The sequence below is a fragment of the Streptomyces sp. NPDC012769 genome (assembly GCF_042901205.1).
Taxonomy (GTDB): domain Bacteria; phylum Actinomycetota; class Actinomycetes; order Streptomycetales; family Streptomycetaceae; genus Streptomyces.
Map to the genome: position 1 here is coordinate 514,663 of NZ_JBIBCP010000003.1, position 229,324 is coordinate 743,986.

A 229,324-nucleotide genomic window follows, 5' to 3' on the forward strand; every position below is an offset into this window, starting at 1 on the left:
GCTTCGTCGGTGAACCCCGGGTCAACGTCCTCGCACTCAACATCGCCCTCAGGGACCTGGCGGCCAAGGGCTGACGGCCGCCGAACCCAGGGCCTCACCGGGCGGGTCGCCCTGCTCCGGTGGGGTCCTCGGCGGCGGTGGCGCGCTGGGCGGGCAGGGACAGGCGGGGGAGAGGCCGTCCGGCGCGGTCGATGTGGTCGAGGAGGCGGCGGAGGGCTCGGTGGGCCTGAGGGGCGTCCAGGACGGGGTCGAGGTGGGCGAGCGCGCGGCGGGCACGGTGACGGGCCCGGCCGGTGTGGCCGGCCCGGTGGTCGGCGAGGGCGTGTGCGTAGTGGGCGAGAGCCCGCGCCCAGGTGTCGTCGCGGACGGTCGGCCGGGCCAGCGCGCGCCGTGCCGTCCGGAGGGCGGCCCCGGGGTCGGTGTGCGTCTGGACGACGGCCAGGGCCGCCAGGCTGAGGACGGCCGGCGGCCCGCCTGTGGCGTCCTCGGGAACGGTCGCGGCGGCATGGCGGTAGTGCTCGGCGGCGGCGCGCAGGTCGTGCCGCCGCCAGGCGAGGGTGCCCTGGACGTGGAGGATGCGGCCGACGAGCGCGTCGTCGCCGGCGAGGACGGCGGCCGGCCAGGCCGCGTCCAGGAGCCGGTGGGAGGTGACGGGATCCGCGGGGGCGCCGAGCCACGCGGCGAGCCACTGCGCCCGGGCCTTCGCGACACCGTCCGTCGGCAGGAGCGGCAGCAGTCCCAGGAGGTGCGCGGCGCCTTCCTCCGCGTGACCGTGCGCCGCCCACCAGAACCACAGGTGCAGCACGCTGTCCACCGCGGCACGCGCGAGCGCCGGTTCATGGGCGGCCCGGCGCACCAGGCGGACGACGTCCGCGTGTTCGTCGACCACCAGCCGGGCGGCCTGACACTGCAGGCCGCTGTTCCACAGCGCCTCCGCGACCCCGGTCACGCTCCGGCAGTGACGGGCGTGACGGTCGTGGGCCGCGGCCGCCTCCCCGGACGTGGCAAGCCGTTCGTGACCGAAGTCCCGGGCGGCTCGGGCCATCCGAAAACGCACTTCCCGTACGGTGCCGAGCTCGCCCCGCGGCTGGAGCACGCCGGTCGCGGACAGCGCGGCCAGCGCCGGAGGCACCCGGTCCGGGGCGATGCCCAGCCCCTCGCAGACGAACCCGGCCGCGGCCTCCGTGAAGGCCCCCGCGAAAGCGCTCAGACAGCGCCAGACCTTGCGTACGTCCGGCTCGCACAGGGCGTGCACGGCGCCGATCGACGAGCGGACCGACCGGTGCCGGCCGACCGGGGAGCCGGCACCGGCCAGCCAGCACACCCCGGCCTCCAGGCGATCGACCAGCTCGTTCAGGCCGGTGTCGCCGAGCTGCGCGGCGGCGAGCTCGATCGCCAGCGGCACGCCCTCCACCAGGCGGCACATCCGCTCGACCGCGCCGAGCTCCGCGGCCCCGCGCGGCCGGTGGGCGGCGGCGGCCCGGGCGAGGAACAGTTCGGCGGCGGGGGAGGGACCCGGGGACGCGGGAAGCGCCGAAGGGTCCGTGGGCCCGCCCGTGGGGCCCGGGGGGCCACCGGTCGGCAGCGGCGCCAGTCGCAGCACATGCTCCTCGCCGAGCCCCAGGGGACGGCGCGCGGTGACCAGGACCCGGAGCTCCGGCAGGCGCATCAGCAAGGACTGCACCAGCCTGATGCATTCGGCGTGCACCGGATCGACGTCGTCCAGGAACAGCAGGGGCCGGCCCGTCGACAACGGCGGAAGGCGAAACGCGTCCGCCGACGGCCGGTCCGCCGAGGGCTGGTCGAGCCGGCCGGACCCGTCGGGTGGGGCGAGGGGATCGGCGACGGTGTCCAGGGCCCGCAGGATGCGCGCCGCCAGGGCATGGGGACCCGCCGGGACGCCGTCGTGCCAGCGGACCCTCACCGTCCCCGACCACGGCGCCCGAGCCGGGCGACCGGCGGCCGCCAGCGCCAGCCGGCTCTTGCCCACACCGACCGCACCCACCACGGTCACCAGCCGGCTCGCGGCCAGCGCCTCCTCCAGCGCCGCCAGCTCCTCGTCGCGCCCCACCAGCCTGCCGTGACGCCCCGCGCTCGGGGCGTCGTCCCCCTCGGCTCCCGCCCACACGTCCGCTTCCACCCGCAATCCGGCCCATCGCCTTCCACGACGACGCCACCGGCCGCCGTACGGTGGCATGACCGCGGGTCCCGCGTGCAGAACCGTCACTGCACGAGCGTCGCGTCACACCAACGCGCGGCGGCCGCCCGGAGTGGCGACGATCCGGGACGGACCACACGTGCGAGTGAACGCGGGTGCCGGGGGAGGGAGGGGGAGGGCGGCCGGTCAGCGAGCGGAGGGCCGGGGGCGGTCAGAGCGTGGCGTGCAGGACGCAGATGTCGTCGCGCCGCAGGTCCGGTGTGACGAGGGCGTCCAGAAGGTCCTCCAGGACCCGGCCGCTGCCGGAGCACTCCGCCGCCGTGCGTGCCAGTCGTGCCAGACCGTCGCCGATGTCCTCGCCCGGCTCCTCGACCAGCCCGTCCGTGTACATCAGCAGCTGGTCGCCGGGCAGCAGCTCGACCGAGGACGGCTCGTACCGCGGAGTGGGGACGGCGCCCAGCAGAACGCCGTGGGGACCCGTGAGGCAGCGGGCCTCTCCGTCACGGATGAGCAGCGGCGGCAGATGTCCCGCCTGGACCCAGGTGAAGCGCGACGTGGCGGGCTCGTACCGGGCCATGATCATGGTGGCGGTGCTGAAGTTCCGCTCGGCACTGTGCAGCAGCAGCGTGTTCAGCCGGGCCAGGATCGTCGGGAGCGGCGTGCCGGTGATCGCCATGCCCTTGGCGGTGAAGCGCAGCTGGGCCATGGTGGCCACCGCGTCGAGTCCGTGACCGGCGACATCGCCGACGACGAGCAGCGCGCTGCCGTCTGGCAGTTCGATGGCGCTGTACCAGTCCCCACCGACGTTGAGCCCCTCCTGCAGGGGCTGATAGGCCACGTCGACCGTGAGCCCGGCCAGGTTCAGTGACTGCTGGGCCAGCGGCAGCAGGGCGTGCTGGAGGCGGGCGGCGAGGTCGCGCTCCGCTTCGAGCAGACTGCGGTGCGCCAGCGCGGTCCGCTCGTGCTCGAGCAGCCGCTCCTCCGCCCGCTTGAGGGTGGTGAGGTCCTGGAAGAATCCGTGGACCTCGACCGGAGTGCCCTGGAGGTCCATGTCGGCCTCCGCCACGATCCGTACGTGCCGGACCTGCCCCGCGGGGGCGGCGACGCGGAACGTGTGGTCGAGCGGCCGGCCGTCGCCCAGCAGGCGCCGCACGCTGTCGCCCAGCGCCGGGACGTCCTCGGGGACGACGTGGGCGGGCAGCTCCTCCAGCGTCATCGGGCCGAGGGACGGCTCCCGGCCGAAGATGGCATAGGCCTCCTCGGACCAGGAGATCGCGTTCCCCGCCAGGTCCCAGTCCGCCCATCCCATCCGCGCCAGGCGCTGCATGGCCACGAGCCTGCGCTGGTCACGCTCCTCGGCGTCCAGGCGCGCCCAGGAGACGATCAGCCCCGCCTGGCAGGCCGAGGCCCGGACCACGAAGCGCGAGCGTCGCGGCAGCCCGGCCACGACCTCCTCGTAGTCGAACGGCTCGCCCTCGAAGCGCGTGCCGCTCCGCAGGACCCGGAGATATCCCTCCCACAGCTCCGTGCCGACCACGGCGGGGTACGTCTCGCGGACGCTCAGCCCCACCAGTTCCCTGCCCCTGCGGGCGACGGCGTCGACGGCGTCGGGGGACGCCGCCATGATCCGGAAGTCCGTCACCTCCCCGTCCGCCCCGAGCACGGGTGTGAGGTAGATCGCCGATCCCGGCAGGGCGTCCAGCACCTGCTGGACGTCCGGCACCGGTACGACGGGCGCGGCCTGGGCACCTCGGGCCGCCTTGCCCCGCCTCGACACGTAGCGGCTGGACGACAACGCGGAGGCTCCAGCCTCCTCATCGAAACCGCCCCCTCGTGACGGGGGGACGGACGGCACCTCGCGGTCGGTCATAGGACGAGCATGACATGCCTCCGCTTCCGTCCTTCCAGGCCCGTGCCCCGCCCGGGCCGCACGCGAGCCCCGGACACACCGCCCCGGCCGATCGACTCGTCGACCTGTCGACCGGTCGATCCGCCCCGAGCCGAGGGACCATGGCATCCGCCTCGGTGGACGTGGTACGTATCAGGGCCGTGGTGGCACCCTCACGCGCGGCACCGCGCCCCGCACGCCACGACCCGAAAGGCAGCACGCCATGACCGAGCAGACCACCACCCCCGTCGTCCGCCGCGTGGACGACCGGCACCGTTACGAGATCCTCGTGGACGGCGAGCGCGCCGGGCTGACCGCGTACCGGGACCGCGGGGAACAGCGTGTGTTCTTCCACACGGAGGTAGACGATGCCTTCGCCGGACAGGGCCTGGCGTCGATCCTCGTCCAGGAGGCGCTCACCGACGTGCGCGCCTCCGGCATGCGTATCGTGCCCGTCTGCCCGTACGTGGCGAAGTTCCTGAAGAAGCACGAGGAGTTCGCCGACCTCACCGACCCGGTGACGCCCGAGGCACTGCGGTGGCTGGACGGCGTCCTGGGCCGCTGACGTTCAGCGGCCCCGCCGTTCGAGCCGATCGAGCGCGTCCCGTACCGGTGCCACGCCGTCCTCCCGCTCCAGCCGCTCGGCGAGGGCGCTCGCGCGCCGCCGGTAGGCCGGGTCGCGGACGGCGGCGGCGAGTGCGTCGGCCAGCGGTTCCGGGGTGGTCAGCCGCCGCAGGGGTACGGGGCCGGGCGAGACGCCCAGGGCGGTGAGCCGCGCCGCCCAGAAGCCGCCGTCGAACCACACCGGCATCGGTACGGCCGGCACGCCGGCGCGGAGCCCCGCGGCCGTCGTCCCCGCGCCCGCGTGGTGCACGACGGCGGCCGTGCGCGGGAACAGCAGGGAGTGCGGGACGTCGCCGATGGTCAGCATGTCGTCGCCGTCGGCGCGCAGCCCGCTCCAGCCGGACTGGATCACGCCGCGCAGCCCGGCCCGGCGCAGCGCCCGCACGATCAGGTCGCTCACCCGTTCCGGATCCGGCACGGTCGGGCTTCCGAGGCCCACGAAGACCGGGGGCGGACCGGCGGAGAGGAAGGCCTCGATCTCCGCCGGGAGTTCCGCCGTCGGCGAGGTGTAGGGCCACCAGTAGCCGCCGATCGTCAGGCCGGGATGCCAGTCGGCCGGGCGGGGCACCACCAGGCCGCTGAAGCCGTGGTGGACGGGCCAGTCGCGGCGCACCCGGCCGCGGCCCCCGCCCCGTGCCCGGGACCGAGGGCGCGGGTTGCCGAGTTCGGCCTCGACCGTCCGGACCGCCTCGTCGAACACCCTGCCCAGAGCGGCGTTGACGGCCCGTCCGGCCAGCCGGTTGCCGGTCCTGCCGCAGGAGCGGGTCCCGACGACCGGAGGCGGGAACGTGCCGGTGGGCGCGAGCGGCTGCAGATAGACGCCCCGGCTCGGCAGCCCCAGGCCCTCCGCGAGGGCATGCCCCAGCGGCGCGACGGATCCCGACAGCAGGAGGACGTCGCTCGCGCGCGCCGCCTCCAGCATTCCCGGCGCCATGTCCCCGACCAGTTTCCGTGCCATGGCCAGCACCAGCGCCAGTTTGCCGGGCCCGCTCCGGCTGGTGAGGAGGCGCCGGCCGTGTTCGGTGCGCAACTCGGCCCGCGGGTCCACCGGCAGGCCGTGGAAGGACAGCCCCGCCTCGCCCACCAGGCCGGCGAACGTCTCGTGGGTCACGACGGTCACGTCGTGCCCCGCGCGCGCCAGCCCGTGTCCGAGCCCGGTGAACGGCGCGACGTCACCCCGGGAGCCCGCTGTCATCAGTGCCACACGCATCGCGCCCAGTATCGCGGCCGGAGGACCTCCGGCGGGGGAGGCGCGGGACGTGTCGTCGCGACGTGTCGTCGCCCGGTGCGGACGGTCCGGCGTCGTCGGCCGCGCGTCAGCCGGCGGCCCCGGGGATCCAGTGGTTGTGGATACGCATCACCCGCGGCGTGCCCGGTGTCACCGGCCAGCCCTCGTCGGTGGCGATGGGCATCATCTTCTCGGCGAACGCCTTCATCTGCGACTCGCTCTCCCAGACGTCGAAGACCTCCAGGCCTTCGTCCGTCGGAACGCACGCGTGGGACACGCAGCCGTCGAAGATGCCGGGCACCTGCTGGAGCCTGGCGTTCAGGGCGTCGTACTGGTCCGTGGTGACTCCGGGGACGACGGCGTGGACGAAGATCGCCATGGCGGTCACTCCTGTGCTCATGGGCGGGGCAGCGCCTCCTGCGCTGTCCCTGACGGCGGCAATCCGCCCCCTGTGCCAGCACACCACGTCCGGCCCGCGACGGCATCCGAGCGGCGGGGAGCGCGCGCGGCGGGGGCGGTCGTGTCGAGGAGCAGGGCAGCCGGCGCGCACGGAAGGCGACGCCGTACGGTGGCGGCCGCCCGAGAGACCCGAATCGGACGGCCGATCGCGGGGGCGTCGTGGGAGACAGGGCGAGCGTCAGCGCCGGCACGGACGCGGTCCCAGACCCAGACCCAGACGCAGACACCGACGCCGCCGTCACCGACGTCATCACCCTCGCGGCCGACACCTTGGTCCCCACGTTGACCTATGCGCCGACCCGGCGATGGCTCGCCACCCGGGGCCTTCCCGCCCGGCACCGCCTCATGACCTTCGGTCCGCTCGGCGAGGCGCGTGTGCGGACGGTGCGTCAGTACCTGCCGGACCAGGGCGCGGACGCCGACGCGCTCGCCGAGGACATCGCGCCGCTGCTGCGCTCTCTGCTGGCGACGACGACCGCTACTGGCCCGAGGTCCTCCACGAGCAGGCCGGCGGAGTCCTGAGACCGCGGGGTGACGGCCGGGCCGCTCCCGGTGGGCTCAGTCGTGGGGCACGACGGCGACCGGGGCCCGGACGTGGTGCAGCACCGCGTGCGCCACGCTGCCGAGGTGCGCGCCCAGCGTGGAACGACGGGTGCGCCGCCCGACCACCACCAGCGCGGCGCCCTCGGCGGCCCGCGGCAGCTCCTGGCCCGCCGAACCGGCCACCACCCGCCCGGTCGACGCCACCTCGGGGAACCGCTCCCGCCACGGTTCGAGGAGCCCTTCGAGCGAGCGCAGGACCTCCGGGGAGACCGCGTGCGCCTGCCGGGCCTCCGGCGTCCCCGAGGGCACCAGACGGTCATGGAGCGGCAGCCGCCGCGCGTGGACGACCCGGACCTCGGTGCGCCGCGAGGCGGCCTCGGCGAAGGCGAACGCCAGGACGCCGTCGACGGGATCCCGCAGATCGACCCCGACGACGACCGGTGCCCCGGAGGAGGGGGCTTCCGGGCTCTCCGGATCGAGGGCTCCCGGACCGTCCGGGCCGTCAGCGTCGAGGGTTTCCCGGCCCGGTGGGTCCGGCGCCCGTACGAGGACCACGGGCCGCTCGATGCGGCCCGCGACCGTCATCCCGACGGAGCCGAGCAGATACCCGGCCACCCCGCCCAGCGCCCGTGAGCCGAGGACCAGCAGGTCACCCCGCTCCTCCGTCGCCAGGACCAGGCTCGTGACGGGATCCGAGGGCAGCAGCCGGGTGGTGACCGAAAGGCCGGGACGGCTCTCGCGCAGGCGCGCCGCCGTGTGCGCGAGCAGCTTCTCGCCCCAGGAGGCGACCGGCTCCCGCGACACCAACGGCACGAGCAGGTCCGGCGACGGTTCGAGCACGTGCACCAGGTGCACGCCGGTGCCGCGCAGCACCGCCTCGTCCGCCGCCCACTCGGCCGCGGCGTCGGCCTGCTCCGTACCGTCCAGGCCGACCACGACGCTTCCCGCCATGCCGCTCACCTCTCCACCGTCCGACGCGGCCCGGGCGTGAGCTCCGCCGCCGCGTCCACCACCCCCGGCACCGCGCGGGCGAGCCGCAGTGCCAGGTCCTCCGGCACGGACGCCGGCAGGCGGCCCGTGAGGGTCACCGCGCCGTCCGTCACCCGCACGGTGAGGGACGCGTCGCCGCCGGACGCCAGGCGGGTGGCCAGCTCGTGGCGCACGTCCTCGGCGACCTCGGCGTCGGAGCGCAGATAGGCCTTCAGCAGGTCGCCCCGGCTGACGACGCCGACCGGACGGCCCTCCTCGTCCACCACCGGCAGCCGCTTCAGCTGCCCGCGCCCCATCAGCCGGGCCGCCCCGGCGAGCGTGGCGCCGCGCGGAACCGTCACGGCGGGTGCCGCCATCAGCCGGCCGGCCGTCGGCCCGCCGCGCTCGTCGCCGCCGAGCACGGCGTTCTCCGACACCATGCCGACGACCCGCCCCTCGGGCGAGACGACCGGAACCGTGTTCACGCCCCAGCGCCGCATGGACCGGGCGATCTCCCGCGCCGTGGCGTCGAGCCGCACGGAGACCACGACGTGGCTCATGACGTCGTCGACGGTGCGTGGATGCTTCATGACGGGCCTCCGGCCGCTGCGCTGCTGGGCCTCCCGATCCCGTGGGGCGTCACTGCCCTCACCTGTCCTCACCACGAGTGTGTGCCGCCGGGCCCCTCGCACACCAGGCCGGCCGGGCCGACAGGGCCAAGAGGAGCAACGGAGTCACGCCGGTCCGGACCTCCGCCCCTCGCCGCGCCCCTGGTCCGGCCCTCGTCCCCGCCCGTGTCCGCGTCCGCGCCCCCGGCCGTGGTCGTCGGCGTAGGCCGCGAACACCCGGTCGGGAGCGCCGTCCGTCCGCAGGAAACGCTCGTCGAGCACGCCCGCCAGGTCGTCCAGGGCCGTACGCAGCACCGACGCCGCGAGACGGACGTCCGGATGACCAGCCTCCGCCGCCTGGTCCGCCAGACCCACGGCGTGCCCGAGCTGGAGAGGCAGCGAGGTGCGCTCGTCCACGTCGTAGAAGTAGTACGACTCGGGGTACTGCAGGAAGTCCACGGTGATCGTCGACAGGGCCGACGCGAGCCCGTCGAGCAGCGCGGCACCGCCGTCCGAGTCGAGCGCCCCGGCACCGGTCCGACTGCGGCGCGCGTGGGACAGCCGCAGCGCCAGGGTCCTGCGGCGGGCCAGCGCCGGATAGACGCCGAGGATCCAGGCGACGGTCGCCGACAGCAGGACGAAGCCGACCAGGGCCTCCATGGGGGCGAGCACGCGCAGCCAGCCGGCGGTCGGCGCGATGTCCCCGAGTCCGAGCGTGGCGAGGGTGACCAGCGAGACGTAGAGGGCGTCGAGCGGAGTCGCGTGCTGGGAGGGGTCGAGCTCCGAGGAGTACGAGAAGTCGTCCGGCATGTGGGGCCAGTAGATGAGCGCCCACCCCACGGACACCGTCAGCGCCCAGACGGCGAGGACCGCCACCATGCCCATGGGACCGGCGAGACCGGCCGGCCGCCACCGCGCGCCGAGGCCCGCCGAGAGCCGCCACAGGGACATCATGACCAGCCTGCTCAGGCCGCCGTGACGGGTCGGGTGCCAGAGCGTGTGGAAGAGGTCCCGGAGAACGAACAGGACCAGCAGCGCGCCCGCGAGCATCGGAAGCCAGGTCATGGGGGCCTCCTTCCCCGTGGGGCGCCGTCCGCTCGCCCGCCGTCCCGCGAACTCAGCCCCATGGCGGTCGGTGCGGCGGTGAGGGGTCCGGCGGCGGACCCCCGGCCGGCGGCACCGGCGGCACCGGCCCTGCCGTCGGTTCCGTCTGCTCCGTCGCGGACGACCGCGCCTCGATCCGGTGCCGTACGACGGTGGTCAGCGCCGACAGCCGCGTCGACAGCGCGGGGCGCGGGGCCACCGGCTCCTCGATGCGGCGGGCCTCCTCCGGCAGGGCGGCGAGGTCCGCCTCGAAGCGGGCACGGGCCGCGGCCAGGGTGTCCGGCGGATCCACCCGCAGACCCCGGCGCATCACGGTCCGCAGCAGCGGCTCCGTGCCGGCGGGCGGTTCCTCGTTCGCCAGACCGATGACGTCCCGCAGTCCGGGGCCGCGGAAGACCTGCTTGGGGCCCGGAGCCGTCGCCTTGGCCGCCGAGAACTTCATGACGGGCCGGCCGTCGTACTCGACGATCTTGTACGCGGCGTCCAGCGCCGGCGCGTCGGCCGCCACCCCGACCTTCGTGCCCACGGCGAAGACGTCGATCGGCGCCCCCTGCCGTACGAGCGCGGCGACACCATACTCGTCCAGGCCGCCGCTGGCCACGATCCGCACGTCCCGGAGCCCCGCCCCGTCGAGCACGGCACGGGCCCGGCGGGCCAGCTCGCCCAGGTCCCCGCTGTCGAGCCGGATCCCGCACCCGGGACCGCGTCCGAGCTCCGCGAGCACGCGCGCTGCCGTCGCCACCCCGCGCTCGGTGTCGTACGTGTCGACCAGGAACGTCACCGGCCCGGGATGGGCGCGGGCGAAGGCCCGGAACGCCTCCGCCTCGGAGGCGAACGCCTGGACGTAGGAGTGCGCCATCGTCCCCGTGGCGGGAATGCCGTACCGCTGAGCGGCGGCCACGTTGCTGGTGCCGGCGAAACCGACCAGCGCGCCCAGGCGCGCCGCCTGCAGCCCCGCCTCGGGCCCGTGCGTGCGGCGCAGCGAGAAGTCGACGAGCGGGCGCCCTTCGGCGGCCAGGACGCACCGGGCCGCCTTGGAGGCGACCGCCGTCTGGTGGCAGAGCAGCGACAGCAGACACGTCTCCACCAGCTGGGCCTGCGGCAGGGGAGCGGTGACCTCCAGGAGCGGTTCCCCGGCGAGGACGAGACGCCCCTCGGGCACGGCCCGGACCTCACCGTCGAAGGTCAGCCCCCGCAGCGGTTCTACCTCCGCGACGGGGCGGCCCAGCGCTCGCGCGAAGGCCTGGACGTCCGACCGGTCCACCAGGAACCGCGCGAGCCGGTCGAGCGCCGGTTCGAGCCCCGCGGCCACCAGGAACCCCCGCCCCGGCGGCAGGTCGCGCACGAAGAGGCTGAACACGGCCGGTGCCCGCATGTCCTCCCGTACGTACGAGAGCGCCATGGTGACCTCGTACAGGTCGGTGGCGGTCACCTCGGACATGCTTCGAGCATGCGCGGTCGTCCCGTGTCGCGCACGGCCGGGGAGCACCGTCGTCCCCGAGAGTGGAGGGGTGGACGTCGAGGAGATCATCGTCGAGCTGTACGGGCTGCCGCCGTCGGACTTCGTCGCCGCCCGCGACGCCCACGTGGCGCGGGCGCGCGAGGAGAAGGACGCCGACGCCGCCCACCGGATCGCCGGCCTGCGCCGGCCGACGCTGGCGGTCTGGGCCGTGAACCTCCTCGCCCGCGCCGAGCCGGAGCAGACCGGCAGGCTGCTCGCGCTCGGCGAGACCCTGCGGGAGGCGACCCGCACCCTCGACGCCGCCCGACTCCGGGAGGCCGGCGGTCAGCAGCACCGCGTGATCGCCGCCCTGGGCCGGCAGGCCGCCGCCCTGGCCGCGGAAGCGGGCCACCCGGTCAGCGCCGCCGTCCTCCAGGAGGTGGAGCAGATCCTCCGCACCGTCCTCGCCGACGCCGGGGTCGCCGAGCGGTGGGCCGGGGGCCGTCTGACGGAGGCGCCGGAGCCGGTGCTCGGCTTCGGCGCGGTCACCCCCGAGGCGGCGGCCCCGGCGCCCCGTCCCGCCGCCGCGCCGCCCCGGGCGGACAAGGCGGGGGCGGAACGAGAGCGAGGACGAGGACGGGAGCGGGACAAGGAACGGGAACGGGAGCGGGAGCGGGAACACGAACGGCGTCGGCGCCTGGAGCGCGCCCGCGCGCGTGCGGCGAAGGCCGAGGAGGAGGCGGACGCCCGCGAGGAAGTCGCGCGGACGGCCGAGGACGCGGCCGAGGCCGCCGCGAGCCGGGCCGAGGAAGCCGACGCGCAGGTCACCGACCTGGAACACCGCCTCACCGAAGCCCGCCGATCCCGCAAGGAGGCCCACGCGGCCGCCGACGGCCTACGCCGCGAGGCCGCCACCGCACGCGACGCCGCCGACGAGGCCCGACGTACGGCGGACGAGGCGGCCGACGCCGCGAGCGGGCTCGCCGAGGACGCCGCTTCGACGTAGTCCGGCAACCCTCCGGTCGCCCTGCGCTCTACGGAAACCCCACTGGACAGGGGGCGCGGACAGGAGGTCCATGGTGGCGTCGGGGCGTGCCGTCCCGGTGGAGGCCCGGGCGAAGCCGGGAGGCACGGCTCCCGTCCTCCGGCGACCACCTCCCCCGCCCCGTACCGCGCCCGTGCGCGGTCGGCCCCGCCCCGGCCCGGGGACGGCCCACGGCCCCATCGCCACGGAAGGCCTCAGCGGCTCGGGGTGATCCGGACGGTCTCGGCCCACGCGGGCGGTTGCGGGGCGCTCGGGCCGATCAGGGCGGCGATCAGGCGGCAGGAGAGGGGTTCCGGGGGCCAGGGGGTGTAGCCGTCGGTGAGGACGACGACGATGGTGGGCGGCTCGGGGGCGGCGAGGGCCGTACGGATGCCGACGGTCATGTCCGTACCGCCGCCGCCCGCGAGTTCGACCTGGTCGACGGCGGTCACCCGGGCGACGGCCTGCACATCGGCGTCGCACGCCAGGACGGCGACCCGGTTGCCGCCGACGCCCACCTCGCGCAGCACGCCCGAGACCTCGGCGAGCGCCGCCGCGAGGTCGTCCTCGCCCATGGAGCCGGAGGTGTCGACGACGATCGCCACGCGCGGCAGCGGCCGGCGCAGGCTCGGCAGCACCACCCGGCCGCCGAGGGCGGGGGTGCGGCGCGAGGGACGGCGGTAGGTGTAGTCGACCGCGCCGCCCGCCCACGCGGCGGCCTCCCGCACGGCGCCGGTGAGTGCCCTGCGCCAGTCGACGGTGGGTTCCAGCACCTCCTCCGCCCAGCGCCGCCAGCCCCCCGGGACCGTGCCCCGGGAGCGCGCGTGAGCCCGGACGGCCTGGGCCGTCTGGCGGCGCAGCGCCTCCGCCTCCACCGGACCGATCCCCGCCGCGCCCCCGCCGTCCTCGCCCAGGTCCCACGGCGCGGGGACGCCGTGTGCCCCGGACCCGCAGTCCAGCCGGTGCGCGCACGACGCCGGGACGCCCCGCACGTACTCCTCGAAGAGCCGGCCCTCGGGCAGCCCGAACAGGTGCGGTTCCATGCGCCCTTCGGGCAGGCGCAGCCCGTCGGAGACGAGGTCGTCGTTGATCTCGCAGTCCTGGGCGATGTTGACCCGCAGACGGTCGCGCTGGTCGGCCGCCGGCAGCCGGTCGGCCCGCCCGTGGTGGTCCCGCAGGAGGTGGGCCGCCTCGTGGATCCACACCCCGGCGAGCTCCTCGACGTCGGTCGCCTCGACGAACGCGGGCGCGACGTAGCAGCGCCAGTACCGGTCGACCGCCATCGTGCGCACCTGGTCGGAGGGGACGACGGTCAGGGCGTAGAGGGCGGAGGCGAGGTACGGGCGGGCCTCGGCCGCCTTGTAGCGCGCGGCCAGCAGCTTGGCGCGGTCCAGCGGCGGACTGTCGGCCGACCCGCCGGCACGACCGTTCGCGCCTCCCCCCGGCCGGTTCTTCGGCGGGCCTCCCCTGGCTGCCATGCCGTCGGCGCCCGTCAGCGTGCGCCCGGCAGGGCGCCGGCGAGCTGCAGCAGTTCCAGGAAGGCGTCGATGCCGGGCGGGACCGGCCACGCCGGCTCGCGCATCGCGGCGAGGTCACGGGCGGCCCGCGCGGCCACGTCGGGCACCCCGGCGTCCACGGCCTTGGAGAGGACCTCCCAGCCGGCCTCCCACCGCGCCCGGGTCGGCTCGCTCTGCACGGCGGCGACCACGGCGATGAGGAACGCCAGCTGGCGGTCGCCGCGTTCGGGCAGCGCGAACGCCGACGGGTCGGCGAGCACCCGGTCCGGGTCGGGCAGGTCCAGGTTCTCCAGGTACGCGAGCAGCTCGATGCCGGCCGCCTCGCCGACGGCGCCCAGCAGGGCGGCCGCCTGCGCCTCCCGCCCGGCCCCGGACGCGTAACCGGTGGCCAGCAGCCGCAGCGCCATCTCCCAGGTACGCGGGGAGGGCCAGGAACGGCCGCGGCCCTCGGCGTCCTGCGGCATGTGGTGGACCAGGCCCGGACGCGCGGTCAGGAAACCGCTGATCACGCCCCGGGCGCGGGCGACCGCGCCGGACACCCGCCCGGGGTCCACCGTCGGCAGCACCGTCTCGGGCCAGGTGCCGGCCATGCCGCGCGCCACGGTGCGCGGGTCGTGCGTCCAGTCGAGGTGGACGAAGCGGTTGGCGAGCGGCGGGCTGAGGTGCCAGCCGTCGGCGGCGCTGGACGGCGGGTTGGCGGCCGCCACGATCCGCACCGACTCCGGCAGCGCGAGGCTGCCGACCCGGCGTTCGAGGACCACACGCAGCAGGGCCGCCTGCACGGCCGGCGGCGCCGAGGACAACTCGTCGAAGAACAGCAGGCCGTGCCCGGTGCGGGCGAGCCGTACGGCCCAGTCCGGCGGCGCCATCGGCACACCGGAGGAGGCGGGGTCGTCGCCGACGATCGGCAGTCCGGCGAAGTCGGACGGCTCGTGGACGCTGGCCACGACCGTCTCCAGGCGGACGCCGAGGGCGGCGGCGAGCCGCTCCATGCCGGCGGACTTGCCGATGCCGGGCTCACCCCACAGCAGGACGGGCTGGTTCGCCGTCACGGCCAGGGCCAAGGCCTCCAGTTGGGGGTTGCCGGCCGGTTCGGTGCGCGTGGCGCGCAGCCGGGCGCCCAGGGCGTCGGCGGCCGCGAGGGCCGCGGGCACGGCAGGGGCAGCGGGGGCGGGGGCGGAAGCGGGGCCGGTCGTCATGCGCGGAGGTCCTCGTCGTCTGTCGCGGCGGCGCCCTCGTCGGGCCGCCCGGAATCCCCGGATCCGTTCTCCGGCGCGGCGGCCGCATCCGGTACGGACGCCTCCTCCGCGTCCCAGTCGAAGTCGTCGGCGGAGTCCCGCTCGTCCAGATAGTCGTCGAACCAGTCGGATCCGATGCCGGGATGCTCCCGCAGCACACGGCGGCGCAGGAACGCCAGGTCGGTGCGCTGGTAGCGGCGGATCACCTGGGCGAGGGACAGCTCCGTCTCGTCGGTCACGTCGATCCTGGCACCGGCGGCGAGGAGGTCCCTGACCAGCTCGACGGAACCCCCGTCGTGCACGGCGCACTGGAGCGGGGAGCGGTCCGTCGAGTCCTTCGCCTCCAGGTCGAGCCCGGCGGCCAGCAGCCGCGGCAGCAGCTCCCGGTGGTCGAGCAGCGACAGGACGTGCAGCAGGCCGCGCCCCATGCGGTCGCGGACGTGCGGATCCGTGCCGGCGTCGAGCAGCGCGAGCACCGCCGGCGTGTCACCGTGCTGGGCGTGCAGGAACAGCGCCCGGCGCTGGTCGCGCAGGGCGCGTGGCAGCCGGCCCTCGCCGCTGGTCCAGGCGTGCTGCGTGGCGAAGCAGCCGGTGACGGTGCCGCCGAAGGCCCGCAGGGCCAGTTCGCGCTGCCGCTCCTGCTCCGTGTGCGGGACGTCCAGGACCCCGTTCCGGGACACGACCTCGTGCCACACGCCGCCGCAGCGGACCCGGACCGGTTCGGGCGCCGTCGGGCCGGGCGGGCCGACGGCGGGCCCGGCCTGTGGGAACAGCGCGGCGGCGACGAGCGGGTGCAGTTCCTCGGGCCGGATCCGGCCGGCGCGCAGCAGCCCGATGTCGGGCAGCCGCTGCCAGACGTACGAGGGCAGGCGGGGCACGCCGTCCTCCTGGCCGCGGTCCCGGCCGGTGACGCGTGGCCCGGCCCCGTAGGGGGCGGCGGAGTCGAGCTCGACGCGCAGGTGACCGCGCCACTCCATCGGCAGGAGGAAACGCGACCCGCGCCCCGCGCGGGCGAGCAGCCGCGTCTCGGGGCCCAGGCGGGCGAGGTCGGGAGCGGTGGACCTGATCATCGCGGCGACGTCGAGCTGCCGGTGGGAACGCGGGCCCTGCGGCGGCGGAGTGAGGTCGAGCGCGAGCCCGGCGGCCGCGTACGCCTCGGCGTGCTCGCCGCGGGCCTGCAGGACCGCGACCCACTCGGCGCGCGCGGCCGGGTCGGCGCTTCCGGGATCCTCGTCCGGCAGTTCCCCGGGGCCGAGCGGCGTGCCGTCCGGGTGCAGGAACGGCAGCCGGCCCGGAACGGCCGCGGCGCCGGTCTCGCCGGAACCACTGGAGCCACCGGAGCTCCCCGAGACACCGGGGCCACGGGAGTTGACGGAACCGATCGCACCGACCGGACCGGCCGCCTCGTCGACGAGGCCCGCGCTCCGGCGCAGTTCGCCGGTGCGGCGGGCGTCCCAGAAGCGGCGGGCGGCGGTCCAGTCCTCGGTGAGGTACGTCAGGCCGTGCATCCGGTCGCGCCCGGGCGCGACCTCGGGGCCGAGGTGCAGCCGCAGCCGCTGCGGTCCGGACAGCATCGGCAGGTTGGTCAGCGACAGGACGGGCCCGGAAGCGCCGTACGCGGCGAGCAGGATCCGTCGGCAGGGGGTGAGCGTGGTGTGTCCGCCGAGGTTGCGCGGCAGGTGCCAGCGCACCAGGTCGGGGGCCAGGTGGCGCAGGTCGTCGGCGACCCGGGCCGCGACCTCGGCTCCGTAGCGCTCGGCGATCCGCTCCGGCGTCAGGTCGTCGGGCACGTCCACCGCGGCGGCGGCGCAGGCCGCCCGCCAGTCACCGGACTCGCGGGCCTCCGTGGCGCGTTCGATCATCCAGCCGGGCACGGCGTAGCGGCGGACGCGGGCCCAGGTGGCGGCGTCCTCCGAGGAGAGACCGCCGGGCGGCACGGGGTGGCTCGCGCTCATCGGTACACGCTGCCGATCGCCCGCAGGTCGAGGTGGGTCGGCGTGGCGGGGCGCAGCCGCTCGGCGAAGGACCGCTTGACGCGGCGGGGCGTGCCGGGGCCGAGGCCCACGTACTCCAGGCGGTGTCCCTCGGGCAGCGCGGCGAGCAGGCTCTTCGCGCCGCGGCCGGTGATGCCGGTGTGGCGCAGTTCGAGGCGGCGCAGGGGGCTGCCGGGCAGGGCGGCGGCCAGCGCGCGGGCGCCGTCGTCGCCGGTGGTGTTTCCGGGGGAGCCGAGGCTGCGTTCGGACATGGCCCGGCCGAGGTCGAGGGTGTCGATGCCGCCGAGGGCGTCGGCGAGGGCACGGGCGCCCTCGGGACCGATGCCGTTGCCGCCGAGGCCGAGGCGTACGGGCCGGGCCGGGTCGGTCGCGGCGGCGAGCACGGCGGTGCCCTCGTCGCCGAGGTGGTTGGCCGAGAGGTAGAGCTCGCGCACTCCGGCGTCGCGGAGGAGGGCGGCGAGCAGCGGGGCGTCGGCGGCGGTGAGGCCGTTGCCGCCGAGGAAGAGCCGTTCGAGCGGGGTCTCGCGCTCCAGGAGGGCGTCGAGGAGGACCCGTACGCCCTCGGGACCGATGCCGGAGTTGACGAGGTCGAGGGTGCGCAGGGTGGTGTTGCGGCGCAGCAGTCCGGCGAGGGTGCGGGCGCCGTCGGCATGGACGGGGTTCCGCTTCAGCCACAGGGCGCGCAGCGTGGTGTCGTCGGCGAGTGCCTCGGCGAGGGCGGTCACGCCGTCGGGGCCGATGCGGTTGCAGCCGAGGTAGAGGGTGTGGACGCCGTGCGGGACGCCGGTCTCGCGCGCGGCGGTCAGGACGGCGGCGACCGACCGGGCGCCTTCGTCGCCCAGGGCGTCGGTGCCGAGCAGCAGATGGGCGGCGTGCGGGGAGGCCGCCGCGGCGGGCAGCAGGCGGGCGGCGCCCTCGGGGCCGAGCCCCTGCTTGCAGAGGTCCACGCGGCCGTCGGCGCGCAGGGTGCCGAGCGGGAAGGTCTCGTCGTCGGCGACGGGCCGGGCGTCGGCGAGCCGGTGCAGCAGCGGCCCGAGCAGTGCGGGGTCGGCGAGCGGCAGGTCGGGGTGTTCGATCGCCGGGCAGCGTACGGGCGTTGTCGGCTGGTCCATCACCACTCCACCGGTCCTCCGCCGGGGCCCGGCGTCCGCGTCGACATCAAGAAGACGCAAGACCGGTCGGATTCGAACCGACGTCCTCCAGCTCGATGCGTGGGCGCGACGACCTCTGCGCTACGGCCTTGCTGCGGACGATCATAGCCACACCCACCCCCGTTTTCGATCACCAGTTTGACGAACGCCCGCGCTCGGCCGACGGGCGGATCACGACCGTGGGAACACCGGGGGATCACCGGCGCGGAACCCTCGCGTGTTACTTGTCGGTACGGAATGATGGCGGTCAACCAACCACGTGGCGGGGGCTGATGCAGCGGTGACGACTTCCGAGGAACTGACCAGGGTGCACGCCTTCCGGGACGACGCCCTGGGCGAGCACGACGCCGTCGGCCTCGCGGCGGCGATCCGGCGCGGCGAGGTCGGTGCCGCCGAGGTCGCCCGTGACGCGGCCGAGCGGGTACGGGCGGTCGAGGACCGGCTGCACGCCGTGCAGGTGTACGTCGACGACCCGGCCCCCGCCGTCGCGCTCGCCTCCCCCGGCGCGGGCGCCGCCGTAGGTGGTTTCGGCCCCGGTGCCTTCGCCGGCGTCCCGACCTTCGTCAAGGACAACACCGACCACCGGGGCCTGCCCACCGGTCACGGCAGCGCGGCCTTCACCCCGCGGACCGCACGCCGGGACGCGCCGTTCGTCCGGCAGTTCCTCAGCAGCGGCGTCACGGTGCTCGGCAAGACCCGGCTGCCCGAGTTCGGCTTCAGCCCGACCACGGAGTACGAGGGAGCCGAACCCGTTCGCAACCCCTGGCACACCGACCACTCGGCCGGCGGCTCGTCGGGCGGCAGCGCCGCGCTGGTCGCCGCCGGAGCCGTGCCGATCGCGCACGCCAACGACGGCGGCGGCTCGATCCGGATCCCCGCCGCCTGCTGCGGGCTCGTCGGCCTCAAACCGACCCGCGGCCGGGTGGTGCCGAACGCCCAGAGCCGCCAACTGCCGCTCGACATCGTCTCCGACGGCATCGTGAGCCGCACCGTGCGGGACTCGGCCGCCTTCCTCGCCGCCTCCGAGACCTACCGGCGCAGCCCCAAGCTGCCGCCGGTGGGCCTCGTGGAGGGACCCTCCGGACGGCGGCTGCGCATCGGCTTCCTGTCGGACTCGCCGAACGGCGTCCCCACCGACGCCGACACCCGGGCGGCCGTCACCGAGACCGCGGCCACCCTGGAACGGCTCGGCCACACCGTCCAGCCGGTCGAGCTGGCCATCGACCCCCGCTTCACCGAGGACTTCCTCGTCTACTGGGGGCTGTTGTCGTTCCTCCTCGGCGTCACCGGCCGCACCCTCGGCACCGACTTCGACCGGCAGCGTATGGACGGCCTCAGCCGCGGCCTGCGGGAGACGTACCTCGAGCACTGGCGCCGCACGCCGGGCGTGCTGCGCAGGCTCAAGCGGACCCAGGAGGCGTACGCGGCGGCGTTCCGCGGACTCGACCTGATCCTGACCCCCGTACTCGCCCACACCACCCCCCGGATCGGTCACCTCAGCCCGACCGTGCCCTACCAGGCACTGGTCGAACGGATCCTCGCCTACGTCGCGTTCACTCCGATCAACAACGTGGTCGGCACACCGTCGATCTCGGTGCCGGCCGCCCGCACGACCGAGGGCGGGCTGCCCATCGGCGTCATGCTGTCGGGCCGGCCCGGCGGCGAACGGACGCTGCTGGAGGCCGCGTTCGCCCTGGAGGCGGAGCAGCCCTTCCGGCGCATCCAGGACATGTGACCCGGGCATCCCGGGACCGGTCGCGTCCGCTCGCCGTCCGCTCGCCTCGGCGGGGTCGGGGTCAGCCCGCGGTCGTGCCCCCGATGACGCTCGTCGAGGCGTTGCCGGCGACGGTGGCGTTCGACGCGTCGCCGCCGCCGGAGCCGCGGTCGGATCCGCGGTCGTGGTCGGGGGCGAGGAGGCCGACGAGCGGCAGGGGGCCGTCGGCGGCAGCGGCGGGGGCCGCGGAGCCGGCGGAGGTGAGGGCGGCGGCGCCGGCGACGGCCGCCGCGCCGAGAACACGGTGCAGAATCCTGGTCATACCCGGCCAACGACGGCGCGCATCCGGGGACACGGTCAGCGACGCGCGGCGGCGGCGTCCCCGTCCGGCCCCGCGCTTTTGAGCACACCCGGCAACTGCACGCGCGAGCGGATCTGCAGGCGCGCGTAGATGTTCCGCAGATGGTGGTCGATGGTCCGGGGACTCAGGACCAGCCGGTCGGCGATCTCCCGGGTGGTGGCGCCCTGCGCGGCGAGGCGGGCGATCCGCTGCTGCTGCGGGGTGAGCTCCCCCCACGCCGCCGGCCGGTCGGCCGCGCCCGCCACCTCGCCGCCGGTCGCACGCAGCTCGGCACGGGTCCGCTCGGCCCAGCCCGTCGCCGCCGCCCGCTCGAACGTGACCAGCGCGTCGCGCAGCGGCCCCCGAGCCTCGCTGGGGCGGCGACGGCGCCGGAGCCAGGAGCCGTACGCCAGGAGCGTCCTGGCCCGTTCGAAGTCGTTGCCGCAGTCGGCGTCGTGCCGGCGGACCGCCTCCTGGAACCAGTACGCCGCACGCGTGCCGTCGGCGAGCAGGGCCCGGCAGCGGGCGAGCCGGGCCGGGGCCGGACGGTCGAGCCCCTGGGCGGCCCACACCGCGTACTCCTCGGTCGCCGCCCGCGCCTCCGCGTACCGGCCCGAGGCCACGGCCGCCTCCACGAAGCAGGGCACGGCCAGCATCCGCAGCGCGAAGTGCCCGCCGCGCGGGCCCGTGCGGACCAGCGGCACCAGCCGGGCGGCGGCCTGCGCGGCGAGACCACGGCCCAGATCGGCCCGCGCCAGCGCCCATTCGGCGAGCGTCGCCGCCTGGACGAGGCCGTGGGAGCGGGCCGTCGCCAGGGCCCGCTCGGCGTGCTCGGCGGCGCCCGGCCCGTCCTCGGTCACCGACGCCACGAGCGCCAGCACGGCATGCTGATGGGCCGCCACGTTCGCCTGGCCCGTGCGCTCCGCCTCGCCGAGGCCCTCCCGCGCGTGCCGGGCGGCGCGCCCGTAGCGCCCGGCCCGCAGTTCGGCGTAGGCGAGATGCTCCAGGGCGTGCGGCAGCAGGGTGGCGCGGTCCTCCGCCCGGGCCAGCGTGAGCGCCCGCGCGTGGAGCCGGGCCGCCGCCGTCGTGGCACCCAGCACGAGCGCGGCGGACCCGGCCCGCAGCAGCACCCGGGGCTCGTCCTCGGCGCCGTCCACGGCCACCACGCGGGTCAGCAGACCACGGGCCTCGCCGAGCCGGCCGTCGAGCGCCGCGCGCAGCCCCTCGGCGAAGTCCCGCTCCGTGCCCCGCGCACCGCCCGCGTCGTCGAGAGCGGCCAGACAGCCGGCGGCGTCCCCCGCCGCCCAGGCGGCCTCCATCGCGAGGAACCGCGCGTCGGCCGCCTCCACCGGCGCGCCCTCCCGCAACAGCGCCGCCGCCCGCGTCAGCGCCTCGTACGCCTCCGCCACCGGCCCGCCCGTCAACGCCGCCCTGCCGTGGAGGAGATGGAGCCGGCCCCGCCCGACGCCCTCGTGGTCCCGTGTCGCGGCGGGCGGCCCGAGCCGGTCGGCCCCGTCGGCTTCGCTCCTGCGGGCTTCGCCCCGGTGGCTTTCGGCCCGTGTCGTGTCGACGGCGCGGGCGGTGACGGACCGGGGCGGATCGATGTCGCCGGTGCGGTCGGTCCGAGGCGACGCAGGCGGTGCGGAAGTGGTCCGGGGGACAGGGGCGGTGCGGAGGAGGGCGGTGCGGGCGAGGAAGACGTCGGTGAAACGGAGCGTGTCGTCCGCGCGATGCAGCAGGCCGTCCGCGATCAGGCCGTCCAGGGCGTCGACCGGAGTGCGGGCGGCCCGCGCGGCGGCGAGGACGGTGTCGACGGGGACGGAAGACGACCCGCCGGGCAGGGCGGCCACCAGGGCGAGGAGACGGCGGCTGTCCGCGGGCAGCGCGCTCAGCAGGCCGCCGTACACCTCGTGGAGGACGGTGGCGTCGACCAGGGGCGACGGCGACAGCGGGACGGTGCCGGAGAGCCGGTCAGGGCCCAGGCGCCGTACCGCCGCGCCGATCACGCCGGGGTGCCCGGCCGCCTCCTGGAGCAGTCGGTCCAGGACCTCGGGCGCCACGGGCACCGGGCTCAGGTCCCGCACCAGCGCCCGCGCGCCGGCCGGGCCCAGCCGGCCGAGCCTGACCGCGCCGGCTCCCGGTACCTCGGGCAGCCGGTGGTGCCGGGCCGCCGACACCAGCCAGCCCGTGCCCGGCCGGCCGGCCCTCCTCCGGTCCTGCCAGGCCGCGGCGAGCGCGGCGCGGGAATGCGCGTCCCACAGGTGCAGGTCGTCCACACAGACCAGCACCCCGGGACCACGGCCGGATGCGAGGTTGGGAGCGGAGGCGGCGGGGGCGGAGACCAGGCCGGCCACGGCGGTGCCGAGACCGGCCTCGCCGCGTGCCTGGCGGAGCGCTCGCCGCGCCGCCGACGCGGTGGGGGCGAGGGCCGTCAACAGCGCCCGCGCCCCGCTCCACGGCACCCGGTGGCCGGGCGCGGCCACCCGGTGTGCCGTCCCCGGGAAGTCGTGCGCCGCCCGGGCCAGGAGCGTGCTGCGGCCCGTACCGGGGTCTCCGGTGACGAACAGGACGCCGCCGCTTCCTTCGACGGTACGGGCCGACAGGCTGGCCACCGCGGCGAGTTGGGGCGCGCGGTCGTACAGCCGCGGGCCGGGGGCGGCGGCAGGCGTCGCTCCGTTCACCCCGCCCACGTTACTGGCCCGTAGGAGCAGGGGGAAGGTCCCCGGGTCTGGGCCACCGCCCAGACCCGGGACGCGGGGGCTGTGACGCGAGCACAGACCGCGGGAGCGGCGGTCCGCGCCGGCGTCAGGAGCCGAGCGGGCAGCTCCCGCGGTACTCCTCGATCGTCAGACTCGGGCGGGGCAGCGGGCAGAGGAACTGCTCGTAGCGGGTGTCGTCGTCGATGAAGCGCTTGAGCCACGACAGGCTGTACTTCGCGATCGTCGTGTTGGACGTGTTCGGGGTGAAGTGGGTGGCCCCGTTGAGTTCCAGGTACGCCTTGTCGAGCGAGCTCGGCAGGTTCTCGTAGAAGGGCTCCGAGTGGGAGGCGACGGGAGCGACGGTGTCGCCGTCCGCACCGATGACGAGGGTGGGCGTGCTGATCTCCGGCCAGGTCTTGTCCGTGTTCCAGCCGGTGAGGGGCACGGCCGCCTTCAGGGACGGCCGGCTCTTCGCCGCCTCGAGCGTGCCGCCGCCGCCCATGGAGTGCCCCATCACCCCGAGCCGGCTCGCGTCGACCCGGCCCCGCACGACGCTGCGCTGCGTCAGGTAGTCGAGGGCGGCGAGGAGTTGCCGTCCCCGGCTGTCGGGCTGGTCGAGCGTGCTGTTGGTGTCGATGGTGAACACCACGAACCCCTGGGACGCCAGGCGCGGCCCGAGCCAGGCGATGGAGGACTGGGTCGCGGTGAACCCCGGCGAGATGGCCACCGCGCCGAAGGTGCCGTCGGCGGTGGACGTCGGGTAGTAGATGGTGCCGCCGCCGAAGCCGGTGACGGCGAGGGAGGAGACGCTGGTCTCGGCGACCGCGTACGGGCCGCGCAGCGCCTCGATGCTCGACTGGGTCGGGGCGGGACCGCGCTCGTACGGGTTGTCCGCGGCCACGAGGGCGGCCGTGGTGTCGGCGGCCGTGGCGCCGGGGGCGAGGAGCAGGGCGAGGCAGGCGGAGACCGCGGCCGAGGCAGCGTAGGCGGAAAGGTGTCGTCGCACGACGAGTCGTCCTCTCGTGTCGTGTGGCGGCCGCCGCCGAGGAGCCGGTCGGCGGTCGCACCCTGGACTGGCCCGGCCACTGTCCAGGCGGCACGGCCCGCGGGCATCGGTGAAATCACCGGCCCTCCGGGCGGGGACTCACGGCCGGACGCCCGGCCGTCCCGCACGGACCCGCCGTACGCCCACCCCAGGGCGTTCCGGCGGCGGTGTCATGAGCGGCTCGCCTCCCGCGCGATGCGGTCGAACTGGTCGCCCATCGCCGCGGCGAGGGCCTGCGCGGCGGAGAGCGGGCGGACCATCACCGTGAAGTCGTCGATGAGGCCGTCCTCGTTCAGGTGGAGGAAGTCGCAGCCCTCGATCTCCCGCTCGCCGACCTTGGCCCGGAACACGAGCGCGTGGTCGCGGCCGTCCGCGCCGGCGAGCTCACGGACGTAGTGGAAGTCGGTGAAGACCCGGGAGACCCCGCGCACGATGGCCGCCGTGATGGCCTTGCCGGTGTACGGCTTGAAGGCCACCGGACTGGTGAAGACGACCTCGTCGGCGAGGAGCGCCTCGATGGCCGCGTGGTCGTTCGCCTCGACGGCCTGACGGAAAGACTGCATGAACGCCTCCATGACTAGTCAACAAAGTGAATAGGTGGAGGTGACGCTATCGGCGTCGGCGTGTCTCCGTCCAGGCCCCGGGCACGCACCCCCGCGGTGCCCGGGTGCGGGGCTTTGGGAGACTGCCCGCATGACACGACACGACGCGGCGGCCGCGAAGATGGCGGCCCTCTTCGATCCCGAGCCGGAGGTCTGGGGCCTGCGGGGTGACCCTTACGTGTGGCGGACCCTGCGCGACCGACTGGCCGGCACGGACGTCCCGCCGACGACCGAGGCGGCGACCGCCCTGCTGCGGGCCGCGTTCGCCGAGGTCGTGGGGGTCGACCTCGACACGCCCGAGTCCTCCGTCTACCGCGAGCAGTACGCCCACGGCGGCATGTCCAGCGGCGTGGTCCACCTCGACACGTGGCGGGAGCGGCTGATGCCGATGCTCGTGGAGCGTGCCGGACTCCTGGCCCGGGCCGCCTGACCACGGACCCCGACCACCGGCGCGAAAGAGCGCATCGGTGGTCGGGGGGCGCCCTCGGGCCCCGGGGCGCGCGGGCCCCGGGCCGGTCGTCAGTCGTCCAGGGCGTCGAGGACGTCACCGAGGTCGACGAACTTGAAGCCGGTCGCGGCGCGTTCGCCGTCCTCCGGGTTCGCGTGACCGTCCTGGACGACCAGCAGGCCGTTCGGGTACCTGCTGCCGAGGGGGGCGTTCAGGGACGCCGCTCCGTCGCACTCCTCCGAGCCGTCGAGGACGGCGTCGGCGGCCGTCACGCGGAAGCCGCCCTCGTACTCGTTGGCGTCGCCGATCTCGCGGTCGTACGCGGCGAAGGTGTCGTCGCCCTGGCTGGAGGCGAGCAGGTAGCCGTCGCCGTCCGACTCGGTGACCAGGGTCAGCCCCTCGACGTCGGCGGCGAGACGGTCACCCCCGAAGCCGGGGTCGGCGCCCGGGGCGCACTCCTCGGTCTCCTCGTCGTACGTGCCGGGCACGCCGTACTCGCGGACCTTGTCCACCAGGACCGGGGTGCCCGTCAGGTCGGCGCGCATCCGCCAGATGCCGACGTCCTCCTGACCGGCGTAGAGCGTGCCGTTCGCCGGGTCGACCACCATGCCCTCGACCTGCGGGAGCTCGCCCGGCTCGGCGCACGGCGACCACGAGGCCCCGTTCGGGAGCCGGAAGGCGGACGGCAGGTCGAGCGTGCGGACGGTGCGGTAGGTGACGGTCCCGGACGCCGTCGGGAGGATCTCCAGCAGCGCGACGCGGGTCGTCTCGCGCCGGCTGACGAGCGCGTACGTACGGCCGGTGGCCCGGTCCGTCCAGGTGGCGAGGCCGTAGGCGGTCCGCTGCTCGTTCACCTCCGCCTGGTCGGCGGAGAAGACCGGGGCGACGGCCGGGTCCGTGACGTCGGAGAGGGGGCCGCCGGGCCGGTCGCGGTCGATCCGGTAGAAGCGGAGCCGGTCGTTTCCGCGGTCGCTGGTCACGGCGAGGTCGGCACGGCCGGTGGACAGCCGCAGGCCCTTGACGAGGTCGACGTTGTTGAACCGCCCCGGGGCGTCGTCGGCGCCGGGCCCGGCCGGGGCGGCGATCGCCTGGACCTCGCGGGCGTCGAGGTCGTACACCCGCAGCCCGCCCTCCTTGGCGGTGGCGACGACGAGGCTGCGATCCGGGTCGGCGGCGTTGCGCCAGATCGCCGGGTCGTCGGCGTCGGCGTTGCCGCCCTCCTCGTCGTCGTACAGGGCGGCCGTCTCGGCCCGGGCCGTGACCGAGGGAAGGTCGCTCAAGGGCGCGGCCTGCGCCTGCCAGGGCGACAGCACGGCGAGCACCGAACCGACGGCCGTGGCGAGGACACCCGACCGCCACGTACGGGACTGGGGCACGGCGGAACTCCTTCATGTCGTGAACAAGTCCCGCACATGCTTCGGCCGGAGCGTGAAGAGCTCCGACCCGCACCCGCCCCGCCGACCGAACACGACATGAACACTTCACCCAGGGCGTTCGAGATCCAGGACGTGCCGCCCAGTGATCCAGCGCGGACCATCCCGCCCGAGATCGCCCCTACCCGAGTTCACCGCGACGGAGCGCGTCCCTCATCTCGCTGAGCCTCGCGGTCGTTGCCGGGGTCCGCTCCTGTGCGTGTTCAGCGAGTCGGAGGGCATCCTCGATCTCGCTGAGCTTCCTGGAGGGCAGGACGGCCGCCCGCTCCATCAGGTCGTCCCGGGACACGGTGGTCAGCCACGTGCACGGGGTGAAGCCCGGACTCGGGAACGCGAGCCGCAGCACGCCTTCGAGCGGCAGCCCTTCAGCGGCGCCGACCGTCACTTCGACGCCCAGGCCACTGATGTCGACGCCCGCCGGAGCGACGACCTGCATCACCTGGAACCCGGACGCGTCGTCCCCTGACAGCAGTACGACCAGCCTCCGCTCGTCGAACCGGACCCACCAGACTTCGCCACGTTGCACAAGCCCTCCTCTGCACAGGACGCCGGATGGCGGGACGCCCGATCAGTACGTGGACGCGCCGCTCAGGACGTGCCTCCACGACGGCCGTTCCGCCCGCTGCCCTGTCCGGCGTGGCCTCCCTGGCCGGCGCGACCTCCCTGCCCGGCTCGCGTGCCCTGTCCGGCGCGACCGGCCCCACCGGCGCGACCCGACCCACCGGTCCGGGCGCCCTGCCCGGTCCGCTCGCTCTGCCCGGTGCGGCCGCCCTGACCGCGCTGGGCGCTCTGGCCGCCGCGCTCGCGGGGCTCCGTGCCGGCGGCCTTCGGCCGGCCCGCGCCGGTCCTGCGGCGCCGGCTCGACGGCGCGCTCTGGTCGCCGCCGCCGTCACCGGCCCCGGCGCCGCGGGCGGCGGCCGCCTTCTTCCGCGCGGGGCGGGACGAGGACGCCTTCGGCTGCGTCGGCTGCGGGACCTCGAGGACGACCGGCACGCCGGAGGGCTCGCGGGCGCCGGTGATCTCGGACAGTTCCGGGGCGCTGGACGTGACCCGGGTGGTACGCGGCCGGATGCCGGCGTCCGTCATGAGCTGACTGACGTCCCGCTTCTGGTCCGGCAGCACCAGCGTGACCACGCTGCCCGAGCTGCCCGCGCGGGCCGTGCGGCCGCCCCGGTGCAGGTAGTCCTTGGGGTCGGTCGGCGGATCGACGTTCACGACGAGGTCGAGGTCGTCGACGTGTATGCCGCGGGCCGCGACGTTCGTCGCCACCAGGGCGGTCACCCGGCCGTCCCGGAACTGCTCCAGGGTCCGGGTCCGCTGCGACTGGGAACGGTCGCCGTGCAGGGCGGCCGCGGCGACACCGGAGGCGAGCAGCCGCTTGGCGAGCCGGTCGGCGGAGCGCTTGGTGTCGAGGAAGAGGATGACCCGGCCGTCACGGGCCGCGATCCGCGTGGTCACGGCCTTCTTGTCGGTCTCGTCCAGGACGTGCAGCAGATGGTGCTCCATGTCCGCGACCGCTCCCGCGTTCGGGTCCACCGAGTGCACGACCGGATCGGTCAGGAAGCGCTGCACCAGCTTGTCGACCGTGGCGTCCAGGGTGGCCGAGAACAGCAGACGCTGTCCGTCGGCCGGCACCTGCCGCATGACCTGCGTGATCTGCGGCAGGAAGCCCATGTCGGCCATCTGGTCGGCCTCGTCGAGCACCGTGACGCGCACGTCGCCGAGCAGACAGTCGCCGCGCGCCACCAGGTCGTTGAGCCGGCCGGGGGTGGCCACGAGGATGTCGGTGCCGCGCCGCAGCGTCGCGGCCTGCTTGGTCACCGACAGGCCGCCGACCACACTGGCGAGCCGCAGGTTCAGGGCCGTCGCGTAGGGGGCCAGCGAGTCCGCGACCTGCTGGGCGAGCTCCCGGGTGGGCACCAGCACCAGGCCGAGGGGCGCCTTGGACTCGGCGCGCATCCCCGCCGTGCGGGCCAGCAGCGCCAGACCGAACGCCAGCGTCTTGCCGGAGCCGGTGCGCCCGCGGCCCAGCACGTCACGGCCGGCCAGCGCGTTCGGCAGGGTGGCGGCCTGGATGGGGAACGGGACGGTCACGCCCTGTGCCGCCAGGGTCTTGGTCAGCGCCGCGGGCATGTCGAGCGCGGCGAAGTCCGCGACCGGCGGAAGCGCGGGCGTCGACGTCTCCGGCACGTTGAACTCCCTCGGCGGCGATGCGGGCCGCGAGGACGAAGACGTGCGCCGGGTGGATTTCTGGGGCCTACGGGACAACCGTTGTCTGCCTTCCTGGAAACAGCACGAAACAGGGGCCCGCACCGTGACGGTGCGGACCCCTGGCAAGCGGACACGCGTCCGAAGATCAGGCGGGGACGATGTTCTCCGCCTGCGGGCCCTTCTGGCCCTGCGTGACGTCGAAGGAGACCCGCTGGCCCTCCTGGAGCTCACGGAAGCCCTGGGTGGCGATGTTCGAGTAGTGGGCGAAGACGTCGGGGCCGCCACCGTCCTGCTCGATGAAGCCGAAGCCCTTTTCCGCGTTGAACCACTTCACGGTTCCCTGTGCCATGACATTCTCCTTCTGTAGGCAGAGGCCCCATCCGGAGAAGCCGGAAAAACAACAATGCGCCTGCAGGAGAAACATTTCCCGTCAGGCGCACATGGGTTCATGGGTACCAAAACTGCAACTCCTGAACCCTAACACAGAGGGAAGCGCCGCACGAGGCGGGGGAGGCGGGAGAGGCCAGGGAAGCAGGGGAGACGGGGCTCGCAGGGCCGCCGGGGTCTGATGTAATCGACGCCGGACGGTCCCCGGGGGCGCACGACGGGGGCTGGGGCACCGGTTGCCGGAGGGGGCGGCGTTGGAAGAGCTGGGGGCGGCGGACCCGCGGCAGGTGGGGCGCTACCGGATCCTCGCGCGTCTCGGGGCGGGCGGAATGGGCCGGGTGTACCTGGGCCGTTCCACCAGCGGCCGGATGGTCGCCGTGAAGGTCGTGCGCGCCGAACTGGCCGACGACCCCGACTTCAGGCGCCGCTTCGCCCGGGAGGTGCGGCTGGCCCGGCGCGTGACGGGTTTCTTCACCGCGGCCGTCGTCGACGCCGACCCCGACGGCTCGCCCGCCTGGCTCGCCACCGCCTACGTGCCCGGCATGCCGCTGGACGCTGCGGTCCGTGCCCACGGGGCGTGGCCCCGCACCCCGCTGCTCGTGCTCGGCGCCGGTCTGGTCGAGGCCCTGGAGGCCATCCACGGCGCGGGCCTCATCCACCGGGACCTCAAGCCTTCGAACGTGCTGCTGGCCGCCGACGGTCCGCGCGTGATCGACTTCGGCATCTCGACCGCCTCGGAGGCGAGCGTCCTCACCCGGACGGGCATGGTGATCGGCACGCCGGGATTCATGTCGCCCGAGCAGATCACCGGGGCCGCGGTCGGCCCGGCCAGTGACGTCTTCTCCCTGGGCGCGGTCCTGGCCTTCGCGGGCACCGGATCCGCCCCCTTCGGCACCGGCTCCCCGCACTCGGTCAACTTCCGCGCCGTCTACGAGCGGCCCGACCTCAAGGGACTGCCCGAGGGCACGGACTTCGTCGACCGGTGCCTGGACAAGGACCCCGGCCGGCGGCCGACCGTCCCGGAACTCCTGGCCGAGTTCGCGCGGATGCTCGGCGAGACGGGCGGCCAGACGTACGCCGACGGGTTGCCGAACGAGCCCGCCTGGCTGCCCGAGGCGGTGGCCCTGGCCCTGACGCCCCGGGCGACAGCCGCCCCCGATCCCGTACCGGCGCCGGATCCCGCCCCTGATTCCGTACCGGCCCCCGATCCCGTACCGGCGCCGGATCCCGCCCTTGATTCCGTACCGGCCCCCGATCCCGTACCGGCGCCGGATCCCGCCCCCGAGTCCGTAACGCCCTCCCCGGATTCCGTACCGGCGTCCGACCCCGCGCACGATCCTGAACCCGCGCCCGAAGTCTTACCCGCGCCTGACGTCCCGCCTTCGCCCGCACCCGCGGCCGCGCCCGATCCCAGGATCTCGCTGAGCAAGCGGCCCGACCCGGCGCAGGCCCCGGGGCCGGCATCGGCCCCGCCGGCCGCTCCTCCCGTCCCCGAGGCTCCGCCCGCCTCGCCCGCCTCGCCCGCCTCGCCCGCCACCGCGCCGGTGCTCGTCACCCACCGGACCGCCCGCCCGGCCCCCTCGGGTCCCGCGCCGCTGCCCGGCCGGGCAAGGATCCGCCGGCTCGTGGCGATCGCGCTCGCGGCCGCCCTCGTCACCGCCGGCGGCATCACCGCCCTCCTCGTCAACCAGGGCAAGGACGCGTCCGGTCGGCAGACCCAGGGCGGCGGCCCGAGCGGCACGGGCGTCGCCACGGGCTTCGACGCCGCCGTGGGCGACGTCGCCAACGCGTCCGACCGGAAGGGCGGCACGCTCCGCCTGCGGAGCGGCGGCGACGCCGACTCCTGGGACCCGGCCCGCTCGTACCAGGGCTGGGTCTGGAACCTCCAGCGCCTCTACACCCGCACGCTCCTGACGTACGACGCCAAGCCGGGCAAGGCCGGGCACACCCTGGTCCCCGACCTGGCCGCGGGGTCGCCGGAGGTCTCGCCCGACGGCAGGACCTACACCCTCCGGCTGAGGACCGGCCTGAGGTTCGAGGACGGGACGCCGATCACGTCCAAGGACGTCAAGTACGGCATCGAGCGCGTCTTCGCCCAGGACGTCGTCACGGGCGGCCCCACCTACCTGATCGAGGTGCTCGACCAGGGGCAGCGCTACCCGGGCCCGTACAAGAGTCCGGGTGGGACCGGTCTGAAGTCGGTCCTGACACCGGACGACCGGACGATCGTCTTCCGGCTGGCCGAGCCGGACTCGCGGTTCCCCTACCTCCTGGCCATGGGAGCGACCGCCCCCGTGCCGCGGGAGCGGGACAACGGCGATCGCTACGCGATGAAGCCCGTCTCCTCCGGCCCGTACAAGTTCGACTCGTACACGCCGGGGCGGTCGCTCACCCTGGTCCGCAACGAGCAGTGGGACCGGGCCGGCGACCCGCTGCGGAAGGCCCTGCCGGACCGGGTGGAGCTGACCGTCACCACGGATGCCGAGGAGCTGGCCGCCCGGCTCCTCGACGGGAGCGGCACCGTGGACCTCGACGCCCGGCAGGTCGGGCTGCCGCCGAGCGCCGCGGCCAAGGTCATGCAGGACGCGAAGCTCAAGGCCGACGCGGACGCCCCGTACAACGGCTATGTGCGTCTGGTCGGCCTCGTGTCGAAGACCGTGCCGTTCGACAACGCGCACTGCCGCAAGGCCGTCCTGTACGCGACCGACACCAAGGCCCTCCAGTACGCGCGGGGCGGCCCGACCGCCGGCACCCCGCACGGCAATGTGCTGCCGCCGACCCTCCCCGGTGCCGACGCCTACGACCCGTTCGCCCTGGCCGCCGGAAAACCGCGCCGTGACAAGGCCGCAGAGGAACTGCGGGCCTGCGGCCGGCCCGAAGGCTTCACCACCAAGCTCGCCGTGAGCAGCAACAGGACCAAGGACGTCCAGTCCGCCGAGGCGCTGCGGCAGGCACTGAAGGCGGTCGGCATCACCGTGGAGATCGAGCAGCTCGACAGGACGGAGTTCTTCGAGACCGTCCGGTCCCCCGACCAGGTCAGGAGCAAGGGCTACGGCATGCTGGCGCTCGGTTGGGGCTCCGACTTCCCGCACGGCTCCGGTTTCCTGCAGCCCCTCGCCGACGGCCGGCTCATCGTCCCGTCCGCGAGCACCAACTACGCGCAGGTCGACGACCCCGCGATCAACGCCCTGTTCGACCGGGCGGTGGCCGAGACCGACCCCGCCGAGGTCATCCGGCTCTACCGCCGCATCAACCACAAGGTCACCGACGGCGCCCACTACCTGCCGGTCGTCGCCGAGAAGACCCTCAATTACCGCAACCCGCGGCTGACCAACGCGTACGTGCACGAGGTGTACGGCATGCTCGACTTCCAGGCGCTGGGTACCAGCGACGGGAAGTGACGTCCCGGGAGAGCGGGGGTACACCATGTCGAGCGCCGCACAGGACCACCACCCCGAGCGCGCCGCCGCCGGCGCCCGCACGCTGACCGAGCTGGACGAACGGGTGACACGGTGCCGGGCCTGCCCGCGCCTCGTGGCGTGGCGGGAGGAGACCGCACGCGTGAAACGGCCCGCGTTCCAGGACTGGGAGTACTGGGCGCGTCCCGTGCCCGGTTTCGGGCCCGCGGACGCCCCGCTGCTGGTCACGGGCCTCGCTCCGGCCGCCCACGGCGGGAACCGGACCGGCCGCATGTTCACCGGCGACCGGGCCGGCGATCTGCTGTACGCCACGCTGTACGAGCTCGGTCTGGCCTCCCAGCCGACCGCGGTGCGCCCCGGCGACGGGCTCGAACTGTACGGGGTGCGGGTCACCGCACCCGTGCACTGCGCGCCGCCCGACAACCGCCCCACACCGGCCGAACGCGACACCTGCCGGCCCTGGCTGAGCCGCGAGCTCCGTCTCCTGCGACCGACCGTGCGCGCCGTCGTCGCGCTGGGCGCCTTCGGCTGGCAGGCCACGCTGGCGGCCCTGACGGACGCCGGCTGGACCGTGCCCCGCCCGCGCCCGGCGTTCGGACACGGGGCGCGCACGACGCTGTCGGCGACGGACGGCACGGGGACCACGGGGGGCGTGCTGACACTGTTCGGCTGCTACCACGTCAGCCAGCGCAATGTGTTCACCGGCCGGCTCACCCCGGCGATGCTGCGCGAGGTCCTCGCCGAGGCGGCCCGGACGGCCGGTCTGCCCGGGGTGCGGTGAGCCGTTCCGCGCGGCGCGCCGACGTCCGGGTCAGCCGGTCATCGTGGCGTCGATCAGGCCGTACTCCTTGGCTTCCTCGGGGGTGAGCCAGCGGTCCTCGGCGAAGTCCCGGGCCACGTGCGCGGGGTCGCGGCCGGTGTGGCGGGCGATGAGGTCGGTGATCCGGCTCCGCGTGTGGTGCAGCTCGTCGATCCGGGTGCCCTCGCTGTCGGCGGCGACGGCGTCGACGAAGGACGGCAGGTGCAGCATCATCCGGGTGTTGGGCAGGGCGTACCGCTTGCCCGGGGTCCCCGCGGCGACGAGGAACTGGGCCATCGAGGCGCAGTAGCCGAGACCGATGGTGATGACGTCGCTGCCGATGTGCTGCATGGTGTCGTAGATCGCCATGCCGGCGGGCAGTGAGCCGCCGAGCGAGTTGACGTAGAGGGTGACGGGACGGTCGTCCTCGGCGTCCAGGAGCAGCAGCTGGGCGGTGATGCGAGCGGCGGTCTCGTCGGTGATCGGCGCGGCGATGTGCAGGATGCGGTGGCGCAGCAGCCGCCGCAGCACGGCGTCGGCCTCGGAGTCGCCGGGGGTGTCGTGGTGGTCGCTCGGGTCCTGGGCGGCGGAGGACATGCGGCCTTCCTCGGGGCGGGGGTGAGGGCGGGGGCGGGGCCGGAGGTCGGTGTCGTCCGGCAGGAGAAACGTTCCCTCGGTGGGCTCCGCCGTCACGCCTTGCCACCGAACGGAGCAGGACTCCGGGCTTGTCGGGCCCCGGCCCCCTCGCGCCCGGGCAGCCGAAAACATGCCTGTGCGCCCATCCGTGGCTGATGCCGTTCTCCGAGGTCGCCCTCACCCTGAGCGCGGTCGGGCGGCTGACCGCCCGGCTTCGCCACCGGCCGGCCGTCGGAGGCGGCGGCGCGTGCATCCGGGGCGCTTCCCTGGGCAGAAGCACCCCAGGACACCGCGCTCGCGCTCCGAGGAGCCGGACGGCCGGGAGGAGCCGCGGCAGCGCGCGGACGAGCCCCGAGGAGGAGGTCGGAGACCATGGGGGGTTCGCTACGACGCCACTGCGACATCCACGGTCCGCATGCGGCGGCGCAGGCACGGCAGGAGGTGCACCGCCTGACGCAGGAGGCCCTGCGCGCGGGGGACCGGGTGAGCCGGTCGGCGGAGGACGACGCCCTGATCGTGGTGAGCGAGCTGGTGACCAACGCCGTGCGGCACGCGGGCGGCACATGTTCCCTGGACCTGGCGCTGCGGTCGGACGGCATCGACATCGACGTCAGCGACGACAGCCCCGAACCGCCGCGGCCCCGGCAGCCCGCCCTTCTGGGGGAGGGGGGCTACGGCTGGGGCATCGTCGCGCGGCTGACCCGTGATCTGAGCGTACGAGGCGGCGCGCACGGCAAGACGATCCACGCCCACATCGATCCGCCCCGCTGACGCGAGGCCACGGCACGGCGCACACTGGAAGGGGCCGGAACCGGCCCCGCCCGCTCCACCCCATCCAGAATCCTCCCCCTGCCGCTCCGCCCGGAGGATGGAGGAGCCGATGCCCATGACGAACCCGCGGTCTCCCTCCGAAGACGGCACTCCCCGCACTCCTGGCATCCCCGACATCCCCGATGTCTTCCTGTCCTCCGTCCGCCGGACGTACCGGACGCCGGACGGGTGCGCGCGCGTCCGGCACGAGACCACCGGCTCGGCGACGACATGGCTGCTCTGCGCGGCCGGAGAGTTCGACAGCGACACCGTCCGCGCCCTGCACCAGGCGCTCACCGACGCCCAGGACGCCGGCGCGGAGCGGATCCTGCTCGACCTCTCCCGCGTCACCTTCGGCGACTCCAGCTTCCTCCACGAGCTGCTCAAGGCCCACTACGGGCCGGGCCGGCTCGTCCTCGTCGGCCCGCTCACCAATCAGGTCCGCCGGCTGTTCGAGCTCACCGGCACCCTCCGGCTGTTCCACCTCGCCCTCGACCGCGGCAGCGCCGGCCTCGCCTGACCCCGTGGCCACCCGGCTCGGCTGCCACCCTGCTCACCCGGTTGCCCGCCGGCTGATGCGGGCCCGTATCCCGTCGGATGGACTGGACAGCGGTGTCAGAACCAGTGTCCGAGCACGTGTGGGAGTCAGGCCGAGGAGAGAACGACATGGACAAGCGACCGCTCTACGAGCAGAACCTCGCCCAGGCCGTGTGGTGGAAGAGCCGCGCGAGCGGCGACCTGGGATGCGTGGAGGTGACCCGACTCGGCGGCGGTGCCGTCGCCCTGCGGGACGCCGAGTGGCCGGAACGCGGAGATCTCCGCTTCACGGCGGCCGAGTGGGCCGCCTTCTGCGCCGGTGTGCGCGCCGGCGAGTTCGACATGGACGCCTCTGTCCGCACCTGACGGGAGAAGGGGCTGAGGGGTGGGCGGGTGGCCGGGCGCGATCGACTGCGCCCGGCCACCTTCGTGTTCTCGCTCATCGACGAGAGGCGACCCGGCCTGTCGGTCCGGCCGTTCGCCGGTCCTCAGTCGCGCACGCGGCGGGGACGGGCGAGCAGCAGACCCATCAGCAGCATCGCGAGACCCAGGCCGAAGTGGAGCCAGTTGTCGGGACTGTTGACCGGGACGAAGTTGGCGTCGCTGTCCAGGTCGATCAGCAGGCCGTACAGCCACAGGGCGAGGTAGATCAGCCCGCCGCCCACCAGGAAGGTGCGCGCCGTGGGAGCGGTCCGGGACATGGCGATGCCGGCGACGCCGAAGAGCAGATGCACGATGTTGTGCAGCACGGACACCTGGAAGATGCCGAACAGTTCGGCACCCGAGTGGTGTTCGGCGAACGTCATGGAGTCGTAGTTCGTGGTCACGCCCGGGACGAAGCCCAGCACACCGACCACCAGGAACACGAGACCGACCAGGAGCGCGGCCGTACGCAGGGGCGACGCCGCCCCGACGGCGTGGCGTCTCGGAGTCATCATGGCGGATCCTCTCTCGCGAGCGCCGGGCGGCGCCGGGCGGCCGGGACCGGGGGGCCCGAGGGGCCGGCCACCGCCCGGCGACTGCCCGCCGGTCCCGCGTCCATGCATACGCCCGGGCCCGTACCGGGCGAGCACGCCGGGCGACCGGAGACGCCGAAGGGGTGGGGCTTCCGAGGAAGCCCCACCCCTTGACGGGCCGTGCCGGGAGATCAGGTGCCGTCGGCGGCCCCGGTCGCCTTCGTATGGCGGAGCAGTGCCGCGGCCGCCAAGGCGATCACGGCCGCCCCGCACAGGACCGCCAGGGCCTGGGCCCACGCGAACTGTGAGCCGAGACTGCTTTGCAGGAGGTCGACGGTACGCGCGCCCGCGAGCACGTGGAGGGCGATCAGCCCGACGGTGCCGGCCGCCGACGCGGCCCAGGCGCTCGCACTGTCCCGTACCGCGAGCCACACCCCGCAGAGCAGGCAGAACACGGTGACCACGACGGCCACCATGGAGGCGCTGCCACCCGAGCGCAGGTCCGCCACGTCCGTCGGCAGGTGGATCAGACCGCAGGCGAACAGCGCGGCCGCCGCCGGCCAGCGCAGCGCCGAACGCAGCGCGGGGGAGGGGGCGTGACTGCCGGGACCGGCCGCGAGGGCGTGGTCCAGCGGGGACTTCGCCGACTTCAGGGCGCCGCGCAGCCGCTTCTGGGAGGGCTCGTCCGCCGGGACCGGCTGCCCCTCCGGGGAGGGCGTGCCGCTCCGGTCGGGTTCGGCCGGCTGCCCGTCGGCGTCCGCGCCGCCCAGAGCACGCCAACTGCTGCCGTCGGCGCCGATGATGTTGACGAGCTCGACGATGTCCTCGATGGGCCGGCCGACGGCCGCGGCACGCAGGGTGGTCTCGGCCTGGTGCAGGTCGTAGCCCGACTCGTTGAGCAGGGCGACCAGCTGGCGCACCTCGTCGAGGGGACGGGACACGGCGGCCGCGCGGAGCGCGACGTCGGCCGGGCTGGACAGCTGGCCGGTCTCCTTGAGGCGGGCCACCAGCGCGGCGACCTCCGGTACCGGCCGCTCGGTCGCCGCCGTCCACAACAGGGTGCGGATGGCTTCCTCGCCGTTCTCGTCCAGGGCCGCCGCCGTCGCCGCCACCTCGGCGGCGGTCGGCTGATCGAGCGGCGTCTCCGTCTGCGGCGTCTCCGTCTGCGGCGCCTCCGTCTGCGGCGCGGCCGGCGGATCGGTCGGCTGATCGAGCGGCTGCTCCGTCTGCGGCGCGGCCGACTGATGTGCCTGCTGGTCGGCGGGCTCGTCCAGCGGCGGCACCGGAGGCGCGGGAGGCGCCGGCGGCGGCTCCGGCGGAGGCGCGGGCGGCGGCTGGGCCGCGGACGCCGGCCTGGTCAGGGATATGGGCTGCGAGTCCAGGACGGGCGGCGGGACGTGCTCCGGAGGCCTGGCCGGAAAGGGATGAGGGGCGGGCCCTGGGGTGGTGTCCCGGGTCCCCGTGCCGTCGTCCGCCGGATTCCTGTCGAAGGGGTCGGGGGTCATGATGTGGTGCTCCGTTCGTGGACACCGGTGAGGCGGTCCACCGTGGTGGGACCATGACGCGCAGTGAGCGCGTCCCTCACCACTAGGGCGCAGTTGTACGAGCTGCGCCATCCGGGACCGCTCTCGCTGGGCCGACGGAGCGAATAATCGCCCCGGTCAGGGACCTGTGGCCCGCTTCACGGGGCCCGACGAGGGGGACGGAGGCGGGGCCCTGCGCTCCACGTGGTGTCATGTGGCATCACATGGCGCCATGTGGTGCCACGTGACGAGATCACCGAGGGATGTGGCGGCGTGATGCCAGAGTGGCTCGCGACTTCCGTTGGGTGTTTGTGCAGGTCAGGAGGGTGATCTGGCGGGGACCGGGAAGGGGTGTGTCATCGGGGCTTGCGTGTGGCGCCATAGTGGTGCCATGATGACGTCATGGACCTCACCCCGTATGTCGAGACCCTCCGCCGTGAACTGGCGGTGGCCGCCGAGGCCGGCGGCGACGAAGCGCGCGAGCTGGCCGAGCGCCTGACCGCTCCCCTGGAGTCGGCGGCCCGGCTGACCATGCTCAACGTGCTCTCCGCCGCGACCGACGAGATCACCCGTGAACTCGCGCCCGGCTCGGTCGACGTACGGCTGCGCGGGCTCGACCCCGACTTCGTGGTGACCCCGCCGCCCAGCGAGGGCGGCGGCCACCTGGAGCCGACCGGGCCCGCCGAACCGCTCGCCGCCCCGACGCTCACCAAGGACGAGGAGGGCGGCACCGCCCGCGTCAACCTGCGTCTGCCGGCCCACCTCAAGGCCCGGGCCGAGGAGGCCGCGAGCCTCGAGGGCCTCTCGGTCAACGCCTGGCTCGTACGGGCCGTCTCGGCCGCGGTCGAGGGCGGCGGCCGGCCGCGCCCGGCCGAGAAGCCCCGGACCGTCGGGCAGAGCATCACGGGCTGGGCGCGCTAGTCGCGCCCCTCCCGGACCACTTCACCCACACCACGTCCCACCAGCGGGGACGCCCTGAAGACCCAAGAGGACGGGACAGCCATGCCTTCTTTCGACACTCCCGAAGCGATCTCCGTCACGGCACGCGTGGAGGCCGGTTCCATCCAGTTCGTCGCGGGCGACCGCACCGACACCGTCGTCGAGGTGCAGCCGCGCAACCCGAAGAAGGACCTGGACGTGCGGACCGCCGGTCAGACCGAGGTCTCCTACGCGAGCGGGCTGCTGACCGTCAAGACGCCCAAGTCCAATCTGTTCGGCCGCACCGGCGTGGTCGACGTGACGGTCGAACTGCCCGCGGGCTCGCGGATCGACCTGACCGGCGCGTGGACCCAGGTGCTCGGCGAGGGGCCGCTCGGCGAGGTCCGGGTGAAGACCTCCTCCGGCGACGCCCGCTTCGACACCACCGGCCCCCTCGACCTGACCGCGTCGCACGGATCGATCACCGTGGACCGGGTCGACGGCCCGGCCGAGGTCACCACCAGCTCCGGCAGCGTGCGCGTCGGTCTCGTCGACGGCTCCGCCGTCCTGAAGAACTCCCACGGCACCACGACCGTCGGCGCCGTGACCGGTGAACTCAAGGTGAGCGGCGCCCACGGCGACATCGAGATCGGCCGCGCCGAGGACTCGGTCACCGCCACCACCGCCCACGGCACCCTGCGCGTCGGTGAAGTGGCGAGCGGCACCGTCCAGTTGGAGACCAACTACGGCGCCATCGAGGTCGGCGTCCGCGAGGGCACGGCCGCCTGGCTCGACGTCAGCGCGGGTTCCGGGCAGGTGCGCAACGGACTCGACCTCACCGAGGCCCCGGACACGACCGACGGTTCCGTCAAGGTCCGGGCCCGCACCCGGCACGGCAACATCGACATCCGTCGCGCCAAGGTCTGACACCGGAAGCCCCGGAGCCTCTTCTCCCCTTCCCCTCCTTCCCCAGTCACCCCAGCCTCCGAACGGGAGGGCACATGCCTTCTTCTGTCATGCCCATGTCCAGCGGCACGGTCGGTTCGCCGACGCCCGCCGCCATCTCCGCCCTCGGTCTGCGCAAGTCGTACGGCGACAAGGTCGTGCTCGACGGCATCGACCTGCACATCCCGACGGGATCCGTCTTCGCTCTGCTCGGCCCGAACGGCGCCGGCAAGACCACCGCCGTGAAGATCCTCTCCACGCTCGTCACCGCCGACGCGGGACAGATCCGGGTCGCGGGCCACGACCTCGCCACCGCCCCGCAGGCGGTGCGGGCCGCGATCGGTGTCACCGGGCAGTTCTCCGCCGTCGACGGCCTGATCACCGGTGAGGAGAACATGTGGCTGATGGCGGACCTGCACCACCTGCCGAAGCGTGAGGGACGGCGGGTCGCCGCCGAGTTGCTCCGGCGCTTCGACCTGACCGAGGCGGCCAGGAAACCCGCCTCCACCTACTCCGGCGGCATGAAGCGTCGGCTCGACATCGCCATGACCCTGGTCGGCGACCCGCGGATCATCTTCCTCGACGAACCGACCACCGGACTCGACCCGCGCAGCCGGCACAACATGTGGCAGATCATCCGGGGCCTGGTCGCCGACGGCGTCACCGTCTTCCTCACCACGCAGTACCTGGAGGAGGCCGACGAGCTCGCCGACCGCATCGCCGTGCTGAACGACGGCAGGATCGCCGCCGAGGGCACCGCCGAGGAGCTCAAGCGGCTCATCCCCGGCGGCCACGTCCGACTCCGGTTCGCCGACCCCGCCGCGTACCAGAACGCCGCCTCCGCGCTCCGCGAGGCGTCCCGGGACGACGAGGCGCTTGCGCTGCAACTTCCCAGCGACGGCAGCCAGCGCGAACTGCGCTCCATCCTCGACTGGCTGGACTCGGCCGGCATCGAGGCGGACGAGCTGACCGTGCACACCCCCGACCTCGACGACGTGTTCTTCGCCCTGACCGGCAGCAGCACCGTGCCGAACCGCTCCCACCAGCCCAAGGAAGATGCCCGATGAGCTCCCTCTCCCTCACCGTGCGCGACTCCGCGACGATGCTGCGCCGCAACCTCCTCCACGCGCGGCGCTACCCCTCCCTCACCCTGAACCTGCTGCTCACGCCGATCATGCTCCTGCTGCTGTTCGTCTACATCTTCGGCGACGTGATGAGCGCGGGCCTCGGCGGTGGCGGCGCCGACCGCTCCGCGTACATCGCCTATCTCGTCCCGGGCCTGGTGCTGATGACCATCGGCAGCACCACCATCGGCACCGCGGTGTCCGTCTCCAACGACATGACCGAGGGCATCATCGCCCGCTTCCGCACCATGGCGATCCACCGCGGCTCCGTGCTCATCGGGCACGTCATCGGCAGCGTGCTGCAGTCCGTCATCAGCGTGGTCCTCGTCGGCGCCGTCGCCGTGGCCATCGGCTTCCGCTCCACGGACGCCACCGTCCTGGAGTGGATCGCGGCCTTCGGCCTCGTCACCGCCTTCGCCCTGGCGCTCACCTGGATCGCGGTCGGCATGGGCATGATCAGCCCCAGCGCCGAGGCCGCCAGCAACAACGCCCTGCCGCTGGTCTTCCTCCCGCTCATCTCCAGCACCTTCGTCCCGGTCGACGCGATGCCGGGCTGGTTCCAGCCGATCGCCGAGTACCAGCCCTTCACGCCGGCCATCGAGACCCTGCGGGGACTGCTGCTCGGCACCGAGATCGGGCACAACGGATGGCTCGCGGTCGCCTGGTGCGTGGCTCTGGCCGTGCTCGGCTACTTCTGGTCGAAGGCGGTCTTCGACCGCGACCCGAAGTAACCCGGACGGGCGCACGGCCCGCACACGCCGGACGCGCCCGGAGGCGGCGTACCCCGACACCCGTCGGCGTACGCCGCCCTCGGGCGCGTTCTCCGGAACCGACCGGTCAGGTCGCGCTCGGCGTCAGGTCGCGCTCGGAACCGAGCGCGCCGCCGCGAGTCCCGCCATCGCGCGCAGCCGCGCGTAATAGGAGCCGCAGTACTCCTCGTCGATCAGGGGCAGGATCTTGTCGAGGTCGGCGACGCACTTCCACAGGAGGGCGACGCCACGGTCGTCGAGCCCGCCGTGCAGCTCCCTCTGCACGAGACCGGCGACATCGGCGTCGAGGAGCACCAGCTCCACGCCCTCGATGTCCACGCCGCGGAAGCTCGCGGGAAACGACGCCCGCCGGTGTACGTCCCAGAGGTGGGCGAGCCGGTCCTCGGACGGTCCATCGGCCGGGCCGACGGCCCGCTCCGCTCCCTCCGGCGGCTCACGAAGGAGCAGGGCCACGGCGTCGAAGACCGTACGCAGCATGGCGACGGCCTTCTCGGGCCCGACGGCGGCACTGGTCGCGGCGCCCCGCGCGAGCCGCTCGCGCAGCAGTCGGCAGCGGTCCAGCTCGGCGGCGAGTCCGGCGTCGATGAGCCCGGCGTCCACGGCCCGCTCGATCAGCTCCCGGAGAGGCGCGTCGACGGCGAGCCGCTCGACGAGGACGTGCTCCAGGGCGACCAGGGAATGCGTCACGGCCACGGTGGCGAACTCGTACCGGAAGAAGGAGTGCCGGACGAGCTCGCGGCAGGTGTCCAACGCGCTCGTGACGTACATCGACCCGGCGCTCGGCAGGGCCAGCTCGGCGACCAGGACCCGCATGCCCTCGTGGTCGGGAACGACATCGCGCATGCGCGGGTCCGGCAGGGGCGGCGGGCCGGAGGACGGAGGCAGGGGGTTCACCCGAGCAGTCTCGTCGTCCGAAGGCCGCCGGTGCCATCGGATTTACCGGCCGCTCCGGCGCCATCGGATTCGCCCACCGCCCAACCCGTACGGAGGCGTGGTGCCGCCGGGGAAGGAGCCACCTCGCGGGTTACGGTCGGAGGCATGGACGATGACCGCCAAAGCCGGGCGCGCTGTCTGCTCGCGGGCGCGGTGTTCGTCGTGTGCATGGCCGGCACCACCCTGCCGACCCCCCTCTACCCGCTCTACCAGCAGAAGTTCGGCTTCTCCGAGCTGACGGTGACCGTCGTCTACGCGGTGTACGCCTTCGGGGTCATGGGCGTCCTGCTCCTCGCGGGCAACGCCTCGGACACCGTCGGCCGTCGGCCGGCGCTGCTGTGGGGCCTCGGCTTCGCGGCGGCGAGCGCCGCCTGCTTCCTCGGCGCCGACAGCATCGGCTGGCTCTACGCGGGCCGGCTCCTGTCGGGCCTTTCGGCCGGCCTGTTCACCGGCGCGGCCACCGCGTACGTCATGGAGCTCGCCCCGCCGGGCGACACGGCCCGGGCGACGTTCGTGGCGACGGCGGCCAACATGGGCGGCCTGGGCTGCGGTCCCCTGCTGGCCGGCCTGCTCGCCGAGTACGCCCCCGAACCGCTGCTGCTGCCCTTCGCGGTCCACCTCGCGCTGGTGGCGGCCTCGGTCGTCGTCCTGCTGCGCCTGCCGGAGACGGTGAAGGACCGGCGGCCGCTGACCGCCGTGCGCCCCCGGCGCCCCGCGCTTCCCGTGCGGGTGAGGTCGGTGTTCGTGCCGGCGGCGATCGCGTCCTTCGTGGGCTTCGCGCTGTTCGGCGTGTTCACCTCGGTCAGCCCCGCCTTCCTCGCGCGCTATCTGCACGTGGACAACCACGGGGTGAGCGGTCTGGTGGTGGCCCTGGCCTTCTTCGCCTCGACGGCCGGCCAACTCGCCGTCGACCGGGTCGGGGTGACGCGCTCCCTGCCCCTCGGCTGCGCCGTCCTCTTCGCGGGTTTGCTCCTCCTGGCGGCCGCTCTCCACACCGACCTCCTCGCCCTCGTCGTCCTGTCCGCCCTCGTCGGCGGCGCCGGGCAGGGACTCGCCTTCCGCGCGGCCCTCGCCGGCGTGGCCGCGGCCGCTCCGCCGGACCGGCGCGCCGCGGTGATCTCGACCCTCTTCGTCGTCGCGTACACGGGCATCTCGATCCCGGTGATCGGCGTCGGCCTCCTCGCCGATCCCCTCGGCCTCGAAGGCGCGGGCCTGGTCTTCATCGGCTGCATGCTCCTCCTCGTCGCGGCGGCCGCCGTCTATCTGATCCGACGCCCGGTGCCGGTCCGGAAGACCTGACCGACGGCCGGTTCTCACCCGCCGGGCGCCGGTGGTGGTGAGGGTTCCGGCATGACGGTGGGTGAGGGAACGCCGGGCGTCCGCGCGTACGGACCCGGCGACGCGGGCGGTCGCGGCGACGTGGGCGGTCGCGGCGACGTGGACGGCGGCGGTGACACTGAGGGCTGGGGCGGCGCCACGCGTGCCTGGGTGGAGCGGCACCTGTCCGGGGCGGAGCGCGTCGAGAGGGTCGTACGGCTGCGCGGCGGTTGGACGTCGGAAATGCGGCGCCTGGACCTCGACGGTCCGCACGGCCAGCGCTCACTCGTCCTGAGGTCCTTCGTGAAGCCGTTCTTCGTCCGGCACGCGGAGGGCCTGCTGACCCGCGAGGCCACGATCCTGGGGCTGCTCGGCGGCACCGACGTGCCCGCGGCCACGCCGCCGGCCGTCGACCCGGTGGCCCGCCACTGCGACCATCCGTCCCTGCTGATGTCCCTGCTCCCCGGCAGCGTGCGCCTCGGTGACGACGAGGCCGACGCACGCGCCGAGCTGATGGCCCGGCAGCTGGTGCGCGTCCATCGGGTGCCGGTGACCGAGCGGCAGCGCCCTCGTGCCTACCAGGCCTGGGCCTCTCCCGAGCGGGTGAGCGTGCCCGCGGCCACCCGGCGGGCGGACCTGTGGCGCCGGGCCGTCGACGTGATCCGGGCGGAGCCCCCGGCCCATCAAGGGTGCTTCCTGCACCGGGACTTCCACCCCGGCAACGTCCTCTTCGAGGGCGCGGGCGACGAGCTGCGGATCAGCGGCGTCGTCGACTGGGTCGAGACCTCCTGGGGACCCGCCGACCTGGACGTGGCGCACTGCTCGACGGCCCTCGCGCTGCTGCACGGCGTTCCGGCGGGCATGCGCTTCGCCGAGCGCTACCTCGCGGCAGGCGGAACCCTCTCCGAGGACCCCGGCGCGCACCTCCACTGGCGCCTGCTGGACGCGCTGGGCTACGCCCCGGACGCGGAGAAGGACGCGGTCCCCTGGCGCGAGCTGGGCCGCACCGACCTGACGCCCGACGTCCTGACGCGGCGGCTGGAGGACTACCTGGAAGCCCTCTTCGACCGCTACGCCTGAACCGCCGCCTGCCCGCACATCAGGCGGAGCTGAAGACGTCCCCGGGGACGTCGTCGAGGACGAAGCCGTTGTCGAACCGGACGCGGACCGTCACGAGGGGCCCGCGCCGGTGGAAGGCGGTCCACTCCGCTTCGAGGGACGCGACCTCCTCCGCCAGCCGGTCCCGGCTGCCGGGAGGCATCTGGGGGCCGTAGTCGTCGAGCAGCGCCTTCAGGCGGACGTACTCACGCACCTCCGCAGGCTGCTCGCGCTCGCTGACGCGGTCCACGGTGCCCTCGATGCCCGCGGCCAGCGCCAGCGAGCCGGCGACGGCCGCCTTCTCCGCGGGGGTCCCCTCGGCGAGGGTGACGGAGCCGGCCAGGACGAGGTCGGCCGTCAGCTTCACGCGCCGGCCCACAGTGAGCGTCATCGGTCCTTCGTCTCTTCCGGTCGGGGAGCTGCTCCGTCGGGGCCATTATCCAGCCCTCCGCACGGGGGTGATGCCCGGCCGGGAACGCGTGTGCACGACGAGGAAGATCAAATTCAGACGCTCCCTGAATTCTCCCCGGTCGGTCAGTACCGGGTCGGCATCGAGCAGCCTACGCCGAACCCCCACGGGATATGCCAGGTACAACTCAAGGATGGCCGGAAATGGCCTGCGAGTGTGTGCGAGCATGCGGGAGTGGACTTCTCGGTGTGCAATCGGAGGGTCCCTTGACACTCGTTCGAAATATGAACTAGAACCTCCTAGGCTCGATCTTCGGTGCGGAGAGTCGCCTTGCGTTCGACGACGCCTCCACCACGGAACAGAGCCGCTCGTCCCCAGAAATCGCGCATGAGGCAGGGCCGGAAGCGCTTCTCGCCGCCACCTGAAGACGCTTCCAGGGCGTCCGCGGCGCCGCTGTCCGGTCGATGGCGAGACCCGCTCCTCGCGGAGCGGTGAGTGACACGACCCGTGAGTTGCGGCGTATACAAGGGGGAAGCTTCCGATGCCGACCAGAGCGGTGCACCGAGGATCCACCCGACGGTCCTGTCCGGCGCCGGCGCCGACGCCCGGCGGCAGACCGGTGCGGCCCCTCGGCGGCCTGATCGGCCGCTGATCGTCAGCTCGACGATCGACACCTCTTCTTCACCGTCATGCGTCACCCCGTTCGCGCTGTTCGCGGTGCGGGACATCGGCATGGGCGGGCGATCAGACGGTTGCAACTCGGTGCGGCGACGATCTCGACCGCGTCGAGCGAGGCTTCCAGCTACCCCCATGGAGGCGGAACACCATGACCATTCGAGTACTCATATGCGACGAACTGCCCGTGATCGGGGACGGCTTACGCACCTTGCTCGACGCCGTTCCGGACATCGACGTGATCGGCACCACCGACAACGGAATGGAGGCCATTGTCCTGGTGCGCACCGCACGGCCCGATGTCGTGGTCACCGATTTGAATCTTCGGACCATTTCCGGCCTGGAAATGATCCGCAGGCTCGGCAAAGAGGAAGCACCGCCGAACATCGTGGTGTTCACTCGCATATCCGACGCCGACAAGACCGTCAGCGACGTCCTCCATGCCGGCGCGAGCTGCCTGCTCGGCAAGGACGCGAGCCCCCAGGACCTGGTCACCGCGATCCGCGCCGCGGCCGCCGGCCGGACCGTGCTCGCGCCCGACATCGCCCACCGCCTGGTCACCTGGTTCCGTGAGCAGCCGGACACCCCGGACTCGGCACCGTACCCCGAGGTGACCGAACTGACCCCGCGCGAGCGGGAGGTGACCCAGATGGTGGCGCGGGGCATGTCCACCGAGGAGGTGGCGCACGCGCTGACCATAGGGGTCGCCACCGTGCGCACCCACCTCTACCGGGTGCGCACCAAGCTCGGCGTCCGCGACCGCGCCCAGCTCGTGTCCCTGGCCTACCGGTCCGGACTCATCTAGGCCGTGTCCTTCGGACTTCTCCGCGCCCGGGTCGCGGCGCGGAGGTCCGGAAGGCAGGCACCGGCCCCCGGCCCTCAGACCGGCTCGGGCGCGCCGTGGCGGGTGCGCCTGGCCAGCTCGAGGCGGGCGGCGCCGGCCAGCCGCCACAGGGCGGCGGGCTCGCCGTACCGCCCGGTCTCGGCCGCCGCGAGCCGGAAGTGCCGGTGCAGGCCCAGCTCCGTCGTCATCGCCCGGACACCGCAGACCTGCGTGCTCGACCGCACCACCTCGCGCGTGGTCTCGGCGGCCATCGCCAGCGCCACGACCGGCGCGGTGCCGGCCTCGTCCTGCCCGGAGCCGGGCTCCGAGTCGATCAGCCAGGCCCCCCGGTACACCGCCGCCCTGGTCGCGCGCAACGCCACCATGGCGCGCGCCAGGGAGAAGGCCACCGCGGGCAGGTCGCGCAGGCGGGTGTCGAACTGCCGCCGGACACCGGCGTAGCGCACGGCGATGTCGTGCGCCCCGTCGGCGATGCCCAGCAGATAGGCGGCCTGCCGGAGCCGGGCCCGCGCCAGCGGGCCGGTGGGGGAGTCGTCGAGCCGGGCGACCACGTCCGACCCGGTCACCGGCGTGGCGTCGAAGCGGACGGCGGGCGGCCAGCACCCGGGCTCCACGCGGACCCCGGGCGCCCCGGCGGGCACGGCGACGAGCACCGGCGCGCCGTCGGTCCGGGTCGCCACGAGGAGCGAGCCCGCGCCGGAGTCGTCGACCGTGGCCGTGCCGGTGAGCTCCCAGCCGCCCGCACGCGGTGTCGCGGTGATCCCGCCGCCGACCGGCAGCGCCTCGAACCCGGCCGTCGCCGCGCCCGCCGGGGCGCCCACCTCGGCGGCGAGCGCGTCGCCCCGGTAGGAGTTCCCGCACGCGGCGCGGCCGAGTTCCTCGCTCACGAGCACGCCGGCCGTCAGACCGAGGCCCAGGCCGCCGGCGGACGCGGGCCGCTCGAAGTCGGACGCCTCCAGCTCGTCGAGCACGGTGCGCGTGGGGCCCGAGGCCCCGTCGGTCACCGGCGCGCCGTGCACCTCGGGGCGTACGGGCACACGGGCCAGGGACGTGCGCAAGGCCCTGCGCAGCTCGACGAGGAGGGGATCGGGGGTCAGGTCCATCTCAGCGCTTCTCCTGTCCGATGGAGTCGAACGCGGTGGCCATGATCTGGAGCATGACCTCGGAGGTGCCCGCCGACAGCGTGAGCCCCGGCGCCTCCCGGTGGGCGGAGTCCAGGGTCACGGCAGCCCGGGTGCGGCGGGCCCGCTGCTCGGGGGAGGGGACGCCGGCGGCCCACGCCCCGATCTCCTGGGCGAGTTCGCTGCTGTGGTACTTGGCGACGGCGGCGGCCACCGGATCGACCCGGTCGGCCGCGAGCCCGGTGAGCACCTCCCAGGCGAGGGCGTGGTCGGCCGTGAGCGCGCCGTGCCAGCGGCCGATCCGTTCGAGGTGGGCGTCGTGCGAGGAGTCCGGGTCGCGGTCGAGCAGCGCCTCCAGCGCGGCCTCCATCCAGTACTCCGCCTTGAGGTGGTAGTCGAGGCCGGTGCGCTCGATGGCCAGGGCCTCGTTGAGCAGCGGCCATCCCTGGTCGCGCGGCCCGAGGAGGTCGTCGCCGGACACCGGCACCGCGTCGAGGTCGACGCGGTGGAACTGCTCGTCGTTGGCGCTGGGGATCACCGACACGGTGACGCCGGGGGCGTCCATGTCGACCAGGAACAGGCTGATCCCCTGGTACTTGCCGGCTCCCGGCGTCGTACGGGCGGCGCACAGCCCGAGGTCGACGAAGCGCGTCTTGAGGCTGAACACCTTGGTGCCGGTGATCCGGTAGCCGTCGCCGTCCGGCTCGGCCACGGTCCGCAGCGCGCCGAGGTCGGAGCCCGCGTCCGGTTCGGTGTAGAGCACCGAGCCGAAACGCTCGCCGCGGGCCAGCGCCGGCAGGTGCCGGCGCTTCTGCTCGGCGCTGCCCGCCATCAGCAGGAACTGGCCGATGATCTGGATGGTGTTGACGTGCAGCGTGTCCGGGACTCCCGCGCGGACGAGTTCCTCGGCGACGATCGCGGCGTCGGTGAGCGGCCGGTCCGCCCCGCCGTACTCGGACGGCCAGTGCACGGCGAGCAGCCCGAGCTTGCCCAGCAGGCGGTACAGCGGCCGCTGGTCCGGCTCGACGCCGTCCGCGGGGGTGGCGTCGGCCGCCGCCGCCCGCACCTCGGGGGAGCGCAGCGCCTGCCGTACGTCCGCCCGGAACCGCTGTTGTTCCTCGGTGAATCCGAACCGCATGTGCGTCTCCTCAGAAGGCGAGCGTCTCTTCGATCGCGGCGACGACCCGGCTCAGCGCCGGCTGCGTGAACAGGGTGTAGTGGTCGCCGGGCAGGTCGTCGGCCCGGAACGGGCCCGTGCACACCGCCCGCCACTCCGCCTCCACGGCGTCGCGGGGCGAGGTGGCGAGCACGGTGACCGGCCCGCCGTACGCGCTCGGCGGGCGGTACGCCTGCTGGGCCAGCGCGCAGGCCCTGAAGACGGTGAAGCGACGGTCCAACTCATCGTCCCCAAGGTCGAGTTCGACATCGAGTGAGGTCAGCGTCTTCCTGAGGTCGAGCGGTTCGGCGACGGGGTCGTCCAGGACGGCGCGCACCGCGGGGCCGTCCTGTCCCGCGAGCCGGGCGACGTCGTGCACGAACCGCCGCCGTACCGTCCGCTCGTCGAGCGGCTCGACGTCCTCCTCGTAGGAGGCGTCGATCAGCACCACCGGAGGCCGTGCGCCGGTGTCCCGCTCCAGCTGCCGGGCGACCTCGAAGGCGAGGACGCCGCCGTAGGACCAGCCGGCCAGGCAGTACGACTCCGGCGGTCCGGCCGCGGTCAGGGCCCGCGCGATCCTGGTGGCCGTCGCCGTCATGCTCTCCTCGGGGGCCACGGCCGTGTCGCGGGGATCGGCGGCGAAGCCCGCCACGCCGACGCCCTCGCGCAGCGCCCTGACCAGCGGGATGTAGCAGAACAGCTCACCGCCCGAGGGGTGCAGCAGGACCACCCGCGCCGGTTCGGGCCCCCGCATCCGCACCGGTGCCCGGTCGGCGTCCGCCGGAACGTCCGCCGACGCGCCCGGTGCCGACGCGTCCGTCGCCGAGGTGTGCGGCTCGTCCGCGAGGAGCCGTTCGAGGGTGCCGAGCGCCGCACCCTCGCCGAGCCGGGCGGCGCGGACGGTGTCGACGGTGGCCGCCAGGTGGGCGACGGTGGGGGAGACGAAGAAGTCGCCGAGGGCGATCTCCACCCCGAACCTGCGCTGGATCGCCGACATCAGCTGGGCGGCCTGGAGGCTGTTCCCGCCCGCCTGGAAGAAGTCGTCGTGCACGCCGAGCCGGTCGTTGCGCAGCAACGGGGCGAGCACCTCGCGCAGCAGCACCCGTTCGGTCGCGGTCCGGGGCTCGTCGCCCGAGCCGTCGCCCGCCGTCTTCGGGTCCGGCGCGGGCAGCCGCCGCCAGTCCACCTTCCCGCTGCTGGTGAGCGGGAGTTCGGCGAGGACGACGAAGTACGACGGGATCATGTACGACGGCAGGAGCGTGCCCAGGTGCTCCCGCACCTCCCCGATCCGCTGCTCGGTGACCCCCGTGACGTAACCGACCAGATGCCTGTCGCCGCCGTCGTCGGTCCACGGCTGCACCCGGACCGGGCCGATGCCGGGGAAGGCGGCCAACGCCGACTCCACCTCGCCGAGTTCGATCCGCAGGCCGCGGATCTTCACCTGCTGGTCGAGCCGGCCGAGGAAGACCAGCCGCCCGTCGGGCAGCCGCTTCACCAGGTCACCGGTCCGGTAGAGCCGGCCGCCCGGCGCGGTGCCGAACGGGTCGGGGACGAACTTCTCCGCGGTCAGCTCGTCCCGGTCGAGATAGCCGCGCGCCAGACCGGCACCCCCGATCACCAGCTCGCCGGGCACCCCGACCGGCACCGGGCGCAGATCGCGGTCCAGGACGTGCGCGACGTGATTGGCCATGGGCAGGCCGATCGGCGGCGAGGCCTCCCAGGTGCCCGGGCACTCCTCGACGATCATCGTCACCGTGCACTCGGTCGGCCCGTAGCCGTTGAACAGCCGCCGTCCAGGGTTCCAGCGGTTCACCAGCTCACCGCTGAACGCCTCGCCGCCGACGAACGCGATCCGCAGCTCGGTGAACTTCTCCGGCGCCAGCAGCGGCATCACGGTCGGCGGCAGATCGATCACGGTGATGCCGGCCCGCTCCATCAACGACTGGAGCCGGTCGATGGACAGCCGCTCGTCCTCGGTCGCCAGACACAGCCGCGCCCCGGTCAGCAGCGCCGAGAAGGTCTCGAACACCGACACGTCGAAGGTCATCGACGCGAAGCCGAGCACCCGGTCGGCCGGTGTCAGGTCGAACAGCTCACGGGTGGAGTCGATGAAGTTGACCACGCCGCGGTGTTCGAGCAGCACACCCTTCGGCCGTCCCGTGCTGCCGGAGGTGTAGATGATGTACGCGACGTCACCGGGCTCCGCCGCGAGCGGCGGGTTGCCGTCGGGCAGCGCCGCCAGCTCCGTACGGACCTCGTCCAGGGTGACCACGGGCGCGGCGACCGCGCTCACCGCCCCGCCGACCTCGGCGTGCGCGATCACCGCGCTCACCCCCGCGTCGGCGGCGATCTCCGCGACCCGCGCCGGGGGATGCGTCGGATCGAGCGGCACATAGGCCGCGCCGGTCTTGAGCACCGCGAGCACCGCTGTCGTCAGGTCGACGTTCCTGCGCAGACACAGACCGATCCGTGCGCCCGGCCCGGCGCCGCGCCCGCGCAGCAGCGCGGCGAGCCGGTTCGCCCGGGCGTTGAGCTCGGCGTAGGTCGTCTCGGTGCCGGCGACGACGACCGCGACGCGGTCCGGCGCCTCCCGGACCCGCGCCTCGAACTCCGCGACGACGGTGGTCTCGCGGATCGGCCGCACCGGACCGCGGCCGACTTCGGCGAGGAACTCCTTGTCCGCCGGGCCGAGCAGGTCCGCGGCGGACAGCGGGGCGTCCGGGGCGGCGGTCAGGGTGCGCAGCAGCCCGTCGTAGTGCCGGGCGAACCTGCCGATGCTGTCGCCGTCGAACAGTGCGGTGTCGAAGTCGACGACCAGCTCCGCGTCGGCGCCGGGCACCGCGGGCTCCACCACGCTCCAGCTCATGTCGTACGGGGACGTGCCGGCCCGGACGGGCTCGGGCGAGGACACCAGGCCGGGCAGCCCGGGTGCGGCGACGGCGTCGCGCAGGCCGAAGACGATCTGCAAGAGCGGCGCGCGCGAGGGGTCCCGGGCCGGGGCCGCGGCGTCCACCAGCGTGTCGAACGGCAGCCGGCCGTGCGCGTGCGCGTCCCGTGCGACGCGGGCGACCCGGCGGACCAGCGTACGGAAGCTCGGGTCACCGGAGACGTCACCGCGCAGGACCGTCAGGCCGGTGAAGGGGCCGATCACCGACGACAGGGCGTCGGGCCGGCGGCCCGCGTCCGGCGTGCCGATCACCAGGTCGTCCAGACCGGAGTAGCGGTGCAGCAGGGTGAAGAACGCCGCGACCAGGACGTCGAACGGTGTCGCGCCCTCCTCCCGGGCCAGCTCCCGCGCCCGCGCCAGGCCCTCGTGGCCGAGCGGGAAGCCGCCGGTGTCGGCGGCGAAGGTGAGCGTGTCACCCCGCGGCCGGTCGGTCGGGAACTCCAGCACCTCGGCGCCCGCCAGCGCGTCCCGCCAGTACGCGGCCAGCCGGTCCCGCTCGCCCGCGTCGAGCGAGGCCCGCTGCCACACCGCGTAGTCCGGGAACTGCACGGGAAGGTCCGGCAGCCGCGGTGCCCCGCCGGCGCGCGACGACCGGTAGAGCTCGGCCAGTTCGCCGGTCAGCACCTCCAGCGAACCGGCGTCGCACACCAGAGGATGCGCGTCGAACAGGAACAGGTGGTCGTCCGGCGCCACCCTGACCAGCACCGCCCGCCACAGCGGAGCCCTGCCCACGTCGAACGGCTCGGCGATCCGCTCGGCGACCAGCGCCCGCGCGGCGGCGAGCCGCTGCCCGGGGCCGTCACCCGCCGCCTCGACCAGCGGCAGTTCGACCGGGACCTCGGGGCGGACCTCCTGCACGGGGCCGCCCTCGCGCTCCACGATCGCGGTCCGCAGCGCCTCGTGCCGGGCCACGACCGCGGCCAGCGCCTCCCGCAACGCGGCCACGTCCAGGTCGCCCCGCAGCCGGGTGCACAGCGGCAGGTGGGAGGAGAGGCCGTCCGGCGCCGACCGGTCCAGGAACCACAGCGTCCCCTGCGCGTGCGACAGCGGCGCGGGACCCGTGTTCCCGCGCGGCGTCGGGCCCTGCTCGGCCGCGCTCTTCGCCTGCGCCTTCAGCCGCGCGAGGAACCGGGCGCGCCGCTCCGCGGGCAACGCGGCCAGACGCTGCGTCATGTCCGTCATCCGAGGCTCCCTTCGGCGAGCGGTACGGCGGTCACCGGGTCGTCCGCGCGCTGGGCGGGTACCTGCGCCAGCTCCGCGATGGCGAGGGACAGCACGTCGATGCCCCGCAGGTAGTCCGACAGGACGATGTGCTCGGTGTCGGCGTGGTCGAGCCGGCTGTCGCCCGGCCCGTAGGTCGCCATCGGGATGTCCCACACCTCGGCGAGGGTGTTCATGTCCGAGGTGGCCGTCTTCACCACCAGCCGGGGCTGGGCGTGCAGCCGCCGGATGCCCGACACCAGTGCGCGGACCGCCGGGTTGGACCGGTCCGCCCGGCAGGCCGCCACCGAGTTCAGCACCTCAAGGCGGCCGGCCGGCAGCCGGTCCCGAAGCTCGCGCACCAACCCCTCCGCGTCGAAGCCCGGCGGGGTGCGGACGCTGAGGTCCGCCGTCGCCGAGGTCAGGTCGCCGTTGAGCTGGCAGAGCGTCGCGCCCGGCTGCGCGAAGGCGCCGTGGCCCGCGTCCGGCCCGAGCAGGTCGACCAGCGCGTCCCAGCAGGCGACGGCGAGTTCGGACGCCTTCGGCGTCGGGTTGCTCGGATGCGTGGCGGGCACCTTGACGGTGTAGCGCAGGTCCAGTTTGCCCTTGTAGCCGATGACCACGCTCGACCAGCCGCTCGGTTCGCCGACGATCAGCGCGTCCGGCCGGTCGTGGGTCGAGCGGATCGCCATCGCCCCGCGGGAGCACGGCGTCTCCTCCTCGACGACGCCGATCACCACGAGCCGGCCGCGGAAGTCCACCGCGCTCGCCGCGGCGCAGATCATCGCCGCGAGCGGTCCCTTCGCGTCCACCGCCCCTCGGCCGTACAGCCTGCCGTCCTCGGAGCGGACCGGCACCTGCCCGGGGACGGTGTCCAGGTGACCGAGCAGCATCAGCGTCGGGCCTTCGCCGCGCTCGATCACGCCGATGACGTTGCCCACCACGTCGATGTGCGCCTCGAAGCCCAGGTCCGCCATCGCCTCGGCCAGGAAGTCGGCCAGCGCGCGTTCCTGGTAGGACGAGGACGGGATCTCCAGCATGCCGCGCAGCAGTCCGACGGCGCTCGTCTCGGTGACCTGCCCGGACGAAGTGAAAGCCCAGTTCATCGTTGCGCTCGCTCCCGTAGGTGTTCGACGATGGCGTCCGCGACGTCGACCCGGTCGCCGAAGGCGGACTGGAAGCCGGAGAACTCGACCCGGTGGTTGACCTCGAGGACCAGCAGCCGGCCGTCGCGGTCCTCGATCAGGTCGACACCGGCGATGTCGGCCCCGACGGCGGCGGCCGCGTCGACCGACAGCTTGGTGATCTCGGGCGACTCCTCGCACGGCCGGGTCTGCGCGCCGAGCGCCACGTTGGTGCGCCAGAACTCGCCGGTCCGGTAGACGGCGCCGAGCAGCCGGCCGCCCACCACGATCGCCCTGATGTCCCGGCCGGGCTTGTCGATCAGCTCCTGCACGTACCCGAGGTGCGACTGCGGTCCGGGCAGCGCGGCGACGTATTCGAGTACGCCCTCGGCGCCGGCCCGGTCGGGCAGCCGGACCACCAGCCGGCCCCAGGAGCCGACCAGCGGCTTGATCAGCGCCGGATAGCCGAGGGAGTCCAGCGCGTCCAGCGCGGCCTGCGGGGTGAGGGCGAGCGCGGTGCGCGGCGTCGGCAGGCCGGCCGCCTGCAGCGCCAGCGTCGTACGCCACTTGTCGCCGCAGATCTCGGTCGCGTCCGCGCTGTTGACCACCTCGACTCCCGCCGAGGCGAGAGAGCGCGCCGCGTACGCCGCACGGGCCTGTCCGATCTCCCGGTTCAGCACCTGGGTCCACGGCAGGTCACGGCGCCCGGCCAGGAACCACTGTCCGCGCGTGTCGATCTGGTCGAAGGGAACACCGTGCCGGTCGAGTGCGTCGAACAGCCGTTTCTCGTCCGCGCCGACCCTGCTGGCGAGTACGGCGATCCCGCCGTCCCCGGGGTGCTCTGGAGTCGCTGACACGTGACCTCCGTCGTAGGACCACCGGTTGACCGGACGGCGCAACCGGTCTGCCGCGTCGGAGGGACGTTACGGGCGGTCCCGCGCCGTGCGCGTCCGCGACAAGCTCATCCGGGGCGACGCATCGCGTTTACTTTCCGGCCTCGCGGCTGCGTATCTCGCTTACCCGGCCCGGGCGCCGCCCGTGCCACTCTTGACGGGATTCCGAGCGCCTGACGCAATAGTTCACCGCACGCTTTCCGCCCGGTTGCACCGCGGCCGCGCCAGAGGGAAGGGAAAACCGTGGACCACAATTCAGAGCGGATACCGGTGCTCGCGCTGTGGAGCGCACCACGCAGTCGTTCCACCGCGTTCGCCCGGATGATGGCGGAGCGGGGCGACCGCGTCGTCGTGCACGAGCCGTTCTCCCAGGTGGTCGATTTCGGTGAGGTGAAGGTCGGCGACCGGGTCGCCCGCGGCGAACAGGACGTGCTCACGGCGCTGCGCGACATGGCCGCGCACCAGCCGGTGTTCTTCAAGGACACCACCGACTTCCACTACCCGGCGCTGCTCGCCGACCGGGCCTTCCTGACGGGTGCGACGCACACCTTCATCATCCGTCACCCCGCCGAGGCCATCGCCTCGCACCATGCGCTCAACCCGGACCTCGGCCGCGACGAGATCGGCTTCGCCCGGCTGCACGAGATCTTCACGGCCGTACGGGACGCCTCGGGCACCACGCCGGTCGTCATCGACTCGGACGACCTGCTCGACCGGCCGGCCGACACCGTGCGCGCGTACTGCTCGGCGGTGGGCATCCCCTTCCTCCCGGACGCGCTGAGCTGGCAGCCCGGCATGCGCTCGGAGTGGCAGGCGACCAGCCGGTGGCACGAATCGACCAGCAGGACCGCCGGCTTCACCCGCGGCTCGGGCCGCGGGGCCGAAACGGTCGAGGCGGACCCGGTGCTGCGGTCCTACCGCGATTACCACCTGCCTTTCTATGAGGAACTGCGCGCCGCCGCCATTCGCCCGTGACCGCCCTTTTTCGAGGGTTATCGCGACGCGGATGAAAATCGCGCACCAGCGTCCAGACTCGGCAATATCACACGGCATTCCAGTGAGGGGGATCACTTGACGGGCATGCCGGCGCCCTCCGCCATCAATCGACTCTGCGATACGGTCGATATTTCCGCTCATCTCGACAATACGGCCATCTCCGCCGCGACGAACACCAAAGCGGGGGCCTTCAATGTGTGGGGGAACTCGTTCGCCGCCGAATACCTGCCCGAGGGCGGAAGTCTCGTCCGGGTGGCGGAGGTTCCCTTCCGGTTCCCCCCGGTCTGCGAAGGACCGGACAACATCCGCTGCGCGGGACAGTTCCTCGCCCTGCCCGAGGGCCGTTACGACTGGATCCACGTGCTGGCGGCGTCGGAACGCCGCTGCGAGGACACCGTCGAACTGCACTTCGCCGACGGCTCGGTCGACCCGGAGGCGCTGCGCGTCTCCGACTTCTGGTCGGCGCCCGCCTGGTTCGGTGAGGTCAAGGCGTTCGAGAGTCTGGTCATGCACTACCCGCACCATGTGCAGCGCGATGTCTCCGCGGTCATGTGGGCGCAGCGGGTGCCGGTCACCCGGCGCGCCGATCTCGTCGGCGTCCGGCTGCCCCGCAACGTCGCGGTGCATGTCTTCGCGCTCACCCTGCAACGAGCGGAGGCCGGGGCGTGACCAGCGACGTGACGGCACGGACGTACATGACCGTCGGACCAGAACCCCAGTGGTGGTACCGCGATCTGATCAGCTGTCTGCAGGCCACCTTCGGCACGCTGGTGGCCCGGGCGGGCGCCGACCCGCTGGAGGTGCTCGGCGCCGGCTGGCGCTTCCTCCACCTGCCGGGCGACGTTCGGTCCGAGGAGTTCTACTACCCGTGCCCGCCCGACGCGTCCGGCGGCACCGACCTCGGCGCCGCCCTGGCGCCGCACCACGCACTGCACGCCCGCTGGTGGCAGCCCGCCGACGAGGACGACGTCTGGCGTGAGCTGCGCGGGTCGCTGGCCGCCGACCGCCCGGTCATCGCCGCGGTGGACAACTTCCACCTGCCCTTCCGGCCCGCCTACGGCGATGTGCACGCCGCGCACCTGGTGGTGGTCTACGGCCTGGACGAGGTCCGCGGCCTGGTGTACGTCTCCGACGCGATGCCGCCCGCGTTCCGTGGCGCCGTCCCGATCGAGGCGTTCCTGCGCAGCTGGGGATCGGCCAACCCGACCGACGTCCAGGACGCGTTCTTCAGCGACTCGCGGATCGGCAGGCGCTGCCTCGACGTCCGGCTCGACGCCACGCCGCCGCCCCTGACGCCCGAGCTGCTCGGCGGTTTCCTGCGCACCGACGTCGAGGGCTTCACCACGGCGGGCCCGGCCCGCACCGGTCTGGCCGGCTTCGACGCGTTCGCCGCCGAACTCCTCGACCGGTGCCGCGCCGGGGACGCCGGCGCGCTGCGCGAGCTCTACCCCTTCGGCTGGGGCATGCAGGCGCAGGCCTCCCTGCACGGCGAACTGCTGCGCGGCCGCGGCCGCGACTGGGGCGACCCGGCGCTCGCCGGGGCCGGACGGGCGGTCGAGGCCGTCGCACACGCGTGGACCGGACTGCGGATCACCGGCGCGCACGGTCTCGACGATCCGCGAGCGGTCGCCGCCGACATCGCGCACCACACCACCGTGCTGCGCGGCGCCTACGCGCGTGCGGTCGACGCCGTCGGCGCGGCGGCGGCACGACTGTGACCCCGCACGGCGCTCCGACCACCGTGACCATGTCGAGAGGACTGTGATGAGCAAGCTGGCAGCGTTCGGCGGTTCGCCGGCCGTGCCCAGGGACCGGCGCCATGTGGACTGGCCGCTGGTCGAGGACGAGGACCGCAAGGCCGTCATCGACGCGCTCGACGGCGCCCGACTGGTGTCCAACTCCGACGGCGCGAACCCGGTGTCCACCCTGGAGGAGCACTGGGCGCGGCGGTTCGGCCACGACCACTGCGTCGCGGTGTCCACCGGCACCGCCGCCCTGTCCCTCGCGCTCGCCGCGCTCGGCGTCGGGCCGGGCGACGAGGTGATCGTGCCCGCGCTCAGCTTCATCGCCACCGGTCTCGCGCCCGTGCACCAGATGGCCGTTCCCGTGTTCGCCGACGTCGACCCGGTCACCTTCAACATCGACCCGGACGACGTGGAGCGCCGGATCACCGACCGGACCCGGGCGATCATCCCCGTGCACCTGCACGGCGCGCCCGCCGACATGGACCGCCTCACCGACATCGCGCGCAGGCACGGCCTCGCCGTGGTCGAGGACGCCGCCCAGGCGCCCGGCGCCACCCACCGCGGCCGGCCCGTCGGCTCCCTCGGCGACGCCGGTGCCTTCAGCCTCCAGGCCACCAAGAACATCCCCACCTGCGGCGAGGGCGGTCTGCTCGTGACCGGCAGCGCCGAGCTCGCCGAAGCGGTGCGCAAGGGCCGCCAGTTCGGCGAGGTGATCGAGGCCGGCCGCGACCGCGACTACATCTCGTACGGCCTGGGCTGGAACCACAAGATGAACGCCCTCCAGGCCGCGTTCACCGACGCCCAGCTCACCCGGTTCGACGTCTACGAGCAGGCCCGGCAGCGCAACGTCGCCGAGTTCCTCGGACGGCTCGCCGAGCTGCCCGGCCTGCGCGTGCCGACCGCGCTCCCGGACACCACCCACGCCTGGCACATCCTGCGCTTCCGCTTCGACGCGGCCGCCCTCGGCCTGGACGGCGTACGGCCCGAGGCCCTGCGCGCCGCACTGCGGCGGCTGCTGCGCGCCGAGGGCGTGCCGATGTCGCAGTACCAGCTCATGCCACTGCCCGACCAGAAGGTGTTCGTCGACCGCGTCGGCTTCGGCGGGGGCTACCCGTGGACCGTGACCGGCGCGCCCGCGCCGGAGGCGGGCGAGGACTACCCCGTGGCCCGCGCGATCATCGCCGACTCCCTCACCCTGCAGAAGCGCCACCTCCACCCGGGCTCGGGCGACCTGCTGCGGGCCTACGCCGACGCCTTCGAGAAGGTGTGGGCGAACACCGACATGGTGGCCACCCTCGCGGGGGCCGCCTCATGACCGCGACCCAGGCCCCGGCCCTCGACACCCTCGAATCGGTCGCCGCCCGCATCCGCTCGCACGTCGTCGACATGTGCGCGGGACCGGAGGGCGGCCACCTCGGCGGCGCCTTCTCCAGCGTCGAGGTGCTCACCGCGCTGTACTTCTCGGTGCTGAACGTGGACCCGGCGCGGCCGGACGACCCGGACCGAGACCGCTTCCTGCTCAGCAAGGGCCATGCCGCCGTCGCCCTGTACGCGACGCTGGCCGAGCGCGGCTTCCTCCCGGTCGAGGAACTCGACGGATACGGACGGCCCGGCAGCCGGCTGATGGGCCACCCGGTCCGCGCGGTGCCCGGCGTGGAGCTGCCGACCGGATCCCTCGGCCACGGCCTCGCCCTGGCCTGCGGCTTCGCCCTGGCCCACCGGTCCGCCGGCCGCGACGCGCGCAGCTTCGTCCTGCTCGGCGACGGCGAACTCCAGGAGGGCTCGGTGTGGGAGGCGGCCATCGCGGCCGCGTCGCTGCGCCTCGACCGCCTGGTCGCCGTCGTGGACCGCAACGGCCTGCAACTGACCGGCGCCACCGACGGGATCGCGCCGATGGAACCCCTCGCCGACCGCTGGCGGAGCTTCGGCTGGGCGGTCCGCGACGTGGACGGCCACGACGCGGCCGAGCTCGCCGACCACCTCGCCGCCGCCCCCTGGGAACCGGGCCGGCCGAGCGTGCTGATCGCCCGTACGGTCAAGGGCCATGGGCTCCCCTTCCTGGCCGGCCGGGCGGCCAGCCACTACGTGACGCTGTCCCCGCGCAACCACGCACGGGCGCGGGCCGCGCTCCGGACCACGGACACCGCCGGATGAGCCGCGCCACCCGGGAGGCGTACCGGGACACCCTGCTGCCGATGCTCGAACGGCACCCCGAACTGATCTGCCTGGACAGCGACACCGGCCTGTTCAGCGCGGACCACGCGGCGGCGGCCGGCGAGCAGTACGTCAACCTCGGCATCGCCGAGCACAACCTGATGGGCATGGCCGCCGGTCTCGCCGCGTGCGGGCGGATCCCCTTCGTCAACACGATGGCCGCCTTCGCCGCGTCCCGCGCACTGGAGGCGATCAAGATCGACATCGCCTACAACCGGCTGCCGGTCCGCATCATGGCCACCCACGGCGGACTCGCCGCCGGCCACCTCGGCCCCACCCACCAGGCCCTCGAAGACCTCGCCGTGCTGCGGGTGCTGCCGCAGATGACCGTGGTGGTCCCCGCCGACGCCGCCGCCACCGAGGCGTTCGTCGAGCAGAGCCTGAACGTGACCGGCCCGCTCTACGTACGTCTCGGCCGCAAGCCGACACCCCCGCTGCCCCCGGCCCCGCCCCCCGTCATCGGCAAGGCGCAGACCCTGCGGCAGGGCGGCGACGTGGTGCTCGCCGCCTGCGGCCCGTACCCGGTGCTCGCCTGCCTCGCCGCGGCCGACGTCCTGGCCGGTCACGGCATCGAGGCGACCGTGCTGAACCTGCACACCCTGCGGCCGTTCGACACCGAGACGCTGGTGGCCGCGGCCCGCCCGGCCCCCCTCGTCGTGACCGTCGAGGAGCACTGGCGCAGCGGCGGCCTCGGCGGCGCCGTGGCCGAGACCCTCGCCGAGCACGCGCCCACCCGGGTGCTGCGGCTCGGCGTGCCGGACCGGTTCGTCGACACGGTCGGCAACCAGGAACACCTCGTCACCCACTACGACCTGACCGCGGAGCGGGTGGTGAGGACGGTCCGTACCGCCCTCGACACGGCCGCCCTCTCCGGCACGACCCTCTGAACGCGAAAGGACACCTTCCCATGACCACAACGCAGGCCTGCCCGGAGTGCGAGGACGCGGTGCAGATCAGCGACTCGGTGCGGCTCAACGAGATCGTCGAGTGCGCGGGCTGCCGCAGCGAACTGGAGATCGTGGCGCTGAGCCCGGCGGTGCTCGCCCTCGCGCCCGAGGTCGAAGAGGACTGGGGGGAGTAGTCGTGCCCGGACACGTGACTCTCACCGGAGCCCCGACGTGATCCGCGTCGCGGTCGTCGGCGCGGCCGGCTACATCGGCGGCGAACTGCTGCGACTGCTCATCGGCCATCCCGAGGTCGAGGTGGTGGGCGCGGTGTCGTCCCGGTTCCCCGGCAAGCGGGTCGACGGCGTGCACCCGAACCTGCGGTCCGCCACCGACCTGCTGTTCTGCTCGGCCGACGAGGTGGAGGACTGCGACGCGGTCTTCCTCGCCACACCGCACCGCGCCGCCATGACGCAGATGGACCGCTGGACCGGACGCGCCAAGCAGGTCTACGACCTCACCGGCGACTTCCGGCTCGACGACCCCGAGGTCTTCGAGCGCTATTACGGTGTCGAGCATGCCGCGCCCCACCTGCTCGGCGACTTCGTCCCCGGGATACCGGAGCTGTACCGGGACCGTCTGGGCAGCGCCGACCGGGTCAGCGTGCCCGGCTGCATGGCGGTGGCCGGCGTGCTCGCCCTGTACCCGCTGGTGGCACGGAACCTGGTCGAGCCGAGGGCGCAGTTCGACGCCCGTACCGGTTCCAGCGGTTCCGGCGCCACCGCGGGTCAGGCGAACCTGCATGCCGAACGCAGCGGCGCCATGCGGGTGTTCGCGCCCACCGGGCACCGCCACGAGGCCGAGATCGCCCGGCACCTCGGGATCGACGCCGCCATGACCGCGACCGGCGTCGAGGCGGTGCGCGGCGTGCAGACCCTCTGCCACGCCACGCTGCGCCCCGGCGTGGACACGGCGGCGGTGCGCAGGGCGTTCCGCGAGCAGTACCAGGACGAGCCCTTCGTCCGCCTGGTCGCCCAGAAGCGCGGCACCTTCCGCTACCCGGAGCCGAAGATCCTGCTGGGCTCGAACTTCTGCGACGTCGGCTACGCCGTCGACGAGGAGGCCGGCCGGCTGGTGACCATCGCCGCCCTGGACAACCTGGTGAAGGGCGGCGCGGGCAACGCGGTCCAGTGCCTGAACATCCGCATGGGCTGGCCGGAGAACCTCGGCCTGTCCTTCACCGGGCTGCATCCCGTCTGAGCCCCGGTGCACCGGGCCCGGAGCACCGGGCCCGGGAGAACCGGGCCCCGGAGAACTGGAGACTTCGTGACCACCAGACCGCTGACCGTCGTCAAGTGCGGCGGCAACCCGGCCGTCGACGCCGAAGGCATCTGTGCCGACGTCGCCGAGCTCGTCGGCGAGGGACAGTCCGTCCTCCTGGTGCACGGAGGCTCCGGGGAGATCGCCCGACTGGCCGGGAAGCTCGGGGTGCCCCAGCGCACCCTGGTCGCCCCGGACAAGGTGACCACCCGGTACACCGACCCGGCCACCCTGGAGGTGGTCGTCCTCGCCCTGGCCGGTTCGGTCAAGCCGAGGATGGTCGCCGAGCTGACCCGGCTCGGGGTGCCCGCGGTCGGCCTCACCGGTCTGGACGGCGGGATGCTGCGGGCCCGCCGCAAGTCCGCCGTCCGGGCGGTCGTCGACGGCCGGACCGTCCTGGTCCGGGACAACCTCAGCGGCCGGCTCACCGGTGTGCGCACCGGGCCGGCGCAGGCCCTGCTGGCCGCGGGCTTCGTGCCGGTGGTCTCACCGCCCGCGATCGACGAGCACGACGAGCCGGTGAACGTCGACGCCGACCGCGCCGCGGCGGCGCTCGCGGCCGCGCTCGGCGCCGACCGGCTGGTACTGCTGACCGGCGCGCCGGGCGTGCTCGCCGACCCCGACGACCCCACCAGCGTGATGCCCGCCTACGAGGTGCCGGCGACCGGCGCGCCCGGCCGGTTCGCCGGCGGTGGCATGGCCCTCAAACTCGTCGCGGCACGCGAGGCACTGGCCGGCGGAGTGGCGACGGTCCGCATCGCGGACGGGCGGGTCCCCCACCCGGTCAGCCGGGCGCTGGCCGGCAGTGGCACCACGGTAACCATGACGGACGCAGGGCGGGTCACCGCCGGCCCGCGCGAAAGGGAGCACCGAACATGACCGAACCAAACGGCGAACCGGCCGGGTGGCAGGGCGGCACGGTCTGGCTGACCGGACTGCCGAGCGCGGGAAAGACCACCCTCGCGCGCAGCCTCGCCGGACGACTGCGGGCCGAAGGACACCGGGTCCAGGTGCTCGACGGCGACGAGGTCCGCGCCGCACTCTCCGCGGAACTCGGCTTCTCCAAGGAGGACCGGGACACCAACGTACGGCGGATCGGCTACGTGGCCGGACTGCTCGCCGCCCACGGCGTCACCGTCCTGGTGCCGGTCATCGCCCCGTACGCGGTGTCCCGCGCCGCGGTGCGGGACCTGCACGCGGCACACGGCGTCCCGTACCTGGAGGTGCATGTCGCGGCCCCCCTGGAGACCTGCGCCGACCGGGACGTGAAGGGCCTCTACGCCCGTCAGGCGGCAGGCGAACTCCAGGGGCTCACCGGCGTCGACGACCCCTACGAGGCACCGGTCGATCCCGATCTGCGGATCCGCACCGAGGACCAGACGGTCGAGGAATCGATCCGGCACCTGCGTGCGCTGCTCGCCGCACGCGGGCTGTCGTGACCGCCGTCGCCCGGGCCGCGGTCAACGACCGGCCCGGAACCCTCGGCGCGCCGCTCACCCCGGCCGTGACCCCGCTCACCCACCTGGAGACGCTGGAGGCCGAGGCGGCGCACATCTTCCGCGAGGTGGCGGGCGAGTTCGACCGGGCCACGCTGCTGTTCTCGGGCGGCAAGGACTCGGTCGTCATGCTGCACGTGGCCCTCAAGGCCTTCGCCCCCGCGCCGCTGCCGTTCTCCCTGCTGCACGTGGACACCGGCCACAACTTCCCCGAGGTCCTCGCCTACCGGGACCGGATCGTCGAGAAGCACGGCCTGCGCCTGGACGTGGCGTCCGTGCAGTCCTACATCGACGACGGCAGACTCCGCGAGCGGCCCGACGGCACCCGCAACCCGCTGCAGACCCTGCCGCTGCTCGACGCGATCCGCGACGGCCGCTTCGGCGCGGTCTTCGGCGGCGGCCGGCGCGACGAGGAGAAGGCACGCGCCAAGGAGCGCGTCTTCAGCCTGCGGGACCAGTTCGGCGCCTGGGACCCGCGCAGACAGCGGCCCGAGCTGTGGCAGTTGTACAACGGCCACCACGAGCCGGGCGAGCACGTCCGGGTGTTCCCGCTGTCCAACTGGACGGAGCTGGACGTCTGGCAGTACATCGAGCACGAGGGCATCGAGCTGCCCGAGATCTACTTCGCGCACCGCAGGAAGGTGTTCCGGCGCGACGGCATGTGGCTGACGCCCGGCGACTGGGGCGGTCCCCGGGACGACGAACCCCTGTGCGAGCGGCAGGTCCGCTACCGCACGGTCGGCGACATGTCCTGCACCGGCGCCGTCGACTCCGCCGCCTCGACCGTCGAGGCGGTGATCGCCGAGATCGCGGCGAGCCGGGTGACCGAGCGCGGCGCGAGCAGGGCCGACGACCGCCTGTCCGAGGCTGCCATGGAGGACCGCAAGCGAGAAGGGTACTTCTAGACATGTCAACGGACCTCGCGGAAGCGGAAGGCCGGTCCGGCCCGTCCACCCGGCGCTCGGGCGGCCTGCTGCGCCTGGCCACCTGCGGGTCGGTCGACGACGGCAAGTCCACCCTCGTCGGCCGGCTGCTGTACGACACCAAGTCCGTGCTCGCCGACCAGCTGGCCGCCATCGAGGAGGCCTCCCGCCGCCGCGGGCAGGACGACCCCGACCTCGCGCTGCTCACCGACGGCCTGCGGGCGGAGCGGGAGCAGGGCATCACCATCGACGTGGCCTACCGCTATTTCGCCACCCACCGGCGACGGTTCATCCTCGCGGACACCCCGGGCCATGTGCAGTACACGCGCAACATGGTGACCGGTGCCTCCACCGCGGACCTGGCGGTGATCCTGGTCGACGCGCGCAAGGGCGTGGTGGAGCAGACCCTCCGGCATGCGGCCATCACGGCCCTGCTCCGGGTCCCCCATGTCGTCCTCGCGGTCAACAAGATGGACGCCGTCGGCTATCAGGAGTCCGTCTTCACCGCGATCGTCGCCGAGTTCACCGGGCGGACCGCCGGCTGGGGCCTCCCCGACGTCGTCGCCGTCCCGATGTCCGCGCTGGCCGGCGACAACGTGGTCGAACCGTCGGCCGCCATGGACTGGTACGCCGGCGACACCCTGCTCTCCCACCTGGAGCACGTCCCGCTCGGAGGGGATCCGACCGGCAAGCCGCTGCGCCTGCCGGTGCAGTACGTGATCCGGCAGCCCTCGGGAGACCGGCGCACGGTGGACCGCTGGCTGGCCGGACAGCTCGCCTCCGGCCTTCTCAGGGTCGGCGACCGGGTCGCCGTGCAGCCGGCCGGCGCGACCAGCACGGTCGTCGCGATCAGCGTGCTGGGCCGGGAGACCGACCTCGCCTGGGCCCCGCAGTCCGTCGCCGTCCGCCTCGCCGACGAGCTCGACGTCTCCCGGGGCGAGGTCCTCACCGCGGACCCCGCCCCCGAGCCCGTACGGCGCCTCACCGCCACCGTCTGCCACCTCGACGAGCGCCCGCTGCGCACCGGACAGCGCGTGCTGCTCAAGCACACCACCCGCACCGTCCCGGCCGTGGTGGAGAGCATCACGTACCGCACGGACGTCGCCCTCGCCCGTCGGCTCCCGGGCCAGGACCGACTCGCCGCCAACGACATCGGCGGCGTACGGATCCTCACCGCCGAGCCGCTCGCCGTCGACGACTACGCCGACAACCGGCGCACCGGCTCGTTCCTGCTCATCGATCCGCAGGACGGAGCGACCCTCAGCGCCGGCATGGTCGACGCGAGGGCGGACGACCAGCCGGACCGCTGACCACCGCATCGCCGATCACCGCGTCACCGCACCGCCGATCAACCGCCGAAAGGGTGAAGCAGGCCATGAACACGACCGCGGACGCCACCTCCCCCACCGACCACATCGCCGTCACCGAGCGCTGGAGCGCGCACAACTACCACCCGCTGCCCGTGGTGCTCACCCACGGGGAGGGCGCCTGGCTCACCGCTCAGGACGGCCGGCGCTACCTCGACTTCGTCGCCGGCTACTCCGCGCTGAACTTCGGCCACCGCCACCCCGACATCGTCGCCGCCGCCAAGGCCCAGCTGGACCGGCTGACGCTGACCGGGCGGTCCTTCCACAACGACCAGTTCGGACTGTTCTGCCGCGAACTGGCCGAGCTGACCGGCACCGAGACGGTGCTGCCCGCCAACACCGGCGCGGAGGCGGTCGAGTCGGCCGTCAAGGTCGCCAGGAAGTGGGCGTACCAGGTGAAGGGGGTGCCGGACGGCGCCGCCGAGATCGTCGTCGCGGGCGCCAACTTCCACGGCCGCACCACCACCATGGTCTCCCTCTCCACCGACGCCCTCGCCCGCCGGGAGTTCGGACCGTTCACCCCCGGCTTCAGGGTCGTGCCCTTCGGCGACATCGACGCGCTGCGCTCGGCGGTCGGCGAGAACACGGCGGCGGTGCTGCTCGAACCGATCCAGGGCGAGGCGGGTGTGGTCGTCCCGCCGAAGGGCTACCTCGCGGAGGTCCGTCAGCTGTGCGACGAGACCCGCACGCTGTTCGTCGCCGACGAGGTCCAGTGCGGGATGGCCCGCACCGGAGAGACCCTGGCGCTGGACCACGAGGGCGTCCGCGCGGACCTGTACGCCCTCGGCAAGTCGCTCGGCGGCGGGCTCATGCCGGTGTCGGCGGTGGTCGGCCGGGCCGACGTCCTCGGCGTCCTGGCGCCCGGCGAGCACGGCTCCACCTTCGGCGGCAACCCGCTTGCCTCCGCCGTCGGCCGCGCCGTGGTGCGGCTGCTGGCGACCGGGGAGTTCCAGGAGCGGTCCCGCGAGCTCGGCTCGTATCTCCACGCGCGGCTGCGCGAACTCGACGGCGTCGCCGAGGTCCGCGGCCGCGGCCTGTGGGCCGGCGTCCAGATCGCCGAGGGCCGCACCGCCGGCGTCCGGGTGTCCGAGGCACTGGCCGAGCGGGGCCTGCTGTGCAAGGAGAACCAGGGGCACCTCCGGGTCGCGCCGCCGCTGGTGATCACCCGTGAGGAGATCGACTTCGGGGTGGAGGCGATCGCCGGGGTCCTCGGATGACCCGGACCGCCCGCCGTTCCGCGCGATAGTCTGCCGACGTCCGACCGTCTCGACCCCACGGGGACGGACCCGAGGCCGCCTCGCCTCCGTTGCGACGACCGCACGGAGCCGCCGGACCCATCCTTCCCCTTCCCCGTCGTGACGCCTTTTCCGACTCCCGGCGAGCCCGCCGGTCGGAACGTGAGCGAAGGAGCCACTGTGTCCATCGATGTCGAACCCACCGGACGGCCCCGCGTCCTGGTCATCGGCGGCAAGCTCAAGCTTGTGCGCAAGGCCCGGGAGCTCGGTCTGGACGTGGTTCACGCCCAGTACCCGGACGCGTACGACCGCGGCCACTGGCCCTACGTCGACCAGGCGTTGCTGGTCGACTACGGCGACATCGAGCGGCTCCTGCCCCTGGCCCGGGCGCTGCACGAGACGTATCCGTTCCGGTCGGCCGTGGCGCTGTTCGAGCTCGGGCTGCTGCCCGCCGCGCGGATCAACGAGGCGCTCGGCCTCGACGGCGAGTCCGTCGACACCGTCGAACTCCTCCTGGACAAGGCGCGGATGCGCCGGCACCTGGCCGCGAAGGGCATCAGCCCGGTGGCCTCCGCGGTCGGCCGCTCGGCGCAGGACCTGAGGGACTTCGTCGCCGCGCACGGGCTGCCGGTCATCGTGAAGCCGGTGCGCGAATCGGGCAGCGTGGGCGTCTTCTGCATCCGGGACGAGGCCGAGGTGGACGTCGTCGCCGAGCGCTACCGCTCCCTCGACGACAAGGCATGGGCCCCCGGAGACCTCGCCTTCGCCGACTCCTTCCAGGAGTTCCTCATCGAGGAGTATCTGGACGGACCCGAGATCAGCGTCGAGTCGCTCAGCTTCGACGGGCGGCACGTCATCGTCGGGATCACCGACAAGGCGGCCTTCGGCGGCGGTTCCGGGTTCGTCGAGCTGGGCCTGTCCCAGCCCAGCGTGCACCCGGCCGAAACGCTCGCCGAGGTACGGGAGCTGGTGACCGACTTCCTCGACGCGGTGGGGCTGCGCAACGGGCCCGCGCACACCGAGATCAGGCTGACGGCGCGAGGCCCCCGGATCATCGAGTCCCACAACCGCATCGGCGGCTACGGCGTCAACGAGATGGTCGAGGTCGCCTACGGCGTCGACATGGAGCGCTACACGCTCGGCATCCGGTTCGACAAGGTGGAGCCGCTGACCGAGTCGCCCGAGCCCCGCGCCGGAGTGGCCCTCCAGGCCCTCACCCCGGAGCCCGGCAGGGTCGTGGAGATCACCGGCGTCGACGCCGTACGCGCGGACCCGGCCTTCGTCGACCTCCATGTGAAGCTGCGCCCGGGCGACGTGGTGGCGCCGCTGACCTGGAACGAGGACATCGGCGGCTATGTGATCGCCCGCGGCGCCGACGCCGCCGAGGCCGTCGCGAACAGCAAGCGGCTGGCCGAGGCCATCCACGTACGGACCGAGCCCGTCGCATGAGCACCGCACCCACGGACCAGCCGGACGTCCAAGAGCCCACCTTCCGCCAGACGTTACGCCGCTTACCCGTCCGGGTCTGGATCATCAGCCTGGGCATCCTGGTCAACCAGGTCGGCAACTTCCTGCCGGTGTTCATCGTGCTCTACCTGACCGAGCGCGGCTACTCCGCCGGAGCGGCGGGCCTGGTGCTCGGCATCTCCGGTCTGGGCAAGGTGCTCGGCAACGCCGTCGGCGGCTACCTCGCCGACAAGATCGGCCGGCGCTGGACCATCGTGCTCTCCGCGGTGACCACCGCGGGACTCACGGCGATCGTGCCCTTCCTCGAAGCGCTGCCGCTCATCGTCACGGTGGTCGGCCTCATCGGCGTCACCTCGCAGATCTACCGGCCGGCCGCGGCCGCCGTGCTGGTCGACGCCGTCTCCACCAACCAGCAACGACTCGCCGCCTTCGGGGTGTTCCGCTTCGCGATGAACGTCGGCGCCGCCCTCGGCGGCGTCATCGGCGGTGTGCTGGCCAGCACCTCCTACGTCGAGCTCTTCCTCGTCAACGCCGTCGCCTGCCTGCTGTTCGGCGTGGTCGTGGCCCTGCTCCTGCGGGACGCCCCCAAGGCGCTCACCGACGAGGACGCCACCGACAAGCCGGCGGAGCAGGCCGTCGGTTACCGCCAGGCGTTCGCCGACCGCACCCTGGTCCGCTTCCTGCTGATGACGGTGTTCTGCGAGTTCGTGTACATCCAGTCCACCGTCGGCCTGCCGCTGCACGTCAGCGACGTGGGCCTGACCGAGCGGGACTTCGGCCTCCTCATCGGACTCAACGGCCTGCTGGTGCTCGCCCTCGAACTGCCCATCACCGGGGCCATCTCCCGCTACCGGCCCGAATACGTCCTGGCCATCGGCAACCTGATCACCGGCGTCGGTCTCGCGCTGACCGGGTTCACCACCGGGATGGTCCTGCTGGCGGCGACGGTGCTGCTGTGGACCTTCGGCGAGATGCTGACCAGCTCCGTCGCCATGGCCTACCTGGGAAGTCTGGCGCCGCCGCACATGGTCGGGCGCTACCAGGGGCTACACGGCGTCGCGTACACGATCGGCACGGGCGCCGGACCCCTCATCGGCGGCGCCCTGTACGCCTTCGGCCCCTGGGCGCTGTGGATCCTCGTCGGCGTGGCCGGGGTGCTGGCCGCCCAGCTGTCGCTGCCGCGCCGCCGCAGCGCGCCCCTGGAGGAGAAGCCCGCTTCCTGACGCCACGACGCCACACCGCTTGGACGGCATTTCCCCGACGGTCCGGAACGGACAGGAGACAACTCGTGAGTGACTTCGAAGGACTGGTCGCGATCGTGACCGGAGGCGCCTCGGGCATCGGCCTCGCCACGGCGAAACTGCTGCGGAGCAGGGGAGCCCGGGTCGCCGCCCTCGACCTGAAGCCGGACGGGCTTCCGGACGGCATCGTGGGCGTCGAGGTCGACGTCACCGACGACGCCCGGGTCGCCTCCGCCGTGGAGGCCGTGGTCGAGCGCTTCGGCCGGCTCGACGTCGTGGTGAACAACGCCGGGATCGGCGCGATCGGCGACGTCACCGCGAACGGCGACGACGAGTGGATGCGCGTCCTGGACGTCAACGTGGTCGGGATGGTCAGGGTCGCCCGGCACGCGCTGCCCCATCTGCGGCGCTCGCCCGCGGCGGCGATCGTCAACACCTGCTCGATCGTGGCGTGGGCCGGCGTGGAGCAGCGGGTGCTGTACTCGGCGAGCAAGGGCGCGGTGTACGCGCTGACGCTGGCCATGGCGGCGGACCACGTCCGCGAGGGCATCCGGGTCAACTGCGTCGCCCCCGGCTCGGCGGACACGCCCTGGATCGCCCGGTCGCTGCGCGACACGCCGGACCCGGAGGCCGCGCGCGCCGCGCTCGACGCGTTCCAGCCGACGGGCCGCCTGGTGTCGGCCGACGAGGTGGCCGGCGCGATCGCCTACCTGGCGAGCCCGCTGTCGGGCGGGACGGTGGGCACGGTGCTCGCGGTGGACAACGGCATGCACGGCCTGCGCCTGCGCCCGCGGCCTCCGCGGTAGGCGGCTCGCGGGACACACGCACCACACGGACGGGGTCCGGCCCATCGGGGTCGGGCCCCGTCTCCTCTTTCGCCGGCCGCCGGCTCAGGCCCCCATGCCGAGCACGGCGAGGTTCAGCGCACGCATGTCCGGGACGGGAGGAAGCTCGTGCGGCTCCTCGCCGCGGCCTTCGTACGTCGCCGGGACCGGGCGCAGGCTCGCGACGCCACCGGCGGCCCAGGGGGCGTCGAGCGCCGGGAGGGACAGGATCATGCGGCGGCCGTCGGGGAGCTCGGCCTCGAAGGGGGTGGCGGCGTTCGACTGCATGGGCGGCTCTTCTCTGTGAGTGGTGCATGCGTCGGCGGTGATCGTCCTCGCCCTGTGTGACGCTCCACACCGGCGGGAGGTTCCCGCACCCCGCAGGCAATATGAGCAAGATGTCCGAATTTGCCACCACTTGGAAAGTGAAGCAGGACACTCTCCGTAAGGCATTCCGCATGGTTCTCGGGAGTCAGGGCAGGCGGCCCGACCGCCGGGCAACCGGCAGGGGGACCCGAGGAACGGAAGGCCAGACCCGAAGTGACGGCAGCACAACAGACCATCCATGTGGGCGGAGAGTGGCGCGCAGCCCTGTCCGGCGCCACGCGCGAGATCATCGACCCCGTCGACGCGACCGCCTTCGCGGTCGTCGCGGAGGGCGGCGTCCAGGACACCGACGACGCCGTGGCCGCCGCCCGCGCCGCGTTCGACGACGGCGCCTGGCCGCGGACACCGGTCGCCGAGCGGGCCGCCCTGCTGCGGCGCGTCGCCGACCTCCTCGAGCGCGACCGCGAGCGGATCGGCGCCCTGGAGAGCCAGGACGCGGGCAAGACGCTCGAAGAGGGCCGCGTCGACGTGGACTGCGTCCGCGACGCCTTCCGCTACTTCGCCGACCTCGTGGAGAGCGACAGCGACGGACGCGTCGTGGACGCCGGTTCGGACGAGATCCGCAGCGTCGTCGTGCACGAGCCGGTCGGGGTCTGCGCCCTGATCACCCCGTGGAACTACCCGCTCCTCCAGGCCAGCTGGAAGATCGCGCCCGCCCTCGCCGCCGGCAACACCTTCGTGATCAAGCCCAGCGAGATCACCCCGCTCAGCACCGTCGTCCTGGTCGAACTCCTCCTGGAGGCAGGCCTTCCGCTCGGCGCCGCCAACATCGTCACCGGTCCCGGCGCGACCGTCGGCGCCCGGCTCGCCGAGCACCCCGACGTCGACCTCGTCTCCTTCACCGGCGGTCTCGTCAGCGGCACCAAGGTCGCCAGGGCGGCAGCCGACAGCGTCAAGAAGGTCGCCCTCGAACTCGGCGGGAAGAACCCCAACGTCGTCTTCGCCGACGCCTGCGCGACGCCCCACGACTTCGACACCGCCGTCGACCAGGCCCTGAACGCCGCGTTCATCCACAGCGGTCAGGTCTGCTCCGCCGGCTCCCGTCTCATCGTCGAGGAGTCGCTGCGCGAGCGCTTCGTCGCCGAACTCGCCCGCCGGGCCGACCTGATCCGGCTCGGCCGGGGCACCGACGAGGGCGTCGAATGCGGACCGCTGGTCTCCGCCGCCCAGCTGGCGAGGACCGAGGAGTACGTGGCCTCCGCCCTCGCCGAGGGCGCGGTCCTGCGCGCCGGCGGCGAGAAGCCGGCCGGGCCCGGCTACTTCTACCGGCCCACCGTCCTGGACCGCTGCCACCGCCGCATGCGGGTCGTCCGCGAGGAGGTCTTCGGCCCCGTCCTCACCGTGGAGACCTTCCGCACCGAGGACGAGGCCGTCACCCTCGCCAACGACACCGAGTACGGCCTCGCCGGCGCGGTGTGGAGCTCCGACGAGGCCCGCGCCCGCCGGGTCGCCGCCCGGCTGCGCCACGGCACCGTCTGGATCAACGACTTCCACCCCTATCTGCCGCAGGCCGAGTGGGGCGGCTTCGGCAAGTCCGGCATCGGCCGCGAACTGGGCCCCAGCGGACTCGCCGAGTACCGCGAGGCCAAGCACGTCTACCAGAACCTCGCCCCGCGCCCCGTGCGCTGGTTCGCCGGCGAGACCCGGAAGGACCAGGCATGAACGACCAGCACCTCTACGACTACGTCGTCGTCGGCGGCGGCACCGCCGGCTCGGTGATCGCCTCCCGGCTGACCGAGAACCCCGACGTCAGCGTCGCCGTCATCGAGGGCGGCCCCAGCGACGTCGGCCGCGACGACGTCCTCACCCTGCGCCGCTGGATGGGCCTGCTCGGCGGCGAGCTCGACTACGACTACCCCACCACCGAGCAGCCCCGCGGCAATTCCCACATCCGGCACAGCCGCGCGCGGGTGCTCGGCGGCTGCTCCTCCCACAACACCCTCATCGCGTTCAAGCCGCTGCCCTCCGACTGGGACGAGTGGGCCGAGGCCGGTGCCGAGGGCTGGGACGCGGCGTCCATGGACCCGTACTTCGCCCGGCTGCGCAACAACATCGTCCCCGTCGACGAGGCCGACCGGAACGCCATCGCCCGCGACTTCGTCGACGCCGCGCAGACCGCGCTCGGCGTCCCGCGCGTCGAGGGCTTCAACAAGCGGCCCTTCCACGAGGGCGTCGGCTTCTTCGACCTCGCCTACCACCCGGAGAACAACAAGCGGTCCTCGGCCTCCGTGGCCTACCTCCACCCCTTCCTGGACCGGCCCAACCTCCACATCGCCCTGGAGACCTGGGCCTTCCGCCTGGAGTTCGAGGGCACCCGCGCCACCGGCGTGCACATCCGCACCAAGGACGGCGAGGAGCACGTCGTACGCGCCCGGCGCGAGGTCCTGGTGTGCGCGGGCGCCGTGGACACCCCCCGGCTGCTGCTGCACTCCGGCATCGGGCCGCGCGCCGACCTGGAGAAGCTCGGAATCCCCGTCGTGCACGACCTGCCGGGCGTCGGGGAGAACCTGCTCGACCACCCCGAGTCGGTCATCGTGTGGGAGACGCACGGCCCGATCCCGGAGAACTCCGCCATGGACTCCGACGCCGGACTCTTCGTCCGCCGCGACCCGGAGTCCGAGGGGCCGGACCTGATGTTCCACTTCTACCAGATCCCCTTCACCGACAATCCCGAGCGGATCGGCTACGAACGGCCCGCGCACGGCGTGTCGATGACCCCGAACATCCCCAAGCCGCGCAGCCGCGGCCGGCTCTACCTGACCAGCGCCGACCCCGAGGACAAGCCCGCCCTCGACTTCCGGTACTTCACCGACGAGGACGACTACGACGGCCGGACCCTCGTCGACGGCATCCGCATCGCCCGGCGGATCGCGGCGAGCGAACCGCTGGCCGGCTGGCTCAAGCGCGAGGTGTGCCCCGGACCGGAGGTCACCTCCGACGAGGAACTCAGCGCCTACGCCCGCCAGGTCGCCCACACCGTCTACCACCCGGCGGGCACCTGCAGGATGGGCGCCGCCGACGACGAACTCGCCGTCGTCGCACCCGACCTGAGGATCCGCGGCCTCGACGGCATCCGTATCGCCGACGCGTCCGTCTTCCCGACCATGACCGCCGTCAACCCCATGATCGGCGTGCTCATGGTCGGTGAGAAATGCGCCGACCTGCTGGGAGGTACGACCCGATGAACACCCCCACCACCACGACCACCGCGCACACCACGACTCCCGAGGCGGCGGCGCAGCCCGTCTTCTCCGTACGGAACCTGTGGAAGGTCTTCGGCCCCAAGGCCGACCGCGTGCCCGCCGACCAGGAGCTCGCCTCCCTCGACGCCGCCGGGCTGCGCGAGCGCACCGGCTGTACCGCCGCCGTACGCGACGTCTCCTTCGACGTCCGCAAGGGCGAGGTCTTTGTCGTCATGGGCCTGTCCGGCTCCGGCAAGTCGACGCTCGTCCGCTGCCTGACCCGGCTCATCGAGCCGACCTCGGGCACGATCGCCATCGACGGCGAGGACGTGCTGTCCATGGACACCGGTCGGCTCCGCGAGCTGCGCCGCCACCGGGCGGCGATGGTCTTCCAGCACTTCGGCCTGCTGCCGCACCGGACCGTGCTCGACAACGTCGCCTACGGTCTCGAGATCCAGGGCGTGGCCCGTGGCGAACGGCGCGAGCGCGCCGCCCAGTTCGTCGCCAAGGTCGGTCTCGACGGCATGGAGCACCGCACCCCGGGCCAGCTGTCCGGCGGCCAGCAGCAGCGCGTCGGACTGGCCCGCGCCCTCGCCGTCGACCCCGAGGTCCTGCTGTTCGACGAGCCGTTCAGCGCCCTCGACCCGCTCATCCGCCGGGACATGCAGGAGGAGGTCGTCCGCCTGCACCGGGAGGAGGGCCGCACGATGGTCTTCATCACGCACGACCTCAGCGAGGCGCTGAAGCTCGGTGACCGCATCGCCCTGATGCGCGACGGCCGGATCGTGCAGCTCGGCACGCCGGAGGAGATCGTCGGCGCCCCCGCCGACGACTACGTCAGGGACTTCGTCCGGGACGTGCCCCGCGAGCAGGTGCTGACCGTCCGCTCGGCGATGCGCCCGGCGCTCGCCGACGAACGCGAGACGGGCCCCGCGCTCGCCCCCGGCGCCACCGTCCACGAGGCCATCGAGGCCGTCGCCCGCACGGGCGAGAACGCGCGGGTCGTCGAGGGCGGCCGGTGCCTGGGCGTGGTCGACCACGCGGGACTCCTCGGTGTCGTCGCCGGGGTCCCGGCCGCTCCGGCGAAGGCGGTGGCCTGATGTACTCCCATACGACCTGGCCGCCGCCGTGCGGCGGCACGACCGGTGCCGACGCGGCCGCGGCGCGCCGCCGCACCGGGACGCGCGACGCCGGGCGGTGGGCCCGATGACCGCCACCGTCACCCCCGCCACTCCCGGCCGCACGACCGCCGGCACCCAGGGCACCACCGGCACCGCCGCCACGAACAGCACCACCGGGCCCACCCGCACCGGCCTCGCCGCACGGCACGCGCTCGCGCGACACCGCGGCCGGCTGATCGGCGCGGGCACCGCCCTCGCCCTCGTCCTCGGAGCCGTACTCCTGGGCGGCGGCGGCTGGCCGGCGGCACTCGCCGTCGACGTGTCCGCGCCGCTGGAGCGCACCAGCGACTGGATCATCGACCACCGCGACAGCCACCCGCTGTTCCTCCACTTCCTCGGCCACGTCAGCAACCTCGTGGTCGTGTCCGTCCGCGCCGTGTACCTGCTGCTGCTCGCCGTCGGCTGGGCCGGCGTCACCGCCGCCGCCGGGCTCGTCGCCTGGCGGGTCGCGGGCGTCCGGCTCGCCCTGACCTCCGTCGCCGCCTTCGCCGTGTGCGGACTGCTCGGCATGTGGGTGCCCACCATGCAGACGCTCGCCCTGATGGTGGTCGCCGTCGCCGCGTCCGTCCTGCTCGGCGGTCTCCTCGGACTCGCCGCCGGCCTGTCCGACCGCATGCACCGGCTTCTGCGCCCGGTGCTCGACACCATGCAGGTCCTGCCGGCCTTCGCGTATCTGCTGCCCGTCGTCCTCGTCTTCGGCATCGGCGTGCCCGCGGCCGTCCTCGCGACCGTCGTCTACGCCGCCCCGCCCATGGCCCGGCTCACCGCGCTCGGCCTGCGCGGCGCGGACCCCGGCGTCATGGAGGCCGCCGCCTCCCTCGGCGCCACCCGTCGCCAGCGACTCCTCACGGCCCGACTGCCGCTCGCCCGCAAGGAACTCCTGCTCGGCGTCAACCAGTCGATCATGATGGCGCTCGGCATGGCCGTCATCGCCTCCGTCATCGGCGCCGGCGGCCTCGGCGACCGCGTCTACCAGGCCCTCGCCTCCGTCGACGTCGGCGCCGCGCTCGCCGCCGGCGTGCCGATCGTGCTGCTCGCCATCGTCCTGGACCGGGTCACCGCCGCGGCGGGGGAGCGGATCGGCGCGGCCCCCGCCCGCCGGGCCGGACTCGCCCGGGCCGCCGGCCTCCTCGCGATCGCCGCCGTCGCCGTCGCGGGGCGCCTGACCGACCGGCTCTCCTGGCCCGCCCGGTGGACCGTCGACATCGCCGAGCCCGTCAACCGTGCGGTCGACTGGATGACCGGCCACCTCTACTCCGGGGTGCCCCTCGTCGGCGGCACCGCCGACTGGGCCGGCCGGTTCACCACCTGGGTCCTCAACCCCCTGCGGGACGGGCTTCAGTGGCTGCCCTGGTGGGCGGTCCTGCTGACCGTCGGCGCCCTCGCCCTGCTCATCGGCACCTGGCGCACCGCCACGACCGCCGTCCTCGCCATGGCCGCCATCGGCGTGCTCGGCGCCTGGGACCCGGCGCTCGACACCCTCTCCCAGGTCCTGGCCGCCGTCGCCGTGACGCTGCTGCTGGGCTTCGCCCTCGGCGTGGCCGCGGCCCGCAGCAGCCGGCTCGGCCGCGCGCTGCGCCCGGTGCTCGACGTCTTCCAGACGATGCCGCAGTTCGTCTATCTGATCCCCGTGGTCGCCCTGTTCGGCGTGGGCCGCGCCCCGGCGGTCGCGGCCGCCGTGGTCTACGCGCTGCCCGCGGTCGTACGGATCACGGCCCAGGGCGTACGCGCGGTGAACCCCGCCGCACTGGAGTCCTCGCGCTCGCTCGGCGCGACCGGTCGGCAGCAGCTGTTCCAGGTCCAACTGCCCCTCGCGCGGCCCGCGTTGCTGCTCGCCGTCAACCAGGGCGTCGTCCTGGTCCTCGCCGTCGTCGTCATCGGCGGCCTCGTGGGCGGCGGCGCACTCGGTTACGACGCGGTCTTCGGCCTCGCCCAGGGCGACCTGGCCACCGGTCTGGTCGCCGGTGCCGCCATCGTCTGCCTCGGACTGATGCTCGACCGGGTCACCCAGCCGACCCGACGCCACGACCCCGCCGGAAAGGGGGCCTGAGATGGCTCGCACCCGCATCGCCGCACTCGCGGCCGCCGTCGCCCTGGCCGCCGGTCTCACCGGCTGCGGCGCCGCCGACATGACCCGTCAGTCCTCCCCGTACGCCGACGCCAAGGGCTCCCGCACGGTGACCCTGTCCGTCCAGTCGTGGGTGGGCGCGCAGGCCAACGTCGCCGTCGCCCGGCACCTGCTGGAGCACGAGCTCGGCTACCGGGTCGACACCGTCCAGATCGACGAGGTCCCCGCCTGGGACGCGCTCAGCCAGGGCCGGGTGGACGCCATCCTGGAGGACTGGGGCCACCCGGAGCAGGAGAAGCGGTACGTCGACGACAAGAAGACGATCGAGCCGGGCGGCGACCTCGGCGTGACCGGTCACATCGGCTGGTTCGTCCCCACGTACTTCGCCGAGAAGCACCCCGACGTCACCGACTGGAAGAACCTGGACAAGTACGCCGACGACTTCCGCACCGCGGAGAGCGGCGGCAAGGGCCAGCTCCTCGACGGCTCCCCGTCGTACGTCACGAACGACAAGGCGCTCGTGAACAACCTCAAGCTCGACTACGAGGTCGTGTTCGCGGGCTCCGAGGCGGCGCAGATCACCCAGATCAAGCAGTTCGCCAAGGAGAGGAAGCCGTTCCTGACCTACTGGTACAAGCCGCAGTGGCTGTTCGAGAAGGTCCCGATGACGGAGGTCAGGCTGCCCGCCTACACGGAGGGCTGCGACGCCGACCCGGAGAAGGTGGCCTGCGCGTATCCGCACACGCCGCTGCGGAAGTTCCTCAACGCCCGCTTCGCGGACGGCGGGGGCGACGCGGCCGCCTTCCTGAAGAAGTTCCGCTGGACGACCGAGATGCAGAACGACGTCGCCCTGATGATCGCGGAGCAGAAGCTGTCACCGCAGGAGGCGGCCGCCCGCTGGGTGAAGGACAACGAGGCCACCTGGCGGACCTGGCTCCCGGCCTGACGCGGGCCGGGAGCCCCGTCCTCCGGTCACTTCGACATGATGAAGTCCAGGGCGGCGCCCGAGGCGGTCGTCCAGTAGGTGACGAGCTGACCGTCGTCCGCGTACAGGGTGCGGACGGGCATGGGCACGTCGACCGCCGTGCCCGCGGTGGTGCCCGGCTTGCGGCCCTGGAGGGTGAGGCTGATGCTCTTCGCCTCGTACTCGTCCCGGGCGCCACCGCTGACCAGCAGTGCGGCATGGGCCTCGTCACCCGGCGCGAGGGTGACCGGCCTGCCGGGGTCCGGGTCGCTGTCCTTGATCACGGGGACCGTGGTCCTGGCGTCGGCGCCGAGCCGCACCCGGGGATAGCCGTACAGGTCGCACTTCTTGTCGCCGGTGTTCTGCACGGTGATGAGGAGGTGCCTGGCCTCCTTGCTGTCCGCGGGCTCCTTCTGGGCGGACACCGCGAGGTGCTCGGTGGTGCAGGCGGCGACGGTGGCGGTGTCCCCGGTCCCGCCGGAGCCACCCGGGTCGCTCGACGTGGCGCTGGGCTCCGGCGAGTCGGTCGCGGTCGCGCCCGGCTTCGCCGAGCCCGTCGCGCTCGCCCGGTCCGAAGGCGCGGCCGTCGCCGAGTCCTCGGCCGCGTCCGGCCCGCACGCGGTGGTCCCGAGCAGCGCGGTGACCACCGCGGCCCCGACGGCATAGCTCTTCCAGGCAGAAGTGTTCATGTTCGTTCCCCCGTGGTCGGCCGCACGCGGCCACTCTCGACTCTTGCCGGTAACCAGAGTCTGCGTGCGCGGGCCGTCCGCGACACCTCTGCCACGGAGCTGTTACCGACGGGGGACACGGAAGTATCGATTCCGCCCCACTCAGGTGTTCCTCCCACGTCCGCGCGGGAATTCCCGTCCCCCGACCGGAGGTTACGCCGTACATGACTCTCGGCGTGACGCTCACCTCGACCTCCCGGCAGCTCCCCGTCGACGACACCGTGCGACTCGCGCGCGAGGCGCGGGACGCGGGCCTGCACTCCGCGTGGTTCGGCCAGACCTTCGCGTACGACTCGCCGTCGCTCGCCGCGATCGTCGGGCGCGAAGTGCCGGGCCTGCAGGTGGGGACGTCCGCGATACCGATATTCGGCCGCCATCCGCTGCTCGTCTCCAGCCAGGCCCAGACGGCCCAGGCCGCCACCGGCGGGCGCTACCACCTCGGACTCGGCCTCGGCACCCGGCACCTCACCGAGACCGGGTTCGGTCTCCCGTACCAGAGGCCCATCGGTCTGCTCAGGGAGTTCCTCACCGCCCTGCGGCCCCTCCTCGAAACGGGCCACGCCGACTTCCACGGAGAGCTGCTGACCGCGACGACGCCCTACCCGGCGGCGGTCCCGGGGGCCCGGCCGCCGGTGCCGGTGCTGGTCGCCGCGATGGGTCCGCAGGCACTGCGGGTCAGCGGCGAACTCGCGGACGGCATCCTGCCGTTCCTGGCCGGCCCGCGCGCGCTCGCCGAGCACATCGTCCCGGCCGTGACCGCCGCCGCCGAGGCCGCCGGCCGCCCCGCGCCCCGCGTCGTGGCCCTCGTGCCCGGCGCGGTCACGGCCGACCCCGAAGGCGTACGGCAGCGCGCGGCCGAGTCACTCGCCCTCTACGACCGGATCCCGTCCTACCAGCGCGCCGTCGAGCTCTCCGGCGCCGCCCGCGCCGCCGATCTGGCCGTCCTCGGCGACGAGGAGACCGTCGCCGCCGAGGTGCGGCGCTATCGCGAGGCCGGGGCGACGGAGGTGGTCTTCACCGCGACGGACCTCAGCGGCGAGGCCGACCGCAGCCGCACCTGGAAGCTGCTCGGAGAACTGTCACGCGGCTGAACCGGCCGGGCCTCACGCCCCTTCGTTCTCGAAGGTCTCGACGGTCTCGACGCTCTCGAAGGTCCGCAGCAGATCGGCGGCGACGCTCACCGCGATGGTCGCCGGTTCCTTTCCGGTGATGTCGGTCAGGCCGATCGGCGTCTTGATCCGTTCGAGGTCGGCCTCGTCATGGCCGCCCTCGGTGAGGAGGCGCCTGCGGAACCGCACCCACTTGGCGGCCGAACCGATCAGCCCGATGGAGCCGAGACGAGGCGTGCGCAGGGCGGCGTCGCACAGCGCGGCGTCCTCGGCGTGGTCATGCGTCATGATCAGGACATGGGTGCCGGCCGGCAGCTCCTCGAGGACCTCCTCCGGCAACAGCGGCGTGTGGTGCACATGCACCTGCGCCACCGCGTCCGCCAGCACGGCGAGCCGCTCCTCGGCGAGGACGTCCGAGCGGGTGTCGATCAGATGCAGGTCGAGGTCCTGACGTGCCAGGATGCGGGCCAGTTCGAGCCCGACGTGCCCGACGCCGAAGACCGCCACCGCCCGTACCACCGGCAGCGGTTCGAGCAGCACCGAGACCGTGCCGCCGCAGCACTGCACACCGTGGCGGTTGGTCACCTTGTCGTTCAGGGCGAAATCGATCAGCTCCGGCTCCCGCTCGGACGCCAGCATCATCTCCCGGGCCCGGTCGATCGCCACGGCCTCGACGTTGCCGCCACCGATCGAGCCCCAGGTCTCGGCCCGTCCCACGACGAGCTTCGCGCCGGCGTCGCGCGGGGCGTGGCCGCGCACGGCCGCGACGGTCACCAGCACGCCGGGCTCCCGGCGTGCTCGCAACCGCGCGACCGCGGCGACCCACGTCATGTCAGGCACCGATCGCCGCTTCCGCGTCGACACGGACCCCGCCCTCGGCCCGGCCGCCCCCGACCTCGGCGTCGCCGGCCTGTCCGTGTCCGGCGTCTCCCCGCCGCGCCGCCTGGATCGCCCAGTACACCGCCTCCGGCGTCGCGGGCGAGGCCAGCTCGACACTGATCCCGCTCGGCCCGAACGCGGCGGCTGCCTGCCGCAAGGCCTCCCGCACCGAGAACGCCAGCATCAGTGGAGGCTCACCGACCGCCTTGGATCCGTACACCGCGCCCTCTTCGGTCGCGTTCTCCAGCAGCGTGACATGGAACTCCTCGGGCATCTCCGAGAAGCTCGGCAGCTTGTACGTGCTCGCCGCCTGCGTCAGCAGCCGCCCGCGCTGCGGCCCCACGCCGGTGTCCCAGCGCAGGTCCTCGAGCGTCAGCCAGCCCGCGCCCTGCACGAAACCGCCCTCGACCTGACCGATGTCGATCATCGGGGAGAGGCTGTCGCCGACATCGTGCACGATGTCCACCCGCCGGATCCGGTAGGCACCGGTGAAGCCGTCCACCTCCACCTCGGCCGCGGCGGCGCCATGGGCGAAGTACTTGAACGGCGAACCCCGGAACGTCTTCGCGTCCCAGTGCAGCCCCTCGGTCCGGTAGAAACCGGCCGCCGACAGCTGCACCCGCTGGAAGTACGCGGTGCGCACCAGATCGTCCCAGGCCAGCTCCCGGTCGCTGCCCAGGATGCGCGCGACGCCGTCCACGATCCGTACGTCCGAGGCGTGCCCGCCCAGCTGGGTGGCGGCCACCTGGAGCAGCCGCTCGCGCAACTGCTCGCACGCGTTCTTCACCGCCGCACCGTTGAGATCCGCCCCCGCGCTGGCCGCGGTGGCGGAGGTGTTGGGCACCTTGTCGGTACGCGTCGGGGCCAGCCGCACCTTGCGCAGCGGGATGCCCAGCGTGGTCGCGGCCACCTGGAGCATCTTGGTGTGCAGGCCCTGGCCCATCTCGGTGCCGCCGTGGTTGATCAGGACCGAGCCGTCCTTGTAGATCAGCACCAGCGCGCCGCCCTGGTTGAAGGCGGTGAGGTTGAAGGAGATGCCGAACTTGAGGCCGGTGACGGCCAGGGCCCGCTTGGTGTGCGGGTGCGCGGCGTTGAAGGCGGCGATCTCGCGGCGCCGGTCGGCGATGCCGGCGTTCTCCTTGACCTGCTCCCAGACGGCGGAGATCCGTTCGGGGCGGACGACCGGCTGCCCGTACGGGGTCGACTGCCCCCGCCCGTAGAAGTTGCGCTCCCGCAGCTCCATCGGGTCCAGGCCGAGCAGCGGCGCGCACCGACCCATGATGTCCTCGATCACCAGCATGCCCTGCGGCCCGCCGAAGCCGCGGAAGGCGGTGTTGGAGACCTTGTTGGTGCGGGCGATGCGACCGGTGACGCGCGCGTTGGGGATCCAGTACGTGTTGTCGATGTGGCACAGCGCACGTGCCACGACCGGCTCGGACAGGTCCAGGCTCCAGCCGCCGTCCGCGGTCAGGGTGGCGTCGAGCGCCCGGATGCGGCCGTCGGCGTCGAAGCCGATCCGCCACCGGGCGTGGAACCCGTGCCGCTTGCCGGACATGGTCAGGTCCTGGGTCCGGTTGAGCCGCACCCGGACCGGCCGTCCGGTCAGCTTGGCGCCGAGCGCGGCGACGGCCGCGAACCCGTGCGGCTGCATCTCCTTGCCGCCGAATCCGCCGCCCATCCGCAGACACTGCACGGTCACCTCGTGACTGTGCAGGCCGAGCACATGGGCGACGATCTCCTGCGTCTCCGACGGATGCTGGGTGCTGCTCTGGACGAAGACCTGCTCGCCCTCGTCGACATAGGCCAGCGCCGCGTGCGTCTCCAGGTAGAAGTGCTCCTGATCGGAGAACTGCAGCTCACCGGCGAACACATGCGCGGAGTCGGCGAATCCGGCGTCGACGTCGCCGGTCACCATCACCGGCCGGGCGCCGTGGAAGCTCTCGGCCGCGATCGCCTCCTGCAGGGTGACCACGGACGGCAGCTCCTCGAGCTCCACCTCGACGGCCGCCGCGCCGAGCCGGGCCGCCTCCAGGGTCTCGCCGAGCACCCAGGCGACCGCGTGGCCGTGGAACATGACCTCGTCGGGGAACAGCGGCTCGTCGTGCTTCATCCCGGCGTCGTTGACCCCGGGCACGTCGGCCCCGGTCAGCACGCGCACCACACCGGGCACGGCGAGCGCGCGCTCGGTGCGCAGCGCGGTGATCCTGCCGTGGGCCTTCATGACCTGGACCGGGTAGGCGTGCAGCACGTCCTTGGTCCGGTGGACCAGGTCGTCCGTGTAGAGCGCGGTGCCGGTGACGTGCTGGGCGGCACTCTCGTGCGGCATCGACAGGCCGACGACGGCCCCTTCGGGGCGTTCGGACAGATGACTCATGACGACACCGCCTCGGTGGTCTGTGCGTGCAGCTTCAGCAGGCTCTGGCCGAGCATCGCGGAGCGGTACGCGGCACTCGCGCGGTGGTCGCTCATCGGCGTGCCCTCGGCCCGGAGCACCGGTTCCGCGGCCTCGACGGTCTCCGCCGTCCACGGCCTGCCCTCCAGGGCCGCCTCGGTGGCGAGCGCCCGGATCGGGGTGGCGGCCACGCCGCCGAGGCCGATGCGCGCCTTGCGCACGATCCCGCCCTCGACGTCGAGCGCGAAGGCGACCGCCACGCTGGAGATGTCGTCGAAGCGCCGCTTGGCGATCTTGTGGAAGGCCGCGACCGGCGACAGCGGCAGCGGGATCCGCACCGCGCGGATCAGCTCGTCCGGACGGCGCACGCTCTGCCGGTAGCCGGTGAAGTAGTCGGCGAGGGGGACCTCGCGCTCGCCGTCGGCGTCGGCGAGCAGCACCGACGCCTCCAGGGCCAGCAGCACCGGCGGGCTGTCGCCGATGGGGGAGCCGGTGCCGAGGTTGCCGCCGAGGGTGGCGCCGTTGCGGATGAGCCGGGACGCGAACTGCGGGAACAGCTCGGCCAGCAGCGGCACTTCGCCGTCGAGGCGGCGTTCGATCTCGGTGAGCGTCAGCGCCGCCCCGATCTCGACGACGTCGGACGTGACGCGCAGCTCCCGCAGTTCGGGCAGCCGGTCGACGGCGACCACGCAATCCGCCCGCCGGGAGCGGATGTTCACCTCCACGCCCCAGTCGGTGGAGCCGGCGACCACCACCGCGTCGGGTCGCTCGCGCAGCAACTCAAGCGTCTCGGCCAGGGTGCTCCTCCGCACGAACGTCCGTCCGTCCTGGGCGTATTCGGTGGCGACGGGTGCAGGCGGGGCCTCCTCGCGTCGCCGCGCCAGCGGGTCGTCCTCTGTGGGCGTGCCGACGGCGAACGCGGCGTCCCGGATCGGGCGGTAGCCGGTGCAGCGGCACAGGTTCCCGCTCAGCGCGTGCAGATCGAAACCGTTCGGACCGTGCTCGGCGTCGGTGCCGCTGCCCTCGCCGTCGTCCGGCTCCGGGTGCGCGCAGCGGTCGGGCCGGTAGTACTCGGCGGCCATGCTGCAGACGAATCCCGGTGTGCAGTAGCCGCATTGGGAGCCGCCGCGGACCGCCATCTGCTCCTGTACGGGGTGCAGGGCGGGCGGCGTGCCGGGAGCGCCGGCCGTGGCGAGCCCCTCGGCGGTGACGATCTCCTGACCGTCGAGCGCCGCGACCGGGACCAGGCAGGCGTTGACCGCCACCCAGTCGGTGGGCTTGTTCACCCCGGGGCGGGCCACCAGGACCGAACAGGCCCCGCACTCACCCTCGGCGCAGCCCTCCTTGGTGCCGGTGAGTCCACGTTCCCGCAGGAAGTCCAGCGTTGTGGTGTGGGGAGCAGCGGGTGAGATCGGTGCTTCTTTCCCGTTGACCGTGATCATGTTCGCCAATGTCAGGCAGCTTTCTGTGTTCGAGGGCGCCACGGGGCAGCAGTGGGCGCGGAACGGCACGCAGCAGCGACGTGCCTGGAAAAGGTGCGGGAAAAACGGAAGAGCGCCCGGCGAAGGGCACATCAGAACGGCGTGATCAGCAGCCGTGCGCGATACGACCCGGAACCCAGACCGTGGTGTGGGCGAGGCGACTCAGGTCGGAGCTGGTGTACATCCGCCGGTCGCCTCCTCTCGGTCGTCTTGGCCGGTCGTCCTGTCGGTCGTGTCAGGCCGACGTTGACCGCAAGCTAACGGCTGGCGCGGGGCAGGTCAAGAGGGGGCCGGCCCTGTGAGACGGGGCGGCGGCCCGGTGCCGGGACGCTGACGGCCGGACGCTCAGAGGGGCTGGAGCCGGCGGTGCAGCAGGCAGAACTCGTTGCCCTCCGGGTCGGCCAGGACGTGCCAGTTCTCCTCACCGGTCTGGCCGACGTCGGCGGGCTTGGCGCCGAGGGCGAGGAGCCGCTCCAGCTCGGCGTCCTGGTCGCGGTCGGTGGCGTTGACATCGATGTGCAGGGGGAGCCTGCCGGTCCGCGGGTTGCTGCTGGGGCTGAGGACCAGCGTGGGCTGCGGCCCTCCGAAGCCGGCCCCGGGCGGCCCGATCTCGATGCTTCCGTCCTCCCGGCCGAGCTCGACATAGCCGAGGACCTCGCTCCAGAACGCGGCGAGCCGTTCGGGATCGGCGCAGTGGAGGACCAGCTCACTGATGCGGCATGCCATGCCCGTCAGTCTAGGAGGACAATCCCGGACGAAGCGCTTGCCACGCCGACGGCCGTACGGACGGCAAAGGCCGTCGGCCAGGTCCGATCGGGCCTTCAGTACGCCCCGATCGACCAGAAGACGCCGATCTCCTCCTCGCTGACCGCGACGAGGCCCAGGTCGTCGAAGATGTCCAGGCCGTTGACGTACGCCGAGGTGACGAAGCGGTACGAGTCGGTGCCCCGGAGACCCGCCGCGACGAAGTCCGGGGCCGGGTCGGAGGCGGCGGCCGTGGCGTTCGTCCAGTAGCGCGCGGTGGGGCCGTACCGATCCAGCAGCGTCCGGGCGTCCGCCAGGGCGGCGTCCCGGTTCGGACGCGAGCGGACCGGTGCCGGCTCCCCCTGCCACTCCTCGCTCATCACGGCGAGCGCGGCGACCGCCGCCCGGCGCTCCAGTGGATGGAGGACCTCGGGGAACCGCGCGGCGGGCGGAGGGTCGAAGGGATACGCGGGCAGCGCGTCGCGCACCGCGTTCCCGCGGTCCCCGTCGAGCCGGAGCCAGCCGCGCGGATCCTCCACCGTCCGGTGCAGTACGGCGAGGACGTCACGGGCCCAGTCCTCGTGCCGGCGCGGCCCGGTGGCCACGAAGACGTACGGGTCGTCGAGCAGCCGCAGGGCCGCGGCGTTCCAGGGGCAGCGCTCGCCGCGGAACTCCACCAGCAGACCGCCGACCTCGCGACGGAACACCTCCTCCGGATCGCGCGGAAGACGCCGCAGCCGATCCAGCGTCCGGCGGACGAGCTCGCCCGCCCCATCGGCGCCGAGCCCGTCCGGAGCCGGGGGAGGCGGCGGGTCCACCCTGTCCCACAGCGCCTCCAGATGGGCGTCGAGCAGGTCAAGGGCGGTCCGGTCGTCACGCGAGGGCATCACGTCACTCTAGGCCGTGTCCGGGCGTCACTTCCCGTCCGGGCGCAGGCGGTCGGCGAGGAAGGCGAGGATCTCGTCGCGGGCCCGGACCGTGGGGTGGCCGGCCTCGTCGACGAGATGGGCGGTGACGACACTGTGCGGAGTGCCGACCAGGTCGGCGAAGAAGGGCGGCGGGGCCGGGTTGGCGGCAGCGTCCGGGAGGACGCGACCGTCGAAGGCCTCGCCGAGCAGCGCCCGGTAGGCGGCGAAGCGCTGCCCCGTGCACCAGCGGTCGCCCTCGAAGCGGTAGGCGAGGACGGTGAGTCCGTCGCGGGCGAGCCGGTCGCGCACCGCTCGCGCGTCCGCGTCGTCGAGTTCGAGCCCGCCGGGATCGTCCAGCGGCAGCGACGGATGGTTGACCACAGGGGCGATCACCGCCGGCTCCAGGGCCATGGTGAGGGCGAAGTTGCCGGTGAAGCACAGACCGATGGCACCCACCCCCGGGCCGCCGCACACCTCGTGCGCCCGGCGCGCCAGGCCGCGCAGCCACACCGTCACCGGGCTGGTGCCGCCTCCGGCGAAGGCCCGGAACTCCGCGCTGACACAGGCGCGGCGGACGACCTCCCGGCCGCCCTCGACCGTGGGGAAGGCGCCGTCCGTCCCGAACAGGGAGGGCACATGGACGGTGAAGCCCGCGTCCCGCACCCAGCGGGCGAGCCGCAGGACGTCCGGACTGATGCCCGGCATCTCGGGCAGCACCACCACCGCGGGCCCGGCCCCCGCCACGTACACCGTCTTCTCCACCCCGTCCACGGCCACGGTCCGGCGGCTGAAGTCGGTGATCGGATCGTCGTCGCTCATGGGGCCAGCCTGCGCCCCGGACCGGCCGCCGGGTGAGGGGCGGGATCGCCAGGGTCAGGGGTAATCTCGCCACACGCGGTCGGCGGGCCCGCGGCCGGGACACCAAGGGCACGGGGCACGGGGGTACGGGGGGATGGCGGAGGTGACGCGGCGGGCGGGGGAGCGGGGCGACCCGGACGCAGGGACGGCCGCCCTGCGGGTCGGGGTGCTCGCCTACCCGGGCTGCTTCGCGTCGGAAGTCTTCGGCGTCCCCGACCTGTTGACGATGGCCGCGCACGTCGCCGGACCGGAGGCCCCCGGCTACCGGGTGTCGATCGTCTCCCCCCGCCGCCGGGTCACCGCCTCGGGCGGCGCGCGCCTGGACGTGCGTCCCCTCCACGAGGTCGACGTCCTCGTCGTCCCCGGATGCGAACTGCGCCCGGACACCGACCTCGACGCCTGCCTCGCCCGCCTCGCTCCCGAGACCGCGGCCATCCGCGCCCAGGCCGCTGCCGGGACCGCGGTCGTCTCCCTCTGCGTCGGCGCGTTCCTGCTCTCCGAGGCCGGGCTCCTCGACGGACGCCGGGCGACCACGTCCTGGCTGCACGCCGCCGAACTGGCCCGGCGGTGCCCGGAGGCCGACATCCGGCCCGAGCACCTGGTCGTCACCGACACGGGCGTGACGACCACGGCCGCCTTCAGCGCCATGTACGACTTCGCCCTCGACCTGATCCGCCGGCACAGCGGCCCCCGGGTCGCCCGGACCACCGCACGCGTGGCGCTCGTCGATGACGCCCGGACCTCCCAGACCCCGTACGTCGACGCGCGACTCCTTCCGCAGCCCGGCGGCGCGTTCTCCCAACGGGTCATGCGGCGTCTGGACCAGCACCTCGCCGAGCCCTACGACCTCACCGCCCTCGCGGACGCCTTCCGGGTCAGCACCCGCACGCTGCTGCGCCGCTTCGCCGACGAGACCGGGCGCAGCCCGCTGGCCCATCTCCAGGCGTCCCGGATCCGCCGCGCCCGCCACCTCCTGGAGACCACCGACCGCACCGTCGCCGCCGTCGCCGCGGCCGTCGGCTACCAGGACGCTGGCACCTTCGCCACCCTCTTCGCCCGCCACACCGGCCACCGCCCGAGCGCCTACCGCGCCGCCTTCCGCCGCACGGACCGTACGGCTTGACAACCGGTCGGCCGAGAGACGGCCGATCCGACGGGGCTTCCCCCCTCCCCGAGTCGGTCGGTGTGACGGGCCTCACGCTCCTTCCGTGTCAGGGAACGCGGGGCTGCCCGGTTCAGGAGGCGAATCCGCCCTCGGCCTCTTCACCCCGGCCACCCTGCGGCCGCGGCCGCGAAAGAAGGAAACGTCATGAGAGTCCTCCTCGCCGGAGCCACCGGCGCCATCGGCCGCCCGTTGCTGGACGCCTTGCGTACGGCGGGACACGAGGTCCTCGCCCTCACCCGCAAGCCCACCGCCGAGGTGCCCGGCGCCGGTCTGGTGGTCGCCGACGTGCTCGACCGGGACGCCCTGATGCGGGCGGTGGACGGGATCTCCGCCGACGTGGTGATCCACCAGCTCACCGCGCTGAGCAAGCCTCCCGCCCGATACGCGGACATGCGGCTGACCAACACCCTGCGCACCACCGGCACGCGCCACCTGCTGGAGGCCGCACGGGCGATCGGGGCCCGCCGCTTCCTCACCCAGTCCATGGTGCCCGGCTACGGGTACGTCGACCACGGGCCCCGCCCGCTCACCGAGCGCGACCCGTTCGGCCGGCCGCGCGGCAGCAGGACGGACCCCATGGTGGCCGCCCTGCACGCGAACGAGCGGCAGGTGTGCGCCGCCGACGACATCGAGGGCATCGCCCTGCGGTACGGCGCCTTCTACGGCCTGAGCGGCTCGCAGGGCTTCGTGGACGCGCTGCGCGCCGGCAGGCTGCCCGTGCCGCGCGACGGCGGCGGCACGATGTCGTGGATCCACCTCTCCGACGCCGCCGCGGCCACCGTGGCCGCCATGGAGCGGGGCAGGGCCGGACAGGCCTACAACATCGTCGACGACGAGCCCGTCACCTGGGGGCGGATGTTCGACGAGCACGCCAGGGCGGCGGGGACCAGGCCGCCCCGGCGTCTGCCCGGCTGGGCGCTCCGGCCGGCCGCGCCGTACTTCGCCACCCTCATGATCGACACCTCCCTGCGCGCGTCGAACGCCAGGGCGAAGGCCGAGCTGGGATGGAAGCCCGCGTTTCCCACCTACCGAGAAGGCGTCCGCGCGCCACGCGCCTGACACGACCGGCACCACTTGCCCCTGCCGCTCGCGTTTTTCAGCCACTTGACGTGATACATAATGCGGAAACGTTCTCTCGCGTTCCGGCCGAAAAATACCCCATGATTTTCGGATCGTCACAGCTATCCCTCGCGCATAGAGCGAGGTTGCATGCTCCGGAGCGAGCCCTGTAAGACTGTTTCCGCAGCCGCGAGTCGGCCTATTCCGTGCGCATACGCCGAAGGCTGCAGTTCCATGGCGGGGCGTCACATGATGCACGCATGCCCTGCGTCGGCCGTAGACCGTGAAGTCACTGTGATCTCGGATGAGGTGTCCTGTGCCTCCTGAAAGCGGCAAGCGTGTGCTGCGAGAAGTAATTCACTCTCTAGGACCACTCGGTCCCGCGGGACCCCGTCCGGAAAGCCTCGGACTCGTCAATCTCACCTCCAACGAGAATCCGGTCGGCGGCCGACACCGCCGGTATCCGGAGTACTCGCCGGACTATCTGGCACCGCTTTACCTGGGTGTGCTGGACGAGATCGACCCGCCCCCGCCGTACGGGACCGAGCACGCCGCCGGGCGGGAGGACGGCCGTACGGGGGCCGCCGACGTGGTGATCACCCGTGGGGCCACGGAGGCCCTCGACCTCGTCCTGCGGGTGCTGTGCGAGCCCGGACGGGACGCCGTGGCGGTCTCCTGGCCGAGCTTCGGCTTCTTCGAGCGGCTCGCCGCCCTGCACGGCGTGACCTGCCATCGCGTGCCGCTCGGCGGGGAGCGGTTGGACCGGCTGGACGTCGACCGGCTCGTCTCGCTCCCGGTCAAGGCGGTCTACCTCTGCGACCCCAACAACCCGACCAGCACCCGCCTGGACACCGGTGATCTGGAGCGCCTCCTCGACCGGTTCGACGGCTTCGTGATCATCGACGAGACCTACGCGGAGTTCAGCGGCCGCCCCTCGCACCGGCACCAGGTTCCCTCCCGCCCCGGCCTGATCTCGGTGCGCTCGATGTCCAAAGGACTGGCCATGGCCGGACTCCGCCTCGGAGCCCTCTTCGCCGCCCCCGACGTCACCGAGGCGGTACGCCTCGTCCGCCCGCCCTTTCCCGTACCGCGACCGGTGGCCGAGGCCGCCGCCGCGGAATTGGCCGACCCCGCGACCATCGCCGCTCGCATCACCTCCTGCGTGGCGGAACGCGACCGGCTGGCGAAGGAACTCGCGGAATGCCCGGGAGTGCTCCGCGTCTTCGCGGACGCGGGATTCGTCACCGTCCGGGTCGCCGATCAGGACGCCGTCATGGCCGAAATGGAGAATTCCCGCATCGCGGTGCTTCCCGCACCCGAAAGATGGCACGGACATCTGCGGATCTCCGTGGGAACGCGTGAGGACAACGCCCGGCTGCTGGCGGCCCTGCGGCGCGCCGGCGCCCGGCGCATCACCCCCTGATTCCCTGCGCCGCACGCCTCGATTCCTTGCACATTCCCCCTGATTCCTTCCGCCGCACCCCCTGCATCCTTTTCTCCCTTCCCCCCTTTTTTTCAGCCCGACCCAGGAAAGCAGACGCTCGTGACCGAAGAACTCACCCTCCCCAAGCAGCAGATGGACACCGCCCTCCTGACCGTCAGCCGCGAGGACATCCGCGCGATCTCCTCCGTCGTGGTCGACGGGCAGACCCACCGGCTCGGCCAGCAGCGCGACTTCCGGCGCAACGACCAGCTCGCCGCCTTCCTCCCGGAGACGGGACGCCTGTCGCTGGCGTGGGTGCGCCTGGCCGACGGCGAACAGCTGGACGTCCACCAGCACCCCACCAAGTCGATGATCCTCGTCTGCAAGGGCTCCGTGCGGCTCCTCGGGGACCAGGAGCGGGAACTCGCCGAAGGGGACACCGTCGCGGTGCCGCCGGGCGCCCGCCACGGCTTCGTCACGCGGCCGGGCGAGGTGTTCGAGGGCCTGTCGGTGCAGTTCGAGGGCAGCGGCCTCTACGAGGACGAGACGGAACCGCGGGTGCGGTTCGACGGCGACCTCGCCTCGCTGGCGGAGCTGGAGCGGTACAACGCGGAGCGGCTGGAGCAGTTCGGCCGACACCGCATGTTCGAGCTCTTCGACAGCGGCCGGGTGACCGCGGACCCCGAGATGCGCGCCCGCTTCGTCAACGCCCTCTACGTCTGGTCCGTGTACTTCCAGCGCATGCTCTACGCGCGGCAGGCCGTCTGCGCCGACCCGCGGCTGCGCGAGGTGTACGCGGGCCACCTGCGCGAGGAGTTCGGGCACGACGTCCTGCTGAAGGAGCGGCACGGCATCAGCGAGACGGTCTACGACCCGATCCTGGAGGCCGTGGGCAACTGGTTCGTCCTCCAGATGCACGGCGCCGACGAGGCGGCGAAGATCGTCATCGTGCACATGGTCGTCGAGTCGTCCTGCCAGGTCTTCGGCGAGCGCACCGGCGTCGCCTTCCCCGAGGAGACGGCCGACGACGTCACGTACTTCGACCTGCACTCGGAGGTCGACGAGGACCACCGAGAACTGGGCCGCGACCACCTCCGCGGTCTGTCCACGTCCCAGTTCCCCCACCTGATGCGGGTCTGCGGGCAGGCGTGGGACCAGCTCGACGTGCTCTTCGAGCGCATCGCCACCCACATGGTGCGCTGACCGCCCCAGGCACGGAGAGGAGAGCCGATGCGACACGCACGCTCGGGCGCGGGGCCGTTCCCGCACCCGGACAACCGCGACGCGTTCATGGAGCTGCTGCGGCAGGTCGTCGACGACTACTACCGGTGGCACACGCGCTGCGCGGACGCGGCCGCACCGGCTCTCCCCGATGCCGGCCCCGACGCGACTCCCCGGGTCCCCGCCGGGACGGACGACATGAAGGCCGTCGAGGACCTGGTCCGGGAGCTGTCGGGCCGCCTCGCACGCGCCTCGACCCCCTTCCCCTCGCCGCTCTACCTCGCGCACATGACGCCGGACGTACCGGTGGCGGCCAGCCTGGCCCACCTGTGCACGACGCTCTACAACCCCAACAACGTCACGCCGGAGGCGTCTCCGGTGACGACCGACATCGAGCACCAGGTGTCCGACGACCTGTGCCGCCTCGTCGGCCACCCACCCGGCACCGGCTGGGCACACCTGTCCTCGGGCGGCCACGCCGCCAACTACGAGGCGCTGTGGATCGCCCGCAACCTGCGCAGCATCCCGCCCGCGGTCGCCGCCCATCCCGCCGCCCGCGACCTCGTCGCCGGCGTGTCCCCGATCGTCCTGGCCAACATGCCGGTCGGCCGGGTCCTGGACCTCGTCGAGGCCCTGGCCGGCCGAGGCCTCCTCGCCGAGGTCGGGCGCCTGGCCGCCGCCCGGCGGCGGGAGGCGAACACCGCGGGCACCCTCCTCCTGGCCCGCAGCGCCCACTACGCGTGGGACAAGTGCGCCGACCTGCTCGGCCTCGGTCCGTCCGACGTCGAGCCGATCGGCCTCACCGAGGCCCATCGGCTCGACGTCGTCGCCCTCGGCCGCCGCGTACGCGCCCTGCTGGAGCGAGGACAGCCCGTCCTGGCGGTGGTCGCCATGTGCGGCAGCAGCGGCGAGGGCGCCGTGGACGACCTCGACGCCATCCTGCGTCTGCGCGACGACTGCGAACGGCGCCTCGGGGCCTCGTTCCACGTCCATGTCGACGCCGCCTTCGGCGGCTACTACCGCAGCCTGTGGCTCCGGGCCGACGGGGCGATGGCCTCCTACGACGAGCGGCCGCTGCCCGGCAGCGGCGCCGTCATGAAACCGGAGGTCCACGCCGCCTTCCGCGCGCTGCCCCGGGCCGACTCGGTCACCGTCGACCCGCACAAGAGCGGCCACGCCCCTTACCCGGCCGGCGGCCTCGTCCTGCGTGACGCCAGAGCCGTGTCTCTCGTGGCCCGGGAGTCGGCGTATTTCGGCCAGGGTGACGGCCACCGGCTCCCGTTCGGCCCGCACACCCTCGAAGGAGCCCGTCCCGGCGCCGCCGCCGCTGCCGTCTGGGCCGCGCACCGGCAGATCGGCCTGCACGCCGAGGGCTACGGCCGGCTCCTCGGCGGCTGCGCGGCCACGGCCCAGCGACTGCACGAACGCTTCTCCCCGAGCCGACCACGCGTCACCGGAGTGACCGGAGCGACGGCCGGCGCGCGTCCCGGGATCGTCAGCTGCTTCGCCCCGGATCTCGGCATCCTCAACCTCTCCGTCCGCTCCGGAGAGGGCGGCGGGAGCCCGGTCCCCGGAGTCACCGCGGGGCGCCACGTCCTCGACTCGATCCTCGCCGAGGCCGCCGCCGCCCCGCTGACCAGCCTCTACGTGTCGGGGAACACCCTCACCGGCCGGGCCGGGCCCGGCGGCGGGGAACAGGTGCTGCGGCTGGTCGCCATGAAGGAGCTCGGAGCGGGCACGCTGGACACGGTCGAGGAGGTCCTGCGGGCCGCCGTCGCCCGGTCACTGGGCACCAGGGGCGCCGCGGGGTGACCGGGCCGGCCCGCCGCCGCTCAGCGACGGCGGGCCACGACGAAGAGCCGCCGGAAGGGGAAGAGCGTACGACCGTCCGGCAGTGACGGGTACGCCACGCGGAGCCGGTCCCGGTACGTCTCACGGAACACGTCGAACTCGGCCGCGGACAGACCGTCGACGACGGGCCGCAGCCCAGCGGCCTCGACCCAGGTCCAGACCGGGTCGGGGCCGCTCAGCACGTGCAGGTACTCGGTGCTCCAGACGTCCGCGTCGACGCCCGGGCCCGCGAGCAGCCCGTAGTACCCGGCCGCGTCCAGCGTGTGACGGCGGCCCAGCGACCGGAGCAGGTCGGGCGGACCGAGCGGTCCCCCGTCCGGCCCGCCGCCCTCCAGCGTCTCCCGCATCAGCCGGTGCCACGGGGCGTCGTGGCACACGGGCATCTGCACGGCCAGGACACCGCGCGGCGCGAGGTCGTCGACCATGCGCCGCAGGATGTCGTGATGGTCGGGGACCAGGTGGAACAGCGAATTGGCGAACAGCAGGTCGGCACGGCCCGCGGGGCGCCACGAACGGATGTCCTCCTGGTGGAAGGCCGCTCCCGGCGCGATGCCGGCCGCCGTTCGCAGCATCTCCTCGGAACTGTCGACGCCGTGCACCTCGGCGCCGGGGAAGCGCTCGGTCAGCAGGCGGGTGATCGTGCCGGGACCGCAGCCGACGTCGTACACGATCGCCGGGGGCGCGTCGAGGCGGACGCGGTCCAGCAGCTCCACCGCCGGACGCGTGCGGTGTTCGCGAAAACGCAGGTACAGCTGCGGATCCCAGCTGTCGGCCGACGGGGACGGGCTCGGGGACTGCGTGGTGGTCATCGGGACTCCTCGGTCGAAACGCTGAAGACACCGCTCCCGGCCGCGGACGCCGAGGGGCGCCAGCGGCCGGGAACGGACGGGTGGGCACAGGCCGTCAGACCGCCACCGGCCGGCCCGCCTGCAACCTCCACAGACCGGCGTAGACGCCGTCGCGCGCGAGCAGTTCCGCGTGCGTCCCCTGCTCGGTCACCAGGCCGCCCGTACCGAGCACGTAGATGCGGTCGGCACCGCGGACGGTGGACAGCCGATGGGCGATGACGACCAGGGTCCGGTTCGCCCCGAACACCTGCAGCGCGTCCTGGATGGCGGCCTCGGTCTCGTTGTCGACCGCCGAGGTGGCCTCGTCGAGGATCACGACAGGAGGGTTGCGCAGGACGGTGCGGGCCAGCGCGATGCGCTGCTTCTGCCCGCCGGACAGCGCGGCACCGCGCTCCCCGATCAGGGTGTCGTAGCCGTGCGGCAGCGCGGTCACGAAGTCGTGGGCCCCGGCCGTACGGGCGGCGGCCACCAGCTGCTCGTCGGTGGCACCGAAGGTGCCGTACCGGATGTTGTCCGCGATCGTCGAGTCGAACAGGAACGGCTCCTGGCTCACGTACCCGATCGTGCGCCGTACGTCCGGCAGGGCGAGGGAGCGCACGTCCACGTCGTCGAGCAGGACCCGCCCGCGGCCGGGATGGCGGAAACCCATGAGCAGTTTGGCGATGGTGGTCTTGCCCGCACCGGTGGTGCCGACGATCCCGATGGTCTGACCGGCGCCCACGGTGAGCGAGGTGCCGCGCAGGGCCGCCGGCCGTCCGGGGTAGGCGAAGTGCACGTTCCGCAGCTCGATCCTGCCCTTGACCTTCCGGACCGGCAGCCGCCTGGCGTTCTCGGCATCGGCCTCCTGGGGCAGCTCGTGCAGGGACCGCACGCGGTCCAGGGAGGCGAGGGTGCGCTGGTACTGGTCGGTGACGTTGCCGAGCCGCGACAGCTTGGCGAGGGCGTTGCCCGGGAGCTCGATCAGCGGACCGAACGCCGCGGTGGACACCTGCCCCCGCAGGACGGCCCTGCCGCCCAGGAGCAGCGTGCCGACCAGCGTCGACCACGCCGACAGCCGCAGGACCTGCGTCTGGGCCGCCGCACTCCGGTCGGTGCTCCGGTTGACCTCGCGGTACTCCCGGCTCAGCTCGGCGACCCGCCCGCTCTCGTGCTCCTCCGTGCACGCCGACTTGATGGTGGTGTGCGCCTGCAGGTTCTCGGCCATCCGGGCGTTCAGCCGCGCCCGGTGCTCGCCGGACGTGCCGTGGTCGGCGATCGCGCGCCGGTGGAACCGGAACGACAGCCAGGTCACCAGGGGCACCGGGGCGAAGGCGACCCAGGCGATCTGCGGGGCGAGCAGCAGATAGACCGGGACGAGCACGGCGAAGCTGGTCGCCATCTGGACCACTTCGTGCAGATGGGTGCCGACGAAGGAGCCCAACTGCCCGACGTCCTCGGTGAGCACCGCGGAGACGCGGCTGGTGCGTTCGTTCTCCAGGTCGGCCGGCGCCAGGCGCTGCACATGGTCGTACGTACGGGTGCGCCAGTCGTCCTCGACGGCCTGACCGATCCGGCGCCACTTGACGTCGGCCCGGTAGGTCAGGGCCGCCATCGTGAGGCAGGCCAGCGCGGCGGCGCCGGTGAGGGCCGACAGCTGCGTCGCGGTCCCCACCAGGCCGAGGCCCGTGAGCGTGGTGCTGCCGCCCCGCGCGAGCACCAGCACGATCGACGGCACCAGGGCGTACATCGCCAGCTCCGCCAGCTGGGCGAGGACGGAGAGCACCGTCGCCGAACCGACCTGCCGGCGGTGCCGGCCGATGATGGTGCGCAGCGGGCGGCGGCGCGGGGCCCCGTCGTCCGCTCGGTCGGTTCGCGGTGCGCCGTCGAGCCGCCGCCACGACCGTCTGACCACGACGGTCGTCGCGGCCGCCGCAAGGCCGAGACTGACCAGCGGGCTGACGAGAAGTTTCAGACAGAAGGTGCCGCAGGCCGCCACCGCCACCGCGGTCGCGAGGGCTCCGCCCTTGACCACCGCCTTGGACCTGACGTGCTGCCGGGCCAGCGCGGGCAGCCCTCCCGGTGCATGAGCACCGGTGCCCGTACGACCGCGGGGCGTGGCGCCGGCGGGCGAGGCGCCGTCGTCGGCGAGGCGGGCCTCGACGTACGTCAGGGCGCGTGCGACGGCCACGTGCACGCGCAGGGCGATGTCCCGCGGTGCGACGACGGGGTCGTGCAGGACCAGCAGCCGTCCGGTGACCGGGCTGACCCGCGCCTCGGTGACGGCGTCGTCGTCCGCGAGGAGGTTCTCGATCAGACGGGCGAGGAAGGGCCTGCGCAGCACCGGTTCGACGTCCCAGCGCTGTCTGCCGGGGATCACGGAGCGGGCGTGCAGCATGCCCCGCACGTCCGGAGGGCGTGGCGTGGGGACGTCGACGGCTGGGGCCAGGAGCAAGGACATCGCAGCTATCACCGGGTTTCGAAGGGGGCACGAGGGAGGGCGGACCGGCCGCGGGGACCGAGGTCCAGGCGGCTCAGGGGCTCGTCGGGCGACTGGGCGGCAGCCGCCAGCAACCGCACCCAGTCGTCGAAGAGGTCACCGACCGTCCGCCGGTCGAACAGGTCGGTGTTGTAGCGGACGAGTCCGTCGAGACCGGCCGGTCGGCCGTCCGGCCCCTCCCGCTCGGTGAGACCGACGCTGAGCGGGTCGATGGCCGTGTCGGTCCCCACCTGGAGCTCGGTCACCCGCAGCCCGGGCGGGGCGAAGCGGCCCGGTGGCGTGTTCTGCAGGACGAGCATGACGGGGTACGGGTGAGGGCCGGCGCCCAGCGCGTCCACCAGCCGGCCGAAGGCCAGGTCCTGGTGGGCGTAGGCGCCGAGCGCGGCCTCACGGGACTGTTCCAGGAGCTGGGTGAAGGTGGGGTCGCCGGAGGTGTCCGTGCGCAGCACCACGATGTTGACGAAGAGCCCCACGAGGTCGTCCAGGGCCTGGTCCGTGCGTCCCGCGACGGGGGTGCCGACGAGGATGTCGGTGCCGGCGCCCAGCCGGGTGAGCACGGCGGCCAGCCCGGCGTGGAGCACCATGAACAGGCTGGTCCCCGTGCGGCGGGCCACCTCGGCCAGCCGCGCGTGCACCTCGGCGTCGACGCGGACACCGAGATGGCCGCCCTCGTGCGACACGGCGCCGGAGCAGGAACGGCCGTACGGGAGCAGAGGATCCCGCGGGAGGTCGGCCAGGACCTTCGTCCAGTGCCCGAGCTGGGCCGCGGCGAGGCTGTGCGGATCCCGGGAGTCGCCCATGAGCCGGTCCTGCCACAGGACGTAGTCGGCGTACCGGACGGGCAGCGGCGGCCAGTCGGGCCGCTCACCGCGGCCGCGGGCGGTGTAGGCGGTCGTCAGGTCGCGCACGAGCGGGGTGACGGACCAGCCGTCCGCCGCGATGTGGTGGATCGTGACCAGCAGGACGTGGTCGTCGGGGGAGAGGACGAACAGCTCGGCGTGCAGGGGAGGTTCGGACGTGAGGTCGAACGGATGGCGCGCGGCCCGCGTGAGGTGCGCGAGCAGGCGGTCCTCGTCCTCGACGTCGGTGACGGCCAGGTGAAGGGCCGGCGGGTCCAGGAGGTGCTGGCAGGGCCCGCCGTCGGTCTCCCGGAAGACGGTCCGCAGCGGCTCGTGTCGCGTCATGACGTCCACGAGCGCCTGCCGCAGCGCGGCGCGGTCGAGACGGCCGCGCAGCCGCAGGGCCAGCGGGATGTTGTAGGTGGCGCTCGGTCCCTCCTCGCGGTGCAGGGACCACAACCACTGCTGGTCGTGCGACAGCGGCAACCGCTCGGGGCGCGGCTGGGCCACGACGGCGGCCCGGACCGGCAGCCCGTCCCCGTCCAGCCGCTGCGCCAGGGCGGCCACGGTAGGCGCCTCGAACAGGGTCCGTACGGACAGTTCGGTGTGGAGGGTGCTGCGGATGCGGCTGGTGAGGCGGGTGGCGAGCAGCGAGTGGCCGCCGAGGGCGAAGAAGTCGTCGTCGGCTCCGACAGCGGGCAGTCCCAGCACCTCCGCGAACAGCCCCGCGACGACGTGCTCCTGAGGAGTGCGCGGAGCCCTGCCTCGCGATACGGGATCGATGTCGGGTTCCGGCAGGGCGGCGCGGTCCAGCTTGCCGTTCGGCGTCAGCGGCAGGGCGTCGAGGACGACGAGGGCCGCGGGCACCATGTAGCCGGGCAGGCTCTCCCGGAGGCGGGCGCGCACGGCATCCACGTCGCAGGGCGCACGCCGGTCCACGGGCACGAGGTAGCCGGTGAGACGCGTGTCCCCGGCCCTGGCCCCGGCCCCGGCCTCGTGGGCGGCGACGGCCGCGTCGGCGACACCGGGGCAGGCGGCCAGCGCCGCCTCGATCTCGCCGAGCTCGACGCGGAAGCCGCGTACCTTGACCTGGTCGTCGGCCCGCCCGGCGAACCGGAGCTGCCCGTCGGGCCGCCACCGGGCCAGGTCGCCGGTGCGGTACATGCGCGTGCCCGGCGGCCCGTAGGGGTCGGCGACGAACCGCTCCGCCGTCATGCCCGGCCGCCCGAGATAGCCTCGCGCCAGACCCGCCCCCGCCACGTACAGCTCGCCCGTCACGCCCGGCGGCACCGGCCGCAGCGCCGCGTCGAGCACGTACACGCGCGCACCGGGGACCGGACGCCCGAGGACCGGTTCCGCGGTGGCGTCCAGCCGGGCGCGGACCGCGTCCACGGTGCACTCGGTCGGCCCGTACATGTTGAAGGCCGTCAGCCCCTCCACCGCCCGCAGCTCCTCCCAGAGCCGCTCGGGGAGGGCCTCGCCGCCGAGCACGGCCACACCGGGCCGCCACTCCTCGCGCGTGAACAGGCCCCGGTCGGCGAGGACGCGCAGATAGGACGGCGTGACATCGACGGAGTCGATCCGATGCCGCACCAGCCACGCCGCGAACCGCTCCCCGTCCGTCCACGTCTCCGCGTCGGGCACGTGCAGCTCGTGACCGCCCATCAGCGCCGACAGCTGACCCCAGGAGGCGTCGAACGAGACCGAGGCGGTCAGCGCCACCCGGAGCGGCCGCCCCCCGACCCGTTCCGCCGCGGGCCCGAAGACCTGCTCCTGGTACTGGACGGCCAGCGCCGCCACGCTCGCGTGCCGGCCCACGACCCCCTTGGGGCGGCCGGTCGAGCCGGAGGTGTAGATCACGTACGCCGGGTGGTCGGGCAGCAGCCCCGGCTCAGGGGCGGTCGCCGGAAACGCCTCCATCCTCTCGGCGGTCCCCGGCGCGTCGAGCACCAGGCGCGGCAGCTCCGGCCCGCCGTCGACGGCGGCCTCCGTGGCGGCGTCGGTCAGCAGCAGTACGGGCCGGGCGTCCTCGATCATGGCGGCGAGGCGCGCGGCCGGGTAGCGCGGATCCAGCGGCAGGTAGGCGGCCCCCGCCTTGAGTACGGCGAGCAGCGCCACGACCAGGTCCGCCGTCCGCGGTAGGGCGAGCGCCACGATGTCCTCGGTGCCCACGCCCCGGTCGACGAGGGCGTGGGCCAGCCGGTCGGCCCGGGCGTTCAGCTCCGTGTACGTGAGGGTGACGGCGCCGGCCACCACCGCGGTCCGGTCCGGGGCGGCCGCCACCCGCTCCTCGAACAGCCGGGGGAGTGTGGTGTGCGGGGCGAGCGGCGCCGTGGCGGAGCGGTCGTCGGCGCCGAGCAGGCGCCGGTGTTCGTCGGCGGACAGCACGTCGATGTGGCTGATCGGCCGGTCCGGCTCCCGCGCGGCCGCCCCGAGCAGCCGCAGCCAGCGTTCGGCCAGCAGGCGGACGGTGTCCGCGTCGCACAGGTCCGTGGCGTACCCGACGGAGGCCGCGAGACCGAGCGGCCGGCCGTCCTCGCGCCGTTCGTGGACGGCGATGTCCAGATCGAACTTCGCCGCCCCCGTCCGCACCGTGACGGCGGAGACCTCGAGACCGGGGACCTGCGGCGCACCGGCGGGGGCGTCGTCGAGGGAGAGCATGACCTGGAAGAGCGGATGCCGGGCCGGCGACCGCGCCGGATTGAGGGCCTCCACCAGGTGCTCGAACGGCAGGTCCTGGTGAGCGTAGGCGCCGAGCGCGGTCTCGCGGACCCGGGCCAGGAGCTCGGTGAAGGTCGGGTCGCCGGAGGTGTCCGTACGCAGCACCAGCGTGTTGACGAAGAAGCCGACGAGGTCGTCCAGGGCCTCGTCCGTGCGTCCGGCGACGGGGCTGCCCACCGGGATGTCGGTGCCGGCGCCCAGCCGGGTGAGCAGGGCGGCCAGCCCGGCGTGGAGCACCATGAACAGGCTCGTGCCCGTGCGGCGGGCCAGTTCCGCGAGCCGCGCGTGCAGGTCGGCGTCGACCTCGACGTCCACCGAGCCGCCACGGTGCGAGGGCACGGCGGGACGGGCCCGGTCGAAGGGAAGCTCCAGCTCCTCGGGGAGGCCCGCGAGCGCCTCGGTCCAGTGGGCGAGCTGGTGTGCGGCGAGGCTCTCCGGATCCTGGGCGTCGCCGAGGAGCCGGTGCTGCCAGAGGGTGTAGTCGGCGTACCGGACGGGCAGCGGCGGCCAGTCGGGCCGCTCGCCCCGGCCGCGGGCGGTGTAGGCGGTCGTCAGATCCCGGACCAGGGGAGTGAGGGACCAGCCGTCGGCCGCGATGTGGTGGATCGTGACCAGCAGGACGTGGTCGTCGGGGGAGAGGGCGAACAGCTCGGCATGGAACGGCGGTTCGGCCGCGAGGTCGAAGACGTGCCGCGCGGCCTGCGTGAGCCGCTCCGGAAGGGAGGCCTCGTCGTCGACCTCGGTGACGGCCAGGTCAAGGGCCGGCGGGTCGAGCAGGTGCTGGCAGGGCACGCCGTCGGTCTCCCGGAAGACGGTCCGCAGCGGCTCGTGCCGGGCCATGACATCGACCAGGGCCTGTCGCAATGCCGACCGGTCGAGCCGGCCGCGCAGCCGCAGGGCCAGCGGGACGGTGTACGTGGCGCTCGGCCCCTCCCACCGGTGGAGGAACCACAGCCGCCGCTGCGCGAACGACAACGGGACCCGGTCCGGCCGCGTCTGGGCGGTGAGAGCCGGCCGCCGGCGGTCACTCGAAGCCAGCCGCTGCGCCAGCCCGGCCACCGTCGGCGCCTCGAACACATCGCGCACCGTCACCTCGGTGTGGAGGGTGGTGCGGATGCGACTGATGAGGCGGGTGGCGAGAAGGGAGTGACCGCCGAGAGCGAAGAAGTCGTCCTCGGCCCCGACGGCGGGGAGCCCCAGTACCTCGGCGAACAGCCCCGCGACGACGTGCTCGTGCGGAGTGCGCGGAGCCCTGCCCTGTCCGCCGTGTTCCAGGGCGGCCGCGGGCAGCGCGGCGCGGTCCAGCTTCCCGTTCGGCGTCAGGGGCAGGGCGTCGAGGACGACGAGGGCGGTCGGCACCATGTGAGCGGGCAGGCTCTGCCGGAGGTGGGTGCGTGCGGCGTCCGTGTCGCAGGAGGCAGGAGCACCGGCGGGAACCAGATAGCCGGTGAGGCGGGTGTCCCCGGGCCGCACCTCGTGCGCGACGACGGCCGCGTGCGCCACTCCGGGGCAGGCGGCGAGCGCCGCCTCGATCTCGCCGAGCTCGACGCGGAAGCCGCGTACCTTGACCTGGTCATCCGCACGTCCCACGAACTGCAGCTGCCCGTCGGATCGCCGGCGGGCCAGGTCGCCGGTGCGGTACATGCGCGTGCCCGGGGGCCCGTACGGGTCGGCGACGAACCGCTCCGCCGTCAGTCCGGGCCGTCCGAGATACCCCCGTGCCAGGCCCGTCCCCGCCACGTACAGCTCGCCCGTCACCCCGGGCGGCACCGGCCGCAGCGCCGCGTCGAGGACGTACACCCGGGCGCCGGGGATCGGCCGTCCGATCGGCGGTGCGGCGTCGGACGGCGTGAGCGGGCCGCTCATCGTCGGGCACACCGTGACCTCGGTCGGACCGTAGGCATTGATCATCCGCCGCCCCGGGGCCCACCGTTCCACCAGCCCCGGCGGGCACGCCTCGCCCGCCACGACCAGCGTCACCGCGGCGGCCTCCGCCGCGTCCACCGCGGCCAGGGCCGACGGCGGCACGATCGCATGGGTGATCCGCAGCTCCGGGTCGGTGAGGGCGGCCAGCGGGTCGCCGTCGGGCACGAGCACCAGCGCGGCCCCCGACAGCAGGGCGGTGAACCCCTCCGCCACGGAGGCGTCGAAGCTGGGCGAGGCGAACTGCAGCATCCGGCTTCCGGCATCGACCGCGAACCCGTCGGCCATGGCGGCGACCATGTTCGCCACACCGTAATGGGTGACCACCACCCCCTTCGGGCGACCGGTCGAACCCGAGGTGTAGATGACGTACGCGGGATGCCGGGGATCCACGTCCACCGCCGGACCGGTGCCCGGGTTCTCGGCCGGGCGGGCGGGGCGGGCGGATTCCGCCAACTCCGCCACCGTGCGCACGTCGTCGATCACGAGGGCGGGAGCCGCGTCGTCGAGCATGTACGCGATCCGCGCCGCCGGGTATCCCGGGTCGACCGGCAGATAGGCGGCGCCCGCCTTCAGGACCCCGAGAAGCGCCACCACCTGCTCCACACCACGCGGCAGCACCAGCGCCACCACGTCCTCCACCCCGATCCCTCGGGCCGCCAACGCGTGCGCGACGCGGTCGGCCCGGGCGTTCAGCTCCCCGTACGTCACGGTCGTGCCGCCCGCCACCAGCGCCACCGCGTCCGGGGCGCGGCGCACCGACTCCTCGAAGAGGCGCGCCACCGGCGCCGCCGCCGTCCCGCCGACGTCACCCGGCAGCAGGCCCCGGAGTTCCCGTGAGGACAGCAGCTCGATCCGCCCGAGCGGGGTGTCCGGATCGGCCGCGGCCAAGGCCGACACCAGGCGCAGCAGCCGCTCCTGATGGTCCACCAGGTCGGCGAGGCCGTACGTGTCGGAGGCCGCCTGCAGTTCCACCCCGGGGGCGGCGCCGTCCCTGCGGTCCCGCACGCAGACCACCAGCTCCGCGCCCTGCTGGGCCGAGACGCTGTGGGCGCGGCACCGATGACCGGCGAAGGTGAAGTCGTAGTCGAAGCGTGTGATGTTGACGAGCGGCGCGAACACCTTCTTGACGCTCACGGCCGGGGCGAGGTCCCGCTGCAGGTCCTCGCCCCGGCAGCGCTGGTGAGCCACCGCTTCGCGCATCCGCTCGTCCGTGTGCGCCAGCAGGGCGCCCACCGACAGGTCCGGCCGCACGGACAGCCGCACCGGGACGACGTTGGCGAGCATGCCGGGCGTCGAGCGGGTCACGGCGTCCGGCCGGCCGGAGACGATCAGCCCCGTCGTGACGTCCCGCGCGCCGGTCAGCCGGTGGGTGTACAGCGCGACCGCGGCCACGACGAGACGGGACCAGCCGACACCGGCGCGCCCGGCCGCCGCGTACACCGCCTCGTGGTCCGGGAGCGGCCGCACGCCGCTCCTCAGGGGCGCCGCCGAGGGACGCTCCTTCGCCGCGGGGCCGATATCCGGCGTCGCGAGGTCGGGCCGGGGCGGGATCGTGGTGGTCCCCGGCCAGCCTTCCAGCCGCTCGGCCCAGAACGCGCGGTCGGCCGCGGCGGCCGGCGAGGCGTGGTAGTCCGCGTCGGCCTGCACCAGGGCGGACAACGGGGCGAAGGGACTCGGGTCGGCCTGCTGCCCGCCGGTCAGGGCGGTGTACACCTCGGCGACCCGACGCGCGACGAGGGCGAAGCCGAACCCGTCGACGGCGGCGTGGTGATAGGTGTGACACCACCAGAAGCGGTCCGAGGCCAGCCGCAGCAGGGCGAAACCGAACAGCGGTCCCTCGGCCAGGTCCAGAGGCTCCGCCACGTCCGCGGCGATCCAGGCCCGCGCGGCCTCCTCCGGCGCGGGCTCCTCACTGACGTCGATCAGCGGCAGCACCCAGGAGACGTCGTCCTCCACGACCTGCACCGGGCCGTCCTCACCGGCCACGAGGCGCACCCGGAGGGCATCGGTCTCGTCAACGACCTGGCGCAGCGCGGCCTCGAACGCGGCGGGGTCGACCGGCCCGTGGATGTCCAGGTACTCGCCGATCCGCCACCCCGCACCCGTCTGAGGGCGGTGCTGCTCGGCCAGCCAGATCTCGCGCTGCGCCGCCGTCACCGGGAGCACCACGGCCGACCCGGCGGCACTCCGCCCCGACGTCGGCGGTGTGGCGGTGACGGGCAGGGGGGAGACTTCGCGGCGGGACAAGAGCAACCTCCGGGGATTCATCTGGACACGCGCGTCGCAGTGTGCAGGAACCGGGGGAAGTGAACTGCGGCGGCGTTCAGGGCCGTACGGGGCATTCATGGGGCATTCGAGCGTGGCGTCGGCCGGAATTCCCCTCCCGCCGCACGAAGGCGCTTACCACTCGAAGGAATGACCCGCGAGCCCGCCGTACCCCCCCCGGGAAGGAATTGGGATTATCATCATCGGCGGGACGGGTGCCCGATCATCGCAGTCCGGGGGGGCATACCACAGGCCGGATCGGCCTAAACGGTTCTCCAATCGATCTTCACTCGAAGTCATCGTATGTGCAGGGGAGTCGGCCGTAGTGCCTGGCAGGCATGCGTGAATGTCGGTTAGCGTGTGCGTGTTGGCCGCGCGGAGTTCGAGTGGTCGCGGCGCGCCGACGAGCGAACTCGTTGGTATCCGCTCTTTCGTCGGGTGGCGCATCACGCCCCTTGGGGGCGAACAATCGCGACGCGGTCACATTCCGTCCTGCTGGCAGTACAAGAGAAAGGCACGGCCCATGCCTCCTTTTTTCCTTCCTTTCCTGGTGGGTATCGTCGCGGCACCCCTCGTGAAGCGGGCGGTGAAGCCGGTGGTGCGTAGCACCATCGCGGCATCCGTCGGCCTCGCCGTGGAAATGAAGAAGGCCGCCCACCAGGTGGGCGAGGAGTTCCAGGACATCACCGCCGAGGTGACCGCCGAGCGGATCGGCGCCGAGCTGCGCGACGGTCAGAAGCCCACGGTGAAGGCAGGAAAGGCCTGACCGACCGATCGGCCGACCGGACATCACGGCACGGGGAATTCCCCGTGCCGGCATCACTTCCCTCTTCCTTTTCCTTCCCGGAAAGCAGTGACCCATGAGCAATCCGTTCGAGGACGAGGCCGGACGCTACCTGGTCCTGGTCAACGAGGAAGGCCAGCACTCCCTGTGGCCCGCCTTCGCCGAGGTTCCCGACGGCTGGACCGTGGCCCTCACCGAGGGCACCCGACGCGAGTGCCTGGACCACATCGAGCGGACCTGGACCGACATGCGGCCGCGCAGCCTCGTCACGGCAATGGACGACGCCCGAGGGTCGGGCTGTTGACCGACCGTCGGCAGAGGAATTCGAAGGACATGGAAGGCGGAGAATTCGTGACCACGACCGAGGCCGAGATCGGGGCCGGGGCGGGCGCGGAGGCGGGGACGGGGGCCGAACAGGATCGGCCCTCCACCGTGGACGTGCTCTACACGGCCGAACTGGTCCACCGAGACGGCACCTACACGCTGATCGTGCGGGACCTGGTGCACGACGTCCGGAAGACGACCACGGTCCCCAGGAGGATGGTGGGCAAGATTCCCCTGTACCTCTCGATGCTCCATCTCGACGATGCCTGACAGGGGCTGACCGGGGCCCGCCACGCACAGCCGACGTGCCGGGACTCAGCGGGGTGCTTCGTGGAGGCGGCCCTCCGCGACGAAGGCGACACCGCCGCCCACCCGTACCGAGTGCACGCGATGGCCCCGCCCGTACGCCGTGATGTCCAGCCTGCTGGGGCGACCGGTGAAGCGGCCCTGACGGAGGACGGCGGGCACGCCGTCCGGGAGGCGGCCATGCAGCCGGAGGTAGGCGGCCGCGCACCCCGCTCCACTGCCGGTGGCGACGTCCTCCAGGAGACCGTCGTTGCTCCAGTGGCGTCCCTCCAGGGCGTCGACGTCGAGAAGATACGCGTACGACGCGCCCAGCCGGGACAGCGGTGCCTCCAGGTGCCTGGCCACGCGGGCGCGGGCGAGTGCGCCCGGGCGGACGGGGACGATCAGATAGGCGAGGCCGGTGGAGACGACCTCCGGCGGCAGGTCCGGGTCCAGGTCGTCCGGAGCCAGCCCGAACAGCTCGGCGAGACCGCGTGGGTCGGGGCGCCCCCCGAAGCGGGCGGCGCCCTGGTCGAGCACGCTCGTGTAGTGGCGCGGGCCGCCGCGCTCGGTGGTGAGGCGCACGGAACGGCCCGGCAGGGCGAGCGTCCAGGTCGCGCTCTCCCGGTGCGGGGCGTGGACCTGGTGGAGCACGGCCGCGGCGCCGATGAGGGGATGCCCGGCGAAGTCCAGCTCCTCGACGAGGTCGAAGACCCGTGCCCGTAGCTCCCCGGCGTTGTCGCGGCTCAGGAAGACGGACTCGAAGTGCCGCAGTTCCCGCGTGATCCGCTGCATGGCATCACCCGTGAGCCCCTCGGCGGCCGGGAAGACGGCCAGACTGTTGCCGCTGTAGGGACGATCGGTGAAGACGTCCACGTGGTGGAAGGCGAGCGCGTCAGCGCTCATCGGGATTGCCATGGCGCATCCTCAGGAGGAGAAGGAGAGGGAGTACGGCGAGCAGTTCGCCGAGCGCCCCGGCCCACAGCGCGGTCCGGACACCCGCGTGCTCGCCCAGGAGCCCGCCGACGAGGGCCCCCAGCGGCATGCATCCCCACACCACGAACCGGAACGTCGCCGTCACGCGCCCGAGGAGCGGTTCGGGGCACAGGCGCTGGCGCAGCGCCACCGAGCCGATCCTGAAGGGCATGAAGGCCGTCCAGCCGAGGCCCTGGAGCGCCACCGCCGCCCAGAACCGCCAGTCGGCGTGCAGGAGCGGCAGGGCCAGCAGCCACAGCGTCCCGCTGAGGACCACGGATCCGGTCATCGCGCGCCACTCACCGAACCGGGCGGCGACCCGGGTCGTCAGCAGACTGCCGAGGAAACCGCCGATCGCCTCGGCGGTGAAGACCAGCCCGCACAGGAACGGCGAGAGCCCGAGCTCCCCCGAGAGCAGTACGAGCAGCATGGACGCCCCGACCGTCCCGCAGAGGTTGGAGACGGCGGCGGCCAGCGTCAGCGCCCGCAGCGCCGGGGTCCGGAACACGAACCGCAGCCCTTCCCCGATCTCCTTCCGCAGCCGTCCGCCGGCGGGGCGGGTGCGCGGGCGGGGGTCGGCGGCGCGGATACGGGAGAGCAGCAGTGCGGAGACGAGGAAGCTGACGGCGTCGACGAGCAGCGCGACCGGCGCGGTGACGGCGGCGATCAGCGCCCCACCCGCGCCGGGGCCGCCGGCCGCCGTGATGGTACGGGTGGACTCCAGGGCCACGTTGGCCTCCACCAGCCGGTCCGCGTCGACGAGTCGGGGGAGATGGGTCTGGTACGCGATGTCGAAGAACACCGTGCAGACGGAGACGCCGAAGGCCACGGCGTACAACTGAGGCAGCGACAGGACGTCCAGCCAGGCGGCGGCGGGCAGGGTGGCGAGGAGTACGGCCCGGCCGACATCGCACACGATCATCACCCGCCGACGCCGCATCCGGTCCGTCCAGGCGCCGGCGGGCAGCCCGAACAGCAGGAATCCGAGGTACTCGCACATGACGAGCACGCCCGTCTCGAAGGCGGAGGCACCGAGCGGGCCGATCGCCACGATCGGCAGGGCGAGCACGGTGACGGCCGTGCCGGCCTGGCTCGCGGTGTCGCCGATCCACAGCCGGCGGAAGTCGGCGACGCGGTACAGGCGGGGCGGTGCGGAGGAGGGCGGTGCGGAGGGGGGTGGTGCGGAGGAGGCCGGGGTGGTGAGGGCGGTCATGCCGGGAACACCACCATCCTCCCCTCCGTACCACCATTGTTTTAGTCTTGGCTAAATGGTCCGCAGGTTAGGAGGGCGGGGGACGCGTGGGCTTCCTACGGTTCGGGGTGGACGACCTGGCGCAGCTCCGGTTCGCCATCTCACCCCTGGGGGAGACGGTCGCCGCACTGCGCGCGGTGGCCGACCCGGGCGGGCATGCGCTCCATCTCCCTTGGATCAAACGGATGGTGACGGTCCGTCATCATGAGTCACTCATCAAGAACCTCGCGGTCCTCGAAGCAGCCGTCCCCGCCCCTCGGTGCCCGCTCGCGGAGATCGAGGAGGAACTCGCCGCGTTCACCGGACCGCCGGAGCTGGCGGACGCCGTGCTCGACTGGTGGCACGCCGGCGTCCGGCCGTACTGGGCACGGATCCGCGCCCTCCTGGAGGCCGACGTCGCGTACCGCACCCGACAGCTCGCCGAGGACGGCATCCAGGAGGTCCTGACCCGGCTCCACCCGGCGACGCTCGACTGGTCCGGCGGCCGGCTCGGCTCCCGAGACCTGCCGAACGGCGAACTCCCGCTGGACGGCGGCGGCCTCACCCTCGCCCCGAGCGCCTTCTCCGTGCGCTGCGCCCTCCTGCACGCCCGCCCGGGCGCCCAGCCGTGTGTGGTCTACCCGGCCCGCGCCGTCGGCACCCTCTGGGAGTGCCGGGAGTCCACCGGCGAGGGCCTCGCCCGCCTCCTCGGCCGCAGCCGCGCCGGCCTCCTCACCCGCACCGGCACCCCCAGCACGACCACCACCCTCGCCGCCCGGACCGGCCTGACCCCAGGCGCCGTCTCCCAGCACCTCTCCGTCCTGAAGGACGCCGGCCTGGTGACCGCCCACCGCTACCGCCGCGAGGTCTACTACCGGGCCAGCGACCTGGGCCTGGCCCTCCTGGAGAGCGCGGGCGGGTCATGAGGTCAGCTCGACGCGGTCCGCCGGGACGCGGAGTCACTCGAGCACGAGGGCATCGACGCCGGCGCCACAGGTGACGCGGGAACATGGTCAGAGGCCTTCGCCGGCAGGAACGCGGCCGCCTTCTGTCCCAGCAGACGCGCGAAGAAGGCCGGGGCATCGTCGGGACGCATCCGGGCCAGGGACACCAGGCTGGTGATCGCCGCGTCGGCCACTTCCGCGTGAACGTCCTCCCAGTCGTGGCTCCGGCCCTTGCGCGGGTTCGTGGCCCGGGCACCGATGACCGCCTGCGCGGCCTCGCCGACCTCCTCGGACATCTTGAGTACCTGCAGACTCCACTGCTCCTCGGCCGCGAGCCCCCGCTCGGTGTCGAGTCGCGAGAACAAGCGGGCCAGGTGGTCGATCGTCGTCCATGCATCGCTGTTCATCAGAACCTCCTGGGTTCCCTTCGTACGGGTCGGATGCCGGGCGTGCGCCCGGCGGTCGTCAGCACTTCTGGACGGCGGCCTCCTGGGACGCCGGTCGTTGATCGTCAGCAGGACGATGTCGATCCGCGGGTCGGGCGCCCTGGTCCGGGCCACCGCACGACGATGCGGCAGTGCTTCTTGTCGATGACCTCGCCGAGGGGAAGCCGGTCGTCGGGGGTTCCGGCCGGGTGAACGGTCACGGCCGGGTCGGTGCTCCCGCCGCCGTCGTCGCGTACGTCCTGGTCCCAGGCCCTGACCGTGTCCGCCAACTTCTCTGCGAGAGCGGGGCCCTGGTCGCCGACGGCGTGGGCGTACCACTCCCACACGCGCTCCTCGCGCACCTCGCTGTGCCGAATCTGCACGTACGTGAGGTAGGCGAGCGAGGCGTCGCCGAGGACGGCGGGGGCGTCCGAGCCGGGGGTGATCCCGACGGCCGCGGTTTCCTGGTCGGAGGTGACCGCGAGGCGGCAGAAGCCGGGCAGCGTCGTCGCCGCGTACAGCTGCAGCGAACCGAAGGAGAAGCCGGGCCCCATGGTGACGCCCGTGGCGATCTGGTGAGGTAGCCCGAGCAGAGCCTCCTCCAGGCCCTCGACGCTCCGGGCCGGGCCGTCCTCGAAGCGGAGCTCCAGCCGACCGTCCAGGAGGCGGCTGACAGGGGTGGCACGGGCGTGTGAGCCCTGGGCCGGGACGAACCCGCAGTGCGTGAACTTCCTTGCGACCAGCACATCCCCCCGCCGCTGGAGAGTGATCGCCCGCGTGTAGCCACCGATCTCGAGCGGCAGGACGAGGCGGCCGCCCTCGGCGAGCTGCTCACGCCAGGCCGGTGCGACGTCCCAGCAGTTGTAGGTGATCACGATCGCGTCGAACCCGCCGTGCGGGACGAGAGGAGCTGGTACTCCGTGCGCGGCGTCGCCGTGGAGGACGGTGACGCGCCCGCTGCCGGCCTCCGCGGTGAAGCGGCGGGCGCGGCGCACGACGTACGGGTCGATGTCGCTGGTGACGACCCGCCCGTCAGGGCCGACGACCTGGGCGAGCAGTTCGGCGTTGTACCCGCCGGAGCCCGCCTCCCACACGACCGCGCCCGGCTCCAGGCCGAGGCCCTCGATCATGTCCGCCTGCAACCACACCGCCGACACCGAACTCGTCGCCCGACCGGCCTCGTTGCGGCGCGTGACGACGACGTCCCCGGCGTCGTACGCCGTCCGAAGGTTCCTCTCGGGGGCGAAGCGGTGGCGAGGCACCGACCTCAGCGCGCCCTGGAGCGGCTCGGAGGCGGCCCAGCCGTCGGCGATCACCTCGTCCGCCATGGCGTGCCGGAGGCGGACGGCCTCGGCGGGCTCGCCGGGCACCGCCGGCTGCACCGAATCGATCGCGTACGCGGTCGCCGGAGGCAGGCCTTGGACGACCCCGGGCCAGACCGCGTCGAGCGCGAGTGCGGCCGGCGCGAAGACGTCGCCGACGCAGGCCAGTACGTGCGGGTCGAAGAACTCCCGGCGGAGGAACGTGTCGGGTTCCGGAACGGTGAGTGTCCCGGACCAGCTGGTGACGCGGACGACCGCCGTGAGCCTGGGGACACCGCCGACGGCGTCGGCGAGAATCGTCAGCACGTGAGCGTCTTCGACCTCGGCGACGAGGCCGGTCCTCTCGGCGAGTTCGCGCACCGCTGCCGCCTCGAACGGCTCCGGGCCGACGGGTTCGCCGCCCGGCAGTTCCCACATGCCCCGGCGCGAACGCCCGAGCAGCACCCGACCGGCCTGGTCGGTGACGACCGCGAGGGCGGCGGTCGCCGCAGGACCGGACGGCGGTCGACGTCGCTCCACCGCCCGTGTCTCGGCATGACACGGGCCGCGCAGGATCAGGACCGCCAGCCGGTCGGCGTCGAACCGCTCCGTGTGCTCCCATCCCCCGACCAACAGGCCGATCTCGTCCTCGTCGAGCGCGATACGCCGCCGCTCGGCGGGCGTGTGCTCGGCCACCGGCGTGACGATGACGAGCGCGCCACCGGGCCGCAGCCGCTCACCGAGGCCGTGCAGGACCCGCGTGCGGTCCGAGAAGAACGGCACCACCAGCCGCAGCGCGACCAGGTCGTAGCCGTCCTCGTGCAGCTCCACGGGGTCGTCACGCTCGATGTCCATGCAGATCCAGCGCACCGCCAGGGCGTCCGGATGCTGTTCCTGGGCGCGGGTGATCGCGCTGTCGGCGAAGTCGACCGCGTCCACCGTGTAGTCGAGCGAGGCCAGGTGGGCCGACAGCTCTCCTGTTCCGCATCCGACTTCCAGTGCCCGCCCGCCGCCCTCCGGGGCAGGAACGTGCTCGGCCAGCAGTTTCCGCTCCGTGTCCCCGAGCAGGCGGAAGCCCTTGCCCGCCGCGTAGTGCCGGTCCCACTCCTTGCGCTCGACGTACTCCAAGGGGGTGTCTCCTCACATGACGGTGTCGAACGAGTTGCCGTACCGCGCGCCGGTCAGCCGGCCGGATCCGGCAGCGCTGGACCGCGGGTCCCGCGCTCCGGTCGGCGGGCGAGGGTGTGGACGAGGTGGGCGATGTCCCGGTGCGGGCTGCGCCAGGAGGCCGTCCATTCCAGCTCCAGGGCCGCCTCGTACGTGGCGGGGTCGGGGGCCCAGGCGTCGTCGAGGTGGTCGTGGAAGATGCGTACGCCCTGCCAGGGCAGCGGGGTGAGCCCGTGGCCGGCGGCGAGACGGTCGAGGGCTTCGGCGGTGTCGCCCCGGGTCGCCAGGCCGAGGCGGCCCGGGCTCGTGTCCGTGCCGCTCTCGATGAGCCGGCGCGCGGTCGCATAGTCGCCGCGCAGGGCCTCGCGTACGCCGATGGACCGCCGGTTCTTGGCGAGGATGCTGAGCAGACCGCCCGGCTCGACGAGCCCGGCCAGGCGAGCGACGGGCTCTGCGGGATCGTCCAGATACATCAGCACGCCGTGGCAGCAGACCGCGTCGAACCGTTCCCCGTCGAAGGGAAGGGCTTCGACACCGGCCTCCACCAGCCGCACGCGGTCGGCCAGTTCGGAGTGATCGGCGCCGAGGCGGCGGGCCGCCTCGGCCAGCATCCGGGCGGACGGGTCGGCGCCGGTCACGTCATGCCCGGCGGCGGCGAGGCGGAACGTCATCTCGCCGTTGCCGCAGCCGACGTCCAGAATCCGGGCGGGGCGCGCCGGTAGCTCGGCGAGAAGACGGCGGGCGACCAGATCGTGGCGGAGACGGCCTCGCGCGCTGTGGGAGTGGGCGGCGTACTCGGCCCCGACGCTGCCGAAGTCGGTCATCGCGACCAGCCCAGCTCGGTGTAGGTCCGGCCCGCCAGGATGCCTTCGATCGCCGCGCGGGTGGAGGGAACGATCGGCTCGGGGAGGTCCTTGGCCCTCCACCACTCCCAGCGGACGCACGTGTCGGGCTCGCGGAGTTCGGGTGTGCCCTCCCAGTGGCGGGCGCGGAAGAACAGGCCGACGCGGGGTCGGTCGCCGGGCCGGTCCAGCATGTGCACGGTGTGGACGAGCTCGACGCCGGCCGGGTCGATCACCAGCCCCGCCTCCTCGTGCGCCTCGCGCACGAGGCATGCGGTCGCCGCCTCGGCCTCGCAGTGCCCGGCCAGGGCGTGCCAGGACCCGCCCGCGTACGCGGAGTCGGGGTGCCGCTGCCCGAGCAGGACCTTGCCGTCGCGCTCCAGGTGGAGGTGGACGCCGACCACGTGCAGCACGGTCCCGGACGGCGCTGCCGCCGCCGGTCTGCCCGCCGCGGGGGCGGCCGGCCGGCCCGGGTGCTCGGCCGCGTGGCGCTCCAGCAACGTCCTGGTCGGCGGCAGCATGGTCATGAACGGGAACGTCTTGGGCTCGACCCAGGCGAGCATCACGCCTTCGGTGAGAGGCAGTTCTGCCGGGTCTCCGTTCCAGCGGCCGGTGTAGAGCTGGACGGGCACGCGGGTCCCGTCGATGCCGGTGACGCTCTCGACGCCGTAGGCCTCCAGGTCCGCGACGGTGAGGCCGGCCTCCTCCCGCAGCTCGCGCCGGACCGTGTCGAGCAGGGTCGCGTCCGCGGGCTCCCGGCCGCCGCCGAGCAGGTCCCAGCAGCCAGGCGCCCAGATGCCGGGCTTGTTCGCGTCCCGCAGGTGGAGAAGGTACCGGCCGTGGCCGTCGTGGATGATCGCCGAGGCGTTGAGCGGCCTGATCACGCCGTCCGGGCCGGAGCCGTCGAGCTTGACGCGCGGCGTCGGGGAGAGGGTGGGGCGGCTGGAAGGATCCGTCATGACGACACCTGTCCTTCACCGATGGTGTCGGCCGCCCCTCTCGATGCCCCGTCCGTCGGGGCGGATTGCGGCGGCACCGAAGGGTTCAGGAACTGGCGGGCCTGGAGTTCGTACATCTCCCGGAAGACACCGGCTCCGGCTCCGGGGCTCATGAGGGCGGTGAAGGTGCCGTGCTCGACGACCCGGCCCTCGTCCAGTACGTAGATGAGGTCCGCGTTCCGGACGCTGTGGAGGCGGTGGGTGATCAGGACCGTGGTCTGGCCGGAGCCGGCCAGCTGGTGGATCTGGTCGAAGACCCGCTGTTCGGCGGCCGGGTCGAGCGCGCTGGTCGGCTCGTCCACGATGAGGACGGCGCCGTCGCGATGGCGGGCGCGCGCGAGGCCGATCTTCTGCCACTGCCCGCCGGAGATCTCCTGACCGCCCTTGTAGCCCCGGGCGAGCAAGCTGTCCAGGCCCCGGGGAAGGCCCTTGACCACCTCGTCGGCGCCCGCGTAGGTCGCCGCCGCCTCGATGCTCCGGTCGTCCATCGCGACGCTGCTGCGCCCGATGCCGATGTTCACCCGGGCGGTGAAGGGCCACCGGAAGAAGTCCTGGGCGACCATCGCGACCCGGTCGAACACCTGCGACCGGTCGGCCTCCGCGGTGCTCACACCACCCCACAGCACTCGGCCGGAGTCGGGCAGCCGGGCCCCGCTCAGCAGACGGACGAGCGTCGACTTGCCCGAGCCGTTCCTCCCCACCAGGGCCACGGTCCGGCCCCGGGGGATGACCAGGTCGACCTCGTACAGGGACGGCTTGTCGGCGCCGGGGTAGGTGAAGGTCACCTTCTCGAACCGGATCTCCTCCATGTCCGACGGCACGTCGAGCCCCCCGACGGGAATGGCGCGCCGGGCGGCCTCCTCGCACAGCGTCTCCAGGTCGGCGACGAACAGGGCCTCCTCCTGGACATCCGTGACGCGCAGGACGAGGTCCGTGATGCTCGCCGCCCCCGTCCGGATCGCCAGCACCGCCGTGCCGGCGACGGCCAGGCCCATCTGTCCGTGCCACAGCAGCAGCCCGAGAGCGCCGTAGGTCGCCACCGTCGCGATACCACGGGCCGAGTCCGCCACCACGTTCGTGCGGGCACCGGTCCACGCGAGCCGGGTCTGCTCCCGCTCGCTGGTCTCGGCCATCTGCCGGAAGTGCTTCAGCAGGAACGGGGCCGAGTCATGGACGCGGATCTCGGCCGCGGCCTGCTGGTTGATCAGCAGCTGGCTGATCAGCTTGGCGGCCCGCACATGCTGGACGAAGCGGTGCCAGCTGATGTACCGGTGCCGGGCCATCGTCAGCGAACCCCATGCGCTCGGCAGCGCCATCAGGACGAGGAGCGGCAGCAGCACCGGGTGCAGCACGGTGAGCACACCGGCGGCCGCGATCAGGGAGATCGCCGAGGTGACGACGGCGGTGCAGTAGCCCACCATCCGCCTCGCCGAGTCGGCACCCCACTGGGCCGAGTCCATCAGCTTGTGGAAGGCGTCGTCCTCGATCGCCTCCAGCTCCACCCGCGCCACCAGGCCCAGATACCGCTCGGTCGCCACCCGCTGCGCCTTCGGCTCCAGGATCCCGGTGGCCGCGGACGACGCCGACATGCACGCCGAGCCGATGACCGCGAGGACGGCCACCAGGACGAGCGACGGCAGTGCCGCCCGAAGTCGGCCGGTGATGTCACCGGCGGCGAGCAGTTCGATCAGGAGGGCATTGACCGCGATCAGGGAGACGGCCTGGGTGATGCCGCGGGCGACCTCGCTCACCGCGACCGTGGTGAACGCCCGCCGGTCGGCCTCCCGCGCCAGCCGGACGGCCACCGCGACCTGCTTCGGCAACGAGCCGGCCATCGCGCGCAGCCCCAGCTTCAGCCAGGCCCCGTCATGGGCGCCCCACCCGTAGTCGTAGGTGAGCTCGCCCCCGAACAGCAACTGTTCCGACGCCGACGGACTTGCCGCCGCTGCCGCCAGCGGATCACTCTCATGGCTCGTCATGCATCCTCCGGGACGGGCAGTCGGGGCGTCGCGGGGTTCAACGACGCTGCCCGGCCCTTCGAACACATGTGTTTCGGACGTGGTGGGAAGCCCACGAGCAGGCGAATACGCGTTCGTGCTGTATGCACCGACCCCGCCGGTAAAAGGGCCCGGCCCATACCCACGGATGGCCGAAACGCCGACACCCTCACTGCGGCCCGGCGCCCGACGGTCCGGGACGCGCTCTCGACCCCACGTTCGTGAGCCCGACGCAAACCTTCGCAGCAGCATCACAGAGGCTGCGCATCATGATCGATCAGTCCCGCTAGCGTGACTGGTTGCTCGATCGCGGGTGCGAATTGGGAACTGGTCGTCGGCATCGTCTGCCGGCGCAGTCAGCACAGAAGGAACGCAGATGGACTACTGCTCCACGTGCCGCCGGAACCTCAACGGTGTTTTCGTCTGCCCGGGTTGCGGTGCGTACGCCCCCGACATCGCCCCGCCCGCCCACCTCATCCACCGTGCCGTCGCCTCCACCACGACGACCCACGAGGTGTGGACGACCGAGAGGGACCCCGGGGCCGGGCCTGCCGCGCCTGCCGTGGAGGGCCTGCCCGTGGACGAGACGACTGACGGAGCCCAGAGCGCCGACGTGCACGTCCCCGTCTCCGCCTCCGGTGACATCGAAGGCGCCGCCCTCACCGGAGAAGGCCGTGCGGCTCGGCGCCGGCAGCGCGCGCGGTGGAAGAAGCACCAGCGCCGGGCCCTGGCCGCGACGGCCGTCGCCCTGGTCGGCGGCGGCCTCACCGTCGCCGCGATGCCGGCCACCCGACCGTCCACCACCCACACGCATGCCGCCCCGCCGCCGGAGCCGGTGACGGCGCCCGCCACCTCCAAGACGCCCGCCACGACGTCCGAGACCCCGGCCACGACCAAGCCGCCGGTCACGGCCGGGTCCCAGGAGCAACGCGGCACCCACCCCCGTACGGCCGGCGAGGTGCGCGACGCGGACGCGCCCGCCGCCGTCCCGGCCGCTTCCACGACGAACCGGCAGCCGAGCCCCGCGCCGCCGCGCACGGCGCCCGCGCCGGCCACGGACACCGCCACGGACGCCGGTCCCGCGAACACCGCACCGTCGGGGGCCGGTGCCCCCACCGAGCCGGCGACGACGACCCCCGCCCGTGACGAACAGCCTTCCGCCGGCACCGGCACCTCGCTGCTGGGAGGCCTCGTGTCGACGACCCCGGCGACCGACCCGACGTCGCCGACGCAGGTGTGCGTGGTGGGTCTGTGCCTGGGCTGATCAGTCCGTTCGGCTGATCAGGCCGTTAGTCGGCGATGGCGACGGCGACGGCGCCTTCGCCGTACGCCGACCGCCAACCGCCGCCCGACGTCACCACGTCACGACGTCACGAGGTCACGGGGACCGGAGTCGGTGCCTCGTCGTCGGGGCCCGGCTCCGCTTCCGCTTCCGGTCGCACGTCGCTGAGCTGCTCGCGCAGGTACTTCCAGAACACCGCGATGAGCGCCGCCAGCGGGACGGCGAGCAGACTGCCCACGATGCCGGCGAGGCTGCCGCCCAGCGTCACCGCCAGCAGGACGACGGCCGCGTGCAGGCCGAGACCGCGGCTCTGGATCATGGGCTGGAACACATTCCCCTCCAGCTGCTGCACCACGACGATGATCGCCAGCACGATCAGCGCGTCGGTGACGCCGTTCGAGACGAGCGCGATGAGCACCGCGACCAGGCCGGCGAACAGGGCGCCCACGATCGGCACGAACGCGGAGACGAAGGTCAGCACCGCGAGCGGAAGGACCAGGGGGACGTCGAGGATCCACAGTCCCAGGCCGATGAACACGGCATCGAGAAGGCCGACGAAGGCCTGGCTGCGCACGAACGCTCCCAGGGTGTCCCAGCTGCGCTCCGCGACGATCGGCACGTCGACGGCGAGCCGCCCCGGGAGCTGGCGGGCGAGCCACGGCAGGAAGCGAGGGCCGTCCTTCAGGAAGAAGAACATCAGGAACAGGGCCAGGAAGGCCGTGACCACACCGTTGAACACCGTGCCCACGCCGGTCGCGACCGCGGTGACCATGCTGCCGACGCTGTTCTGGACGCGGGTCATCGCCGTGTCGAAAGCGCCGGAGATCTCGTCGTCCCCGATGTTCAGCGGCGGCCCGGCCGCCCACTCACGCAGCCGCTGGATTCCCTCGACCACGCCCTTGGAGAGCTCCCCGGACTGGGACGCGACTGGCACCGCGATCAGCGCGACGATGCCGGCGACGACCAGCAGGAACGAGACCGTGACGACCCCTGCCGCCAAGGCCGGAGGCCAGCCGTGCCGCCGCAGGAAACGCGTCAGCGGCCAGGTCAGGGTCGTGAGGAACAGGCCGACGACGAGCGGCCAGACGATCGACCACATGCGACCCACGATCCACAGGGTCACCCCAGCCATCAGCAGGACCAACAAGGACTCGGCGGACACACGCGCCGCTGTGCGCAGCGCGCCGGCGGCTTTCGCGGAACTCAACGTGGCAGACATGGGCCCCACCCTATGAACCCGCCGATTCGCACTCCTGGGCCGCCCCCGCCGCCTGCCTCCAGGAGGAGAGCCCGGAACGCTAGCTGTAGCGGGAGGGGAGGAACGCCAGGACCGCCTCAAGGGCCCGGTTGATGTCCGGAAGGGCCGTGGCGATCTCCGGTGCCGCCGCACTGCCCGGATCCAGCCTGGCGCGGGCATCCCAGCGCTCCTCGGTGCGCCCCAGCATGCCGCGACGGTTCGTCCGCTTGAGCACATGACCGACCGGCACCCCGTAACCGTCCCCATCGGGGTCCCAGATCACATGGACCATGTCAGGGGAGGTCGAGCCGTCACCTGGCACCGGTCTGCGAAGGAAGAGCTTGCGACTCTCCAGCATCCGCCGGATGCGGGGCTCTACACGGTCGAGGTCACTCATGCGTCATCCTCGGCTCTGGTGAACACGGATATCGTCGGGTCCGCCATCCCCAAGTATCCTGCTGTCTGAGCGAGTTGAAGGCCGAACACCGAAACCCGGCCGAAAAATCCGGACCGGCCTCGGGCGTTCAAGGCGGTCAACGAGAACGACCAGTTCGCCTGGAAGAAGTTCCAGGCCGACGGCGGCAACGACCCGCACGTACTCCTGGAGTACAACCGGCGTCCCGAGGCCCCGACCAACCTCGACAAGACGGGCTCGGCCTCGGCGTCCTACGCGCCGGCCAAGACTCCGTGCCGGTTCGTCTTCGACAGCGCGCGGCCCTCGCCGCCGACCGTCGTCTCCACCGACTTCCCGGACGCCGACGCCCGGGACAACGGCTTCGGCAACGACGGCGAGGACTCGCTGTGGAGCAAGAAGAAGTTCGGCGAGACGGGTACCTTCCAGTTCAAGGTCGCCCAGGCGGACGTGGACTCCTACGAGTCTCCCCGAGGGACCAGGCCGACACCCCCGGCGACTTCACCGGGGACAAGCTGCCGGACATGAGGGTCTTGGACGCCAACGGCAACCTGCGGCTCTATCCGTCCGAGCACCAGACCGACCCGGCGAAGGGCACGGGCGACCTCGGGAGCCGGCGATCGGCTGACGCACGGCACACGCTCGAGGAGGGCGGGCCCGGTCGGACATTCCGACCGGGCCCGCTCCGTCTTCCGGCGCACAGGGTCGCGTGATCTGGCTCACAGGCCGTCACGGGGAGGGGAGGCCGGGTGTCTTGAGGCCGAACACCTTGAGACGGAGGAGGCATCATGACGGGCACTACGCATGTCGTCGTGGTCGGTGGCGGATACGCGGGCGTGATGGCGGCGAACCGGCTGACGCGGCGCGACGACGTGACCGTGACGCTGGTCAACCCGCGGGCGGAGCTCGTCCACCGGGTCCGCCTGCACCAGTTGGTGGGCGGGTCCGACGACGCGGTCGTCGCCTACCGGGACGTGCTGGCCGACCGGGTCCGGCTGGTGGTCGACACCGTGAGCCGGATCGACGCGGCCGAGCGCGGCGTGCAGCTGGCGGGCGGCGGCACGCTCGCGTACGACTACCTGATCTACGCCGCGGGCAGCGGCAGCGCCGAACCGAGCGTGCCGGGGGCGGCCGAGTTCGCCCACTCGCTCTCGACCCTGGAGGAGGCCCGCCGACTGCGGGCGGCCCTCGACGACACGCCCGCGACGGCCCGCGTGACGGTGGTCGGGGCCGGCCCCACCGGCATCGAGACCGCCGCCGAACTCGCGGAGCAGGGCCGCGCCGTGACCCTCGTCTGCGGCGGTGTCCTCGGCCCGTACCTGCACACCCGGGGCCGGCGGTCGGTCGCGAAGCGGCTGACCAGGCTCGGTGTGACGGTCGTCGACGGCGCCGACACGAAGGTGACGGCCGTGACCCGCGACACCGTACGCCTCGCGAACGGCCGCGACCTGCCGACCGACGTCACCGTCTGGACCGCCGGCTTCGGCGTGCCGGACCTCGCGGCGCGGAGCGGGCTGACCACCGACGCCGTGGGCCGCCTGATCACGGACGAGACGCTGACGAGCGTGGACGACGAGCGCATCCTCGCGGCCGGGGACTCGGCGGCACCGTCGAACCTGCCGCTGCGGATGAGCTGCCTGAACGCGACGCCGCTCGGCGCACGGGCCGCCGACACCGTGCTCAGCCGACTCGCGGGCGAGCGGCCGGAGCCCCTCCACCAGGGGTTCTACGCCCAGTGCATCAGCCTGGGCCGCAACGCGGGCATCTACCAGTTCGCCAACAGGTCCGACGTCGCGGTGGGGCTCCACATCGACGACGGCCTGGGCGCGAAGATCAAGGAACTGGTCTGCAGGGGAATCCCGGGGCACCTGTCCAAGGAGGCGCACAAGCCCGGCTCGTACCGCCTCCACCGCACGCCGGGAGGCGCCGACAAGCGTCGGCGGCTCCTGAGCGCCCACCGCGCCGACGCGCCGGCCGCCGCCGACAGGGTCGTCTGAAACCGCTGCCCGCCTCTCCCTGCGTCCGCACAGGTGACGAACGCGGTGGCGGCGTCGGCTTCGCCGAGTGCGATCGGCGGACGTCTCCGGAGTGACTCCGAGCAGCCGAGCTGCCCGCCCCACGCCGTACGACGGCACGATCGCACTCTCGGCCACCGCTCAGGGCCGCACGTCCCCCCGTCTCGCCCCCGTCAGCGCGGTGGCGGCACGCACCAGTGGTGCGGTCATGATGCCGGCCACGCTGGTGCGGCCCGCGATGTAGGCGTCGAGACGGCGCCAGGCGAGGGGAAGTCGCGTCACGGTCGTGTGGACGAGGCCGGGGTTACGGGTGAAGAGGTTCATCAGGACGCTGCTGGCGCGCATCTCGACGCCGAGGACCTCGTTGATCCGGCGCCCGTAGTCGTCGGCGGCGGTGGCCGCCTCCCTCTCGTCCGCGGCGCTGACGAGGCGGGCGGCGGCGTGGCCCGCGAGGTCTCCCGAACGCAGGGCGTAGGAGATGCCTTCCCGTGACCAGTGGTCGACGAGGGCCGCCGCGTCGCCGGCGACCAGGACGCGACCCCGGGCCAGGGGCGAGTCCGGGTGCCGGCACCGGGTCAGGTGGCCGGTGTCGTGGAGGGGACGGGCGCCGAGAAGGCCCTGGCGGGCGAGGAAGTCCTCCTTGTAGGCGCGCAGGGCGACCGGGTTCCCCCGGGCGGCCACCACTCCGGCGGTGCAGACATCGCCCTTGGGAAAGACCCAGCCGAAGGAGCCGGGCAGGGGGCCCCACTCCATCAGCAGCCGGCCTCGCCACCGGTCGGCCGTCCTCTCGTCGACCGGCACTTCGGCCTCCAGGGCGAGGTCGACCTGAGCGCACCGCACTCCGACGTACCGGGAGACCCGGCTCGCGCTGCCGTCGGCGCCGACGACGGCTCGGGCATGGAGGGCGTCACCGCGGTTGGTCCGTACGGTGACGGTGTCGCCCTCCTGTTCCAGGGCGGTGAGCGCGGTGCTGTCGCGGACCTCCGCGCCCGCCTGGGCGGCGGCGTCGGTCAGGGCCGAGTCCAGTTCGCTGCGGTAGACCATGGCGCAGGTCGGGGTGGCGCAGGTGAGGGTCCGCTCCCTGCGGCCGTCGAGGGCGAAGGTGAACTGCCGGGCCGTGTCGTAGACCTTCAGGGGCAGGCCGGGCGGCAGGGCCGCGAGGGAGGCCCCGATGAGGCCTCCTCCGCAGGTCTTGTACCGGGGGATGGCGGCGCGTTCGAGGAGGAGCGTCCGGCAGCCGTGCTCGGCGGCGACGCGGGCGGCGGTGGCGCCGGCCGGGCCGGCGCCCACGACGATCACGTCCCAGGTGCCGGGCGCGCGGGTGGGGACGGGAGGAGGGGGCATGCGGTGGTCACCTCGCGGCGGTTCGAACGGGTGGGGGGAGCAGGTCAGTCGGAGACGGCGGTGGGGGTGTCCGCCACCGAGAGGACGTCGTCCTGCGGCAGGCCGGGGTGGAGGCGGCCCAGGAGGTAGCGGGTGAGGGCGGCGGCCGTCGGGTGGGTCCACATCACCGTCGTGGGGATGTCCAGTGCCAGTTCGCGCTGGAGACGGTTGCGCAGGGCGATGGCCATGAGGGAGTCGAGGCCGAGGGTGACCAGAGAGGTGTGGGCGTCGAACCGGTCGGTGCCCAGCCGCAGCACCGCCGCGATGTGGTCGACGACGTGCGGCTGCAGGATCTGGTGCCGCTGCTGCGGGCCGTCCGCCGCCCGCAGCTCTTCCAGCAGGGCGCTGCGCCCGCCGGCGGGGTCCCCGTCGGCCGTGGCGGCGGCCAGCTCGGCGAAGAACGCGGTGCGACCGGTGGCGGGATAGGACTCCAGCCAGTGGGCCAGGTCGAGGGGGGTGTACGCGGTGCGGTCGCGGTCGTGGGCGAGGATGCGCTCCAGGGCGTCGATGCCTTCCGCGGGCGTGATCATGGCGTAACCGCGTTGCTCCATCCCGGCGCCGCGGCCGACCTTCGCCCACGGGCCCCAGTTGACGCTGATGGCCGGCAGGTTCCGGGCCCGGCGCCAGGAGGTGAACTCGTCCAGCCACGCGTTGGCGGCCGCGTAGGCGCCCTGTCCGGGGTTGCCCAGCAGGGAGGCCGCGGAGGAGAACGTGACCCACCAGTCCAGGGGCCGCTCGCCGACCGCGTGATGGAGCAGCCAGGCCCCCGTCGCCTTGGGCCGCCAGACCTCTTCCAGGAGGGCGGAGGAGAGGTTGGCGACGGTGGCGTCCTCGACGACGGCCGCGGCGTGGACGACTCCGCGCAGCGGGTGGCCCGTGTCGTCGGCGGCCCGGACGAGGGCGTCCGCGACACCCGGCTCGGCGAGGTCCCCGCTCACGACCCCGACGCGGGTGCCGAAGTCCTCGGTGAGGGCGTCGAGCGCGGTACGGACGGCAGGTGTCGGGGCGCTGCGGGAGGTGAGGACCACGGCGCCGGCACCCCGCTCGGCCAGCCACCGGGCGACCAGGAGCCCGAGTCCGCCGAGCCCGCCCGTGACCAGGTAGCTCGCGTCGGCCCGGACGAGGGGGGCTTCCTCGGGCCGTACGGGCAGGGTGTCGGTGCCCTCGGCGGGCCAGGTGAGGACGAGTTTGCCGGTGTGCCGGGCGGAGGCCATGGTGTGGAAGGCCGACGCCGCCTCCGTGACGGGGTGCTCGGTGACGGGCAGCGGCGGCAGGGTGCCGTCCGCGAGCATGGCGGAGAGTTCGCGGTAGCCCTCGGCGAGCAGCTCCGGGTCCTGCCGCATCATCATCAGCACGTCGACGCCCGCGAAGGTGATGTTGCGGCGGAACGGCAGCAGCCCGAGGCGGGTGTTGGCGTAGATGTCCCGCTTGCCGAGTTCGATGAACCGGCCCCGGTGCGCCAGCAGTTCCAGGCTCGTGGACTGTGCGGGGCCCGTCAGGGAGTTGACCACCACGTCGACGCCGCGGCCCTTGGTGAGCTCGCGCACCCGGTCGGCGAACTCCAGGGAGCGGGAGTCCATGACGTGCGCGACGCCGAGGCGGCGGAGGTAGGCCCGCTTGTCCTCGCTGCCCGCGGTGGCCCAGACCTCCGCGCCGCAGGCCCGGGCGAGGTTCAGGGCCGCGAGACCGGTGCCACCGCTCGCCGAGTGGATGAGCACCCGCTCTCCCGGCCGGAGGCGGGCCAGGTGACGCAGGGAGTACCAGGCGGTCAGATAGGCGCACGGCAGGGCGGCGGCGTCCGTCGCGCTCATCTCGTCCGGTACCGGCAGGAGGCAGTCGGCGCGGACGGTCGCGAACGAGGCCATGGTCGCGGACTGCGAAGCGTCCACGAACATGGCGGCCACCCGGTCGCCCTCCCGCACGTTCCCGACGCCGTCCCCGACGGCGGTGACCACTCCCGCGCCGTCGAACGCGCAGACGTCCTCGCGCTCCTCCCCGGCGTCGTTGAAGCGCTGGTAGACGCCCAGGGCCTGCAGCACATTGATGAAGTTGACGCTGGTGGCGTCGAGGCGGACCTCGACCTCGCCCGGTGCCGGCCCGCGCCGGGACTGGGCGACGAACTCGAAGGAGTCGAGGTCACCGGGCCGGGCGAGGTCCAGGGCCACCCGGTCGCTCGCGCGGTCCACCGTCGTCCGGCGGCGCTCCCGCTCGCCCAGCGGAGCGGTGCGCAGCCGTGCCAGGTGACGTGCCCCGTCCCGGTAGGCGATCTCGTCCTGTTCGTCGGGGCAGGACAACAGCTCGGCGGCCACGTCCGCGACCGGCGTGCGGGAATCGGCGTCCAGGACGCTCGGGCGCAGTTCGGGATGCTCGTAGCTGAGGACGCGCACGAGTCCGCGCAGACCGGCCTGCCCCAGGTCCGGCTCGTCCCCGGCGAGCGCGTGCTGCGCGGTGGCGGTGAGGGTCCACAGGCGGGGCGCGGGCCCGCCGTCCGAGGCCCGCGTCAGCGCGCGGGCCGTCCCCGCCAGGCGGGCCACCCGCTGACGCGCCCGACGGTCGGGCGACGAGCCGTTGGGCCCCTCACCCGTCGCGGGCAGGTACACGACCGCCCGTGGCGCCTGTGCGTCGGGCGCGGACCTGAAGGGTGCCACCGACGCGGCGCAGTCCTCGTCACCGCTGCCGGAGGTCAGCATCCGGACGCCGACGGTCGCGCCCTGCTGCTCCAGGGCCTCGCGCAGGTCGGCCGCGTACGTCTCGCGTCCGGCCTCCGTCAGGAGGATCCATGTGCCGGGCGTCGTGTCCGTCGCCGGGGCCGCGGGGCGGTCGACGGGTTCCCACGCGGTCCGCAGCAGGCGGCGGTCGAAGCGCTCCCGCGCGCTCTCGGCCGGTACGTGACGGAACTCCACCCCGGTTGCGTCGGCGATGACGGATCCGTCGTCGTCCCACAGCCGGAGGTCGGCCGTGTACCTTCCGCCGTCCATCCCCACGAGGGTGACCAGGCAGTAGCCGCTGAGCGGGACCTCCCCGTACAGACGCAGCTCCTCGATGCCCCGGGGCAGGATGCCTCCCGCCGGCACGGCGCCGCTGCGCAGCACGGCGCCCGCGACGACCTGGAGGCAGCTGTCCAGGACGACGGGGTGACAGCGCAGCGCCTGCGCGCCCGCCCGGCCGTCGTCCGGTACCCGCAGCCGGGCCAGAAGACGCGTGCCGGGGACGTCGGAGGGGGATCCGTCGCCGTACAGGGCGTCGAGGCCGAGGAACGCCGGGCCGTGGTGCACGCCCCGCTCCTCGCGCATCTGCCGGTAGACGTCCGCCGGGTCCACGGCGTGCGGGAACCCCGAGAGCAGGTCCCGCGGGTCGCAGCCCGGCGGCACGGGCGCGTCCTCGGGTTCGAGGTGCAGGGTCGCCCGCGCGTGCCGGACGGGGACGCCGTCCGAGGACGTGCTGACCACCCGCCAGCGGGCGGCGTCCGGGCCGGCGGCCTCGGCGGTGGCGGTCACCGGCGTGCCGTCGGACGTCGGCAGCAGCAGGCGCTCCAGGTCGACGGCGGTGAGCCGCAGCCGCTCCGGGCCGACGGTGTACAGGTCGCAGGCCGCGGCGAAGGCCATCTCGCACAGGGCGGCGCCGGGCACCACGGCGATGTCGTCCACGCGGTGGGCGTCCAGCCAGGGCAGGGTGGTGGGGGTGATCCGGGTCTGCCACAGGTGCCGGCCCTCGCCGTCGGGATCCACGGTGTGCGGCCCGGTGAGCGGATGCGACGCGGGAGCAGCGTGGGCGCCGGCGCCCTGCCGCAGCGGGGACGGATCGACGACGTACCGGGTGCGCTCCCAGGTGGTCGGCGGAACGTCCGCCAGGGACCCCTCGCCGTAACGCGCTGCCCAGTCCAGGGGATGGCCGGCGCAGTGCAGCGCCGCCACGTGGGTGTGGAAGGCCAGCACGTCGTCGGTGTCGCGGAGCAGGGTGGGCACGACGGCGGTGTCGGCGTGGCCGTCCGCGGCGAGCGTGGCCTGGACCGGATGGGCCAGTACGGGGTGGGGGCCGAGCTCGACGAACAGCCGGTGCCCGTCCTCGGCCGCGGCCCGTACGGCGTCGGCGAAGCGCACCTCACGGCGCAGGTTGTCCGACCAGTAGGCGGCGTCGAAGGCGGCCCGGGTGCGCGGGTCGTCGGTGACGGTGCTGTAGAAGGCGGCCGTCGGGGTGCGGCCGGTGACGCCGGCGAGCGCGTCGGCGAGATCGGGCAGGATCGGGTCCATGTGGGCGGTGTGCGACGCGACGTCCACCTCGACCACGCGGATGCCGACGCCCTGGGCCTCCCATTCCTCGGCGAGGCGGCGGATGCGGTCGGCGTCACCGCCGACGACGGTGTTCTCCGGCGACGCGACGACCGCGACGCTCACCCCTCGCACGTCCTGCTCGGCGAGCAGCCGTTCGACCTCGGGCCGCCCCAGGGCGACCGAAGCCATCAGGCCCTGCCCGGCGGCCCGCAGGATCAGGCGGGAGCGCCGGCAGATGACCCGTACACCGTCCTCGACGCTCAACGCCCCCGCGGCCACCGCGGCGGCCACCTCGCCCATGGAGTGGCCGATCACGGCCGCCGGTTCGACCCCGTGGGAGCGCCACATGGCCGCGAGTCCCAGCTGGATCGCGAAGATCACCGGCTGCACCCGGTCGAAGCCGGTCACCACCTCGGGCCGGCACAGGGTCTCCCGCAGGGAGAAGCCCGACTCCTCGGCGACCAGCGGTTCGAGCCGGTCGATGACCCGGGTGAACTCCGCGTCCCGGTCGAGGAGTCGCCGCCCCATCCCCGCCCACTGCGAGCCGTGCCCGGAGAAGACCCACACCACGCCCCGGGCCGCGTCCGGCACGGCCCTGCCGGTCGCCGCCCCCGTGGCGGGCGTGCCGCCCGCCTCGAACTCCTCCAGCCGGGCGATCAGTTCCGTCCGGTCGGCGGCCACGACGGCGGCTCGTTCGCGCGCGGGCGAGCGGCGCTCGGCGAGCGTGTGCGCCACGTCCCCCAGCGGAACCCGTGCCCCTTCCGTCCTCAGCCACCGGGCCAGACGGCCGGCCGCGGACCGCAGGGCGACCGGGGTGCCGGCGGAGAAAGGGAACACGCGCGGTGCCCCTTCGTCCTCCCGGGCCCCGTCCACCCGGGCCTCGGCGCGATCGGCGGGCGGCGCCGGGCGGGTGGAGGTCCGGGCGCGGGGGAGGGCGGGCGGCTGTTCGAGCACGACGTGGACGTTGGTGCCGCTGATGCCGAAGGAGGACACGGCGGCCAGCCGGGTGCCGCCGCGCACCGGCCACTCGGTGGTGTCGGTGGGCACGAACAGCCGGGTGCCGGCGGGGTCGATCTGCGGGTTCCACTCGGTGAAGTGCAGACTGGCCGGCACCATGCCGTGGCGCAGGGACGCGACGGCCTTCAGCAGACCCGCCACGCCAGACACCGGCTCGGTGTGACCGATGTTGGTCTTCACCGAGCCCAGCGCGCACCGGTCACGGCCCTTGCCGTAGACCGCGGCCACCGCGGCGAACTCGATGGGGTCGCCGACCGCGGTGCCCGGCCCGTGGGCCTCCACCATCCCGACGTCCCCGGCCTCGACGCCCGCCCGTTCGAGGGCCAGCCGGTACAGGTCGATCTGCGCGGGCTCCGAGGGCGCGCTCAGCCGCGTACCCCGGCCGTTCTGGTTGACGGCGGTGCCGCGCAGCACCGCGAGGACCCGGTCACCGGCCCGTACCGCGTCCGACAGCCGCTTGAGCACGACCACACCGCAGCCCTCTCCACGGACATAGCCGTCGGCGGCCGCGTCGAAGGCGTGGCAGCGGCCCGTCGGGGAGAACACGCCCCACAGCGCGGGGGCGATGACCCCCTCGGGCCCGAGGGACAGCATGGCCGCACCGGCGAGCGCCACGTCCGACTCGCCGCTCCGCAGGCTCTGGCAGGCGGTGTGCACGGCCACGAGCCCCGACGCGCAGGCGCTCTCCATGACGACCTGCGGGCCCCGGAGGTTCAGCATGAATCCCACGCGTCCGGGGCCGATGCTGTCGAAGCCGGTGTACATCGCGTACGCGTTGACCGCCTCCAACGGCCTCTGCACGCGCAGCATGTAGTCCTTCTGGTAGATCCCGAAGAACATGCCCGTCGGCGTACCGGACAGCCGCTGGGCCGGGATCCCCGCGTGCTCGATGGCCTCCCAGGCCACCTCGGACAGCAACCGGTGCTCCGGGTCCACCCAGGGCGCCTCCTGCGCGTTGATCCCGAAGAACTCCGGCTCGTACGCGTAGACGTCGTCGTCCAGGAAGCAGCCGTAGCGCAGCCGGTCCGCGACCTGGCGGGGCAGACCGGCCAGTTCCGCCTGCTCCCACCGCTCGGCAGGGACCTCCCGCATCGTCTCCCGGCGCGCGAGCAACAACCGCCACAGCGAGTTGAGGGACGTGACCGCGCCCGGGAACCGGCAGGCGGCTCCGACGATCGCGATCGGTTCGTCCTGGCCCGCGCCGGGCCTGTCGACGTCGGGGTGTGCCTGCATGGGCGGTCCGTCCTTCACCACGAGATGGCCGAGAGGCGGCCGTCTCGCGGTCCCCGCCCCACCGCGCGACCGGATCGATCTTGTGCGGCACTGGCGGTATCGGCAGGAGGCGGGCGGACGACGAGGGTGTGCGGGCCACCAAAGGGAGCACACGGGGGCATCCCTGCGCGCCAACGCATCGAGTTCCCCCGCCCGGCCGCCCTCTTAAACGATCACAGCACCGGGGTCTCCTCGTCGCGCGCCCTGGCGGTCGTACGAGTGTGGGTCCCGCTCGTCGGGGCAGGCGGTCCTCCTGAGGTCGCGGTGGGAAAGCGCCGCCGCGACGCACTCGATCGGAACGGAGGAGGATCCGCATGACGGAGAACGCGTGGAGCTACGGGGCGGCGTCCGGCTATCCGGTGGGCACGAACCTGGCCGGATGGAGGGTCGAGGCGAACGACGGGCACATCGGCAAGGTCGACAAGCACTCCGCGGACGTCGGTGACGCCTATCTGGTCGTCGACACCGGCGTATGGATCTTCGGCAAGGAGGTGCTGCTCCCGGCGAGCACGGTGACGCGTGTCGACCTGGAGGAGCAGACCGTCCACATCGGACTGACCAAGCAACAGATCAAGGACGCACCGGAGTTCCACTCCGACAAGCACCTCGCGGACCAGCAGTACCGGGAGGAGATCGCCACGTACTACCGGACGGGCGGACCGTTCAGCGGCGGGCCGGGTTCCGTCTGACCCTCAGGCCGCCGGGCGAGGCCGTCAGGCTCAGGCCGTCAGGCTGTGGGGCACGCGCCCCACAGACCGGCCTTGGCCTGCCGGGCGGCCGACTGGGCCTCGGTCATCGTCTTCCAGTGCTTGTCGTTGGGTTCGTACAGCACGCTCTTCGCATGGCCGCTGCGCACCAGCGACTCGTTGACGAAGACGCCCCGCTCGTTCCACACGTAGAGCAGGTAGCGGCCGTAGCGGTCCTTCAGCTGGACGTCGGTCTCCGTCCGCAGGACGCTGCCCCGTGGAAGCAGCTCGGCGGTCCGGGCGGTGGCCTGCCGGCTGTAGCAGGCGCCTCGCTCCGGGGTGTCGATCTCCAGCAGGCGCACCTTCGCGATCTGCCCGGCGGGCACGACCCGGCCGGTGCCGCGCACCTCCAGGGTGTCGCCGTCGACGACCCGGATGACGACGGGGCCCGGCGGCGCGGCCTGGGCGGGGGCGGCCGGGGCGAGGAGGCCGAGACTCAGGAGCACGGTGGCCGAGGCCGTCAGGGCCCCGGGCTTGCGGCACGACGAGCGCATGTCCACCCCTTTCCACGGGGGTTCTCCCTCTTCAGTACAGCATCGGGCGGCTGCGCACGCGAACCGCGTCCGGAGGGGGCCGGGTGGCCATTGACCACGGTCTTCTCGGGGAGGGCCCGACCCGCGCCGCGGGCGGGCCGGGCGCGGGGGACGCTACGCGGCCCGGTATTCGTGCGGTCGGCCGCCGCGCCACGACACCCAGTGCGGATCGTCGAGGATCCGCTCGGGGTCGAGCAGGCCCGCGCCCTCCAGGAAGACGACGAGCTCATGGTCGGAGTGTGCCAGCCCGAGGTAGCCGACCTCCTGCCCGCGGGCCTGCACGGTGACCCGCCGCCCGCCGGACGGGCTGGGCGGGTGCACGATGATCGGGGCCTCGCTCATGGCCCGGCGTCTGCCCGACCGCGACCGCTCTACACGTGACACCCGCCCGTTCGCCCGGGCCCGTCAGCCGTACATCGTCACGCAGTGAAGCGTCGCGAGCGCGTCGTCGAGGGGATGGGGCTGTGGCTCGGCGGCGGAGTCGAGCCTGTTCCGCCGCTGATCCGCTCGCGCTAGCGAGGGCGGCGGGGAGTGGAGGCGAGTTCCCTCTCGAATCCGGACAGCAACGCGTCGACGGCGAAGGCGAAGCGTGTCTGAGCCGCGTCCTCGCCCGACTCGCGGGCGGCGCGGACCAGCAACGGGTACGTGTCCGGGGCCAAGGAGCCCAAGGTGTCGGTCCCGCCGACATTGCCCGCCTGGGCGGCGGCGTGCCCGACGACGAGACTCGTCAGCGAGTAGGCGACGTCCAGAGCTCGGGGCAGGGGGAAGCCCGCCTCGTGCAGCATCGCCACCACGGCCTCCAGTGTCCGCGTCAGGCGGGGCGTCATGGCGGGCTGGGACAGCAGCAGCGGCACGGCGTTCGGATGCGCGCGGAGTGCGGCGGTCAGGGCGTGGGCGTAGGCGCTCAAGACCTCCCGCCATGGGGCGCCGTCGCCGAAGTGCGGGGGCACGGCCTCGGCGACGACCTGTTCGATCACCCCGTTGAGCAGGGCGACCTTGTTCGGTACGTGGTGGTAGACCGTCATGGCCTCCACGCCCAGTTCGGCGCCGAGCCGCCGCATCGACAGGGCCTTCAGACCTTCCTGGTCGACCAGTCGCAGCGCCGCCTCCAGGACGGCCTGCCGAGTGAGCCCCGCGCGCTGCCCGCGAGCCCTGTTGGCCGCCATGGCACCTCACCTTCCGCACCGGCCGCCGCGCGAACCGATTGACGATTCTTACGTCGTAAGTATAACGTCCCGCCGCATAGCCTTACATCGTAAGAATCCCTGAGGTGGGGTGCCAGGGGTGCCAGGGGTCCCCAGTGGTGTCCCAGAGGGCCCCAGAGTGTCCCGGAGTCGACGAGGACGAGAGGGCGATGACCACCAACGAACTCGCCGAGGCGAGAAATCAGTCCACACGACCACCGGACGATGCCGGTCCCGCGCGGGAGCAGCTCCCGCGGGAGCCGGGCATGGCAACGCTGCTGCGACCGTACGCGGCGGGGTTCGCTGCCGTCATCGGCCTGCAGGTCGTCGGCGCGGTGGCGGGACTGGCGCCGCTGCTCGCGGTCGTCGAGCTGGGGCGCGCCCTGCTCGCGCCGGGCCCGCTCGACCATGACCATGTCCGGTTCGTCGTGGTCGCCGGCGCGGCCGGCCTGTTCGTCAAGCTGCTGTTCACGGCCGCCGCGGTGGGAACCGGGCATCTGCTCGACGGTCGCGTGCAGTTGGCGTTACGCCGACGGCTGGCCGACCGGCTCGGTCGCGTGCCGATCGGCTGGCTCTCGCGCCGACGCAGCGGCGAGCTGGCCAGACTGGTGGGCGAGGACGTCGGAGCCGTGCACCCGTTCATCGCTCACACTCCCGGCGAGCTGGCCTCGGCCTTCGTCGTTCCGCTGGTCTCGCTGGTCTACCTGTTCACCGTGGACTGGCGGCTGACGCTGATCACGCTGATCCCGGTGGCCGCGGCGGTGGCGCTGGTGCCCCTGATGATGACTCCGGCCCGGCTGCGCGAGCAGGCCGACTTCGACGCGGCCATGGCGCGGATCGGGACTTCCGCCGTGGAGTTCGTCCAGGGCATCGCGGTGGTCAAGGCCTACGGCGGGGGCGAGCGCGCCCACCGTGCCTTCCGCGCCGCCGCCGACGACTTCGTCGCCGTCTTCCGCCGTTGGGTGCACGGGATCTCCCCGATCGCCGCGGCGATGCAACTGGCCCTCTCACCCCCGTTCGTCCTGCTGGCCGTCCTGATCGGCGGCGCGGCACTGATCACCGGCGGCGGAATGCCCCCGGCCGACCTGCTGCCGTTCCTGCTCCTCGGCCTCGGACTGACCGCCCCGGTGGCGGCGCTCGGGCACGGCTTCGACGAGCTGCAGGCCGCCCGCCGCGCCGTCGCCCGGATCCGCGACGTGCTCGCGGTGCCACCGCTGCCGGAGCCGGCCGACCCGGTCGCGCCGCGAGGACACCGGGTGGAGCTGCGCGGCGTCCGCTTCGCCTACGAACCCGGCCGCGACGTCCTGCGCGGGATCGACCTCACGCTGGAGCCGGGAACGGTCACCGCCCTCGTCGGACCGTCGGGAGGCGGCAAGTCCACACTGGTCCAGCTGCTGCCGCGGTTCGTCGACCCGACCAGCGGCTCGGTCCGCCTGGGCGGCGTCGACCTGCGCGAGCTGAGCAGCCGGGAGCTCTACCGCCACGTCTCCTTCGTCTTCCAGGACGTCCGTCTGCTGCGCGCCTCGGTCGCGGACAACATCGCGCTCGCCGTACCGGACGCCCGGCCGGAGGAGGTGGTGCGCGCCGCCCGGCTGGCGAACATCCACGACCGCGTCCTCGAACTGCCGCGCGGGTACGAGACGGTGATCGGCGAGGACGCCTGGCTGTCCGGAGGCGAAGCCCAACGCGTCGCGCTCGCCCGCGCCCTGCTGGCCGACACCCCCGTGCTGGTGCTCGACGAGGCGACCTCCTTCGCCGACCCGTACACCGAGCAGGCGGTGCGCCGCGCCCTGGACACGCTGCGGGAGGACCGGACGGTCCTGGTCATCGCGCATCGCCTGGAGACCGTCGTCGGCGCCGACGCCGTCGCGGTCCTGGAGGACGGAGTGATCGTCGAGCACGGCAGGCCTGGTGAGCTCCTCGCCAGGGGCGGCACGTTCGCGGCGCTGTGGCGCACCCCTCACGCGGCGGAACCCACCCGAGGGGGCGAGCGGCCGTGACGACGCACGACGCACGGTCCGGAAGACCGGGCCGTGACGACGCACGACGCACGGTCCGGAAGATCCGAGGGATCCGCGGGAGTCGTGTCCGCGTTCCCTCCTCGAACGGCAAGGAGAGGACCTCGATGATCCGCGTGCTGCTGCGCGTGCTGGGCCACCAGTACTCCCGCCCGATGCACCGCACCCTCGCCCTGATGACGACGACCGCGGTCGTCGAGGGTCTGTCGTACGCCCTGCTGGCACCCGTCCTGCGCGCACTGCTCGGGGACACACCGGACGGCGCCTGGCCCTGGCTGGGCGCGTTCGGGGCCACGCTGGCGCTCTACGCTGCGCTGCGCTATCTCAGCGACCTGTCGGGGTTCCGCGTCGGCACGGCGCTGCTGCGCGGCGTGTACCACCGGCTCGGAGACCACCTGGCCCGGCTGCCGCTCGGCTGGTACGGCACGGCCCGGGTCGGGGAGGTGTCCGTCCTGGCCGGCCAGGGCGTGCTGCGGGCGATGAGCTCGGTCGCGCACCTGCTGGCGCCGTTCGTCTCCGCCGCCGTGACGCCGCTGACGATCGTCGCCGTCATCCTCGCCCTCGACTGGCGGTTGGGCGTGGCCGCGTTGTCCGCCGTTCCCCTCGTGGCGGCGATCCAGGTCCTGACCGGACGGTCGACGGCGACGGAGGATGCCGAGCGTGCCACGCGCGACCGCGAGGCCACTACCAGGGTCGTCGAATATCTCCAGGCCCAGCCGGTGCTGCGGGCCGGCGGCCGGACCGTCGAACGCTTCCGACTGCTCGACGACGCCCTGCGGCAGGTCCAGCGCGCCTCCCGCCGTTCGACGCTCTCGGCGCTGCCCGGCGTGCTGGGCCTGACCCTGACGGTGCAGGCGGTCTTCACCGCGGTGCTCGTCCTGGGGGCGTACCGAGCGCTCGGCGGGCAGATCGGGGCAGCGGAGCTCCTGACGGTCCTGGTGCTGGCCGCCCGCTGCGCGGATCCGGTGCTCTCCCTGGCCGACCTCGGCGGCAAGCTGCGCGCCGCACGCGGCGAACTGGCCCGGCTCGACGCCGTACTGCGCACCGAACCGCTCCCGCGGGCTCCCGGCCCGGTCGAGCAGCTCGGCCATGGCCTGGAGCTGGAGTCGGTCGCCTTCCGCCACGGTGGCCACACGGTGTTCGACGACCTGACCCTGTCCGTCCCCGAGGGGCAGCGGCTGGCCGTGGTCGGGCCGTCGGGTGCGGGCAAGAGCACTCTGCTCCAGTTGCTCGCACGGTTCTACGACGTGGACGCGGGCACCGTGCGCGTCGGCGGTGCGGACGTGCGCGCGATCGGCGCCGAGGCGCTGATGGCGCAGTTCGCCATCGTCTTCCAGGACGTCTATCTCTTCGACGGCACGATCGAGGACAACGTGCGCCTGGGCCGCCCCGACGCCACCGCCGCCGAGGTGCGCGCGGCCGCGGCCGCCGCGCGCCTGGACGAGGTGGTCGAGCGGCTGCCCGACGGATGGGCGACCGACGTCGGGGAGGGCGGCGCACGGCTGTCGGGCGGCGAGCGCCAACGCGTGTCGATCGCCAGGGCGCTGCTCAAGGACGCGCCGATCGTTCTGCTGGACGAGGTCACCTCCGCGCTGGACCCCGTCAACGAGGCGGCCGTCCACGCCGGCATCGAGCGCCTGATGGCAGGGCGGACCGTGGTGATGGTGGCCCACCGGTTGAGCACCGTCCGGCACGCCGATCGCATCGTCTTCCTCGACGCCGGCCGCATCGTCGAGGAGGGCGGCCACGACGAACTGCTGCGCCTCGGTGGTCGCTACGCCGATTTCTGGCACCTGTCCCAGGCGCCCGGTGCGAGGAGGTGACCGACGGACGAGGTGGCTGATGCGGAGGGCGGCGCTCCGGACCCGCCCCCGAGGCCTGACCGGCCGCGAACCGCCGCGATCACGCCGAGATGAACGGCTCCGTCAGATGCGGCGTCGCCAGGTGCAGCGTGGTGGCGGTTTCGCGCGCGAGCATGCGCTTCCTCGAGTGCCTGGCCGCCTCCGGGTCGAGCTCGTGCGCGTAGGCGAGCTCGGGACGGAGCAGTTGGAGCGCGTGCACCAGCAGGTCACCGGTGATGAGCGCCACGTCGCGCCCGTCGGCGATCAGCACGCTCTGGTGTCCGGGCGTATGGCCGGGCGTGGCGACGGCGCGCCCGGTGCGCAGCGGCGTGTCCCCGTCGAGGAGCCGGAGCCGGCCGGCGGCCGCGAGCGGGTCGGTGAGGGTCTCGCGGAGCTGCGGGTTGAGCGCGTCGAGGGCGTCGAACTCGGCGCGCTGCAACAGATAGTCGGCGTTCGGGAAATAGGGGCGGCGGCCGCTCGTCGAGGCGTTGCCGTCCACCGCGCCGCCCGCTGACGGGACGGCCGCCTCGGTCACGACCGCCCACCCGACGTGGTCGGTGTGGAGATGGGTGAGCACCACGGTGTCCACCTCGGCCGGGTCGATGCCCGCGGCGGCGAGCGACTCGGGAAGCACACCGGGCACGGGCGCCCACGAGCCGGCCGGGCTGTCCGCCGGACCGATGCCGGCGTCCACGACGGTGAGCCCCTTGTCGCCGCGGATCGCGTACGCGCGAAACCGGAGCCGCCAGCGTCCCTCGGCGTCGACCGCGCCCGGGTCGTAGCTGTCGGCCTCGGCCCACTGCGCGGCCGTGGCGTCGGGGAACGCCTCGGAGCGCGGCGCGAAGAACGGGCCCTCGCCGTCGGCGAGCGCGATGATCTCGGCCGAACCGATCCGGAGGCGGGGAACGTGGCGGGACATGAGGTGATCCTGCCATGCCGTCGCCGCCGGGGGAGCGGCAATCGGCGCCTTGGACAAGAGCCCGGACAAGAGCCCGGGCATGGGGGCAGCGCGCCCTCTGCGCGCCGTGCGGGGGTGGGATCTGGACAATCCCCGTGCGGTCCGGTCGGCACCGCACGTCGTCGGCCTGCGTCCCCGTGGCCGGCACGGATCGGATCCGGCCGAGACGCTTCGGAGTGCGCCCCCCGTGCGCCCGGTAACGCGTTCCTGCCGGAGCGCCAAGGGCAGAGGGGTGGGGGTGGCTGCTCGCGTCGTGCGCCCCTGGCACGACGCAGGACCGAAGGGCTGGGAATGATACGCGTGACGGTGGTCTACGAGGCACGGCTCCTGCGCACCGCGCTCGAGGAACTGCTGCGGACGAGCGGGATCCATGTGGTCGCCTCGCTGCCCCGGTGGCCGCACGGCCCGGCCGCCGAGCGGTCGGAGACGGATGTGTACGTCGCCGACGCCGAATGTCTGCCACCCTCCGTCGTACCCGCACCCTCCGTCGTCCCCGCGACCGCCTGCTTACCCTCGCCCGGAGCCGACGCGGCGGGCCGCTCGGCGCTCTTGGCACTCGTCCCGGGGCAGCGGCCGGGGGTGCTGAGACGGGCTCACGCGGCGGGAGCGGCCGGCTTCGTCGACAAGGACAGCTCCAAGTGTCGACTGGTGGAGGCCGTGCACCGGCTGGCCAGAGGGGAGCGCTTCATCGACGACACGCTGGCGCTCGGCTTCCTCCAGGCCGCGGAGATGCCCCTGACCCGGCGTGAGCTGAGTGTCCTGTCGCTGGCCGCCAAAGGAGCGCCGATCTCCGAGATCGCCGCGACGCTGTTCCTGTCCAAGGGCACCGTCCGCAACTACATGGCGAGCGTCATACGCAAGGTCGGCGCGCGCAACCGTGTGGACGCCATCCGGATCGCCCAGGGCGCCGGGTGGACCTGACCCGCGGCCGCGTGAGGTCGCCGCGGCCCGGGTGGCTCACCGCTCCGCCTCGCCCCAGTGCCCCATGAGGTCGCGGTAGAGAGCGGAACCCTCCAGCAGCTCCGCGTGCGTGCCGCACTGGGCACGGATGCCGTCGAGGACGAGGACGCGGTCGGCCCGGAGCGCGGACGACAGCCGGTGGGCCACGACGACCAGGGTTCCGGGCCGGGCCCGCAGGGCGTGTTCGGCCGTGGCCTCCGCGACGGGATCCATGTGGCAGGTCGCCTCGTCCAGCAACAACAGCGGGGGGAAGGCCAGATGGGCCCGTCCCAGGGCGATGAGCTGGCGTTCGCCGAGGGACAGGGTGTCGGGCGTCAGCGTACGGTCGAGACCGCCCACCCGGTCGACGAGCGGCCGCAGGGCCAGCGCGTCCACGGTCCCGTCGACATCGGACCGGCCGGCGCCGGGCCGCAGGTAGCACAGGTTGTCCCGCAGCGTGCCCGTGAAGACGTACGCCTCCTGGGGAAGCAGCACGCGCAGGGCCGCGAGCTCCGGCGGCCGGCAGGCCCCGATCGCGCGGCCGAAGAGCCGCACCTCCCCTTGCTCGGGCGTCAACAGGCCCGCCATCGCGTGCAGAAGGGTCGACTTGCCGATGCCGCTCGGACCGACCACCGCGAGGTGTTCACCCCGCTCGACGGTCAGCTCGAGCTCGTCCAGTACGGCGCGGGCCCCCGGTCCGTACGCGGCCCGTACGCGGCGCAGCTCCACGGCCGCGGTCGCCCGGCCCGTACGTCGGGGACCGGTCGTGGGAGCGGAGGGCGGAGGGGCGGCGGGCGGAGGGGCGGCGGGCGGGGGGGCGGCGGGCGACGGCCGGGTGAGCCGGTCCAGGATGACGAACAGCCGCGCGCCCGCCGCGCCCAGCACGGCCATCAGCGTGTGCAGGGCGGGGAGCAACGCCTGGAGGACGTAGGTGAGCGCCCCCACCATGGCGCCCGCCGTGACGCCCTGGCGGAGGAGCCACGGGGCCGCGGCGAGCAGCAGGAACACCGGCAGCTGCCCGGCCGTCGCCACGGAGAGCGTGCGGACGGCCGCCCAGCGGGCCAGGGCACGCTGGGCGGCCGCGGCCTCGTCGACGGCACGGCGGTTCTCCGCGGCGGTCGGCTCCTGGGCGCCGCAGGCCACGATGTCGCGCAGGGCGGTACGGGTGATCTCGGCGCGCCGGCCGACGGCCTCGTCGGCGTCGAGACAGCGGTGCTGGGCCCGAGCCATGGGCCGTAGGGACGCCGTGAAAAGGGCGAGGCCCAGCACCAGGGGAGGTATCACGACGAGGAGGAACTGCGGCGCGAGCGACACCAGTCCGGCGAGTGCTCCCACGGCGACGAACACGAAGGAGCGGGCCGCGAGCACCAGTCCGGCGAAGCTGTCCCGGGCGATCTCGGTCTGGCTCGTCAGCCGGGACACCGCGGTGGTGTCCACGCCGCGGCCCGCGGCGGTGGCCGAGCGCAGGGCCCGTACGACCGACCCTCGTACGAGGTCGTCACGCAACGTCTCCGTGAGGTGGGGGAGTTGCGCGAAGATTCCCCGGACGACGGGAGCGCCGAGAAGGATGGCCACGGCGGCCCCCGCAAGCCAGAGCAGTCCTGTCGCGGGGGAGCCCTTCAAGAAGCCGTCGTCGAGGGAGCGGGCCACGCAGTAGCCGCCGAGGAACGTCTGGGCGGACTCGGCGGCCGACCATGCCGCCAGTTTCCCCAGGACGCCCTTGCGGCGGAGCAGGAGGGACCGGATCGGCGCCGTGGCGCGTCGCCGGGCCGTGGGCGCCTCCCCGGAGGCCCGGGCCGTAGCGGGCGTCCGAGCGACTGTCACGGTCGGCTCCGTCGGCTCCTTCGCCTGCGCCGGATCCTTCGCCCGCGTCGTGCGCGGTGTCGCTGTCACGTGCGCACCTCCGCTCCGGTCGGCGATGTCGACGAGCCGGTCGGCGGCGTCGACGTCTTCGCCTCGGGTGTCGCCGCTTTCAGCTCGGGTGTCACCGTTTCCACCTGGTTCGCCGGCGTCGAAGCCTCCGCCGTGAACACGGCGCGGTAGTCCGGGTCCTCCCACAGCAGACGGTGAGTCCCGGTCCTCCGCACGCGGCCCGCTTCCATCCAGACCACCCGGTCCGCTCGGGCGGCGGTGGACACCCGGTGGGCCACGATCAGCCTGGTGCACGGTCGTGGTGACGCGGCGAGGGCGCGTTCCACCTGCCGTTCGGTGGCCGTGTCGAGGCTCGACGTCGCGTCGTCGAGGATCATCAGACGCCCCTGGCCGATGAAGGCCCGTGCCAGGCCCAGACGTTGGGCCTCTCCGCCGGACAGCGGAGCCTCGTCCACCGGGGTCTCGTACCCCCGCGGCAGCAGCCGGACGAAGGCGTCGGCGCAGGCGGCCGTCGCGGCCTCCCTGACCCTCTCCGCCGTGGCGGGGCCCTGCGCGGGCCCGGTCCCGGCGGCGAGCGCCGCGCCGATCGTGACGGTGGCGCCGCCGTCGAAGACCGGACGTGCGAAGGCGTACGCGGTCGCCCCGCGCAGCTCCCCCGCTGCCAGGTCGGACAGGTCGACACCGTCCAGCAGAACGTGTCCGGCATCGGGGTCGGTCAGCCTGCCCGCGACGGCCGCCAGAGTGGACTTGCCCGCACCCGAGCGGCCCACGACGGCCACCGTCGACCCGCCGTCGACGGTGAGCGTCACGTCCGTGATCAGGGGAACGCCTTCGCGCACCACCCGTACCCCCCGCAGCTCCAGTTCGCCGGGCCCGTCGGGCGGCAGGGCGGCGGAGCCGTGGGGCATCGGCGCCAGACGGGCGAGCTCGGCGGTGCGGCGGCCCGCGCTGCGGGCCCGGACCAGGGTGCCGAGGGGCGCCGCGATGCCGCCGATCCCGGCGGCGAGCGCCGCGTACCGGGACACGGCGAGCAGTTCGCCCACGGTGACGTCACCGGCGGCGAGGCCGGTTCCCGCCACCGCGACGACCGCCGTGGTGAGCAGCGGGAGGAGGACCCCGCTCCGGGCCACGGCACGGCCGTGGACGAGCCACATGCGGGTGCCGTGCAGGGTGAGTTCGGGCAGTGGGGCGAGGACGCGGTCCTCCTCGCGGCGGGTCGTGTCGGCGGCGGCGATGGTACGGGCGCCGCCCAGCGCTTCGGCGAGCCGGGCGGCGATGGCGCCCTGTGCCCGCTGGTACCGGCCGACCGAGTCGGAGGACTGGGTGGCGAACGCGCGCAGCAGCAGCAGGAGCAGCGGCAGGCCGGCGGCGAAGACCACCGCGGTCCAGGGGTGCACGACCGCCAGGGCCACGAGCGCTCCGACCGGCACGAGTACGGAGGACACCGAGGTCGCGAGGGCCGCCGGGGCGGAGCCGCTGTCCGTGGCGTTGACGCACAGCCGGGCGGCGACGTCACCGCCCGAGTGGGGCGCCGCCCGGTGGGGTGCGGTGCCGAGGAGGCCCGCCAGTGCGCGCATCCGGATCCACGCGGTGGCGCGGGCGTTGGCGAGCTGGGTCAGGAGCACGGCGCCGGACTCCGCGAGGATCTCCGCGGCGAGCAGTGCGGCGGTCCACATCAGCCACGTCTCCGCCCCGGGCCCGTGGCGCAGCAGCAGGTCCAGGGTCCTGCCGGCGATCGCGGGGACGGCGAGCGAGCAGGCGGCGCCGACGACGGAACAGAGCAGCAGCGCCGCGGTGAGGCCCGAGGTGTGCCGTACGGCACCGAGGAGCAGCCGGTCGGAACAGGTCGGCGAGGCCATCCGATCCCCTCTCTTCTCCTACGGGAGCGGCCTTTCCGAGGGGCCGCCGACAGCCGGTGGCCCCGACGGGCGGTGCCCCGGGAGCAGCGCTCCAGGGGCACCGTGACTCCGCACCGGCGTGTTCAGGTCGCCGGGCCGGAAGCCGGATCGGGTCAGTTACAGGTCGTCACGCTGAGGCTGCTGTCGCCGCAGAGGAGCAGGCTCGCGCGGCTGCCGGACTCGACGTCGCCCATGGCCTCGTCCTTGGGGGTCTCCAGCGACTGAAGGTCGAACAGGTTCATGATCGTTTCCTTTCGAGTGGGGACAGTGGTGCGGGACGACCCCGTCAAGGGGCCGGTTCGTGGGGCCGCGGAAGCGGCGGGAGGAAGGGCAGGTGCGCCGGGCGGTCGTCCAGCGCCGCCGCGAGGGCCAGCAGGACGCCGGCGCTGCCGGTGGAGAGGTCCATGGAGAGGCGCATCATCTGCTCGCCCGGGAAGGCGAGATGCCCCTGGTAGGACATGCCGTGCCAGCCGAGGCAGCCGATCTGGCGGCGTACGTCCTCCAGAGTCGTACCGGGTCCGCCGAGGTTCGTACGGGCGAGGTGGAGCACCATTCCGGCGACGCCGCGGAAGAGGCCCGGCTGGGCGTAGAAGGTGGCCTGCGCCGCCCGCACGATCTCGCGGCGGGCCCGGTCGAGGGCATCGTCGTGCCGGTGGAGCAGATAGTCGTCGATCACCATGCCGATGCCGACACTGCCGGCGCCGAGGTAGGGCATCGTGCGCCAGCCTTCGTCGACCTGCAGGGTCCCGGAGGCCCCGCGGACGCAGCGGGAGAGGTCGTCGTGGAGCGCCTCGGCGGCGAGGTCGAGGAGTGCGGTGTCCCGCGTGCGCTCGTAGAGCCGTATGAACAGCAGGGCCCGTCCGGCACCGCCGTGCAGCAACCCCGTGCGCACCTTGCCCGGCGCCGCCCCCGACGTTCCGGCGGACGTCCGGAGCGGGCGGGCCGTCAGCTCGGCGCACCGGAGGGCCGCCGCGCGCAGGCCGCTCTCGCCGGTGGCGGTCGCCAGGGCGTCCAGGGCGAGGCCGATGCCGGCCGTCCCTCCGTGCAGGTCGGGGGCGAGGGCGTCGTGGTCCTGTTCGAGGACGAGTGCGGCCAGTTCGAGCGCGGCGGCCGTGTGTCCGAGCCGGTCGAGGGTCCACGCGACGCCGGTGAGCCCGTCGTAGAAGCCGAGCGGCGTGCCGGAGTCGGGTTCCTTGGCGTACCGCAGCAGTCTGTCCTCGGCCTCCGGACATCGAGGGGCCCCGCTCTCCCGCAGGGCGTGGAGCACTCCCGCGGTGCCGTACGCCACGGACATGCCGCCGCCGGCGGTGGCGAACTGGGCGATGTCGCCGGGAAAGAACCGGTCCTCCCTGCCGGGCGTCGCCGACGCGAGGACGGCGCGCACCAGGGAGTCACGGCTGGCCGGCCAGTCACCCGGCTCCACGGGCAGGAACCGGGAGCCGTGCGGGTGCCGAGCGGGCACCCCGGCGCCCTCGCCGGGCCGGTCACCGGCCGGCTCGCGCATGATCTCCCGCACCGCCTCGTCCAGGAAACCGGGGGGCAGGGGGAACCGCGCCGCGGCGGCCTCCGCCAGGTGCGCGGCCTTGGCCCGGTCCACGGCCAGCAGACTCGTGAGGGGGATGAACAGGGCGATCCGGAGGCACGCGAGGGCGTACCGGTCCACGTCGAAGCCCCGCCGGTCGGCCGGTGCCACGAACGCCGGGTTGGCGACGGTCTGGCGACCGCCCTTCGAAGCGGGCGCGGCCGCCTCGAAGTCCAGCAGCACCACCGAGGACTCGTCCTCGGACACCATGATGTTGAACAGGTGCAGGTCGTTGAAGACGATTCCGCGTGCGTGGACCTCGGCCACGGCCCGCTCGACGAGCCCGTGGATCCGCAGGGCCCACTCCGCGTACGCGGCGAGCCTCTCCGCCGGCGGATCGGCCTCCATCAGCGGATGCCGCCGGGCGAAGAACGTGTTGAGCGGCTTGCCCTCCACGAACTCCAGCGCCAGGAAGTGGTGGTCGCCGATCGTGAAGCTGTCGAGGACCTCCGGGGTGCAGGCGAGGCCCGAGAGCTTCTCCAGCGCGTCGCGCTCGCGGTGCAGCCTGCTCACGGCGTCCGCCCCGTCCGCGGCCAGCCCGGCGTACGGGCGCGCCTCCTTCAGGACGACCCGCCGACCGGTCGACCGGTGCCGGGCCTCGTACACTCCGCCGCCGTTGGAGAAGTGCAGCGCCTTCTCGATCTCGTACGGCATGTCCCGCACGGTCACCGCGGCCCGTGCCGCGAGGTGCGGGAGCAGGAAGGCGGGCGGGGTCACCCAGTCGGGCACGTGGAAGACGGGGCCGCGGGGATCGGGTACGAGCGTGCCGGAGCCGTCCTCCAGGGCCGGCCGCAACTCCCCGTCCTCGTCGTAGCAGTGGCGGCGGGTGAAGCTTCCGTACCGCAGGTGCACGGGGCCCCGGCCCCACCGCAGATCGCTCAGGATGTACGGACCGGGCTCGCCGTCCAGCAGCCCGGCCAGGTCGCCGGCCACGCGCTCGCACTCCCGGTCGTCGGCCGGGTAGACGGTGATGAACTTGCCGCTCGCCGAGCGGTCCGCGTACTTGGCGTTGCGCTGGTGCAGCAGGTAGCGGCTGGGGACGAACTTGAAGGCGACGTCCTGCCCGAGGCAGTACTCCCGGACCTTGGCGAGGACCGCCTCCGCGTTGTCGAGACCGGCCGAGACGTGGATCTTCCAGCCCTGCGAGGGGAGCGGGCGGTCCAGCGGACGCAGAGCGAGCCAGTCGCCCGTCCGGTGAGAGGTCCAGCCCTCCGGTACGGGGAGGGTGGCGGCCCGGTAGAGGGAGCCGCTCTCGGCCTCGGCGAACACGAGGCGGTGCGGCGCGTCGTAGAAGTGACGGTCGGCGTCGCAGAAGACCGCGTACCCCTTGTTCACTGCGCACTCCCTCGGTCGGTGACGGACAAGACGTTGTCACGCCCCTCACGAGCCCCGACAGTCGCCGCTGTCACCTTCCGCATGTGCGGAACGCACGAGTAACCAGGGCTGCCCGGCACCGGACCTTCGTGACGGAGGTCGTGACGACGAGGGGCCGGCCCCCGTGCGGGCCGGCCCCTCGTCGTGTCCGGGGAGCGGTTGCGGACTAGAAGCCCTTCACCACCCAGTCCTGGACGTTCGGGGTCGGGCTGCCCTGGGTCCACAGGGTCAGCCAGACGCCGTTGCCCAGGGAGTTGCCCTTGGGCGTGATGGCCTTGCCGTAGGCGTTGACCGCGCTGCCGTCGGCCGACGGGGAGAACCGCTGGACGTCACTGGCGGGATTGCACGTCCACAGGGTCAGCAGCGCCCCGTTGGTGTTGGCGCCGTTGGCCTCGGGAGTGATGCACTTGCCGCTCGTCCTGTGGACGATCAGGCCGTTCTCGTACTTCCACCGCTGAGCGTCCGATCCCGTGCAGGTCCACACCGTGATCGGGGTGCCGTTGGCGGTGCCGTTGCCCTGGGGCGTCGCGCAGACGGAGCCCGCCACGTGGAAGTTGGTGAGCCAGCTCCAGCCGTCGACGGGCTTGCCGGCGTCGGGCTGGACGTTGAACACGACCCTGCGCGGTCCGCTGGAGTCCACCAGTGCCTCGTTGGCGCCCCAGAGCCGCTTGGCGAGGGGGTCCCAGGACAGGCCCTGGGTCAGCCACGGCGCCTGGGTGAGGACGTGCGGCGCCTCGCCGGGCTTGGCCACGTGGATGCAGGAGTAGCCGCCCGGCCAGTACGTGGGGCAGGTGCCGCTCATGTAGTAGTTGGTGCCGTCCGTGGCCGTGCCCTGGATTCCCCACACGGGGGAGGTGTAGCCCGTGGTCTCCGAGGCGACCGTGGTGGGAAGGCCGGTGCCCAGGGACGACAGCGGCCAGCGGACGATGCGGGCGCCCGCGCCGTTCCTGTTCTCCACCGAGACCAGGGCCGGCGTCGCGCCGGAGCGGTCGACGCTCAGGCTGCTGAGGCACAGCTCGTTGTTGACGGACGGACCGCAGGCGCGGGGAGTGTTGTTCACCCAGGCCGTGGAGACGTTGTCGACCGCGGCGGTGCTGACGGTGCTGTAGCGGGCGACGAGCGGCATCGCCCAGAGGTGGAAGCGGGCGGAGGTCTTGCCCGCTTCCAGGCGGGTGAAGGCGGTCGTGGTGTCGTTCATGCGCCACATGCGGGTCAGGTCGAAGACCTGGAGCTCCGCGCCGTTGGCGACGAACAGCCGGTTGCCGTACCAGGCGACGCCGTCCGAGTGCGAGATGTACTCGAGGGGCTTGAAGTTGCCGTTGACCGGCTCCACGAGCGCGATGTGCCCGTACTTGACCTGGCCGCCGGCCGACTCCGCGATGGTGACCCTCGCGTAGTCCTCGACGGTCTTCGGATCGCGGCTCTCCATGTAGGTGCCGTGGTACCAGGAGGTGACGGTGAGGGAGCGGCCCGCATACAGCCCGTCGGCGGTGGCGGCATGCGAACCCGAGAAGCCCTGCGGCATCCAGCCACCGCCGCCGTCCGCGTAGTTGGACCGGTCGTCGTCGTCGTCCCAGCAGAACCCGTCGGGCTTGAGGGCGCCGTTCAGAGCGGTGGCGTGACACAGTCCCGGGCGCCCCGTACGCGTGCCCAGGACATCGGTGACGGACGCCGTGGCGACACCGGCGGCCTCGGCGGAGTTGATCAGACCCGTCTTGTCCCCGTCCACGCGGGTGAGCTTGAAGTTCGCGGCGAACGGGTCGAGGCCGGAGGCGGCCTGGGCGGGCTGGGTCGGGATCAGGACGGAGGCAGCGACGGCCGCGCCGAGCGCGAGCTGGGCGAGCCGACCTCTTCGTCCGAACATGAGTTTCATTCGTTCAGTTAACCATCGCGAACCCTCAAGATCATTTTCTTCACGAGGTCTCCACGCAGGTCACAGGGTCGCCCCAGGTGCCCCCACCGGTCGAGGCATCCGGGAGCATCGGCTGGTTCGTGGTCAGGCGGGCCGGCCGGGGGCTCGCAGTCGGATCCTGTAACCGCCTTCCGGGGTGGGTTCGGCGGTCAGGGTGCCGTCGAGCAGTTCGGCGCGTTCTCTCAGGCCGATGAGGCCGTGGCGGGCGCTGGGCAGGGCGACGGTCGGGCGGGTGGGGGCGGTGTTGGTCACGGTGACGCCGAAGTGGTGTGCGTCGTGCCACAGGTGGACGTCGGCGCGGGCTCCGGGGGCGTGCTTGCGCACGTTGGTGAGGGCTTCCTGGACCGTGCGGTAGATGGTGCGCTGGGCGGTGGTGCTGATGCCGGGAGGAAGCTCTCCGGACAGGGTGGCCTCGATGCCGCTGTTGGCGATGAGCTGCTGGAGGTCGGCGAGGGTGGGTTGGGGGGTGAGCTCGGTCGTCTTGCCGCCGGAGGCGCGGAGCAGCGTGACCATGTGGCGGAGTTCGTCGAGGGTGTTCGCGCTCAGGGTGCGGATGGTGCGGGCGGCCTCGCGGGCGTCGGGGTCCTTCGCGGCCATCTGCAGGGCTCCGGCCTGGACGGCGATCAGACTGACCTGGTGGGAGACGACGTCGTGCATCTCCCGGGCCATCTGGGCTCGTTCGCGGGCGAGGACGGTCTGGGCGTACAGGGCGCGTTCGTGCTCCCGGGCCTCCTTGACCTCGACGAGCCGGCGGGCCACGTCGTGCCTGGCCTGCACGAGCTGGCCGAACAGTACGGGGGCGAAGGCCGTGGCCAGCGTGTAGACGAACTGGACGAGCGTCCAGGTCCGGTCGCCGTCGAACGCGTCGGACAACGGCCACAAGAGGGTGGCCGCAGTGGCGTTCAGCAGGGCGCAGCCGGCGAGCAGCGGGCGGTTGCGGGTGGACGCGGCCAGTGTGTACAGGGCGGCGATCGGCGCGACCGCCACGTCCATGAACAGGGTCATGGGCAGGGTCAGCAGGAAGACGGCCGACGGGAAGCGCCTGCGCAGGAGCAGGGCGGCGGAGCCCGCGGCGGCGCAGGCCCACATCACAGGGGTGCCCTCGCCCAGGAGGTTGATCCAGGCGTCGAGCGCGGCCAGCGCCACGAGCCCCATGTCGACGGCCCGGGGAGGCAGCCGCCGCCACACTGCGCGGCCCGTGCTCATCGCCCCCTGTCCCCTGTTGTGTTGTCGTCGTTGTGGGTGAGCAGTCCGGCGCGCTCGGCGAGGAGCGCGGCCTGGACACGGCCGGAGACCCGCAGCTTGGTCAGGATCGAGCTGACGTGGTCCTTGACGGTGCCCGCGCTCAGATGGATGCGGGTGCCGATGTCGGCGTTGGACAGTCCTTCCGCAATCAGGACGAGGACGTCGCGTTCCCGGTCGCTGAGGAGGCCGACGCGTGCGACGTCCGCGTCCTGGGGCGCTCCGGCCCCCGGGTGGCCGCGCAGCAGCGCGCGTGATGCCTTGGGCGACATGACGACGCCGCCCGCGGCCAGGGTGCGGACCAGCTGGGCGAGTTGCTCGGGCTCGGTGTCCTTGAGCAGGAAGCCGGAGGCTCCCGAGCGCAGCGCGGTGAGGATGTACTCGTCGGTGTCGAAGGTGGTCAGCATGGCGACGTGCGGTGGTTCGGGCAGTTCCTGGACCTGCCGTAGGACGGTCAGGCCGTCCACGTCCGGCATGCGGATGTCGAGGAGCACGACGTCCGGCCGCTCGCGCCGGATCACGTCGGCCGCCCGCGCGCCTTCGGCGGTCGCCACGACCTCGATGCCGTCGGACGCGTTCAGGATCATCCGGAAACCGGACCGGACCAGGGCCTCGTCGTCCACCACCACTACCCGGATCACCGGCGTCCGCCTCACACTCTCGTCTGCGCTGTCCCCATGCACGGCGACCCCGTGCATGCGGGGGTCCCACGTGCTCGTACGGGTTCGCCTGACGCCGACCGTACGCCGGGCAGGGTACGCGGTGACGTGAGCACCCACCGACTGCGGACACCCGGCGGATCGGCTCCAGCCGTTCGGGGGGTGCGCTCCGGCCGTTCGGCAGGCCGGCGGGCGAGGCTCGGCGGATGGCGCCCGCCGTGCTCGTACCGTGGGATCGGTCATGGGCCCGCCAGTCCGGGGACCGCAGCCGCTGTCCGCACCGCTCCGAGGACCGTCCCGCCCTGCCCGGCTCGCACCTGCGTCAGTCCGTCCGTGCCCTGCGCCGCCTGGCCGCGCGTCCCCATGTGCTGTTCGGGGGTGTGTACGGGGCGGTGCTGGCCAGCTCGATGGTGGTCGCCCTGTCGGAGCAGGGGGAGACGGCGGCGGCCGACCGGTTGACCAGCGCCCAGTGGCTCCTGGTCACGGCCGCCGCCTCGGCCCTGGCCCACGGCTACGCCCACCTGATCGCCCTGCGCGGTGACCGGACCCACCACGGCGTACGCGCCGGGGTGCGGATGCTGATGTCCGAGTGGCCGCTGGTGGCGGCGACGGTACCGACGCTGCTCCTCCTGCTCGGCGCGGCCTGGGGATGGTGGCCCTCGGAGGGCGTCGAGTACGTGGTCTCCGCCGTGAACGTGGTCCTGCTGTTCACCTGGGGCCTGCTCGCGGCCCGCGCCGCCGGCCGCACCTGGGCCTCCGCCCTGCGGATCGGCGTGGTGGACGCGCTGCTCGGACTCGTGGTCGTCGTGGCCAACGCCCTCATCAAGGAGAACCGGGCGGTCAGCTGACCGCCCTCGGCGAACCCGCCTGCGTGATCCGTCCGCCCCGGCCCGCCGGTCGGCGGGGTGGTCGCGACCGGTCGGCGGGGGTGCCGCCGAAACCTGCCGGGTGGTCCGCCTCCCCACCCCACCGGGAGGTTCCTCGTATGACACAGATACAGCCGCCGCAGGCGACGTCAGCTCCGCCGGAGAACACATCTCCCGTGCCCGCAGCCCCGCCCCACTCCGCCGGGAAACCTTCGGGCGGCCCCTCGATGGGACGCCTGGTCGGCGTGGACCTGGCCCGCGCGCTGGCGGTGTTCGGCATGTACATCGTCCACATCGGCCCGGTGCTGTCGTCCACGCACGGCGTCGGCACCTGGGTCCGGTATCTCGCCGACGGTCACTCGTCGGTGCTGTTCGCCACCCTCGCCGGTTTCTCGCTGATGCTGATCGCCGGCCGCCGTGAGCCGAAGACCGGCCTGGCGGGCCGCCAGGCGAAGGCCCGGATCGCGATCCGCGCCGTGGTCCTGCTGGCCCTGGGCACCGTGCTGGCGAGGGAGTACGGGGGAGTGATCATCCTCGGCTTCTACGGTGTCTACTTCCTCCTCGCACTGCCCCTGCTGAGGCTGTCCGCCAAGGCCCTGGCGATCACCGCGGCCGGGCTCGCGCTCGTCACACCGCAGCTGGCGTTCGTGCTGAACTCGCGGCTCGGCGAGTCCGTCCAGCAGACCGTCGACGCCTACGATCCGCTCAAGAAGATCAGCGAGGTCGGCGTCCTCGACCTGCTGCTCACCGGCTTCTATCCGACGATCACCTGGATGTCGTTCGTCGTCGCCGGCATGGCGCTGGCCCGCCTGGACCTGTCGGCCCTTTCCGTCCAGCGCCGCCTGGCCGCGCTCGGCGCCGCCCTGACCGCCGGCGCCTACGGCCTGTCCCTGCTGCTGGCGGGCCCGAACGCGCTGCGCAGCATGGCGGAGGACGGGAAGTCGTCGTCCGCAGGGTTCGAGACGGCGCCGTCCTTGGGCAGCGGATCCCTCGAGACCCCCCGGCGGGCGGCCTCGGAACTGCTGTCCGCCGGGCCGCACAGCGGCACCACGTTCGACATCATCGGCAGCGTCGGCGTCGCCGTCCTCGTGATCGTCGGAGCGACGGTGCTCATGGACCGCCTGCCGCGCCTGCGCAGCCTCGCGAAACCCGTCATCGCCGTGGGCACCATGTCCCTGACGGCCTACGTCGGCCACTTCCTCGCCCAGTCCATGCTCGGCGTATCGGCCGGCGAGAGCACCCAGACCTCCTGGATCCCCGTCCTCACGTTCATCCTCGGGGCCATCGCGTTCGCCGCGGTCTGGTCCCGCCTCTTCCGCCGCGGACCGCTGGAGGCGCTGCTCAACGCCGCCACCAAGCCGGCGAAGTACGTCCGGTGACGCCGGCCGGGGCGGGCGGACTCTCACGGCCCGCCCCGGATCCGACGGCCCTCGACGTTCGGCGGCGTGCCCGACCGGACGCCAGGCGATCGTGCTCGGCCTGCTCGCCTGCAAGGCGCTCCCCGACGGCCCCTGCGCGGACACCGCCCTGTACGCCATGACCATCACTGTGCACGGCGTCCTGCTCCACGGCCTCGCCTCGACGCCCCTCGCCCGCCTGCACGCCTCCTCCGTGCCGCGGAATCGACGGCTGTCCGGTGCCACTTCGCCGTCCAGCAGAGCTGCCCCCGTCGTGCGGCGGGGGCAGCCCGGGGACTTCTCTCAGCGGCCCGGGCACTCGGCCGGGAGCAAGAGCTGGGTCGCGGCGAGCTGTGCGTACAGCTCGTCCCCGGCCACCAGCTCCTCATGGGTGCCGATCGCGCGGACCCTGCCGGCGTCCATGACGACGATGCGGTCGGCGTCCGTCACCGTGGACAGGCGGTGTGCCACCACCAGGACGGTGGTCTCGCGTGCCGTCTCGGCGATGACGTCCCGCAGCGCCAGCTCGTTCACGGCGTCGAGCTGTGAGGTCGCCTCGTCCAGGAGCAGCAGCCGAGGTCTGCGCAGCAGCGCGCGGGCGATGGCTACGCGCTGGCGCTCACCGCCGGACAGCTTCGAGCCGCGGTGCCCGACCAGGGTGTCCAGGCCGTGCGGGAGACGGTCGACGAGGGTGTCGAGCCCGGTCCTGGCGAGGACGGCGCGGACGTCGTCCTCCGTCGCGCCGGGCGCGCTGAAGAGCAGGTTCTCCCGCAGCGTGCCGGCCAGAACCGGAGCGTCCTGCTCGACGTACCCGATGACGGACCGCAGCTCGGACAGCGGCCACTGCCGTATCTCCCGTCCGTCGACCAGGATGCGCCCGCCGGTCGTCTCATAGAACCGTTCGATGAGCGAGAAGACCGTCGACTTGCCCGCGCCCGAAGGCCCGACGAAGGCGGTCATCCCGGCGCCCGGCGCCTCGAAGTCCACCTGCCGGTGGATGTACGGCAGCCCGGGCCCGTAGCGGAACGACACGTCCTCGAAGCGGACCGACGCCGGACGCACCCCGGTCCGCACCGGCTCGTACGTGGCCGGCGGCTCCGCCGCCAGGCGGTCCACCTCCTTGATCCGGCAGACCGCGGCCGCGCCCTCCTGGTACGCGGAGGCGGCCTCGACCAGCTTGTACACCGGCTCCATCAGGTAGAACAGGTACAGGAGGAAGGCGATGAGCGTGGAGACGGGGATGTCCCCGGACGCCACCCGCGCCCCGCCGACCGCGAGCACCGCGAGGAACGCCAGCTCGACGGCGAGGTTGTCCGCCGTTCCCAGCAGGGCCTCCCACTTGGCGCCGCGCACGCCGTGGCGCCATGCCCGCCGGGCCGACGCCTCGACGCGGGCGGTCTCCCGCTCCTCGGCGCCGGACGCCTTCACCGTGCGGAACGCGCCGAAGACCCGCTCCAGGCCGGTGGACATCTCCCCGACCGCGGCCTGGGAGCGCTCGGCGGCCTGCCCGATCCTCGGCATCACCAGGGCGGCGCCCGCGCCGACGACCAGGACCACGACGAGGGTGACGCCGAGCAGGACGACATCGAGGAAGGCCATCACCACGACCGCCGCGATCAGCGTGAGCGCCCCCGTCGCGGCGTTGACCACCGCCTGGGTGCTGACGGCACGCAGGAGCGTGGTGTCGGAGGTAACCCGTGACATCAGATCGCCCGGCTGCATCCGGTCCACCGCCGAGAGCCGCAGCCGCAGCAGCCGGCCGATCAGGCTGCGGCGAGCGGCCAGGACCACCGACTCCGCGGTCCGCTCCAGCACATAGGCGCCGAACGCCTCGGCCACCGTGCTCAGCAGCACCAGCACGGTCAGCGCCAGCAGGATGGCGGCGAGCGTGCCGCCGGACGAGAGCCGGTCGACCAGCGCCTTCGTGGCCAGCGGCTGCAGCAGCCCGCCGGCGGCGCCCACCAGCGCCAGCAACAGACCGAGTGCGACGGTCCACCGGTGCGGGCGGACGTACCCGTACAGCGCCTTGAGCGTCTCGCGGACGCGCAGGGACTGGGCACCCGTCGCCTCCGGGGCGGATGCGGTGTTCACAAGCTTCCTTCCGTACGTGCTCTCCCGCGCAGCGCGTCAGCGGCGGCGGGCATCGGTCCGAACCGCCGCCCGACGTTCCCACGGTCCCCTGCTCCGGCCGGCGGCCGACGGGAAGTGCTGGGCTCCCGCTCCCGCGCACGCTCTGACATGCCACCAGCCTGGAAGCCCGTGCCTCCCGTCGGCCATCCGACGATCGTCGGCAGCGCCCCCGCCAAGTGGCTGGAACCCCCCACCACACACGGTGTCTTCTGGTGTCCCGAGCTCACAGCGGCACGAATCTCTGACTCGGATCACCAGGGGGCGCCCGCTGCGGGCCGGCCGACCGTCCTCGACCGACCCCTCGCGGCTCGGGGCCGAACCTCCTCAGTTCGGTGTGGCCGCGTACGCCGCGGGCGGTCAGACCGCCACGAGTTCCTCGGCGACGAACGCGTCCACGAACTCCCGTGCACGACGGTCGAAAGCCGCGTACTGCTCCTCTCGCTCCGCCCCCGTCACCGCGTCGCCCACCAGGAGGTTGCCTTCGGCGTCGACGCGCTGAGGGCGCTCCTCCGCGTCGGTGAGGAGGCCGACGGTGGAGTGGGAGAAGCCGCAGTAAGAAGCGATGCCGTCGTTCAGGGTCGTTTCCAGGACGGTCTGCATGCCGGCCACGACCGGATCGTCGGAGGTGGCGCCGGCCAGGCCCAGCCACAGGATGCGCTTGCCGCCGAGTCGGGGCTTGCTGCGGCCGTAGGCGAAGCCGTAGTTCCAGACGCGGTCGATCCAGCCCTTGAGGATGGCGGGCACGCTCTGCCAGTACACGGGGAACACCGCCACGACCGCATCGGCGTCGAGGATGCGCTGCATGTGGGCGTGCACCTCCTGCGAGTACGTCTTCTCCCGGTTGCCCCAGTCCGGCTGGTCCGCCGGGTTCATCCGAGGGTCGAACCCCTCCGCGTGCAGGTCGAGCAGGTCGACGCGGTAGCCGGCGGCTTCGAGCCGGGCGGCGGCACGGCGGGCCGTGTGCGCGGTGAGCGAATCGGTGCGGTGGTGTGCGACGACGACGAGGGCTGTCCTGGTACGGCTGTCGTGCTGCGTCACGGTGTCTCCCGGCTGGTCTCGGTCGGTCCGAAGTACGAGTCCAGTACAGCCCTGAAGACGTGGATGATCCATGGGAGAAGCGCTCCGAACCATAGGAGATCGTCTACGGTGGCTTCCATGGATCCTCTGAGTTCGCTCCTGAGCGGCATCCGGGCCGAGGGGGCGGTCGTCAGCCACGCCGTACTGACGGTGCCTTGGGCCGTCCGCTTCGCCGACGACGCGCCGCTCACCATGATCAGCGTGCTGCGGGGCGGGGGCGTCCTGCTGCTGCCCGACGGAACGGAGCGGGCGATCGGCGCGGGCCACACCGCCATCGTGCGCGGCCCCGGCCCGTTCCACCTCGTGGACCACCCCGCCACCCCGCACACCTCCCACGCCACGTACGAGATCACGTGTTTCACCGACAGCGCCGGCAGTGCCGACTGCGGCGCCCAGGAACTCGGCGGTATTCAGTGGGGCACCGACTCGGAGCAGGCGACCGCGCTGATCGTGGGCGCGTACCGCGCCTCGGGTCACCGCCACGAGCGGCTCCTGCGTGCCCTGCCGCCCGTCCTGGTGGTCGAGGAGGACGCCGAGGTCTGCGCCTGGCTGGAGACGGCCGCCGCCGACGCCGCCCATCTCTCCGCCGGTTCACAGGCGTTGATGGACCGGCTCCTCGACTGGGCCCTGGTCTGCACGTTGCGCAGTTGGTTCGAGAAGGCGGGCGCCGATGCGCCCAGCTGGTACCGGGGCCTGGCCGACCCGGTCCTCGCACCCGCCCTGAGGTCCTTTCACGACCGCCCCGCCGAGCCCTGGACGGTGGCTGCCCTGGCCGCGCGAGCCGGCGTCTCCCGGGCGTTGTTCGCCAGGCGCTTCACTCAGCTGATGGGCCGTCCGCCCCTCGCCTACGTCACCGAATGCCGCATGGACGAGGCCGAGGCGCTGCTGTCCGACACGGACCTCGGCATCGCCCAGATCGCCAAGGCCGTCGGCTATGCCGACGCCTTCGGCTTCAGTGCCGCCTTCAAGCGCCACAAGGGCCGCAACCCCAGCACCTACCGCGCCACGGCGGCGATGGCGGGGGCCGTTTCTCTCGCCTCGGGGTGAACGCGCGCGTTCCTGCGGCGTGTCGCACCGTTCTCCGGCATTGTCCCGAGGGGTTGTCCCCCTAGGCGGCCCGGGGGCTGGCTCCATGTCCCGGCGCAGCGGCCGACAGGCATGATCCATCCATGACGTTACGGCGAACAAGTATCCGGATCGCGGCTGGTGCGGCGGTCCTCGGCAGTGTGTCCGCCCTGGCTCCGGTCTCGGCGGCGGCAGGCTCGCCCAGTGAGCGGGTACGAGGCGGGGCTGTCGTCTCCGTCGAGCAAGTGGCCGACCTCACTGCGGAGGAAGTGGCCGGGGAGCTACGAGGAAAGATCGACTCTTCCCAGGTGCGGCACGGCGTGACCGCCCATCGGATGACCTACCGCACCACCGACAGCGCGGGCGCCCCCACGACCGCGAGCCAGCTCGTCGTCCTGCCCAAGAACGGGGCGCGCCACCTGCCCACCGTCTCCTGGCTGCACGGCACCACCGTCTACCGCAAGGACGTCGCCTCGGAGAATCCGCGGTCGAACGACCGGCTCGTCGCCCTGCTGTTCGCCTCGACCGGGCGGGCCGTATCGGCACCCGACTACGTGGGCCTCGGCTCGGGCGAGGGCTTCCACCCGTACGGTGACCCCCGGGCCACCGTCGCGGCCTCGGTGGACGCCCTGCGCGCGGCCCGGACCCTTGCCCACCGAAACGGCCGGGAGCTGAAGCGCAAGGTCCAGGTCAGCGGGTTCTCGCAGGGCGGCCCCGCGACCATGCTGGTCGGCCGGGCGCTTCAGCAGGAGGACGCCGACCGCTACTTCCGGCTGGGGGCCCTCGCCCCGATCGGCGGCCCCTTCAACCTCTCGGCCTTCGAGGCCGCCGCGGCCGACGACAAGATCGCCAAAGCCAGCCTCTACCTCGCCTACTTCGCCACCGCCTGGAAGAAGATGTACGGCCTCTACACGGCACCCGGCGATGTCTACCGCTCCCCCTACGACAGCAAGGTGGAGGGCCTCTTCGACGGCCATCACACCCCCGGCCAGATCGCCGGCGAACTCCCGCCGGAGTCCAGGCACCTCTTCACCGAGGACTTCCTGGACAAGATCCGCAAGCCCGACGGTGTCCTGAAGGACAGGCTGCGACCGATGGACACCACATGCGACTGGCGGCCGAACGTACGGGTGGAGATCTTCCACGGTCGGGGCGACAAGGACATCGACTTCAGTCATGCGGCGTACTGCGCCGATCAGTTGACGCGCAACGGCGCCGCGCCCCGACTGACCGACGTCGGCGACTACGACCACAACGGATCGGTCCGGCAAGCCGTGCCCAGGGTCGTGCGCTTCTTCGACGAGTCGGCGAAGGCCGACTGAAGCACGCCGCCGACGACGGCCGGGAGGAAACGAACCGGCGTGGCCCGATCACGGCCCCTGGGGCGCGCCGCGCTCCGACCCCGTCGACCCTTCGGCGGTTGGTGCCCTCGGGTGACATCCGGCAGGGGCTCCCGCGGACGGGCGAGGCGTCCCCCCATCCTCGGGAAGGGCGACCGGCACGGGGCCGGTCAGGACCGCCGGGAGAGACATGGCGCCGTTCCGTCCGACCACCACCCCGAGGGTACTGGCCGGGGCGGTGGCGCTGCCGCTCCTCGCACTGGTCGCCCCGGCCTGGGGCCGGCCGTCCGCCGCGCCGCCGACTCCCACGGCCGGGGAGCCCGCCACGCACTGCGCGTCCGCCGGGACCCTGCACGGCGCGGACGGCGCGTACGCCGAGGTCGGTCTGTGCGCGGACAGCGGCGGCCTGCGCCTCACCGTCTCGGCGCCGGCCTCCTGCGGGCGCGTCGGCTCGCGCACCGCGTACAGCTGCCGCAGCACCGGCACCTGGACGGCCCGACACGCGGGGACCACGCTCGCCGGCACCCTGCCCGGCCCGGCCGAGTACGCAGGACCGGGCACCTACGACGTCACCGGCTCCGTCCACATCCGGTCCGATCCTGCGGGCGTCGACCTCCGGGGCACCGTCCGCGCCTCCCTGGCGCTGACCGCCCCCCGGGCGCAGGCCACCCACGCCGTCACCGCGGACCGCACGACTCTGCACCGGGGCACCACGACCACGGTGACCTACACCGTCCGCCGGGACAGCGAGGACGGCGACGGCAGCGCCCGGTTCGGCCTGATCGGCGAGGAGGGCACCGGCGTACGGCTCTCCACGGCCGACGGCCGCTGCGTCAATCCGCTGGTCGGCCGGTACCCGGCGACGACCCGCCTCCCGCACGCACTCGACTGCGCCCTCACCACGCTCCAGCCCGGCCGCCCGGAGAAGGTGACGGTCCGCGTCTTCGTGGGGCCGGCGTGCTCCACGGTGGTGTCGAAGCTCGGCTACTGGATGCCGGACGGTCAGGCTCTGTACACCGGAAGCATGCAGCCCGGACCGGAACTGACCTGCGTCTCGTGACCCGTCGCGCAAGCGCATCCATCCGGCGGCTCGTCAGCTCGGGCACCGCGCGGCAGGGGCGCTCCCGCGGTTCGGCCGGCGTCGCCTGCGCCGAGGGCGCGGCGGGACAGGGGGCTGCATGGGCCGGGAGTCTCGGCGGGACGGGCCAGGCACGTCAACGCTGCGAAGGAAGCGTTGACGCGCGGTTCGCATGATCGACACGCGCCGTCGGGCAGGCTGGAGCGGTTTGCGACGGGGTGCGCCGGTCGGCCCTCGACATCACTGGAAGACGGTGTGCCGCAAGGAGACCGGCGTGGTGCCGTGCCAGCGCTGAACGGCTCGCCGCAGCGCGCGGGCGTCGGCGTACCCGGTGCGGCCGGCGATGGCTTCGACGCTGAGCTTCGTGTCCCTCAGGAGCCGCGTCACACGATCGCGGCGTATCTTGTCGACCTCGCTGCTCCACGTGGTGCCGTGCTCGACAAGGCGTCGCTGCAGCGTGCGGGCACTGAGGCTCATCCGCCGCGCCACCGCCTCCAGCGTGAAGTCTTCTTCCTCACCGGCGGATTCGAGCGCGGTGTGGAACAGATCCAGCCAGATGTGTAGCGGTCTTGCGGTGTTGAGGGTGTTCTCGGCGTGCTGCCGCAGGACGGGGGAGAGGCCCGGCTGGGCGTGCGGCGACCGGACGGTCAGATCGGCGGTGAGAAAGGTGATCGAGCTGGTCGGCGCTTCGAAGTCGATGGCGCGGGTTCCGTAGAGGCGCACCAGGGCGTCGTGCCGTTCCGGCGCTGCGGCGGCCAGGGACACCTTGACCGGGGTGAGTTCACGGCGTGCGGCTTCGCCGAGCCGTCTTCGGTACAGGCCGAGTCCGTAGGCGCGTATGGCGCACGCCGCCTCGTGGACCATGTCGGCACGGTTGCTGTGGCTGATGGTGACCTGCCCACCGTCCACGCTGACCTGCAGGCGGTCGCTGCCCACGTCGGCAACGGTGGCGAAGAGGTCCGCCGCGTCACGGATGCCCTGCAAGGGAGTGGGGGCGGCCGTGATCAGGTAGTCCCACACGCCGAGCGCCCCTACCCGCGAAGACCCCGTCAGCAGCACGGCGAGATCCGGCCAGGCCAGGCGGCCGGTCGCCAGCTCGGCGATGCGGACCGCGGTGGCGGAGGGTATGCGGCACCGGTCGTCGTCGAGGTACTCCGGCGCCAGACCCAGGAGGTGTGCGTAGTCGACGTGCGGGACGCCGGCGAGCCTTGCCGTACTGACGCTCAGCCGGGCAAGCGCGGAGGACATGGTCCCGTGATGTCTAGCCACGTACGGAGATCATAGATCACCACAAAGCACAAGATCGGCTACGGCCATGGGCGCACTCTGCGCCAAGACGGCGAGGTCCTTCGGCGCAGGCCCTGGGGCGAGCCGGTTGGCACCCAGGGTCCCCCTGGTGGCGCCTCCGGCCCCCTGAAGGACGGCCCGGCACGGAAGATGATCGACGTCGAACAGCAATGGGCAACGTCAGGGGAGAGAAGTGCGCAAGACATGGGGGATGGCGGCTGCCGCCGCACTGGTGATCGTCGGCGCCGTGCCGGGCGGAAGCGCCGCGGTACCGCCGCCGGCGGGCACGAACCTGCAGGTACTGGACTGGAACATGTGTGACGTACCGCGCTGGGGCTGCGGAGAGCGGAAGGTCACGGAGAAGGTCGCGCTGCTGAAGCAGAAGGTGCAGGACAAGTACGTCCAGGCCATGCTCCTGCAGGAGGTCTGCCAGAGCACGCTGACCGAGCTCACGTCGCAGCTCGGTACCGCGTGGAGCGTGAACTTCACCCCGTACCACTGGTCGCAGAAGGGCGCACTGACGGTCAGCCCCTGCGAGACCCTGCCGGGCACCAGCCAGCCGAAGGACGCCGACGACAACGTCGGCACCGCGATCGTGGTGAAGGCGGGCCTCGCGGATCCGGTGCGGTACCCGATGCTGCAGCCTCAGACGGCGCTGGTCCCGCCGTTCCAGTGCGCGACGGCCACCTACTTCGAGGTCCGACTGTGCAACGTCCACTCCCCGCGCAGCGAGTCGGACCAGGACTTCCCTCAGCTGGATTACCGCGACGACTACCAGCTGGCCGTCAAGGACGTCGTCGAGGACTTCCCCCAGGTCGTCTTCGGCGGCGACTTCAACACCCGTACGCCGGAGGCCGGGGCCGAGCACGCCAAGGTGTGGAAGCCGGCCGAGCTGTACGGGCTTCCGGGCGAAGCGGGTTACGCCGAGTGCGACCAGCAGAACTACCCGAACCGACGGACGGGCGCCCCGACCCACGAAGCCGGCGTCAAGCTCGACTACCTCTTCAGCAACCTCAAGGGCCGCTGGTGCGACGTCGAACCCAAGGCCCCGGAAGGCGAGACGAACCTCTCCGACCACCGGTTCCTGATCTACAGCGTGGAGGTGACCCCGGCGGCGACGGCCTGACGGCCTGCCGTCGCCGCCCCCGGTACCAGCCTGCGGCGGCCTCCGGTCCGAGGGCGTGCGGCAGTTCACCGTCATGCGGCGTCGGTCGGGGCGAGAGGTACAACGGTGGAAGGCCGCCCGGGTGTCCCCGAGCGGCCTTCCTTGCGAGCGTCGCGGTGTCATCGCACCGGATCAGGCCAGAGGCACCGCGTCGATCACGCGCTGCGGGACCGTCCACACCCCGGTGGCCGCGTCGGTCGGGCTCCGGCGGCCTTGGGTGACCAGCCAGACGGCCGCGGAGTCCGGGGACTTCAGCCGGGTGCCGTCGGCGAACTCCGTGGGCAGCGACTGCCAGACGCGCTGGGGGACGACCTGCATGGGCACGTTCGCGTATCCGCTCGCCGTCAGCTCCTCCATGCTGTGGAACGGAACCTTCGCCCCGCCCACGACCGCCGCCTGGCTCAGAGAGCCGGCGTCCTTGATCCGGGTGCCGTCGGCGATCTTCGTGGTCATGCCGTCCCACACGCGGGCGGGGATGACCAGGCGCGGCTTGGTGCCGTACCCGGCCTGCTGGAGTTCGTCCATGGAGTGGAAGTCGACTCTGGCTCCGCCGACCACCGCCGCTTCCGATGTGGCCCCGCTCTTGGCGATCCGGGTGCCGTCGGCGATCCTCGTGGTCATGCCGTCCCAGACCCGGACGGGGATGACCAGGCGCGGCTTGGTGCCGTACCCGGCGTCGTTGCGCTCGGCCTCGCTGTGGAAGTCCACGCGGGCTCCGCCGACCACGGCCGCTTCCGACGACCAGCCGCTCTTGGCGATCCGGGTGCCGTCGGCGATCTTCGTGGTCATGGCGTCCCACACGCGGGCGGGGACGACCTCGCGCGCCTTGGTGCCGTACCCGGCGTCGTTGCGCTCGGCCTCGCTGTGGAAGTCCACCCTGGCGCCACCGACAACCGCTGCCTCCGAGGAGGCACCGCTCTTGGCGATGCGCGTCCCGTCGGCGATCCTGGTCGGCAGGGCGTCCCACACACGGTCGGGAATCGTCCACATCCGCTTCTCGCCGAACCCGCAGGCGATCAGCTCGTCCATCGACACGAACGGTACCTTCGCCCGGCCGACGATGCCGGCCTGCGAACTGCTGCTCGCCTTCTTCACGCGCGTGCCGTCCGCGATCCGGTCCGGGATGAGGCTGAACGCCCGCCCCGGCAGCGGACGGACCTTCGACGCCCAGTCCGTACCGAAGCCCGAGTCGACGACCTCCTGCGGCGAGGCGAAGTTGACCCGCGCGCCGCCGATGATCGCCGCGACCGGGGTGCTTCCGCCGGTGCCCTGGATCAGGATGCCGTCGTCGGGCACGTCGGCCCGGATCATGTTGAACGCGCGCGCCGGGACCGTACGGACCTTGCTCGCCCAGTCGGTGCCGAAGCCCGCGTCGATGACCTCCTGCGGGGAGGCGAAGTTGATCCGCGCGCCGCCGAGCATCATCGCCACCGGCGTCGGCACACCGTTCGCGATGCCCTGGACCAGCGAGCCGTCCGGCGGGATGTCGGCATGGAACTCGTTGAAAGCACGGCTGGGGATCGCGCGCACCTTCTCACGCCAGTTCGCCCCGTATCCGGTCTCGACGACTTCCTCGGGCGAGGCGAAGTTGATGCGCGACCCGGCCACGAACATGGCCACCGGCGTCGATGAGCCGCCGCCCGTTCCCTGGACGAGGGTGCCGTCCGCCGGGACCGTGCCGAGGTTGTTGAACGAGTAGTCCGACACGATGACGACCTTGGAGGGCCAGTCCGCGCCATGGCCGGTGTCGACGACCTCCTGCGGCGAGCCGAAGTTGATGCGCGCCCCGCCGACGACCTGCGCCACCGGAGTCCCGTTGCCGCCGTTCCAGCCCTGCACCAGCGTCCCGTCGGACGGCACCCGGTTCATGTGGTCGCGGGCGTCGACCGACCAGTCCGAGATCTTGGGCGGACGGCCGCAGTTCACAGGGGAGTTGCAGTGCGACTGGTGCAGCGGCGCACCGCCCGCGAAGATGTACACGCGGCCGCGCTGGTCGATGGCCGACGAGCCGTTGCGCGGAACCTTCGGACCGGCGTCGATGACCGACTGGTACGTGGGCCGGGGCGTGGAGTCGCAGATCCCGCCGTCGCACGTGGCCTGCCAGACCGGGGCGCCACCGACCATCTTGTAGATGCGCCGCGTGTCCGTCGTGTGCAGGAGCGTGCCGTCGGGCAGACCGTGGACCGAAGTCACGGGCTGCGGCTGCGGCGGGGCGGGCGGGTTGGTCGGACCGGGCGCCGAGCCACCGCCCCGTCCCGTGCCCTGCGTGACCTTCTTGAAGCCCTCGCTCTTGGGCAGGTTCACCCACAGCGCGCTCTCGTGGCCCACGAAGTGCTCCATGCCGGCGTTGCATCCGGCCGGCAGCCACTCACGCGTCAGGAAGACGCGCTCGGTGAAGATGCCGTAGGAGACGAAGGTGATCTCGTGCGACGGGGACACGGTGTTGGTCTTCAGACCCACCGAACTCGTCCAGGACGCCTTCGCACCGATCTGTATCTCGAGGTTGACCTTGGCGACGACGTACTCGACCGACATGCCGGCCGTGAACTGGGTGCTCAGCTCCACCGTGTCGGACTTGGTGACGGTCACCTCGAGGTTGTCCCCGGGCGCCACCCTCCAAGGCCCGTCGGACGCTTTGAAGTCCTCGTAGTGCTGGCTCACCTTCCACGCGGTCGGTCCGCAGGAGACCGGCAGCGGCAGAGGTGGTGGATCGGCGGCCCGGGCGACCTGGGGCGTCGTCGCCACCAGGCCGCCCGCCAGCAGGACGCCGGTCAGCGCGGTGAGCGCCGTCCGCAGCCTGTGTCGGAGCATCGTGCCTTCTCTCGGTGAGGGGCGGCCCGGTCTCCCGCCAGGGGGCCGGGCCCGGAAAGGAATGACTGACCGGTGGAGAGGAGACGTGACGAGCGTCAGGCCGGACCTGGCCCGGCGCTGGTTCCGCGCGGTGCCGCATTCCCTTGAAGGCATGCCGCCGCTGTTGCGGCCTGGGCAGCACAGATCGCCATGTGAACGTTCCCCCCGTGGCGAGCCGCACCCGATGGTCGTTCGGGCGCGGGCTCCTTGGCGCAGTACAGGTCGGAGGTTAGACGCACCCGCCGCCGGTCTGTCAATGCATGCGCCGTAAACCTCCGCCGGTCCGGCGCGCAGCCTTGCGACAACGCCGCAACCCGCCAAGGCACGTGCGGCACTCGCGGTCGCCGGCTGCGAGCTGCCGGCTGACCGCACCGACTGCTCGCCGCCGAGGAACTCGGCATCGCACAGCCGTCGCTGAGTCACACCATCGCCCGGCTGGAGGGTGAGCCCGGGACGCCGCTGTTCGACCGTGGCGGTCGGCTGCGACTGAACGACGCCGGGCCGCGGCGGCTGCTCGACCGGCTGCCGCGCGGGGGGCTCACCCCGAAGGTCGTCTGTAAGGGGACGGGTCGAGTGCCGTCGCCGACCTCATCAGGGACAGCCATCTGTCGCCCGCCGCCCGGCTGATGCGCGAGGCGATCACCGGCTGGGACTTCGGCGCTGGCGCGCCGAGAGCGCGAGCTCTTTGAGAGCCGCCCACTCGCCCGGCCCCGTAGGGCAGCGACGGCACGCTCGCCGGGATGCGGGAGGCCGGGCATGGTGCCCGCCCGCACCCTCGCACCCCGAACTGTGGTGTCCCACCACATACGCCGGTGACCTGTGCTTTCCTACGGTGTGGCGACACGAAACAGTCCCCGTCACCCGCTCGGAAGTGGTGCACATGGCCGCCGCAACACACGCTCCCACGCCTCCCGGCGCTCTCAAGCGCATCGTCGCCGCAAGTCTGATCGGTACCACCATCGAGTGGTATGACAACTCATCGGCTCAGGGCTAGGACCTGCGGTTTCTCGTGAAGCAGCGGGCTGAAGTCAGCACGGAACCAGCACGGGAAACGAGCGGTGCTGGTTCAGTGCCGTCAGGAAGCCAGAGCACCGATCTGGGTGCAAGAAGCAGGCTCCCTTGTTCTGCTACGTAAAGTAGCGGCGAGACGATGGCAGCGACTTCACGGCCGCCGGCGCCGGGCCGTCCCCGCAGGTGCCAGGAGCGGGTACCGGCGCAGGCGGCCCCTCAGGCCGGCCGTGCTCGCGCACCGGAGGCAGGGTGGACTTGCCATGGGCGCGGGACGCGGAGGGTGTCGGCGAGGGCAGCGCACCCTACAAGTGGTGCGCCGCCCGCATCGGATGTGCGTTGCCAGGCTTGCGCGGCCAGTGTGTGGGTCAGATTCCGCCGGTTCCGAAGACGTCGAGGGGTCCGAACAGGCCCGTAAGTACCGGCGTCGGACAGGCTGGTGCCGGGCTCGGGCTCGCTGGGGGTCCATTTCACGATGGACCAGGTCTGACCCGGGCCGCCCTTGGGCCTGCCTACCGGGTACCCGTTGTGATCGGTCCAGTAGGTCTGGCGGGAGGGAATCGTGTTGCTGTCGGAGGCGTGGCCGCGTGCTGGCCGTACTCCCGCTCGTCATCGCCGGCCTAGCGCTCGTGCGTGCCTTTGCCCGGCCGTAGCTGCTCGGTCCCGAGATCGTGGAGCGCGCAGGCGAGGTGGACCAGATCGGGGTCTACGGGTACGTGCAGCTCTTGTTCTGGATCGGAGTGGGCACTGCGGCATTGACCGGTCCGGTGGTCAACGAACTGGTCCGGATGGGCGAGGACCGGTGGCTCGAGCCCGCCGCTCCGAGCCCGGCGGCGGAGACGGGACCGGAGGCGCGTTCTGCGACGGTTCGGGAGGCGGATGCCGAATCGGTTCCGGAGACGAAGGCCCTTCCAGGGACGGCTCCGAGGGCGGCACCATGGCTGCCAACCACCCTCGGCGCCGTGCTGTTGGCAGCGGCGATCGTCTTGGGAGTCCTCCTGACCGTCTGGCCGGGCGTGTGGGGGCCGCGACTGCGCAGCCTCGGTGTCCTCGTCGTCCTGCTGACGACCGTGACGCTCGTCGCGGGCTGGCTGGCACGGCGCTCCGAGTTCCACCTGCCGCTGCCGGCACTGCGCTACCTGCGCTTCCGGCTCACTCCGGTCTGGCTGCTGGTCGTCGCTGCGCTGGTGCTGGAGGCCCAGCTGGACACCGCCGGCGGCTACCACGAGGTGCGGCTCAAGCCGCGGTCGGCATCGGGCGCCGCCCCGGCCGCGCCGGCCCAACCCTACGAGGCGAAGGCCTTCTTCGGCGCCTGGCGAGCGGCGGTGCAGGCCTGCATGGATGCCGACAAGACGCTCAAGCCCACAACGGCCGTGCCGATGGTCTTCGTCGCCGCGCCAGGCGGCGGAATCCGCGCGGCGTACTGGACCGGGGCCGCCATGGACGAGACGACCAGGAGCCCGTGCGCCCGGGAGATGCTCTTCGGCGCCAGCGGTGTGTCCGGTGGCTCTCTGGGCCTGGTCGGCCACGGGCTGGGACCGCGGGAAGGCGAGCCCGCTGCGAGTGCCGGCCGGGACTTCGCCGCCCGCCTCTCCGGAGAGGACACGCTCGCCTCCGACCTGGCCGCCATGTTCTACCGCGATCTGCCGCGCGCCCTGCACGGGATCAACAGTCTGGGAGACCTGCGGCCGGGCGACCGCGCCACGGTGTTCGAACGCTCGTGGGAGAACCTGGACGAGCGCCTCCAGGACGACTTCTTCACGAGTTCCCTCCAGTCCCGCCCCGATGCCGGCCCGCGCCCGGTGCTGCTGCTGAACGGCACCGATGCCGGCCCCCGCCCGGTGCTGCTGCTGAACGGCACCGATGTGAACTCCGGCTGACGCTGAACTGTCGGCGCATGGAAGTGACGACGCCACCGGCGAGCACCGGCGGCGGCGAGCCGCCACGGCGGTCGAACCACTCGTCGGCGCCCACAACCGGGCCGTCGCCGCCGGATACGAGGGGGGCGCAGGAGCCGACGGCCGCTACGTCCTCCCGCTCCTCGTCGTCCTCGACAACCACTACCAGTCCAAGGCCGCGGCGCCCGACGTCGAACGTCAGCAGGAGGCCGTCGCCCCCTGATCGCCGGCAGGTCCCCCAAGGCCGCGCTGAGCGTGTCCACACTGGGGCAGTTGGGGCTGTACCGGTTCACCGGCGCGCTGCCGGGCATCGCCGCCGACGCGTCGGCGATCCGGGTCGACGGCGTCGCGTGCCCGCAGGTGCGCAGCTTCTTCGCGGCCCCGTCCGCCCGCCCGGCATCGCCGCGCCCCTGGGGTGGATCCTCTCCGACATGAGCAAGCGGGACCTGAGGGTGCAGCTGAGGGAACTCGTCCGGGCACCCGACCAGTGCCGGGCACCGGCACGGCCGGACGAGCCGCCGCGGCAGACGCCTTCGACCTTCAGCACCTTCCTGAAGGTGCTCCGGGGACCGGTCACCCTCGGCGCGGGGTGAGGAGAAATTCCTCCGGGAACTTTCCGGCACCCAGGCCGGAGCGGGCCCGTCTGGACGTTGCGGTGTACGGCGCCCGCAGGGCGTTTGCCAGAGTGAGGCCGTTGAGCGCGGCCATGACGACCTGTCAGGCGGTCAGGCCGGTCAGCGAGAGGAATTCGGCGCGGGAGCGGGCGTCGTGGCGGAGGGTGCCGAGGAGGGTGGAGGTGAGGGTGCTGGAGCCGGTGGCCTGGACGCCGCGCAGGGTCATGCACGTGTGTTCGGCTTCGATCACGACGCCGACGCCCTTGGGCTCCAGCTGGGTCTGGAGCCAGTCGGCGACCTGTTTGGTCAGGCGTTCTTGAACCTGTGGGCGGCAGGCGAAGTGCTCGACGACACGGGCGAGTTTGGACAGGCCGAGGATGCGGTGACCGGGCAGGTAGCCGACGTGGGCGGTGCCGACGACGGGCAGCATGTGGTGCTCGCAGACCGATCGCACGGGGATGCCGCGCGCCAGGACCAGCTCGTCGTAGCCCTCGTCGTTGGGGAAGGTCGTCAGGTCGAAGGGGCGCGGGCTGAAGAGTTCGGCGTAGGCGCGGGCCATGCGGGCGGGCGTGTTGCGGAGGCTTTCGGTACTGGTGTCGATGCCGAGCGCGGCAAGGAACTGGGCGGCGGCGCGTTCGGCTTGGGCCAGATCCACGCCGCCGGTGTCGTGGACGACGCGCAGCGGGGTGACGGAGGGCGTCGTGCCCTGGGGCGCGGGTATGGCGGCGAAGCTGGGGGAGAGGCCGGCTTCGTCCACTGCCGTGTCCGGGGCCGGGGTCGCGAAGTCCATGACGTGCTCCTCGTGGGTAGGCAAAGGCTCGTGCGGGCGGCAGGTGGTGGCCGTTCTCAGGGGTGTCGCGCCCCGGTGGGCGGTGAGGAGGTGGGCTGCAGGCGGACGCAGCAGTGGCCGGGGCTGGGTTCCAGGCACGCCTGGAGCCCTTCTTCGTCGAGGCCTTCCAGTACGCCGCGCAGCAGGTGGAGGTTCATGCCGCACACGGTCTGTGTGTAGTCGCGGGCGAGCGCGTGGAAGGGGCAGTTGCCCAGGACGATGGCGTCACCGTCGTAGCGGGGTTCGAACCCGTTGCCCTCCAGCAGGTCGAAGACACCCGCCTGCTTCTGTTCGGAGAGCTGTCTGCCCAGCTCGTGTGCCTTGCGGTGCAGGACGGTCCGCACCGGTTCGCCGGTGGCCTCGGATTCCTCCAGAGCCTGGGCGAGGAGCCGTCCGGCGAGTTCGTAGTGCCGCTCCGGCAGGGTGACGGCCACCTGCTGGGCGGAGCGCTTGTAGAGCTTGGCCGGCCGGCCCGCTCCCGGGCCGGTGCGACCGCTGCGCCGCTCGTAGACGACGTCGAGCAGTGATTCGTCGGCCAGGCGGTCCAGGTGGAAGGCCGCGGTCTTCCGGGCGAGGCCGAGGGCTTCGGCGGCTTCGTCGCGGCTGACCGGCGCCGGCTGGCGCACGACGTGGTCGTACAGCCTTCTGCGGGTCGGCTCGTCGAGCGCGGCGACGGCTGAGATGTCGGAGTGGGGTGCTTCTTCCGAGTGGTCCACGAACACCAGTGTAAAACCCAGAGCCATTGACTAAAGAAGGGGTGCGCGCTTCTATTGACAGTAAGAGTTGCCGATAGAAGGAAGGGTGTCATGTCTTCCCCCACCACAACCCCCACGTCCGCCGCCCCCCGGCGGGCCGCTCTCGCCGACCCCGGCTACCAGGCGTTCGTCATCCTGCGCACGGGGTTCACCGTGGCGCCGATCCTGTTCGGGCTGGACAAGTTCACCAACCTGCTCGTGGACTGGCCCGTCTACCTCGCGCCGTGGATCGACGACATCGTTCCGGGCAGCGCGCAGGCGGCCATGTACGCCGTGGGCGTCGTCGAGATCGTGGCCGGACTCGTCGTCGCCCTGGTCCCGCGCTTCGGGGGCTGGCTGGTCGCCGGATGGCTGGCCGGCATCATCATCAGCCTGCTGACCATCCCCGGGTACTACGACATCGCGCTGCGCGACTTCGGCCTCCTGCTCGGCGCGGTGGCCCTGGCCCGGCTCGCCCAGCGCTACCACGGCAAGCGGCCCTCTCACTGACGGCAGGCAGCAGCCGCGAAGGCGGAGAGGCGGGTGGGCCCTCTATCGGCCCATCCGCACGGCCTGCCGGGGCGGCGGCGACACGTCGCAGCCGCCACGAACCTGCCCGGCATCGATTCGCCGGCAGGGTCGTGTGTCGCCCGCGGAGGTCACTCCGGAGAGCACGTGGAGGCCATCGCCCGAAAGGAGAAGGGCATGAGTGAGAATCTGGACCGGCTGGCCGCCGAGGGCGTAGCGGTCTGGCTGGATGATCTGAGCCGGGAGCGGCTCGCCGGTGGCCGGCTGGCCGACTTGGTGGGTGAACGGCGGGTGGTGGGCATCACCAGCAACCCGACGATCTTCGCCAAGGCGATCCGCTCGGGTGACCGCTACGACGAGCAGCTCGGTGATCTTGCCCGGCGCGGGGTGCGGGTCGAGGAAGCCGTCCGGCTGCTGACCGCGTTCGACGTGCGCTGGGCCTGCGACATCCTGCGCCCGGTGTTCGAGGCCAGTGACGCGGTCGATGGGCGGGTGTCGCTGGAGGTGGACCCGCGCGTCGCCCGGGACACGGCGGCAACGGTCGCCGAGGCGCGGGCCCTGTGGTGGCTGGTGGACCGGCCGAACCTGTTCGTGAAGATCCCCGCGACGCAGGAGGGCCTGGAGGCGATCAGCACGGCGCTCGCCGAAGGCATCAGCATCAACGTGACACTGATCTTCTCCCTGGACCGCTACGACCAGGTGCTCCGCGCCTTCCTGGACGGCATGGGCCGGGCACACGCGGCGGGACGTGACCTGGCGTCCATCGCGTCGGTGGCCTCCTTCTTCGTCAGCCGAGTGGATACCGAGATCGACAGCCGACTCGACAAGATCGGCACCCCCGAGGCGCAGAAGCTGCGGGGGCAGGCCGCGGTCGCCAACGCACGCCTGGCCTACCAGCGCTTCGAGCGGGCCCGCGCATCGGACCGATGGAGGGCCCTGGAGGCGGCCGGTATGCGTTCGCAACGCCCGCTGTGGGCCTCCACCGGGGTCAAGGACCCCGCCTACGCCGACACCCGCTACGTCGAGGAACTGGTGGCGCCCGGCGTGGTCAACACCATGCCCGAGCACACCCTGCGCGCGGTCGCGGACCACGGCCGCATCCAGGGGGACACGATCCATGGCACATATGCGCACGCCCAGCAGGTGCTGAACGACCTGGAGGCGCTCGGCGTGTCCTATGACGACGTGGTGCACGTCCTGGAGGACGAGGGCATAGCCACGTTCACGGCCTCCGGCAACGAGCTGTTCGAGCAACTGGACACCGAACTGCACACCAAACGCGCCGCAGCCTGATGCAGTCGTGGCGCTGACCTGACGGCCCCTGCCCGTGTTCCCGTGCGACGACCGAGCGGCAGACACGCCGGCAAGCACCGCAGTCGTCCACTTCCACGGCGCACCTCCGACGGCGAGGGGGCAAGCGGACGCCGCAGTGTTGACGGGCCAGCTCGCGGAGCGGACTGCCATCAGTCCGCCGGCAGAGCCTACGCAGCAAAGGAGAGGACATGGCCACGAACTCGGCATTTGTGATCGTCGGAGCCGGCCTGGCCGGCGCGAAGGCAGCTCAGACGCTCCGGGAAGAGGGCTTCGACGGCCCTGTCGTACTGCTCGGAGAGGAGGGCGAGCGTCCCTACGAACGGCCGCCGCTGTCCAAGGGCTACCTGCTGGGCAAGGACGAGCGGGAGACGGTCTACGTCCACCCGTCCCAGTGGTACGCCGAACGTGACGTCGACCTGCGCCTGGGCACCACCGTCACCGCGATCGACCCGGCCGGACACGAGGTGGCGCTTGCCGACGGCAGCCGGCTCGGCTACGCGAAGCTGCTGCTGACCACCGGCTCTTCACCGCGCCGCCTGCCCGCTCCCGGAGCCGACCTCGACGGGGTTCATTATCTGCGCCGCCTCTCCGACAGTGACCGCATCAAAGAAGCCTTGCGGTCCGCATCCCGCATCGTGGTGATCGGCGCCGGCTGGATCGGTCTGGAGACTGCGGCCGCCGCCCGTACGGCCGGCGTCGAGGTGACGGTCCTGGAGACGGCGGAACTGCCCTTGCTGCGCGTGCTGGGCCGCGAAGTGGCGCAGGTCTTCGCCGACCTGCACACGGACCACGGGGTGGATCTTCGCTGCGGTGTGAAGGTCGCCGAGATCACCGCCAACGGCGGGCACGCGAACGGAGTGCTGCTGGCCGACGGCAGCCGCATCGATGCCGACGCCGTCATCGTCGGGGTCGGCATCACCCCCAACACCCGGCTCGCCACCGACGCCGGCCTCGACGTCGACAACGGCATCCGCGTCGACGCCCACCTGCGTACCTCCCACCCGGACATCCACGCCGCCGGCGACGTCGCAAACGCCTTCCACCCGCTGCTCGGCAAACACATCCGCGTCGAGCACTGGGCCAACGCCCTCAATCAGCCCCGGACCGCGGCCAAGGCGATGCTGGGCCAGGACGTCACGTACGAACGCCTGCCGTACTTCTTCACCGACCAGTACGACCTGGGCATGGAGTACACCGGCTTCGTCGAACCCGACGGTTACGACCAGGTCGTCTTCCGGGGCCGGACCGACACCCGCGAGTTCATCGCTTTCTGGCTCGCCGAGGGCCGGGTACTGGCGGGCATGCACGTCAACGTCTGGGACGTCACCGAACCGATCCGCGCCCTTGTCACCTCGGGGAGACCGGCCGATCCAGCGTGGCTCGCCGACCCCGACATGTCCCTCAGCGACCTCCTCGACCGGCCTGCCCCGACTGGCCGATAGCCCGGAGAAGGTGATCTCAGAGGTGCCAGTCCCGCCTCCCGCCCCCCGGCCGCGCCGCGGCAGACCCGGACAGCGCGCAGCCGGTTCGCGGAGTTGCCGTACTACGCCCCGGTCGGGCGCTCGGCCGCGGCCGAGCGCCCGCGGCGACTCCGCCCTCTGGCCGCACCTGGTCTCGCCCACGCCGCCAGCCCGTCAATGCCTGATTCCGGGCCGGTGTCGGCACCGGCCCGGGCCAGGAAAGCGGTCACGACCGCACGGAGCTCTGACGGTCGTCGTGCTCGTCGCAGCACTTGTCCGGGAACTGGGCGATGATGCCCTTGGCGAGGATGTCGGCCAGCATCATCATGTGGTCGTTGGCCTCGTCGAAGTGCTTGACGGCGTCGGTGTAGTCGCCCTTGAGCAGGTCGGTGGCGTACACGACGGTCTGGTCGATGTGCTGCCTGAGCATCGGCTCGGTGACCGAGCGAGGCCAGTTCCTCGGATGCGCGTTGGTCAGGAAGGCGCTGACTCGGCTTCACTGACCCGGAGTGGCTGCTGACAGCCGGGCCGGCCGCCGGGCCCGGGCCGGCCGCCGAGGCCACGCCAACGCTCGGGGTGAGGAGCGTTGTCGCGACGGCCAGGCTTGCCAGAGTGGGCGCGAGGACCTTCCTGCGCCGTGGAATCTTGAACACAGGCTCTTCCTTTCACAGCGCGTCGCAGCCGCGACGGCTCAAGGTGAGGGATGGGGAAAGGGGCGCGGCGCCGCCGTCTGGCGGCGGCGCTGCCCATAATCAGGCGGGCCGCCAGGCCGGAGTGCGCGAACCCCTCCCCGACTCGCACCTTGCCCTCATGGCGCGCACGAAGCCCGCCGTTCCAACGGGAAAGGCGGATCTCGACCCGAAAGGACGGCACAGTGAGTCCAGGCGGCTGTACTCGTTCTCGACCGCAGCGGGTGCGCCCTGAGGCAGGCAGATGAGCCGTGCCACGCCCTCGTCACGGATCTCGTCACCCTCGGCACAGAGCTGGTCGACGGCGGCAGGCTCCAGCTCCGCGCCATGGGGTGCGGACCAGGCGGGTGAGCAGCCCGCCTGGGATGGTGGTGTCATGGGAAGCATCAGCGGCCGGGCGGGAGCAGGAACCGTCCCCGGGCCGTCGACCGGTGGCTTGAGCTTCGGCGGCTATGCTCCGCTGCGGGATTACGCGGTGATCGGTGACGGCCGCACTGCCGCTCTGGTCGCCAGGGACGGGTCGGTGGACTGGCTGGGTTTGCCCGACCTGGACTCGCCCGCGGTGTTCGGCGCCGTGCTGGACACCGCCCGCGGCGGCCGGTTCACGCTCGCACCGTCGGTCCCATACCGGAGCGAGCGCCGCTACCTGCCCAGCACCAACGTCCTGGAGACCACCTTCCGCACCGACACGGGCACGGTGCGGGTCATCGACGCGCTCACCCTCCATGACGAAGCGACGCTCACGCCGATGCGGGAACTGCTGCGACGCGTGGACGGACTGTCCGGCTCCGTGCCCATGCACTGGAGCGTGCAGCCCCGGTTCGGTTACGGCACCCGCCACATGCGAATCACCCGACGTGCCGGTGTCCCGGTGGCGACAGCCGGAAGCGATGCACTCGCGGTCTGCGCCTGGGATGCCGGCGAGCCCGTATGGGACGGGGACGCCGTCAGCGGGCACTTCGAAGTCGTCAGCGGCCGGCATGCACTCCTTGCGATGCCGTTCGCCCATCAGGAACCTCTCGTCCTGCCGGGCCGCTCCGAGTGCGAGGTGCGTCTGGAGGCCACGTGCGCGGCCTGGCGGAACTGGGCGCAGGACCGCCAGTACACCGGGCGGTGGCACGAGCCGGTGATGCGCAGCCTGCTGGCGCTGAAGCTGCTGGTCTACGCCCCTTCCGGTGCGGTCGCGGCCGCGGTGACGACCTCGCTGCCTGAGGAGATCGGCGGCGAGCGCAACTGGGACTACCGCTTCTCCTGGGTGCGCGATTCCGCCTTCACCCTGACCGCCTTCCTGCGGCTGGGCTGCCCGGCGGAGGCACACGCCTATTTCTGGTGGCTGATGCACGCCTCCCAGCTCACCCACCCATCCCTGAACGTGCTGTACCGCCTGGCCGGCGGGCACCGCACCCCGGAGAAGACCCTGTCCTGGGAGGGCTACCGCGGTTCGACGCCGGTCCGTATCGGCAATGCCGCGGCCCGGCAGGTCCAGCTGGACACCTACGGCGAGCTGATGCAGACGGCCTGGCAGTACGCCCAGGCCATGGGCGGTCTGGACGGGGATGTCGCCCGCCGTCTGGCGGAGCTGGCCGACCTCGTGTGCACGGCCTGGGAGGAGCCGGACGCCGGCATCTGGGAGGTCCGTAGCCCGCCCCGACACTTCACCCAGTCGAAGATGATGTGCTGGGTGGCCCTCGACCGCGCCGCCGACCTCGCCGAACGCGGCCTGCTCCCCATCCGGCACCTCGAGCGCTGGCACACGACGCGGGACGAGATCGGCGCGTTCATCGAGGGCCGCTGCTTCTCACCCGACCGCGACAGCTACGTTCGCGCCGCCGGCAGTGACGACCTGGACGCCGCCGTCCTGCTGGGCCACCTCTATGGATACGGCGGCGACGGTCACCGCATGCGGGCCACGATCCGCGCCCTGGACCGCCACCTGCGGCACGGCCCCTACGTCGACCGGTATTCCGGCGAAGACGGCCTCACCGGCGGGGAAGGAGCCTTCCTTGCGTGCTCCTTCTGGCTCGCTGAATCCCTCGCCCGCACCGCCAGTCTGGCGCAGGCGATCGAGCTGATGGACGAGTTGATCGGCCTGGCGAACGACGTCGGCCTCTACAGCGAGGAGATCGACCCCACAACCGGCGACTTCCTGGGAAACCTGCCCCAGGGCCTGAGCCACCTGGCGCTGATCAGCGCCGCCTGTACCATCACCGCGGCAGGTAAGGACACAGCACGGTGAACGCCTGGGGAACCGCCGCGGGCGCCTTCGTCGGCACACTCGCCTTGACCACCGCGCTGCGCGCCGCCAGTGAGCTGAGACTGACCCGCATGGACCTGCCGTTCCTCCTCGGCACGGCGGTGACCGTCAACCGCACCCGCGCCAAAGCCCTCGGCTACCTGATGCACTTCCTTAACGGGCAGATCTTCGCGTTCATCTACCTCGCCGTCTTCATCGCCATCGACCAGGCCGGCTGGTGGCTGGGCGCCCTGTTCGGTCTCGCCCACGGCCTGTTCGCCGGTACCGCACTGGTCAACATCCTGCTGCCGCTCGTCCACCCCCGCATGGGCAGCCCCCTGACCAGCGCCCCAGAGACAGCGCTGCTGGAACCGCCCGGCTTCCTGATGCGCAACTACGGGCCCGGCACCCCGGTGGTCACCGTCCTCGCCCACGTCGGCTACGGAGCGATCGTCGGCGGCTTCACCCTGACGCCCTGATCCCGGCGCTCAGCCGGACAGGCCGCGATGCAGGTCGCGGGCCAGTACCTGGCCTGGATGCCGTCACCCATCGGCGGGCGTACTGTCCGAATCTGGGTGACGTTCGGTGTGAGTGGCGCGGTGCCCTGCTCGAGTCGAGGGCACGTGGCCGCCAACACTGCCGCCTCGTGCACCGGCAGGCGGCCTGGCGGGCCCGGCGACAGTGGCAGCGGGCGGGGGAATCGTTCCCAGTCGGTACGGTGGCCGGCTGCCACAGCAGCACCGTCGCCGCCACGGTCCCGGACCTGGCCGGACTCGGCCTGACCGCCGTGCCGGAGGACCGGCGCACAAGAGCCGGCTGGGCGGAGCTCGGTGCCGGTCTGGATATCACCGCGGAGGCCGTCCGCAGCCGCCTCGGGCGCACATGGGGATCCTCCTCCGTCGACGCAAGGTGAGCGCATGCGCGATCCCGCCGAACCCGCCGCAGCCCAGGACGCCCCCTGCCTGGAGGAGCTTGATGCCGCCCTGGCGGAGGTCACGCGCGACACGGTTGTCCGTCGCTCCGGCACGTGAGCGACCCAGTGAGCCGGCCCAGTCGGGCCAGACCGCAAGTGCGGTGCCGCCAGGCCGAACTGGCAAGCCACAGAGCTGACGTGGCACGCCACATCCAGGACGTTGCCGGATCACAACTCACCTCCAGCGACGCTCAGCGCATCCTGGCGGCAGCCAACGCCTGGGAACCTCGGCCCGCCCGAGCTCTGGCCGCCCACCTGGCCGAACACCCTGACGCGCTCACCGCACCGATATCCCAGAGCCCGGCAGCTCCTCCCAGGCTCCTGCTGGAACTGGCGCCGACAGGCTACGCCGTCAACAGACTCGCCTGCGCACGCTGCGGACGCATCGACGACCCGTTGCCTTGCAACTCGCCCGTCGGTCGCCTCTGCAACTGGTGCATCGAACCTGACCGCCTTCAGCAGTGCAACGAGTCGACGGTTCCGGCGGAACCGTCGGAGCCTGGGGCGTCGAGCAGTCGGCCTGCTCCGTCAGCCGGGTCAGTCCCCCCGGGTGTTCCTGGTCAGGCCGCCGCCGTGGTGCGCCACCAACGCGTGCAGAAGCACTCCTCGATCACCTCGCGGTGGGCGGCGCTGCGGTCGGCCACCCGGACCACGCAGCCGCGCCCGGCGTACGCGAAGGGCCCTGCGCGGCTGCGTGAGGACCGTTCGCCCCGCCAGGCCCCTGGGGCGAGGCGTCTGCGTCCGGCCCGCTCGGCGCGTACAGGGCCTCGCCGAGCACGTGTGCAGGTGGAGGGCGAGGAGGGGGCCGAGGTCCGTCCAAGACGCCTCGGCCCCCTCCTCGCCGGAGGCTCACGCCACGGGCCCGGCGACCCCGGCCGCGTGTCCCTCGTCGTGGTGGATCACCCGCAGGCCCCACCACTGCCCCAGGTGCCGCTCCGCGATCGTGGGCCCATGCACCCCCGCCGCACCGCCCCACTCTTACTCGGTGTCCTCCTCGCCCTCACCGGCTGCGTGGCCGTTCCCGCAGTGCCGCCGACCCACCCCGTACGGCCTCGCGGCCGCCGAAGACCGGCCGCCCGCGCCGCTGCCCAGCCAGTGGCCTTCGCCCACCCAGCCCGCGCCCCGTGAAGCGCTGGAAGACACCACCCCGGCGGCGGCGCGCCGAACCCGAGATGCGAAGGCCCGCCCGAGCGCGCCGTCGGCGACCCCGCCAACCGCCTCCGAGCGCCCTCGCGCGACTCCACCGAGGGAGAAGGCCAAGGCGCCGGCCACGAAGGCACCGGGGAAGAAGCGCAGCAAGCCGTCCAAGAGCCAGGCACATCAGCCGGTTCCCGCCGGTCGCCCTGCCGACATGCGCGCGCTGTTCTGGGGGGCCGCCCGCATCGGAGTCCCGTACGGCGTCCCAGACCTCTGCCACAGGCCCTACGGCCGATGAGCTGGGCAGCTTTGACCAGGCTTTATGAGCAGGGGGTGCAGGTGCTCCGGCGGCCTGGCCGGTGCGGGCAGCGCATTCGACTGGCCGGCACGCACTGCCCACTGAAACTCACCGTCCCTATTGAAAGAGGATTTTGGAACGGCGATCAAGGCCAGACGTCCTGGCTTCTGGACTGGGGGAAGGAAGAAAGCGCGCTTGCTGTTGCGGCGTGGCCGTACGCGAAAATGCCCCGCAATAACGGCTGGGACGGCTTGGTCGATCGCCGTGATGCGGTTGATGCTGCAGCGGAGCCAGCGTAGGAGGCGCCAGCCCTTCAGGGTGGTCATGGCTGGCCTGCTCGCCGAGGCAGCGGATCTCGGCGTGGGTGCTGTTGTGGCGGCGCTGCCACCGCTTGAGGCGGTGTCCGCGGAACGGCACCCGGATGGAGCTGCCGGCGCGGGTCGTGAACCCGTCCACCAGGAGCTTCGTCGTTCCGTTGATCCGTCCAACACGCCGCCAGCACTACCCGGTGGGAAAAGGCTCACGGTCTGTCATCCGTGCCAGTCGACCGCCGTGATCCGTCCCACTGCCTCGGCGATGGTGGCGTCGTCGGCGCATACGGTCAGGCGCAGGAAGCCCTCGCCACCGGGGCCGAATCCGGTGCCGGGAATGCCGAGTACGCCGGCTTCGGTGAGCAGGCGCTTGGCGAAGGTCTCGCTGTCCAGCCCGGCGGGCGTGCGGACGAGGCAGTAGAAGGTGGCCTGGGGTCGCAGGACGTCGAGGCCCGCGGCCTCCAGCCCGTCGCAGAGCAGCCGCATGCGTCCGGCGTACACGGCGCGCAGGTGGTCGGGGTAACCGGTGGTGTCGGTGAGGGCGGCGACGGCGGCGTGCTGGACGGCGGCGAAGGTGCCCGAGTCGGTGTGTGTCTTGACCTCGCGCAACGCTGCGATGACGTCGGTGTTCCCGGCGGCGAAACCGACTCGCCAGCCAGGCATGTTGTAAGTCTTGGACAGGGAGTGGAACTCCACACCGCAAGCCCTCGCTCCCGGTGCTTCCAGGAACGAGGGCGGGGGTTCGCAGCCGTAGTAGATCTCGCTGTAGGCGGTGTCCGAGGCGACCGTGATCCCGTACCGGAGGGCGAAGGCGGCCAGTTCCGCGTAGAACTCGCGGGTGGCGAGCGCGGCGGTGGGGTTGTTGGGGTAGCAGACCCACAGCAGCCGCGCTCGCGTGGCGACGGAGGGCGGGATCGCGGCGAGGTCGGGCAGGAAGCCGTTCTCCTCGCGCAGTGGCATCGTGACGACCTCGGCTCCGCAGAACCGGGCCCAGGTCGCATAGACGGGATACGCCGGGTCGGGCACCAGCACCACGTCGCCCGGCTCCACACAGGCCAGCGCCAGGTGCGCCATGGCCTCTTTACTGCCGAGGGTGACCAGGACCTCGGTGCCGGGGTCCGCCGTGACCCCGAAGCGGCGCGCGAGGTAACCGGAGGCTGCCTGACGCAGGGTCGGTGTGCCTTCGTACGGGGGGTAACGGTGTGCCCAGGGCTCGTCTGCCGCCCTTTGGAGGGCGGTCACGATGTGCGGTGGGGCGGGCAGGTCGCAGTCCCCGACGCCGAGCGGGATGACGTCGTTCCCCTTGCCTTCCGCCTCGGCCCGGCAGCGGTCGATGAAGGAGAACAGGTAGTCGTCCGCTTCCCGGAGCCGGCTCGCTCGGCGCATCGTCGCCATCGTCCTTCCAACGTGTCGGGTCTGAACGGAGTCTGGCCGATTCGCGCGCTGTACTGCCGGATGTCCGCTGTCGTTGGCTGGAAATGCCGTGGCCCCGGCCGAGAAGGCCCTGATTCGGAGGGAGGTGCCAGCAGTCGAGCGTGGAGCGGGTTTTGCGTCGAGCAGGAGTGGCGGGACGTAAGCGCCCGAATCGGCCCTGTATGGGATGTCCACCTGATCGGGCGAAGAAGATCCTTTTCCGCTTCTTCCGCCTGTAAGCGCCGATACAACGGTTGTGTATCCCCTGCCCGGCTCAAGAGGAACGGGCGAAAGCTATGGCTCTGGAAGCCACCTTCTTCACCGACAATCAGTTCTCAGGCAAGCAGGTCTCGCTCAAGCCCGGGCGCTACAGGCTCGACAGTGACACCAACGACCAGATCTCCTCGGTGAAGGTCCCAGTGGGGCTGCTCGGCCTCGACATCCTCGCCTGGCCCGGTTACGGCGCCATCGGGCCGTACGTCGACGAGGAGTAGTCGCACCGCTCGGATTGATCGGGGGCCACCAGCGTGAAGACGCTGGCCGGTTCTCGTCTTTCGCGGCCGGCCTCGCGCCGAGCCGGGCCAGTCAGGACGCGCTGGGCCTTTCCAGCCTGCATCAGCCTCGCGCCCCCGTCGTCTCCGGTATCGACCGGACGAGGACCGACGCCGAGTTCCTCGCGGCGATGGAGGTCCACAAGCAGACCGATCCGGCGCACCGGGTAATTGTCGACGCATACGCCCCGATCCAACTCAACGGCCACCTGTACTTGTCCCACCCCGCGACCTGGCGCTGGAACCTGGTCCAGTGGATGAGGGACACCATCCAGGCGTGGTCAGAAGTGCCCTGGGACGAGCTCGACCTCGACGCGGACGAGGACCCCCTCTCCACCGGATGCCGACCAGCACGGAGTGGAACGAGTTCGAGGAGCACTTCGACACTCGCAAGGTTGAGCTCGGCACCTGTGGCCAGCCGTACGCCAGCGACTGCCGCCACGAACACGCCTGCATCCGCTGTCCGGTCCTGCGGATGAACCCGCAGATGGCCTTCCGCCTTCAGGAGATCGAGACCGATCTGACCTGGCTCGGTGAGATCGAGGGCATCGATCTGACCTTGAGCCTACTCCGGCAGAAACAGATCGAAGCAGCGCGGTTGACCTCCGTCCCCCGGACCGTTGACCTGGGCATTCCCGTGGTAGCACCTCGTCGGTAGGCAGGAGAGGCCATCAGGCATTTGATCGCCCTTCCGAGCCCGGAGGCGGCAGGAGTAGCGGATGCTGGCCCTGGCTGCAGCCGGGCTGCGCCGCGTACCCGAGGGCGGAGGCGAAGGGTGAAGATGTCATGATCGGCTCCGACTGGACTAAGTCACCCATCCATACGATGTTTTGACTCGCCTTCTATCTCGAACCGACTATCCAGAACGCACGACGGGGGAACGCCATGAGCATCACCAGGACCACTCGTAGGACGCGGGCCAAGATCGCCGTGTCCATCGGGGCCCTGGCCGCGGGCTCACTCATACTCACCGCCTGCAGCGGAAGCAGCGGCAGCGCCAGCGGCAGCAAGCGCGACGGTACCTACTACATCAAGGACGTCAACGGCACGTCCGACCTCGGCCAGTTGGTTGTCAAGGGCAACAGCGTCTCGCATCATGAGTACGACTGCGATGGTGTCTACGAGAAGCCGGACGTGACCAGCACCGGCGAGTTCACCAAGGATCAGTCCCAGATCATCTGGACGGTCGCCGGAGAGGACCCCCGCAACGAGCGGACCGGCAGCGAGCCCATCTCGACCAGTGACACCTCGATCAGCATCAGCGGTAGCGTGTACGTACGTGACAGCTCCGATGCCGGCAAGGCTCTGCTGGACGGCTTCAAGACCAAGTGCGGGAAGTGACGTAGACCTCCCACTCGGCCGGCCGAGCAGGGCAGAACCCCGTGGGCATCGCGTCCACGGGGTTCTGTGTTTCCTCGGCTGGTCAAGCCTCTGACACCTACTCCTGAAGCTGCTGCGCCCGGTACTCCTCGATCGTCTCCGGCGGCCAGCCGTACTTGGGGACATGCTGCTCGACGAAATCGAGTTCGGCCCACGCTGCCAACCTCCGAATTCTCGACTGGGCCACCACGACGAACAAGCGTCGGCTGGCCGCTGGTATCCATGTCCCGACCGTACATGCAGGGCAAACGTTGGCTGATGCAGCACCAGCTCCTCACCCGTACGACTGAGACAGACCGCGTCTTGTGTCCGTGCACGCTGACGCTAAGAACAGCCCGAGGGCGCCGCTCCATTGAACGAGACGCCCTGGTGCAGTTAAGACGTCATCTCATTTGGTGAGTCTGCGGTAGCAGATGAGGGTGCAGGCGATGCTGGTGAAGGCGAGGAAGTGCTCGGCTTTACGTTCGTAGCGTCGGCGGACGCGGCGGCAGCCGGCGAGCACGGCAATGGTGCGCTCGATGGTCCAGCGGTGCCGGCCCAGTCGCTGTGAGGACTCGATGCCTTTGCGGGCGATGCGGTGGGCGCTGCCGCGTCTGCGTAACCATCGCCGCAGGTGGGGGTAGTCGTAGCCCTTGTCCGCGTGGAGCTTTCCCGGCTTGCGCCGCCTGCGTCCGCGGCGGGAGCGGATCGGAGGGATGCCTTGACCAAGGGGATCAGGGCTTGGCTGTCGTGCAGGTTCGCGCCCGAGATTCCGACGGATGTGGGCAGACCGGTCCGCTCGGTGATCAAGTGGATCTTCGAGCCGTACTTGCCCCGGTCCACAGGAGTCGGACCGGTCAGGTCCCCCTTTTCAGGGCCCGCATGTTCACCGAGTCGATCGCGCAGCGGGACCAGTCCAGCTCGCCGCGGGCACCGAGCTCGTCGAGCACCACGCGGTGGAGCTTGGCCCACACCCGGGCCTTCGACCACTCGCCAGCACCTCCCGGTCGCCGTGGCGACGCCTATCACCACCCTGAGGCAGCGACGGCGCCTCCGGCACCACCCGCTGGAACAGCTCCCATAGCTCATCCGGCACCAGCCGCTCAACAATCCCCATGACTGTCGCGCCTACGACTTGGTGGAGCAGATGGTCTCGATCCACGTCGCCTGGAAGTCACGGCAGACAAGGAGGAGGGTGCCGACCCAGCAGGCGATCTCGTGGCTGCAACCGTCCCTGTGCGGCAGAATCTCGTCGAGAATCACAGTCCCGAGGTCCGTTCCTCGGTCCTCGTCGGCGGGATCGATGATGAAACTGGACACCCCTCCATAGCGGATGAGCAGGTCCTGGTCGTGCTTCCAGCAGTTGTGCCGGAACTCGACCTCCATCTCCTCACCGCCGGCGCCCCGGACGGCCCGAAGCGTCAGGTCCTTCACACATCGCCTGCTGCGGAAGTCGTAGTGGTCCGCGTCCGTAGCGAAAGCCCGGGCCCCCGGCGGCAGGTCACCAGAGATCGAGGGCAGGTGGCTTAGGTAGCGAGGCGGGTCCAAGACCCCTGACAGATCACCGACCTGCGCATCGAGATTGACGTACTCCATCGACCTTCGCCCCCTCACGACTTCCCACTGGCCGTCGAACCGTCGCACAGACTCACCACATGAGATGACGTACAAGGAACCTCATGGGCTCCGTCTTCACGCGGGAGACCGAGCTGACCCTGCCCCTGGAGTTCGACGCGCTCGTTGCGGCTGCCTGACGCCGTTCGATGAGACGTGAGGCCGACAGCCCCCACAGAGGGTTGTCGGCCTCACACGTCTGCTCACCCGTCGCCATCCGATCCGTTTCCCGAATGCCCGAGTTCAACGCTCCCTAGCCAGCACCAAACCAGCACGGGAGTGAGGACCCCACCGGCGAACTGGGGCGCAAACTGCCATATCTGACACCCGCCTGTGGCGGTGTGAATCGCTATCCGGAATGCGCTCGACCGCCGCCGGAGACCTCCGTCCGGGCCCCGCATGGTGCCCGCCCGCACCCCCGGCCCCCGAACTATGGTGTCCCACCACATACGCCGGTGACCTGCGCTTTCCTACGGTGTGGCGACACGAAACAGTCCCCGTCACCCGCTCGGAAGTGGTGCACATGGCCGCCGCAACACACGCTCCCACGCCTCCCGGCGCTCTCAAGCGCATCGTCGCCGCCAGTCTGATCGGCACCACCATCGAGTGGTACGACTTCTTTCTGTACGGTTCGGCCGCCGCGCTGGTGTTCAACAAGCTGTTCTTTCCGGAGTCGGATCCGCTGGTCGGGACGCTGCTGTCGTTCCTGACCTACGCCGTCGGGTTCGCCGCGCGGCCGCTCGGGGCGCTGGTTTTCGGGCATTACGGGGACCGGCTGGGGCGCAAGAAGCTGCTGGTGCTGAGCCTGCTGCTGATGGGCGGGGCGACGTTCGCCATCGGGTTGCTGCCCACGCACGCGACCGTCGGGTCCGCCGCGCCGCTGTTGCTGACCGCGTTGCGGCTGGTGCAGGGCTTCGCGCTCGGCGGGGAGTGGGGCGGGGCCGTGCTGCTCGTGTCCGAGCACGGGGACGCGAAGCGGCGTGGGTTCTGGGCCTCGTGGCCGCAGACCGGGGCGCCGGCGGGGCAGTTGCTCGCGACCGGTGTGCTGTCCGCGCTGACCGCGCTGCTGTCCGAGGCCGCGTTCGGGTCCTGGGGCTGGCGGATCCCGTTCCTGCTCTCCGGCGTCCTGGTGATCGTCGGCCTGTGGATCCGGCTGTCCGTCGACGAGTCGCCCGTCTTCAAGGCCGCCCTCACCGCCGCCGAGGAGCGCAAGGCCGCCGCCGGGCAGGTCGAGAAGATGCCGCTGGTCGCGGTGCTCCGGCACCACTGGCGCGACGTGCTCGTCGCCATGGGCGCCCGTATGGCCGAGAACATCTCGTACTACGTCATCACCGCGTTCATCCTCGTCTACGCGACCACCCAGGTCGGACTCACCAAGCAGAACGCCCTCAACGCCGTCCTCATCGCCTCGGCCGTCCACTTCGCCGTCATCCCGCTCTGGGGCGCGCTGTCCGACCGGCTTGGGCGCCGCCCGGTCTATCTGATCGGCGCCGTCGGCGTCGGGCTGTGGATGTTCCCCTTCTTCGCCCTCATCGACCGGGGCACCTTCGGCAGCCTGCTGCTCGCCGTCACCGTGGGCCTCGTCCTCCACGGCGCCATGTACGCCCCCCAGGCCGCCTTCTTCTCCGAGATGTTCGCGACCCGGATGCGCTACTCCGGGGCCTCCATCGGCGCGCAGTTCTCCTCCGTCGCCGCCGGCGCCCCCGCGCCGCTGATCGCCACCGCGCTGCTCGACGACTACGGCAGCTCGACCCCCATCGCCCTGTACGTGATCGCCGCCGCGCTGCTCACGGTCGTCGCCATCGCCTGTGCCCGCGAGACCCGCAACCGCGACCTCGCCGACCTGAGCGACGTCCCCGGACCCGACGGCGCCGACCGGGAGGCGTCCGCCGCCAGCCCGTCCCGATGACGAGAACGAAGGGCCCCTCCCGGATCGGGAGGGGCCCTTCGTCCGTTCACGCCTCTACTTCTCGCAGGTCACCTTGTCCCGCGGCGTGTAGCGGGTGTCGAAGGTCTCGCGCTTCACCTCGGTGCCGTCGTTCTTGAAGACCCGGTCGACCTTGATGTCGAAGCCCTCCAGCGGCTCCTGCACCTCGCACTTGTCGCCCTTGCCCTCGCGCTCCGCCGGCGGCGTGATGTTCGTGCGCGGGCCGGCGACCGCCTCGACCGAGTCGTACTTCTTCGTGCCGAGGAAGCTCACCGTCACCGACGAGTCCGTCGAGCTCGCCTTGATGTAGATCGGCTTGCCCGAGTCGTTGCGGAACTTCAGGTCCAGCGTCCCCCAGGCCACCGTCGCCTCCCGGCCGGCCGGGTAGCGCTCGATGTAGAAGGAGTGGGCGCCGTGCTCGACGGGCTTGACGCCGGCGAAGAACAGCGCGTTGTAGACGGTCGTGGCGACCGCCGACACACCGCCGCCCGGCGCCTTCTGGTACTGCCCGTCCATGATCATCGTGCCGTCGACGAAGCCGTTGGCCTCGGTGCGCTCGCCCACCGTGCGGTTGAAGCTCCACACCTCGCCGGGCTGCACGATCGAGCCGTTGATCAGCTCGACCGCCCGGCCGATGTTGGTCGTGCGGTATGGCGCGGTCGGGAAGTTCACGGTGAACGTCGACATCTGCTCGGTGATCCCGAGCGCGGCGAGATTCTCCGCCGTCAGCTCCGGCTGGGTCACCTTGGTCTCGACGGGAGCGGTACGGGCCGCGGCGCCCACCTGGGTGAGCAGCGGCTGGACCGCCCGGCCGAGGGCGTCGGCCGACACCTCGCGGCCGGGCCGGCCGTCCCGCTCCACGACCACCTTGCCGTCCCGCACGCCGAGGCTGGCCTCGACCGGACCGCCGGTGAAGGTGTGCAGCGGACGGGCCACGTCCGGGTCGCGCAGCAGCGACCGGGAGTCGAGCGACGGGTTGAGCCGGCCGCCCTCGGTCCTCACCTTGAGGTGGTCGGCGAGGGTGGCCGCCGGGATCGACAGACGGTTGCCGCCCGTGGTGAGCGTGACCGGGCCGGACAGGGCCGGCGTCGCGAAGTCCTTCACGAAGCGGTCGACCTCCGCCGCGCCCACCTTCGGGTGGGTGACGGAGACCGGCAGGACCACGGGCGCCGAGCCGCCGGCCCCCGGATAGGCGGCGCGCAGGGCGTCGACCGCCTTGTCGGCGTCCAGCTTCTGGCCGTCCCGTGCCGGGGTGACGACCGCCTTGCCCTTCTTGAAGGCCACGGCGCCCTCGCGGACGGTCCGGTCGTGCTCCTTGGCGACCGAGGCCATCGCCGCGCGCGCCTTCGTGGCGTCGAAGGCCACGACGGGCTCGATGTCGCGGCTGCCGGTCGAGAAGAGCCGGCCGATCACGGTGACCGGGTCGCGGGACGGGTCGGCCGCCCGGTCGGCGGTGGCGGCCACGTCGACCGTGAGGCCCGCCTCGGCGGGATCGAGCGCGGTGCCGGCATCGCCGACCGTGACCCGCACCGGGTCCTTCCATGCGGCGGGGGCCGCGGAGGTCAGGCGGGCGGCGGCCTGGGAGCGGCTCAGGCCGCCGATGTCGACCCCGCTCACCCGGGTGCCCTCGGAGATGTCGTCCCCGGTGGCGACGAGACCCGCCACATACAGTCCGCCGGCGACGGCCGCGACCGCACCGGTCGCGAGCGCCGCCTTGCGTATGTGGCCGCGGCGCCCGTGCGGGCCCGCGGCGGCGTGGTCGGTCGTGGAGCGGCGCACACACCCTCCCGGGGCGGTGAGGAGTCAGGGGTATCCCTCGACGTTACGCCGAAAGGGGGCAAAAGATCCATATGATCCCTTTTTTCGGGACGGTGACGCTCCTCTCATCGCTCCGAACCTGCCGCATTAAGGTGGATCGGTGCATCCGACCTCCTCCGGCGTGACCGGCCCCGCGTCCGGCCCGCAGTCCGTGGAGCGGGCCCTCGCCATCCTCGACGCCGTGGCCGACGCAGACCGGCCCGTCGCGGCGAAGGCCCTGGCCCGCACCCTCGGCTGCGCCCTGTCGACCGTCTACCACCTGACCGGCCCCCTCATCGCCCGCGGCCACCTCGTCCGTACGCCCGAGGGGTACGCGCCCGGGCCGCGGGTCCCCGCGCTCCACCGCTCCTACCAGCGCCACCACGGCCTGGACGGCGGCGTCGCCGAGCTCCTCGGCCGGCTGCGCCGCACTGCCGGCGCGGAGGCCTACTTCACCGCGTACCAGGGCGGCCGGATCACCGTCGTCGACACCACCGCGCCCGTCACCGACACCGCCCACCCCTTCGCGCCGGGCCCCGAGGCCCGCGCCCACGCCACCGCCCACGGCAAGGCGCTGCTCGCCGGGCTGCCCCGGTCGCTGCGCCGGCGGTACCTGGACGAGCACGGCATGGCCCGGTTCACCGAGCGCACCATCACCAGCCCCGAGCGCTTCGAGGCGGAGCTGGCCCGGGTGCGCGACCGGGGCTTCGCCGTCTCCGTGGGCGAGGCGGACCCTGCGTACACCTGTCTGGCGACGGTCCTGCCCGGGCGGGGCGACGGCGTCGCGCACGCCCTGTCGGTGTCGCTGCCCACCGCCGACTTCCGACGCCGGCACGGCGAGGTGCGCGCCGCCCTGGCCCGGGCCGTGCCCCTGTTCACGGCCGGGATCGGCGCGCCGGGCGCCGAGCCGTAACCCGTACCGCCGCCGTTCCCCGTCACGCCTCCGGAGGCCCGGTCCCGCCGTTTCCGGCCCTGCCGGAATCCCCGCCCCCGCCGCTGGCCCGGCCCGCGGGCGGCGGAGCAGCGTAGGCGCATGATCTTCATCGCCGTACGTTTCACCGTCCGTCCCGAGCACGCCGACACCTGGCTCGACCGCGTCGCCGACTTCACCCGTGCCACGCGCGAGGAGCCCGGCAACCTCTTCTTCGACTGGTCCCGCAGCGTCGAGAACCCGCACCAGTACGTCCTCCTGGAGGCGTTCGCCGACGCCGAGGCCGGCGCCGCCCATGTCGCCTCCGAGCACTTCACGGCCGGTCTGGAGACCATGGGCGCCGCCATCGCCGCCACGCCCGAGATCATCAACGTCGAGGTCCCGCAGCAGGGCTGGGGCGCCATGGCCGAACTCGCCCGCTGAACCGGCCCCCGCCGCCCACCACCTCCCGACCCCGCCGCGGCGGGCGCCGTGAGATGCACGGCCCCGCCGCACCCGGGAGACTGAACGTATCCGTGGAAACACGGCCCACTCGGCAAGGGGGCGGTGGATGTGCCGCTGCGACAGCTGTCCTGGCCACTGCGCCGATGGACCCTTCTCTACCTGCTGTTCGTGGCCACCGTCACCGTCGCCTATCTGCTGGTGCCGTCCCGCCACACCGTCCTCTGGGCGCTGATCGGTCTCGGCGGCGTCGCCGTCATCCTCACCGGCGTCCATCTCCACCGGCCCGCCCGCCGCTGGCCCTGGCTGGTGCTCGCCGCCGCCAACTTCACCTTCGTCGCCGGTGACACCACGTACAACGCGCTGGAGACCTTCTTCCACCAGCACCGGCCCTTCCCCTCCGTCGCAGACGCCCTCTACCTCGCCACCTATCCGCTCTTCGCCGTCGGCCTGTTCGGTTTCATCCGTCGCCGCGCCGTCGGGCGGAACCTGGCCGTGGCGCTCGACGCGCTGATCCTCACCTCCGGCCTGGCCCTGCTCTCGTGGGTCCACCTGATCACCCCGCTCGCCACGTCCCCCGACATGACGTGGGTCGAGCGCGCCATCTCCATCGCCTATCCGCTCGGCGACGTGCTGATGCTGGCCATGCTGGCCCGTCTCCTCGTCCCCGGCGGCCTGCGCTCCCGCGCCGTGCAGCTGCTCGCCCTGGGCACCTGCGGCATCCTCTTCTCGGACGTCGTCTACGGCGTGAAGCAGCTGGACGGCACCTGGCAGGTGGGCACGCCCTGGGACCTCGGCTGGGTCGTCTTCTTCACCGCCTGGGGCCTCGCCGCCCTGCACCCCTCGATGACCGGGCTCACCGAGCTCACGCCCGAACCGGTGTCCGGGAGCGCCGAGCGGCGGCTCCTCCTGCTCGCCCTGGCCTCCCTCATCGCCCCCGCCCTGCTGCTCTTCCAGGCGCTGCGCCAGGAACCCGGCCGGGACCTCGGGGTCATCGCGATCTTCTCCGCCCTGATGTTCCTGCTGGTCCTGGCCCGCCTGTGGGGCATGATGGCCGAGCACCGCAGGGCCGAGGCCCACGAACGCAGTCTGCGGGTGGCCGCCGCGTCCCTGGTGGCGGCGCTGAGCCCGCGCGAGGTCGCCGCCGCCGTCGAGGCGGCCGCCGCCACCCTCTTCGGTCCGGGCGCCCCGCACGACACGATGCTGCTCGCCCGCGACCGCCACGGCCGGCTGGCGGCCGTGCCCACCGGACTCCGGCCCTGGCGCGTTCAGGTCACCGAACTCACCGGACCCCACGGCACCCCCTGGCCGGAACTCCTCTCCGGGGGCAGCCGGCTGCTGCCCGCCGAACGACTCGACCCGGCCCTCGCCACCGCCGTCACACCCGGCACCCACGCGCTGATCTGCCCGCTCGCCCTGCAGGCCCCCGCCGCCGGCGAGTCGCTGCTCGGCGCCCTGCTCCTCGCCGGAACCGAGAAGAAGCTCTCCGAGATCGCGGGCCCCGCCCAGTCCCTCGCCTCCCAGGCCGCGCTCGCCCTGGAACGCTTCGGTCTGAGCGAGGAGGTCAACCGCCGTGCCAGCGAGGCCTACTTCCGCACGCTGGTGCACAACACCTCGGACGTCATCCTCATCGTCGACGACGACGACACCGTCCGCTACGCCAGCCCGTCCGCGGAGAAGCAGTTCGGGCGCTCGCTGCTGCCCGGCACCCCGCTCAGCGAACTCCTCGCCCCCGACGACGCGGTGAGCGCCCTGCGGCTCCTCGCCGACGCCCGCTCCCGCGGCGACACCGAGGGCCGCGACGACTGGAAGCTGACGCACGGCGGCGCCGCCGACCTGGAGGTCGAGGTCCGGTGCAGCAACCTGCGCGACGAGCACACCGTGCACGGGCTCGTCCTCACCCTCCGGGACGTCACCGAACAGCGCAAACTGGAGCGCGAGCTCACCCACCGCGCCTTCCACGACTCGCTCACCGGCCTGCCCAACCGCGTGCTGCTCCTGGAACGGATCGAACGCGCCCTGCTCCGCGGCCGCCGCGAATCCACCCTGACCTGCATGCTCTTCGTCGACCTCGACGACTTCAAGGTCGTCAACGACACCATGGGACACTCCGTCGGCGACGAACTCCTCATCGCCGTCGCCCGCCGGCTGACCTCCGTGCTCCGCCGCACCGACACCGCCGCCCGGCTCGGCGGCGACGAGTTCGCCGTGCTCATCGAGGGCGCCCGCGAACCCGGCGACGCCGAGGCCCTCGCCGCCGAGATCGTCCACACCCTCGGCCAGCCGTTCCACCTCACCGACGGCGCCGTCTCCGTCTCGACCAGCGTCGGCGTCGCCACCGTCCTGGACAGCGCCCACGCCGAGGAGCTGCTCGGCCACGCCGACCTCGCCCTGTACGCGGCCAAGGCCGCCGGCAAGAAGCGCTGGCGGCGCTTCCGGCCCGAGCTGCACTCGCGGCTCGTCGCCCGGCACGAGCTCCAGGCCGGCATGGACACCGCCATCGCCGAGCACGCCTTCGCCCTGCGCTACCAGCCCATCGTCCGGGTCGACGACGCCGCCCTGGCCGGCTTCGAGGCACTGATCCGATGGCCGCACGCCCGCCGTGGCATGGTCCCGCCCGAGCAGTTCATCACCCTCGCCGAGGAGAGCGGCCACATCATGCCGCTCGGCGCCTGGGTGCTCGAGCACGCGGCCCGCGACATCGCCCGCTGGCAGCGCTCCCACCCCCGTACGCCACCCCTGTACGCCAACGTCAACGTCTCCGCCCGCCAGTTCCGCGACCCCGGCCTGCCCGACGTGGTCCGGCGGACCCTGAACACCTCCGGACTCGCCCCCGACTCCCTCTGCCTGGAGATGACCGAGTCCGTCCTCATGCGCCGGGACGAGCAGGTCGGCACCACCATGCGGGCCCTGAAGGACCTCGGAGTGTCCATCGCCATCGACGACTTCGGCACCGGCTTCTCCTCGCTCAGCTATCTGCGCGAGTTCCCCATCGACGTGCTCAAGGTCGACAAGTCGTTCATCGACGACATCACCACCGACCGGCAGCAGGTCGCCCTCGTCGAGGGCATCGTCCGCATCGCCGAGGTGCTCGGCCTGCGGGTCGTCGCCGAGGGCATCGAGAACGAGGACCAGCGGGCCCTGCTCGCCGACATGGGTTGTCACTACGGGCAGGGCTACCTCTTCGCCCGGCCCATGACCGCGCGCCAGGCGGAGACCTTTCTGCACCGTGCCCCCGCCCGGTCCGCCCGCGGCGCCGGGACCGCCCGGGGGGCAGGGCCGGGAGCCGGGACCGGCGCCGGGACCGTGCGGGGCGCCGAGGCCCCCCGTACCGCCGCTTCCTCGCCCGGCACCGGCCGGCTCGACGTCCGCTGGCGCGACCTGGAACGGCTCAGGAACAACAGCGCCATGTGCGACGCCGTCATCGACCAGATCGACGGCCGCCGACTCCGCGTCGGCGACCACTGGCTGGTCGACTTCGCCTCCTGCAACTACCTCGGCTTCGACCTCGACCCCGAGATCATGGCCGCCATCGAGCCCATGGTGCGCAGCTGGGGCACCCACCCCAGCTGGTCCCGGCTCATCGGCAGCCCCCGCCTGTACTCCCGGATCGAGGAGCGGCTCACCCACCTCCTCGGCGCCCCCGACACCCTGCTGCTGCCGACCATCACCCTCATCCACCAGTCGGTCATCCCGCTGCTCGCCGCCGACGGCGAGGTCTACATCGAGGCCCAGGCGCACCGCACGATGTACGACGGCTGTCTCGTCGCACGCGGCCGTGGCGCCCGGCTGCACCGCTTCCGAGCCGACCAGCCGTGGGAGCTGGACACCCTGCTCCGCGAGGCGCCCGTCGGCGCCACCCGGCTGGTCTGCATGGACGGCGTCAACAGCATGACGGGCAACTACCCCGACCTGCGCACGACCGCCCGCGTCTGCCGCGACCACGACGCCCTGCTGTACGTCGACGACGCCCACGGCTTCGGCGTCATCGGCGAACGCGATCCCGCGGAGACCAGCCCGTACGGGACGCGCGGCAACGGCATCGTCCGCCACCTCGGCGAGGAGTACGACGGCATCGTCCTCGTCGGCGGTTTCTCCAAGGCCTACTCCTCACTGCTGGCCTTCCTCGCCCTGCCGAGCCACCTCAAGGACCACCTCAAGGTGGCCGCCGCGCCCTACCTCTACTCCGGCCCCTCGCCGACCGCCTCCCTCGCCACCGCCCTCGCCGGACTCGACGTCAACGAGGCGCGCGGCGACGCCATCCGGGGCGACCTCCACCGCAAGACCGCTCGCGTCCTCGACCACGTACGCGGCCTGGGCATCGCCACGCCCAACACCGACGGCCTGCCGATCATCGAGATCCCGCTCGGCGACGCCGCCGACCTGGAGGCGGTCGCCGCGTTCCTGTGGGACCGGGGGATCTACGTGACCCTCGCCGGCTACCCCCTCGTCCCGCGCAACCGGGTCGGGTTCCGGATCCAGATCACCGCCGCAAACACCGACGAGGAGATCGACGCGCTCAACGACGCCCTCACCGACCTCGCCGCCCGCTTCGCACTCCAGCGCGGCGCCCCACGGCGCTCGGGCGCGGTCGCGGCCGGCCGGCGCCGGGAGGCGTGATGCCCGCCACCCGCCGCACCGCCCTGCGGCACAACGGTGACGTGGACTGGGACGCCTGGCCCGTCGGCCCGTATCTGGCCGAGAACTACCGACTGCTACACCCCTGCGACCGGGGCGTGATCCACCACCACTCCCGCTTCTACCGACAGTTCGCCCCCGGCGGACTGACCCGCACCCTCGAACTGGGCGCGGGCCCCAACCTCTATCCGCTGATGCTCGCCGCGGGCGCGGGCCGCCGCATCGACGCCCTGGAACCGAGCGCCGCCAACCTCGCCTATCTGCGGAGCCAGCTGACGTACGGCCCCGACGACAGCTGGGAGCCTTTCTACGCGCTGTGCCGCGCCCTCGACCCCGCCCTCCCCGCGACCCTGCCCGAGGCCCTCGGCCGCGTGCGCGTGGTACGCGGCGACGCCGGCGACCTGGACGAGGGCCGCTACGACACCGCGTCCATGAACTTCGTCGCCGAGAGCGTCACCGAGGACTTCGCCGAATTCACCTCCCTGTGCACGGCGTTCGCGCGTTCCGTACGGCCCGGCGGCAGGCTCGTGGCCGCCTTCATGGAGCGGATGCCGAGCTACCGCATCGGCGCCGGCCCGGTCTGGCCGGCCTGCCCCGTCGACGAGTCGGCGCTGCGGGCCGTGTTCGCCCCCCACACCGTCTCCCTGCGCGTGTCGCGCCTCGCCAAGGACCACACCCTGCCCGAGTACGGCGACACCGGCGTGCTGCTCCTGACCGCCCAACGCCCCTGCCCCTGAGCCGCGTCGGCCCCGCCTTCGTCAGCCCTGGTCCTGGTCCGCCGGCCCCGGGCGGCCTGCGGAGCGCGCCGACGGGGCCAGCCGCAGCAGCGCGTTGTGCGGCCGCTCGTCGAGCAGCGTGCCCAGGATGCGGGTCCCGTCCCGGATCGTGCGGGGGTGCGGGGCGGAGGGGGAAGGGCCCTGGCGGCGGGGGAGTTCGAGACTCGGCACCTCGGCGATCCGCAAGCCGTAGTGCAGGGCGTGCGTGACGAGCTCGGCGCCCAGCTCCACCCCGCCCTCGCGCAGATCGAGCAGGCCGGTGAATTCCCGCCGGAACGCGCAGAATCCGTACCAGAGATCGGTGAGCCGCTGACCGTACAACTGCCGGGCGAGCCGCAGCAGCGCCCGGTGCCCGAGCCTGCGGAGCAGCGGATAATCGGCGACTCCGCCCCCCGCGATGAAACGCGAACCCTTCACGAAATCGAAGCCGCTCTCCAGATAATGCAAATAGTGCGGGATCTCCCTCGGCGACATGCTGCCGTCGGCGCCCATGAGCACGAGGTGGTCGCCCGTTGCGGCCAGCAGCCCCGCGTGCGGGACGTCACCGGCCGTGCAGTCCCAGGGGCCGAGCCGGCGCACCGACACCCCGCCCGGGGCCGTCCGCGCCGGCCCCGCGGGGCCGCCGCCGACCAGGACGACTTCCCGTACGGCCGCCGGGAGCTGCCCGAGCAGCCAGTCCGTGTCCCGGTCGCCGGGCCGGACCGCGACCACCAGGCTCGCCGTGCGGGTGCCGGCGGCCGGGAAGCGGTCCGTCCTGCGGCGCATCGGGTGCGGTTCCCCGCTCGTGGCACTCATGGGCAGCCCTCCGGAATTCCGCCGCGCTTTCAGCATCCGGCGCGCGCGACGGCCCGGTCAAGGAATTCGGGGGATCAGCGACCTGCCCCTCGTGAATTCCTGGCCGCCCTGCGGCGAGTCGCCCGACAGGACTAGAATCCGGTCATGGCAGGGCGAATCGAGGACTACGCCCTCATCGGTGATCTGGAGACGGCGGCCCTCGTCGGTCGCACGGGCTCGGTCGACTGGTGGTGCGTTCCGCGTTTCGACTCGCCGGCCTGTTTCGCCTCCCTCCTCGGCGTCGGCGACCACGGCCACTGGAGCCTCGCCCCGGCCGGCGACCGGCCCTGCAGCCGCCGGGGCTACCGCGGTGACACCCTCGTCCTGGAATCGGTCTGGGAGACCGTCGACGGCACCGTGAAGGTCACCGACTTCATGCCGCCGCGCCGGGACGGCCCGCGGATCGTCCGCGTCGTCGACGGGATCGCCGGCCGCGTCGACATGCGCGGCGAGCTGACCATCCGCTTCGACCACGGCAGCGTCGTGCCGCTGACCCACGCGCCCGACCGGCGCACGGTCGTCTCCCTCGCCGGACCCGACGCGACCCGGCTGCACTGCGGACCCGGCGCCGGTGACCCGACGGTCACCCGCGAGCGCACCACCTTCGCCTTCCCCGTCACCGCCGGCCAGCGCGTCACCTTCGTCCTCGGCTGGCACCCCTCGCACACCCCGCCGCCCCCGCCGCCCGACGTGCCCGCCGAACTCGACCGCACCCTCGCCTTCTGGAACGACTGGGCGGCCGACCTCCACTACGAGGGTCCCGCGCGCGACGCCGTCCTGCGCTCCCTCGTCACCCTCAAGGCACTCACCTACGAGCCGACCGGCGGGGTCGTCGCCGCCGCCACCGCCTCCCTGCCCGAATGCATCGGCGGCCGCCGCAACTGGGACTACCGCTTCTGCTGGCTGCGCGACTCCACCTTCACGCTCTCCTCCCTGCTGCGCAGCGGCTACCGCCGGGAGGCCCTCGCCTGGAAGGACTGGCTGGTCCGCGCCGTCGCCGGCGACCCGGCCGACCTGCAGCCGCTGTACGGGGTCGCCGGACAGCGCCGGGTGCCCGAGACCCACGCGGACTGGCTGCCCGGCTACGAGAACTCGCGTCCCGTCAGGTTCGGCAACGCGGCCGCCGGCCAGTTCCAGCTCGACATCTACGGCGAGGTCCTGAACACCATCTACTCCGCCGTCCGGGCCGGAGTCGCCCTCGACGCGCAGGTGTGGAGCCTGATGGCCGCGCTCCTCGACTACGTCGGCAGACGCTGGCGGGAGCCCGACGAGGGCATCTGGGAGGTGCGCGGCCCCCGGCGCCAGTTCGTCCACTCCAAGGTGATGGCCTGGGTCGCCGCCGACCGCGCCCTGCGGCTCGCCCGCGTCGCCGGACTGCGCGGCTCGGTCCGCCGCTGGCAGGCGCTGCGCAGCGAACTGCACGACGAGGTCTGCCGACTGGGCTGGAGCGAGGAGCGGCAGTCCTTCACGCAGTACTACGGCAGCCGCCGCGTCGACGCCACCGCCCTGCTGATCCCGCGCCTCGGCTTCCTGCCGCCGCACGACCCCCGCGTCCTCGGCACCGTCCGCGCCATGGCGGGACTCCAGGACCACGGATTCGTGCGCCGCTACGACGAGGTCACCAACGGCGAGGTGCACGAGGTCGACGGCCTCGACGGGGCCGAGGGCGTCTTCCTGGCCTGCACGTTCTGGTACGCCGACGCCCTGGCCCTGACCGGCCGCCCGGCCGAGGCCCGTACCGTCTTCGAACGGGTCCTGGCGGTCCGCAACGACGTCGGACTGCTGGCCGAGGAATGGGACCCGGCGACCGGACGCCAGCTCGGCAACATGCCCCAGGCGCTCAGCCACGTCGCGCTGATCAACACCGCCTTCACCCTGGACGGCACCCGCCGCCGTGCCCGCACCCCCTCGGACGGCCGCCCGGCCGTCGCCGGCGCCGAGAACGGGCCACCGCGCCCCGTCTAGCGCCCCGCGCCCGCCCCGCCGGACGTGCCCGCCTTCCCGACCGTGCCCGCCTTCCAGGCCGCACCCGGCCCTCCGCCGCCTGCCCGCGTCGTTCGGGTGCCTCCAGCGGGCGCGCGGGTCTGGGCCGGGGTCGAATCGAGACATGGCACCCTTCGACAGGCCCCGCACCGGCGGCTCCTCGCGGAGCGTCGCAGCCGGTGACACATGGTGGTACGCCGCCGTCGCCGCCGAGGCCCCGGGATCCTTCACCGCCCGGGTCCGCATACGCATGCGGCGCACCGGTCTCGCCGCGATCCTCCTGTTCACCGTCGCCTACGCCGGCCTCGTGCTCACCGCCACCGGCCGGCGCTGGGGCGACGCCGTCGTGGCCGGACGGCTCTCCGATCCGGTCGTCGCCCGCGTCCTGCGCGAGCACCCCTCGCTCCAGGCCGTCGCGACCCTGTCCCTCGCCCTCGCGGTGCTGCTGCTCGTCGCCGTCGGCGTCCTGGGCAAGCGCTACGGCCGCACCGGCGCCGCCCTCGGCACCGTGGCCGCGACCGTGGCCGTCGCGGAACTCCTCCAGCGGTACGCGCCGGGCCCCCGCCTCGTCGACGCCTCCGGCACCACCGTCACCAGCGGCTTCCCCAGCAGCCCCTCCGTGATCGCCGCCGGCACCGCCCTCGGCCTCGTCCTCGTCGTCCCGCACCGGATGCGCAGCGTCGCCGTCGGCCTCGGCGCCCTGTGGACCGCCGCCCTCGGCGCGTACGGCATCGCCTCCGGCCACCACCGCCCCGGCGACGTCATCGCCGCCGACCTGCTCGCGCTCGCCGCCTTCGCCACGCTCATCGCCGTGCTCGCCCGCAAGGGCAAGGTCCACCCCGCCTCCCGGCGCGCCCTGCCCCCGCAGCGGCTCTTCGTCACGATCCCGCTCGCCGTCCTCGCCGTCGCCGGGCTCGCCGCCGGCGGCTGTCTCCTCGGCGACTGCCTGCCCGGCACCGGCCCGCTCCCGGCCGAGCTGCCGCGCACCGCCCACCGCTGCGCCCAGGCCCTCGCCGCCGGCACCGCCGCCGGCGTCGCCCTCGTCCTGCTCGCCCTGCTCCGCCGCGTCGACCTCGACCCCAGCCGGGTCCCGTACCGCCTGACGAGCCCGGTCGTCCACGACCCGCTCGCCGAGGAGGACTTTTCCGAGGACCCCTTTTCCGGGGAGCGCGATCACGAGATATCTTGATGTCGAGCAATCTTGCAGACGCAGACGCAGACGTGGAGCGGAGCACACCCGGTGACTGACTCGACCATCATCTACACGCACACTGACGAGGCGCCCGCCCTGGCGACGTACTCGTTCCTGCCCGTGATCCAGGCCTACGCCTCGACCGCCGGGATCAACGTCGAGACGCGTGACATCTCCCTGGCCGGGCGCATCATCGCCAGCTTCCCCGAGCGTCTCGAGGAGGGCCAGCGCATCGCCGACGCCCTCGCCGAGCTCGGCGAGCTGGCCAAGACGCCCGAGGCCAACATCATCAAGCTGCCGAACATCTCGGCCTCCATCCCGCAGCTGAAGGCCGCGATCGCCGAGCTCCAGGCCCAGGGCTACGCCCTCCCGGACTACCCGGACGACCCGCGGACCGACGAGGAGAAGGACGTCCGCGCCCGCTACGACAAGGTCAAGGGCTCCGCCGTCAACCCGGTCCTGCGCGAGGGCAACTCCGACCGCCGCGCCCCCGGCTCGGTCAAGAACTACGCCAAGGCCCACCCGCACCGCATGGGCGCCTGGACCTCCGAGTCCAAGACCAATGTCGCCACCATGGGCCAGAACGACTTCCGCTCCACCGAGAAGTCCGCCGTGATCGCCGAGGCCGGTGCCCTGCGCATCGAGCACGTCGCCGCCGACGGCACCACCACCGTGCTCCGCGAGTCCGTCCCGGTCCTCGCCGGCGAGGTCGTCGACGCCTCCGTCATGCGCGTCGCCGCCCTGCGCACCTTCCTCTCCGAGCAGGTCGCCCGCGCCAAGGCCGAGGGCGTGCTGTTCTCCGTGCACCTCAAGGCCACGATGATGAAGGTCTCCGACCCGATCGTCTTCGGCCACGTCGTGCGCGCCTTCTTCCCGCAGACCTTCGCCAAGTACGGCGAGGTGCTGGCCGGCGCCGGCCTGTCCCCGAACGACGGCCTCGGCGCCGTCCTCAAGGGCCTGGAGACCATCCCGCACGGCCTCGGCGAGGAGATCAAGGCCTCCTTCGACGCCGAGCTCGCCGAGGGCCCGGCCCTCGCGATGGTCGACTCCGACAAGGGCATCACCAACCTGCACGTGCCGTCCGACGTGATCGTCGACGCCTCGATGCCGGCCATGATCCGCACCTCCGGCCACATGTGGGGCCCGGACGGCCAGGAGGCCGACACCCTCGCCGTCCTCCCGGACAGCTCCTACTCCGGCGTCTACCAGGCCGTCATCGACGACTGCCGCGCCCACGGCGCCTTCGACCCGTCGACCATGGGCTCCGTCCCGAACGTCGGCCTCATGGCGCAGAAGGCCGAGGAGTACGGCTCCCACGACAAGACCTTCGAGATCGCCACGGCCGGCACCGTCCGCCTCGTGGACGCCGACGGCAACGTGGTCATCGAGCAGGAGGTCGCCGAGGGCGACATCTTCCGCGCCTGCCAGACCAAGGACCTCCCGATCCAGGACTGGGTCAAGCTCGCCGTCACCCGCGCCCGCGCCACCGGCGCCCCGGCCGTCTTCTGGCTGGACGAGACCCGCGCCCACGACGCCCAGCTGATCGCCAAGGTCAACGAGTACCTGCCGCAGCACGACACCGAGGGCCTGGAGATCAAGATCCTGTCCCCGGTCGAGGCGACCAAGTTCTCCCTGGAGCGCATCCGCCGCGGCGAGGACACCATCTCGGTCACCGGCAACGTCCTGCGCGACTACCTGACCGACCTCTTCCCGATCCTGGAGCTGGGCACCAGCGCCAAGATGCTCTCCGTCGTCCCGCTGATGGCGGGTGGCGGCCTCTTCGAGACCGGCGCCGGCGGCTCCGCCCCGAAGCACGTCCAGCAGCTGGTCAAGGAGAACTACCTCCGCTGGGACAGCCTCGGCGAGTTCTTCGCCCTGGCCGCCTCCTTCGAGCACCTGGCCACCACCACCGGCAACGCCCGCGCCCAGGTCCTCGCCGACACGCTGGACCGCGCCACCGGCACCTTCCTCAACGAGGACAAGTCGCCGACCCGTCGCCTCGGCGGCATCGACAACCGCGGCAGCCACTTCTACCTGGCCCTCTACTGGGCCCAGGAGCTGGCGAAGCAGACCGACGACGCGGAGCTGGCCAAGGCCTTCGCCCCGCTCGCCGAGACGCTCACCGCCAACGAGCGGAAGATCGTCGACGAGCTGATCGCCGTCCAGGGCAACCCGGCCGAGATCGGCGGCTACTACCAGCCCGACCCGGCCAAGGCCGCGGCCGTGATGCGCCCGTCCGCCACGTTCAACGAGGCCGTCGCGTCCCTCGCCTGATCACCGGCACAGCGCCATGGGCCCCGGCCGGACATCCGTCCGGCCGGGGCTGTCGCGTCGGTGGCGCGGACGACGTCCGGATGTGAGTCTGGATGGATGAGCTGGGCATCATGGACGACCGCCGGTGTCTACACCGGGCGTGGCGGGGTGCTGACCGAAGAGGCCGGGATCATCACGGGCGATCTGACCGTGCACACCACCTGGACCGAGGGCGAAGCACGCGTGGCCGTGCAGTACAGCGGCGCCTCCGACTGGTTCACCATGTCGGGCAGTCCCGTTCCCTGCGCATCCGAGGAGGAGAGCCGAGACCTGCACGACGCCGTCGTCGAGGCGGTACGGGGAGGGGGCGGGGCGACCGTGCGGAGCCTGCCGCACCTGTCGGGATAAGCGCGGACCGCTTGCCGCGATAAGTGTTGTCACGACCGCTCCCGGCGGTCTCCTGACGACGGCCCGCAGCGGACGGCGCCGCCGGACCAGGGGACGAGGGAGCACACCACATGAACAGCGTCGAGCAGCGCACCGCCGAGCTCGTCGAGGCGGCGCGGGCCGGTGACGCACGCGCCGGGGACGATCTCGTACGGGCCTATCTGCCGCTCGTGTACAACATCGTCGGCCGTGCCCTGGACGGTCACGCCGACGTCGACGACATCGTCCAGGAGACGATGGTCCGCGCCCTCGACGGCCTCGCCGGACTGCGCGACCCGGCCCGGTTCCGCTCCTGGCTCGTCGCCATCGCCATGAACCGGACACGACACCGCTGGCAAGAACGCCGGCAGGCGCCGCAGCCCGGCCTCGACGACGCCGCCGCGCTCGCCGACCCGGCCGGCGACTTCACCGACCTCGCCATCCTGCGCCTCGGCCTCACCGGGCAGCGGCGCGAGGTCGCCGAGGCCACCCGGTGGCTCGACGAGGACGACCGGGAGCTGCTCTCCCTGTGGTGGCTGGAGGCGGCGGGCGAACTCACCCGCGCCGAGCTGGCCGCCGCCCTCGAACTGCCGACCCGGCACGCCGCCGTCCGCGTCCAGCGCATGAAGGCCCGCCTGGAGACCGGCCGCGCCGTCGTGCGCGCCCTCGCCGCGCCGGCGCCCTGCCCCGGCCTCGCCGAGACCACCGCCGCCTGGGACGGCCGCCCCTCCCCGCTCTGGCGCAAGCGCCTCGCCCGCCACCTCGACACCTGCCCCCGCTGCGCCACGGCCCGTGCCGATCTGGCGCCCGCCGAGGGCCTGCTCGTGGGCCTCGCCCTGGTCCCTCCGCTGCTGGTCTGGGCCGGCCACGGTACCGGTGGAGCGGAGGTGGCGACGGAGACGGTCGCGTGGGCGGCCGAGCCGGGCACGCCGACGGCCGGCGCCCCGCCGACGGAGCCCGCGCCCGCTTCCTGGGCCGGCACGGGCCAGGATCCCGGTCCCGGCACCGCGCCCGTCCCGGCCGGCGGGCTGCGCGCGTGGGGGGCCGGAGCGGTCGCCGTCGGCGTGCTCGGCGCGGCGGTGCTGCTCGCGCCGGGCGATCCGGTCGAGCGTGCCCGGGTGCGCGACCGTGTGGTCGCCGCGCCCACCAGCCCGGCGCCCACGACCACCACCGCGCCGCCGACGGCCTCGCCTACGCCCTCGCCCCGGCCCGGCCGGAGCCGGGCGCCGGAGCCGAGCCCCGAGGAACGGGTCAACCTGCTGGTCAACCGCCACCGCGCGGAGGCCGGGTGCGGGCCGCTGCGCTCGGATCCCGAGCTCGTCGCGATCGCCCGCGCGTACGGCAGGGACATGGTGGCGCGGGGACACTACGGGCACCACGGCCCTGACGGGTCGGATCCGGGCAGCCGGATGACGGCGGGCGGCTACGCCTGGAGCGCCTGGGCGGAGAACCTCGCCCGGGGACAGGGCGAGCCCGAGTCGGTCGTGGCCGACTGGATGGCCGATCCTCCGCACCGGGCCAACCTGCTGAACTGCCGGTACCGGGAAACCGGCGTGGCCGCCGTGTCGGGCCCCGACGGCACGGTCTGGGTACAGGAGCTGGCCACACCGCTCGACTGACCCGGGCGCCCTGCCATGCGCCGCTGCCGACGCGACCCCCGCCACGCGGCCCCGGGGGGAGGGCGGTCAGCGGGCCGTCGCGAAGTCCTGCACCCACCAAGGGCCGTTGCCGGTGAGGTTCACCCCCACCCCGACGTCCTTGAACTCGCAGTTGAGGATGTTCTTGCGGTGGGCCTCGCTGTCCATCCACTCCGTCACCGTCTCGGCGGGCGATCGCGTGCCGCGGTGGATGTTCTCGCCCCAGGCCGACCAGGTGTAGCCGGCCGCGGTGATCCGGTCGCCCGCGCTCTGCCCGTTCTGGCTGTCGTGGGCGTAGTAGCCGCGGGCCGCCATGTCGTCGGCGTGGGCCTGTGCCGCCTCGCGGAGCCGCGGATCGGACCTCAGCGGATCGCAACCCGCCCTCTTCCGCTCGGCGTTGGCGAGCGTGAGGACCTGGGTGACGTAGTGCGCGGCGGTCCCGGCGGCCCGCGGCACCGCCGACCGGGTGCCCGCGCCCGCCGGCGTGCCGGACGTCACCACGTACACCGCGGTCGTCACGGTCACCGCGGCCGCCACCGTGCCGGCCACGGTGAGCGCCGTACGGAACGACGGCCCCCGTCGGCCGCCGTCGCCGTGACCCGCCCGTTCCCCGCCTCGTTCCCGCGGCCGTTCCGGGGGCCGGGCCGTGTCGTACTCCTCGTGCTGCATGGAGCTCCACCCTCTCTTCTCGGGGTCGCCGGGCCGTCCGGCGCGGCGAGATGACTATCCGGCCCCGGAGAGCTCGACACTCCTCGTCAATCCTGCGCGTCAACCTCGTGCGGCACCACCGCGACCGGGCACGGGGCGAGATGCAGCGCCGCGTGCGCCACCGAGCCGATGCGCGAGCCGAGCGCCCCCCGGTGCGCCCGCCGCCCCACCACGAGCAGCTGGGCGCTCCCCGAGGTGGACAGCAGTACCTGCCCGGCGCTGCCCAGTTCCACGTGCTCGGTCACCGGGACCTCGGGGTAGCGCTCCCGCCACGGGGCGAGCGCCTCGCGCAGCGCCTTCTCCTCGTACGGGACGAGTCCGCCGGCCTCGTCGGCGAGCCGCATCGAGGCCGGGCTGTACGCGAGGAGCGGCGGCAGGCTCCAGGCCCGCACCGCCCGCACCGCCGCCCCGCGCGCCACGGCCGTCTCGAAGGCGAACCGCAGCGCGGGCGCGCTGTCCCCCGGACTGCCGTGCTGGCCCACCAGGACCTCCCCGACGGGCGGTTCGGCCGGCGCGCCGTCGCGGGCGCGGACCGCGACCACCGGCACCGGGGACCCGGCGATGAGCTGCTGCCCGTACGAGCCGAGCAGGAAGCCCGTCACGGCGCCGTGGCCGCGCGAGCCGACGACGAGCGCCTCGGCGCGCCGTACGGTGCCGAGGAGGGCGGCGACCGGCGTGTCGCCGATGACCTCGGCGCTCAGCTCCAGCCGTGGGTAGCGCTCGGCGAGCGTCGTCTCGGCCTCGCGCAGCACGTCCCGTGCCGCCTGCTGCTGCTCCGCCGGGTCCTGGAGCAGCGGCAGGTCGAGCGGCTCCCAGCGCCAGGCGTGGACCAGGCGCAGGGACAGCCCCCGGTGTCCCGCCTCCCGGGCGGCCCAGTCGGCCGCGGCGAGGCTCTCCGGCGAACCGTCCACTCCCGCGACGATCTCACGACTCATCAGACTGCCTCCGTCGAATCGGCGTCCGGCCCGCCGGGCGGCGGACCTTCCCTCTCCAGCTTGGGCCCTTGGGCCGCCGCGGCGCAGGGCCGGACGGCCCGACAGGCCGTGCCGTCCGGCCCGGACCGGCGCGCCCGGCGGACGCGACGGATCCGGCTACGCCGGAAGGGTGAGTCCGGCGTGGGTGCCGTGGAGGTAGTGGTCGCCGATGTCGCGCAGCCGGCGGTCCGGTGGCACCGGCGCGGTGAGGGTCCGGGCATTGCGCCAGAAGCGGTCGAAGCCGGGGCCGGTGCCCCGGGGGTCGGACGCCGTCATCGGGTCCACCAGTTCCAGGACCCGGGTGGTGATGTCCAGTGCCGCCCGGTGGGCGACCGTCTCGGCCGCCGCGACCAGGACGGCGATGTCGGTCCGCTCCCCGACGCCGAGGGCCCGTCCGGCGAGCAGCCCGTGCGCGAGGGCGTCCGTGGCCCGTTCGACCACGGCGGCGGCGGTGTGCGCGGAGGTGGCCAACTCGCCGTAGGCCAGCAGGAGGAACGGGTCGTCGCCGCGCACGGCGTGCCCGGCCCGGCTGACGTCCCGGGCCTCGGCGAGCGCTCCTTCCGCGATGCCGAGGGCGACCTGGACGAGCAGCAGCCGCAGGGCGACCGGCGCCAGGGTCGGGTACGGGGCGACGGCGTGCTCGTCGTGGGGGAGCGTACCGAGGACGTCGTCGGCGGCTATCGGGACCCGGTCGAAGGTGACGGTTCCCGCGCCCGCGAGGCGCTGGCCCACGCGTTCGGCGGCCGGGTCCGTGAACACGGCCGGGTGCGCCGGATCCACGAGGACGAGCGTCAGGTCGCCGGTCTGCGTACAGCGGGCGGCGACGACCAGCCGGTCGGCGACCGTGACGCCGGAGGCGAAGGCACGTCCGCCGTGCAGGACGTAGGCGCCGCCGCCGGCCGGTGTGAGAGCGGGCCCGGCGGGGCCGGTGCTCGTGTCGGCGGGGCTGCCCGTGGTGCCGGTCTCCGTGGGCGGCGGCTCGACCGAACCGGCGAGCAGCCACCGCTCCCGCGCCGTGCGGGCGCCGAGGTCGAGCGGACCGGCCGCGGGGCCGAGGAACCGTGAGGTCCAGGACAGCGCGCAGTGGTGGGCGAGGAGTTCGCCGATCGAGCCGTCGGCCGCGGATATCTCCCGGATCACCGCGCAGGCGGTGCGCCAGTCGGCGCCGGGCCCGCCGGGGCCGGGGGCGGTGAGCAGGGCGGGCAGGCCGGCCTCCTGGAGTCGGCCGACCTCGTCGAACGGGGCCTTGCCGGCCCGGTCCCTGGCCAGGGCGTCCACGGCGAGGTCGTCGGCGATTTCCGTGGTGACGCGGGGCCAGTTCTCGTCCTCGGCCACCCGGTCGGCCGGCCGGTCGACTCGATCGGCCGTGACGGAGGTGGGGCGCTTGGCTGACTTCTTCGGCGTTCTCACGTCACCTCACATGATTCCTAGCTTCCCCATTGGAATAGTAGGGATGCTGGCAGAGGTGCCGCCGGACCCCAAGAGGCGTCCGAATGGCGGGCACTGACTGTTCGACAGGTGGGACGCCGGCAGGTGAGCGCGGGGAGCGCGGGGCCGTTTCCGGCCGTCAGGGGTTGGTCCAGGCCTCCGGATCCTCGGCGAGCGCGACGATCTCCGGCGGCAGCTTCGCCGCGGCCACCTCGGCCAGCGAGACCCCGTCGAGCACATGCCGTACGTTCGCCCGGAGCGCCACCCACAGGGTGAGCAGCGACTCCGCCGGCCCGGTGTACGACAGCTCCGGCGGCCGGACGCCCCGGACCGACACCAGCGGCCCCTCCACGCAGCGGATCACGTCCGCCACCGAGATCTCCGCGGCCGGCCTCGCCAGCCAGTAGCCGCCCTTGCCGCCGCGCTGGCTCTGGACCAGGCCGCCCTTGCGCATGTCGCCCAGAATGCCCTCCAGGAACTTGTGCGAGATCCCCTGGCAGTCGGCGATGGCCTCGGCCTTCACCGGGCCGGACTCCTGGGCCGAGGCGAGCTGGAGGGCGGCCCGCACGGCGTAGTCGGCCCTGGCTGAAATGCGCATAGGCGCATTATGCCTACGCGCCGCGTGCGCACCCTTGACGAGGGGCGCCGCCGCTTCCACACTCGGGACGGGAAACCGAGCGAACAGGTAGGGAATCCATGGGAGCCGTCACCGCCGCACCGGGTCCGGCGCCCGCCGTCCGGCTGCCGCGCCCCCTGTCCCTCACCTCCCGTCGCCACATCGATCTGCTGCGGGTCTGCAGCGCGGTCTGAGGCCGCGCGCGACCGCCGTACGCCCGACGCGCCGCCGTCCGCGGCGTCCGTACGGCCCCGCCCTCCTCCTTCCCGTACCTCTGCTGCCTCCGGGCGTACGGCGACGCCGCCGTGCCGTTCCGCGACCCAGCACCGAGCACCCAGGGAGAACCATGTCCGTCGTCCCGTCCGCCGTCTCTCACGCCGCTGCGCACGCCGTGCCCTTCGCCGCTCCGTCCGTCGCGGCGCCCGCCTTCCGCGGCCGCATCGGCCGGGACGCGCGCAGCGGCCACTACGCCGTACCCCACCGCTATCGCCTCCACCTGGCGCCCGCCGACCCCGACTGTCTGGGCGTCGCCGTGACCCACAGCCTGCTGGGCCTCGACGACACCCTGCCGCTGACCGTGCTGCCCGCCCTCCCCGACACGCCCGACGGCGGGTACGCCGACCTGCGCCCGCTGTACGAGGCCAGCGCCCACCTGTACCGGGGGCCGGCCGCCGCACCCGTCCTCAGCGACGCCTGGACCGGCCGGATCGTCTCCACCCATGTGCCCGACATCCTGCGCGACCTGGCCCTGCGCTTCCGCGGCGACGGGCCCGAACTCCTCCCCGAGGACCGGCAGGACGAGATCCGCGCCGTCGCCGACCTGTGCGCCCACAGCGTCCACGCCGCCGCCCAGCGCGCCGGCGAGCTCGGCCTCGACGACACCGCCGCCCACCACGACCCGCTCACCGTGCTCTTCGCCGCGCTCGGTTCCCTGGAACGCCGCCTCGCCGCCGGGCCGTACGTGCTCGGCGAGGCGCCCACGGCCGCCGACGTGACCGTCTGGGTCACCCTCGTCCACCTGGACACCGTGCACCGCTGGCACCTGGACGCCGCGGCGATGGAACGGGTCGCGGGGCACACCGCGCTGTGGGCCTACGCCGGCCGGCTCGCCGCGCACCCGGCGTTCGGCCGTCACCTCGACGTCGACGCCCTGCTCGACCGGCACCGCGCCCACTGCCGGGGCCGGGAGGCGGCCGGCGCCGCCATGCGCATCGTGGACTGGTCCGCCGCCGTTCGCGGCTGACCGCTGACCGCTGACCGCTGACCGCTGACCTCTGACGGTCGACGGTCGACGGCCGACGGCTGAGGACCGGCCAACGGCCCGGCCCGGCCCCGCAGGCCGTGGCTCAGCCGAAGCTGCGGCCGGTCAGCGGCTCCGTGGCGTCCCCGCCACCCCCGCGGACGCCGCGCAGGAACGCCTCCAGGGCCTCCACCGAGGACCTGGACGGCGTCCACTCCAGCTCCTCCCGCGCCCGGTCCGTGGACAGCAGCGGCAGCCGCAGCACCGCGTCGAAGAGATCCGGCGACGCGGGCGCCACCCGCATCCGCCAGGCGGCCGACAGCACCCCGCGGACCGCCGCCGTCGGCACCTTCACCGGGCGTGCGCCGAGCAGCTCGGCGAGCGTCGCCACGTCGACCACCGGATCCGCCGCCAGGTTGAACGCCCCGCGCACGTCCCGCAGCAGCGCCGACCGGTAGGCCTCCACCGCGTCGTCCGTGTGCAGGGCCTGGAAGCGCAGCCCGGAGAGCTCCGGGACGAGCGGGATCAGTTCCGGCCGGATCAGCTGGCCGGGCAGCCAGCGTCCCGCGAAGATCCGCCGCTGCTCGCTCGCCGACTCCTCCTTGAACATGAAACCCGGCCGCATCCGCACCACCCGGGTCTGCGGGTGGTCACGCTCGAACGTGTCGAGCAGCCGCTCCACGTACGCCTTCTCCCGGGTGTACGCGGCACCCGGCCAGCCGTGCGTCGGCCAGGACTCCGACACCGGCGCGCCGTTGCCCGGACCGGGGGAGTAGGCGCCGACCGACGAGCCGTACACCAGGACGGGCACGCGGGCGGCCGCGACCGCGTCGAAGACCCGTACCGCGCCGAGCACATTGCTCCGCCAGGTCGTCACCGGATCGTGTGTCGGCTGGAAGCGCCACGCCAGATGGACCACCGCGTCCGCGTCCGCCACGTACTGGGCGAGCCGGGCCTCGTCGCCGTCGAGCGAGAGGTCCACCTCCGCCCATTCGGTCTTCTCCAGGGTCAGTCCGGGCCTGCGACGGGCCAGGCCGAGCACGGACGCGACCCGGGGCTCCCGCGCCAGGGCGCGGACCAGGCTCGTCCCGACGTTTCCCGTGGCACCGGTGACGACGACGCGCATCCGCTCACTGGGGTTCATGTCTCGACCATCGGCCATCCCGGGCGCCGCCGCACGCGGAGGGAGCCGGGTCGGTCACGGAACGTAGCGCTGTGGGTCGCGCTTGTGAGCATGTGCACCCACGATGGTGGGAAACCGGGGGGCCAGGTCACGACCAGGAGGAACGGATGCTGCTCCCCGACCGCAACACGATCGACCGCCTGCTGCGGAACTACCGCGCCCAGGAACGGCTGGTCCTGGCCAGGCCGCACGATCTGGCGGCCCGCAGGCGGTTCGAGGACACCGCGTACACGCTGTGCGTGCTCATGGGGGAGCGGACGGCCCGCGAGGCCGTCCTCGCCGCGGAGCGCTACACGGCCGGGCCGGCCGGGGCGCGGGTGCAGGTGTGCGGTTCGACCCGCACCGGCGGGGTACCCGCCGAATAGCGTCACGGACGCGCCGCGGGCCGGGACCCGGACAGGTCATCGGCCCGACGGCAGGAAGCCCAGGGCGGGAGGTGCCGGAGATGGACGGGGCACGGCTCTCGCCGCGCGAGCGGCGGATACTCGCGGAGATCGAACACGACCTGGGCCAGGACCACTCCCTCGCCCGCACCCTGGGCTCCGGCCGGCCGCGGCCGACGCCCGGACGGCTCGCCGGCCCGGCCGCCGCGGCCGCCCTCGGCCTCGCCACGGCGGTGCTCCTCGTGGCCGCCGTCGCCACCGGATCACGCACCCTGCTCTGGACCTTCGCCGCCGCCTGGACGCTGACCGTGGTGCTCTGGCTCGGCCTCCTGCTGCGCTGGTGCGGCGCGCGTCGCACGGCGCGTGCCGGCCGTGCCCGGCCGGAGGAGCCCCGGCCCGGCCGGGGAGGCGTCATCTGAGGGAATCGTCCCGGGCGAGGGCCGTGGTGGCCGATGCGGGCGTGGTGACCGATTCGGGCGTGGTGGCCGGTTCCGGTCGGGGAAAGCGGGCCCGTACGGCGTCGACGCAGACGTCCCGGGAGGTCGGGCCGCCGAACCGCAGCCGGTCGTAGGCCGTGAAGGCCGGTTCGAGCGCGTCCAGTTCGTCGACCAGGGCGTGCAGGGCGGCCGACCACCGGGCGGACTCCGGCCGCGGGGACCGGACGGCCGCGGTGATCGCCGCCGTCAGCTCGTTCTTGCGGCGGATCGTCTCCGGCGTGACCCGGTGCAGACAGACGTACCGGCCGCTGAGATACGCCGCCCACTCCTCGGCGCCCTCGGCCGGGTCCGCCCAGTGCGCGGTGAACCAGGCGCGCAGCCGCTCGGGCCCGCCGGCCCGCGCCGCCAGGTCGAACAGGTCGTGCGGGACCATCTCGGCCCCGTCCGAACGCAGATACCCGGGCAGCGGCAGCCGGCCGTCCAGCATCTGCCGCCGGGCCTCCGAGGCGTCCCGCCCCCGTACGGCGCACAGCCGCTCCAGCGGTGTGAACTGCGCGCTGACGTAGGCGTCGTCCGCGGCGGTCATCGGGTGGTCGCCGTTGACCTCGCGGAACCGTCGGGCGACCTCCGCCGCGTACGGGTCCGTGCCCATCGCCGACCCCATCGTCGACCTCGTGACCGCACCTGTGACCGAACTCGTGACCGAACTCAAGACCGTTCCTCCCGGGGTGCCGGCCGGGGACCTCCCGGGCGGCGGACCGTGCGGCGCCCGCCGAACCGTGCCGGTCGACAGGGCAGAACGCGCGGGGCCGTCAGTTCCCGCGCGCTCCGAACCGCCGCCACAGCCACAGCGAGAGCGCCGCACCGAGCGCCGAGCCCACCAGGGCGAGCGGGAGACCGGCCGCGGTGCCCGAGGGCCTGGCGTCGTCCCGCGTGTCGCGCGCCCGCTGCCTGGCCGCCTCGCCCGCCGCCGCGCCGGGGGCGGCACCGGGACCAGGGCCCGGACCGGCACCGGGACCGGCCGCGTCGGCGGGACGGGCAGCGGAACCGGGACGGGCAGCGGTCGCGGTGGCCGAGCCCGCCTCCGGACCGGCCTGCACCCGCGCCCGCACCTGGGACCGTGCCTCGACACGGGGTTGGGGCTGCGCCGTGCCCCGGGGCTTCGGGCGGTCCTGCCGCGGGCCGAGCGAGCCCACCGGCTGGACCCGGCCCGACGCGTCGAAGCCCCAGTCGAGCAGCTCGCGGGCCTCCTCGTACACCGCGCGGCCACCGCCCCCCTGCGGGTTCATCACCGAGACCACCAGGGTTCGCGGGCCGCGCCGGGCCGCCGCGATCAGGGTGTGGCCGGCGCCGCTGGTGTAGCCGTTCTTGACGCCGATCAGCCCGGGATAGCGCGCCACCCCGTCCGCGCCCGTCAGCAGCCGATTGGTGTTGGCGATGCCGTACGACCACGAACCGGCCGGGAAGTCGGCGTACGGGGTCGAGCAGTAACGGGTGAACCGGGGGTCGCGCACCCCGGCCCGCCCGAAGACCGCCAGGTCGTACGCGGAGGAGACCTGGCCCGGCGCGTCGTAGCCGTCCGGGGAGACCACCCGCGTGTCGCGGGCCCCCAGGGAGCGCGCCTTCTCCTGCATCTGCCGGGCCGTCGACTCCCAGCCCCCGTTCATCGCCGCGAGCACCCGCACCGCGTCGTTCCCCGAGCTGAGGAAGACCCCGTTCCACAGGTCCGACACCTTGTACGTGTAGCCCTCCTTCACCCCCACCAGACTGCTGCCCTCGCCCATCCCGGACAGCTCGGCCCCGGTGACGGTGTGGCGTTCGCCCGGGTCGTGGTGGGGCAGCGCCGTCAGCGCGAACAGCGTCTTCAGCGTGCTGGCGGGCGGCAGCCGCTTGTGGGCGTTGCGCGCGGCGAGGACCTCCCCGGTGGACGCGTCGGCCACCACCCAGGACAGGGCCGAGACCGACGGCAGTTCCGGAGCGCCCCGCAGCGGCTGCACCTGCGTGCCGGAGCGGTCGAGCCGGGCGGGATCGACGAAGTGCCGGGCGGGCGGGGTCGGCTCCGCGACGGCGGCGGCCGAGGCCGCCGGAACCGGCAGGGCGAGCAGCAGCGCCGCGGTACCCGCGGCGGCGTGACGGACGGCAGGCATGACGATCATTCAGCCACCGTAGGAACGCCGTCACGAAAGGCGCAGATCGGAGTGCGCCGACCGGCGTAGCGGCCGTGCCGAACGGCGGCGTGCCGGACCCGCCGCTCAGCGGCCCGGGCCCCGGCGGCGTTGTCAGTGGGACAGGGCATCCTGGTGACGTGTCCTCACTCCCGTACCAGAGCAGGCCGGTTGTCCCCGCCGCCGCGCCACCGCAGGCCGAACACATGATCGTCTGCGGTGACGACGTCCTCGCCCACCGTCTCGCCGCCGAACTCCACGAGATGTACGGGGAGCGCGTCACCCTGCTCGTTCCCTCGCCCGGCGACACGGGGCCCGACCGGCCCGCCGCCCGCACCGGGCGGGCCATGGCGCTCTTCGGGCGGGTCACCGCCGCCGTCACCCGCACCGCCGGAGCCGCCGGCGTCGGACCCGCGGGACCCGGGGGCTCGGGACCGTCCGGTGGGGGAGACCCGCGCGGCGGGGGCGACGCGCGCGGCGCGGGCCCGGGACGGACGGTCCGGGTCGTCGAGACCGCCGAGGTCGACGATGGCGTCCTGCTCGACGCGGGGGTCGAGCGGGCCGCCGCGCTCGCCCTCGTGTACGACGACGACGAGCGCAACATCCGGGCCGCGCTCACCGCCCGCCGACTCAACCCGCGGCTGCGTCTGGTCATCCGGCTCTACAACCGCAGACTCGGCCAGCATCTGGCCACCCTCCTCGACCAGGCCGCCGCCGTCGCCGAGCCGGGCCTCGACCCCGACAAGCTGGACGCCGCCACGACCGTGCTCTCCGACGCCGACACCGCCGCGCCCTCGCTCGCGGCCACGGCCGTCGCCGGCGGCAGGAAGGTGATCCAGGCCGGCGGGCTGCTGCTGCACGCCGTGGACCGCACCCCGCCCGCCCCGGGCGAGGTCGCCGACCCGGGTCTCTGCCCCCTCGCGCTGCTCTCGGCGACCGCCGGAGACCCGGCCGGCTGCGAGGGCTCCGAAGGCAGCGGCGACCAGAGCCCGAGGCTGCTGCCCGGCGACGCCGAGGTCGCCGCCGCCACCGGGCGCGGCATCGTCGCCCTGGAGACCGTCAGTTACGAGTCCCCCGCCAGGACCCCCGGCTGGCTCGGCGCCTCCGCGCTGCCGGTCGGCTCGCTGTTCTCCCGGCGGCTGCGCTGGTCCCTCGCCGGGGTCGTCGCCGCGGTCGTCGCCCTCGCCCTGGCCTCCACGCTCACCACCGGCGACCACCCGCTGCACGCCGCCTATCTGATCCTGCTCGACGTCTTCGCCATCGGCGAGCCCGCGCACGGCGAGCCCACCAGCCGCCAGCTGCTCCAGATCCTGGCCGGATTCGTCGGGCTCCTGCTGCTGCCGGTGGTGATCGCCGCCCTCCTGGAGGCGTTCGGCACCTTCCGCAGCGCCACCACCCTGCGCCGGCCGCCGCGCGGACTCTACGGCCATGTGGTCCTCCTCGGCCTCGGCAAGGTCGGCACCCGGGTCCTCGCCCGGCTGCGGAAGATGAACATCCCCGTGGTCTGTGTGGAAGCCGACCCGGAGGCCCGCGGCCTCGCCCTCGCCCGCCGGCTGCGCGTGCCGACCGTCATCGGGGACGTCACCGAGGAAGGCGTCCTGGAAGCGGCCCGCATCCACCGCGCCCGCGCCCTGCTCGCCCTCACCAGCGTCGACATCACCAACCTGGAGGCCGCGCTGCACGCGCGCTCGATCAGCCCCGGGCTGCGGGTCGCGCTGCGCCTGTACGACGACGACTTCGCCACCGCCGTCTACCGCACCCTGAGGGCCGTCCACCCGGGCGCCCTCACCCGCAGCCGCAGCGTCTCGCATCTGTCCGCGCCCGCCTTCGCCGGGGCGATGATGGGCCGCCAGGTGCTGGGCGCGCTCCCCGTCGAGCGCCGGGTGTTGCTGTTCGCGGCGCTCGACGTCGCGGACCATCCGCTCCTTGACGGGCGCACGGTCGCCCAGGCCTTCCAGCCCGGCGCCTGGCGGATCATCGCCCGTGGCGACGCGGGCGTGCCGCTGGAGCGCTGCGGCTACGGGCCCGCCTGGGAACTGCCGACGGGGTACGTGCTGGGGCCCGGCGACCGCGTGGTCGTCGCCGCCACCCGCCGCGGCCTCGCCGAACTGCACGGCCGCCGGCCCCGGCAGCCCGGCGCCCCCACCGCGGGCGGGACGACGGGCGAGACGGCCGGCGAGGCGGTGGGGGAGCACGTGGGCTGAGCTCGTGGGCTGAGCATGTCCTCGGAGCCGTACAACTCCGCCCGCAGCGGGATCGGTTGACCCTAGGATCTGACCGATCGCGCCCGCTCGGGACCGAAATCGTCCTGCTCCCGCCGTCAGGAGTGCTCCCGTGAACACACCGTCCACCCCTTCCCAGGACAGGGCCCCGTACCGACTCGACCCCGCCGGAGGCTGCCCGCACACCGACAACGCCCGGCTGCTCGCCCAGGGCGCGGTGACCCCGGTCCTGCTCCCCGGCGACGTGGCGGGCATGGCGGTGCTCGGTCACGACGCCCTGCGCGACTTCCTCACCCACCCCGAAGTCGCCAAGGGGGCCCAGCACTTCACCGCCCTCGCGGAAGGCCGCATACCCGAGGGCTGGCCGCTGCGCACCTTCGCCACCGTGCAGGGCATGACCACCGCCGACGACGCCGACCATCGGCGGCTGCGCTCCCTCGTCAGCAGCGCCTTCACGCCCCGTCGGGTCGAGGAGCTCCGCCCCCGCGTCGCCTCGCTCATCGCCGGGCTCCTCGACGGCCTCGCCGAGGCCGCCCGCTCCGGCGACGGCGTCGCCGACCTGCGCCGCCACTACGCGCTGCCGCTTCCGCTCGGCGTCATCTGCGAACTCCTCGGCGTCGCCGAGCGGCACCAGGAACGCCTCCACCACCTCTCCAGCCAGGTCGTCGCCACCGACACCGGCCCGCAGCAGGCCGTCGCCGCCAACCGCGAGCTGGTCGAACTCCTCGCCACCATCGCCGCCGACAAGGCCCGGACCCCCGGCGACGACCTCATCAGCGCCCTCATCGCCGCCCGCGACGAGGGCGGCGACCGGCTCAGCCAGCCCGAGCTCATCGGCACCCTGGTCCTGCTGATCATCGCGGGCCACGAGACCACCCTGAACCTCGTCACCAACGCCGTACGCGCCCTGTGCACCCACCGGGACCAGCTCACCCACGTCAGGGAAGGCCGCGCCGACTGGGCGGACGTGGTGGAGGAGACGCTGCGCTGGGACAGTCCGGTCAGCTACTTCCCGTTCCGCTACCCCACCCGCGACCTCACCGTCGGCGGCACGCTCATCCCCCGGGGCACCCCCGTGCTCGCCGGCTACTCGGCGGCGGGCCGCGACCCCGAGGCCCACGGCCCGGACGCCGACCGCTTCGACGTCACGCGCACCCCGGCGACCAAGCACCTCTCGCTCGGCCACGGCTCCCATTACTGCCTGGGCGCCCCGCTCGCCCGCATGGAGGCGACCCTGGCCCTGGAAGCGCTCTTCACCCGCTACCCCGAACTCGACCTCGCGGTCCCGGAGACCGAACTGACCCGTCACGCCGGCTTCGTCGGCAACAGCGTCCGCGCCCTCCCCGTCCGCCTCGGCGCCTGAACCGAGCCGGGACCGGCGGCCCCCACCCGACCGGGGCCGCCCGGCCTCACCCGTGCCTGCCCCGCTCCGCGGCGGGGGAGGCCCGCAGCGAGGCGACGAGGCGCAACAGATGCGCCTCGTTCCCCACGAGGCCCGCAGCGCGCAGCGCCGCGTCGGCCTCCGCCATCGGATGCGTCAGCATCGCCGCCGCGTACGGCTCGAGCCGCGGGTCGGAGAGCACGGCCTGGGTGGATTCCATCAGGCGCAGATACGCCTGGGCCGCGGCGCGCTCGAGGCCGGTGGTCGTCGTCATGTCGGGCTCCCTCTCCACGATGTGAGCTTGGATCCCCCACCCTCTCGCACGGGTCTGACAATGGGGGTGAACCCGCCCCGGGGCCGGGCCGTTTCAGGGCCCGGTGGCCTCGGCCGCCCCCGCCGCGCCGTTCAGCCGCTCGGCGAGCCGCTCCAGGAACACCCGTTGCCCCGCCACCAGGAGCGGATGGGCCTCCGGGAGGCCGAACCAGCCCACCCGGTCGATCTCGGGGAACTCCCGCAGCGTGCCCGAACCGCGTGGCCACTCCATGACGAACGTCCCCGGCACGACCAGCTCGGGGTCCAGATCCGCCTCCACGGCCCAGACGGTGACGAGCTTTCCGTTCGCCTGCCGGGACTCGCCGAGCGCCCACCACTCGCCCTCCGGCGCCGGCAGCCCGAGCTCCTCCTCGAACTCCCGCCGCGCCGCGGCCTCGGGTGCCTCCTCGGGCTCGTACTCGCCCTTGGGGATCGACCAGGCGGCGTGCGACCGCGAGGACCAGAAGGGGCCACCCATGTGACCGATGAGCACCTCCGGGGCGCCGCCCGGCGCCCGGCGGAAGAGAAGGAGACCAGCACTGCGCTTCTCGGACATGACGCCCAGTGTGACCGACGCAGGCCCTCCACCGGCAGACCTCCGGCGGCCTGACGGACGCCGTGTTCCGGATCGGCCGGAGCCCTCAGCCCGCCGTCAGCCGCACCGTCACCGGTCCGCCCGCCGGGTCCGTCGCGCCCGCCCAGGTGGCCGTGTGCCGCAGCGAGCGGTGCGGGTCGAGGAGAGCGGGGAGCCGGCGCTCGTACAGGCGGTGGTCGTCCTGGGTCACCGTCAGGGTCGGCCGGACGAGACGCGTCGAGGGCCGCAGCAGCAGCGGGGGCGCGGGCGGGGCGGCGGGGCCGCCGAGCAGACGGCCGGGAGTGACCCAGCGCAGCGCGCCCGCCGCCCGCAGCGTGAGGCCGGGCTCGGGCCAGGGAGCGCCCGCGAGGTGGGCGAGGACGGCGGAGGCGACCGACCGGCCCTCCGCCGCGGCCACCACGGCCGGTTCGACGCCCCGCAGCAGATTGCCCGCCGCGAAGACCCCCGGCACCGGGGTGCGCAGGGCCGGGTCGACGGACGGGCCCCGGGTGTTGGGGTCGAGCGGGACGCCGCCGGAGCGGGCCGGCTCGTGGTCGGGCAGCCAGTCGCCGGTGAACACGACCGTGTCGCAGCGCAGCAGCCCCGTGCCGCCGTCGGCCCGGCGCACCACGACGCCCGAGAGCCGCCCACGCCCCACGAGTTCCCGCACCGTCGCCCCGCGCAGCACCGGTCCCGGCAGACGCGGCCCGTCCGTCCGGTCGGCGACGACGGCCGCCACGACGACCCCGGCCCGGCGCAGGGTGCGGACCGCGTGGCCGGCGACCGGCTCGGAGCCGACCACCACCGCACGCCGGCCGATCCGCTCCCGCCGCAGCCCGAAAAGCTCGACCGACTGCTGGAGTTCCCCCGTGGTCAGCACGCCCGCGGGCCGGGACCCCGGTACCAGGCGGGCGCTGCGCGGCCGTTCACGCGCCCCGGTGGCCAGCACGACGGCCCGCGCCGTGATCCGTTCCGGACCGGTCGGCGCGGTGACCTCCAGGGCGAGCGGTCCGGCCCAGCCGGTCGCGCCGACCCCGGTCCGTACGACGGCCCCGGCCCGCACGGCCGCGGCCACCGCCCGGCGGGCGTACCCGGGACCCGTGTACGGCCCGAAGCCGGCCCGCCCGCAATGCCGCGGGATCCCGCCGGCAGCCTGCTCGCGTTCCAGGACCTCGACCCGGCCCGCGCCGGCCGCCGCGAGCCGGGCCGCCGCGGCAAGTCCGGCCGGGCCGCCGCCGACCACCAGGACGTCGACCGTACGGTTCACCGCGCGCCCTCCTCGAACAGCGCCCGCACCGCCGCCCCGCAGGAGAAACCCTGGCAGCGCCCCGACCTGGCCCTGGTCCTGCGCCGCAGCCCGTCCAGGGACGCGGGCGGCACCGTGGAGGCGAGCGCGTCGCGGATCTCGCCGCGCGTGACGCGCGCGCAGTGGCAGACCACCCGGCCGTAGTCGGGGTCCCGGGCGATGCGCTCGGGGTCCCGGTACGGACGGGGGAAGGCCTCCCCGAGGTTCGGCATCCGGACGGGGGCGAGCGGCCGCTCCGGTCCGAGCTCCAGGCCCGCCTCGGCGAGGAGTCCGACCGTGTGCCGCCCCAGGGCGAGCGAGGCGGTCAGTCCGGTGGACCGGATCCCGCCGACCGTGACGTACCGCAGGCCGGGGTGAGCGGAGATCCGGTAGTCCTCGGCGCCGGTGGCGGCCCGCAGCCCCGCGTAGACGGCGGTGACCTCCTCGTCGAGGAGCGCCGGGAGGATCCGGCGGCCCTGCGCGCGCAGCGCTTCGAGCCCCTCCGCCGTCGAGCCGGTGTCGCTCTTGTCGTCCAGGTCCTCGGCGGTCGGCCCGAGCATCACGTTGCCGAACACCGTGGGGGCGATCAGGACGCCCTTGCCGAGGGCGCCGGGCACCGGCAGCAGGATGTGCCGGACCAGCTCGCGGGCGAAGGTGTCGAAGACGAGCAGCTGGCCGCGCCGCGGGGTGACGGTGAAGTCGTACCGCCCGACCAGCGCGTCGAAGGCGTCCGCGTACAGTCCGCAGGCGTTGACCAGGAAGCGGGTGCGCAGCACTCCGCGCCGGGTGATCAGCCGGTGCGGGGTCCCCGGCCCGCCGGGGCGGACCTTCTCCACCCGGCAGTCCAGATGCAGGTCCACGCCGGAGCGCACGGCCTGGGTGGCGTACGCGAGCGGGGTGGACCAGGGGTCGATGACCGACTCGCCCGGCACAGCTAGCGCACCGAGCGCGCCGGGGCCCAGGTGCGGTTCACGGGCCCGCAGCTCGTCGGCCGACAGCGGACGGGTGCCGTGGTGCCCGTTGCGCACGGCCTTGTCGGCGAGGCGGGGGAGCGCGGCGAGCTGCTCCTCGTCCCAGGCGACGAGCAGCGCGCCGACCGGTTCGACGGCGATCCCGGTCTCCTCGGCGTACGCGGCGAGCAGCCGCCCGCCCTCACGGACCAGCCGGGCCTCCAGCGATCCGGGCACGGCGTCGAAACCGGTGTGCAGGATCGCCGTGTTGGCCTTGGAACTGCCCTCCCCGACGTCATCGCCCGCCTCCACGAGCGCCACCCGCAGCCGGTACCGCGCCAGCTCCCGCGCGATGGCACACCCCACCACACCGGCGCCGACGACGGCGACGTCATACGCGTCCCCGGGTCCCGACGTGTCCGGCAGCACCCCGCGCCGCGTGACGCTCACGCCCCGGCCCCCGGGCTCCCCGCCCCGGCGCCCGCCCCCGCCGCCAGCAGCGTCGCCACCGCCGAGCGGAAGCGGTCGAGGCGTTCGGCGGCCTCCGCCGGGGTGATGCGGGGCTCGTAGACGGCCGAGGGCTTCCACGGCGGGACGGCCTCGTGGACCGACAGGCCGGGCTCGTGGCCGAGTCGGGCGACGGCGGCCACGCCGAGGGCGGTGGCGTCGGGGAGGGCGGAGACCTCGACCGGGCGTTGCAGGAGGTCGGCCTGGGTCTGCATGAGCAGGGCCGACCGGGTCAGACCGCCGTCGACCCGCAGGGTGGTGAGGGGGCCGCCCAGGTCGGCCGCGGCGGCGCCGGCGAGCTCCGCCACCTGGGCGGCGATGCCCTCGCACAGGGCTCGGACCAGCTGTCCGGGGCCGGTGTCCAGGCCGAGGCCGGTGAGCGCGCCCCGTACGTCGCCGCGCCACCAGGGGGCGGCGAGACCGGCGAGGGCCGGGACGAAGGTGACGCCGCCCGTGTCCGGGACGGCGCCGCCGACGGAGTCGAGTTCCCCGGCGCCCGCGATCACGCCGAGGTCGGTCAGCCAGCGCACTGCGGACGCGGCGGTGTACACCTGCCCGTCCAGGCAGTAGCTGGTGCGGCCGGCGAGCCGCCAGGCGACGCAGGCCACCAGGCCCGAGTCGCCGCGGCGCGGCGCGGCACCGGTCTGGGCGAGCAGGAACGCCCCGGTGCCGTAGGTGCACTTGGCGGCCCCCGGCTCGGTGACGTCCTGGGCGAGGAGGGCGGCCTGCTGGTCGACGAGAAGGCCGGTCACCGGGAGCGGGGGACCGAAGGCGGTGGTGGTGCCGACGGGCGTGTCGCAGTCGACCACCCGGGGCAGCCGCTCGCCGGCCAGGCCGTAGACGTCGAGGGCCGGGTCGGACCAGGCGACACCGTCCAGATCCAGCAGGCCCGTGCGCCCCGCGGTGGCGGCGTCGGTGACGAACGCGCCCGTGAGCCGGTGCACGAGCCAGACGTCGCTCGTCGTGACGACCCCCGCGCCGGTGAGGTTGCGACGGATCCAGGCCATCTTGGGAGCGGCGAAGTAGGGATCGAGGGGAAGACCGGTGATCCGTGTCAACTCCTCTGCGTGCGAAGCAAGTTCGCCGCACAGGTCGGCGGCCCGTCGGTCCTGCCAGACCAGCGCGTCGGTGAGCGGGTCACCGGTCGCGGGGTCCCAGGCGAGCACCGTCTCGCCCTGGTTGGCGAGGCCCACCGCGACGGCCGGCTCCCCGGCCTCGGCGAGGGCCGCCCGCCCGGCCGTGACCACGGAGTCGTACAGCTCACGGGGGTCGACCTCGACCAGGCCGCCGGGCAGGGCGCGCGGGCGGACCGGCGCGAAACCGGTGCCGAGCACCCCGCGCGAGGGGCAGACCACGAGGGCCTTGGTGCCCGACGTGCCCTGGTCGACGGCGAGTACCGGGCCGGTCATGTGTGTGTCTCCCTGCCGGTCATGGATTCCTGGGCGTCCTTGATCGCTTCCGACCGTGGAACCGGTCAGCCTGATCCAGCCGAGGCGCTCCGTCAAGACGCCGAAGGCGAAGTCGTCAGGTCCGGACCACTCCCTGGCTTCAAGTCAAATTCGGTCGTTGGCCGGATAGTTACGGTCACGGAGAAAAGTGGATCGGTCACATCCGGCAACCTCTATAGTGATCGCCGATCACCGGCCGGGACGGCCAAGGGGACTGACCGCCCCCTCCCTCCATCTCACCGAGGAACGATGTCTCGCACCCTCCGCCCTGCGTCGCCGCCCAGCCCGAGACCCGCTCCCTGATGGCCGGGCACGGCTTCCGGCCCGTCTACCACCCGGCGGGCCACGACCACGCGCTGCGCGGCGCCGTCCAGGAGCTGCGCACCGGCCGCTGGGTGGCCATGGGCCGATTACTCGACGAGACCTCCGGCTGGACCGCCTGGACCCGCCGCACCCAGGTGCTCGCCGCCGTCGCCGCCGGCACCGACGTGGTCGAGACCTGGCGCACCGAGCAGCCCGACTCCGCCGCCGCCGCCGTGATGCACGCGCGGGTCGCCGTCGAACGGGCCGTACGCGCCCACCGCTCCGCCCACCCCCGCACCCGCGAGCTCTGGCAGGAGGCGTGGACCGCGTGCCTCCAGGCGGCCGACCGCGCCCCCGCCGACCCCGTGCCGTGGGTGTGCCGGCTCGCCCTCTCCGTGCTCGACGCCCAGCAGCGCATGGAGGAGCACCGCCTCGCGCCGCCCGCGCCCATGCTGCCGCCCGGCCCCTGGGGACTGCTCGCCGAGGCCGAGAAGCGCGACCCGCAGAACCGCGAGGCGCACCACCGGATGCTCCAGTTCGTGTACGCCCGGCGCCCCGGGCCCCTCTCCGAGGCGGTCAACTACGCCCAGTGGGCCGCCTCCTCGGCGCCCGTCGGCTCCGCCCTGCACGTCCTGCCGCTCTACGTCCGCGTCGAGCGCTACCGACGCGAACGCGGCCACGAGCGCGCCCTCGACCTGCACTGGGTCGCCGAGGACGCGGTGCGCGACGCCCGCCGCGCCATGGACGGCTGGTTCCTGTTCTGCGCCACCGAAGAGGCCAGCCTGCTCGACCTCAACCACCTGGCCCACGCCCTGTACGGCGCCCTCAAGTTCGCGGACGCGTCCCGGGTCTTCGAGGCGCTCGGCCCGTACTGGACCCCCCAGCCCTGGTCGTACCGCACCGCCCACCCCGACGAGCGCGGAGCAGCCGAGGAGGTCTTCGTGCGCGCCCGCGCCCGCTGCCTGGGCTCCTCGGAGACCCGTACGGACCCCTGACGTACGCCCCCGTCCCCCGTACGCCCCCGTCCCCGGCGTACGTCCCCGTCCCCTTCCCCCGGAGGAAACGCACCGATGTCCCGCACCGCTCCCACCGACGCGATACGCAAGCCGCCACCGGCTCCCCGGGACGAGGAGGCCCGGCTCAGAGAGCTCGGCTACCAGCCCGTCCTCGCCCGCCGGATGGGCGGCTTCGGCAACTTCGCCATCAGCTTCTCCGTCATCTCCATCCTGTCCGGCTGCATGACGCTCTACGGCTTCGGCCTCGGCACCGGCGGACCCGCCGTCATGCTCTGGGGCTGGGTCGGCGTCGGCCTCTTCGTCCTGTGCGTCGGCCTCGCCCTCGCCGAGGTCACCAGCGCCTACCCGACCTCCGGCGCGCTCTACTACATGGCCGACCGGCTCGGCGGCCGCCGCTGGGGCTGGTACACCGGCTGGCTGAACCTGCTCGGACTACTCGGCGCGATCGCCGGCATCGACTACGGCGCCGCCCTGTTCACCGGCGCCTTCCTCAACCTCCAGTGGGGCATCGTGCCCACCCCGGGGTCGACCTTCCTGATCTTCCTGGTGATCCTGCTCGTGCACGCCGTGCTCAACCTCAACGGCGTGCGCCTGGTGAGCGTGCTCAACTCGATCAGCGTGTGGTGGCACCTCGGCGGCGTCGCCCTGATCGTCGGCGCGCTCGCCCTCGTTCCCGACCACCACCAGTCGCCGACGTTCGTCTTCACCGAGTTCGTCAACGACACCGGCTGGAGCAACCCCCTCTACGTGGCGGCGATCGGTCTGCTGCTCGCGCAGTACACCTTCTCCGGCTACGACGCCTCCGCGCACCTGTCGGAGGAGACCGCCAACGCGTCCGTCGCCGCAGCCAAGGGCATCGTCCGCTCCATCTGGGCCTCCTGGATCGCCGGCTTCGCCCTGCTCGCCGGACTCACCTTCGCCATCCAGGACTACGCCGGCACCCAGGCCAGCGCCACCGGGGTGCCGCCCGCGCAGATCCTCCTGGACGCGCTGGGCGCCGGCGGCGCCAAGGCCCTGCTGCTCGTGGTGATCGTGGCCCAGCTCTTCTGCGGCAACGCCGAGGTCGCCGCCGCCAGCCGGATGGTCTTCGCGTTCAGCCGCGACAACGCCCTGCCCGGCTCCTCGCTCTGGCGCCGGGTCAGCAGCCGCACCCACACGCCCGTGCCGGCCGTCTGGCTCTCGGTGGCCGTCGCCGCCCTGCTCGCCGTGCCGTCGCTGTACTCGGCCACCGCCTACGGGGCCGTCACCGCCATCAACGTCATCGGCATCACCCCGGCCTACGCCATCCCGATCCTGCTGCGGCTGCGCGCGGGGCGGAAGTTCGTCCCGGGCCCCTGGAACCTGGGCCGCTGGAGCCGGCCGATCGGCTGGATCGCCGTGGTGTGGGTGGCCGTCGTCACCGTGCTGTTCTGCCTGCCGCAGCGCTCGCCGGTCACCGTCGACACCATGAACTACGCGGTGATCGCCCTGGCCGTGGTGCTGATCCTGGCCAGCGTCTGGTGGTACGTCGCGCGCCGCTCGTACGGTACGCCGCAGTCGTACGGGAGCGCCCGCGAGGAGGCGGAGCTCGCCGAGGGGATCGTCTAGGCGTCCCCTGATCGCCGTGTCTCCCGGGTCCTCCGGGTCCTCCGGGTCCTCCGGCGGTCGGTCGGTCGGCGGGGCCCGGACGGAGGCCCTCGCCTTGTGCGTGGCCTCAGCCGCCGAACTCGTAGGTCCAGGAAGCCGTGTGGGCCGCGACGTCGATGTCGGTGATCTCCAGGGCGTGCCCGTGCTGGTCGGTCACCACCCGGTGCACGCTCAGCCGGGCCCCGTCCCCGGCCGTCGCCCCGCCCGTGGCGGGGTCGGGGGCCGGTTCGGCCGGCCGGGCCGGGACCCCGACCGTCTCGCGGTGCGTGGTGCGCAGACCCGCCTGGTGCATCCAGTGGTACAGCAGCCGCAGGTCCGGCTGACGGTACCGCTCGGTGCTCCGGCGGTAGCGGGCCAGCTGCGGGATCTCCTTCAGCGCGGGTCGCGAGAACCAGGTGACCGAGCGCTGCAGGGAGGCGCCGACCGGGCTGAGCACCACATGGCGGTGCACCAGCGTCGGCTCCCCGGGCGTCAGGAGGAGCCGGCCGGCCAGGGCGACCGGCGGAGCCTCCCAGGAGAGCGCGGCGCGGACCAGGGAGTCTGCGGCCCTGGGGCCGCCGGGGAAGCTCCGCAGCCGAGGGGCCGGCGCCGGGGCCGGGGGCTCGTGAGCGGGACCGGCGGCGAAGGTGCCGCGCCGGTCCGTCACCACGAGGCGCTCCTCGCGCAGGAGCTGGAGCGCGCTGCGCACGGTCTGCCGGTTGACGTGGTGGCGCAGCGCGAGGTGGCGTTCGGAAGGCAGCCGGCTGCCGGGGGCGATGCGGTGCCGGACGAGGTCGTCCCGCAGTGCGCGGGCGACCCGGAGGTAGAGCGGAAGCGCCCCGCTGGGCTCCTGCTCGGGAATGGGCTCGGCCATGTCTCGGACCCTCTCTGTCGTGCGTGGTCGAACACGGTGACGGGGTCGAACGTGCGCGGTTCAACCATTGCGCGGTGTAACCGCTCGACCCGTACGGGTGATCAATTCCTATCATTGGTCTAAACCATTCGGGAAGTCCCGTCGGTGAGAGTGGCCGAAACGAGCACCGCGCCGTGTAATGGATCGCACCGGAACGGTGGGGGCGGTGCCGGTGGGGGCGGCGACGGTGGAGGAGGTGGGTGAGGCCGGATGACGACACCGTCCGAAAGGGCGGGGAAGGGCAGGGCGGCCCGCAAGCAGGTGCCTCGCTCCTCGCACGGCCGCTGGATACCTTCCTCCCAGCGCCCCGACCCGCTCGGCGTCCTCGAACGGCAGGCCGTCGACCGGGTCCCCGAGCTCGTGCCCGTCCGCTACGGCCGGATGGCCGTCTCGCCCTCCGCCTTCCTGCGCGGCGCCGCGGCCGTCATGGCCGCCGACCTCGGCGCCCAGCGCCACACCGGACTCACCGTCCAGCTCTGCGGCGACGCCCATCTGCTCAACTTCGGCGTCTACGCCTCACCCGAACGGACGCTTCTCTTCGACGTCAACGACTTCGACGAGACGCTCCCGGGGCCCTTCGAATGGGACGTGAAACGACTCGCCGCCTCCGTCGCCGTCGCCGCCCTCCAGAACGGCACCACCAAGGCCAAGGCCCACCGGGCCGCGCAGGCCGCCGCCGAGTCGTACCGCACGGCCATGCGCCGCCTGGCCGGACTCGGCGAACTGGACGTCTGGTACGAGCGGATCGTCGCCGACGACGTCCTCGGCCTGGTCCGCGGGGCGAACCGGGCCCGCTTCGAGAAGCGGCTCGCCCACGCCCGCCGCCGCACCAGCCTCCAGGCACTCGACAAGCTCACCGTGCGGGACGACTCGGGCCGGCACTTCGTCGACGACCCTCCGCTGCTCGTGCGGCCGCCCGAGATCGACCGGGTCACGCTCGGCAAGATCTTCAGCGACTACCGCAGCTCGCTCACGGAGGAGCGCAGGCTGCTGCTCGACCGCTTCCGCTTCGTCGACGCCGCCCGCAAGGTCGTCGGCGTCGGCAGCGTCGGCACCCGCTGCTTCGTCATCCTCCTGGAGGGCCGCGACGACGGCGACCCGCTCTTCCTCCAGGTCAAGGAGGCCGGCCCCTCGGTCCTGGAGCCCTATCTGGAGCCCAGCGCCCACACCCACCACGGCCGACGGGTGGTCTGCGGACAGCGGCTCCTCCAGGCCGCCGGTGACATCTTCCTCGGCTGGATGACCGGCCCCGAGGAACGGCATTTCTACTGGCGCCAGCTGCGCGACATGAAGGCCTCGGCCGAGGTCGAGACCATGTCCCCGGCCACGCTCCGCGGCTACGCCCGGCTGTGCGGACGGGCCCTCGCCCGCGCCCACGCCCGCTCCGGCGACCGGATCGCGATCGCCGGCTACCTCGGGTCCTCCGACGTCTTCGACCGGGCCGTCGCCGACTTCGCGCTGCGCTACGCCGCCCAGAACGCCGACGACTACGCGGCCCTGAGCGCGGCCATCGCGGCCGGCATGGTGACGGCGGCCCCGGACGTCTGATCCGACAGCCGCCCCGCCGTCACCCTCGCTCGCCGCGGGTCAATTCACCTCTGCCTGACGGCGGCGCAACGGAGGCTCGACCGGCGTCCGCGGCACCGGTCCGAACAGCACCTGGCGGGCCACCGCCGGCGCGAACAGCACGGTCAGCGGTGACGTCAGGGTCAGCGCCGCGCGGAACGGCGCCCCCACCACCGGGTTGCCGGCGGCCCGCTCCTGCACCCGGCGCAGGTACCAGCCCGTCGCCTTGTCCAGGGCTCCGGACCGGGCCGCGTCACCCGTGGCGCCCGGCATCTTCTTGTCGGCGCCGGCCGAGATGTCCCACGCCTGCCTGGACGCGTCGAGCAGCGCCCGCTGCACCCGCCGGGTGGTCGGCGTGCGCTTCGGGTCCGCGAGGGCCTTGCGCAGCGCCACGGCGCTCATCGCGGCGACGGCCATGCCCTGCCCGTAGATCGGGTTGAAGGCGCACAGGGCGTCTCCGGTGGCGAGGAAGCCGGCCGGGCGGCGGCCCGGACGGTCGTACCGGCGGCGGATGTTGGCGGTCTTGCGGAAGCCGTAGACCGGCGACATGGGCTCGGCCTTGGCGATCCAGTCGCCGACCACCGGGTGCGGCAGCTTGCGCGCGTACTCCTCGAACAGCGCCTCGTCGGTGGGCGGCTGGTCGTCGCGCAGTCCCGAGAGCGTGACCAGGTGCCGGCCGTCGCCGAGCGGCAGCACCACGCCGGCGTACACCTGCGAGGGGTTGGGCACGACGTAGTAGCCGACCGCGTCGACCGAGGGGTCGTCGGCGGGGGAGCGGTAGACCCGGGTCGCGTAGGCGAGGCCGGTGTCGAGGGTCTCCTCGTGCGGGGCCTCGGCGCCGATGCCGGCCAGCCAGTCGGCCGCCCGCGTCGAACGGCCGGAGGCGTCCACGACCAGGTCGGCCTCCAGGGCGCGGGGCTCCTTGGGCGCGCCCGCGCCGCGTTCGCGCAGCAGTACCCCGCGCACCCGGGAGGAGTCGCCGAGCAGTCCCACCGCCTCGTGGCCCTCGACGCGTTCGATCCGCGGATCGGCGAAGACCCGCTTGCGCACCAGCCATTCGATCTGGTCGCGCGGGCCGGTGTAGAAGTACGCCGTGGCCGGCGTGCGGGCGAACCACTTGCCGCTCTGCCACTGGACCATGTCCTCCGGCACACCGACCTTGGGCGCGCCCAGCGCGTGCAGCTCGGCCATGAAGCCGGGCAACAGGTCGTCGAGGGCCCGCTGTCCGCCCTCGATCAGCACATGGAGGTGCCGGCCCTGCGGGACGCCCGGGCGCGCGTCCGCCTCCTCCGGGTAGCGGTCGCGCTCGACGACCGTGACCCGCTCGGCGTGCTCGCTCAGCACCCGCGCGGCCAGCAGACCCGCGAGACTCCCCCCGATGACCACCGCATGACGTGTCCTGCGGGGCCCCAACTCGTCGGCCATCCTCGCCCTTTCGCGTGGCGGACCCACCCCCGTGGATCCTCGTGGTCTAGGACTGACCAGTATCCACGCCGGCGCGGGGCACGTCGCGGGTGCCGAGGCGCAGGTGCTCGATGTGGTAGACGGCCTCGTCGAGGAGTTGGGCGACGTGGTTGTCGTAGAGGCTGTACTCGATCCGGCGGCCCTGGCGGACCCCGGTGACCAGGCCGAGCGCGCGCAGCAGGCGCAGCTGGTGGGAGACGGCGGACTGTTCCATCTCCACGGCGGCGGCGAGCTCGGTCACCCCGCAGGGGCCCTGGCGGAGCTTGGTGAGGATCATCAGCCGGGACGGGGTGGCCAGCGCCTGGAGGGTCTCGGCGATGGTGGCCGCGGACTCCGCGTCGAGATGCGTCGCCGCCGCGGTCGTCTGGCCTGTCGCTCCGTGTCCCATGGGCTCATCGTAGCGGCGAGTTCTCGTCAATGAATGAAGAGCTCTTCATGTGTTCCGGTATGGTGGTGTCGCCGGCGCGGTCCCGCCTGCCCGCGCCCTCCTCCCCGGTATCCCGAAAGGCTGTGCCCCCATGGCTTCCCCGGCACTCCGCACCCCCGCGGCGCCCCCGCGGCCCGCCCCGCCGCCCACAGCGCGCCGGGCCCGCGTCACCGACCTGCCCGAGGTCCGCTGGGCCGCGCTGTCCGCCCTCGCCTTCCTCTGCGCCCTCCCGCTCGACCTGGCCGGCGCGCCCGGCTGGGCCTGGGGCCCGCTCTACGCCGTCTGTTACGCCGCCGGCGGCTGGGAGCCCGGACTCGCCGGGCTCCAGGCGTTGCGCGAGCGGACCCTCGACGTCGACCTGCTGATGGTCGTGGCCGCCCTCGGCGCCGCCGCCATCGGACAGTTCCTCGACGGCGGCCTGCTCATTGTCATCTTCGCCGTCTCCGGCGCCCTCGAAGCGCTCGCCACCCGCCGCACCGCCGACTCCGTCCGCGGACTGCTCGACCTCGCCCCCGCGACCGCCGTCCGCCTCACCGCCGCGGGCGAGGAGACGGTGGCCGCCGCCTCCCTCGCGGTCGGCGACACCGTCCTCGTACGGCCCGGGGAACGGCTGCCCGCCGACGGCACCGTCCTCGCCGGCACGAGCGACGTCGACCAGGCCACCATCACCGGCGAACCCCTGCCCGCGCCCAAGGCCCCCGGCGACGAGGTCTGGGCCGGCACCCTCAACGGCGCCGGAGCGCTGCGCGTACGCGTCGACAAGGAGGCCGGCGCCACCGTTCTGGCCCGGATCGTCGCCCTCGTCGAGGAGGCGAGCGCCACCAAGGCGCCCACCCAGCTCTTCATCGAGAAGATCGAACAGCGCTACTCGGTCGGCGTGGTGGTCGCCACCCTCGCCCTCTTCACCGTCCCGCTCGCGCTCGGCGCGGACTTCACCGAGACGCTCCTGCGCGCCATGACCTTCATGATCGTGGCCTCGCCCTGCGCGGTCGTCCTCGCCACCATGCCGCCGCTGCTGTCCGCCATCGCCACCGCCGGACGCCACGGCGTGCTCGTGAAGTCCGCCGTCGTGATGGAACGGCTCGGCACCGTCGACCGGGTCGCCCTCGACAAGACCGGCACCCTCACCGAGGGCGCGCCCCGCGTCACGGCCGTGCACGGCGACCCCGGCGCGCTCGCCCTCGCCGCCGCGGCGGAGCTCCCCAGCGAGCACCCCCTCGCCCGCGCCGTCGTGGCCGAGGCCCGCGCCCGCGGCCTCGCGATCCCCGAGGCCACCGACTTCTCCTCGGTGCCCGGCACGGGCGTGCGGGCCCGGGTGCTGGGCCGGGAGGTGACGGTCCGCCGGGCGGCCGGCGACCACGCGGACACCGCCGTCGAGGTCCTCGTCGACGGGGAGCACGCGGCCGTCCTGGAGTTCTCCGACCGGCTGCGCGACGGCGCCCCCGAGGCCGTCGCCGCCCTCACCCGCCTCACCGGCACCACCCCCGCCCTGCTGACCGGCGACAACGGGGGCGCGGCCGTCCGCGTGGCGGGGGAGGCGGGCATCACCGACGTACGGTCGGGTCTCCTCCCGCAGGACAAGGCGGATGCCGTACGGGAGTGGGAGGCGGCCGGCGGCCGGGTCCTGATGGTCGGCGACGGCGTCAACGACGCGCCCGCGCTGGCCGCCGCGCACACGGGTGTGGCCATGGGGCGGGCGGGCTCCGACCTCGCCCTGGAGACCGCGGACGCGGTCGTCGTCCGCGACGAACTCACCGCCCTGCCCGCCGTGGTGGCGCTCTCGCGCCGGGCCCGCCGTCTGGTCGTGCAGAACCTGGTGATCGCCGGTGTCTGCATCGGCGCCCTCGTGATCTGGGACCTGGTGGGCCACCTGCCCCTCCCGCTCGGCGTCGCCGGGCACGAGGGCTCCACCGTCCTCGTCGGCCTCAACGGCCTGCGGCTGCTGCGGGACGCGGCCTGGCGCAGGGCGGCGGCCGCGTAGGGTACGGGAGCCGTCGGGCGGCCCGGGGTCTCGTCGGGACCGCTCAGGCCCGCGCGGGGGCGTGTTCGCGCCCGGGGACGCCCCCGGAGCCGTACGCCCGCTCGTGGTCGGAGTCGGACGCCTGCCCGTGCTCGGGACCGCCTCCGGAGTCGGACGCGTGCTCGTGTTCGCAGGTGTCGTCCAGGCCGTGCACGGCCCACGCGGGGAACGGGTCCTGCCACGGGCCCGTCTCCCCGTCCGTCACCAGGCAGCGGTCGAGCCCGGCGCGCAGCGCGTCCGGCCGCAGGCCGGTGCCGATGAACACCAGCTCCTGGGCGTGTCCGGGGCCCTGGTCGTGCTCGTCGCGCATTCCGGAGGGCTCGAAGCGGGCCACGGCGCCGGCCTGGGACCACAGTCCCGTCACGGCGTCGCGTCCGGCGAGCCGGAAGAAGCCCTTGGAGCGCAGCACCCGGCCGTAGGCCCCGCCGTCCATCTCCTCGGTGACGAACCGCCACAGCCGCGCCGGGTGGAAGGCGCGCCCCGCGCGGTAGACGAGCGAGGAGATGCCGTACTCCTCGGTCTCGGGCACGTGGTCGCCGTTGAGCTCCCTGACCCAGCCGGGCGCCTGCTGGGCCCGGTCCAGGTCGAAGAGCCCGGTGCCGAGCACCTCGGCGGGGCGCAGCCGGCCGTGCGTGGCGTCCACGATCCTGGCGGCCGGGTTGAGCCGCGCGAGCACGGCCCGCAGCCGCGCCGCCTCCGCCGCGTCGACCAGGTCCAGCTTGTTGAGCACGAGCACGTCGGCGAACTCGATCTGGTCCATGAGCAGATCGCTCACGGTCCGCTCGTCGTCCTCGTACGGGGCGAGGCCGCGTTCGGCGAGACCGTCCCCGTCCTCGAGCTCCGGCAGCAGGTTCGCCGCGTCGACCACGGTCACCATGGTGTCGAGGCGGGCGAGGTCGCCCAGGGTGGCGCCGTCGTCGCGCGGGAAGGCGAAGGTGGCCGCCACCGGCATCGGTTCGGAGATGCCGCTGGACTCGATGAGGAGGTGGTCGAAGCGCCCTTCGCGGGCGAGGCGGTCGACCTCCTCCAGGAGATCGTCGCGCAGGGTGCAGCAGATGCACCCGTTGGTCATCTCGACCAGGCGCTCCTCGGTGCGCGAGAGCGCGGCGGCCCCGCCGCGGACCAGGGCGGCGTCGATGTTGATCTCGCTCATGTCGTTGACGATCACGGCGACGCGCAGTCCGTCCCGGTTGGTGAGGACATGGTTGAGCAGGGTGGTCTTGCCGGCCCCCAGGAATCCGGAGAGCACGGTGACCGGAAGCCGCGGGTCGGGCCGCGGGCCGGACGTCGTCGTCGCCGTGTCCGTCATGCCGCTCAGCCCTCGGGGCGCAGCAGGCCGCGCTCGTACGCCTTGGCCAGGCGCTGGGGCACGCGGTACACGACGCCGTCGACCGTGATCGGGACCAGCTGGGGCGTGGTCGCCTTCCACTGGGCGCGGCGGTGGCGGGTGTTGGAGCGGGACATCTTCCGCTTGGGTACGGCCATGGGAAACGGACCTCCATCGTCGGGACGTGGCGGTCACGTTACATGAAAACGATTCCCATTAACAAAAGACTGTCGTGGGGCGGTGAGCTCACTCCTCGCCGGTCGCGCCGAGCTCGTCCAGCGCCGCCGTCAGCCACTGCACCCAGAACCGCTCCAGGTCGATCCCGCCGCGCAGCACCAGATGCCGCAGCCGGTCCGGCTCCGCGGTCCGGCGCTCCGGCGGGAAGTCCCGCTCCTCGATCTCCAGGTATTCCTCCAACTGCCGCCGGTGCAGATCGAGATGGCGCTCCAGCTCGGCCCGCAGGCCGCGGCCGCCCACCACGGCAGCCGCGCGCATCCGCAAGAGCAGCGCCGAACGCATCGGTTTGGGGTC

Annotated in this window: 184 protein-coding genes and 2 pseudogenes (2 of these 186 running past the window's edge); 92 read left to right on the plus strand and 94 right to left on the minus strand. The window is 73.3% G+C overall.

What is annotated here, in order from left to right:
- Positions 1-74, plus strand: the final stretch of a protein-coding gene (locus ACFY7C_RS17570) for a potassium-transporting ATPase subunit C (RefSeq protein ID WP_389650716.1). 598 nt of this gene lie to the left of the window's left edge; only the last 74 of its 672 coding nucleotides appear in the window; the start codon falls outside the window, past its left edge; the stop codon is at positions 72-74.
- Between the two features lie 20 nt (positions 75-94).
- Here ACFY7C_RS17570 and ACFY7C_RS17575 read toward each other — a convergent pair whose 3' ends face one another.
- Together ACFY7C_RS17575 and ACFY7C_RS17580 are read right to left on the minus strand one after the other, a co-directional pair.
- Entirely contained in the window at positions 95-2,140 is a 2,046-nt protein-coding gene (locus ACFY7C_RS17575) for an ATP-binding protein (protein ID WP_389650719.1), read from the minus strand.
- 229 nt (positions 2,141-2,369) lie between these two features.
- Positions 2,370-3,953 (minus strand): PP2C family protein-serine/threonine phosphatase, encoded by a 1,584-nt coding sequence (locus tag ACFY7C_RS17580; protein WP_389650722.1) that lies wholly within the window; start codon positions 3,951-3,953, stop codon positions 2,370-2,372.
- A gap of 316 nt (positions 3,954-4,269) precedes the next feature.
- Between ACFY7C_RS17580 and ACFY7C_RS17585 the strand changes: the two genes are divergently transcribed.
- On the plus strand, positions 4,270-4,611 hold the full coding sequence (locus ACFY7C_RS17585) for a GNAT family N-acetyltransferase (protein ID WP_389650725.1): 342 nt from the start codon (positions 4,270-4,272) through the stop codon (positions 4,609-4,611).
- A gap of 3 nt (positions 4,612-4,614) precedes the next feature.
- Here the strand turns inward: ACFY7C_RS17585 and ACFY7C_RS17590 are convergent, their stop codons facing one another.
- Positions 4,615-5,880, minus strand: a complete 1,266-nt coding sequence (locus ACFY7C_RS17590; RefSeq protein WP_389650727.1) for a glycosyltransferase — start codon at positions 5,878-5,880, stop codon at positions 4,615-4,617.
- A 106-nt stretch (positions 5,881-5,986) separates the two neighbouring features.
- Positions 5,987-6,298 (minus strand): hypothetical protein, encoded by a 312-nt coding sequence (locus ACFY7C_RS17595; protein ID WP_389650729.1) that lies wholly within the window; start codon positions 6,296-6,298, stop codon positions 5,987-5,989.
- A 341-nt stretch (positions 6,299-6,639) separates the two neighbouring features.
- On the opposite strand from ACFY7C_RS17595, the gene ACFY7C_RS17600 reads away from it, so the two are divergent.
- Positions 6,640-6,879, plus strand: coding sequence for a hypothetical protein (locus tag ACFY7C_RS17600; RefSeq protein ID WP_389650731.1), 240 nt, complete (start codon positions 6,640-6,642; stop codon positions 6,877-6,879).
- 36 nt (positions 6,880-6,915) lie between these two features.
- Here the strand turns inward: ACFY7C_RS17600 and ACFY7C_RS17605 are convergent, their stop codons facing one another.
- The 4 genes from ACFY7C_RS17605 to ACFY7C_RS17620 form a co-directional block, all read right to left on the minus strand.
- Positions 6,916-7,851, minus strand: coding sequence for a universal stress protein (locus ACFY7C_RS17605; protein ID WP_389650734.1), 936 nt, complete (start codon positions 7,849-7,851; stop codon positions 6,916-6,918).
- A 5-nt stretch (positions 7,852-7,856) separates the two neighbouring features.
- Complete coding sequence (locus tag ACFY7C_RS17610) at positions 7,857-8,459, minus strand: CBS domain-containing protein (RefSeq protein WP_389650737.1); 603 nt, start codon at positions 8,457-8,459, stop codon at positions 7,857-7,859.
- 144 nt (positions 8,460-8,603) lie between these two features.
- Positions 8,604-9,542, minus strand: a complete 939-nt coding sequence (locus tag ACFY7C_RS17615; RefSeq protein WP_389650740.1) for a potassium channel family protein — start codon at positions 9,540-9,542, stop codon at positions 8,604-8,606.
- Between the two features lie 52 nt (positions 9,543-9,594).
- Positions 9,595-11,022: a nicotinate phosphoribosyltransferase gene (locus ACFY7C_RS17620; protein WP_389650743.1), complete on the minus strand. Its 1,428-nt coding sequence runs from the start codon at positions 11,020-11,022 to the stop codon at positions 9,595-9,597.
- A gap of 70 nt (positions 11,023-11,092) precedes the next feature.
- On the opposite strand from ACFY7C_RS17620, the gene ACFY7C_RS17625 reads away from it, so the two are divergent.
- Positions 11,093-12,028, plus strand: coding sequence for a hypothetical protein (locus ACFY7C_RS17625; protein WP_389650746.1), 936 nt, complete (start codon positions 11,093-11,095; stop codon positions 12,026-12,028).
- 233 nt (positions 12,029-12,261) lie between these two features.
- Here ACFY7C_RS17625 and ACFY7C_RS17630 read toward each other — a convergent pair whose 3' ends face one another.
- From ACFY7C_RS17630 to ACFY7C_RS17650, 5 genes and pseudogenes are all read right to left on the minus strand, one after another.
- Entirely contained in the window at positions 12,262-13,524 is a 1,263-nt protein-coding gene (locus tag ACFY7C_RS17630; protein ID WP_389650748.1) for a VWA-like domain-containing protein, read from the minus strand.
- A 14-nt stretch (positions 13,525-13,538) separates the two neighbouring features.
- Positions 13,539-14,762, minus strand: a complete 1,224-nt coding sequence (locus ACFY7C_RS17635; protein ID WP_389650751.1) for an AAA family ATPase — start codon at positions 14,760-14,762, stop codon at positions 13,539-13,541.
- A complete protein-coding gene (locus ACFY7C_RS17640) occupies positions 14,759-16,756 on the minus strand; it encodes an ankyrin repeat domain-containing protein (protein ID WP_389650754.1) in 1,998 nt (665 codons plus the stop codon). Before ACFY7C_RS17640 ends, ACFY7C_RS17635 begins: the two co-directional genes overlap by 4 nt.
- Complete coding sequence (locus ACFY7C_RS17645) at positions 16,753-17,907, minus strand: gala protein (protein ID WP_389650756.1); 1,155 nt, start codon at positions 17,905-17,907, stop codon at positions 16,753-16,755. Before ACFY7C_RS17645 ends, ACFY7C_RS17640 begins: the two co-directional genes overlap by 4 nt.
- A 57-nt stretch (positions 17,908-17,964) precedes the next feature.
- A pseudogene (locus ACFY7C_RS17650) lies at positions 17,965-18,037 on the minus strand.
- Positions 18,038-18,226: 189 nt separating this feature from the next.
- On the opposite strand from ACFY7C_RS17650, the gene ACFY7C_RS17655 reads away from it, so the two are divergent.
- The gene (locus tag ACFY7C_RS17655; protein WP_389650759.1) at positions 18,227-19,681 is read left to right on the plus strand and encodes an amidase; all 1,455 of its coding nucleotides are present in this window, start codon (positions 18,227-18,229) and stop codon (positions 19,679-19,681) included.
- A 61-nt stretch (positions 19,682-19,742) separates the two neighbouring features.
- Here ACFY7C_RS17655 and ACFY7C_RS17660 read toward each other — a convergent pair whose 3' ends face one another.
- The 4 genes from ACFY7C_RS17660 to ACFY7C_RS17675 form a co-directional block, all read right to left on the minus strand.
- Positions 19,743-19,982 carry a hypothetical protein gene (locus ACFY7C_RS17660; protein WP_389650761.1) on the minus strand — a complete coding sequence of 80 codons (240 nt, stop codon included), beginning with the start codon at positions 19,980-19,982 and terminating at the stop codon, positions 19,743-19,745.
- Positions 19,983-20,017: 35 nt separating this feature from the next.
- On the minus strand, positions 20,018-22,681 hold the full coding sequence (locus ACFY7C_RS17665; RefSeq protein ID WP_389650764.1) for a LuxR C-terminal-related transcriptional regulator: 2,664 nt from the start codon (positions 22,679-22,681) through the stop codon (positions 20,018-20,020).
- A 124-nt stretch (positions 22,682-22,805) separates the two neighbouring features.
- A complete protein-coding gene (locus tag ACFY7C_RS17670; protein WP_389650767.1) occupies positions 22,806-23,705 on the minus strand; it encodes an alpha/beta hydrolase family protein in 900 nt (299 codons plus the stop codon).
- Between the two features lie 209 nt (positions 23,706-23,914).
- The gene (locus tag ACFY7C_RS17675; protein WP_389650769.1) at positions 23,915-24,307 is read right to left on the minus strand and encodes a nuclear transport factor 2 family protein; all 393 of its coding nucleotides are present in this window, start codon (positions 24,305-24,307) and stop codon (positions 23,915-23,917) included.
- Positions 24,308-24,437: 130 nt separating this feature from the next.
- Between ACFY7C_RS17675 and ACFY7C_RS17680 the strand changes: the two genes are divergently transcribed.
- The gene (locus tag ACFY7C_RS17680; RefSeq protein WP_389650772.1) at positions 24,438-24,776 is read left to right on the plus strand and encodes a hypothetical protein; all 339 of its coding nucleotides are present in this window, start codon (positions 24,438-24,440) and stop codon (positions 24,774-24,776) included.
- An 89-nt stretch (positions 24,777-24,865) separates the two neighbouring features.
- Here the strand turns inward: ACFY7C_RS17680 and ACFY7C_RS17685 are convergent, their stop codons facing one another.
- The 4 genes from ACFY7C_RS17685 to ACFY7C_RS17700 form a co-directional block, all read right to left on the minus strand.
- Positions 24,866-26,170, minus strand: a complete 1,305-nt coding sequence (locus tag ACFY7C_RS17685) for a phytase (protein ID WP_389650775.1) — start codon at positions 26,168-26,170, stop codon at positions 24,866-24,868.
- A 178-nt stretch (positions 26,171-26,348) separates the two neighbouring features.
- Positions 26,349-26,753, minus strand: coding sequence for a type II toxin-antitoxin system PemK/MazF family toxin (locus tag ACFY7C_RS17690; protein ID WP_389650778.1), 405 nt, complete (start codon positions 26,751-26,753; stop codon positions 26,349-26,351).
- A 62-nt stretch (positions 26,754-26,815) separates the two neighbouring features.
- Positions 26,816-28,495 (minus strand): DEAD/DEAH box helicase, encoded by a 1,680-nt coding sequence (locus ACFY7C_RS17695; RefSeq protein ID WP_389650781.1) that lies wholly within the window; start codon positions 28,493-28,495, stop codon positions 26,816-26,818.
- A gap of 88 nt (positions 28,496-28,583) precedes the next feature.
- Positions 28,584-28,787: a cold-shock protein gene (locus ACFY7C_RS17700; protein ID WP_030069301.1), complete on the minus strand. Its 204-nt coding sequence runs from the start codon at positions 28,785-28,787 to the stop codon at positions 28,584-28,586.
- Positions 28,788-29,079: 292 nt separating this feature from the next.
- Here ACFY7C_RS17700 and ACFY7C_RS17705 point away from each other — a divergent pair, with 292 nt between their 5' ends.
- Both ACFY7C_RS17705 and ACFY7C_RS17710 read left to right on the plus strand, forming a co-directional pair.
- Entirely contained in the window at positions 29,080-32,226 is a 3,147-nt protein-coding gene (locus ACFY7C_RS17705) for an ABC transporter substrate-binding protein (RefSeq protein WP_389650783.1), read from the plus strand.
- Positions 32,227-32,251: 25 nt separating this feature from the next.
- Entirely contained in the window at positions 32,252-33,025 is a 774-nt protein-coding gene (locus ACFY7C_RS17710; protein WP_389650786.1) for a uracil-DNA glycosylase, read from the plus strand.
- Positions 33,026-33,055: 30 nt separating this feature from the next.
- Here the strand turns inward: ACFY7C_RS17710 and ACFY7C_RS17715 are convergent, their stop codons facing one another.
- Positions 33,056-33,640 (minus strand): ClpP family protease, encoded by a 585-nt coding sequence (locus ACFY7C_RS17715; RefSeq protein ID WP_389650789.1) that lies wholly within the window; start codon positions 33,638-33,640, stop codon positions 33,056-33,058.
- Positions 33,641-34,051: 411 nt separating this feature from the next.
- Here ACFY7C_RS17715 and ACFY7C_RS17720 point away from each other — a divergent pair, with 411 nt between their 5' ends.
- The 3 genes from ACFY7C_RS17720 (at position 34,052) to ACFY7C_RS17730 (ending at position 35,392) form a co-directional block, all read left to right on the plus strand.
- Complete coding sequence (locus tag ACFY7C_RS17720; RefSeq protein WP_389650792.1) at positions 34,052-34,450, plus strand: ATP-binding protein; 399 nt, start codon at positions 34,052-34,054, stop codon at positions 34,448-34,450.
- Between the two features lie 115 nt (positions 34,451-34,565).
- Complete coding sequence (locus ACFY7C_RS17725; protein WP_389650794.1) at positions 34,566-35,009, plus strand: STAS domain-containing protein; 444 nt, start codon at positions 34,566-34,568, stop codon at positions 35,007-35,009.
- 146 nt (positions 35,010-35,155) lie between these two features.
- Positions 35,156-35,392, plus strand: a complete 237-nt coding sequence (locus ACFY7C_RS17730; RefSeq protein ID WP_389650797.1) for a DUF397 domain-containing protein — start codon at positions 35,156-35,158, stop codon at positions 35,390-35,392.
- A gap of 122 nt (positions 35,393-35,514) precedes the next feature.
- On the opposite strand, the gene ACFY7C_RS17735 is transcribed toward ACFY7C_RS17730, so the two are convergent.
- Both ACFY7C_RS17735 and ACFY7C_RS17740 read right to left on the minus strand, forming a co-directional pair.
- Positions 35,515-35,961, minus strand: coding sequence for a DUF4383 domain-containing protein (locus tag ACFY7C_RS17735; RefSeq protein WP_389652721.1), 447 nt, complete (start codon positions 35,959-35,961; stop codon positions 35,515-35,517).
- Between the two features lie 212 nt (positions 35,962-36,173).
- A complete protein-coding gene (locus ACFY7C_RS17740) occupies positions 36,174-37,487 on the minus strand; it encodes a hypothetical protein (protein ID WP_389650799.1) in 1,314 nt (437 codons plus the stop codon).
- A 420-nt stretch (positions 37,488-37,907) separates the two neighbouring features.
- Between ACFY7C_RS17740 and ACFY7C_RS17745 the strand changes: the two genes are divergently transcribed.
- From ACFY7C_RS17745 to ACFY7C_RS17760, 4 genes are all read left to right on the plus strand, one after another.
- A complete protein-coding gene (locus tag ACFY7C_RS17745; RefSeq protein ID WP_389650802.1) occupies positions 37,908-38,426 on the plus strand; it encodes a toxin-antitoxin system HicB family antitoxin in 519 nt (172 codons plus the stop codon).
- A gap of 81 nt (positions 38,427-38,507) precedes the next feature.
- Positions 38,508-39,350 (plus strand): DUF4097 domain-containing protein, encoded by an 843-nt coding sequence (locus tag ACFY7C_RS17750; protein WP_389650804.1) that lies wholly within the window; start codon positions 38,508-38,510, stop codon positions 39,348-39,350.
- A 74-nt stretch (positions 39,351-39,424) separates the two neighbouring features.
- Complete coding sequence (locus tag ACFY7C_RS17755) at positions 39,425-40,435, plus strand: ATP-binding cassette domain-containing protein (RefSeq protein WP_389650807.1); 1,011 nt, start codon at positions 39,425-39,427, stop codon at positions 40,433-40,435.
- Positions 40,432-41,223 carry an ABC transporter permease gene (locus ACFY7C_RS17760; protein WP_389650810.1) on the plus strand — a complete coding sequence of 264 codons (792 nt, stop codon included), beginning with the start codon at positions 40,432-40,434 and terminating at the stop codon, positions 41,221-41,223. Before ACFY7C_RS17755 ends, ACFY7C_RS17760 begins: the two co-directional genes overlap by 4 nt.
- A gap of 123 nt (positions 41,224-41,346) precedes the next feature.
- Here the strand turns inward: ACFY7C_RS17760 and ACFY7C_RS17765 are convergent, their stop codons facing one another.
- On the minus strand, positions 41,347-42,156 hold the full coding sequence (locus tag ACFY7C_RS17765) for a hypothetical protein (RefSeq protein ID WP_389650813.1): 810 nt from the start codon (positions 42,154-42,156) through the stop codon (positions 41,347-41,349).
- Positions 42,157-42,300: 144 nt separating this feature from the next.
- On the opposite strand from ACFY7C_RS17765, the gene ACFY7C_RS17770 reads away from it, so the two are divergent.
- Together ACFY7C_RS17770 and ACFY7C_RS17775 are read left to right on the plus strand one after the other, a co-directional pair.
- Positions 42,301-43,494, plus strand: a complete 1,194-nt coding sequence (locus ACFY7C_RS17770) for an MFS transporter (protein WP_389650815.1) — start codon at positions 42,301-42,303, stop codon at positions 43,492-43,494.
- 51 nt (positions 43,495-43,545) lie between these two features.
- Complete coding sequence (locus ACFY7C_RS17775; RefSeq protein WP_389650818.1) at positions 43,546-44,592, plus strand: phosphotransferase family protein; 1,047 nt, start codon at positions 43,546-43,548, stop codon at positions 44,590-44,592.
- Positions 44,593-44,611: 19 nt separating this feature from the next.
- Here the strand turns inward: ACFY7C_RS17775 and ACFY7C_RS17780 are convergent, their stop codons facing one another.
- Entirely contained in the window at positions 44,612-45,001 is a 390-nt protein-coding gene (locus ACFY7C_RS17780; RefSeq protein ID WP_389650821.1) for a hypothetical protein, read from the minus strand.
- Positions 45,002-45,845: 844 nt separating this feature from the next.
- Between ACFY7C_RS17780 and ACFY7C_RS17785 the strand changes: the two genes are divergently transcribed.
- The gene (locus tag ACFY7C_RS17785) at positions 45,846-46,499 is read left to right on the plus strand and encodes a response regulator (RefSeq protein ID WP_389650823.1); all 654 of its coding nucleotides are present in this window, start codon (positions 45,846-45,848) and stop codon (positions 46,497-46,499) included.
- Between the two features lie 74 nt (positions 46,500-46,573).
- Here ACFY7C_RS17785 and ACFY7C_RS17790 read toward each other — a convergent pair whose 3' ends face one another.
- Genes ACFY7C_RS17790 through ACFY7C_RS17810 form a run of 5 tightly spaced genes read right to left on the minus strand, consistent with a single transcriptional unit; the run spans position 46,574 to position 54,943 of the window.
- Positions 46,574-47,641, minus strand: a complete 1,068-nt coding sequence (locus ACFY7C_RS17790) for an acyl-CoA dehydrogenase family protein (RefSeq protein WP_389650826.1) — start codon at positions 47,639-47,641, stop codon at positions 46,574-46,576.
- Between the two features lies 1 nt (position 47,642).
- A complete protein-coding gene (locus ACFY7C_RS17795) occupies positions 47,643-48,797 on the minus strand; it encodes an acyl-CoA dehydrogenase family protein (RefSeq protein ID WP_389650829.1) in 1,155 nt (384 codons plus the stop codon).
- A gap of 10 nt (positions 48,798-48,807) precedes the next feature.
- Entirely contained in the window at positions 48,808-52,944 is a 4,137-nt protein-coding gene (locus tag ACFY7C_RS17800) for an amino acid adenylation domain-containing protein (RefSeq protein WP_389650831.1), read from the minus strand.
- On the minus strand, positions 52,941-54,068 hold the full coding sequence (locus tag ACFY7C_RS17805; RefSeq protein ID WP_389650834.1) for a M20/M25/M40 family metallo-hydrolase: 1,128 nt from the start codon (positions 54,066-54,068) through the stop codon (positions 52,941-52,943). Before ACFY7C_RS17805 ends, ACFY7C_RS17800 begins: the two co-directional genes overlap by 4 nt.
- Positions 54,065-54,943, minus strand: coding sequence for a RimK family alpha-L-glutamate ligase (locus ACFY7C_RS17810; protein WP_389650838.1), 879 nt, complete (start codon positions 54,941-54,943; stop codon positions 54,065-54,067). The genes ACFY7C_RS17805 and ACFY7C_RS17810 overlap by 4 nt, the downstream gene beginning before the upstream one ends.
- A gap of 279 nt (positions 54,944-55,222) precedes the next feature.
- Between ACFY7C_RS17810 and ACFY7C_RS17815 the strand changes: the two genes are divergently transcribed.
- The 16 genes from ACFY7C_RS17815 (at position 55,223) to ACFY7C_RS17890 (ending at position 70,673) form a co-directional block, all read left to right on the plus strand.
- Positions 55,223-55,954 (plus strand): sulfotransferase family protein, encoded by a 732-nt coding sequence (locus ACFY7C_RS17815; RefSeq protein ID WP_389650841.1) that lies wholly within the window; start codon positions 55,223-55,225, stop codon positions 55,952-55,954.
- A 105-nt stretch (positions 55,955-56,059) separates the two neighbouring features.
- A complete protein-coding gene (locus ACFY7C_RS17820) occupies positions 56,060-56,644 on the plus strand; it encodes a hypothetical protein (RefSeq protein ID WP_389652724.1) in 585 nt (194 codons plus the stop codon).
- Positions 56,641-57,693, plus strand: a complete 1,053-nt coding sequence (locus ACFY7C_RS17825; protein ID WP_389650843.1) for a BtrH N-terminal domain-containing protein — start codon at positions 56,641-56,643, stop codon at positions 57,691-57,693. The genes ACFY7C_RS17820 and ACFY7C_RS17825 overlap by 4 nt, the downstream gene beginning before the upstream one ends.
- Positions 57,694-57,739: 46 nt before the next feature.
- Positions 57,740-59,035 (plus strand): DegT/DnrJ/EryC1/StrS family aminotransferase, encoded by a 1,296-nt coding sequence (locus ACFY7C_RS17830; protein WP_389650846.1) that lies wholly within the window; start codon positions 57,740-57,742, stop codon positions 59,033-59,035.
- Entirely contained in the window at positions 59,032-59,874 is an 843-nt protein-coding gene (locus ACFY7C_RS17835) for a transketolase (protein ID WP_389650849.1), read from the plus strand. The genes ACFY7C_RS17830 and ACFY7C_RS17835 overlap by 4 nt, the downstream gene beginning before the upstream one ends.
- Positions 59,871-60,821, plus strand: coding sequence for a transketolase family protein (locus ACFY7C_RS17840; RefSeq protein WP_389650852.1), 951 nt, complete (start codon positions 59,871-59,873; stop codon positions 60,819-60,821). Before ACFY7C_RS17835 ends, ACFY7C_RS17840 begins: the two co-directional genes overlap by 4 nt.
- Positions 60,822-60,841: 20 nt before the next feature.
- Positions 60,842-61,015, plus strand: a complete 174-nt coding sequence (locus ACFY7C_RS17845; RefSeq protein WP_345491119.1) for a lysine biosynthesis protein LysW — start codon at positions 60,842-60,844, stop codon at positions 61,013-61,015.
- 37 nt (positions 61,016-61,052) lie between these two features.
- Positions 61,053-62,078: an N-acetyl-gamma-glutamyl-phosphate reductase gene (gene argC, locus ACFY7C_RS17850; RefSeq protein WP_389650856.1), complete on the plus strand. Its 1,026-nt coding sequence runs from the start codon at positions 61,053-61,055 to the stop codon at positions 62,076-62,078.
- Between the two features lie 66 nt (positions 62,079-62,144).
- Entirely contained in the window at positions 62,145-63,017 is an 873-nt protein-coding gene (locus tag ACFY7C_RS17855; RefSeq protein WP_389650859.1) for a [LysW]-aminoadipate kinase, read from the plus strand.
- Positions 63,014-63,577: an adenylyl-sulfate kinase gene (gene cysC / locus ACFY7C_RS17860; protein WP_389650862.1), complete on the plus strand. Its 564-nt coding sequence runs from the start codon at positions 63,014-63,016 to the stop codon at positions 63,575-63,577. Before ACFY7C_RS17855 ends, cysC begins: the two co-directional genes overlap by 4 nt.
- Entirely contained in the window at positions 63,574-64,539 is a 966-nt protein-coding gene (gene cysD / locus ACFY7C_RS17865) for a sulfate adenylyltransferase subunit CysD (RefSeq protein WP_389650865.1), read from the plus strand. The genes cysC and cysD overlap by 4 nt, the downstream gene beginning before the upstream one ends.
- A 2-nt stretch (positions 64,540-64,541) precedes the next feature.
- Positions 64,542-65,867, plus strand: coding sequence for a sulfate adenylyltransferase subunit 1 (locus ACFY7C_RS17870; protein ID WP_389650868.1), 1,326 nt, complete (start codon positions 64,542-64,544; stop codon positions 65,865-65,867).
- Positions 65,868-65,932: 65 nt separating this feature from the next.
- Positions 65,933-67,141 (plus strand): ornithine--oxo-acid transaminase, encoded by a 1,209-nt coding sequence (rocD, locus tag ACFY7C_RS17875; RefSeq protein WP_389650871.1) that lies wholly within the window; start codon positions 65,933-65,935, stop codon positions 67,139-67,141.
- Between the two features lie 198 nt (positions 67,142-67,339).
- Positions 67,340-68,608, plus strand: coding sequence for an ATP-grasp domain-containing protein (locus ACFY7C_RS17880; RefSeq protein WP_389650873.1), 1,269 nt, complete (start codon positions 67,340-67,342; stop codon positions 68,606-68,608).
- The gene (locus ACFY7C_RS17885) at positions 68,605-69,849 is read left to right on the plus strand and encodes an MFS transporter (RefSeq protein WP_389650875.1); all 1,245 of its coding nucleotides are present in this window, start codon (positions 68,605-68,607) and stop codon (positions 69,847-69,849) included. The genes ACFY7C_RS17880 and ACFY7C_RS17885 overlap by 4 nt, the downstream gene beginning before the upstream one ends.
- A 65-nt stretch (positions 69,850-69,914) precedes the next feature.
- Positions 69,915-70,673 (plus strand): SDR family NAD(P)-dependent oxidoreductase, encoded by a 759-nt coding sequence (locus ACFY7C_RS17890; RefSeq protein WP_389650877.1) that lies wholly within the window; start codon positions 69,915-69,917, stop codon positions 70,671-70,673.
- Positions 70,674-70,757: 84 nt separating this feature from the next.
- Here the strand turns inward: ACFY7C_RS17890 and ACFY7C_RS17895 are convergent, their stop codons facing one another.
- Complete coding sequence (locus ACFY7C_RS17895; RefSeq protein WP_389650880.1) at positions 70,758-70,979, minus strand: hypothetical protein; 222 nt, start codon at positions 70,977-70,979, stop codon at positions 70,758-70,760.
- A gap of 252 nt (positions 70,980-71,231) precedes the next feature.
- On the opposite strand from ACFY7C_RS17895, the gene ACFY7C_RS17900 reads away from it, so the two are divergent.
- The 5 genes from ACFY7C_RS17900 to ACFY7C_RS17920 all read left to right on the plus strand — a co-directional run bounded on the left by ACFY7C_RS17900 (position 71,232) and on the right by ACFY7C_RS17920 (position 78,455).
- The gene (locus tag ACFY7C_RS17900; protein WP_389650883.1) at positions 71,232-72,740 is read left to right on the plus strand and encodes an aldehyde dehydrogenase family protein; all 1,509 of its coding nucleotides are present in this window, start codon (positions 71,232-71,234) and stop codon (positions 72,738-72,740) included.
- The gene (locus ACFY7C_RS17905; protein ID WP_389650886.1) at positions 72,737-74,263 is read left to right on the plus strand and encodes a GMC family oxidoreductase; all 1,527 of its coding nucleotides are present in this window, start codon (positions 72,737-72,739) and stop codon (positions 74,261-74,263) included. Before ACFY7C_RS17900 ends, ACFY7C_RS17905 begins: the two co-directional genes overlap by 4 nt.
- Positions 74,260-75,360, plus strand: coding sequence for a glycine betaine/L-proline ABC transporter ATP-binding protein (locus tag ACFY7C_RS17910; protein WP_389650889.1), 1,101 nt, complete (start codon positions 74,260-74,262; stop codon positions 75,358-75,360). The genes ACFY7C_RS17905 and ACFY7C_RS17910 overlap by 4 nt, the downstream gene beginning before the upstream one ends.
- Positions 75,361-75,466: 106 nt before the next feature.
- Positions 75,467-77,491 carry an ABC transporter permease gene (locus tag ACFY7C_RS17915; RefSeq protein ID WP_389650891.1) on the plus strand — a complete coding sequence of 675 codons (2,025 nt, stop codon included), beginning with the start codon at positions 75,467-75,469 and terminating at the stop codon, positions 77,489-77,491.
- Between the two features lies 1 nt (position 77,492).
- Positions 77,493-78,455: an ABC transporter substrate-binding protein gene (locus ACFY7C_RS17920; RefSeq protein WP_389650894.1), complete on the plus strand. Its 963-nt coding sequence runs from the start codon at positions 77,493-77,495 to the stop codon at positions 78,453-78,455.
- A gap of 26 nt (positions 78,456-78,481) precedes the next feature.
- On the opposite strand, the gene ACFY7C_RS17925 is transcribed toward ACFY7C_RS17920, so the two are convergent.
- On the minus strand, positions 78,482-79,162 hold the full coding sequence (locus ACFY7C_RS17925) for a DUF4232 domain-containing protein (protein WP_389650896.1): 681 nt from the start codon (positions 79,160-79,162) through the stop codon (positions 78,482-78,484).
- A gap of 203 nt (positions 79,163-79,365) precedes the next feature.
- On the opposite strand from ACFY7C_RS17925, the gene ACFY7C_RS17930 reads away from it, so the two are divergent.
- On the plus strand, positions 79,366-80,292 hold the full coding sequence (locus ACFY7C_RS17930; protein WP_389650899.1) for an LLM class F420-dependent oxidoreductase: 927 nt from the start codon (positions 79,366-79,368) through the stop codon (positions 80,290-80,292).
- A gap of 12 nt (positions 80,293-80,304) precedes the next feature.
- Here ACFY7C_RS17930 and xdhC read toward each other — a convergent pair whose 3' ends face one another.
- From xdhC to ACFY7C_RS17960, 6 genes are all read right to left on the minus strand, one after another.
- Entirely contained in the window at positions 80,305-81,141 is an 837-nt protein-coding gene (xdhC, locus tag ACFY7C_RS17935; protein ID WP_389650902.1) for a xanthine dehydrogenase accessory protein XdhC, read from the minus strand.
- 1 nt (position 81,142) lies between these two features.
- Entirely contained in the window at positions 81,143-83,563 is a 2,421-nt protein-coding gene (xdhB, locus tag ACFY7C_RS17940) for a xanthine dehydrogenase molybdopterin binding subunit (RefSeq protein ID WP_389650905.1), read from the minus strand.
- Positions 83,560-85,023, minus strand: coding sequence for a xanthine dehydrogenase small subunit (locus ACFY7C_RS17945; RefSeq protein WP_389650908.1), 1,464 nt, complete (start codon positions 85,021-85,023; stop codon positions 83,560-83,562). Before ACFY7C_RS17945 ends, xdhB begins: the two co-directional genes overlap by 4 nt.
- A gap of 384 nt (positions 85,024-85,407) precedes the next feature.
- Complete coding sequence (locus tag ACFY7C_RS17950; protein ID WP_389650910.1) at positions 85,408-85,788, minus strand: VOC family protein; 381 nt, start codon at positions 85,786-85,788, stop codon at positions 85,408-85,410.
- Between the two features lie 95 nt (positions 85,789-85,883).
- Positions 85,884-86,693, minus strand: coding sequence for a hypothetical protein (locus tag ACFY7C_RS17955; protein WP_389650912.1), 810 nt, complete (start codon positions 86,691-86,693; stop codon positions 85,884-85,886).
- A gap of 27 nt (positions 86,694-86,720) precedes the next feature.
- Positions 86,721-87,533 carry a dienelactone hydrolase family protein gene (locus ACFY7C_RS17960; protein ID WP_389650915.1) on the minus strand — a complete coding sequence of 271 codons (813 nt, stop codon included), beginning with the start codon at positions 87,531-87,533 and terminating at the stop codon, positions 86,721-86,723.
- 133 nt (positions 87,534-87,666) lie between these two features.
- On the opposite strand from ACFY7C_RS17960, the gene ACFY7C_RS17965 reads away from it, so the two are divergent.
- From ACFY7C_RS17965 to ACFY7C_RS17985, 5 genes are all read left to right on the plus strand, one after another.
- Positions 87,667-88,695: a GlxA family transcriptional regulator gene (locus ACFY7C_RS17965; RefSeq protein ID WP_389650918.1), complete on the plus strand. Its 1,029-nt coding sequence runs from the start codon at positions 87,667-87,669 to the stop codon at positions 88,693-88,695.
- 186 nt (positions 88,696-88,881) lie between these two features.
- A complete protein-coding gene (locus ACFY7C_RS17970) occupies positions 88,882-89,796 on the plus strand; it encodes an NAD-dependent epimerase/dehydratase family protein (protein ID WP_389650921.1) in 915 nt (304 codons plus the stop codon).
- Between the two features lie 505 nt (positions 89,797-90,301).
- Entirely contained in the window at positions 90,302-91,219 is a 918-nt protein-coding gene (locus tag ACFY7C_RS17975) for an aminotransferase class I/II-fold pyridoxal phosphate-dependent enzyme (protein WP_389650924.1), read from the plus strand.
- 120 nt (positions 91,220-91,339) lie between these two features.
- On the plus strand, positions 91,340-92,422 hold the full coding sequence (locus ACFY7C_RS17980; protein WP_389650927.1) for a cupin domain-containing protein: 1,083 nt from the start codon (positions 91,340-91,342) through the stop codon (positions 92,420-92,422).
- A gap of 27 nt (positions 92,423-92,449) precedes the next feature.
- Complete coding sequence (locus tag ACFY7C_RS17985) at positions 92,450-94,252, plus strand: pyridoxal phosphate-dependent decarboxylase family protein (protein WP_389650930.1); 1,803 nt, start codon at positions 92,450-92,452, stop codon at positions 94,250-94,252.
- Between the two features lie 20 nt (positions 94,253-94,272).
- Here ACFY7C_RS17985 and ACFY7C_RS17990 read toward each other — a convergent pair whose 3' ends face one another.
- From ACFY7C_RS17990 to ACFY7C_RS18000, 3 genes are all read right to left on the minus strand, one after another.
- A complete protein-coding gene (locus tag ACFY7C_RS17990; protein ID WP_389650933.1) occupies positions 94,273-95,100 on the minus strand; it encodes a methyltransferase domain-containing protein in 828 nt (275 codons plus the stop codon).
- 94 nt (positions 95,101-95,194) lie between these two features.
- The gene (locus ACFY7C_RS17995; protein ID WP_389650936.1) at positions 95,195-97,576 is read right to left on the minus strand and encodes an ABC transporter ATP-binding protein; all 2,382 of its coding nucleotides are present in this window, start codon (positions 97,574-97,576) and stop codon (positions 95,195-95,197) included.
- A gap of 8 nt (positions 97,577-97,584) precedes the next feature.
- Positions 97,585-105,348 (minus strand): amino acid adenylation domain-containing protein, encoded by a 7,764-nt coding sequence (locus tag ACFY7C_RS18000; RefSeq protein WP_389650939.1) that lies wholly within the window; start codon positions 105,346-105,348, stop codon positions 97,585-97,587.
- A 568-nt stretch (positions 105,349-105,916) separates the two neighbouring features.
- Between ACFY7C_RS18000 and ACFY7C_RS18005 the strand changes: the two genes are divergently transcribed.
- The 3 genes from ACFY7C_RS18005 to ACFY7C_RS18015 all read left to right on the plus strand — a co-directional run bounded on the left by ACFY7C_RS18005 (position 105,917) and on the right by ACFY7C_RS18015 (position 106,744).
- The gene (locus ACFY7C_RS18005; RefSeq protein ID WP_389650941.1) at positions 105,917-106,132 is read left to right on the plus strand and encodes a DUF5132 domain-containing protein; all 216 of its coding nucleotides are present in this window, start codon (positions 105,917-105,919) and stop codon (positions 106,130-106,132) included.
- 94 nt (positions 106,133-106,226) lie between these two features.
- Entirely contained in the window at positions 106,227-106,454 is a 228-nt protein-coding gene (locus ACFY7C_RS18010) for an MbtH family protein (protein WP_389650944.1), read from the plus strand.
- A 47-nt stretch (positions 106,455-106,501) separates the two neighbouring features.
- Positions 106,502-106,744, plus strand: a complete 243-nt coding sequence (locus ACFY7C_RS18015) for a hypothetical protein (protein WP_389650947.1) — start codon at positions 106,502-106,504, stop codon at positions 106,742-106,744.
- Between the two features lie 45 nt (positions 106,745-106,789).
- Here ACFY7C_RS18015 and ACFY7C_RS18020 read toward each other — a convergent pair whose 3' ends face one another.
- Together ACFY7C_RS18020 and ACFY7C_RS18025 are read right to left on the minus strand one after the other, a co-directional pair.
- Positions 106,790-107,677 (minus strand): PhzF family phenazine biosynthesis protein, encoded by an 888-nt coding sequence (locus ACFY7C_RS18020; protein ID WP_389650950.1) that lies wholly within the window; start codon positions 107,675-107,677, stop codon positions 106,790-106,792.
- Positions 107,655-108,947, minus strand: a complete 1,293-nt coding sequence (locus ACFY7C_RS18025; protein ID WP_389650954.1) for an MFS transporter — start codon at positions 108,945-108,947, stop codon at positions 107,655-107,657. Before ACFY7C_RS18025 ends, ACFY7C_RS18020 begins: the two co-directional genes overlap by 23 nt.
- 86 nt (positions 108,948-109,033) lie before the next feature.
- Here ACFY7C_RS18025 and ACFY7C_RS18030 point away from each other — a divergent pair, with 86 nt between their 5' ends.
- On the plus strand, positions 109,034-109,891 hold the full coding sequence (locus tag ACFY7C_RS18030; RefSeq protein ID WP_389650957.1) for a DUF5937 family protein: 858 nt from the start codon (positions 109,034-109,036) through the stop codon (positions 109,889-109,891).
- A gap of 2 nt (positions 109,892-109,893) precedes the next feature.
- Here the strand turns inward: ACFY7C_RS18030 and ACFY7C_RS18035 are convergent, their stop codons facing one another.
- The 5 genes from ACFY7C_RS18035 to ACFY7C_RS18055 all read right to left on the minus strand — a co-directional run bounded on the left by ACFY7C_RS18035 (position 109,894) and on the right by ACFY7C_RS18055 (position 116,621).
- On the minus strand, positions 109,894-110,316 hold the full coding sequence (locus ACFY7C_RS18035; RefSeq protein ID WP_389650960.1) for a MazG-like family protein: 423 nt from the start codon (positions 110,314-110,316) through the stop codon (positions 109,894-109,896).
- A gap of 104 nt (positions 110,317-110,420) precedes the next feature.
- Positions 110,421-112,763, minus strand: coding sequence for a methyltransferase, FxLD system (gene fxlM, locus ACFY7C_RS18040; protein WP_389650963.1), 2,343 nt, complete (start codon positions 112,761-112,763; stop codon positions 110,421-110,423).
- Between the two features lie 53 nt (positions 112,764-112,816).
- Positions 112,817-113,626, minus strand: a complete 810-nt coding sequence (locus tag ACFY7C_RS18045) for a class I SAM-dependent methyltransferase (RefSeq protein WP_389650965.1) — start codon at positions 113,624-113,626, stop codon at positions 112,817-112,819.
- The gene (locus tag ACFY7C_RS18050; protein WP_389650967.1) at positions 113,623-114,603 is read right to left on the minus strand and encodes an NUDIX domain-containing protein; all 981 of its coding nucleotides are present in this window, start codon (positions 114,601-114,603) and stop codon (positions 113,623-113,625) included. The genes ACFY7C_RS18045 and ACFY7C_RS18050 overlap by 4 nt, the downstream gene beginning before the upstream one ends.
- On the minus strand, positions 114,600-116,621 hold the full coding sequence (locus ACFY7C_RS18055; RefSeq protein WP_389650970.1) for an ABC transporter ATP-binding protein: 2,022 nt from the start codon (positions 116,619-116,621) through the stop codon (positions 114,600-114,602). Before ACFY7C_RS18055 ends, ACFY7C_RS18050 begins: the two co-directional genes overlap by 4 nt.
- A 394-nt stretch (positions 116,622-117,015) precedes the next feature.
- On the opposite strand from ACFY7C_RS18055, the gene ACFY7C_RS18060 reads away from it, so the two are divergent.
- Positions 117,016-117,903: a hypothetical protein gene (locus ACFY7C_RS18060; protein ID WP_389650973.1), complete on the plus strand. Its 888-nt coding sequence runs from the start codon at positions 117,016-117,018 to the stop codon at positions 117,901-117,903.
- A gap of 106 nt (positions 117,904-118,009) precedes the next feature.
- On the opposite strand, the gene ACFY7C_RS18065 is transcribed toward ACFY7C_RS18060, so the two are convergent.
- Both ACFY7C_RS18065 and ACFY7C_RS18070 read right to left on the minus strand, forming a co-directional pair.
- Positions 118,010-119,140, minus strand: coding sequence for an AI-2E family transporter (locus ACFY7C_RS18065; protein ID WP_389650975.1), 1,131 nt, complete (start codon positions 119,138-119,140; stop codon positions 118,010-118,012).
- 79 nt (positions 119,141-119,219) lie between these two features.
- Positions 119,220-119,555, minus strand: coding sequence for a hypothetical protein (locus ACFY7C_RS18070; protein ID WP_389650978.1), 336 nt, complete (start codon positions 119,553-119,555; stop codon positions 119,220-119,222).
- A gap of 803 nt (positions 119,556-120,358) precedes the next feature.
- On the opposite strand from ACFY7C_RS18070, the gene ACFY7C_RS18075 reads away from it, so the two are divergent.
- Positions 120,359-121,567, plus strand: coding sequence for an NAD(P)/FAD-dependent oxidoreductase (locus tag ACFY7C_RS18075; RefSeq protein ID WP_389650981.1), 1,209 nt, complete (start codon positions 120,359-120,361; stop codon positions 121,565-121,567).
- 159 nt (positions 121,568-121,726) lie between these two features.
- Here ACFY7C_RS18075 and ACFY7C_RS18080 read toward each other — a convergent pair whose 3' ends face one another.
- Entirely contained in the window at positions 121,727-122,929 is a 1,203-nt protein-coding gene (locus ACFY7C_RS18080) for a geranylgeranyl reductase family protein (RefSeq protein ID WP_389650983.1), read from the minus strand.
- A gap of 44 nt (positions 122,930-122,973) precedes the next feature.
- Positions 122,974-129,489: an SDR family NAD(P)-dependent oxidoreductase gene (locus ACFY7C_RS18085; protein WP_389650986.1), complete on the minus strand. Its 6,516-nt coding sequence runs from the start codon at positions 129,487-129,489 to the stop codon at positions 122,974-122,976.
- 353 nt (positions 129,490-129,842) lie between these two features.
- Between ACFY7C_RS18085 and ACFY7C_RS18090 the strand changes: the two genes are divergently transcribed.
- Positions 129,843-130,217, plus strand: coding sequence for a PRC-barrel domain containing protein (locus ACFY7C_RS18090; RefSeq protein ID WP_389650989.1), 375 nt, complete (start codon positions 129,843-129,845; stop codon positions 130,215-130,217).
- A gap of 38 nt (positions 130,218-130,255) precedes the next feature.
- Here ACFY7C_RS18090 and ACFY7C_RS18095 read toward each other — a convergent pair whose 3' ends face one another.
- The 3 genes from ACFY7C_RS18095 to ACFY7C_RS18105 all read right to left on the minus strand — a co-directional run bounded on the left by ACFY7C_RS18095 (position 130,256) and on the right by ACFY7C_RS18105 (position 131,973).
- Positions 130,256-130,768: a thermonuclease family protein gene (locus tag ACFY7C_RS18095; protein WP_389650992.1), complete on the minus strand. Its 513-nt coding sequence runs from the start codon at positions 130,766-130,768 to the stop codon at positions 130,256-130,258.
- A gap of 153 nt (positions 130,769-130,921) precedes the next feature.
- The gene (locus ACFY7C_RS18100; RefSeq protein WP_389650995.1) at positions 130,922-131,149 is read right to left on the minus strand and encodes a hypothetical protein; all 228 of its coding nucleotides are present in this window, start codon (positions 131,147-131,149) and stop codon (positions 130,922-130,924) included.
- A 170-nt stretch (positions 131,150-131,319) separates the two neighbouring features.
- Positions 131,320-131,973, minus strand: a complete 654-nt coding sequence (locus tag ACFY7C_RS18105; RefSeq protein WP_389650997.1) for a TetR/AcrR family transcriptional regulator C-terminal domain-containing protein — start codon at positions 131,971-131,973, stop codon at positions 131,320-131,322.
- Between the two features lie 188 nt (positions 131,974-132,161).
- Here ACFY7C_RS18105 and ACFY7C_RS18110 point away from each other — a divergent pair, with 188 nt between their 5' ends.
- Complete coding sequence (locus ACFY7C_RS18110) at positions 132,162-133,991, plus strand: ABC transporter ATP-binding protein (RefSeq protein ID WP_389650999.1); 1,830 nt, start codon at positions 132,162-132,164, stop codon at positions 133,989-133,991.
- 125 nt (positions 133,992-134,116) lie between these two features.
- Positions 134,117-135,832: an ABC transporter ATP-binding protein gene (locus ACFY7C_RS18115; RefSeq protein WP_389651002.1), complete on the plus strand. Its 1,716-nt coding sequence runs from the start codon at positions 134,117-134,119 to the stop codon at positions 135,830-135,832.
- Between the two features lie 79 nt (positions 135,833-135,911).
- On the opposite strand, the gene ACFY7C_RS18120 is transcribed toward ACFY7C_RS18115, so the two are convergent.
- A complete protein-coding gene (locus ACFY7C_RS18120; RefSeq protein WP_389651005.1) occupies positions 135,912-136,769 on the minus strand; it encodes an MBL fold metallo-hydrolase in 858 nt (285 codons plus the stop codon).
- A gap of 330 nt (positions 136,770-137,099) precedes the next feature.
- Here ACFY7C_RS18120 and ACFY7C_RS18125 point away from each other — a divergent pair, with 330 nt between their 5' ends.
- Positions 137,100-137,729, plus strand: a complete 630-nt coding sequence (locus ACFY7C_RS18125) for a LuxR C-terminal-related transcriptional regulator (RefSeq protein WP_389651008.1) — start codon at positions 137,100-137,102, stop codon at positions 137,727-137,729.
- Between the two features lie 36 nt (positions 137,730-137,765).
- Here the strand turns inward: ACFY7C_RS18125 and ACFY7C_RS18130 are convergent, their stop codons facing one another.
- The 7 genes from ACFY7C_RS18130 to ACFY7C_RS18160 all read right to left on the minus strand — a co-directional run bounded on the left by ACFY7C_RS18130 (position 137,766) and on the right by ACFY7C_RS18160 (position 148,268).
- Positions 137,766-139,571 carry an ATP-binding cassette domain-containing protein gene (locus ACFY7C_RS18130; protein ID WP_389651011.1) on the minus strand — a complete coding sequence of 602 codons (1,806 nt, stop codon included), beginning with the start codon at positions 139,569-139,571 and terminating at the stop codon, positions 137,766-137,768.
- A gap of 65 nt (positions 139,572-139,636) precedes the next feature.
- Positions 139,637-141,478, minus strand: a complete 1,842-nt coding sequence (locus tag ACFY7C_RS18135) for an ABC transporter ATP-binding protein (RefSeq protein ID WP_389651014.1) — start codon at positions 141,476-141,478, stop codon at positions 139,637-139,639.
- 152 nt (positions 141,479-141,630) lie between these two features.
- Complete coding sequence (locus ACFY7C_RS18140) at positions 141,631-141,759, minus strand: SapB/AmfS family lanthipeptide (protein ID WP_389651017.1); 129 nt, start codon at positions 141,757-141,759, stop codon at positions 141,631-141,633.
- Between the two features lie 44 nt (positions 141,760-141,803).
- Positions 141,804-144,434 carry a class III lanthionine synthetase LanKC gene (lanKC, locus tag ACFY7C_RS18145; protein ID WP_389651020.1) on the minus strand — a complete coding sequence of 877 codons (2,631 nt, stop codon included), beginning with the start codon at positions 144,432-144,434 and terminating at the stop codon, positions 141,804-141,806.
- A 205-nt stretch (positions 144,435-144,639) separates the two neighbouring features.
- Positions 144,640-146,337 carry an RICIN domain-containing protein gene (locus ACFY7C_RS18150; RefSeq protein ID WP_389651023.1) on the minus strand — a complete coding sequence of 566 codons (1,698 nt, stop codon included), beginning with the start codon at positions 146,335-146,337 and terminating at the stop codon, positions 144,640-144,642.
- A gap of 132 nt (positions 146,338-146,469) precedes the next feature.
- The gene (locus ACFY7C_RS18155) at positions 146,470-147,591 is read right to left on the minus strand and encodes a sensor histidine kinase (protein ID WP_389651026.1); all 1,122 of its coding nucleotides are present in this window, start codon (positions 147,589-147,591) and stop codon (positions 146,470-146,472) included.
- Positions 147,588-148,268 carry a response regulator gene (locus ACFY7C_RS18160; protein WP_389651028.1) on the minus strand — a complete coding sequence of 227 codons (681 nt, stop codon included), beginning with the start codon at positions 148,266-148,268 and terminating at the stop codon, positions 147,588-147,590. The genes ACFY7C_RS18155 and ACFY7C_RS18160 overlap by 4 nt, the downstream gene beginning before the upstream one ends.
- A gap of 320 nt (positions 148,269-148,588) precedes the next feature.
- On the opposite strand from ACFY7C_RS18160, the gene ACFY7C_RS18165 reads away from it, so the two are divergent.
- Positions 148,589-149,134 (plus strand): hypothetical protein, encoded by a 546-nt coding sequence (locus ACFY7C_RS18165; RefSeq protein WP_389652727.1) that lies wholly within the window; start codon positions 148,589-148,591, stop codon positions 149,132-149,134.
- 245 nt (positions 149,135-149,379) lie between these two features.
- A complete protein-coding gene (locus ACFY7C_RS18170) occupies positions 149,380-150,531 on the plus strand; it encodes a DUF418 domain-containing protein (RefSeq protein ID WP_389651031.1) in 1,152 nt (383 codons plus the stop codon).
- Between the two features lie 321 nt (positions 150,532-150,852).
- On the opposite strand, the gene ACFY7C_RS18175 is transcribed toward ACFY7C_RS18170, so the two are convergent.
- Together ACFY7C_RS18175 and ACFY7C_RS18180 are read right to left on the minus strand one after the other, a co-directional pair.
- Entirely contained in the window at positions 150,853-152,640 is a 1,788-nt protein-coding gene (locus ACFY7C_RS18175; RefSeq protein ID WP_389651034.1) for an ABC transporter ATP-binding protein, read from the minus strand.
- Positions 152,641-153,036: 396 nt separating this feature from the next.
- Complete coding sequence (locus tag ACFY7C_RS18180) at positions 153,037-153,717, minus strand: NAD(P)H oxidoreductase (RefSeq protein WP_389651037.1); 681 nt, start codon at positions 153,715-153,717, stop codon at positions 153,037-153,039.
- A gap of 108 nt (positions 153,718-153,825) precedes the next feature.
- Here ACFY7C_RS18180 and ACFY7C_RS18185 point away from each other — a divergent pair, with 108 nt between their 5' ends.
- The 3 genes from ACFY7C_RS18185 (at position 153,826) to ACFY7C_RS18195 (ending at position 157,221) form a co-directional block, all read left to right on the plus strand.
- The gene (locus tag ACFY7C_RS18185) at positions 153,826-154,803 is read left to right on the plus strand and encodes an AraC family transcriptional regulator (RefSeq protein WP_389651040.1); all 978 of its coding nucleotides are present in this window, start codon (positions 153,826-153,828) and stop codon (positions 154,801-154,803) included.
- 122 nt (positions 154,804-154,925) lie between these two features.
- Positions 154,926-156,143, plus strand: coding sequence for an alpha/beta hydrolase family protein (locus tag ACFY7C_RS18190; protein WP_389651043.1), 1,218 nt, complete (start codon positions 154,926-154,928; stop codon positions 156,141-156,143).
- Positions 156,144-156,351: 208 nt separating this feature from the next.
- Positions 156,352-157,221, plus strand: coding sequence for a hypothetical protein (locus ACFY7C_RS18195; protein WP_389651045.1), 870 nt, complete (start codon positions 156,352-156,354; stop codon positions 157,219-157,221).
- 258 nt (positions 157,222-157,479) lie between these two features.
- On the opposite strand, the gene ACFY7C_RS18200 is transcribed toward ACFY7C_RS18195, so the two are convergent.
- Complete coding sequence (locus tag ACFY7C_RS18200) at positions 157,480-158,487, minus strand: helix-turn-helix domain-containing protein (protein ID WP_389651048.1); 1,008 nt, start codon at positions 158,485-158,487, stop codon at positions 157,480-157,482.
- A gap of 232 nt (positions 158,488-158,719) precedes the next feature.
- Between ACFY7C_RS18200 and ACFY7C_RS18205 the strand changes: the two genes are divergently transcribed.
- Entirely contained in the window at positions 158,720-159,652 is a 933-nt protein-coding gene (locus ACFY7C_RS18205; RefSeq protein ID WP_389651051.1) for an endonuclease/exonuclease/phosphatase family protein, read from the plus strand.
- A gap of 171 nt (positions 159,653-159,823) precedes the next feature.
- On the opposite strand, the gene ACFY7C_RS18210 is transcribed toward ACFY7C_RS18205, so the two are convergent.
- A complete protein-coding gene (locus ACFY7C_RS18210; protein WP_389651054.1) occupies positions 159,824-162,502 on the minus strand; it encodes a hypothetical protein in 2,679 nt (892 codons plus the stop codon).
- Positions 162,503-162,916: 414 nt separating this feature from the next.
- On the opposite strand from ACFY7C_RS18210, the gene ACFY7C_RS18215 reads away from it, so the two are divergent.
- The 4 genes from ACFY7C_RS18215 (at position 162,917) to ACFY7C_RS18230 (ending at position 166,040) form a co-directional block, all read left to right on the plus strand.
- Positions 162,917-163,168, plus strand: a complete 252-nt coding sequence (locus ACFY7C_RS18215) for a LysR family transcriptional regulator (RefSeq protein WP_389652730.1) — start codon at positions 162,917-162,919, stop codon at positions 163,166-163,168.
- 1,343 nt (positions 163,169-164,511) lie between these two features.
- Positions 164,512-165,429, plus strand: a complete 918-nt coding sequence (locus ACFY7C_RS18220) for a hypothetical protein (protein ID WP_389651056.1) — start codon at positions 164,512-164,514, stop codon at positions 165,427-165,429.
- Between the two features lie 273 nt (positions 165,430-165,702).
- A complete protein-coding gene (locus ACFY7C_RS18225; RefSeq protein ID WP_389651059.1) occupies positions 165,703-165,882 on the plus strand; it encodes a hypothetical protein in 180 nt (59 codons plus the stop codon).
- Positions 165,879-166,040, plus strand: a complete 162-nt coding sequence (locus ACFY7C_RS18230; RefSeq protein ID WP_389651061.1) for a hypothetical protein — start codon at positions 165,879-165,881, stop codon at positions 166,038-166,040. Before ACFY7C_RS18225 ends, ACFY7C_RS18230 begins: the two co-directional genes overlap by 4 nt.
- 124 nt (positions 166,041-166,164) lie before the next feature.
- Here ACFY7C_RS18230 and folE read toward each other — a convergent pair whose 3' ends face one another.
- Positions 166,165-166,851, minus strand: coding sequence for a GTP cyclohydrolase I FolE (folE, locus tag ACFY7C_RS18235; protein ID WP_389651064.1), 687 nt, complete (start codon positions 166,849-166,851; stop codon positions 166,165-166,167).
- Positions 166,852-166,907: 56 nt separating this feature from the next.
- Positions 166,908-167,633, minus strand: coding sequence for a helix-turn-helix transcriptional regulator (locus ACFY7C_RS18240; RefSeq protein ID WP_389651067.1), 726 nt, complete (start codon positions 167,631-167,633; stop codon positions 166,908-166,910).
- A gap of 63 nt (positions 167,634-167,696) precedes the next feature.
- On the opposite strand from ACFY7C_RS18240, the gene ACFY7C_RS18245 reads away from it, so the two are divergent.
- From ACFY7C_RS18245 to ACFY7C_RS18255, 3 genes are all read left to right on the plus strand, one after another.
- Positions 167,697-168,134 carry a hypothetical protein gene (locus ACFY7C_RS18245; RefSeq protein ID WP_389651070.1) on the plus strand — a complete coding sequence of 146 codons (438 nt, stop codon included), beginning with the start codon at positions 167,697-167,699 and terminating at the stop codon, positions 168,132-168,134.
- A 195-nt stretch (positions 168,135-168,329) separates the two neighbouring features.
- Positions 168,330-169,445, plus strand: a complete 1,116-nt coding sequence (tal, locus tag ACFY7C_RS18250) for a transaldolase (protein ID WP_389652733.1) — start codon at positions 168,330-168,332, stop codon at positions 169,443-169,445.
- A 209-nt stretch (positions 169,446-169,654) separates the two neighbouring features.
- Positions 169,655-170,908 carry an NAD(P)/FAD-dependent oxidoreductase gene (locus ACFY7C_RS18255; RefSeq protein ID WP_389651073.1) on the plus strand — a complete coding sequence of 418 codons (1,254 nt, stop codon included), beginning with the start codon at positions 169,655-169,657 and terminating at the stop codon, positions 170,906-170,908.
- Between the two features lie 244 nt (positions 170,909-171,152).
- Here the strand turns inward: ACFY7C_RS18255 and ACFY7C_RS18260 are convergent, their stop codons facing one another.
- Positions 171,153-171,356, minus strand: coding sequence for a hypothetical protein (locus ACFY7C_RS18260; protein WP_389651076.1), 204 nt, complete (start codon positions 171,354-171,356; stop codon positions 171,153-171,155).
- A 635-nt stretch (positions 171,357-171,991) separates the two neighbouring features.
- On the opposite strand from ACFY7C_RS18260, the gene ACFY7C_RS18265 reads away from it, so the two are divergent.
- Entirely contained in the window at positions 171,992-173,851 is a 1,860-nt protein-coding gene (locus tag ACFY7C_RS18265) for a glycoside hydrolase family 15 protein (RefSeq protein ID WP_389651079.1), read from the plus strand.
- Positions 173,848-174,327, plus strand: a complete 480-nt coding sequence (locus ACFY7C_RS18270) for a hypothetical protein (protein WP_389651081.1) — start codon at positions 173,848-173,850, stop codon at positions 174,325-174,327. The genes ACFY7C_RS18265 and ACFY7C_RS18270 overlap by 4 nt, the downstream gene beginning before the upstream one ends.
- Positions 174,328-176,786: 2,459 nt before the next feature.
- On the opposite strand, the gene ACFY7C_RS18275 is transcribed toward ACFY7C_RS18270, so the two are convergent.
- Positions 176,787-177,953 (minus strand): aminotransferase class I/II-fold pyridoxal phosphate-dependent enzyme, encoded by a 1,167-nt coding sequence (locus ACFY7C_RS18275; RefSeq protein WP_389651083.1) that lies wholly within the window; start codon positions 177,951-177,953, stop codon positions 176,787-176,789.
- Positions 177,954-178,276: 323 nt separating this feature from the next.
- On the opposite strand from ACFY7C_RS18275, the gene ACFY7C_RS18280 reads away from it, so the two are divergent.
- The 3 genes from ACFY7C_RS18280 to ACFY7C_RS18290 all read left to right on the plus strand — a co-directional run bounded on the left by ACFY7C_RS18280 (position 178,277) and on the right by ACFY7C_RS18290 (position 179,872).
- Positions 178,277-178,474 (plus strand): hypothetical protein, encoded by a 198-nt coding sequence (locus tag ACFY7C_RS18280; protein WP_389651086.1) that lies wholly within the window; start codon positions 178,277-178,279, stop codon positions 178,472-178,474.
- Positions 178,475-178,871: 397 nt separating this feature from the next.
- Positions 178,872-179,189 carry a hypothetical protein gene (locus tag ACFY7C_RS18285; protein ID WP_389651089.1) on the plus strand — a complete coding sequence of 106 codons (318 nt, stop codon included), beginning with the start codon at positions 178,872-178,874 and terminating at the stop codon, positions 179,187-179,189.
- 227 nt (positions 179,190-179,416) lie between these two features.
- A complete protein-coding gene (locus tag ACFY7C_RS18290) occupies positions 179,417-179,872 on the plus strand; it encodes a hypothetical protein (protein ID WP_389651092.1) in 456 nt (151 codons plus the stop codon).
- A gap of 427 nt (positions 179,873-180,299) precedes the next feature.
- On the opposite strand, the pseudogene ACFY7C_RS18295 reads toward ACFY7C_RS18290, so the two are convergent.
- Together ACFY7C_RS18295 and ACFY7C_RS18300 are read right to left on the minus strand one after the other, a co-directional pair.
- Positions 180,300-181,007, minus strand: a pseudogene (locus ACFY7C_RS18295) (IS5 family transposase).
- An 11-nt stretch (positions 181,008-181,018) separates the two neighbouring features.
- Positions 181,019-181,486: a hypothetical protein gene (locus tag ACFY7C_RS18300; protein ID WP_389651094.1), complete on the minus strand. Its 468-nt coding sequence runs from the start codon at positions 181,484-181,486 to the stop codon at positions 181,019-181,021.
- A gap of 541 nt (positions 181,487-182,027) precedes the next feature.
- On the opposite strand from ACFY7C_RS18300, the gene ACFY7C_RS18305 reads away from it, so the two are divergent.
- Entirely contained in the window at positions 182,028-183,413 is a 1,386-nt protein-coding gene (locus ACFY7C_RS18305; RefSeq protein WP_389651097.1) for an MFS transporter, read from the plus strand.
- A 54-nt stretch (positions 183,414-183,467) separates the two neighbouring features.
- On the opposite strand, the gene ACFY7C_RS18310 is transcribed toward ACFY7C_RS18305, so the two are convergent.
- On the minus strand, positions 183,468-185,210 hold the full coding sequence (locus ACFY7C_RS18310; RefSeq protein WP_389651100.1) for a VanW family protein: 1,743 nt from the start codon (positions 185,208-185,210) through the stop codon (positions 183,468-183,470).
- A gap of 139 nt (positions 185,211-185,349) precedes the next feature.
- Here ACFY7C_RS18310 and ACFY7C_RS18315 point away from each other — a divergent pair, with 139 nt between their 5' ends.
- The 4 genes from ACFY7C_RS18315 (at position 185,350) to ACFY7C_RS18330 (ending at position 191,975) form a co-directional block, all read left to right on the plus strand.
- Entirely contained in the window at positions 185,350-186,141 is a 792-nt protein-coding gene (locus ACFY7C_RS18315; protein WP_389651103.1) for an IclR family transcriptional regulator, read from the plus strand.
- A 120-nt stretch (positions 186,142-186,261) separates the two neighbouring features.
- Positions 186,262-186,582, plus strand: a complete 321-nt coding sequence (locus ACFY7C_RS18320) for a putative quinol monooxygenase (protein WP_389651105.1) — start codon at positions 186,262-186,264, stop codon at positions 186,580-186,582.
- A 129-nt stretch (positions 186,583-186,711) separates the two neighbouring features.
- A complete protein-coding gene (locus ACFY7C_RS18325; protein WP_389651108.1) occupies positions 186,712-191,220 on the plus strand; it encodes an aminotransferase class I/II-fold pyridoxal phosphate-dependent enzyme in 4,509 nt (1,502 codons plus the stop codon).
- Complete coding sequence (locus ACFY7C_RS18330; protein ID WP_389651110.1) at positions 191,220-191,975, plus strand: class I SAM-dependent methyltransferase; 756 nt, start codon at positions 191,220-191,222, stop codon at positions 191,973-191,975. The genes ACFY7C_RS18325 and ACFY7C_RS18330 overlap by 1 nt, the downstream gene beginning before the upstream one ends.
- A 21-nt stretch (positions 191,976-191,996) precedes the next feature.
- Here ACFY7C_RS18330 and ACFY7C_RS18335 read toward each other — a convergent pair whose 3' ends face one another.
- Positions 191,997-192,809 carry a glycosyltransferase family 2 protein gene (locus ACFY7C_RS18335; protein WP_389651112.1) on the minus strand — a complete coding sequence of 271 codons (813 nt, stop codon included), beginning with the start codon at positions 192,807-192,809 and terminating at the stop codon, positions 191,997-191,999.
- A gap of 144 nt (positions 192,810-192,953) precedes the next feature.
- Here ACFY7C_RS18335 and ACFY7C_RS18340 point away from each other — a divergent pair, with 144 nt between their 5' ends.
- From ACFY7C_RS18340 to ACFY7C_RS18360, 5 genes are all read left to right on the plus strand, one after another.
- On the plus strand, positions 192,954-194,813 hold the full coding sequence (locus tag ACFY7C_RS18340) for a glycoside hydrolase family 15 protein (RefSeq protein ID WP_389651115.1): 1,860 nt from the start codon (positions 192,954-192,956) through the stop codon (positions 194,811-194,813).
- Positions 194,814-194,955: 142 nt separating this feature from the next.
- On the plus strand, positions 194,956-196,020 hold the full coding sequence (locus ACFY7C_RS18345) for a phosphatase PAP2 family protein (protein WP_389651118.1): 1,065 nt from the start codon (positions 194,956-194,958) through the stop codon (positions 196,018-196,020).
- Between the two features lie 51 nt (positions 196,021-196,071).
- The gene (locus ACFY7C_RS18350; protein ID WP_389651121.1) at positions 196,072-198,297 is read left to right on the plus strand and encodes an NADP-dependent isocitrate dehydrogenase; all 2,226 of its coding nucleotides are present in this window, start codon (positions 196,072-196,074) and stop codon (positions 198,295-198,297) included.
- A gap of 96 nt (positions 198,298-198,393) precedes the next feature.
- Positions 198,394-198,684 (plus strand): hypothetical protein, encoded by a 291-nt coding sequence (locus ACFY7C_RS18355; RefSeq protein WP_389651124.1) that lies wholly within the window; start codon positions 198,394-198,396, stop codon positions 198,682-198,684.
- A 110-nt stretch (positions 198,685-198,794) separates the two neighbouring features.
- Entirely contained in the window at positions 198,795-200,321 is a 1,527-nt protein-coding gene (locus ACFY7C_RS18360; RefSeq protein ID WP_389651127.1) for a sigma-70 family RNA polymerase sigma factor, read from the plus strand.
- A gap of 66 nt (positions 200,322-200,387) precedes the next feature.
- Here ACFY7C_RS18360 and ACFY7C_RS18365 read toward each other — a convergent pair whose 3' ends face one another.
- The 4 genes from ACFY7C_RS18365 to ACFY7C_RS18380 form a co-directional block, all read right to left on the minus strand.
- Positions 200,388-201,008 (minus strand): CAP domain-containing protein, encoded by a 621-nt coding sequence (locus ACFY7C_RS18365; RefSeq protein ID WP_389651130.1) that lies wholly within the window; start codon positions 201,006-201,008, stop codon positions 200,388-200,390.
- 86 nt (positions 201,009-201,094) lie between these two features.
- The gene (locus tag ACFY7C_RS18370; RefSeq protein ID WP_389651133.1) at positions 201,095-201,982 is read right to left on the minus strand and encodes a universal stress protein; all 888 of its coding nucleotides are present in this window, start codon (positions 201,980-201,982) and stop codon (positions 201,095-201,097) included.
- A gap of 156 nt (positions 201,983-202,138) precedes the next feature.
- Positions 202,139-203,431, minus strand: coding sequence for an acyl-CoA dehydrogenase family protein (locus tag ACFY7C_RS18375; RefSeq protein WP_389651136.1), 1,293 nt, complete (start codon positions 203,429-203,431; stop codon positions 202,139-202,141).
- A 157-nt stretch (positions 203,432-203,588) separates the two neighbouring features.
- Complete coding sequence (locus ACFY7C_RS18380; RefSeq protein WP_389651139.1) at positions 203,589-204,047, minus strand: RrF2 family transcriptional regulator; 459 nt, start codon at positions 204,045-204,047, stop codon at positions 203,589-203,591.
- 364 nt (positions 204,048-204,411) lie between these two features.
- On the opposite strand from ACFY7C_RS18380, the gene ACFY7C_RS18385 reads away from it, so the two are divergent.
- Complete coding sequence (locus ACFY7C_RS18385) at positions 204,412-205,308, plus strand: glutathione S-transferase C-terminal domain-containing protein (RefSeq protein ID WP_389651141.1); 897 nt, start codon at positions 204,412-204,414, stop codon at positions 205,306-205,308.
- Positions 205,309-205,411: 103 nt separating this feature from the next.
- On the opposite strand, the gene ACFY7C_RS18390 is transcribed toward ACFY7C_RS18385, so the two are convergent.
- The gene (locus ACFY7C_RS18390; RefSeq protein ID WP_389651143.1) at positions 205,412-206,449 is read right to left on the minus strand and encodes an NAD-dependent epimerase/dehydratase family protein; all 1,038 of its coding nucleotides are present in this window, start codon (positions 206,447-206,449) and stop codon (positions 205,412-205,414) included.
- Positions 206,450-206,595: 146 nt separating this feature from the next.
- Between ACFY7C_RS18390 and ACFY7C_RS18395 the strand changes: the two genes are divergently transcribed.
- Positions 206,596-206,853 carry a DUF5133 domain-containing protein gene (locus ACFY7C_RS18395; RefSeq protein ID WP_389651145.1) on the plus strand — a complete coding sequence of 86 codons (258 nt, stop codon included), beginning with the start codon at positions 206,596-206,598 and terminating at the stop codon, positions 206,851-206,853.
- Between the two features lie 80 nt (positions 206,854-206,933).
- Positions 206,934-207,290, plus strand: coding sequence for a DUF3040 domain-containing protein (locus tag ACFY7C_RS18400; RefSeq protein WP_389651148.1), 357 nt, complete (start codon positions 206,934-206,936; stop codon positions 207,288-207,290).
- On the opposite strand, the gene ACFY7C_RS18405 is transcribed toward ACFY7C_RS18400, so the two are convergent.
- Both ACFY7C_RS18405 and ACFY7C_RS18410 read right to left on the minus strand, forming a co-directional pair.
- Positions 207,283-207,960 carry a DUF6058 family natural product biosynthesis protein gene (locus tag ACFY7C_RS18405; protein ID WP_389651151.1) on the minus strand — a complete coding sequence of 226 codons (678 nt, stop codon included), beginning with the start codon at positions 207,958-207,960 and terminating at the stop codon, positions 207,283-207,285. The two genes, ACFY7C_RS18400 and ACFY7C_RS18405, sit on opposite strands and share 8 nt — an antisense overlap.
- A 160-nt stretch (positions 207,961-208,120) precedes the next feature.
- Positions 208,121-209,464 carry a D-alanyl-D-alanine carboxypeptidase family protein gene (locus ACFY7C_RS18410; RefSeq protein WP_389651154.1) on the minus strand — a complete coding sequence of 448 codons (1,344 nt, stop codon included), beginning with the start codon at positions 209,462-209,464 and terminating at the stop codon, positions 208,121-208,123.
- 215 nt (positions 209,465-209,679) lie between these two features.
- Between ACFY7C_RS18410 and ACFY7C_RS18415 the strand changes: the two genes are divergently transcribed.
- A complete protein-coding gene (locus ACFY7C_RS18415) occupies positions 209,680-211,677 on the plus strand; it encodes an NAD-binding protein (RefSeq protein ID WP_389652735.1) in 1,998 nt (665 codons plus the stop codon).
- Positions 211,678-211,807: 130 nt separating this feature from the next.
- On the plus strand, positions 211,808-213,058 hold the full coding sequence (locus ACFY7C_RS18420; protein WP_389651156.1) for a cytochrome P450: 1,251 nt from the start codon (positions 211,808-211,810) through the stop codon (positions 213,056-213,058).
- 46 nt (positions 213,059-213,104) lie between these two features.
- Here ACFY7C_RS18420 and ACFY7C_RS18425 read toward each other — a convergent pair whose 3' ends face one another.
- From ACFY7C_RS18425 to ACFY7C_RS18445, 5 genes are all read right to left on the minus strand, one after another.
- The gene (locus ACFY7C_RS18425; RefSeq protein WP_389651159.1) at positions 213,105-213,350 is read right to left on the minus strand and encodes a hypothetical protein; all 246 of its coding nucleotides are present in this window, start codon (positions 213,348-213,350) and stop codon (positions 213,105-213,107) included.
- Positions 213,351-213,443: 93 nt separating this feature from the next.
- Positions 213,444-213,944, minus strand: coding sequence for an NUDIX domain-containing protein (locus ACFY7C_RS18430; RefSeq protein WP_389651162.1), 501 nt, complete (start codon positions 213,942-213,944; stop codon positions 213,444-213,446).
- A gap of 85 nt (positions 213,945-214,029) precedes the next feature.
- Positions 214,030-215,229 carry an FAD-dependent oxidoreductase gene (locus ACFY7C_RS18435; protein ID WP_389651165.1) on the minus strand — a complete coding sequence of 400 codons (1,200 nt, stop codon included), beginning with the start codon at positions 215,227-215,229 and terminating at the stop codon, positions 214,030-214,032.
- A complete protein-coding gene (locus ACFY7C_RS18440; protein WP_389651168.1) occupies positions 215,226-216,647 on the minus strand; it encodes an FAD-dependent oxidoreductase in 1,422 nt (473 codons plus the stop codon). Before ACFY7C_RS18440 ends, ACFY7C_RS18435 begins: the two co-directional genes overlap by 4 nt.
- Positions 216,644-218,113 (minus strand): FGGY family carbohydrate kinase, encoded by a 1,470-nt coding sequence (locus tag ACFY7C_RS18445; RefSeq protein WP_389651171.1) that lies wholly within the window; start codon positions 218,111-218,113, stop codon positions 216,644-216,646. Before ACFY7C_RS18445 ends, ACFY7C_RS18440 begins: the two co-directional genes overlap by 4 nt.
- 341 nt (positions 218,114-218,454) lie before the next feature.
- Between ACFY7C_RS18445 and ACFY7C_RS18450 the strand changes: the two genes are divergently transcribed.
- Together ACFY7C_RS18450 and ACFY7C_RS18455 are read left to right on the plus strand one after the other, a co-directional pair.
- On the plus strand, positions 218,455-219,450 hold the full coding sequence (locus tag ACFY7C_RS18450) for a hypothetical protein (protein ID WP_389651174.1): 996 nt from the start codon (positions 218,455-218,457) through the stop codon (positions 219,448-219,450).
- A 75-nt stretch (positions 219,451-219,525) separates the two neighbouring features.
- The gene (locus ACFY7C_RS18455; protein WP_389651177.1) at positions 219,526-221,058 is read left to right on the plus strand and encodes an amino acid permease; all 1,533 of its coding nucleotides are present in this window, start codon (positions 219,526-219,528) and stop codon (positions 221,056-221,058) included.
- A 106-nt stretch (positions 221,059-221,164) separates the two neighbouring features.
- Here ACFY7C_RS18455 and ACFY7C_RS18460 read toward each other — a convergent pair whose 3' ends face one another.
- The gene (locus ACFY7C_RS18460; protein WP_389651180.1) at positions 221,165-221,950 is read right to left on the minus strand and encodes a GntR family transcriptional regulator; all 786 of its coding nucleotides are present in this window, start codon (positions 221,948-221,950) and stop codon (positions 221,165-221,167) included.
- A 249-nt stretch (positions 221,951-222,199) separates the two neighbouring features.
- On the opposite strand from ACFY7C_RS18460, the gene ACFY7C_RS18465 reads away from it, so the two are divergent.
- On the plus strand, positions 222,200-223,537 hold the full coding sequence (locus ACFY7C_RS18465; protein WP_389651183.1) for a DUF2252 domain-containing protein: 1,338 nt from the start codon (positions 222,200-222,202) through the stop codon (positions 223,535-223,537).
- A gap of 39 nt (positions 223,538-223,576) precedes the next feature.
- Here the strand turns inward: ACFY7C_RS18465 and ACFY7C_RS18470 are convergent, their stop codons facing one another.
- Both ACFY7C_RS18470 and ACFY7C_RS18475 read right to left on the minus strand, forming a co-directional pair.
- Entirely contained in the window at positions 223,577-224,980 is a 1,404-nt protein-coding gene (locus tag ACFY7C_RS18470; RefSeq protein ID WP_389651186.1) for an NAD(P)/FAD-dependent oxidoreductase, read from the minus strand.
- A gap of 46 nt (positions 224,981-225,026) precedes the next feature.
- Positions 225,027-225,407, minus strand: coding sequence for an ArsR/SmtB family transcription factor (locus ACFY7C_RS18475; protein WP_389651189.1), 381 nt, complete (start codon positions 225,405-225,407; stop codon positions 225,027-225,029).
- Between the two features lie 130 nt (positions 225,408-225,537).
- On the opposite strand from ACFY7C_RS18475, the gene ACFY7C_RS18480 reads away from it, so the two are divergent.
- A complete protein-coding gene (locus ACFY7C_RS18480; RefSeq protein WP_389651192.1) occupies positions 225,538-227,427 on the plus strand; it encodes a heavy metal translocating P-type ATPase in 1,890 nt (629 codons plus the stop codon).
- A 43-nt stretch (positions 227,428-227,470) separates the two neighbouring features.
- On the opposite strand, the gene ACFY7C_RS18485 is transcribed toward ACFY7C_RS18480, so the two are convergent.
- The 3 genes from ACFY7C_RS18485 to ACFY7C_RS18495 all read right to left on the minus strand — a co-directional run.
- A complete protein-coding gene (locus tag ACFY7C_RS18485; RefSeq protein WP_389651195.1) occupies positions 227,471-228,775 on the minus strand; it encodes a GTP-binding protein in 1,305 nt (434 codons plus the stop codon).
- 5 nt (positions 228,776-228,780) lie between these two features.
- Complete coding sequence (gene rpmF, locus ACFY7C_RS18490) at positions 228,781-228,951, minus strand: 50S ribosomal protein L32 (protein WP_137991083.1); 171 nt, start codon at positions 228,949-228,951, stop codon at positions 228,781-228,783.
- An 88-nt stretch (positions 228,952-229,039) separates the two neighbouring features.
- A protein-coding gene (locus tag ACFY7C_RS18495; RefSeq protein WP_389651199.1) for a PadR family transcriptional regulator crosses the window boundary here: on the minus strand, positions 229,040-229,324 show its 3' portion. 261 nt of this gene lie beyond the right edge of the window; only the last 285 of its 546 coding nucleotides appear in the window; the start codon falls outside the window, past its right edge; the stop codon is at positions 229,040-229,042.

Excerpts from the sequence above, each read along its gene's own strand:
- ACFY7C_RS18020 (WP_389650950.1), bottom strand. The coding sequence starts at position 107,677 with ATGGCAATCCCGATGAGCGCTGACGCGCTCGCCTTCCACCACGTGGAC.
- ACFY7C_RS18195 (WP_389651045.1), top strand. The coding sequence starts at position 156,352 with ATGGCGCCGTTCCGTCCGACCACCACCCCGAGGGTACTGGCCGGGGCG.
- ACFY7C_RS17790 (WP_389650826.1), bottom strand. The coding sequence starts at position 47,641 with ATGGACCTGACCCCCGATCCCCTCCTCGTCGAGCTGCGCAGGGCCTTG.
- ACFY7C_RS17905 (WP_389650886.1), top strand. The coding sequence starts at position 72,737 with ATGAACGACCAGCACCTCTACGACTACGTCGTCGTCGGCGGCGGCACC.
- ACFY7C_RS17960 (WP_389650915.1), bottom strand. The coding sequence starts at position 87,533 with ATGAGCGACGACGATCCGATCACCGACTTCAGCCGCCGGACCGTGGCC.
- ACFY7C_RS17660 (WP_389650761.1), bottom strand. The coding sequence starts at position 19,982 with ATGACCAGGATTCTGCACCGTGTTCTCGGCGCGGCGGCCGTCGCCGGC.
- cysC (WP_389650862.1), top strand. The coding sequence starts at position 63,014 with ATGACCGAACCAAACGGCGAACCGGCCGGGTGGCAGGGCGGCACGGTC.
- ACFY7C_RS17675 (WP_389650769.1), bottom strand. The coding sequence starts at position 24,307 with ATGCAGTCTTTCCGTCAGGCCGTCGAGGCGAACGACCACGCGGCCATC.
- ACFY7C_RS17720 (WP_389650792.1), top strand. The coding sequence starts at position 34,052 with ATGGGGGGTTCGCTACGACGCCACTGCGACATCCACGGTCCGCATGCG.
- ACFY7C_RS18150 (WP_389651023.1), bottom strand. The coding sequence starts at position 146,337 with ATGTTCGGACGAAGAGGTCGGCTCGCCCAGCTCGCGCTCGGCGCGGCC.
- ACFY7C_RS17945 (WP_389650908.1), bottom strand. The coding sequence starts at position 85,023 with ATGATCACGGTCAACGGGAAAGAAGCACCGATCTCACCCGCTGCTCCC.
- ACFY7C_RS18345 (WP_389651118.1), top strand. The coding sequence starts at position 194,956 with ATGGCACCCTTCGACAGGCCCCGCACCGGCGGCTCCTCGCGGAGCGTC.
- ACFY7C_RS17840 (WP_389650852.1), top strand. The coding sequence starts at position 59,871 with ATGAGCCGCGCCACCCGGGAGGCGTACCGGGACACCCTGCTGCCGATG.
- ACFY7C_RS17755 (WP_389650807.1), top strand. The coding sequence starts at position 39,425 with ATGCCTTCTTCTGTCATGCCCATGTCCAGCGGCACGGTCGGTTCGCCG.
- ACFY7C_RS18290 (WP_389651092.1), top strand. The coding sequence starts at position 179,417 with ATGAGCATCACCAGGACCACTCGTAGGACGCGGGCCAAGATCGCCGTG.
- ACFY7C_RS18330 (WP_389651110.1), top strand. The coding sequence starts at position 191,220 with ATGCCCGCCACCCGCCGCACCGCCCTGCGGCACAACGGTGACGTGGAC.
- ACFY7C_RS18055 (WP_389650970.1), bottom strand. The coding sequence starts at position 116,621 with ATGACGAGCCATGAGAGTGATCCGCTGGCGGCAGCGGCGGCAAGTCCG.
- ACFY7C_RS18200 (WP_389651048.1), bottom strand. The coding sequence starts at position 158,487 with ATGTCCTCCGCGCTTGCCCGGCTGAGCGTCAGTACGGCAAGGCTCGCC.
- ACFY7C_RS18275 (WP_389651083.1), bottom strand. The coding sequence starts at position 177,953 with ATGCGCCGAGCGAGCCGGCTCCGGGAAGCGGACGACTACCTGTTCTCC.
- ACFY7C_RS17995 (WP_389650936.1), bottom strand. The coding sequence starts at position 97,576 with ATGTCCTTGCTCCTGGCCCCAGCCGTCGACGTCCCCACGCCACGCCCT.
- ACFY7C_RS18285 (WP_389651089.1), top strand. The coding sequence starts at position 178,872 with ATGCCGACCAGCACGGAGTGGAACGAGTTCGAGGAGCACTTCGACACT.
- ACFY7C_RS18370 (WP_389651133.1), bottom strand. The coding sequence starts at position 201,982 with ATGAGTCGTGAGATCGTCGCGGGAGTGGACGGTTCGCCGGAGAGCCTC.
- ACFY7C_RS18010 (WP_389650944.1), top strand. The coding sequence starts at position 106,227 with ATGAGCAATCCGTTCGAGGACGAGGCCGGACGCTACCTGGTCCTGGTC.
- ACFY7C_RS18305 (WP_389651097.1), top strand. The coding sequence starts at position 182,028 with ATGGCCGCCGCAACACACGCTCCCACGCCTCCCGGCGCTCTCAAGCGC.
- ACFY7C_RS17835 (WP_389650849.1), top strand. The coding sequence starts at position 59,032 with ATGACCGCGACCCAGGCCCCGGCCCTCGACACCCTCGAATCGGTCGCC.
- ACFY7C_RS18405 (WP_389651151.1), bottom strand. The coding sequence starts at position 207,960 with ATGGGCACGGACCCGTACGCGGCGGAGGTCGCCCGACGGTTCCGCGAG.
- ACFY7C_RS17985 (WP_389650930.1), top strand. The coding sequence starts at position 92,450 with ATGCGACACGCACGCTCGGGCGCGGGGCCGTTCCCGCACCCGGACAAC.
- ACFY7C_RS18240 (WP_389651067.1), bottom strand. The coding sequence starts at position 167,633 with ATGGCTCTGGGTTTTACACTGGTGTTCGTGGACCACTCGGAAGAAGCA.
- ACFY7C_RS17700 (WP_030069301.1), bottom strand. The coding sequence starts at position 28,787 with ATGGCACAGGGAACCGTGAAGTGGTTCAACGCGGAAAAGGGCTTCGGC.
- ACFY7C_RS18255 (WP_389651073.1), top strand. The coding sequence starts at position 169,655 with ATGGCCACGAACTCGGCATTTGTGATCGTCGGAGCCGGCCTGGCCGGC.
- ACFY7C_RS17915 (WP_389650891.1), top strand. The coding sequence starts at position 75,467 with ATGACCGCCACCGTCACCCCCGCCACTCCCGGCCGCACGACCGCCGGC.
- ACFY7C_RS17635 (WP_389650751.1), bottom strand. The coding sequence starts at position 14,762 with ATGACGACCGGCCCCGCTTCCGCCCCCGCCCCCGCTGCCCCTGCCGTG.
- ACFY7C_RS17925 (WP_389650896.1), bottom strand. The coding sequence starts at position 79,162 with ATGAACACTTCTGCCTGGAAGAGCTATGCCGTCGGGGCCGCGGTGGTC.
- ACFY7C_RS18095 (WP_389650992.1), bottom strand. The coding sequence starts at position 130,768 with ATGCGCTCGTCGTGCCGCAAGCCCGGGGCCCTGACGGCCTCGGCCACC.
- tal (WP_389652733.1), top strand. The coding sequence starts at position 168,330 with ATGAGTGAGAATCTGGACCGGCTGGCCGCCGAGGGCGTAGCGGTCTGG.
- ACFY7C_RS18045 (WP_389650965.1), bottom strand. The coding sequence starts at position 113,626 with ATGACCGACTTCGGCAGCGTCGGGGCCGAGTACGCCGCCCACTCCCAC.
- ACFY7C_RS18455 (WP_389651177.1), top strand. The coding sequence starts at position 219,526 with ATGTCCCGCACCGCTCCCACCGACGCGATACGCAAGCCGCCACCGGCT.
- ACFY7C_RS17785 (WP_389650823.1), top strand. The coding sequence starts at position 45,846 with ATGACCATTCGAGTACTCATATGCGACGAACTGCCCGTGATCGGGGAC.
- ACFY7C_RS18475 (WP_389651189.1), bottom strand. The coding sequence starts at position 225,407 with ATGGGACACGGAGCGACAGGCCAGACGACCGCGGCGGCGACGCATCTC.
- ACFY7C_RS17680 (WP_389650772.1), top strand. The coding sequence starts at position 24,438 with ATGACACGACACGACGCGGCGGCCGCGAAGATGGCGGCCCTCTTCGAT.
- ACFY7C_RS17795 (WP_389650829.1), bottom strand. The coding sequence starts at position 48,797 with ATGCGGTTCGGATTCACCGAGGAACAACAGCGGTTCCGGGCGGACGTA.
- ACFY7C_RS18425 (WP_389651159.1), bottom strand. The coding sequence starts at position 213,350 with ATGACGACGACCACCGGCCTCGAGCGCGCCGCGGCCCAGGCGTATCTG.
- folE (WP_389651064.1), bottom strand. The coding sequence starts at position 166,851 with ATGGACTTCGCGACCCCGGCCCCGGACACGGCAGTGGACGAAGCCGGC.
- ACFY7C_RS18265 (WP_389651079.1), top strand. The coding sequence starts at position 171,992 with ATGGGAAGCATCAGCGGCCGGGCGGGAGCAGGAACCGTCCCCGGGCCG.
- ACFY7C_RS18470 (WP_389651186.1), bottom strand. The coding sequence starts at position 224,980 with ATGGCCGACGAGTTGGGGCCCCGCAGGACACGTCATGCGGTGGTCATC.
- ACFY7C_RS18410 (WP_389651154.1), bottom strand. The coding sequence starts at position 209,464 with ATGATCGTCATGCCTGCCGTCCGTCACGCCGCCGCGGGTACCGCGGCG.
- ACFY7C_RS18075 (WP_389650981.1), top strand. The coding sequence starts at position 120,359 with ATGACGGGCACTACGCATGTCGTCGTGGTCGGTGGCGGATACGCGGGC.
- ACFY7C_RS18415 (WP_389652735.1), top strand. The coding sequence starts at position 209,680 with ATGATCGTCTGCGGTGACGACGTCCTCGCCCACCGTCTCGCCGCCGAA.
- ACFY7C_RS18110 (WP_389650999.1), top strand. The coding sequence starts at position 132,162 with ATGACCACCAACGAACTCGCCGAGGCGAGAAATCAGTCCACACGACCA.
- ACFY7C_RS18300 (WP_389651094.1), bottom strand. The coding sequence starts at position 181,486 with ATGGAGTACGTCAATCTCGATGCGCAGGTCGGTGATCTGTCAGGGGTC.
- ACFY7C_RS18120 (WP_389651005.1), bottom strand. The coding sequence starts at position 136,769 with ATGTCCCGCCACGTTCCCCGCCTCCGGATCGGTTCGGCCGAGATCATC.
- ACFY7C_RS17620 (WP_389650743.1), bottom strand. The coding sequence starts at position 11,022 with ATGTCCGAGGTGACCGCCACCGACCTGTACGAGGTCACCATGGCGCTC.
- ACFY7C_RS17895 (WP_389650880.1), bottom strand. The coding sequence starts at position 70,979 with ATGCAGTCGAACGCCGCCACCCCCTTCGAGGCCGAGCTCCCCGACGGC.
- ACFY7C_RS17735 (WP_389652721.1), bottom strand. The coding sequence starts at position 35,961 with ATGACTCCGAGACGCCACGCCGTCGGGGCGGCGTCGCCCCTGCGTACG.
- ACFY7C_RS17800 (WP_389650831.1), bottom strand. The coding sequence starts at position 52,944 with ATGACGGACATGACGCAGCGTCTGGCCGCGTTGCCCGCGGAGCGGCGC.
- ACFY7C_RS17970 (WP_389650921.1), top strand. The coding sequence starts at position 88,882 with ATGAGAGTCCTCCTCGCCGGAGCCACCGGCGCCATCGGCCGCCCGTTG.
- ACFY7C_RS18230 (WP_389651061.1), top strand. The coding sequence starts at position 165,879 with ATGAGCAAGCGGGACCTGAGGGTGCAGCTGAGGGAACTCGTCCGGGCA.
- ACFY7C_RS18155 (WP_389651026.1), bottom strand. The coding sequence starts at position 147,591 with ATGAGCACGGGCCGCGCAGTGTGGCGGCGGCTGCCTCCCCGGGCCGTC.
- xdhC (WP_389650902.1), bottom strand. The coding sequence starts at position 81,141 with ATGACGTGGGTCGCCGCGGTCGCGCGGTTGCGAGCACGCCGGGAGCCC.
- ACFY7C_RS17805 (WP_389650834.1), bottom strand. The coding sequence starts at position 54,068 with ATGAACTGGGCTTTCACTTCGTCCGGGCAGGTCACCGAGACGAGCGCC.
- ACFY7C_RS17965 (WP_389650918.1), top strand. The coding sequence starts at position 87,667 with ATGGCGGAGGTGACGCGGCGGGCGGGGGAGCGGGGCGACCCGGACGCA.
- ACFY7C_RS18480 (WP_389651192.1), top strand. The coding sequence starts at position 225,538 with ATGGCTTCCCCGGCACTCCGCACCCCCGCGGCGCCCCCGCGGCCCGCC.
- ACFY7C_RS17870 (WP_389650868.1), top strand. The coding sequence starts at position 64,542 with ATGTCAACGGACCTCGCGGAAGCGGAAGGCCGGTCCGGCCCGTCCACC.
- ACFY7C_RS17885 (WP_389650875.1), top strand. The coding sequence starts at position 68,605 with ATGAGCACCGCACCCACGGACCAGCCGGACGTCCAAGAGCCCACCTTC.
- ACFY7C_RS18170 (WP_389651031.1), top strand. The coding sequence starts at position 149,380 with ATGGGACGCCTGGTCGGCGTGGACCTGGCCCGCGCGCTGGCGGTGTTC.
- ACFY7C_RS17725 (WP_389650794.1), top strand. The coding sequence starts at position 34,566 with ATGACGAACCCGCGGTCTCCCTCCGAAGACGGCACTCCCCGCACTCCT.
- ACFY7C_RS18025 (WP_389650954.1), bottom strand. The coding sequence starts at position 108,947 with ATGACCGCCCTCACCACCCCGGCCTCCTCCGCACCACCCCCCTCCGCA.
- ACFY7C_RS17760 (WP_389650810.1), top strand. The coding sequence starts at position 40,432 with ATGAGCTCCCTCTCCCTCACCGTGCGCGACTCCGCGACGATGCTGCGC.
- ACFY7C_RS18070 (WP_389650978.1), bottom strand. The coding sequence starts at position 119,555 with ATGAGTGACCTCGACCGTGTAGAGCCCCGCATCCGGCGGATGCTGGAG.
- ACFY7C_RS17645 (WP_389650756.1), bottom strand. The coding sequence starts at position 17,907 with ATGGACCAGCCGACAACGCCCGTACGCTGCCCGGCGATCGAACACCCC.
- ACFY7C_RS18335 (WP_389651112.1), bottom strand. The coding sequence starts at position 192,809 with ATGAGTGCCACGAGCGGGGAACCGCACCCGATGCGCCGCAGGACGGAC.
- ACFY7C_RS17630 (WP_389650748.1), bottom strand. The coding sequence starts at position 13,524 with ATGGCAGCCAGGGGAGGCCCGCCGAAGAACCGGCCGGGGGGAGGCGCG.
- ACFY7C_RS17715 (WP_389650789.1), bottom strand. The coding sequence starts at position 33,640 with ATGTCCTCCGCCGCCCAGGACCCGAGCGACCACCACGACACCCCCGGC.
- ACFY7C_RS18485 (WP_389651195.1), bottom strand. The coding sequence starts at position 228,775 with ATGACGGACACGGCGACGACGACGTCCGGCCCGCGGCCCGACCCGCGG.
- ACFY7C_RS18365 (WP_389651130.1), bottom strand. The coding sequence starts at position 201,008 with ATGCAGCACGAGGAGTACGACACGGCCCGGCCCCCGGAACGGCCGCGG.
- ACFY7C_RS17730 (WP_389650797.1), top strand. The coding sequence starts at position 35,156 with ATGGACAAGCGACCGCTCTACGAGCAGAACCTCGCCCAGGCCGTGTGG.
- ACFY7C_RS17595 (WP_389650729.1), bottom strand. The coding sequence starts at position 6,298 with ATGAGCACAGGAGTGACCGCCATGGCGATCTTCGTCCACGCCGTCGTC.
- ACFY7C_RS17955 (WP_389650912.1), bottom strand. The coding sequence starts at position 86,693 with ATGCCCTCGCGTGACGACCGGACCGCCCTTGACCTGCTCGACGCCCAT.
- ACFY7C_RS18340 (WP_389651115.1), top strand. The coding sequence starts at position 192,954 with ATGGCAGGGCGAATCGAGGACTACGCCCTCATCGGTGATCTGGAGACG.
- ACFY7C_RS17605 (WP_389650734.1), bottom strand. The coding sequence starts at position 7,851 with ATGGCGGGAAGCGTCGTGGTCGGCCTGGACGGTACGGAGCAGGCCGAC.
- ACFY7C_RS17780 (WP_389650821.1), bottom strand. The coding sequence starts at position 45,001 with ATGACGCTCACTGTGGGCCGGCGCGTGAAGCTGACGGCCGACCTCGTC.
- ACFY7C_RS18065 (WP_389650975.1), bottom strand. The coding sequence starts at position 119,140 with ATGTCTGCCACGTTGAGTTCCGCGAAAGCCGCCGGCGCGCTGCGCACA.
- ACFY7C_RS17740 (WP_389650799.1), bottom strand. The coding sequence starts at position 37,487 with ATGACCCCCGACCCCTTCGACAGGAATCCGGCGGACGACGGCACGGGG.
- ACFY7C_RS18085 (WP_389650986.1), bottom strand. The coding sequence starts at position 129,489 with ATGCAGGCACACCCCGACGTCGACAGGCCCGGCGCGGGCCAGGACGAA.
- ACFY7C_RS18280 (WP_389651086.1), top strand. The coding sequence starts at position 178,277 with ATGGCTCTGGAAGCCACCTTCTTCACCGACAATCAGTTCTCAGGCAAG.
- ACFY7C_RS18390 (WP_389651143.1), bottom strand. The coding sequence starts at position 206,449 with ATGAACCCCAGTGAGCGGATGCGCGTCGTCGTCACCGGTGCCACGGGA.
- ACFY7C_RS18100 (WP_389650995.1), bottom strand. The coding sequence starts at position 131,149 with ATGAGCGAGGCCCCGATCATCGTGCACCCGCCCAGCCCGTCCGGCGGG.
- ACFY7C_RS18450 (WP_389651174.1), top strand. The coding sequence starts at position 218,455 with ATGGCCGGGCACGGCTTCCGGCCCGTCTACCACCCGGCGGGCCACGAC.
- ACFY7C_RS18140 (WP_389651017.1), bottom strand. The coding sequence starts at position 141,759 with ATGAACCTGTTCGACCTTCAGTCGCTGGAGACCCCCAAGGACGAGGCC.
- ACFY7C_RS18090 (WP_389650989.1), top strand. The coding sequence starts at position 129,843 with ATGACGGAGAACGCGTGGAGCTACGGGGCGGCGTCCGGCTATCCGGTG.
- xdhB (WP_389650905.1), bottom strand. The coding sequence starts at position 83,563 with ATGAGTCATCTGTCCGAACGCCCCGAAGGGGCCGTCGTCGGCCTGTCG.
- ACFY7C_RS18105 (WP_389650997.1), bottom strand. The coding sequence starts at position 131,973 with ATGGCGGCCAACAGGGCTCGCGGGCAGCGCGCGGGGCTCACTCGGCAG.
- ACFY7C_RS17920 (WP_389650894.1), top strand. The coding sequence starts at position 77,493 with ATGGCTCGCACCCGCATCGCCGCACTCGCGGCCGCCGTCGCCCTGGCC.
- rpmF (WP_137991083.1), bottom strand. The coding sequence starts at position 228,951 with ATGGCCGTACCCAAGCGGAAGATGTCCCGCTCCAACACCCGCCACCGC.
- ACFY7C_RS18210 (WP_389651054.1), bottom strand. The coding sequence starts at position 162,502 with ATGCTCCGACACAGGCTGCGGACGGCGCTCACCGCGCTGACCGGCGTC.
- ACFY7C_RS17845 (WP_345491119.1), top strand. The coding sequence starts at position 60,842 with ATGACCACAACGCAGGCCTGCCCGGAGTGCGAGGACGCGGTGCAGATC.
- ACFY7C_RS17710 (WP_389650786.1), top strand. The coding sequence starts at position 32,252 with ATGTCGAGCGCCGCACAGGACCACCACCCCGAGCGCGCCGCCGCCGGC.
- ACFY7C_RS18135 (WP_389651014.1), bottom strand. The coding sequence starts at position 141,478 with ATGGCCTCGCCGACCTGTTCCGACCGGCTGCTCCTCGGTGCCGTACGG.
- ACFY7C_RS18385 (WP_389651141.1), top strand. The coding sequence starts at position 204,412 with ATGTCCGTCGTCCCGTCCGCCGTCTCTCACGCCGCTGCGCACGCCGTG.
- ACFY7C_RS17585 (WP_389650725.1), top strand. The coding sequence starts at position 4,270 with ATGACCGAGCAGACCACCACCCCCGTCGTCCGCCGCGTGGACGACCGG.
- ACFY7C_RS17910 (WP_389650889.1), top strand. The coding sequence starts at position 74,260 with ATGAACACCCCCACCACCACGACCACCGCGCACACCACGACTCCCGAG.
- ACFY7C_RS17775 (WP_389650818.1), top strand. The coding sequence starts at position 43,546 with ATGACGGTGGGTGAGGGAACGCCGGGCGTCCGCGCGTACGGACCCGGC.
- ACFY7C_RS18035 (WP_389650960.1), bottom strand. The coding sequence starts at position 110,316 with ATGAACAGCGATGCATGGACGACGATCGACCACCTGGCCCGCTTGTTC.
- ACFY7C_RS17770 (WP_389650815.1), top strand. The coding sequence starts at position 42,301 with ATGGACGATGACCGCCAAAGCCGGGCGCGCTGTCTGCTCGCGGGCGCG.
- ACFY7C_RS18260 (WP_389651076.1), bottom strand. The coding sequence starts at position 171,356 with ATGCTCAGGCAGCACATCGACCAGACCGTCGTGTACGCCACCGACCTG.
- ACFY7C_RS18445 (WP_389651171.1), bottom strand. The coding sequence starts at position 218,113 with ATGACCGGCCCGGTACTCGCCGTCGACCAGGGCACGTCGGGCACCAAG.
- ACFY7C_RS18115 (WP_389651002.1), top strand. The coding sequence starts at position 134,117 with ATGATCCGCGTGCTGCTGCGCGTGCTGGGCCACCAGTACTCCCGCCCG.
- ACFY7C_RS17930 (WP_389650899.1), top strand. The coding sequence starts at position 79,366 with ATGACTCTCGGCGTGACGCTCACCTCGACCTCCCGGCAGCTCCCCGTC.
- ACFY7C_RS18190 (WP_389651043.1), top strand. The coding sequence starts at position 154,926 with ATGACGTTACGGCGAACAAGTATCCGGATCGCGGCTGGTGCGGCGGTC.
- ACFY7C_RS18460 (WP_389651180.1), bottom strand. The coding sequence starts at position 221,950 with ATGGCCGAGCCCATTCCCGAGCAGGAGCCCAGCGGGGCGCTTCCGCTC.
- ACFY7C_RS17745 (WP_389650802.1), top strand. The coding sequence starts at position 37,908 with ATGGACCTCACCCCGTATGTCGAGACCCTCCGCCGTGAACTGGCGGTG.
- ACFY7C_RS18465 (WP_389651183.1), top strand. The coding sequence starts at position 222,200 with ATGACGACACCGTCCGAAAGGGCGGGGAAGGGCAGGGCGGCCCGCAAG.
- ACFY7C_RS18080 (WP_389650983.1), bottom strand. The coding sequence starts at position 122,929 with ATGCCCCCTCCTCCCGTCCCCACCCGCGCGCCCGGCACCTGGGACGTG.
- ACFY7C_RS17990 (WP_389650933.1), bottom strand. The coding sequence starts at position 95,100 with ATGACCACCACGCAGTCCCCGAGCCCGTCCCCGTCGGCCGACAGCTGG.
- ACFY7C_RS17830 (WP_389650846.1), top strand. The coding sequence starts at position 57,740 with ATGAGCAAGCTGGCAGCGTTCGGCGGTTCGCCGGCCGTGCCCAGGGAC.
- ACFY7C_RS18125 (WP_389651008.1), top strand. The coding sequence starts at position 137,100 with ATGATACGCGTGACGGTGGTCTACGAGGCACGGCTCCTGCGCACCGCG.
- ACFY7C_RS18430 (WP_389651162.1), bottom strand. The coding sequence starts at position 213,944 with ATGTCCGAGAAGCGCAGTGCTGGTCTCCTTCTCTTCCGCCGGGCGCCG.
- ACFY7C_RS17590 (WP_389650727.1), bottom strand. The coding sequence starts at position 5,880 with ATGCGTGTGGCACTGATGACAGCGGGCTCCCGGGGTGACGTCGCGCCG.
- ACFY7C_RS18360 (WP_389651127.1), top strand. The coding sequence starts at position 198,795 with ATGAACAGCGTCGAGCAGCGCACCGCCGAGCTCGTCGAGGCGGCGCGG.
- ACFY7C_RS18355 (WP_389651124.1), top strand. The coding sequence starts at position 198,394 with ATGAGCTGGGCATCATGGACGACCGCCGGTGTCTACACCGGGCGTGGC.
- ACFY7C_RS17615 (WP_389650740.1), bottom strand. The coding sequence starts at position 9,542 with ATGACCTGGCTTCCGATGCTCGCGGGCGCGCTGCTGGTCCTGTTCGTT.
- ACFY7C_RS18060 (WP_389650973.1), top strand. The coding sequence starts at position 117,016 with ATGGACTACTGCTCCACGTGCCGCCGGAACCTCAACGGTGTTTTCGTC.
- ACFY7C_RS18400 (WP_389651148.1), top strand. The coding sequence starts at position 206,934 with ATGGACGGGGCACGGCTCTCGCCGCGCGAGCGGCGGATACTCGCGGAG.
- ACFY7C_RS17750 (WP_389650804.1), top strand. The coding sequence starts at position 38,508 with ATGCCTTCTTTCGACACTCCCGAAGCGATCTCCGTCACGGCACGCGTG.
- ACFY7C_RS17610 (WP_389650737.1), bottom strand. The coding sequence starts at position 8,459 with ATGAAGCATCCACGCACCGTCGACGACGTCATGAGCCACGTCGTGGTC.
- ACFY7C_RS18050 (WP_389650967.1), bottom strand. The coding sequence starts at position 114,603 with ATGACGGATCCTTCCAGCCGCCCCACCCTCTCCCCGACGCCGCGCGTC.
- ACFY7C_RS17950 (WP_389650910.1), bottom strand. The coding sequence starts at position 85,788 with ATGGCATGCCGCATCAGTGAGCTGGTCCTCCACTGCGCCGATCCCGAA.
- rocD (WP_389650871.1), top strand. The coding sequence starts at position 65,933 with ATGAACACGACCGCGGACGCCACCTCCCCCACCGACCACATCGCCGTC.
- ACFY7C_RS18380 (WP_389651139.1), bottom strand. The coding sequence starts at position 204,047 with ATGCGCATTTCAGCCAGGGCCGACTACGCCGTGCGGGCCGCCCTCCAG.
- ACFY7C_RS18320 (WP_389651105.1), top strand. The coding sequence starts at position 186,262 with ATGATCTTCATCGCCGTACGTTTCACCGTCCGTCCCGAGCACGCCGAC.
- ACFY7C_RS17820 (WP_389652724.1), top strand. The coding sequence starts at position 56,060 with ATGCCGGCGCCCTCCGCCATCAATCGACTCTGCGATACGGTCGATATT.
- ACFY7C_RS18245 (WP_389651070.1), top strand. The coding sequence starts at position 167,697 with ATGTCTTCCCCCACCACAACCCCCACGTCCGCCGCCCCCCGGCGGGCC.
- ACFY7C_RS18395 (WP_389651145.1), top strand. The coding sequence starts at position 206,596 with ATGCTGCTCCCCGACCGCAACACGATCGACCGCCTGCTGCGGAACTAC.
- ACFY7C_RS17640 (WP_389650754.1), bottom strand. The coding sequence starts at position 16,756 with ATGAGCGCGAGCCACCCCGTGCCGCCCGGCGGTCTCTCCTCGGAGGAC.